At 60.0% G+C, this 229,226-nt stretch carries 208 protein-coding genes and 4 pseudogenes; 99 read left to right on the forward strand and 113 right to left on the reverse strand.

Annotated elements, in window-relative coordinates; all coding sequences use genetic code 11:
- Positions 1–419: 419 nt before the first annotated feature.
- From BLU48_RS10025 to BLU48_RS10035, 3 genes are read right to left on the reverse strand one after another with little or no spacing between them, the layout of a single operon-like run.
- The gene (locus BLU48_RS10025; protein WP_057023944.1) at positions 420–890 is read right to left on the reverse strand and encodes an arsenate reductase ArsC; all 471 of its coding nucleotides are present in this window, start codon (positions 888–890) and stop codon (positions 420–422) included.
- Positions 891–901: 11 nt separating this feature from the next.
- Positions 902–2,185: an arsenic transporter gene (locus BLU48_RS10030; protein WP_057023943.1), complete on the reverse strand. Its 1,284-nt coding sequence runs from the start codon at positions 2,183–2,185 to the stop codon at positions 902–904.
- 19 nt (positions 2,186–2,204) lie between these two features.
- Positions 2,205–2,561, reverse strand: a complete 357-nt coding sequence (locus BLU48_RS10035) for a metalloregulator ArsR/SmtB family transcription factor (RefSeq protein ID WP_057024099.1) — start codon at positions 2,559–2,561, stop codon at positions 2,205–2,207.
- Positions 2,562–2,736: 175 nt separating this feature from the next.
- On the opposite strand from BLU48_RS10035, the gene BLU48_RS10040 reads away from it, so the two are divergent.
- From BLU48_RS10040 to BLU48_RS10055, 4 genes are all read left to right on the forward strand, one after another.
- Positions 2,737–2,952: a hypothetical protein gene (locus BLU48_RS10040; protein WP_046068240.1), complete on the forward strand. Its 216-nt coding sequence runs from the start codon at positions 2,737–2,739 to the stop codon at positions 2,950–2,952.
- Between the two features lie 71 nt (positions 2,953–3,023).
- Positions 3,024–3,719: an AzlC family ABC transporter permease gene (locus BLU48_RS10045; RefSeq protein ID WP_057023942.1), complete on the forward strand. Its 696-nt coding sequence runs from the start codon at positions 3,024–3,026 to the stop codon at positions 3,717–3,719.
- The gene (locus BLU48_RS10050; RefSeq protein ID WP_057012487.1) at positions 3,716–4,027 is read left to right on the forward strand and encodes an AzlD domain-containing protein; all 312 of its coding nucleotides are present in this window, start codon (positions 3,716–3,718) and stop codon (positions 4,025–4,027) included. The genes BLU48_RS10045 and BLU48_RS10050 overlap by 4 nt, the downstream gene beginning before the upstream one ends.
- Before the next feature lie 172 nt (positions 4,028–4,199).
- Positions 4,200–4,553 (forward strand): hypothetical protein, encoded by a 354-nt coding sequence (locus BLU48_RS10055; protein WP_056847811.1) that lies wholly within the window; start codon positions 4,200–4,202, stop codon positions 4,551–4,553.
- Positions 4,554–4,701: 148 nt separating this feature from the next.
- Here BLU48_RS10055 and BLU48_RS10060 read toward each other — a convergent pair whose 3' ends face one another.
- The 11 genes from BLU48_RS10060 to BLU48_RS10105 form a co-directional block, all read right to left on the reverse strand.
- Positions 4,702–5,406, reverse strand: a complete 705-nt coding sequence (locus tag BLU48_RS10060) for a YoaK family protein (RefSeq protein ID WP_057023941.1) — start codon at positions 5,404–5,406, stop codon at positions 4,702–4,704.
- Positions 5,407–5,475: 69 nt separating this feature from the next.
- A complete protein-coding gene (locus tag BLU48_RS10065) occupies positions 5,476–7,110 on the reverse strand; it encodes an ABC-F family ATP-binding cassette domain-containing protein (RefSeq protein WP_057023940.1) in 1,635 nt (544 codons plus the stop codon).
- A gap of 124 nt (positions 7,111–7,234) precedes the next feature.
- On the reverse strand, positions 7,235–8,284 hold the full coding sequence (locus BLU48_RS10070) for a DNA topoisomerase IB (RefSeq protein WP_057023939.1): 1,050 nt from the start codon (positions 8,282–8,284) through the stop codon (positions 7,235–7,237).
- Between the two features lie 74 nt (positions 8,285–8,358).
- Positions 8,359–9,438, reverse strand: a complete 1,080-nt coding sequence (modC, locus tag BLU48_RS10075) for a molybdenum ABC transporter ATP-binding protein (RefSeq protein WP_057023938.1) — start codon at positions 9,436–9,438, stop codon at positions 8,359–8,361.
- Positions 9,439–9,443: 5 nt separating this feature from the next.
- On the reverse strand, positions 9,444–10,124 hold the full coding sequence (gene modB / locus BLU48_RS10080) for a molybdate ABC transporter permease subunit (protein ID WP_057023937.1): 681 nt from the start codon (positions 10,122–10,124) through the stop codon (positions 9,444–9,446).
- The gene (modA, locus tag BLU48_RS10085; RefSeq protein ID WP_057023936.1) at positions 10,125–10,877 is read right to left on the reverse strand and encodes a molybdate ABC transporter substrate-binding protein; all 753 of its coding nucleotides are present in this window, start codon (positions 10,875–10,877) and stop codon (positions 10,125–10,127) included. It lies immediately after the preceding gene.
- A 201-nt stretch (positions 10,878–11,078) separates the two neighbouring features.
- A complete protein-coding gene (locus BLU48_RS10090; protein ID WP_057023935.1) occupies positions 11,079–12,143 on the reverse strand; it encodes an NAD(P)H-dependent flavin oxidoreductase in 1,065 nt (354 codons plus the stop codon).
- Between the two features lie 112 nt (positions 12,144–12,255).
- Positions 12,256–13,302: a bifunctional DNA-binding transcriptional regulator/O6-methylguanine-DNA methyltransferase Ada gene (gene ada, locus BLU48_RS10095; RefSeq protein ID WP_057023934.1), complete on the reverse strand. Its 1,047-nt coding sequence runs from the start codon at positions 13,300–13,302 to the stop codon at positions 12,256–12,258.
- Positions 13,303–13,378: 76 nt separating this feature from the next.
- Positions 13,379–14,044 (reverse strand): DNA oxidative demethylase AlkB, encoded by a 666-nt coding sequence (alkB, locus tag BLU48_RS10100; protein WP_057023933.1) that lies wholly within the window; start codon positions 14,042–14,044, stop codon positions 13,379–13,381.
- Positions 14,045–14,047: 3 nt separating this feature from the next.
- Positions 14,048–14,215 carry a hypothetical protein gene (locus BLU48_RS32005; RefSeq protein ID WP_164484822.1) on the reverse strand — a complete coding sequence of 56 codons (168 nt, stop codon included), beginning with the start codon at positions 14,213–14,215 and terminating at the stop codon, positions 14,048–14,050.
- 26 nt (positions 14,216–14,241) lie between these two features.
- Positions 14,242–14,544, reverse strand: a complete 303-nt coding sequence (locus BLU48_RS10105) for a DUF1883 domain-containing protein (RefSeq protein WP_003173824.1) — start codon at positions 14,542–14,544, stop codon at positions 14,242–14,244.
- A 212-nt stretch (positions 14,545–14,756) separates the two neighbouring features.
- Between BLU48_RS10105 and BLU48_RS10110 the strand changes: the two genes are divergently transcribed.
- The gene (locus BLU48_RS10110; RefSeq protein WP_057023932.1) at positions 14,757–15,107 is read left to right on the forward strand and encodes a hypothetical protein; all 351 of its coding nucleotides are present in this window, start codon (positions 14,757–14,759) and stop codon (positions 15,105–15,107) included.
- Between the two features lie 163 nt (positions 15,108–15,270).
- Positions 15,271–15,501 (forward strand): hypothetical protein, encoded by a 231-nt coding sequence (locus BLU48_RS10115; protein WP_043051522.1) that lies wholly within the window; start codon positions 15,271–15,273, stop codon positions 15,499–15,501.
- A 9-nt stretch (positions 15,502–15,510) separates the two neighbouring features.
- Here BLU48_RS10115 and BLU48_RS10120 read toward each other — a convergent pair whose 3' ends face one another.
- The 12 genes from BLU48_RS10120 to BLU48_RS10175 form a co-directional block, all read right to left on the reverse strand.
- Positions 15,511–15,792, reverse strand: coding sequence for a hypothetical protein (locus BLU48_RS10120; RefSeq protein WP_057023931.1), 282 nt, complete (start codon positions 15,790–15,792; stop codon positions 15,511–15,513).
- A 143-nt stretch (positions 15,793–15,935) separates the two neighbouring features.
- Entirely contained in the window at positions 15,936–16,892 is a 957-nt protein-coding gene (locus tag BLU48_RS10125; protein ID WP_057023930.1) for a fimbrial protein, read from the reverse strand.
- A 50-nt stretch (positions 16,893–16,942) separates the two neighbouring features.
- The gene (locus BLU48_RS10130) at positions 16,943–17,911 is read right to left on the reverse strand and encodes a fimbrial protein (protein ID WP_057024098.1); all 969 of its coding nucleotides are present in this window, start codon (positions 17,909–17,911) and stop codon (positions 16,943–16,945) included.
- A gap of 112 nt (positions 17,912–18,023) precedes the next feature.
- Complete coding sequence (locus tag BLU48_RS10135; protein WP_057023929.1) at positions 18,024–18,566, reverse strand: fimbrial protein; 543 nt, start codon at positions 18,564–18,566, stop codon at positions 18,024–18,026.
- A 13-nt stretch (positions 18,567–18,579) separates the two neighbouring features.
- A complete protein-coding gene (locus BLU48_RS10140) occupies positions 18,580–19,059 on the reverse strand; it encodes a fimbrial protein (protein ID WP_057024097.1) in 480 nt (159 codons plus the stop codon).
- Between the two features lie 29 nt (positions 19,060–19,088).
- On the reverse strand, positions 19,089–19,580 hold the full coding sequence (locus tag BLU48_RS10145) for a fimbrial protein (RefSeq protein ID WP_057023928.1): 492 nt from the start codon (positions 19,578–19,580) through the stop codon (positions 19,089–19,091).
- Positions 19,581–19,590: 10 nt separating this feature from the next.
- Entirely contained in the window at positions 19,591–20,172 is a 582-nt protein-coding gene (locus BLU48_RS10150; protein ID WP_046068222.1) for a fimbrial protein, read from the reverse strand.
- Between the two features lie 18 nt (positions 20,173–20,190).
- Positions 20,191–20,952 carry a fimbria/pilus periplasmic chaperone gene (locus tag BLU48_RS10155; RefSeq protein WP_057023927.1) on the reverse strand — a complete coding sequence of 254 codons (762 nt, stop codon included), beginning with the start codon at positions 20,950–20,952 and terminating at the stop codon, positions 20,191–20,193.
- Positions 20,949–23,558: an outer membrane usher protein gene (locus tag BLU48_RS10160; RefSeq protein WP_156422415.1), complete on the reverse strand. Its 2,610-nt coding sequence runs from the start codon at positions 23,556–23,558 to the stop codon at positions 20,949–20,951. Before BLU48_RS10160 ends, BLU48_RS10155 begins: the two co-directional genes overlap by 4 nt.
- A gap of 19 nt (positions 23,559–23,577) precedes the next feature.
- Positions 23,578–24,138, reverse strand: coding sequence for a fimbrial protein (locus BLU48_RS10165; RefSeq protein WP_043051527.1), 561 nt, complete (start codon positions 24,136–24,138; stop codon positions 23,578–23,580).
- Positions 24,139–24,190: 52 nt separating this feature from the next.
- Positions 24,191–24,712 carry a fimbrial protein gene (locus BLU48_RS10170; protein ID WP_043049883.1) on the reverse strand — a complete coding sequence of 174 codons (522 nt, stop codon included), beginning with the start codon at positions 24,710–24,712 and terminating at the stop codon, positions 24,191–24,193.
- 490 nt (positions 24,713–25,202) lie between these two features.
- A complete protein-coding gene (locus tag BLU48_RS10175; protein ID WP_057012475.1) occupies positions 25,203–25,388 on the reverse strand; it encodes a hypothetical protein in 186 nt (61 codons plus the stop codon).
- A gap of 309 nt (positions 25,389–25,697) precedes the next feature.
- Here BLU48_RS10175 and galU point away from each other — a divergent pair, with 309 nt between their 5' ends.
- Both galU and gorA read left to right on the forward strand, forming a co-directional pair.
- Complete coding sequence (gene galU, locus BLU48_RS10180; protein ID WP_043049885.1) at positions 25,698–26,537, forward strand: UTP--glucose-1-phosphate uridylyltransferase GalU; 840 nt, start codon at positions 25,698–25,700, stop codon at positions 26,535–26,537.
- A gap of 103 nt (positions 26,538–26,640) precedes the next feature.
- Positions 26,641–27,999 carry a glutathione-disulfide reductase gene (gene gorA / locus BLU48_RS10185; protein WP_057023926.1) on the forward strand — a complete coding sequence of 453 codons (1,359 nt, stop codon included), beginning with the start codon at positions 26,641–26,643 and terminating at the stop codon, positions 27,997–27,999.
- On the opposite strand, the gene BLU48_RS10190 is transcribed toward gorA, so the two are convergent.
- Positions 28,000–29,007 (reverse strand): DNA-binding protein, encoded by a 1,008-nt coding sequence (locus BLU48_RS10190; RefSeq protein ID WP_057023925.1) that lies wholly within the window; start codon positions 29,005–29,007, stop codon positions 28,000–28,002.
- A 168-nt stretch (positions 29,008–29,175) separates the two neighbouring features.
- Here BLU48_RS10190 and BLU48_RS10195 point away from each other — a divergent pair, with 168 nt between their 5' ends.
- From BLU48_RS10195 to ahpF, 3 genes are all read left to right on the forward strand, one after another.
- Positions 29,176–30,108 (forward strand): site-specific integrase, encoded by a 933-nt coding sequence (locus tag BLU48_RS10195; protein ID WP_057023924.1) that lies wholly within the window; start codon positions 29,176–29,178, stop codon positions 30,106–30,108.
- A gap of 133 nt (positions 30,109–30,241) precedes the next feature.
- Positions 30,242–30,805 (forward strand): alkyl hydroperoxide reductase subunit C, encoded by a 564-nt coding sequence (gene ahpC / locus BLU48_RS10200; RefSeq protein ID WP_003191303.1) that lies wholly within the window; start codon positions 30,242–30,244, stop codon positions 30,803–30,805.
- 130 nt (positions 30,806–30,935) lie between these two features.
- Positions 30,936–32,501 (forward strand): alkyl hydroperoxide reductase subunit F, encoded by a 1,566-nt coding sequence (ahpF, locus tag BLU48_RS10205; RefSeq protein WP_057023923.1) that lies wholly within the window; start codon positions 30,936–30,938, stop codon positions 32,499–32,501.
- Between the two features lie 65 nt (positions 32,502–32,566).
- On the opposite strand, the gene gloA is transcribed toward ahpF, so the two are convergent.
- Positions 32,567–33,088, reverse strand: a complete 522-nt coding sequence (gene gloA / locus BLU48_RS10210; RefSeq protein WP_057023922.1) for a lactoylglutathione lyase — start codon at positions 33,086–33,088, stop codon at positions 32,567–32,569.
- A 176-nt stretch (positions 33,089–33,264) separates the two neighbouring features.
- Here gloA and BLU48_RS10215 point away from each other — a divergent pair, with 176 nt between their 5' ends.
- Positions 33,265–33,801 carry a DUF4946 domain-containing protein gene (locus BLU48_RS10215; RefSeq protein WP_057024095.1) on the forward strand — a complete coding sequence of 179 codons (537 nt, stop codon included), beginning with the start codon at positions 33,265–33,267 and terminating at the stop codon, positions 33,799–33,801.
- A gap of 113 nt (positions 33,802–33,914) precedes the next feature.
- Here BLU48_RS10215 and BLU48_RS10220 read toward each other — a convergent pair whose 3' ends face one another.
- Positions 33,915–34,280, reverse strand: a complete 366-nt coding sequence (locus BLU48_RS10220; protein WP_057012468.1) for a histone-like nucleoid-structuring protein, MvaT/MvaU family — start codon at positions 34,278–34,280, stop codon at positions 33,915–33,917.
- Positions 34,281–34,478: 198 nt separating this feature from the next.
- On the reverse strand, positions 34,479–36,020 hold the full coding sequence (locus tag BLU48_RS10225) for an EAL domain-containing protein (RefSeq protein WP_057023921.1): 1,542 nt from the start codon (positions 36,018–36,020) through the stop codon (positions 34,479–34,481).
- A gap of 296 nt (positions 36,021–36,316) precedes the next feature.
- On the opposite strand from BLU48_RS10225, the gene BLU48_RS10230 reads away from it, so the two are divergent.
- Genes BLU48_RS10230 through BLU48_RS31665 form a run of 5 tightly spaced genes read left to right on the forward strand, consistent with a single transcriptional unit; the run spans position 36,317 to position 42,129 of the window.
- Positions 36,317–36,877, forward strand: a complete 561-nt coding sequence (locus BLU48_RS10230; RefSeq protein WP_057023920.1) for a fimbrial protein — start codon at positions 36,317–36,319, stop codon at positions 36,875–36,877.
- Between the two features lie 44 nt (positions 36,878–36,921).
- Positions 36,922–37,692 (forward strand): fimbrial biogenesis chaperone, encoded by a 771-nt coding sequence (locus BLU48_RS10235; protein ID WP_057023919.1) that lies wholly within the window; start codon positions 36,922–36,924, stop codon positions 37,690–37,692.
- Positions 37,693–37,694: 2 nt separating this feature from the next.
- Complete coding sequence (locus BLU48_RS10240; protein ID WP_057023918.1) at positions 37,695–40,316, forward strand: fimbria/pilus outer membrane usher protein; 2,622 nt, start codon at positions 37,695–37,697, stop codon at positions 40,314–40,316.
- The gene (locus BLU48_RS10245; RefSeq protein WP_057023917.1) at positions 40,316–41,065 is read left to right on the forward strand and encodes a fimbrial biogenesis chaperone; all 750 of its coding nucleotides are present in this window, start codon (positions 40,316–40,318) and stop codon (positions 41,063–41,065) included. The genes BLU48_RS10240 and BLU48_RS10245 overlap by 1 nt, the downstream gene beginning before the upstream one ends.
- Positions 41,062–42,129 carry a fimbrial protein gene (locus BLU48_RS31665; protein ID WP_124356131.1) on the forward strand — a complete coding sequence of 356 codons (1,068 nt, stop codon included), beginning with the start codon at positions 41,062–41,064 and terminating at the stop codon, positions 42,127–42,129. Before BLU48_RS10245 ends, BLU48_RS31665 begins: the two co-directional genes overlap by 4 nt.
- Here the strand turns inward: BLU48_RS31665 and BLU48_RS10255 are convergent.
- Positions 42,120–43,007: a LysR family transcriptional regulator gene (locus tag BLU48_RS10255; RefSeq protein ID WP_057023916.1), complete on the reverse strand. Its 888-nt coding sequence runs from the start codon at positions 43,005–43,007 to the stop codon at positions 42,120–42,122. The genes BLU48_RS31665 and BLU48_RS10255 overlap by 10 nt on opposite strands.
- 77 nt (positions 43,008–43,084) lie before the next feature.
- Here BLU48_RS10255 and BLU48_RS10260 point away from each other — a divergent pair, with 77 nt between their 5' ends.
- The 4 genes from BLU48_RS10260 (at position 43,085) to BLU48_RS10275 (ending at position 48,157) form a co-directional block, all read left to right on the forward strand.
- Positions 43,085–44,005 (forward strand): DMT family transporter, encoded by a 921-nt coding sequence (locus BLU48_RS10260; protein WP_057023915.1) that lies wholly within the window; start codon positions 43,085–43,087, stop codon positions 44,003–44,005.
- Positions 44,006–44,250: 245 nt separating this feature from the next.
- Positions 44,251–45,327: a 4-hydroxyphenylpyruvate dioxygenase gene (gene hppD, locus BLU48_RS10265; protein WP_057023914.1), complete on the forward strand. Its 1,077-nt coding sequence runs from the start codon at positions 44,251–44,253 to the stop codon at positions 45,325–45,327.
- Positions 45,328–45,443: 116 nt separating this feature from the next.
- Positions 45,444–46,775: an IS4 family transposase gene (locus tag BLU48_RS10270; RefSeq protein WP_082636749.1), complete on the forward strand. Its 1,332-nt coding sequence runs from the start codon at positions 45,444–45,446 to the stop codon at positions 46,773–46,775.
- Between the two features lie 152 nt (positions 46,776–46,927).
- Positions 46,928–48,157, forward strand: a complete 1,230-nt coding sequence (locus BLU48_RS10275; RefSeq protein WP_082636626.1) for a dermonecrotic toxin domain-containing protein — start codon at positions 46,928–46,930, stop codon at positions 48,155–48,157.
- 69 nt (positions 48,158–48,226) lie between these two features.
- Here BLU48_RS10275 and rarD read toward each other — a convergent pair whose 3' ends face one another.
- The 3 genes from rarD to BLU48_RS10290 form a co-directional block, all read right to left on the reverse strand.
- Positions 48,227–49,108, reverse strand: a complete 882-nt coding sequence (rarD, locus tag BLU48_RS10280; RefSeq protein WP_057022248.1) for an EamA family transporter RarD — start codon at positions 49,106–49,108, stop codon at positions 48,227–48,229.
- Positions 49,109–49,308: 200 nt separating this feature from the next.
- On the reverse strand, positions 49,309–50,325 hold the full coding sequence (locus tag BLU48_RS10285; RefSeq protein ID WP_057022249.1) for an aldo/keto reductase: 1,017 nt from the start codon (positions 50,323–50,325) through the stop codon (positions 49,309–49,311).
- A gap of 81 nt (positions 50,326–50,406) precedes the next feature.
- Positions 50,407–51,309: a LysR family transcriptional regulator gene (locus BLU48_RS10290; protein WP_057022250.1), complete on the reverse strand. Its 903-nt coding sequence runs from the start codon at positions 51,307–51,309 to the stop codon at positions 50,407–50,409.
- Positions 51,310–51,410: 101 nt separating this feature from the next.
- Here BLU48_RS10290 and BLU48_RS10295 point away from each other — a divergent pair, with 101 nt between their 5' ends.
- Entirely contained in the window at positions 51,411–52,115 is a 705-nt protein-coding gene (locus tag BLU48_RS10295; protein WP_057022251.1) for an SDR family oxidoreductase, read from the forward strand.
- Between the two features lie 257 nt (positions 52,116–52,372).
- Here the strand turns inward: BLU48_RS10295 and BLU48_RS10300 are convergent, their stop codons facing one another.
- Positions 52,373–53,683 carry an MFS transporter gene (locus tag BLU48_RS10300; protein WP_057022252.1) on the reverse strand — a complete coding sequence of 437 codons (1,311 nt, stop codon included), beginning with the start codon at positions 53,681–53,683 and terminating at the stop codon, positions 52,373–52,375.
- A 157-nt stretch (positions 53,684–53,840) separates the two neighbouring features.
- On the opposite strand from BLU48_RS10300, the gene BLU48_RS10305 reads away from it, so the two are divergent.
- A complete protein-coding gene (locus tag BLU48_RS10305) occupies positions 53,841–54,941 on the forward strand; it encodes a sugar diacid recognition domain-containing protein (RefSeq protein WP_057022253.1) in 1,101 nt (366 codons plus the stop codon).
- A 100-nt stretch (positions 54,942–55,041) separates the two neighbouring features.
- On the forward strand, positions 55,042–56,181 hold the full coding sequence (locus BLU48_RS10310) for a glycerate kinase (protein WP_057022254.1): 1,140 nt from the start codon (positions 55,042–55,044) through the stop codon (positions 56,179–56,181).
- Here the strand turns inward: BLU48_RS10310 and BLU48_RS10315 are convergent.
- The 4 genes from BLU48_RS10315 to BLU48_RS10330 all read right to left on the reverse strand — a co-directional run bounded on the left by BLU48_RS10315 (position 56,171) and on the right by BLU48_RS10330 (position 60,390).
- Complete coding sequence (locus BLU48_RS10315; protein ID WP_057022255.1) at positions 56,171–57,283, reverse strand: class II histone deacetylase; 1,113 nt, start codon at positions 57,281–57,283, stop codon at positions 56,171–56,173. The genes BLU48_RS10310 and BLU48_RS10315 overlap by 11 nt on opposite strands.
- Positions 57,280–58,422: an MFS transporter gene (locus tag BLU48_RS10320; RefSeq protein ID WP_057022256.1), complete on the reverse strand. Its 1,143-nt coding sequence runs from the start codon at positions 58,420–58,422 to the stop codon at positions 57,280–57,282. The genes BLU48_RS10315 and BLU48_RS10320 overlap by 4 nt, the downstream gene beginning before the upstream one ends.
- A gap of 22 nt (positions 58,423–58,444) precedes the next feature.
- Positions 58,445–59,320, reverse strand: coding sequence for a transporter (locus tag BLU48_RS10325; protein WP_057022257.1), 876 nt, complete (start codon positions 59,318–59,320; stop codon positions 58,445–58,447).
- Between the two features lie 98 nt (positions 59,321–59,418).
- Positions 59,419–60,390 (reverse strand): helix-turn-helix transcriptional regulator, encoded by a 972-nt coding sequence (locus tag BLU48_RS10330; protein WP_057022258.1) that lies wholly within the window; start codon positions 60,388–60,390, stop codon positions 59,419–59,421.
- A gap of 228 nt (positions 60,391–60,618) precedes the next feature.
- Here BLU48_RS10330 and BLU48_RS10335 point away from each other — a divergent pair, with 228 nt between their 5' ends.
- Positions 60,619–61,131 (forward strand): GNAT family N-acetyltransferase, encoded by a 513-nt coding sequence (locus tag BLU48_RS10335; RefSeq protein WP_057022259.1) that lies wholly within the window; start codon positions 60,619–60,621, stop codon positions 61,129–61,131.
- Here the strand turns inward: BLU48_RS10335 and BLU48_RS10340 are convergent.
- The gene (locus BLU48_RS10340; RefSeq protein WP_057022260.1) at positions 61,128–61,820 is read right to left on the reverse strand and encodes an aspartate/glutamate racemase family protein; all 693 of its coding nucleotides are present in this window, start codon (positions 61,818–61,820) and stop codon (positions 61,128–61,130) included. The two genes, BLU48_RS10335 and BLU48_RS10340, sit on opposite strands and share 4 nt — an antisense overlap.
- A gap of 211 nt (positions 61,821–62,031) precedes the next feature.
- Here BLU48_RS10340 and BLU48_RS32255 point away from each other — a divergent pair, with 211 nt between their 5' ends.
- From BLU48_RS32255 to BLU48_RS10355, 3 genes are all read left to right on the forward strand, one after another.
- Entirely contained in the window at positions 62,032–62,286 is a 255-nt protein-coding gene (locus BLU48_RS32255; RefSeq protein WP_057022261.1) for an NUDIX hydrolase, read from the forward strand.
- 88 nt (positions 62,287–62,374) lie between these two features.
- Positions 62,375–62,869, forward strand: coding sequence for a hypothetical protein (locus tag BLU48_RS10350; RefSeq protein WP_057022262.1), 495 nt, complete (start codon positions 62,375–62,377; stop codon positions 62,867–62,869).
- Between the two features lie 125 nt (positions 62,870–62,994).
- Positions 62,995–63,666 (forward strand): DUF3313 domain-containing protein, encoded by a 672-nt coding sequence (locus BLU48_RS10355; protein ID WP_057022263.1) that lies wholly within the window; start codon positions 62,995–62,997, stop codon positions 63,664–63,666.
- 18 nt (positions 63,667–63,684) lie between these two features.
- Here the strand turns inward: BLU48_RS10355 and BLU48_RS10360 are convergent, their stop codons facing one another.
- Positions 63,685–65,085, reverse strand: coding sequence for a DUF1254 domain-containing protein (locus tag BLU48_RS10360; protein WP_057022264.1), 1,401 nt, complete (start codon positions 65,083–65,085; stop codon positions 63,685–63,687).
- Between the two features lie 153 nt (positions 65,086–65,238).
- Entirely contained in the window at positions 65,239–65,604 is a 366-nt protein-coding gene (locus BLU48_RS10365) for a response regulator (protein WP_057022265.1), read from the reverse strand.
- 255 nt (positions 65,605–65,859) lie between these two features.
- Here BLU48_RS10365 and BLU48_RS10370 point away from each other — a divergent pair, with 255 nt between their 5' ends.
- The 5 genes from BLU48_RS10370 (at position 65,860) to BLU48_RS10390 (ending at position 72,427) form a co-directional block, all read left to right on the forward strand.
- Positions 65,860–69,357 carry a response regulator gene (locus BLU48_RS10370; RefSeq protein WP_057022266.1) on the forward strand — a complete coding sequence of 1,166 codons (3,498 nt, stop codon included), beginning with the start codon at positions 65,860–65,862 and terminating at the stop codon, positions 69,355–69,357.
- Between the two features lie 15 nt (positions 69,358–69,372).
- Positions 69,373–70,188 (forward strand): CheR family methyltransferase, encoded by an 816-nt coding sequence (locus BLU48_RS10375; protein WP_057022677.1) that lies wholly within the window; start codon positions 69,373–69,375, stop codon positions 70,186–70,188.
- Positions 70,185–70,784 carry a chemotaxis protein CheB gene (locus tag BLU48_RS10380; RefSeq protein ID WP_057022267.1) on the forward strand — a complete coding sequence of 200 codons (600 nt, stop codon included), beginning with the start codon at positions 70,185–70,187 and terminating at the stop codon, positions 70,782–70,784. Before BLU48_RS10375 ends, BLU48_RS10380 begins: the two co-directional genes overlap by 4 nt.
- Positions 70,778–71,971, forward strand: a complete 1,194-nt coding sequence (locus BLU48_RS10385; RefSeq protein WP_057022268.1) for a hybrid sensor histidine kinase/response regulator — start codon at positions 70,778–70,780, stop codon at positions 71,969–71,971. The genes BLU48_RS10380 and BLU48_RS10385 overlap by 7 nt, the downstream gene beginning before the upstream one ends.
- Positions 71,972–72,049: 78 nt before the next feature.
- Positions 72,050–72,427, forward strand: a complete 378-nt coding sequence (locus BLU48_RS10390) for a response regulator (RefSeq protein WP_057022269.1) — start codon at positions 72,050–72,052, stop codon at positions 72,425–72,427.
- 95 nt (positions 72,428–72,522) lie between these two features.
- On the opposite strand, the gene BLU48_RS10395 is transcribed toward BLU48_RS10390, so the two are convergent.
- From BLU48_RS10395 to fabF, 8 genes are all read right to left on the reverse strand, one after another.
- Positions 72,523–75,720, reverse strand: a complete 3,198-nt coding sequence (locus BLU48_RS10395; RefSeq protein WP_057022270.1) for a hypothetical protein — start codon at positions 75,718–75,720, stop codon at positions 72,523–72,525.
- A gap of 216 nt (positions 75,721–75,936) precedes the next feature.
- The gene (locus tag BLU48_RS10400; protein ID WP_057022271.1) at positions 75,937–79,167 is read right to left on the reverse strand and encodes a hypothetical protein; all 3,231 of its coding nucleotides are present in this window, start codon (positions 79,165–79,167) and stop codon (positions 75,937–75,939) included.
- 132 nt (positions 79,168–79,299) lie between these two features.
- Complete coding sequence (locus BLU48_RS10405; RefSeq protein WP_057022272.1) at positions 79,300–80,970, reverse strand: ATP-binding protein; 1,671 nt, start codon at positions 80,968–80,970, stop codon at positions 79,300–79,302.
- Entirely contained in the window at positions 80,970–82,469 is a 1,500-nt protein-coding gene (locus BLU48_RS10410) for an ATPase domain-containing protein (protein ID WP_043049926.1), read from the reverse strand. The genes BLU48_RS10405 and BLU48_RS10410 overlap by 1 nt, the downstream gene beginning before the upstream one ends.
- A 140-nt stretch (positions 82,470–82,609) precedes the next feature.
- The gene (locus BLU48_RS10415; RefSeq protein WP_057022273.1) at positions 82,610–83,668 is read right to left on the reverse strand and encodes a tetratricopeptide repeat protein; all 1,059 of its coding nucleotides are present in this window, start codon (positions 83,666–83,668) and stop codon (positions 82,610–82,612) included.
- 70 nt (positions 83,669–83,738) lie between these two features.
- Positions 83,739–84,632 (reverse strand): bestrophin family protein, encoded by an 894-nt coding sequence (locus BLU48_RS10420; protein WP_057022274.1) that lies wholly within the window; start codon positions 84,630–84,632, stop codon positions 83,739–83,741.
- A 712-nt stretch (positions 84,633–85,344) separates the two neighbouring features.
- Entirely contained in the window at positions 85,345–85,725 is a 381-nt protein-coding gene (locus BLU48_RS10430) for a RidA family protein (protein ID WP_057022275.1), read from the reverse strand.
- A gap of 71 nt (positions 85,726–85,796) precedes the next feature.
- Positions 85,797–87,065: a beta-ketoacyl-ACP synthase II gene (gene fabF, locus BLU48_RS10435; protein WP_057022276.1), complete on the reverse strand. Its 1,269-nt coding sequence runs from the start codon at positions 87,063–87,065 to the stop codon at positions 85,797–85,799.
- A gap of 107 nt (positions 87,066–87,172) precedes the next feature.
- Between fabF and BLU48_RS10440 the strand changes: the two genes are divergently transcribed.
- Positions 87,173–87,649: a winged helix-turn-helix transcriptional regulator gene (locus BLU48_RS10440; RefSeq protein WP_057022277.1), complete on the forward strand. Its 477-nt coding sequence runs from the start codon at positions 87,173–87,175 to the stop codon at positions 87,647–87,649.
- A 22-nt stretch (positions 87,650–87,671) separates the two neighbouring features.
- Here BLU48_RS10440 and BLU48_RS10445 read toward each other — a convergent pair whose 3' ends face one another.
- Positions 87,672–88,541 (reverse strand): isocitrate lyase/PEP mutase family protein, encoded by an 870-nt coding sequence (locus BLU48_RS10445; protein ID WP_057022278.1) that lies wholly within the window; start codon positions 88,539–88,541, stop codon positions 87,672–87,674.
- A 329-nt stretch (positions 88,542–88,870) separates the two neighbouring features.
- On the opposite strand from BLU48_RS10445, the gene BLU48_RS10450 reads away from it, so the two are divergent.
- Together BLU48_RS10450 and BLU48_RS10455 are read left to right on the forward strand one after the other, a co-directional pair.
- Positions 88,871–89,854 carry an ABC transporter substrate-binding protein gene (locus tag BLU48_RS10450; RefSeq protein ID WP_057022279.1) on the forward strand — a complete coding sequence of 328 codons (984 nt, stop codon included), beginning with the start codon at positions 88,871–88,873 and terminating at the stop codon, positions 89,852–89,854.
- Complete coding sequence (locus tag BLU48_RS10455) at positions 89,851–91,188, forward strand: LLM class flavin-dependent oxidoreductase (protein WP_046068172.1); 1,338 nt, start codon at positions 89,851–89,853, stop codon at positions 91,186–91,188. Before BLU48_RS10450 ends, BLU48_RS10455 begins: the two co-directional genes overlap by 4 nt.
- Here the strand turns inward: BLU48_RS10455 and BLU48_RS10460 are convergent.
- The 3 genes from BLU48_RS10460 to BLU48_RS10465 all read right to left on the reverse strand — a co-directional run bounded on the left by BLU48_RS10460 (position 91,185) and on the right by BLU48_RS10465 (position 92,270).
- Positions 91,185–91,736 carry an ATP-dependent Clp protease proteolytic subunit gene (locus BLU48_RS10460; RefSeq protein ID WP_043050190.1) on the reverse strand — a complete coding sequence of 184 codons (552 nt, stop codon included), beginning with the start codon at positions 91,734–91,736 and terminating at the stop codon, positions 91,185–91,187. The genes BLU48_RS10455 and BLU48_RS10460 overlap by 4 nt on opposite strands.
- Before the next feature lie 109 nt (positions 91,737–91,845).
- Positions 91,846–92,034 carry a hypothetical protein gene (locus BLU48_RS31670; RefSeq protein ID WP_124356127.1) on the reverse strand — a complete coding sequence of 63 codons (189 nt, stop codon included), beginning with the start codon at positions 92,032–92,034 and terminating at the stop codon, positions 91,846–91,848.
- A 59-nt stretch (positions 92,035–92,093) separates the two neighbouring features.
- On the reverse strand, positions 92,094–92,270 hold the full coding sequence (locus BLU48_RS10465) for a con-10 family general stress protein (RefSeq protein WP_043050189.1): 177 nt from the start codon (positions 92,268–92,270) through the stop codon (positions 92,094–92,096).
- Between the two features lie 305 nt (positions 92,271–92,575).
- On the opposite strand from BLU48_RS10465, the gene BLU48_RS10470 reads away from it, so the two are divergent.
- The 14 genes from BLU48_RS10470 to BLU48_RS10535 all read left to right on the forward strand — a co-directional run bounded on the left by BLU48_RS10470 (position 92,576) and on the right by BLU48_RS10535 (position 106,280).
- Entirely contained in the window at positions 92,576–92,797 is a 222-nt protein-coding gene (locus BLU48_RS10470; RefSeq protein ID WP_043050188.1) for a PLDc N-terminal domain-containing protein, read from the forward strand.
- A gap of 128 nt (positions 92,798–92,925) precedes the next feature.
- Positions 92,926–94,719 (forward strand): thiamine pyrophosphate-requiring protein, encoded by a 1,794-nt coding sequence (locus BLU48_RS10475; protein WP_057022280.1) that lies wholly within the window; start codon positions 92,926–92,928, stop codon positions 94,717–94,719.
- A 76-nt stretch (positions 94,720–94,795) separates the two neighbouring features.
- A complete protein-coding gene (locus BLU48_RS10480; RefSeq protein ID WP_057022281.1) occupies positions 94,796–95,452 on the forward strand; it encodes a cytochrome c3 family protein in 657 nt (218 codons plus the stop codon).
- Positions 95,449–98,337: a TAT-variant-translocated molybdopterin oxidoreductase gene (locus BLU48_RS10485; RefSeq protein WP_057022282.1), complete on the forward strand. Its 2,889-nt coding sequence runs from the start codon at positions 95,449–95,451 to the stop codon at positions 98,335–98,337. The genes BLU48_RS10480 and BLU48_RS10485 overlap by 4 nt, the downstream gene beginning before the upstream one ends.
- On the forward strand, positions 98,327–99,691 hold the full coding sequence (gene nrfD, locus BLU48_RS10490; RefSeq protein ID WP_057022283.1) for an NrfD/PsrC family molybdoenzyme membrane anchor subunit: 1,365 nt from the start codon (positions 98,327–98,329) through the stop codon (positions 99,689–99,691). The genes BLU48_RS10485 and nrfD overlap by 11 nt, the downstream gene beginning before the upstream one ends.
- Positions 99,684–100,208, forward strand: a complete 525-nt coding sequence (locus BLU48_RS10495) for a quinol:electron acceptor oxidoreductase subunit ActD (RefSeq protein ID WP_057022284.1) — start codon at positions 99,684–99,686, stop codon at positions 100,206–100,208. Before nrfD ends, BLU48_RS10495 begins: the two co-directional genes overlap by 8 nt.
- Complete coding sequence (locus BLU48_RS10500; protein ID WP_057022285.1) at positions 100,205–100,738, forward strand: c-type cytochrome; 534 nt, start codon at positions 100,205–100,207, stop codon at positions 100,736–100,738. Before BLU48_RS10495 ends, BLU48_RS10500 begins: the two co-directional genes overlap by 4 nt.
- Positions 100,735–101,733 (forward strand): hypothetical protein, encoded by a 999-nt coding sequence (locus BLU48_RS10505; RefSeq protein ID WP_057022286.1) that lies wholly within the window; start codon positions 100,735–100,737, stop codon positions 101,731–101,733. Before BLU48_RS10500 ends, BLU48_RS10505 begins: the two co-directional genes overlap by 4 nt.
- Complete coding sequence (locus BLU48_RS10510) at positions 101,723–102,091, forward strand: hypothetical protein (RefSeq protein WP_057022287.1); 369 nt, start codon at positions 101,723–101,725, stop codon at positions 102,089–102,091. Before BLU48_RS10505 ends, BLU48_RS10510 begins: the two co-directional genes overlap by 11 nt.
- Complete coding sequence (locus tag BLU48_RS10515) at positions 102,081–102,881, forward strand: SCO family protein (RefSeq protein ID WP_057022288.1); 801 nt, start codon at positions 102,081–102,083, stop codon at positions 102,879–102,881. The genes BLU48_RS10510 and BLU48_RS10515 overlap by 11 nt, the downstream gene beginning before the upstream one ends.
- Positions 102,878–103,810: a cytochrome c oxidase subunit II gene (gene coxB / locus BLU48_RS10520; RefSeq protein WP_057022289.1), complete on the forward strand. Its 933-nt coding sequence runs from the start codon at positions 102,878–102,880 to the stop codon at positions 103,808–103,810. Before BLU48_RS10515 ends, coxB begins: the two co-directional genes overlap by 4 nt.
- Positions 103,807–105,405, forward strand: a complete 1,599-nt coding sequence (locus BLU48_RS10525) for a cytochrome c oxidase subunit I (protein ID WP_057022290.1) — start codon at positions 103,807–103,809, stop codon at positions 105,403–105,405. Before coxB ends, BLU48_RS10525 begins: the two co-directional genes overlap by 4 nt.
- Positions 105,392–106,024 (forward strand): cytochrome c oxidase subunit 3, encoded by a 633-nt coding sequence (locus BLU48_RS10530; RefSeq protein ID WP_057022291.1) that lies wholly within the window; start codon positions 105,392–105,394, stop codon positions 106,022–106,024. The genes BLU48_RS10525 and BLU48_RS10530 overlap by 14 nt, the downstream gene beginning before the upstream one ends.
- 1 nt (position 106,025) lies before the next feature.
- On the forward strand, positions 106,026–106,280 hold the full coding sequence (locus BLU48_RS10535) for a hypothetical protein (protein ID WP_057022292.1): 255 nt from the start codon (positions 106,026–106,028) through the stop codon (positions 106,278–106,280).
- On the opposite strand, the gene BLU48_RS10540 is transcribed toward BLU48_RS10535, so the two are convergent.
- Positions 106,252–108,564, reverse strand: a complete 2,313-nt coding sequence (locus tag BLU48_RS10540) for an FdhF/YdeP family oxidoreductase (protein WP_057022293.1) — start codon at positions 108,562–108,564, stop codon at positions 106,252–106,254. The genes BLU48_RS10535 and BLU48_RS10540 overlap by 29 nt on opposite strands.
- Before the next feature lie 198 nt (positions 108,565–108,762).
- On the opposite strand from BLU48_RS10540, the gene BLU48_RS31675 reads away from it, so the two are divergent.
- A complete protein-coding gene (locus BLU48_RS31675) occupies positions 108,763–108,942 on the forward strand; it encodes a hypothetical protein (protein WP_124356126.1) in 180 nt (59 codons plus the stop codon).
- A 38-nt stretch (positions 108,943–108,980) separates the two neighbouring features.
- Here the strand turns inward: BLU48_RS31675 and BLU48_RS10545 are convergent, their stop codons facing one another.
- Together BLU48_RS10545 and BLU48_RS32655 are read right to left on the reverse strand one after the other, a co-directional pair.
- Positions 108,981–109,262 (reverse strand): hypothetical protein, encoded by a 282-nt coding sequence (locus BLU48_RS10545; protein ID WP_057022294.1) that lies wholly within the window; start codon positions 109,260–109,262, stop codon positions 108,981–108,983.
- 42 nt (positions 109,263–109,304) lie between these two features.
- Entirely contained in the window at positions 109,305–109,757 is a 453-nt protein-coding gene (locus tag BLU48_RS32655) for a hypothetical protein (protein ID WP_057022678.1), read from the reverse strand.
- 192 nt (positions 109,758–109,949) lie between these two features.
- Between BLU48_RS32655 and BLU48_RS10555 the strand changes: the two genes are divergently transcribed.
- Positions 109,950–110,882, forward strand: a complete 933-nt coding sequence (locus tag BLU48_RS10555; RefSeq protein WP_057022295.1) for a cupin domain-containing protein — start codon at positions 109,950–109,952, stop codon at positions 110,880–110,882.
- 1 nt (position 110,883) lies between these two features.
- Here BLU48_RS10555 and BLU48_RS10560 read toward each other — a convergent pair whose 3' ends face one another.
- Positions 110,884–111,786, reverse strand: a complete 903-nt coding sequence (locus tag BLU48_RS10560; protein WP_057022296.1) for a LysR family transcriptional regulator — start codon at positions 111,784–111,786, stop codon at positions 110,884–110,886.
- Positions 111,787–111,841: 55 nt separating this feature from the next.
- Positions 111,842–112,495: a helix-turn-helix transcriptional regulator gene (locus BLU48_RS10565; protein ID WP_057022679.1), complete on the reverse strand. Its 654-nt coding sequence runs from the start codon at positions 112,493–112,495 to the stop codon at positions 111,842–111,844.
- A 198-nt stretch (positions 112,496–112,693) separates the two neighbouring features.
- Here BLU48_RS10565 and BLU48_RS10570 point away from each other — a divergent pair, with 198 nt between their 5' ends.
- Both BLU48_RS10570 and BLU48_RS10575 read left to right on the forward strand, forming a co-directional pair.
- On the forward strand, positions 112,694–114,115 hold the full coding sequence (locus tag BLU48_RS10570; protein WP_057022297.1) for an MFS transporter: 1,422 nt from the start codon (positions 112,694–112,696) through the stop codon (positions 114,113–114,115).
- A gap of 25 nt (positions 114,116–114,140) precedes the next feature.
- Positions 114,141–115,487 (forward strand): DUF6687 family protein, encoded by a 1,347-nt coding sequence (locus tag BLU48_RS10575; protein ID WP_057022298.1) that lies wholly within the window; start codon positions 114,141–114,143, stop codon positions 115,485–115,487.
- 5 nt (positions 115,488–115,492) lie between these two features.
- Here BLU48_RS10575 and BLU48_RS10580 read toward each other — a convergent pair whose 3' ends face one another.
- Positions 115,493–116,698, reverse strand: a complete 1,206-nt coding sequence (locus BLU48_RS10580) for an MFS transporter (RefSeq protein WP_057022299.1) — start codon at positions 116,696–116,698, stop codon at positions 115,493–115,495.
- Between the two features lie 141 nt (positions 116,699–116,839).
- Between BLU48_RS10580 and BLU48_RS10585 the strand changes: the two genes are divergently transcribed.
- Entirely contained in the window at positions 116,840–117,751 is a 912-nt protein-coding gene (locus tag BLU48_RS10585) for a LysR family transcriptional regulator (protein ID WP_057022300.1), read from the forward strand.
- 110 nt (positions 117,752–117,861) lie between these two features.
- The gene (locus tag BLU48_RS10590) at positions 117,862–119,595 is read left to right on the forward strand and encodes a hydrogenase maturation protein (protein ID WP_057022301.1); all 1,734 of its coding nucleotides are present in this window, start codon (positions 117,862–117,864) and stop codon (positions 119,593–119,595) included.
- Between the two features lie 45 nt (positions 119,596–119,640).
- Here BLU48_RS10590 and BLU48_RS10595 read toward each other — a convergent pair whose 3' ends face one another.
- From BLU48_RS10595 to BLU48_RS10635, 8 genes are all read right to left on the reverse strand, one after another.
- On the reverse strand, positions 119,641–120,933 hold the full coding sequence (locus BLU48_RS10595; RefSeq protein WP_057022302.1) for an MFS transporter: 1,293 nt from the start codon (positions 120,931–120,933) through the stop codon (positions 119,641–119,643).
- A 781-nt stretch (positions 120,934–121,714) separates the two neighbouring features.
- Entirely contained in the window at positions 121,715–122,383 is a 669-nt protein-coding gene (phzG, locus tag BLU48_RS10605) for a phenazine biosynthesis FMN-dependent oxidase PhzG (RefSeq protein ID WP_046068161.1), read from the reverse strand.
- The gene (locus BLU48_RS10610; RefSeq protein ID WP_057022303.1) at positions 122,380–123,216 is read right to left on the reverse strand and encodes a PhzF family phenazine biosynthesis protein; all 837 of its coding nucleotides are present in this window, start codon (positions 123,214–123,216) and stop codon (positions 122,380–122,382) included. Before BLU48_RS10610 ends, phzG begins: the two co-directional genes overlap by 4 nt.
- A 2-nt stretch (positions 123,217–123,218) precedes the next feature.
- Complete coding sequence (locus BLU48_RS10615; protein ID WP_371851113.1) at positions 123,219–125,108, reverse strand: anthranilate synthase family protein; 1,890 nt, start codon at positions 125,106–125,108, stop codon at positions 123,219–123,221.
- Between the two features lie 20 nt (positions 125,109–125,128).
- Positions 125,129–125,752, reverse strand: a complete 624-nt coding sequence (locus BLU48_RS10620) for an isochorismatase family protein (RefSeq protein ID WP_057022305.1) — start codon at positions 125,750–125,752, stop codon at positions 125,129–125,131.
- Positions 125,753–125,767: 15 nt separating this feature from the next.
- Positions 125,768–126,970 carry a 3-deoxy-7-phosphoheptulonate synthase gene (locus BLU48_RS10625; RefSeq protein ID WP_057022306.1) on the reverse strand — a complete coding sequence of 401 codons (1,203 nt, stop codon included), beginning with the start codon at positions 126,968–126,970 and terminating at the stop codon, positions 125,768–125,770.
- A 24-nt stretch (positions 126,971–126,994) separates the two neighbouring features.
- The gene (locus tag BLU48_RS10630) at positions 126,995–127,483 is read right to left on the reverse strand and encodes a PhzA/PhzB family protein (protein WP_043050171.1); all 489 of its coding nucleotides are present in this window, start codon (positions 127,481–127,483) and stop codon (positions 126,995–126,997) included.
- Positions 127,484–127,508: 25 nt separating this feature from the next.
- Positions 127,509–128,000 carry a PhzA/PhzB family protein gene (locus tag BLU48_RS10635; protein WP_057022307.1) on the reverse strand — a complete coding sequence of 164 codons (492 nt, stop codon included), beginning with the start codon at positions 127,998–128,000 and terminating at the stop codon, positions 127,509–127,511.
- A 389-nt stretch (positions 128,001–128,389) separates the two neighbouring features.
- Here BLU48_RS10635 and BLU48_RS10640 point away from each other — a divergent pair, with 389 nt between their 5' ends.
- Positions 128,390–129,115, forward strand: coding sequence for an autoinducer binding domain-containing protein (locus BLU48_RS10640; RefSeq protein ID WP_057022308.1), 726 nt, complete (start codon positions 128,390–128,392; stop codon positions 129,113–129,115).
- Positions 129,116–129,165: 50 nt separating this feature from the next.
- On the opposite strand, the gene BLU48_RS10645 is transcribed toward BLU48_RS10640, so the two are convergent.
- Positions 129,166–129,756 carry an acyl-homoserine-lactone synthase gene (locus BLU48_RS10645; RefSeq protein ID WP_057022309.1) on the reverse strand — a complete coding sequence of 197 codons (591 nt, stop codon included), beginning with the start codon at positions 129,754–129,756 and terminating at the stop codon, positions 129,166–129,168.
- A gap of 275 nt (positions 129,757–130,031) precedes the next feature.
- Here BLU48_RS10645 and BLU48_RS10650 point away from each other — a divergent pair, with 275 nt between their 5' ends.
- Positions 130,032–130,280 carry a CsbD family protein gene (locus tag BLU48_RS10650; RefSeq protein WP_046068153.1) on the forward strand — a complete coding sequence of 83 codons (249 nt, stop codon included), beginning with the start codon at positions 130,032–130,034 and terminating at the stop codon, positions 130,278–130,280.
- A 59-nt stretch (positions 130,281–130,339) separates the two neighbouring features.
- Here BLU48_RS10650 and BLU48_RS10655 read toward each other — a convergent pair whose 3' ends face one another.
- Positions 130,340–130,972 (reverse strand): LysE family translocator, encoded by a 633-nt coding sequence (locus BLU48_RS10655; RefSeq protein WP_057022310.1) that lies wholly within the window; start codon positions 130,970–130,972, stop codon positions 130,340–130,342.
- Between the two features lie 474 nt (positions 130,973–131,446).
- Between BLU48_RS10655 and BLU48_RS10660 the strand changes: the two genes are divergently transcribed.
- From BLU48_RS10660 to BLU48_RS10680, 6 genes and pseudogenes are all read left to right on the forward strand, one after another.
- Positions 131,447–132,814: an epoxide hydrolase family protein gene (locus BLU48_RS10660; protein WP_057022311.1), complete on the forward strand. Its 1,368-nt coding sequence runs from the start codon at positions 131,447–131,449 to the stop codon at positions 132,812–132,814.
- A 62-nt stretch (positions 132,815–132,876) separates the two neighbouring features.
- Positions 132,877–133,950 carry an alpha/beta fold hydrolase gene (locus BLU48_RS10665; RefSeq protein ID WP_057022312.1) on the forward strand — a complete coding sequence of 358 codons (1,074 nt, stop codon included), beginning with the start codon at positions 132,877–132,879 and terminating at the stop codon, positions 133,948–133,950.
- Between the two features lie 24 nt (positions 133,951–133,974).
- Positions 133,975–134,484 (forward strand): cytochrome P460 family protein, encoded by a 510-nt coding sequence (locus BLU48_RS10670; RefSeq protein WP_057022313.1) that lies wholly within the window; start codon positions 133,975–133,977, stop codon positions 134,482–134,484.
- A gap of 24 nt (positions 134,485–134,508) precedes the next feature.
- Positions 134,509–135,285 carry an alpha/beta fold hydrolase gene (locus BLU48_RS10675; protein WP_057022314.1) on the forward strand — a complete coding sequence of 259 codons (777 nt, stop codon included), beginning with the start codon at positions 134,509–134,511 and terminating at the stop codon, positions 135,283–135,285.
- Positions 135,286–135,291: 6 nt separating this feature from the next.
- Positions 135,292–135,473, forward strand: a pseudogene (locus BLU48_RS32260) (creatininase family protein); the annotation flags it as partial.
- Positions 135,456–136,874, forward strand: coding sequence for an aldehyde dehydrogenase family protein (locus tag BLU48_RS10680; RefSeq protein ID WP_057022315.1), 1,419 nt, complete (start codon positions 135,456–135,458; stop codon positions 136,872–136,874). The pseudogene BLU48_RS32260 and the gene BLU48_RS10680, both read left to right, overlap by 18 nt.
- A 99-nt stretch (positions 136,875–136,973) precedes the next feature.
- On the opposite strand, the gene BLU48_RS10685 is transcribed toward BLU48_RS10680, so the two are convergent.
- Positions 136,974–138,185 (reverse strand): cytochrome c biogenesis protein DipZ, encoded by a 1,212-nt coding sequence (locus BLU48_RS10685; protein ID WP_057022316.1) that lies wholly within the window; start codon positions 138,183–138,185, stop codon positions 136,974–136,976.
- A 30-nt stretch (positions 138,186–138,215) separates the two neighbouring features.
- Positions 138,216–138,476, reverse strand: a complete 261-nt coding sequence (locus tag BLU48_RS10690; RefSeq protein ID WP_057022317.1) for a DUF2790 domain-containing protein — start codon at positions 138,474–138,476, stop codon at positions 138,216–138,218.
- Positions 138,477–138,780: 304 nt separating this feature from the next.
- Between BLU48_RS10690 and BLU48_RS10695 the strand changes: the two genes are divergently transcribed.
- From BLU48_RS10695 to BLU48_RS10705, 3 genes and pseudogenes are all read left to right on the forward strand, one after another.
- Positions 138,781–139,521 carry a response regulator gene (locus BLU48_RS10695; protein ID WP_057022318.1) on the forward strand — a complete coding sequence of 247 codons (741 nt, stop codon included), beginning with the start codon at positions 138,781–138,783 and terminating at the stop codon, positions 139,519–139,521.
- Positions 139,518–140,825, forward strand: coding sequence for an ATP-binding protein (locus tag BLU48_RS10700; RefSeq protein ID WP_057022319.1), 1,308 nt, complete (start codon positions 139,518–139,520; stop codon positions 140,823–140,825). Before BLU48_RS10695 ends, BLU48_RS10700 begins: the two co-directional genes overlap by 4 nt.
- Positions 140,826–140,837: 12 nt before the next feature.
- Positions 140,838–141,255 (forward strand): annotated as a pseudogene (locus BLU48_RS10705) (DUF1810 domain-containing protein).
- A gap of 635 nt (positions 141,256–141,890) precedes the next feature.
- Here BLU48_RS10705 and BLU48_RS10710 read toward each other — a convergent pair.
- Positions 141,891–142,325, reverse strand: a complete 435-nt coding sequence (locus BLU48_RS10710; RefSeq protein WP_057022680.1) for a hypothetical protein — start codon at positions 142,323–142,325, stop codon at positions 141,891–141,893.
- A 210-nt stretch (positions 142,326–142,535) separates the two neighbouring features.
- Complete coding sequence (gene deoC / locus BLU48_RS10715; protein ID WP_057022320.1) at positions 142,536–143,219, reverse strand: deoxyribose-phosphate aldolase; 684 nt, start codon at positions 143,217–143,219, stop codon at positions 142,536–142,538.
- A 128-nt stretch (positions 143,220–143,347) separates the two neighbouring features.
- Between deoC and deoR the strand changes: the two genes are divergently transcribed.
- Positions 143,348–144,106, forward strand: coding sequence for a DNA-binding transcriptional repressor DeoR (gene deoR / locus BLU48_RS10720; RefSeq protein WP_057022321.1), 759 nt, complete (start codon positions 143,348–143,350; stop codon positions 144,104–144,106).
- On the opposite strand, the gene BLU48_RS10725 is transcribed toward deoR, so the two are convergent.
- The 5 genes and pseudogenes from BLU48_RS10725 to BLU48_RS32665 form a co-directional block, all read right to left on the reverse strand.
- Positions 144,103–145,149, reverse strand: coding sequence for an aldose 1-epimerase family protein (locus BLU48_RS10725; protein ID WP_057022322.1), 1,047 nt, complete (start codon positions 145,147–145,149; stop codon positions 144,103–144,105). The two genes, deoR and BLU48_RS10725, sit on opposite strands and share 4 nt — an antisense overlap.
- Positions 145,146–146,477 (reverse strand): L-fucose:H+ symporter permease, encoded by a 1,332-nt coding sequence (gene fucP / locus BLU48_RS10730; RefSeq protein ID WP_046068121.1) that lies wholly within the window; start codon positions 146,475–146,477, stop codon positions 145,146–145,148. Before fucP ends, BLU48_RS10725 begins: the two co-directional genes overlap by 4 nt.
- 27 nt (positions 146,478–146,504) lie before the next feature.
- A complete protein-coding gene (rbsK, locus tag BLU48_RS10735; protein WP_057022323.1) occupies positions 146,505–147,425 on the reverse strand; it encodes a ribokinase in 921 nt (306 codons plus the stop codon).
- Between the two features lie 242 nt (positions 147,426–147,667).
- On the reverse strand, positions 147,668–148,531 hold the full coding sequence (locus BLU48_RS32660) for a methyl-accepting chemotaxis protein (RefSeq protein WP_414896210.1): 864 nt from the start codon (positions 148,529–148,531) through the stop codon (positions 147,668–147,670).
- Positions 148,526–149,281: pseudogene (locus BLU48_RS32665) on the reverse strand (MCP four helix bundle domain-containing protein); the annotation flags it as partial. The pseudogene BLU48_RS32665 and the gene BLU48_RS32660, both read right to left, overlap by 6 nt.
- Positions 149,282–149,439: 158 nt before the next feature.
- Between BLU48_RS32665 and BLU48_RS10745 the strand changes: the two are divergent.
- Entirely contained in the window at positions 149,440–150,651 is a 1,212-nt protein-coding gene (locus BLU48_RS10745; protein ID WP_057022325.1) for a multidrug effflux MFS transporter, read from the forward strand.
- Between the two features lie 106 nt (positions 150,652–150,757).
- Positions 150,758–151,615 (forward strand): SDR family oxidoreductase, encoded by an 858-nt coding sequence (locus tag BLU48_RS10750; RefSeq protein WP_046068117.1) that lies wholly within the window; start codon positions 150,758–150,760, stop codon positions 151,613–151,615.
- Positions 151,616–151,747: 132 nt separating this feature from the next.
- Here the strand turns inward: BLU48_RS10750 and BLU48_RS10755 are convergent, their stop codons facing one another.
- Complete coding sequence (locus BLU48_RS10755) at positions 151,748–152,662, reverse strand: site-specific integrase (RefSeq protein WP_057022326.1); 915 nt, start codon at positions 152,660–152,662, stop codon at positions 151,748–151,750.
- A 265-nt stretch (positions 152,663–152,927) separates the two neighbouring features.
- Entirely contained in the window at positions 152,928–153,740 is an 813-nt protein-coding gene (locus BLU48_RS10760) for a M949_RS01915 family surface polysaccharide biosynthesis protein (protein WP_057022327.1), read from the reverse strand.
- Between the two features lie 411 nt (positions 153,741–154,151).
- Between BLU48_RS10760 and arnC the strand changes: the two genes are divergently transcribed.
- The 15 genes from arnC (at position 154,152) to BLU48_RS10830 (ending at position 171,603) form a co-directional block, all read left to right on the forward strand.
- Complete coding sequence (arnC, locus tag BLU48_RS10765) at positions 154,152–155,186, forward strand: undecaprenyl-phosphate 4-deoxy-4-formamido-L-arabinose transferase (protein WP_057022328.1); 1,035 nt, start codon at positions 154,152–154,154, stop codon at positions 155,184–155,186.
- Positions 155,183–157,186, forward strand: coding sequence for a bifunctional UDP-4-amino-4-deoxy-L-arabinose formyltransferase/UDP-glucuronic acid oxidase ArnA (arnA, locus tag BLU48_RS10770; protein ID WP_057022329.1), 2,004 nt, complete (start codon positions 155,183–155,185; stop codon positions 157,184–157,186). The genes arnC and arnA overlap by 4 nt, the downstream gene beginning before the upstream one ends.
- Positions 157,186–158,070, forward strand: a complete 885-nt coding sequence (gene arnD / locus BLU48_RS10775) for a 4-deoxy-4-formamido-L-arabinose-phosphoundecaprenol deformylase (protein WP_057022330.1) — start codon at positions 157,186–157,188, stop codon at positions 158,068–158,070. Before arnA ends, arnD begins: the two co-directional genes overlap by 1 nt.
- Positions 158,067–159,722, forward strand: coding sequence for a lipid IV(A) 4-amino-4-deoxy-L-arabinosyltransferase (gene arnT, locus BLU48_RS10780; RefSeq protein WP_057022331.1), 1,656 nt, complete (start codon positions 158,067–158,069; stop codon positions 159,720–159,722). Before arnD ends, arnT begins: the two co-directional genes overlap by 4 nt.
- Positions 159,719–160,066 (forward strand): 4-amino-4-deoxy-L-arabinose-phosphoundecaprenol flippase subunit ArnE, encoded by a 348-nt coding sequence (gene arnE, locus BLU48_RS10785; protein ID WP_057022332.1) that lies wholly within the window; start codon positions 159,719–159,721, stop codon positions 160,064–160,066. The genes arnT and arnE overlap by 4 nt, the downstream gene beginning before the upstream one ends.
- Positions 160,063–160,476, forward strand: coding sequence for a 4-amino-4-deoxy-L-arabinose-phosphoundecaprenol flippase subunit ArnF (gene arnF / locus BLU48_RS10790; RefSeq protein ID WP_057022333.1), 414 nt, complete (start codon positions 160,063–160,065; stop codon positions 160,474–160,476). The genes arnE and arnF overlap by 4 nt, the downstream gene beginning before the upstream one ends.
- Positions 160,473–161,855, forward strand: coding sequence for a UDP-glucose dehydrogenase family protein (locus BLU48_RS10795; RefSeq protein ID WP_057022334.1), 1,383 nt, complete (start codon positions 160,473–160,475; stop codon positions 161,853–161,855). The genes arnF and BLU48_RS10795 overlap by 4 nt, the downstream gene beginning before the upstream one ends.
- The gene (locus BLU48_RS10800) at positions 161,856–163,478 is read left to right on the forward strand and encodes an ArnT family glycosyltransferase (protein WP_057022335.1); all 1,623 of its coding nucleotides are present in this window, start codon (positions 161,856–161,858) and stop codon (positions 163,476–163,478) included.
- Positions 163,479–163,809: 331 nt separating this feature from the next.
- A complete protein-coding gene (locus BLU48_RS31685; RefSeq protein ID WP_124356124.1) occupies positions 163,810–163,986 on the forward strand; it encodes a type VI secretion system contractile sheath small subunit in 177 nt (58 codons plus the stop codon).
- Positions 163,987–164,151: 165 nt separating this feature from the next.
- A complete protein-coding gene (locus BLU48_RS10805) occupies positions 164,152–164,859 on the forward strand; it encodes an HPP family protein (RefSeq protein WP_057022336.1) in 708 nt (235 codons plus the stop codon).
- A 273-nt stretch (positions 164,860–165,132) separates the two neighbouring features.
- Entirely contained in the window at positions 165,133–166,749 is a 1,617-nt protein-coding gene (locus BLU48_RS10810; RefSeq protein ID WP_231989033.1) for an acyl-CoA dehydrogenase family protein, read from the forward strand.
- A gap of 1 nt (position 166,750) precedes the next feature.
- Positions 166,751–168,364 (forward strand): cytochrome P450, encoded by a 1,614-nt coding sequence (locus BLU48_RS10815; RefSeq protein ID WP_057022337.1) that lies wholly within the window; start codon positions 166,751–166,753, stop codon positions 168,362–168,364.
- Positions 168,349–169,227 carry an alpha/beta hydrolase gene (locus tag BLU48_RS10820; RefSeq protein WP_057022338.1) on the forward strand — a complete coding sequence of 293 codons (879 nt, stop codon included), beginning with the start codon at positions 168,349–168,351 and terminating at the stop codon, positions 169,225–169,227. Before BLU48_RS10815 ends, BLU48_RS10820 begins: the two co-directional genes overlap by 16 nt.
- A gap of 117 nt (positions 169,228–169,344) precedes the next feature.
- Entirely contained in the window at positions 169,345–170,448 is a 1,104-nt protein-coding gene (locus BLU48_RS10825; protein ID WP_057022339.1) for an enoyl-CoA hydratase/isomerase family protein, read from the forward strand.
- 3 nt (positions 170,449–170,451) lie between these two features.
- Complete coding sequence (locus BLU48_RS10830; RefSeq protein WP_057022340.1) at positions 170,452–171,603, forward strand: acyl-CoA dehydrogenase family protein; 1,152 nt, start codon at positions 170,452–170,454, stop codon at positions 171,601–171,603.
- 486 nt (positions 171,604–172,089) lie between these two features.
- Here the strand turns inward: BLU48_RS10830 and BLU48_RS10835 are convergent, their stop codons facing one another.
- Genes BLU48_RS10835 through BLU48_RS10855 form a run of 5 tightly spaced genes read right to left on the reverse strand, consistent with a single transcriptional unit; the run spans position 172,090 to position 177,647 of the window.
- The gene (locus tag BLU48_RS10835; protein WP_046068102.1) at positions 172,090–172,863 is read right to left on the reverse strand and encodes an enoyl-CoA hydratase; all 774 of its coding nucleotides are present in this window, start codon (positions 172,861–172,863) and stop codon (positions 172,090–172,092) included.
- Between the two features lie 11 nt (positions 172,864–172,874).
- Positions 172,875–174,002 (reverse strand): acyl-CoA dehydrogenase, encoded by a 1,128-nt coding sequence (locus BLU48_RS10840; protein ID WP_043050479.1) that lies wholly within the window; start codon positions 174,000–174,002, stop codon positions 172,875–172,877.
- A gap of 9 nt (positions 174,003–174,011) precedes the next feature.
- Positions 174,012–175,196 (reverse strand): acetyl-CoA C-acyltransferase, encoded by a 1,185-nt coding sequence (locus BLU48_RS10845; protein ID WP_043050480.1) that lies wholly within the window; start codon positions 175,194–175,196, stop codon positions 174,012–174,014.
- A gap of 12 nt (positions 175,197–175,208) precedes the next feature.
- Positions 175,209–175,976 (reverse strand): SDR family NAD(P)-dependent oxidoreductase, encoded by a 768-nt coding sequence (locus BLU48_RS10850; protein WP_057022341.1) that lies wholly within the window; start codon positions 175,974–175,976, stop codon positions 175,209–175,211.
- Between the two features lie 21 nt (positions 175,977–175,997).
- A complete protein-coding gene (locus tag BLU48_RS10855; protein ID WP_057022342.1) occupies positions 175,998–177,647 on the reverse strand; it encodes an AMP-binding protein in 1,650 nt (549 codons plus the stop codon).
- Positions 177,648–177,900: 253 nt separating this feature from the next.
- Between BLU48_RS10855 and BLU48_RS10860 the strand changes: the two genes are divergently transcribed.
- Positions 177,901–179,880 carry a peptidase U32 family protein gene (locus BLU48_RS10860; RefSeq protein WP_057022682.1) on the forward strand — a complete coding sequence of 660 codons (1,980 nt, stop codon included), beginning with the start codon at positions 177,901–177,903 and terminating at the stop codon, positions 179,878–179,880.
- Here the strand turns inward: BLU48_RS10860 and BLU48_RS10865 are convergent.
- Positions 179,858–180,760 (reverse strand): DMT family transporter, encoded by a 903-nt coding sequence (locus BLU48_RS10865; RefSeq protein ID WP_057022343.1) that lies wholly within the window; start codon positions 180,758–180,760, stop codon positions 179,858–179,860. The two genes, BLU48_RS10860 and BLU48_RS10865, sit on opposite strands and share 23 nt — an antisense overlap.
- A gap of 108 nt (positions 180,761–180,868) precedes the next feature.
- On the opposite strand from BLU48_RS10865, the gene BLU48_RS10870 reads away from it, so the two are divergent.
- The 3 genes from BLU48_RS10870 (at position 180,869) to trxA (ending at position 182,029) form a co-directional block, all read left to right on the forward strand.
- Positions 180,869–181,309, forward strand: coding sequence for an Lrp/AsnC family transcriptional regulator (locus BLU48_RS10870; RefSeq protein WP_046068096.1), 441 nt, complete (start codon positions 180,869–180,871; stop codon positions 181,307–181,309).
- Between the two features lie 139 nt (positions 181,310–181,448).
- Positions 181,449–181,676: a thioredoxin family protein gene (locus BLU48_RS10875; protein ID WP_082636627.1), complete on the forward strand. Its 228-nt coding sequence runs from the start codon at positions 181,449–181,451 to the stop codon at positions 181,674–181,676.
- Positions 181,677–181,705: 29 nt separating this feature from the next.
- A complete protein-coding gene (gene trxA / locus BLU48_RS10880; protein ID WP_057022344.1) occupies positions 181,706–182,029 on the forward strand; it encodes a thioredoxin TrxA in 324 nt (107 codons plus the stop codon).
- Between the two features lie 63 nt (positions 182,030–182,092).
- On the opposite strand, the pseudogene BLU48_RS10885 reads toward trxA, so the two are convergent.
- Positions 182,093–183,268: pseudogene (locus BLU48_RS10885) on the reverse strand (pyridoxal phosphate-dependent aminotransferase); the annotation flags it as partial.
- Positions 183,269–183,450: 182 nt separating this feature from the next.
- On the opposite strand from BLU48_RS10885, the gene BLU48_RS10890 reads away from it, so the two are divergent.
- Positions 183,451–184,803 carry a cation:proton antiporter gene (locus BLU48_RS10890; RefSeq protein ID WP_057022346.1) on the forward strand — a complete coding sequence of 451 codons (1,353 nt, stop codon included), beginning with the start codon at positions 183,451–183,453 and terminating at the stop codon, positions 184,801–184,803.
- Here the strand turns inward: BLU48_RS10890 and BLU48_RS32500 are convergent.
- The 5 genes from BLU48_RS32500 to BLU48_RS10915 all read right to left on the reverse strand — a co-directional run bounded on the left by BLU48_RS32500 (position 184,794) and on the right by BLU48_RS10915 (position 190,319).
- Positions 184,794–184,928 carry a hypothetical protein gene (locus BLU48_RS32500; protein WP_014718417.1) on the reverse strand — a complete coding sequence of 45 codons (135 nt, stop codon included), beginning with the start codon at positions 184,926–184,928 and terminating at the stop codon, positions 184,794–184,796. The genes BLU48_RS10890 and BLU48_RS32500 overlap by 10 nt on opposite strands.
- 11 nt (positions 184,929–184,939) lie before the next feature.
- Positions 184,940–185,152, reverse strand: a complete 213-nt coding sequence (locus BLU48_RS10895) for a hypothetical protein (protein ID WP_057022347.1) — start codon at positions 185,150–185,152, stop codon at positions 184,940–184,942.
- Positions 185,153–185,235: 83 nt separating this feature from the next.
- On the reverse strand, positions 185,236–185,781 hold the full coding sequence (locus tag BLU48_RS10900; RefSeq protein ID WP_057010953.1) for a hypothetical protein: 546 nt from the start codon (positions 185,779–185,781) through the stop codon (positions 185,236–185,238).
- 636 nt (positions 185,782–186,417) lie between these two features.
- Positions 186,418–188,676, reverse strand: coding sequence for an ATP-dependent DNA helicase (locus BLU48_RS10910; RefSeq protein WP_057022348.1), 2,259 nt, complete (start codon positions 188,674–188,676; stop codon positions 186,418–186,420).
- Positions 188,673–190,319, reverse strand: coding sequence for a VRR-NUC domain-containing protein (locus tag BLU48_RS10915; RefSeq protein WP_057022349.1), 1,647 nt, complete (start codon positions 190,317–190,319; stop codon positions 188,673–188,675). Before BLU48_RS10915 ends, BLU48_RS10910 begins: the two co-directional genes overlap by 4 nt.
- A gap of 187 nt (positions 190,320–190,506) precedes the next feature.
- Here BLU48_RS10915 and BLU48_RS10920 point away from each other — a divergent pair, with 187 nt between their 5' ends.
- The gene (locus BLU48_RS10920; protein WP_005788446.1) at positions 190,507–190,731 is read left to right on the forward strand and encodes a YgdI/YgdR family lipoprotein; all 225 of its coding nucleotides are present in this window, start codon (positions 190,507–190,509) and stop codon (positions 190,729–190,731) included.
- Positions 190,732–190,786: 55 nt separating this feature from the next.
- On the opposite strand, the gene BLU48_RS10925 is transcribed toward BLU48_RS10920, so the two are convergent.
- From BLU48_RS10925 to BLU48_RS10970, 10 genes are all read right to left on the reverse strand, one after another.
- A complete protein-coding gene (locus BLU48_RS10925) occupies positions 190,787–192,211 on the reverse strand; it encodes a polyurethane esterase (protein WP_057022350.1) in 1,425 nt (474 codons plus the stop codon).
- A gap of 94 nt (positions 192,212–192,305) precedes the next feature.
- Positions 192,306–195,413, reverse strand: coding sequence for an autotransporter outer membrane beta-barrel domain-containing protein (locus BLU48_RS10930; RefSeq protein WP_057022351.1), 3,108 nt, complete (start codon positions 195,411–195,413; stop codon positions 192,306–192,308).
- Positions 195,414–195,588: 175 nt separating this feature from the next.
- Complete coding sequence (eprS, locus tag BLU48_RS10935; RefSeq protein WP_057022352.1) at positions 195,589–198,546, reverse strand: autotransporter serine peptidase EprS; 2,958 nt, start codon at positions 198,544–198,546, stop codon at positions 195,589–195,591.
- A 31-nt stretch (positions 198,547–198,577) separates the two neighbouring features.
- Positions 198,578–199,912, reverse strand: a complete 1,335-nt coding sequence (locus BLU48_RS10940) for a TolC family outer membrane protein (protein ID WP_057010959.1) — start codon at positions 199,910–199,912, stop codon at positions 198,578–198,580.
- A gap of 2 nt (positions 199,913–199,914) precedes the next feature.
- Complete coding sequence (locus BLU48_RS10945; RefSeq protein WP_057022353.1) at positions 199,915–201,228, reverse strand: HlyD family type I secretion periplasmic adaptor subunit; 1,314 nt, start codon at positions 201,226–201,228, stop codon at positions 199,915–199,917.
- Entirely contained in the window at positions 201,225–202,976 is a 1,752-nt protein-coding gene (locus tag BLU48_RS10950) for a type I secretion system permease/ATPase (RefSeq protein WP_057022354.1), read from the reverse strand. Before BLU48_RS10950 ends, BLU48_RS10945 begins: the two co-directional genes overlap by 4 nt.
- A gap of 101 nt (positions 202,977–203,077) precedes the next feature.
- Complete coding sequence (locus BLU48_RS10955) at positions 203,078–203,446, reverse strand: AprI/Inh family metalloprotease inhibitor (RefSeq protein ID WP_057022355.1); 369 nt, start codon at positions 203,444–203,446, stop codon at positions 203,078–203,080.
- A 48-nt stretch (positions 203,447–203,494) separates the two neighbouring features.
- On the reverse strand, positions 203,495–204,928 hold the full coding sequence (locus BLU48_RS10960) for a serralysin family metalloprotease (protein WP_057022356.1): 1,434 nt from the start codon (positions 204,926–204,928) through the stop codon (positions 203,495–203,497).
- 368 nt (positions 204,929–205,296) lie between these two features.
- The gene (locus BLU48_RS10965) at positions 205,297–206,400 is read right to left on the reverse strand and encodes a DmpA family aminopeptidase (RefSeq protein ID WP_057022357.1); all 1,104 of its coding nucleotides are present in this window, start codon (positions 206,398–206,400) and stop codon (positions 205,297–205,299) included.
- A 9-nt stretch (positions 206,401–206,409) separates the two neighbouring features.
- Positions 206,410–207,774 (reverse strand): APC family permease, encoded by a 1,365-nt coding sequence (locus tag BLU48_RS10970; protein ID WP_043049392.1) that lies wholly within the window; start codon positions 207,772–207,774, stop codon positions 206,410–206,412.
- A 198-nt stretch (positions 207,775–207,972) separates the two neighbouring features.
- Here BLU48_RS10970 and BLU48_RS10975 point away from each other — a divergent pair, with 198 nt between their 5' ends.
- Entirely contained in the window at positions 207,973–208,758 is a 786-nt protein-coding gene (locus BLU48_RS10975; protein ID WP_057022358.1) for a helix-turn-helix transcriptional regulator, read from the forward strand.
- A gap of 2 nt (positions 208,759–208,760) precedes the next feature.
- Here the strand turns inward: BLU48_RS10975 and BLU48_RS10980 are convergent, their stop codons facing one another.
- The 5 genes from BLU48_RS10980 to BLU48_RS11000 all read right to left on the reverse strand — a co-directional run bounded on the left by BLU48_RS10980 (position 208,761) and on the right by BLU48_RS11000 (position 213,213).
- Entirely contained in the window at positions 208,761–209,228 is a 468-nt protein-coding gene (locus BLU48_RS10980) for a M10 family metallopeptidase C-terminal domain-containing protein (RefSeq protein ID WP_057022359.1), read from the reverse strand.
- A gap of 210 nt (positions 209,229–209,438) precedes the next feature.
- Positions 209,439–210,518: a polyamine ABC transporter substrate-binding protein gene (locus tag BLU48_RS10985; RefSeq protein ID WP_057022360.1), complete on the reverse strand. Its 1,080-nt coding sequence runs from the start codon at positions 210,516–210,518 to the stop codon at positions 209,439–209,441.
- 60 nt (positions 210,519–210,578) lie between these two features.
- A complete protein-coding gene (locus tag BLU48_RS10990) occupies positions 210,579–210,920 on the reverse strand; it encodes a cupin domain-containing protein (RefSeq protein WP_057022361.1) in 342 nt (113 codons plus the stop codon).
- Between the two features lie 27 nt (positions 210,921–210,947).
- Positions 210,948–212,354: an NAD(P)/FAD-dependent oxidoreductase gene (locus BLU48_RS10995; RefSeq protein ID WP_057022362.1), complete on the reverse strand. Its 1,407-nt coding sequence runs from the start codon at positions 212,352–212,354 to the stop codon at positions 210,948–210,950.
- Positions 212,355–212,403: 49 nt separating this feature from the next.
- Positions 212,404–213,213 (reverse strand): AraC family transcriptional regulator, encoded by an 810-nt coding sequence (locus tag BLU48_RS11000; RefSeq protein ID WP_057022363.1) that lies wholly within the window; start codon positions 213,211–213,213, stop codon positions 212,404–212,406.
- Between the two features lie 258 nt (positions 213,214–213,471).
- Between BLU48_RS11000 and BLU48_RS11005 the strand changes: the two genes are divergently transcribed.
- Positions 213,472–213,744, forward strand: coding sequence for a DUF1652 domain-containing protein (locus tag BLU48_RS11005; RefSeq protein ID WP_043049399.1), 273 nt, complete (start codon positions 213,472–213,474; stop codon positions 213,742–213,744).
- 50 nt (positions 213,745–213,794) lie between these two features.
- On the opposite strand, the gene BLU48_RS11010 is transcribed toward BLU48_RS11005, so the two are convergent.
- Positions 213,795–216,239, reverse strand: coding sequence for a UvrD-helicase domain-containing protein (locus tag BLU48_RS11010; RefSeq protein ID WP_057022364.1), 2,445 nt, complete (start codon positions 216,237–216,239; stop codon positions 213,795–213,797).
- A gap of 218 nt (positions 216,240–216,457) precedes the next feature.
- On the opposite strand from BLU48_RS11010, the gene BLU48_RS11015 reads away from it, so the two are divergent.
- Entirely contained in the window at positions 216,458–217,153 is a 696-nt protein-coding gene (locus tag BLU48_RS11015) for a pirin family protein (protein ID WP_057022365.1), read from the forward strand.
- Between the two features lie 364 nt (positions 217,154–217,517).
- Here the strand turns inward: BLU48_RS11015 and pgm are convergent, their stop codons facing one another.
- From pgm to BLU48_RS11035, 4 genes are all read right to left on the reverse strand, one after another.
- Positions 217,518–219,161: a phosphoglucomutase (alpha-D-glucose-1,6-bisphosphate-dependent) gene (gene pgm, locus BLU48_RS11020; RefSeq protein WP_057022366.1), complete on the reverse strand. Its 1,644-nt coding sequence runs from the start codon at positions 219,159–219,161 to the stop codon at positions 217,518–217,520.
- A 103-nt stretch (positions 219,162–219,264) separates the two neighbouring features.
- The gene (locus BLU48_RS11025; protein WP_057022367.1) at positions 219,265–220,671 is read right to left on the reverse strand and encodes an aminotransferase-like domain-containing protein; all 1,407 of its coding nucleotides are present in this window, start codon (positions 220,669–220,671) and stop codon (positions 219,265–219,267) included.
- A 33-nt stretch (positions 220,672–220,704) separates the two neighbouring features.
- Positions 220,705–222,129 (reverse strand): hypothetical protein, encoded by a 1,425-nt coding sequence (locus BLU48_RS11030; protein ID WP_124356121.1) that lies wholly within the window; start codon positions 222,127–222,129, stop codon positions 220,705–220,707.
- Between the two features lie 705 nt (positions 222,130–222,834).
- Positions 222,835–223,857, reverse strand: a complete 1,023-nt coding sequence (locus BLU48_RS11035; RefSeq protein WP_043049405.1) for a zinc-dependent alcohol dehydrogenase family protein — start codon at positions 223,855–223,857, stop codon at positions 222,835–222,837.
- Positions 223,858–224,113: 256 nt separating this feature from the next.
- On the opposite strand from BLU48_RS11035, the gene BLU48_RS11040 reads away from it, so the two are divergent.
- From BLU48_RS11040 to hxsA, 5 genes are all read left to right on the forward strand, one after another.
- Complete coding sequence (locus BLU48_RS11040; protein ID WP_046068070.1) at positions 224,114–225,028, forward strand: LysR family transcriptional regulator; 915 nt, start codon at positions 224,114–224,116, stop codon at positions 225,026–225,028.
- A 346-nt stretch (positions 225,029–225,374) separates the two neighbouring features.
- Complete coding sequence (gene hxsD / locus BLU48_RS11045) at positions 225,375–225,674, forward strand: His-Xaa-Ser system protein HxsD (RefSeq protein WP_057022369.1); 300 nt, start codon at positions 225,375–225,377, stop codon at positions 225,672–225,674.
- Positions 225,671–227,158 carry a His-Xaa-Ser system radical SAM maturase HxsB gene (hxsB, locus tag BLU48_RS11050; RefSeq protein WP_057022370.1) on the forward strand — a complete coding sequence of 496 codons (1,488 nt, stop codon included), beginning with the start codon at positions 225,671–225,673 and terminating at the stop codon, positions 227,156–227,158. The genes hxsD and hxsB overlap by 4 nt, the downstream gene beginning before the upstream one ends.
- Positions 227,158–228,393, forward strand: a complete 1,236-nt coding sequence (gene hxsC, locus BLU48_RS11055; protein WP_057022371.1) for a His-Xaa-Ser system radical SAM maturase HxsC — start codon at positions 227,158–227,160, stop codon at positions 228,391–228,393. The genes hxsB and hxsC overlap by 1 nt, the downstream gene beginning before the upstream one ends.
- Complete coding sequence (hxsA, locus tag BLU48_RS11060) at positions 228,390–228,998, forward strand: His-Xaa-Ser repeat protein HxsA (protein ID WP_057022372.1); 609 nt, start codon at positions 228,390–228,392, stop codon at positions 228,996–228,998. Before hxsC ends, hxsA begins: the two co-directional genes overlap by 4 nt.
- Positions 228,999–229,226 lie beyond the last annotated feature (228 nt).

Consider the following 229,226-nt stretch of genomic DNA (forward strand, 5'->3'; position numbering starts at 1 on the left):
TCCAAATGTGGGGGGGCTTGCTCCCGATAGCCGTAGGTATCTACACAACTTTATATCAGCCGACCCAACCGTAACCACGATGCGAAGCGAGCCGTCCTTGATCTGCTTTTGATCTCAGGCGCCCCGTTAAACCACGCTGGCCGGAATCCGACAGGGATTTGGGCACACCGAGCCGAAGCGAGGTGCCGAGTGGTGGGGCATGTACGGGCGTAACCAATAGTGGCCGTTACCCAAATAACGGATATGTACTCGATCAAACTCCAACATCCAGGTGGGCTGCCAGGCCGCCATCGGGAGCAAGCCCCCTCCCACAGGGGACTGCGGCGTACCAGAAGTTGTGTAGATACCCATGCCCCGATAGCAGTGTGTCAGTCAGCTCATCTGTAGCTGACCCTCCGCTATCGGGAGCAAGCCCACTCTCACATTGAGGCTATACGCTCGAGCTCAACCTTCAATTCATCCGAGTTGAGGCTGGCAAATGGCAGCGCGAAAAACGCCTCGCAGCGAGCGGCAATAATGTCGAGGGTGGCCTTGAATGCAGCGTCTACCTGGGCTTCATCACCCTGCACGTGGGAAGGGTCCTGCAACCCCCAATGCGCCTTCACCGCTGAGCCGAAATACACGGGGCAAGCTTCCCCGGCCGCGTTGTCGCACACCGTGATAACCACATCCGGCGGGTTAACTTCAAAAGCGTCATTGCCCTTGCTGTACAAACCTTCGGTGCTGATGCCCGCCGCCTGCAGCGTGCTCAGGCTGCGGGGCAAAACCTGGCCCTTGGGAAAACTGCCGGAGCTGATCGCCTCGAAGCCCTCAGGCGCCATGTGATTGAACATGGCCTCGGACAAAATACTGCGACAACTGTTAGCGGTACACATGAACAGCACTTTCATTGCAGGCTCCTTTAGACGCTCAGGCGCAGGGCGAGGGCGGCGAGGGTAATCAACAGCACCGGCAAGGTCAGCACGATGCCGACCTTGAAGTAGTAGCCCCAAGTGATGGTGATGCCTTTGCGCGCCAGGATGTGCAGCCACAGCAAGGTCGCCAGGCTGCCGATGGGGGTGATTTTCGGGCCCAGGTCGCTGCCGATCACGTTGGCGTAGATCATCGCGTCCTTGACCACGCCCACGGCATGGCTGGATTCAATGGACAGCGCGCCGATCAGCACCGTCGGCAGGTTATTCATCGCCGATGAGAGCAGTGCCGTCAGCACGCCGGTACCCATGGCGGCGCCCCACACACCGTAGGTGGCGAAGGTGTCGAGCCAGGTCGCCAGGTAGTCGGTCAGGCCGGCATTGCGCAGGCCATACACCACCAGGTACATGCCCAGGGAAAAGATCACGATCTGCCAGGGCGCTTCCTTGAGGACCTTGCGCGTGGAAATCTTGTGACCCTTGGCGGCAATCACCAGCAGCAGTACCGCGCATACCGCGGAAATCGCACTGATGGGAATGCCCAGTGGCTCCAGGGCAAAACAGCCGACCAGCAGAATGCCCAGTACCCACCAGCCGGCGCGAAAGGTCGCTCGGTCATGGATGGCACTGGCAGGGTCTGCGAGGTCGGCCGGGTCGTAGGTCTGGGGAATATCGCGGCGGAAAAACCACAACAGCACTGCCAGGGTCGCAGCGACGCTGACCAAGTTCACCGGCACCATCACCGCGGCATATTCGTTGAAGCCGATCTTGAAATAGTCCGCCGAGACGATGTTGACCAGGTTCGACACCACCAGCGGCAGGCTCGCCGTATCGGCGATAAACCCGGCGCCCATGACAAATGCCAGGGTTGCCGCCGGAGAAAAACGCAAGGCCAGCAACATCGACATTACGATGGGGGTGAGGATCAGCGCCGCGCCGTCATTGGCAAACAGCGCCGACACCAGCGCGCCGAGCAGCACCATATAGGCAAACAAGCGCCGCCCGCGGCCACGGCCCCAACGCGCTACATGCAGGGCGGCCCAGGCAAAGAACCCGGCTTCGTCGAGCAACAGGCTGATGATGATCAGCGCGACAAAGGTACCGGTGGCGTTCCAAATGATGTGCCACACCACCGGGATGTCCGCCAGGCTGATTACCCCAAAGGCCAGGGCCAGGATCGCCCCCAGGGTGGCGCTCCAACCCACGCCGAGGCCCTTAGGCTGCCAGATGACCAGCACGATGGTGACGAGGAAAATCGCAATTGCGACAAGCATGAATAAAGGCTCCGATGGCTTAGCAGCAGGTGCTTGCCCGTTGTGGTCTATTGCCCATTGCATCCAGACGCAGTGCGTCGTTCTGCAACCATGGCTGGTTGGCTTGTAAGGTGGTGTCCAGCACCTGAGTCACCCAGGCGGGCAGTGCCGGATTGATGCGGTAGTAGATCCATTGCCCTTGACGGCGGTCCAGCAGCAGCCCGCAACTGCGCAGTTGCGCCAGATGACGGGAGATCTTGGGCTGGCTATCGTCCAAGGCATGGATCAGTTCGCACACACAAAGTTCGCCTTCGCGCAGGATCAATAACGCCAGGCGTGCGCGAGTTGCGTCAGCCAGGCATTTGAACAGGGTGGGAGGAGAGAGGAAATTGGACATGGCCATTGCCTGTATATATGGTTATTCGAATATACGTATTTCCATATGTTTCGGTCAAATCTTGTTTCATTTGATATGGATCAAATGCCCTGGAAACAGCCACAACTGTTTGAAATTAAAATGAAACACAAAGGTCCTAAAGTGCCTGCCCATTGCTGATGAAGGAAGAACCCGCGTGACCCGTGCCACTCGCAACCTGCGCAAGACCCTGGATTCCGTCGCGGAAAATAACGAAACCGCGGCGTTCGACCTGATGCGCGCCGTGGAAAAACTCGGCGATGAGGTCCTGCGCCAGCGCTTGCTCAACACCATCCACCGGTTGAACCAGGATGCTTACGAATTGCGTGAAGCGCGGGATTCGGTGGAGCTGGTTTCGGTGAAGCTCGCCTGAGCAAGATCGTTCAAGACAAGCCCCCGATTGCGCTGGCATGCTTGTCGACTGTCTGTCGATGAGCCGTTTCCATGCCCACTGCATTACCTCATTACGCCTTCACCCGCGGCGCCATCGCCGTTATTCCCTTGTCCCTGGCCTGCGCCCCCTGGGGGTTGCTCGCCGGCTCCATGGCCATCGATGCGCAATTTACCCCGCTGCAAGCCCAGGGCCTGTCTGCCATCGTGTTTGCCGGTGCGGCGCAGTTGGTCGCCATCGGCATGGTCAAGAGCGGCGCCAGCCTGATTTCTATCGTGTTGACCACCTTGCTGCTGACCTCCCAGCACCTGCTCTACGGCATGCATATGCGCCCCACATTGTCGGCGCTCAACACCCGCTGGCGTATGAGCCTGGGGTTCTTGTTGACCGATGAGTTCTTCGCCCTGGTCAACCACTACGACCGTCAGACCTTCAATCGCTGGTACGCCCTGGGCGTCGGCCTGACGTTTTATATCATCTGGAACCTCTTCACCCTGGCCGGCATTGTGCTGGGCAAGAGCATTCCCGGCCTGGACCAGTTGGGGCTGGAGTTCTCGATTGCCGCCACCTTTATCGCCCTGATTACCCCCGTGGTGCGCGATGTGCCCACGGTGGTATGTGTGGCAGTTTCGTTGCTGTGTTCGGTGTGGCTGAGCTATCTGCACTGGGAATCGGCGGTGGTGGTCTCGGGGGTATTGGGGATGAGCGCAGGGTTTGCCTGCAAGCGCCTGGGAGTGGGGCAACGATGATCTACTTGATGATTGTGGCCATGGGCCTGGTGGTTTTTTTCAATCGCTATGTGTTTCTCGAACCGCGCCTGCCCGTGCGGCTCAATCGCGGCGCCCGTGAGTTCCTGGGGTTCGCTGTGCCGGGCATGCTCACAGCAATCTGCGGGCCGATTATTTTCCTGGCGGACCATCAGCTCAACCTGAGCCCGACCAACCCCTACTTGCTGGCCGCCATTTGCGCCGTGGCGTTGATGTTCTGGACGCGCAGCGTATTGATCACCGTGTTGTCGAGCATGGCGTTGTTCTATCTGTTTCGCTGGTGGCTCTGATACCCAGGCAAAAAAACGCCCGCGGGAGGGCGGGCATAAGGGAGGCTTCTTGAAAATGAGCTTGGCCACTATAGGCGGCGAGTATGCCGTTCACAGTGAAACAAAGTTCATGGGCGCGTCAGTTGACCCCGGCACAATGGTAGAGTCACGGTTTTTCCAAGGAAGCAATGGCATGCACAAGCTGGTAATTGGCGCATTGGTACTGGCAGCACTGGCCGGCTGCGCGGGCTCGAAGATGAAAGAGGCCCGTGCCGGCAGCCCCTACAAGACCCTGGCATCGGACAAGGCCACCCTGGTGGTTGCCCAGTGCATCCAGTTCGGCTGGCAGGATGAAAGCGTGTTTGGCGTCGACGCCGGCGGTTTCAAGGAGGCTACCGAGGCCGGTGGTTTCACAGTCTACACCACCGGTGGCGACTACTTTGTCGACGTACAAAGCACGGGTGCGGGCTCTAGCGTCAAGTACTACGCCGCTGAAGACAATATGCCGGCCAAGCGCCGCCTGGCTGCGCTCGCCACTTGTCTGTAATACCTTGCCTTAGTCATATTGCGAAACGCCTGGCGGGACAGCCGCCGGGCATTGTCTTATGATTCACTCGCTCGCTCGACGTGATGGCTCTTTACCGGTACACGGATGTCGAGGCCTAAACGTCGGGCGAGCACCTCTTTGTCCCGCCTCAACGCGGCATGAAACCCAGGTGCCAGCGCCGCGGGATCATCAGTGTCACCAGCCCCAATAGCCCCGCCAATGCACCGCTGACCCACAGCGCACGCAGGCCCATCTGCTGTTCCAGCAGCGCGCCGATCACCGCACCGATAAACATCCCGGCCCAGGGAACCAATTGCACGCGCCAACCGTTGCGACGCTCGCCAAGTAGCCAGCGCCCCAGCCCGCGCCCAAAGCGCGACAGCGCGCCGGTGACATAGGTGAGCCCCACCGGCAAGCCATTCACTTCCTCGACGGCCGCGTTGAGCATACCCATGGCGATAATCGCCGCCAGCAGAGCCGGTAAGGTCGCTGTCGACGGCCATAGCGCCCCACCACAGAGCAAGGTGCCGATGCACAACAAGAGCGGCAACGCGTGGCGCTTGCTGAAGCGGCTGACCATCACGCCCAAGGCATTACCGAGCACAAAGGTCGCGATCAACAGCACCAGGCGCCCGGTAAGCCCAAGGTCGCCGGCGCTGATGGCCACCGCCAACCGCGTGGTGTTACCGCTCATGAACGAGACAAAATCGCCGCTGGCCATAAAGCCAATGGCGTCGGTCATGCCGGCCAGCACCGACAGGCACGCCACCAGCATCATACCCACCCGCCCGCGCCAGCGCTGTCGATGGGCGAGCGTAACGTTGGTGTAAGGCTTGCGGGACGAAGGCAGCATGGGGCCGGTTTCCTCGGTGAGATTATCCGGCCACTACCGTAGGACGCTTTGCGTGCGGGTGCAATGACCTCAGGCATACTCCAGTTGCCAGCCGGTACTGTGCCACGTCAAATGATGAGTCGGCTCAATCGCCTGTAGAAAAGCCTCGTCATGGGAGACAGCCAGCATCGCGCCGCTAAAGCTTTTCAACGCTTGCTCAAAGGCGAGCACCGATTCCAGGTCCAGGTGATTGGTAGGTTCATCCAATAGCAGCAGTTGTGCGGGGATAGCACGCCACAAGGCAACAGCCATCGCGGCTTTCAGGCGTTCGCCGCCGCTGAGTTGCGCCACTGGTTGGGTGACCCGCAACGCATCCAGTTGCAGTAACGCCAGGCGCGTACGCAGCTCAGCTTCAGCCAGCGGGGTGTCGAGCAGGTTGAGTTGTTCGATGATGCAACGCCGATCATCCAGCAGCGCCAGGTGCTGATCGAGATAAGCGCTGGACACCGCCACCTGGCACTCGCCACTCACGGCCTGCCATTGGCCGGCGAGTAATTTGAGCAGGGTGGATTTACCGCAACCATTAGGCCCGCGCACTGCAACGCGCACGGGCCCCGCCAGGTTAATGGTCAGATAGCTGGAGGGCGCCAGCGGATCGAGCCAGGGCAGCTGCGCACCTTCCAACGTCAGCACTTGCCGGCCGTTGGGCACCGTCGAGCCTGGCAAGGCAAGCAGGGTGGGCGCTTCGTCCACCACGCGCTCGTAGGCTTGACGCACCTGTTCATCCAGCTGGTTTTTGTGCGCGTGATGAGCGCTGCGCACAGTGCTGACAATTTCCGTGGCGGCGCCTTTCCAGCGCGCCTTGGTGAAGCGGTCGACGTTGGCGGTCTCGGCGTTTTTACGCGAGCGTGCGGCGTTGCGCTGCAGGCTGTCATGGTCTTTTTGCAGGCGTCGACGCTCACGGCTACGTGTCTGGCGCGCATGTTCCCACGCCGCGATGGCGGCCTGCTGCTGCGTCTCCCGTTGCTGGTGATAGGCATCGTAGTTGCCGCCGTAAACCTGGACACCAAGGGGTGACAATTCGATGATGCGCCCCATGGCGTTGAGTAGCTGTCGATCATGGCTGACCACCACCAGGCCGCCGCGCCAATCGGCCAGCACCCGTCGCAGCCAAGCGCGCCCGGCACTGTCGAGGTGGTTGCTCGGTTCGTCCAGAATCAGCAACTGCGGCGCCGCCAGTAGCGCACCGATCAGGGCGACCCGAGCCAACTGGCCGCCGCTGAGTTGATCAGCCCGGGTGCCGGCGCTGAGGGTTGGCAAACCCGCCGCATCCAGTGCCAGGCGCAAGCGCTCGGCCAGGTCCCAGCGATCGTCGATCAGTTCCAGGTCACCGACACGGGCCTCACCTCGGGCCATACGTTCAAGGGCCGCCAAGGCAGGCTCAGTGGCGGTGATATGGGCGACCGTTGCGCCTGCTTGAACCGTCAGCGCCTGGGGCACATAGACGACGCTGGACGGCTTTTTCAAGCTGCCGGAGGAGGGCAGCAATACCCCGGCCAGCAACTTCGCCAGGATACTTTTGCCACGGCCATTGCGCCCGACGATACCGGTGGGCGTGTGATCAATGGACAGGTTCAGGTCCTCCAGCAAGGTTTCGCCATTGGCGAACTGGAAAGACACATGTTGCAGGGAAACAAGCACGGGCAGCCGGGTGACGTCAGTCATCAGCACCTCCAAAAAAATGTCGAACAGGCCAACAAGCGCACCAGGCGGCTCGTTGCAGATACATTTTGGAAGGCTTAGTTGTTCACGTCGGCGGTCATCCCGTTAATCAGAAGGGACGCAGAGGCTAACCCACCTTGGCTTTGTGCGGCAAGTCCTCGGCCAATTTCTCAAGGAACATCGCCAGGGCCACTTCCTCGGCTTTCAGGCCCTTGCGCACTCGGGGCTTGGGCAGCTTCGACAATTCACCGAGGCTGAAATGCTCAAGCACCGCAGGGTGGATGTAACATTTGCGGCACACCGCAGGCGTGTTGCCCAACTGCCTGGCAACGTCCTTGACCATCGCCACCACATGCCTCTTGGCGTCGGACTCCGGCTGCCACGCCAACTCGCGCAATACCGCCAACGCCATGGCCGTGCCGGCCCAGGTGCGATAGTCCTTGGCGGTAAAGTCTTCGCCGGTCAGTTCATGCAGATAGGCGTTGACGTCGTGGGAACTGACGGTATGGCGTTCACCGTCTTCGTCCAGGTACTGGAACAGGTTCTGCCCGGGCAGCTCCATACAGCGCTTGACCACACTGGCCAGGCGCCGGTCCTTGACACTGACCTGGTGCTCGACACCGCTCTTGCCACGAAACTGAAACTGGATCTCGTTGCCCTTGATATCCACATGACGGTTGCGCAGGGTAGTCAGGCCGTAGGATTTATTCTCGCGGGCGTACTGGGTATTGCCGACGCGAATCAGCGTGGCATCCAGCAACATCACCACCGTCGCCAGGACCTTTTCGCGGGTAAACCCCGGCTCGGCTATCTGTGCTTCCAGCTGTTTGCGCAATTTCGGCAAGGCGTTGCCGAAGGCCTGCAACCGCGAGTACTTGTCGCTGTCACGCACTTCGCGCCAGCGTGGGTGGTAGCGGTATTGCTTGCGGCCACGGGCATCGCGGCCGGTGGCCTGCAAATGGCCTTGAGGGTCGGCGCAGATCCACACATCGGTGTAGGCGGGTGGTACGGCCAGGGCGTTCAGACGTTTGATTTCGTCGGCATCGGTGATGCGCTCGCCTTTGGCGTCCAGGTACTGGAACTTACCCCTCACCTTCTTGCGGCGAATGCCAGGCTGGGTGTCGTCAACGTAATGCAGGTCGCGGGGCAGGTCGGCGGGCAACGAAGAATCAGGCATGGTGCGGGTTCCTTGACAACAAAACAGGCCGGTATGTCTGATTGACCGCAGCATCTTTCGGTCGTGCCAATTGGTTAGGCCAGCACCGCCACGGCCTTGATTTGCGCCCACAACGCTTGGCCCGGATGCAGGTGCAACTGGTCGCGGGAGAAGCGCGTAATGCGTGCCAGCAACGGCGTGCCGCCTGCATCCAGGCGCACCAGCACATGGGCGCTGTTATCCGCGCCAATGTCTTGGGTGACGGTGACGGGGAGCCGATTGAGGATGCTGCTGTGTGCTTCCGCTTGCAAATTGAGGCTTACATCCCGTGCCTGGATCTTGACCCGCAGCGGTTGGCCCAACGCCAGCGGCGTGTGAGCCACGCGAATCTGTAACGGGCAGTCGGGCAGTTGCAGAGTGAGCAACTGGTAGTCCTCATCGTAAGCAATCACCCTGCCAGCGATCACCACGCCGGCATCGTCGCCCAGGGCCAGCGGCAGGTCGAGCCGTGCCAGGGTTTCGCCGATGGGCCCGCTGGCCAGGGCCTTGCCTTCGCTGAGCAAGACGATATGGTCGGCCAGTCGCGCGACCTCATCCTGGGCGTGGCTGACGTACAGCACCGGAATATCCAGCTCGTCGTGCAGGCGTTCCAGGTAAGGCAGGATCTCGCTTTTGCGTTGGCTGTCCAGGGCCGCCAGGGGCTCATCCATCAACAGCAACCTGGGGCTGGTAAGCAAGGCGCGGGCGATGCCGATGCGTTGGCGCTCGCCGCCGGACAGGTGTTGTGGCTGACGCTCGAGCAGATGGCCGATGCCCAGCAGCTCGGTGGCCTGGGCCATGTCCACGCGCCTTTGCTGGCGTGGAATGCGCTTGAGGCCGAACGCCAGATTGGCCCGTACCGATAGGTGGGGAAACAAGCTGGCTTCCTGGAACACATAACCCAAGGCGCGTTTATGCGCAGGCACAAACAGCCCTTTGTGGCTGTCTTGCCAGACCTCATCGTTGATCTGCACAAAAGCTTCTTCGGCGCGCTCCAAACCGGCGATGCAGCGTAGGCAGGTGGTCTTGCCGGAGCCGGAATGCCCGTATAGCGCGGTAACGCCGCGGCCGGGCAATTGCAGGTCGACGTCCAGGGCAAAGGCGGAGTATTTCAAGCGCAGGCGTATATCAATCATCGCGTTCAGCTCCAGCCCATCTTGGTTTTGCGGCTGGAGTACAGCGCCAGCAATACGAGGAACGCGAACACCACCATGGCACCGGCCAGCCAATGAGCCTGGGCATACTCCATGGCTTCAACGTGGTCGTAGATCTGCACCGAGACCACCCGGGTCTTGTCCGGGATATTGCCGCCGATCATCAGCACCACGCCGAACTCGCCGACGGTATGGGCAAAGCCGAGGATCGATGCGGTGATAAATCCCGGGCGCGCCAGGGGCAGGATCACTGTGAAAAACGTGTCCCACGGATTGGCGCGCAAGGTCGCAGCCACCTCCAACGGGCGGGTGCCGATGGCAGAGAAGGCGTTCTGCAATGGCTGCACCACGAAAGGCATGGAATAGATCACCGAGCCGATCACCAGCCCGGCGAAGCTGAAGGTGAGGGTGCCCAGGCCCAGCCACTGGGTGAACTGGCCGAAGTAACCGTTGGGGCCCATGGTCAACAGCAAGTAGAAACCGATGACCGTTGGCGGCAGTACCAACGGTAATGCGACCACTGCACCGATGGGGCCGCGCCACCATGAGGTGGTGCGCGACAGCCACAGCGCAATCGGAGTGCCGATGATCAACAGGATCACAGTAGTCAGTGACGCCAGCTTGATGGTCAACCAGATCGCGGAAAAATCAGCACTCGAGAGGGGCATTTACAGCTCGTAACCGTAGGATTTGATTACAGCCGCTGCTTTCGGCCCTTTGAGGTAGTCAACCAGGGCCTTGGCGGCGGCGCTGTCCTTGCCCTTGTTGAGGATCACGCCGTCCTGTTTGATCGGGTCGTGCATCGACGCAGGAACAATCCACGCTGAACCGCGAGTGACATTGCCGTCCTTATAGATCTGCGACAAGGCAACAAAGCCCAGCTCGGCATTGCCGGTGGACACGAACTGATAGGCCTGGGTGATGTTCTGGCCCTCGACGAGCTTGCCCTTGACCTGTTCGGTCAAGCCTTGCCTGGCCAGCACTTGGGTGGCGGCCAGCCCGTAGGGCGCGGCTTTGGGGTTGGCGATGGACAGGTGCTGGAATTGGTTTTTCTTCAGCACGTCACCCTTGGCATCCACGTAGCCTTCCTTTGCCGACCACAGCGCCAAGGTGCCGACGGCGTACGTGAAGCGCGAGCCCTTGACGGTATCGCCTTCAACTTCGAGCTTTTGGGGGGTGGTGTCATCGGCGCTGAGGAACACTTCGAACGGCGCGCCGTTCTTGATCTGAGTGTAGAACTGCCCGGTGGCGCCATAGGCCGCGACCAGTTTGTGGCCGGTGTCTTTTTCGAAGTCGGCGGCAATGGCCTGGATCGGCGCGGTGAAGTTGGCAGCCACCGCCACCTGCACTTCATCAGCGTGGGCCGAACCCAAGGCAAATACGGCAAGCAGGGGGGCCAGGCGTGAGACGCGGGTGATCATGGAGCAACTCCTTGGGATGGACGGCGTGGTCGGGTAGAAGGTTTAAACGCTATGTATGTGAATATATAGCGGACGACCATTGCTGGTACAGTGCCAATGTGGGAGGGGGCTTGCTCCCGATGGCGGAGGGTCAATCGCTGATGTATTTCACTGGCACTCCCTCATCGGGAGCAAGCCCCCTCCCACATATTTATGCCTGACTCAGTTACGCGTGAGCCTGGCCAGTGCCTGCTCGGCCAGTTCGCAAGTCAGGTCATAGGTGGAGCAATCTTTGCCAAGCCCCAGGGCCTGGCCCGCCCATAGGTTGCTGAAACCCGCTTCATCCTTGGCCTTGAGCGGCATTAATGCACCACCGGCTTTTGGGAACGCCGGCGCGGCTGGGTTGACGGCGCCAAGTTCACGCATCACACGGTTGACGATGCCCCGCGCCGGGCGGCCGGTGAACAGGTTGGTCAGTGCGGTCTCACTGGCCTGTGCATGGCGTAGCGCGTGATGGTGGGAAGCCGTGATGCTGGCTTCGGGCGTGAACAGATACACCGTGCCAATTTGCACCGCCGAGGCGCCCAGAGCCATGGCGGCGACAATGCCCCGCGCATCGCCGATGCCGCCTGCGGCAATCACCGGCACGCTGACCGCGTCGACAATCTGCGGCACCAAGGCCATCAAGCCGATCTGGCTGTTGAGGTCGTCACTGAGAAACAGGCCACGGTGCCCACCGGCTTCAATACCCATGGCGATAATCGCGTCGCAGCCGTGCTCCTCCAGCCAGATGGCTTCTTCGACGGTGGTCGCGGAGGACAGCACTCTGGCACCGCTGGCTTTTACCCGGTCCAGCAAGGTTTTTTCCGGCAGGCCGAAGTGAAAACTCACAACCTCAGGGCGAAACTCCTCAACCACTTGGCAAGCGGCCTCGTTGAATGGTGCGCGATTGGACGCAGGCGTCGGCGCGTCAAAATCAGCGCCCAGTTCAAGGTAGTAGGGTTGCAGCAAATCCTTCCAGCGGCGGTCACGCGCGTCATCGGCGTCAGGTGGCTGGTGGCAAAAGAAATTCAGGTTCAGCGGGTGCGTACTGGCTTGGCGGATAATGGTCAGGGCTTCGCGCAATTGCTCGATGCTCAGCGCGGCGGCGGGCATGGAGCCCAGCGCGCCGGCTTGCTGGGCGGCAATCACCATGGCGGTGGTTGTCGCCCCGGCCATCGGTGCCTGGATGATCGGCACATCAATGCCGAGCAGGTCGAGAATACGAGTGTCTGGCCAGGTGCTCATGGGATGCGTCTCCAGCGTTGGTAGGGCGTTTCGCTGTTTTAACAGGGCACCTGGCAGCCGGCCAGTCTGTTTTATTCACTGGACGAATGCAGTGTTTTGTGGGGGTTGGGTTTCAGTGCGGTGTCTCGCGTTCGAGCAATTGGCGCTTACGCTCGACGCCCCAGCGGTAGCCCGACAATTGGCCATCGCTGCGCACCACGCGATGACAGGGAATCGCCACCGCCAGGTGGTTGGCACCACAGGCCTGGGCCACGGCGCGAAAGGAGTTGGGTGCGCCGATACGCTCGGCTATCTGCGCATAGCTGGCGGTGCTGCCCACCGGAATCTCGCGCAAAGCCTGCCACACGCGCTCCTGAAAGGCCGTGCCGCGCAGGTCCAGGGGCAGATCAAGGCCCAGGGCAGGGGCTTCGACAAACCCCACGACTTGGGCGATCAGCTGTTCGAAGCCCCGATCCGCGCCGACCAGTTCGGCCTTGGGAAACTGGTCTTGCAGGTCGCGCACCAGCTTGTCCGGATCGTCTCCGAGCAAAATCGCGCACACGCCACGTTGGCTCTGTGCCACCAGAATAGCCCCCAGCGAGCATTGGCCCACGGCAAAGCGAATGGTGTTATTGGCACCGCCGCTTTTGTAATCGCGGGGCTTCATGCCGAGCAATTGATCGGCGGCTTCATAGAAACGGCTGTTGGAGTTGAAACCTGCGTCATACAGCGTGTCGGTCACTGAGTGCTGGCCCTTGAGGCCGTCGCGAACCTTGCGCGAACGCAGAGCACGGGCATAGCCCTTGGGGGTCAAGCCAGTGCTGGCTTTGAACACACGATGGAAGTGGAAAGGGCTCAACCCGGCCTGGTGCGCCAGTACTTCAAGGCTCGGGGCCGTTTCTGCCTGTTCGATCTGCCGGCAGGCATTGGCGACTAACTGCGCATGATGGGCGGCCAGTTGGGTTCGGTCGCCAGCGGCACGTTTGCTCGGACGATAACCCGCGGCTTCGGCCTGCGCCGGGGTGTCGAAGAATTCGATATTTTCCGGGCGCGGTAAACGCGAAGCGCTGCTGGGCCGGCAATATACGCCGGTGGTTTTCACGCCGTAGACAAACAGGGCGTCTGCCTTGGCATCGCGGGCAATGATGGCGGCCCAGCGCGGATCGTGTTCGTTGTTCATGGCCTGCACTCTTGACGGTTCACGAGCAGATTAACCGTGCCGGTTGCCCATGACACTCCGAAGCTTGCGGTCAAAATCAGCCGGCAGTGCGAAAGGTCAGGTTGATGCGTTGCGGGCCCATGACGGGATGCTCGCCTTCCTTAATTGGCATCACCCCATGAAAGCGCAGGCGATCAACGCCGCCCCAGACCACCACATCGCCATGGAACAGCGAGATCTTCTGCGGTTTGTCACTGCGCTGATGGCCACCAAACAGGAAAATAGCCGGCAGACCCAGGGATACCGAGACTACGGGGGCGCTGTAGCAACGCTCATTTTTGTCCTGATGCAGTGACATCTTTGCTCCAGGCACGTAGCGATTGATCAGGCAGGCGTCAGGTAAAAAGCCGCTGAAACCGGCCTCGGCTGCCGCCGCCGCGGCCAGTTGGCGCAAGGTGTCGGGCATGGGCGGCCAGGGTTGCTGGTTGCGCGGGTCGAGGGGGCTGTAGCGATAGCCGCGGGTGTCGGTGGTCCAGCCCAGCTCGCCGCAACTGCTCAGCGCTGCCGACATGGTGAAACCACCGGGTGTGACCATCTGCCGAAACGGAGATTGCGCCAGGACACGCCGTAGTTCAGGCAATAAGCGCTCAATCCAGGGCAGGGCGTAGCCCCGGAGTACGTAGGACTCTTCGCCAATCTGCTCGCGCCCTGGGGGTTGTTGCAGGGCGCCATCGGCGAATAAATCGGCAGTCGGCCCCGACATGTCTTACAGCGCCTTGCTCACATTGATGTCGGTAATTTCGTCACTGGCGTCATGAATTTTCGCCAGGGCTTGCTTGGCTTCTTCGACGCTGTCGGTTTGCAATTGGGCAAATTCAAAGCGGCGCTCGCCGTTGAGTTTGTACTTGATGACGTATTTGGTTGTAGAGGTCACAGCTTTCTTCCTTTCAGGTGTTCGGATCAGCTCAACTTGGTGCTGGTGCGACGAACGATGCGAATCTTGTGGGACAGCGCCGGCTTGCGGGTCACGCTGATGGCACGACGGGTCACCACATCGAGGGTGATGTTCCAGAACCCGGTGCTGGGCGCGGTGATCTTGGCTGGGAACTTATCGAATGCGCCACCATGATAGGTATGGCGGCCACCATTTTTGAAGCTGCGGAAGTTCGCGTCGCTCATCAGGCGAATGTTGCAGGTTTGCGAGCATTCGATGACGACAATGTCTCCCTCGTTGAGGTGCTCACGCTGGTGGATGAATTTCATGGGGTGTCTCCAGAAGGGCTTTTTCTGAAAAATCAGAATGATACGTAGGTTAAGATGGAGTTTATCAGCCCCAGCGCGTTTATTATCGGGCCGTCGTCGACGTCTTCGACAATTTAAAACAGTTATTTACCCTGTAATCAGAGATAAATCCTACGTTGGTGGGAGAAATTTACCATCCCCGCTGTCGTAGGGTCTTTATCGGAGGTTTTTGTATGAAGTGGAGTGTGTTGGTGCTGGCCTTGGCGATAGGTGGGTGTGCTTCGGTTGCAGATATCAAGCAGACCCCGCCAACATTGGTGGTCATCTCGGGCAAGAAGCCGCAGGAATATGCGGCGTGTGTAGTGCGTAAATTGGAGGCGACCCGCCGGCCACCGCAGATCGAGCCCCATAAAGACGGTATTCAGGTGATTGTGCCGCAGAAATTCTCGGCGGATCCTTCGGCGATCTTCGTAATCGAAGACCGCTCCAGTGGGAGCAGCATCAAGCTCTATGAGAGCATGTCCAATGTGCCGATTCGTCCCGGCGACGTGAAGAAAGCCGGGGAAGAATGCATTTCTGGCTGAGCCCCAGGCCTATCCTGCGCACCTGAGCCGATAAAAAAGCCATCACCCGTCAGTGGCGGCATGCATTTGGGGCAGGGCATCCGTTAAACTGTCGGGCATTCACTATAAAGATGCCGCTCAGACCTTGGGTTTGAGCGGCATTGTTTTTTCTGGAACGCCTGCTATGAAACGCGAACTCGTCAAAGCCCGCCATGCTGAAGGTCAGATTGCGGCGACCCATGTCATCCAGAACCCCGCCGACCTGGGCGAGTGGATCGTATTCTTCAAGAAAAGCGGCGGTCGCAGCTACTTCCTGGTGGACGATCAGGATGAAGTCGAGTCATTCCCGCGCCTGGATGACCTGATCGAAATACTGCGTGGCCTGGGGATCAAGTTCGCCGAAGTGCACCTGTAGCACGCAGGCTTACTTGCAGACCACCACGACACTACGGCTCTTGAAGTTGCCCACATCCTGACCCAGGGTCTTGTCACTCTCCTTGAGCGCAGGCGTGCCATTGGTGCCGACGATACGGTAGCCGGTGCCCGCGCAGGACGCGTCGGCTTTCTCGTAGCAACTGGCCCATGAGTTGGCCTCGCCCGAACAGTCGATGGTCAGGCCTTGCTCGCCATTTTTCAGCAGGGTGTCGGACGTGGTGGTGCAACCGGCCAGCGCCAGTACCGCAGTCAGTGCCAGGATCTTGTTCATAGTGGGTCATCGTTAAGAGTAGTGGAGGGCGCTGACACTGTCGTGGGGCGTTGGCGCGGATTATAGCGAACTGCCACCAAGTGCACAGTCCCTGATACAAGATCTTCGACTGTGCACCCTTTGCCCTAAGCCAGGTAGGCGCCTCATGGCACCCCCATCACCAACACACCGCTACCGCTCGTTGCCCCTGGAGTGGGCAGGGAGCCCGCACGCCGAACCAGTGAAAACGTCACATCATCGCCGCCTACGCTATTGGTGATCTGGGTCCGGAATGAACCGTTCACCTGCACCGCAGTCCCCGCACGCACCATGGCTGTACCCACGTTCGGATTGGTCATCATCAGCAATCGATTGTCGAACGACGACTGTGTGCCTTTGTAGGTGATGGTGATGGGCGTGGTAATCCCGCCATCCGGGCACGAGTAGTTGAGCCTGCGGTTGACGCGAATAGAGGTTGTCAGGGGATCGCTACCTATGGCGCGCTGATGTACATCGCCGAAGTTGATCTCCATCGGATTGTTATTGTTGATCGTGCAGGTCGATGGAGACACTGTGAAGTTGTTGGCGGCGCTATAGGTGACAGTTACCTGCGGCCGGGTGTGATCCCAGTTGTTCGAACTGCTGATGCGCAACAGGCCGAGGTTGTCGCCGACGCGAACATCGATCGGGTTGGACGGGCCGCTGCGCATCAGGATGTACGGGGTAATATTGATAGGATAAACCACGCCGTTGTTGGGCATCGTCGCCACCCGGATACCCGGCGTAACTGGGGTATTCAGAAAACTCCCATTGATACGCAAACCGGTCCTTTCGCTGCTGAATTTGGGGCCGGGAGTCCAGGGTGTCCCCGAGGCGTTCCCCGTTGCCCAGTAGTCCTCCCCCCAGGCAGGACCCTGGCCGGGGGAATACCGGCATTCCAGCCTGGCACCCTCCAACATGATCCGGGTGCGGTCCGCACTCAAGGTCACCGTGACCGGTACATGCAGATTGGGGTTGCCCGTCTGCCAGGCACCGCCGTTAACCCGACAATCGACGGCCAGTGCGTTCGATGTCATTCCCATCAAGACGAGAAGCCCTGCGGCCCCATGCAGTCGTTTCATTGTGTTCTCTCGTTGCTCCACTATCGGTATTCCCACTTCTTTTGCCTGTTTCATGGCACACCCATCACCAGCACGCCGCTGCCGCTTATTGCCCCTGCCGTGGGGAGTGATCCCGCGCGGCGAACCAGTGAAAACGTCACATCGTCGCCACCTATGCTGTTGGTAATCTGGGTACGGAATGAACCGTTGACTTGAACCGCGGACCCCGCACGGACCAGGGCGGTACCCACGTCCGGATTGGTCATGGTCAGCAACCGGTTGTCGAACGACGCCGGGATGCCTTTGTAGGTAATGGTTATAGGGGTAGTGATGCCGCCATCCGGGCAAGAGTAAGTAAGCCTGCGGTTGGTGCGGATGGCACTTGTCAGGGGATCGCTGCCGATCGCCCGCTGCGGTACATCGCCGAAGTTGATCTCGATGGGGTTGTTATTGTTAATCGTGCAGGTCGAGGGGGAGATGTCGAAGTTGTTTGCGGCGGTGTACGTCAGTACGAGCCTCGTACTTCCCGAACTGTAATTGTTGGTCTGGTGGAGATTCAACGCGCCCAGGGTATCCCCTATTCGAACATCGATAGGGTTGCTAGGGTCGTTTCGCAGCAGGATATAGGGAGCTACATTGATGAGATACGCCCCGCTGTTATTAGGCATGGTCGCGATCCGGATGTTAAAAGGCACAGGCGTATTATGAAACGCACCGTTTATGCGCAGGCCGGTAGCTTGATGGGAAAATTTCGGGCCGGGCACCCAAGGGGGGCCGGCTTGCGCAGATGTTCCCCAATAGTCAATGCGCGTAGGGTGAGCAGGCGAGGGGGTGAATCGGCACTCCAACCATGCCCCTTCAAGGATCAGACGGGTACTGTCCGAACCCACGCGGACAGTGACCGGAACCTGTAGATTCAGGATCCCGCCGTCTCCGACATATTGCCAACCTCCGCCATTCACGCGGCAATCAGCCGCTCGCGCGACGGTGGAAGCACTCAGCAGGACGAGAAGCAAAATAGCGCCGTAGAGTCGTTTCATGGTTTTCTCTCGTTGCTCCTCTATCCGAACAGCGACCACAGGCATCCAGCCCCGTGTTGCGCCGCCCGGAAGAGATTCAAAGGTTTCCCAGCTGTTCTCAGCCTGGGAATGACTACGGATAGTCCAGCGTGAACGTGGATGTCACCGTGTATGCGCCATGCCCGATGGTCTGGTCCTGGATGGCCCGCGGCTCTCCCTTCACATAGGCCTTGAGTTCGATCACATTGTTGCCATCGCTCAACGCCTGTCTGTCGCTCACCGTATTAAGGGGCAGAGGCTTGTTAGCCAGTGTCTCGATACCCACGCCGATGCCGGAGGCGCCGCTGCCACCATCGAGCGCGAGCAATCCCGGCAGCGCCGGGTTTTCCCTGCCACCGAAGGTGATCGTGACGGTATTGCCCACCGAGGTGTCGCAGTCCACCAAGTGAAGCTTGAAGGCCTTGCCCAGTGATCGCGTGTTGAGGTACAGGTACTTGCTGGTCAGGTCCCAGAGTTCCAGGGTGATGGCCTCGTCACCGGGGCGAATCGTGCAAGCTTCTTCAACCAGGTTGCCTTTGAAACTGAGGTTGTCCGCAGCCTCGACGTCGGCGATCAAGCCCACACCAAGTACCAGTGCAGCGTAGGTCCAACCCTTGTGGATAGGTGTATGTCCCATGGTTCTCCAACTCCTACTGGTATTCGGCCAACAACGTGGCCACCGCGTTAAACCGGGCGGGGGTCAGGGTTGCGCCGGGTCGTTTGACCGGCACCACTTCCAATACCGGTGGCGACGACAGGCTGATTTCAAGCGGCGTATTGAGGGCAAACGGCTGGTTGTTCTGGAACACCCGGATGCCCAGCGCCGGCACACTGGTCTGCACGGCTGCGCCATCGAACGTCGTCGCAGTGCCGTTGACGCTCAACTTCAGCATCCAGGGCAGGGTATCGGTGCCACAGCTGATGGTGTAACTGAGGCCCTGGCGGTATTTCACACCGTCGACACGTTTTACCCCGACATCGCCAAAATCCACTTCAATGGTGTTGCCGGCATCGATGGTGCAGGGCGGCGGCTCGTTCAATGTGCCGCTGAACGTCAGGTTGGCCGAGGCGACATTGCACAGGCCGATGGCACACAGGGCGAGCAACGTTCTCTGCGGCCAAAAAGTCATGGTGCGTTTCTCTTCATGGTTGATCGGCTTCATTGGTAATCCACCACCAGGGTGGCGGTCGCATCGAATGCGCCACCGGTCAATTTGCTGCCTGGGCGTTTGACCGGCACAGCCTGTACCACTGGAAAGTTGGGATAGGTAAACCTCACCGCCGTGTTCAAAGGCCAGTCAGCGCCATTGACGAACAGCTTCACCCCGAGATCGGGCTTGCGCGTCACCAGCACCCGATTGTCGAACGCGGCGCCGGTGCCCTTGAGCTCCAGTGTCAGTGCATTGCTGTACGGCGCATCACAGGTGACGGTGTAGGGCACACCGCGGCGGTAGTTGACCCCGTCGATCCGTGAGGTCAGCAGGTCATTGCCAAACGGCACGTTGAGCGTACTGCCGCTGTTGATGACACACGGCGGTGGCGCAATGATCACCGCGCGGATCGTCAGGCTGGTCTCGGCCTGTACCGCCTGGCTGGCGGCCCACAGCAGGCCGCCCATAAACACGGCCCATGGGCCGTTTGACTTAGCCATTATTCTGCCCTTACTCATAATTGAGCCTGAAATCCACCACTGCCCGGAACGCCCCGCTGGTCAACGGCGCTGAGGTGCGCGTAGGTCTAACCTTCCAGGTCTGGGTGTTGCCGCCCAGAGGCAGGAACAAAGGTTCGCCCCGTTGGCCCAGGTTGACATCGCGCCCAAGCACATCGGTTAACTGCAGGCCCATCCCAGTGATGCCTTGCACCTTGACCAGGCGTGGATCATCGGCGTCGGCCGGTGCCAGGAACGCCACCGACAGCACCGGTTGAAAGGCACTCCAGGTCAGGTTCCCCGTGCGTTCGCTGCGGATGCTGCCGGCGATGCGGTTGCAATCGGTAAAGCGCAGTTGGAAAGGCACCGCCCTTGCCTGGTCCCCGGGCCGGCGCAACTGGCTGGTGGAAACATCGCCCAGGTCAATGGTCTGATGCAGCGAGGTCATCTCCAGGCTGCATGGGGTTTCATGCATGGACCCGGAAATATTCAGCCGTCCGCTCATGCCTTCTATATCGTCTTCGTCCTGGGCCTGTGCGCTGCCGACAACGGCCAGTAGCAGGCCGCCCAAGACCTTCACATAATGCGATTTCATCACTGACTCCGGCGGGCGTTACTGTGTGAGCGGGGCTGCTTGCGGGTTCACCTTGCAAGTCTCGCCGCTGCAGGTGAACGCCAGCAGCGGACGTCCGCCGTAGTCATTCACGTAGGCCAGGTAAGGGGCGGTGCCGAGTGCCTTGGCCGTCGGGCCCAGGGCCAGCGAGCCTTTAGGCGGTACCATCAGCGGCTCGAAACCCGGAACGGTCTTGCCGTCCTTGGTGCTGCGCGCATCCACCAGGGTCACGAAGTAAGGCGTCGGGTTGTTCACCTGGTAATGTTCGCCCTGCCGGGAGAGGGTCAGTTTTTCCTGCCAGGGGTTGGACAGGTCTTGCTGGCTCGGGGTGATGGCTTGCGGTCGGTAGAACAACTTGATGCGGGTCTGCAGCGCGATTTGCAGGGTGTTGGCTTTATCGCTGCGCGGCGGAATTTCCCGCAGGTTGAAGTAGTAGACCGTCTCTCGATCCTGGGGCAAGGCTTTGGCCGCGGGCAGCGCCTGGACTTTCACCTGGCTTTGTTTTCCAGGCTCCACGCGCTGCACCGGTGGCAGGACGATCAGCGGCGCGGTGATTTTCTGGCCTTGTTCATCTTCAATCCAGCCCTGGGCCAGGTACGGCAACTGGGTGTTGTTGTTGGTGATGTTCACGCTGGTGGCGTCCTTGCCGCCATCGAAGATCACGCGGGTACGGTCCAGCGCGATCGCGGCATTGGTGCCCTGGCTCAGGCTGAGGGCCAGCAATGCGAGGGACGAAAGGGTAAGGCGGGTGTTAAGGCTCATGAGGATGTGTGCTCCGTGGCGGTGGGCTTGCCGGTCAGCTCTGCCGGCGAGGACAAGGTTTGATCAGTGGCTACCATCCGGCAGTCCAGTTGCAGGGCATGGGTCAAGCCATCGACCGGCAAGGCCTGCGGCAGTGTGAGGACGCAGCGTGAGCGTTCGCCCCAGCTGACGAACATTTGCTCGCCGGCCTGGATACCGCTCAGGTAGACGCTGCCGCCATCATTCACAATGCCGGTGTCCTGCTGTTTGGCGTTCTTGACCTGCGCGCCGAAGGGCGGCGCACTGCCGTCTGATAGGCGCAGCACAGCCATGGCTTTCTCACCGGAAATCACCTCCAGGGACCGGTAGCCGATGGCGCCTTCGGTGAGGGTCACCTGCGTGACCGATTGGGTGGCCTCGACGTTCTTCGGCAGACGCTCCAGATCCACGCTGGCCGCCGTGCGCTGGTAGCTGCTCAGATCGGCAATTACTGCTTTGCCGAAGGCGTTGCTGCGGGTCGGCGTGCCGTAGCCGCGCACCGGCACATCGGCTACACCGCCGGTATCGACCATCAAGCGCGTGCCGCCCATGCTGCCGGTACGATGCAGCGCCGCGCCGTGGCGCGTGAGCGTGCCGCCGCCGCGAGCCGACATGCTCAGGCTGGTGTTGCCTTGCTGGCGACTGGCTGCGAGTGTCAGGTCAGCCTGCTCACCCGTGTGGCTCAGGTAACCACTGGCGGAATTGTCACTGGCACTGAGCTGGTAACTGTTGCGCTCATCCAGGCGATCGCTGTAGCGCGTTGAAAAGCCATTCTTGCCAGCGGCCCGGTTGGCATCCAGCGACAGGGTGCCGCTGCGCCCAAGCGGCAGGCTGACGGTCAGCGCCATGCCGTTATCCTTGTAGTTGTAGTCCTGAGTGCGATAAACGTTGAGGGACAGGCTCATGTTCTTGACAGTGCCGACATTGAAGTAACGAGACACTGACAAGTTCCAGCGCTGGCTGGCCGGCCGCGACCAGTAAGTTTGTTTGTTATAACTGGCGTACACCGTTGCGCCCAAGTCACGAAACTGCTTGTTGACGGTGGCGGTATACAGCGCCTTGCTGCCGCCAATCGGCTTGAATTCACCGGCGTATTGACCGAACTCGTCGTATTTGCCGCGTCCTGCGAGTTCGCCGTTCATGCCGTAGTGACGCGCATCCAGGTATTCACTCATGCTCAGGAAGTTCTTATCGGAAAAGCGATAACCGGCAAAGGTTACTTGGCTGTCATATTGTTCAAAGTTCTTCGAGTATTGCAGGCGATAGGATTTACCCGAGAGTGTTTGATTCCACACGTTGGCGTGGGACTGGGTGACGTCCAGGGATAAAGCGCCCAGCACCAGCAGGTCACGACCCGCACCGACAGTGGCCGCACGGTAGTTGTTATCGGTGATGGCGCCACCGAACAGCGACCAGCCATTGCTGATCCCCCAGGAGAACTCACCGGTACCAAAAAAGTTACCGTCGGCTCCATACTGAAGATCAGAAGGTCGTCCAGTCGCCAGTTTGTATCGAACCTGCCCGGGGCGCGTCAGGTAGGGAACGCCTGCGGTGTTGAGCTTGAAGGTCTGTACCGAACCGTCCTGCTCTTCCACACGCACATCCAGCGTCCCGGTCACCGCATCATTGAGGTCCTGGATGCGAAAGGGGCCGGCTGCCACCAGGGTTTCATACAGCACACGCCCTTGCTGGCTGACCACTACCCTGGCATTGGTCTTGGCCACCCCGACAACCTCCGGCGCATAGCCGCGCAAGTTCGGTGGCAGTTGGCTTTCGTCTGAATTCAACGCCGCACCGGTAAAGCGGAAGCTGTCGAACAGGTCCGAATACAGGTAGTTTTCGCCGACCACCAGCCGCGCCTTCAATGAGGGAATGGCGCGGTAGGCGTAGTAGCGGCTCCATTCCACCTTCTGCTCCCCGGCGGACCGATCCCTCGCGCTGTCGACGCGCCCCTGCCAATCGGCGCGCAGGCGCCAGGCCCCGTCATTGGCCCCCAGTGTGCCGTTACCGCTGAGGTGATTGCGCGTGCGCTCGTTTTTCTGGGCGTTGGACTGCGCCGTCAGGTTGTAGTCAACCAGCAACCCCGGCACCCCCTCATCCCAGCGCGCGGGTGGATCCCAGTTAAGTGCGCTGTACTCGAGATAGGCATGGGGCAGGTTGATGTCCAGCGTGGAGGTCGCCAGATCCGCGCTCACCTGCGCTCCCGGCAGGCCTTGGAGGTCCAGGCACTCGCCGTCTTTCCACGGGGTGAGCCTGGTGGCATCGGACGCCTTCAGCCCCAGCTGTTCCACCAGCGCGGGGGAAACGCAAGCCTGGCTTCCCTTGGGATCATCTTCTGGGGGGTAGAACGCCACCGCTTGCTCGGAAATTGGTTGGCCATTGATCTGCACGAACATCGTGTAGGTGCCGGGCAGAATGAAACCGCCTCGCGCAAACCGGGACAAATCAATATTGCTGCGATCATTCAGATCAAGAACGTCGGTATTGAATTCGATATCGCCGGCACCCAAGGCAGTGCCTGCCAGTGACATCAGCCCGCCAACCAGCCCGGGGCGAAGTGTATTTTTGATCTTCGACGCATTCAGCATGAAAGCAACCCATCAATGTTCAAAAGTATTCCAACTTGAACCGCACCGCGACACGGTGAGCACCTGGCGCCAGTGGCAGCCCGTTGCCGACCAGGCGGAGCGTGTAGTGAAGTGTGATGTCACCCTCAGCCAGGGGGTGCGGAGCCATCGGCTCGCCTGGCACGCTCTCCTGGCCAGCCGAATCCCAGATATGGAAGGCCACCCCCTGTGAGTCACCGAAGGCAGCAAAGGAACGGCCGTCCCTGTCGCGAGGGCCGTCAAACGTCACCCGCAGATGCTCCCAGTCAGGCAAGGTGGCGCCGGGGCGCGACGGGTCCGGGCGCGTCAGGGTGCAATTGACCAGGCGCAACTCAAACGGGTGCGGCTCTCCCAGCGCATTGCGCAGGAGCCTGCCTATGGGCTCGGGCGTCATCTCGATGGACTGGTCGGCACTGGTCAGTTCCAGGCCGCACGCAGAGTCGACGATCTCTCCACCGAGGGTAACGACGCCTTCGCCTTGCGACGGTTCCTGGGCAAACGCCCAGGGGCTGATGCACATCGTCAATGTGGAGGTGACTGCGAGGTTTAAGAGTGTTTTCACCGTTATCTCCCACCAATTCCCCCCGCCACCCATGGGTGGCGGGGGGAAAGCCTTACTGATAAGCCAGGGTGAAGTTGGTGACCGCGCTGAAATCACCGGGGACGATGTCGCCGGTAGCGGCGCCTTGAACGTAGGCACCGAATTCCAGGGTGTTATCGCCCGTGGAAATCGCCTGCGGGGTGGTGGCGACACCCAGCTCAACGGGCTTGCCGCCATGGGTCATCATGATGCCGATGCGGCCAGCGCCACCGACGGTGCCGATCGCGCCCGGCACATCGTTGGAGGGAGCGGCGGTGAACGTGGTGGTCACCGTGTTATCGGTGAGATCGGTCAGGTCGCAGCCTTCCAGTTCGATTTTCACGCTGCGGGCTTCAGACTTGCCGCCGGCCTGCAGTTGATGCTTTGCGATAGCGCCAAGATTGACGGTCTGGTCGATGGATTCAGGCTTGATTGAGCAGGCACCCGAGTGGACCGATCCCAAAAAAGTAACTGTTCCATCCGCCGCATGGGCAGCGGAGATCGAGCCCGCGAACAACCCGATGGTCAACAGCGCAGTTTTAAATTTAGTTTTCATTTGCAGATGCCTACATAAAAGATGTCATTGATTGAGCCTCGCCACGGTGTGTGCGGGACTTACTTCTTCGCTTCAAAAGTGGCTCGCGCAAAACCCGATCAAGCGTCTGCCGAGTTGTAGTCAAGAAAGTGTTTTTCCAACTACTTGCATTGCAATTTCGCGTCACATTTGAGGCGAGGTGATTGTCCACGCTCGCCTTGAGCAAGTAAGTCGCCTGATTCGCTAAGTCGTGTAGCTGCGCGGTATCACGTGCTATAGGAGGATTATGGCAATATGCCAAAACTTAAAGTTAAGCTGTAAGAGATGGACTACATGCGGCTTAATGAGAATATTTTAGTTGGATGGGGAGCTGTAAGAAGGGGATTACAACGCCTGAAAAATAACAGCGTCCAGGCGAGGCGAGCAACTTAGAGATGGTTTCAACGCACTACAGGATCGACGCACACAAAAAAGCCCCGTTAACCGGGGCTTCTTGTACTGCATTGGCGGCTTACTTGCCTTTCGGCCTTTTGCTCGATGCATGGCCCGCTTCATCCACAAACACTTCGGCGACCGCAATCGCCTGGCTTTCGGTGGCAAATGTCCCAGCAACGCTGTCGCCGTGGAAATTGATCAAGTGCCAGCCGTCCGCTCGCTGTGTGATCAGGTAGCCGTTTACACCTTTTGGTTCTGACATCTATTGGCAATCTCGTGGTCGGGTTCAAGCTGTCCATGATAGCGCCAAATACCCTGGGGGCGGGCAAGATGTTGCAGGTCAGTGCCCGGCGGCTGAAAGCGTGCTAAAACGGTTGGCAGCCTTTTAAATAAAGGGGGATGGCGTTTTTTTCCTGGCCATTGGTGAAGCCCTTTGTAAGATCAGCGGAACTTACGCCGACATTTTTTCTCTATGATGACATCGCAACGCCAGCAGGACCCATTGTAAGGTGACTGCGGCCTGATTAGACTGCGCCGAATTCCGTACGCACAGCCCTTTGTAAGGACTCATATGATCAAGAAATGCTTGTTCCCAGCAGCCGGTTACGGCACTCGCTTCTTGCCAGCGACCAAGGCCATGCCCAAAGAGATGCTGCCGGTGGTGAACAAGCCACTGATCCAGTACGGCGTCGAAGAGGCCCTGGATGCCGGCTTGAACGAAATCTCCATCGTGACCGGTCGTGGTAAACGCGCCCTGGAAGACCACTTCGATATCAGCTACGAGTTGGAAAACCAGATCAAGGGCACCGACAAGGAAAAATACCTGGTCGGTATTCGTAAGCTGCTCGACGAGTGCTCGTTCTCCTACACCCGCCAGACCCAGATGAAAGGCCTTGGCCACGCCATCCTCACCGGTCGCCCGCTGATCGGCGACGAGCCGTTCGCAGTCGTGCTGGCCGATGACCTGTGTGTGAACCTGGAAGGCGATGGCGTGCTGACCCAGATGGTCAAGCTCTACCAGAAGTATCGCTGCACCATCGTTGCGGTGATGGAAGTTGATCCATCTCAGACCAACAAGTACGGCGTGATCGCCGGTGACGATATCGGTGATGGCCTGATTCGCGTGCGCGACATGGTCGAGAAGCCAGCACCGGAAGACGCTCCGTCGAACCTGGCGATCATCGGTCGCTACATCCTGACCCCGGATATCTTCAAGCTGATCGAAGAAACCGAGCCAGGCAAGGGCGGCGAGATCCAGATCACCGACGCGCTGATGAAGCAGGCCAAAGATGGCTGCGTGATTGCCTACAAGTTCAAAGGCCAACGTTTTGACTGCGGTGGTGCTGAAGGTTACATCGAAGCGACCAACTTCTGCTTCGAGCACTTCTACAAGACTGGCAAGGCTTACTGATTCAAGCCTGTCGGTGTTTTAAGAGAAAGCCACCTTCGGGTGGCTTTTTCGTTTTTCAGCCCCATGTAAGTCGGTATGCTGGCGTTCTGCCGAGGAGAATGAAATGGCCTACGATTTTGACCTGTATGTAATTGGCGCCGGTTCCGGTGGTGTTCGCGCAGCGCGCTTTGCCGCGGGCTTTGGCGCCAAGGTGGCCGTGGCGGAAAGCCGCTACCTGGGTGGCACCTGCGTGAATGTCGGCTGCGTGCCGAAAAAGCTGTTGGTATACGGCGCGCACTTCGCCGAAGACTTCGAACAGGCCAGCGGTTTCGGCTGGTCGTTGGGTGAGGCGAACTTTGATTGGGCGACCCTGATCGCCAACAAGGATCGCGAAATCAATCGCCTCAACGGTATTTATCGCAACCTGCTGGTCAACAGCGGTGTAACCCTGCATGAAGGGCATGCACGCCTGGTTGATGCCCATCAAGTGGAGATCAATGGCGAGCGGTTTACCGCCAAGCATATCCTGGTCGCCACCGGTGGCTGGCCGCAGATCCCGGAGATTCCAGGGCGCGAACACGCCATTGGTTCCAATGAGGCGTTCTTCCTCAAAGAGCTGCCTAAGCGTGTGCTGGTGGTGGGCGGTGGTTACATTGCGGTTGAGTTCGCCGGCATTTTCCACGGCTTGGGCGCGCAGACGTCATTGCTGTACCGCGGCGACCTGTTCCTGCGCGGCTTTGATGGCTCGGTGCGCAAGCACTTGCAGGAAGAGCTGACCAAGCGCGGCCTGGACCTGCAATTCAATACCGACATCGAGCGCATCGACAAGCAAGCCGATGGCAGCCTCAAGGCCACTCTTAAGGATGGGCGTGTGCTGGAGGCCGATTGCGTGTTCTATGCCACCGGTCGCCGCCCGATGCTGGACAACCTGGGCCTGGAAAATACCGGGGTCAAGTTGGATGAGCGTGGTTTTGTCGCCGTGGATGAGCTGTACCAGACTGCCGAGCCGTCGATCCTGGCCATTGGCGATGTCATTGGTCGTGTGCAGCTGACGCCCGTGGCACTGGCCGAAGGCATGGCCGTGGCGCGGCGCTTGTTCAAGCCCGAGCAATACCGTTCGGTGGATTACGCCAATATCGCGACAGCGGTGTTCAGCCAGCCAACTATCGGCACCGTAGGCCTGAGCGAAGAGGATGCGCGTGCCAAAGGTCACAAGGTGCAGATTTTCGAAAGCCGGTTCCGGCCGATGAAGCTGACCCTCACGGACTGTCAGGAAAAGACCCTGATGAAGCTGGTAGTCGACGCCGACACCGACAAAGTGCTGGGTTGCCACATGGTTGGCCCGGATGCTGGTGAGATCGTGCAAGGCCTGGCGATCGCGCTCAAGGCGGGCGCGACCAAGCAGCATTTCGACGAAACTATCGGCGTGCACCCTACGGCGGCGGAAGAATTCGTCACCATGCGCACGCCTGTGGCCGACTGATCAGGTTGGCTCCGTTGCCTCTGGCGCCGTCGCAACGGCGGCCGCCAGGCGCAGTGCGTCGATACTCGCCTGGGCCTTGATCAGGTCCAGTTCCAGCGCCTTGTTGTGCCGTTGGTGCTCAAGCAGCGCCTCCTGGCGCGACTGACTGTCCTGCATGGCAACACGCAAGCGTTCCTGGAGCAGGGTGCGCTCGCTGTCGGTCCGGCTGAGCTGCTCGTTCAGTTTGAGTTGCGTGGCTTGATCCTTGCGCACCTGCTCTTGCAGCGCATTGAGTTCCTTGACCGTCACACGCTGCTCAATCAGCAGACGTTCATTGTCCCGATGCAGCTGGGTGATTTCATCCTGGCGCACCAGTGCGCTTTGCTGGGCCTGGCGCAGCTCGGCCTGGATCTGTTGCAACTGGCCTTCATGGCGGCGCTGCTCCTGTTCACGCTGTTCCTTGATTGCATTGCGGTAATGCTCAAGCGCATCCCGGGCATGCAGATGCTTTTCTTCCAGTGAGCGAATCTGCTCGTCCTTGTCGCTGATCCTCAGCTCGTAATCGCTGCACGCCTGGCTCAGCCCGGCGTTGCGGGTCTGTTCGGCCTGCAGGCTGGTGCTGGCGGTTTGCAGGGCGGCGCTTTCTTCCGTCAGGGCCGCGGCCTGGATATCCAATTGCTGCTTGAGCTGGGCGTGCGCCTCTTCCAAGGTTTCAACCTGGGCGAGCAGGGCGGCTTTCTGTTGTTCGAATTGCGCCAGGGCCAGGTCAATCGGCTCCTGGGCCTTCTCTTTCAGGCGTTGGGCCAGGCGTGCGACCAGTTCGCCCAGCTCGTCGTCGATCGGCGCTTGGGTGATCGCCTGGCGGGTCTCGCTCTCGTCCAGCTCCTTCAAATAGCGATGAATGGTGGTCTTCGAGCCCGTATTGCCCATCTCGATACGTACGGCATCGATGCTGGGGTTTTCGCCTCGGGCAAGGATTGCCAGGCGTGCCGTCTGGACTACTGCTTTGTTTATGCCGCCACGAGCCATGGGGTCTCCGTCGATTTGATGATGTAGTACGTATTATGTATATACGTACTATAGCATGTCTAAAAATTCGTTGAAATTCATGATTTAACAGACGGGATATTGGCGTATTATCCCGTGTCATAGCGATTTTCCTTGCCAACCCACCCGCCAACAGTACGAAAGACGCCGATGAGCGACCTGGATCGATACCTAAACGCCGCTACCCGCGACAACACGCGCCGCAGCTACCGGGCTGCCATCGAGCATTTCGAAGTGACGTGGGGTGGGTTCCTGCCTGCCACGAGTGACAGCGTGGCGCGTTACCTCGTGGCGCACGCCGGCGTGTTGGCGGTAAATACTCTTAAGCTGCGGCTCTCGGCCTTGGCGCAATGGCATGTCAGCCAAGGCTTCGCCGACCCAACCAAGGCGCCCGTGGTGCGCAAGGTGCTAAAGGGGATCCGTGCGGTGCACCCGGCGCGAGAAAGACAGGCCGAGCCTTTGCAGCTCAAGCACTTGGAGCAGGTCGTAGCGTCCCTCGAAAGTGATGCCAGGCAGGCCGCTGCGGATCAGGACAACCCTCGATTGCTACGCGCCAAGCGCGACACCGCGCTGATCCTGCTCGGCTTCTGGCGCGGCTTTCGCAGTGATGAGCTGTGTCGTTTGAGTATCGAGCATGTCCAGGCAGTGCCCGGCGCCGGCATCAGCCTCTACCTGCCACGCAGCAAAGGCGACCGGGACAATCTCGGCAAGACTTACCAGACCCCAGCGCTGCTGCGCCTGTGCCCGGTGCAGGCCTACAGCGAGTGGCTCAGCGTCTCGGCCCTCGTGCGCGGCCCGGTCTTTCGCGGTATTGACCGCTGGGGCAACCTGGGCGCGGAGGGCTTGCACCCCAACAGTGTGATCCCCTTATTGCGCCAGGCCCTTGAGCGCGCAGGCATTCCGGCTGAGCAATACACCAGTCATTCCCTGCGCCGAGGCTTCGCTACCTGGGCGCATCGCAGTGGCTGGGATTTGAAGTCACTGATGAGTTACGTCGGTTGGAGCGACATGAAATCTGCCATGCGCTATGTTGAAGCGACGCCATTTCTTGGTATGGCCCTGGCCACCCAACCGCTGTTGTGAGATTTCTTCTATTAATACTGTTACCTGATAGAGAAAGCCAATCGTCAACATCAGGTTTGCCAATGAGCCATCGACCGAGAGAGCCGGTAGGATTCACTTCATCAACTTACTAACCCCTGACGGAGAGTCAACGATGCCTATCATCAACAGCCAAGTAAAACCGTTTAAAGCCACCGCTTTCAAAAACGGCAGCTTCGTCGATGTGACCGACGCTGACCTGAAAGGCAAGTGGTCGGTGGTGTTCTTCTACCCAGCCGACTTCACCTTCGTTTGCCCAACCGAACTGGAAGACCTGGCTGACAATTACGCCGAATTCCAGAAACTGGGCGTCGAGATCTACAGCGTGTCCACCGACACCCACTTCGCCCACGCTGCCTGGCACAACACTTCGCCAGCCATCGGCAAGATCCAGTACACCATGATCGGCGACCCAACCCTGACCATCTCGCGCAACTTCGACGTACTGATCGAAGAAGCCGGCCTGGCAGACCGCGGTACTTTCGTGATCAACCCAGAAGGTCAGATCAAGATCGTTGAACTGAACGACGGCGGTGTTGGCCGTGACGCTTCCGAGCTGCTGCGCAAGATCAAGGCTGCTCAATACGTCGCTGCCCACCCAGGCGAAGTTTGCCCAGCCAAGTGGAAAGAAGGCGAAGCCACCCTGGCTCCGTCCCTGGACCTGGTCGGCAAGATCTAAGTCTGTGAAGACGTATCAAGGGCGGGAATCCGCACTTAAGTAAGCTGCATCCGCCCTCAAAACGCCCGGGCGAGATTCGCTCGGGCGTTTTTTTGTCTGCAATAAACCGAATCAATAGGAAATCGCCCGTATGTTGGACGCCAATCTTAAAGCTCAGTTGAAGTCATACCTGGAACGGGTCACCCAGCCGATCGAGATCGTCGCCTCCCTCGACGACGGCGCGAAATCCCAGGAAATGCTTGCTCTTTTACAGGACGTCATCAGCCTCACCACGCTGATTACCCTGAAAACCGATGGCGATGATGCCCGCAGGCCATCGTTCTCCATCAACCGCCCGGGTGCCGATATCAGCCTGCGCTTCGCCGGCATCCCCATGGGCCATGAATTCACTTCGTTGGTGCTGGCCCTGTTGCAAGTCGGTGGCCACCCGTCGAAGGCCAGTGTCGAGGTGATTGAACAGATTCGTGCCCTCAAAGGCGAGTTCAGCTTCGAGACTTACTTCTCGCTGTCGTGCCAGAACTGCCCGGACGTGGTACAGGCCTTGAACCTGATGGCCGTGCTGAACCCGAACATCCGCCACGTCGCCATCGACGGTGCGCTGTTCCAGGCCGAGGTCGACGAGCGCCAGATCATGGCGGTGCCGAGTGTCTACTTGAACGGGGTCAACTTCGGCCAGGGCCGTATGGGCCTGGAAGAAATCCTTGCCAAGCTCGACACCAGCGGCATCGAAAAAGCCGCGCAAAAGATCAGTGCAAAAGACGCCTTTGACGTACTCGTCGTCGGCGGTGGCCCGGCCGGTTCTTCGGCAGCCATCTATGCAGCGCGCAAGGGCATTCGTACCGGTGTTGCCGCCGAGCGCTTTGGTGGCCAGGTACTGGACACCATGTCGATCGAGAACTTTATCTCGGTACAGGAAACCGAAGGGCCGAAGCTGGCCAGTGCGTTGGAAGCGCATGTGCGCCAGTACGACGTGGACATCATGAATCTGCAACGTGCCAGTAGCTTGGTTCCGGCGAAAAATCCTGGTGAGTTGCACGAAATTCGCTTCGAAAGCGGCGCGACTCTCAAGTCCAAGACTGTGATCCTGGCCACTGGCGCCCGCTGGAGAGAGATGGGCGTTCCGGGCGAGCAGGAATACAAGGCCAAGGGCGTTTGCTTCTGCCCGCACTGCGACGGCCCATTGTTTAAGGGCAAGCGCGTGGCGGTGATCGGCGGCGGTAACTCTGGCGTTGAGGCTGCCATTGACCTGGCCGGGATCGTCAGCCATGTCACGCTGCTCGAGTTCGACAGCAAGTTGCGCGCTGATGCGGTATTGCAACGCAAGCTCTATAGCCTGCCGAACGTGGATGTGATTACCAGCGCGCTGACCAGTGAAGTCAAGGGCGACGGCCAGAAAGTCACCGGCCTTGCCTACAAGGATCGCGACAGCGGCGAGTTCAAGACCCTCGACCTGGAAGGTATTTTTGTTCAGATCGGCTTGCTGCCCAACACCGATTGGCTCAAGGGCACTGTAGAGCTGACTCCGCGCGGCGAGATCATCGTCGATGCCCGTGGCGAGACCTCATTGCCAGGCGTGTTTGCCGCCGGTGACGTCACTACTGTGCCTTACAAGCAGATTGTGATCGCAGTGGGTGAGGGGGCCAAGGCTTCGTTGAGCGCCTTTGATCACTTGATTCGTACGTCGGCTCCGGCATAACCGAGCCCTTGAAAAAAAAGCCCCATGATTGCTCGTGGGGCTTTTTGTTTTCTGTCGTGCGAGGATTACATCGGCGCTGGCTGGATAATCTCGACCCAGTAGCCATCCGGGTCCTTGATGAAGGCGAGACTCTTCATGCGGCCATCCGTCAAGCGCTTCTGAAAGTCGCAGCCCAGTGCTTCAAAACGCTCGCATGCCGCGACAATATCCGGCACCGAGATGCAGATATGGCCAAAGCCACGCGGGTCAGTATTGCCGTTGTGGTAAGCGAAGTCGGCGTCGTTTTCAGTGCCATGGTTGTGGGTCAGTTCCAGGATGCCCGGGATCGACTTCATCCACTGGGTGCGCTCTGCGGCGTCGGCCGGGATCTGGGCCTTGTCCACCAGGGCCAGGAAGTACAGGCTGAACTCGGCTTCCGGGAAGTCGCGTTTTTCAACCAGTGAAAACCCCAGGACACGGGTGTAGAAATCCAGTGACTGGGTGATGTTCTTGACCCGCAGCATGGTGTGGTTAAACACGAAGTTCGTCGTAGCGGTATCAGGCTGGGCGGTGACGCCCGGGAAATTATTCAGATCGTGCAGGCTCATGGGCCCTCCAGAAAAATGGGGCAAAGCGGTCCCTTGGCTTGCGGCAGCCTCCGTGCAGCCGGACCATGATACGCAAGGCCTGCCCGCTGCGCCAAATGAAAAAGCGCACGTAGCCCTTGCGACCCGCACCGGCTGGGCCGCAAACTTTGCTGCTTGAGCCTTGGGTGTTTTTTGCAATGATCGAGTTTCGTAGATTGCTGTTGAGCGCTGTGTGTGGGTTGCTGTCCAGTTCGTTGGTATTGGCCGCCGACCCGGAGATTCACTGGCCCAGTGGTTGGCAGGTCGAGGAAGTCGTGCCTGACGGCGAAACACCCGCCAAGCCCCAAGCGGTGTCGCGCCAGCGTGCGATCAAGAATGATGAAAATGGCGCGACCCTGATGGTTATGGAGTTGACCGGTACACCGATTGAAGTCGGACATAAAGTTAATCTTCCAGGCGTATTGCTGGAAATGCGCAAATCCATCCAGAAGGATTTTGCTCGAAGCGGTTATCAAAGCGTGTGCAGCAAGATGCACCCCAGCACATTGAGTCGTCTTGAAGCGCTCGAAACTACTTGTGTGATTACCGAGAATGGCCGGCACGTTCTGTCACAGACATTAGTCGGTGCAGTGGATGTCGATAAAGCCTATGTCTTTTCATATGCAGGCCAGGTGCAAGCCTATGAGGCAAGCAAGGATGAAGTGAGTTCGGTGCGTAATAGCCTGAAATTATGACTCGGCCAAGTTGAGCGAATCTGAACAAAGTGAGCGGTTGGAAAAGTTCGTTTTCGAACCTATAAAGCACAAGAGCCCCGCTTAGGCGGGGCTCTGTGTTTAGTGCCTGTTGATCAGCCGCGAAGCCAGGAATCTACAGTGGCGGCGCCGTACTCTTCTTTCCAGGCTTTAAGACCGCGGTGGTTGCCGCCCTTGGTCTCGATCAGCTCGCCGGTATGCGGGTTGTGGTAAACCTTGACGACCCGCGCACGCCGCTGCTTTGGTGCCGCGGCAACGGCTGCGCCGGCTTTGCGTGGGGTTGGGTCAAGAATGGCGATGACGTCGCGCAGGCTTTTGCCGTAGCTGTCCATCAGCTTCTTGAGCTTTTCTTCGAATTCGATTTCTTTCTTCAGGCCTGCATCGTTCTTCAAGGATTCCAGCTGCGCAAGCTGCTCTTGAAGGGCTTTTTCTGCTGCGCGAAATTCGGCGAGTCTGGACAAAATCTGTACTCCAATAGTGTAGTTGCTGATATCAACGGCAGACAAAGCTATAAGCCAGGAACGTTAAGGTAACTCAACGAAAAAGACCCCTCTGCGAGTTCTGCACAGGTAGGAAAAATTGTAGTAGTTAATCCATCTCGAGTAAATCATGTCTGCCGTCAAAATAACAATCTTTCATCGAAGGTGGCGCAGGGCTATTCAATGATTGCCCAACGAGTTAATGAACTCATCACAGGGTAACGGCCGGCCGAATAGATAACCTTGTAAGAAATCCACACCTTGGGCAACCAGGTATTCACACTGTTGTGCTGTTTCCACGCCCTCGGCAACAATGCCAAGGTCCAGCTTGCCGGACAGTTCTATGATGCTGTCCAGGATATGCCCCGACAGCGCATCCGCACCGATCATGGCGACAAAGCTTTGGTCAATCTTCAAGTAATCGACGTTGAAGTTGCGCAAGTAAGCCAGGCTGGAGTGGCCTGTTCCAAAGTCATCGATGGCGATCAGTACACCCAATTGGTGCAGGGCATCGAACAATTGGCGGGTGATATCGGTGGGCTCGATCAGCTCGCGTTCGGTCAACTCCAGCACCAGGCTTACCTGGCCAGGGGGGAAGGCGGCCAGGAACTCCCGACAGTCCTCCACCAGCGCCAGGTCCTGGCAATGGCGTGCGGTGATGTTCACGCCAATATGGAAGCCGGGGCTGAAACGCGCAGCGTGGGGCGCCAGTTGCGCAGCGGTCTGGCGCAGCAGGGCGCGGGTCATCGGCACGATCAGGCCCGAGTCTTCGGCCAGGGGAATAAACAGGTCCGGCCGCACCAGGCCCTCTTTTGGATGTTTCCAGCGCATCAGCACTTCACAGCCTGCCCATTGACGCGTGTCTCCGCGTACCACTGGCTGGAAATACGGGATGAATTCGTTGGCACTCAACGCACGCTGCAACTCCTGGGTGGGAGCGGACGAGCGTTTTTGCAACCAATGCGCGAGGATGCCGGCCAGTACGCCGAAGAACACCACCAGGCTGAAGAGCGCCGGGTAACGGGCCTGCATATAACGCCAGGTTTCTCCCTCCGGCATACCCGCCTCGACGCTGTAGTCATAACGCTTGGACGCCAGATAATGATGGGCCACGGCAAATACCGGCACCGCGCTGTCATGCACCTTGCCCTCGGCATCCAGCCAATGGGGGCCGACTTGCAAGACCAGATCGGCGTAACGGCTGATCAAGCGCAAGGCGTTGGTGAGATGGTAGCTGTCAATCGAGGCGAACGCGCCCTGGTCGCCTTCCACGAGGCGGTAGACCAACAGTGCGGTATCCGGCGTGACGGGGTTGCCGTTCATCAGCCATAACCGGCCATTGACGTAGTCATCCGGGTCGACCGGCGACTGATGGTTGCCGCCGAACAGCGAACTGCAATAAATGTTTTTCTGCCAGGACAGGGTGGTGGCGCGTACAAACGGGCGGCGCGTGACCTGTTCGCGCAGCGCCAGTTGCGCCTCGCTGTCACATGGCTTACCCGCCAAAGGCAACAAAGCCTGGGCGGCGAGGGCGGTATTGTCGAGCATCAGGTCGAACTGGCGCACCGCCTCTTGAGCGGTTTGGGCCGTGCTTTGCTCAAGCGTGCGTTCGGCTTGCCAGTAAAGAATTACCACCCCCAACAGAATGGGCAGCAACCCGCACAGTGTGCTGATGAAATAGCGGGCGGCTCGGCTTCGTGGACCTTTGGCGGTCAGGGGCATAGGGGGCAATCAATCGTGAAAAAAAGAGTGGTCTCTGCCGATGATAGATGGCATTGCACGGGGCTGCTCACTTGTTTAACACCTACTGACCTAGCCGTTCGGTCAGTTGTGGCGGGCACTTCAACTTGGCAACATAAACTTCGTTGCAAAACGTAAGAGACTCAGTAGCACTTAACCCCTACAGCCTCTTTCACAGCCACTCAGCCCAATTTTGGCGGGACGGTCGCGTCTCGCCCTTCGATTGATGAGTCATGGCTTGCAACACTTTCACTGACATTCACTAGGAAGTATCTGTAATGAAAACTATCGCATTGGCCGTTGTATTTCTGGCGGCCACCGGCGTTGCCGCTCTGCCTGCTGTTGCCGCAGACGGCAAGATCACCTTGACTGGTGAAATCACCGGCACCACCTGCAGCATCAGCGGCGGCACGGGCTCTGCGCCCGGCACCAGCCCGGACTTTTCGGTGCCACTCAACAAGGTCCAGGCCAGCGCGCTCAAGGCGCCAGGCCAGACTGCCGGGGCGAAACCCTATTACATTCATGTCGGTTCCTGCCCCAAGGATACAACCGTCGCCGTGATGTATGAGAGCAGCAGCCCCGCGATCAACCCGGCGACCGGTAACCTGGTCAACCAGGCACCCGCCAAGCCGACGCCTGCCACCTTCGTTGAGGTGCAACTCGTGGATGGCGTCACCCACCAGCCCATGGATTTGCGCCTGGGCCAGAACTCCAGCCCCGCGAAAGTCCCGGAAAGCGGCCAGGTGTCGCTGCCCTTTGCCGCCCAATACATCGCCACGGGCACCGCTACGCCAGGGCCGGTCAGCACCCAAGTGCTGTATTCGGTGACGTTCCCCTGATCGAGGCCCAGTTGCCTGGCCGTGCGCCAGGCAAGGACAGACAAATGCTTGCCCGAACATTGCTATTGAACCCCCTGCTGATCAGTGTCGGGTTGCTATCCGTCGCTCACGCCGGCGTAGTGATCGACGGCACGCGGCACATCTATCCGCAGCAGCGTCGAGAAATCACGCTGCGCCTGACAAATGACGATCAGCGGGCGCCCCGCCTGGTCCAAGTTTGGCTGGACCAGGGCGACCCGGCGCAAGACCCTTCCGACAGCGACGTGCCGTTCAGCCTGTCGCCGCCTGTGTTTCGCATGGACGCGGGCAAAAGCCAGGTGGTGCGACTGGTCTATACCCAGGACCCACTGCCGGATGACCGCGAATCGTTGTTCTGGCTCAACGCTTTGGAGATACCGCCCAAGGTCAACGTGGCACCGGGCAGCTCGCAAGAGGCCCCTTCGAACCACCTGCAGTTCGCTTTTCGTATCCGCACCAAAGTGTTTTTCCGCCCGGCCCGATTGCCGGGCTCCGCGGACGAGGCGCCCACCCAATTACGCTGGACCCTGCACCGGAGCGCCCAGGGACCGCTACTGGAAGTGCACAACCCATCGGCTTATCACGTGACCTTCAATGAGGTTGCCTTGGCCATGGGCTCAGGCCCGGGTGCTCGCCTGTTACCGGCGGGAGAGGGCATGGTGCCCCCCGGCGGCAGCCTGAAGCTGCCCGTCAGGGATGTCGCACGAGCAATACCTGCGGACGCCCAGGTGCATTTCAAATACATCAATGATTACGGCGCATTCTCCGTGCCGCAGCGTGCTCCACTGAAGTTCTGATCATGTATGCCTTATTGCAAGTACCCGTTCACCGCTTCACTGCCTGGCTGTTTGCCAACCCCAGGTTACTGCTATGGCTGGGCCTGCTCAGTACCTTATTGATGTCGGCAGAGGCCGCGCCACTGTTGTTTGACATCGAGGCGTTCGCCAGCGGCCTGTCCTCTTCGGCTGATATCTCACGCTTCAATACCAGCAACGTGTTGGCGCCAAGTGTCTACCGCGTGGATGTGATGCTCAACGGGCAATCGATGGGACGCCGCGAGATCACCTTCGCCCCCCTTGCCGGGCAGGACGACGCCCAGCCTTGCCTGAACGCTGCCGAGCTTGGCCAACTGGGGGTTTCTGTGCAGGCGCTGGCGGATAACACCGAGCATGCCTGCCGGGATTTTGCCGAGTGGATACCCATGGCCAGCAGCCGCGTCGATATCGAGACCCTGACCCTGGATGTCAGCATCCCCCAGATCTATATCAACCGTTCCGCGCGCGGCTACATTGACCCGTCTGAGTGGGACAATGGCATTGACGCCGCGCTGCTCAACTACAACTTCAGTGCTGCGACGGTGACAGCGGGCGCTGGTGAGGATCGTGGCTACCTGGGTCTCAACGGCGGTCTCAACCTGGGCGACTGGCGGCTACGCCATCAGGGTGGGCAGGCATGGGCATCCGGTGGCGGCCTGGCGCCTTATCAACACACCGCCACCTACCTGCAACGGTCCCTTGCCGCCTGGCGTTCACAACTGACCGTCGGTGACAGCTTCAGCAGTGGCCAGATCCTCGACGGTGTGCGTGTACGCGGCATCACCCTGGCCACCGATGACCGCATGCTTGCCCAGTCGCAACAAGGCTATGCGCCTCAGGTGCGGGGCATTGCCGACAGCAATGCAACGGTGACAGTGCGCCAGAACGGCTACACCCTTTACGAAACCACAGTGGCCCCGGGGCCGTTTGTCATCGATGACCTGTACCCCACCGGGTACGGTGGCGACCTGCATGTCAGTGTCACCGAGGTCGACGGCCGGCGCAGCAGCTTCGTGGTGCCTTACTCCGTGGCGCCTTACCTGCTGCGTGACGGTGCCAGCCACTACAGCATGACCTTGGGGCAGTTGCAGCAATACGGCGTCAGCGACGCCAGCCCGCTGATCTTGCAGGGTACGCTGCAGCATGGCCTGGGCGATCGTCTGAGCGCCTATGGTGGCAGTACGCTTTCCCAAGGCTACGGCCAGGCCAAGGCCGGCCTGGCGATGAGTACTCCGATTGGCGCGTTCTCCCTCGACAGCACCCACTCGCGCACCCAGGTTCAGGGGCTGGGGGTAGTCGGTGGGCAAAGCTGGGGCCTGGCCTATAACAAGAACCTGCCGTTCTCGGGGACGCACTTTGCGCTGGGCGCCTATCGTTTCTCCACGGCCGGGTACCTGAACCTGCCTGATGCGCTCAATGTGCGGGAACTGGCCCGCCAAGGCGGGAGTATCAACAGTTACGCCAGGCAGAAAAGCCGCCTCGACCTGACAATCAGCCAGCAGTTGGGCGCAGGCTCGCTGAGCCTGTATGGCAGCTCCATCGACTACTGGGCGGGCCGCCAAGGGCGCCAGACATCCTTCACCCTCAGTTATGCGGCTAATTGGAAGTCACTTAACTGGAACCTCTCGGCGCAGCGCTCACGTGTCAGTGAAACCCATCAATTGAACGATCACGAGCGCAGCGACGAAATCTTTTTTGGCCGGTCGGCGCAGGCCGGGCGCGTGGATAATCACCTGGTGCTGACACTGTCCATGCCATTGGGCGCAGGAACGCATGCGCCGACCCTGAGCAGCAGCCTGTCGCACGATGCTGGCGATTCACGCGGCAGCCAGCATCAGGCGGGGGTCAATGGTTTGCTGGGTGACGCCGGTGAAGCCAGCTACGGGCTGACCGGCAGCCGTGGCACGGGCCACCAGCAAGGCTCCAGCTTCAATGCCTACGCCGGCTATCGCAGCCGCGCCGCGAGCCTGCGGGCCGGCTATGCCCAGGCCCGCGACAGTTCACAACTATCCATGAGTGCCGATGGCGGGCTGATAGCCCACAAGGGGGGCGTGACCTTGGCGCAAAACCTCGGTGAAGCCTCGGCACTGGTGTATGCGCCGGATGCACAAGGTGCCCGGCTCGGCAGCAGCGGGGCGCGTATCGATAAGCAGGGTTATGCGGTGCTGCCAGCCCTCAGGGCTTTTCAGCGCAATGAAGTAGATATCGATCCCGAGGGCATGCCCATGGATGTGGAACTTAAGGAATCGAGTCACGCCGTGGTGCCGACGCTGGGGGCCGTCTCACTGGTCAGGTTCGAGACCGTCAGTGGCCGTGCCGTGGTGATCAAGGCCACCCATATGGATGGCAAGCCGTTGCCATTTGCCGCCCAGGTGTTTGACGAGCGCGGCGTCGAAATCGGCGTGATCGGCCAGGCTGGCAAGGCTTTTGTGCGCGGGGTTGCCGACCAGGGACGGTTGACGGTGCGCTGGAATGCAGGGGCGGGTGACCAGTGCTTTATCCATTACCGTTTGCCGCCGCGCAGGCCCGAGCAACGCCAGGAAAACGCGGACCAGTTGGTCAGTCAATGTGCCGAGCATGGTGATGCGGACGAGGAGCGCAGCTGATGACTCATCGATTGTTCAACGCGATGCTTGGCCTGGCCCTGGCGGTGCAGGCGGTGTTGGCCCATGGGGAAATCGTCATTGACCGCACGCGCATCATTTACACGGCCAGCGCCCCAGGGGTAACGGTCAACCTGCACAATGAGGCCGACGGCCCGCGATTGGTCCAGGTGTGGATCGATGCGGGCGACCCGCAGGTCGCGCCTGAGTCGAGTGACGTGCCCTTTACGGTGACCCCGCCGATCCTGCGCCTGGATGCCGGCAAGCACCGCGCATTGCGGGTGATGTATCACGCGCCCCAAGACAAGGCCATGGCCGCACCCCAGGAGTCGGTGTACTGGCTGAATGTGCTGGGGATCCGGCCGACCGTCGACACCGGCAACCAGCTGCAATTTGCCTTTCGCACACGGATCAAACTGTTCCTGCGCCCCGATGCGTTGCCAGGCCAAGCGCAGCAGGCGGTGGATACGTTGCAGTGGCGCCTGGCGGGCGACGGCCCGGCCCTGCAGGTGCGCAATCCCAGTGCCTTTCATGTGACGCTTTCCAGCGTGTTGCTGACCGTGGATGGCGTCGAGTACCCCAGTGAGGCCCCGCCGATGCTGTTGCCGCATTCGGTTGCCCGCATCGTGCTGAAGGGCCGGGCGCCGCGGGGGCAGGGTACGGCCGCGCTGCGATTTACCACCCTGGATGACCATGGCATGACGCGTACGCACGCAGTGTCTTTGGGTCGCACTAAGGATTTGGCGCTATGAACGGTATCCGGCAATTTATGTTCAGGCTTATACAGATTGGCGTGTGCTTGAGTATTGGCGCATTCGCGATGGACGCACAGGCGCATTTCAATGCAGGCGTCTGTACCCCCCAAGCCCCGGTGACGCTATCCTTCCCGCCCATCACCCTGCCTAACAACCTGCAGGTGGGCGAGGCGATTGGCTACCCAAGCGGCTATGACTTCGCCAGCAATGGCTTTGTCATGCAGTGCCGCTACACTGACTGGCCATTGTCGCATCCGGTGTCGGCCAACCTCAGCGTGGTCAATTCGCCGGCAACCGGCATGACGTTCAACGCCAATGGTCTGACGTTGCCCGTCTATGCGACCAGCTACCCTGGCGTCGGGTTCGTCATGATGGCCGGGGATCCGTCCCAGTATTTGAAGGTCATCACCCACACCGGCGTCACGCTGTTGGACATCAAGCACAACAAACCCAATGGCTGGGGCCTGCAAGGGCGTGTGTACCTGGTGGCAACGGGCCCGATCACGTCGGGCACCATTCCTGGGAACACAGTCGCCAGGTATGTGCTGACCAATGTCAATATCGAAAGCCCCGGTGCAGCCTCGGTCAACTTTGCCGATACCGTGATATTGCCGCCGCAAAAGCCGACTTGTCGGGTGAGCACGCCGTCGCTTGCCATGCCGCTGGGGCAGGTGCCCAGCCGCGATTTCAAGGGAGTCGGCAGCAGCGCCGGCAGCGTCAGTCGCAGCATCACCCTGGACTGTGCCGGCGGCACCGGCGGCATCCTGGATGTATGGATCACCGTGACTGACCAGACGGAACCCGGCAACCGCAGTAACCAGTTGTCCTTGACCCGCAACTCGGACGCCCGTGGCGTCGCCCTGCAATTGCTCAGTGGCGACCGGTTGGTAAGCTATGGGCCCGATTCCTCCGGCGTGGGCAACCCCAACCAATGGCAGGTCGCAAGCACGGGCAACGGCACCCTGACGATTCCCTTGACCGCCCGCTACGTTCAAACCGCATCGACCATCAAGCCTGGGAGCGCCAACGGCCTGGCCTCGTTCACCCTGAGCTACCGCTGAGCCCGGGGATCGGGGTACAGCGTTTGTGCCAGTGCGATAAACGCCAGGGTTGCGGGAGAGGCCTGGCGGCGATCCAGCACCGCCAGGCCTATGCGGCGCGGTACGCCCGGCGACAAGGGGCGGGCAACGTAGCGCTGGTCGGCATCGGTCGGCAGTGAGCCCTGGGCCACGATACTCAGACCGTCGCCACGGCTGACCGCCTCCAGGGTAGTGAGTAGCTGGGTGCAGCGATAACGCACTTTAGGTTGCAACTGCGCTTCACCAAACAAACGCGTGACCAGCTCTGCGGAGCCTGCCTCGGTTAGGATGAACGGGTCATCGCACAACGCGTGCAGGGGTACCGCCATGCTTGCCGCCAAGGGATGGCCGACCGGTATCAGCGCCACCAGTTGGTCTTCGAGCAGGGCCACGGTGTCGAAGCGTTCCTGCTCCAGTACCACGAAACCCACATCCACCCGGCGCTGATCCAGCCATTGGATGACCTGCCGATCCGGCCCTTCGTCTACATGCACTTCGATACCCGGATAGTCTCGGCGAAAGTGGCTGAGAATGGTCGGTAGCAAACGGTTCGAAGCAGTGGGGCCGAATGAGCCGATGCGCAGCGTGCCGCGCTTCATCCCGCGGGCATCGGCGGCTTCCTGCTGCAAAGTGTTGGCCAGGCCCAGCATGCCCCGTGCGCGCCCGAGTAACTGCTCGCCGATATCGCTCAGTTCCACCAGGGTCTGGTGCCGGCGAAACAACTCCACCCCCAGTTCCTGCTCCAGGGCCTTGATTGCATGGGACACCGCCGATTGGCTGATGCCCAGGCGATGCGCCGCACTGGTGAAACCTCGGAGTTCGGCGACCAGGGAGAAGATTTCCAACTGGGTCAGGGTCATGAGTAAAGCCTTATTTTACGATGACTGATCATTAGTAAAAGAATAATCCCATCCTTTCTCACGTTGAGCACTTTCTTATGCATGCCCGCGAAGGCCTTACTTACCTGAAGCTGGCCGCTGTCACCATGATCTGGGGCGGGACCTTCGTCGCCGGGCGCTTTCTGGCCGATCAAGTGGACCCGCTGTTCGCGGCCAGCCTGCGGTTTATCCTGGCCAGCCTGGCGCTGCTGCTGTTCCTGGCCTGTGCGCGGACCCCACTGGCGCGCCCAACTACGGGGCAAATGGCGCGGCTGGTACTGCTGGGCCTATGCGGCATCTTTTTCTACAACCTGTGTTTTTTCTATGGCCTGCACTACATCAATGCGTCGCGGGCGTCCTTGATCGTGGCATTGAACCCGGCAGTGATTGGCTTGGCGTCCTGGTTGTTGTTCAAGGAGCGCCTGGGCCGGGTCAAGTGGCTGGGTATCGGGCTGTGCCTGCTGGGGGCGGCAGTGGTGATCGTGAGCCGCAATCCCAACCTCATGCAGGGGGCGCGCAACGCCTGGATCGGTGACCTGTTGATCCTGGGCTGCGTAATGGCCTGGGGCGCCTATTCGCTGCTGTCCCGGGAACTCAACCAGACATTGGGACCGGTGCAAACCGTCACTTGGTCGGTGCTCTGGGGTACGCTGATGTTGACCCTTGCTACCCTCGCCACCGGTCGGCTGACGCTGCAAGGTTTCAGTGCGCTGCAGCTGGCGCAGTGGTACAGCCTGCTGTACCTGGGTGTGCTGGGTTCGGCCCTGGCCTATATTGGTTATTACGACGGCATCCGGCGAATCGGCGCGACCCGCTCCGGTGTGTTCATCGCCCTCAACCCGCTGACGGCGGTGATATGTGGCGGATTGCTGCTGGACGAAGCCTTGACGGCGCCGATGCTGGCGGGTGGCGCGGTCATCCTGTTGGGCATCTACTTGTGCAATAAACCTCTTGCACGGGGCAGGGCAACAGGGATTTGATAAGAGTACGGACAAACTGGTTTACGCTGTGTAGAATCGATTTACGCATACAAGAATATGGACTTGCGCTCACGCAAGCCTCGGCCGTCAGAGACTGATGACACCATGAAGCTACTTGGCTCTCCCCTCATCTTTGGTGACTTCCTCGCCCGCAGCGTGCGAGGCCTTTCCTGCGCGCCACCCTCGGACCTCATCCTTGCTTGCAAATAGACAATTGCTACCCACAAGAATGATGAGGCACGAACATGACCGACCAATACGAAAACCCAATGGGCCTGATGGGCTTTGAATTTATCGAATTCGCCTCGCCCACCCCGGGTACCCTGGAGCCGATCTTCGAGATCATGGGCTTCACCAAGGTGGCGACTCACCGCTCCAAGGACGTGCACCTGTATCGCCAGGGCGAGATCAACCTGATTCTCAACAACGAACCGGGCAGCCTGGCGGCGTATTTTGCGGCCGAACACGGCCCGTCGGTGTGCGGCATGGCGTTTCGCGTCAAGGATTCGCAACAGGCCTACAACCGTGCCCTGGAACTGGGTGCCCAGCCGATTCACATCGAAACCGGCCCGATGGAGCTGAACCTGCCGGCGATCAAGGGTATCGGCGGTTCGCCGTTGTACCTGATCGACCGTTTTGGCGAGGGCAACTCGATCTACGATATCGACTTCGTCTACCTCGAAGGTGTTGACCGCAACCCGGTCGGTGCCGGTCTCAAGGTTATCGACCACCTGACCCACAACGTCTACCGCGGACGCATGATCTACTGGGCCAATTTCTACGAGAAGCTGTTCAACTTCCGTGAAGCGCGTTATTTCGACATCAAGGGCGAATACACCGGCCTGACTTCCAAGGCCATGAGCGCGCCGGACGGCAAGATCCGCATCCCGTTGAACGAAGAATCGTCCAAGGGTGCCGGGCAGATCGAAGAGTTCCTGATGCAGTTCAACGGCGAGGGCATCCAGCACGTAGCATTCCTCACCGACGATCTGGTCAAGACCTGGGACGCGCTGAAGAAGATCGGTATGCGCTTCATGACCGCGCCGCCGGATACTTACTACGAAATGCTGGAAGGCCGCCTGCCCAACCACGGTGAACCGGTCGACCAACTGCAATCGCGTGGCATCTTGCTGGATGGTTCGTCGGTCGCCGGTGACAAGCGCCTGCTGCTGCAGATTTTCTCGGAAACCCTGATGGGGCCGGTGTTCTTTGAATTCATCCAGCGCAAAGGCGACGATGGGTTCGGCGAGGGCAACTTCAAGGCGCTTTTCGAGTCGATTGAGCGTGACCAAGTACGTCGTGGTGTATTGACCGCCGACTGACCCACTGGATAAGCAAAAAGCCCGGGTTTATACCGTAATGCTGTTCACTTAAGCATTTGAGCTCACGCTGGGCTTCCTAGAAAATCCGATGCCAGACTCCTGGCATCGGATTTTTTATGTCTGTTCAACAAGAACTGCTCGACCTTGGCGATCTTTTTAACTTCTCAGACCTGAGCACCTTCACCCAGAACATCCCCGTCGAGTGGGTCGCATCGGCACTCGGGCTCTCCTCCCAAGCCACCATCCGTAGGCGCCGCTTGCCAGCCGATCAGGTGCTTTGGCTCGTTCTGGGCATGGCGTTGTTTCGTGACGAACCCGTTCATGAAGTGGCTAGACGTTTGAATATTTGTGCTCAGGGGCTTGCTAGCGATCATTTGCTGGCCAGAAGCGGCGTGACTGAAGCTCGCAAACGATTAGGCTCTGATCCAGTCGAATGGCTGTTCCGCAAGACCGGTAGTCAATGGGGCGGCGAGCGTTACAACGGAGATACCTGGCAGGATTTACAAGTGTTTGCAGTAGACGGAGCGCTTCTGCGAACTCCCGATAATCAGGAGCTACGAGATCATTTTGGCTCAGGAAACACCGGCACTGATCGTCAGACACCGTTTCCAATGCTGCGTCTTGTCGCCTTGATGAATGTGCGTTCGCACCTGCTTCTGGATGCTCAGCTGAGTCCCTATCGGCGCAGTGAAATGCGCTTGGCTGACGAGTTTCTTCAACAAATCCCTGACCACTCAGTGACGCTGTTCGACAAGGGTTTCTGGAGCGCGAATTTGTTACTGAGCTTGAGCGGTGCCGGCATCAATCGCCACTGGCTGATCCCGGAGCGCAAAGGGGTGGTAAGCGAAGAGGTTGCTCGTTACGGCAAGCACGACCGATTGTTACGCATGAAAGTGTCCCAACAAGCTAGAAAGCAAAACCCCAATTTACCCCGTCACTGGGAGGTGCGCGCGGTCAGCTATGAAGTCCAAGGGAAGCTCAAAACGGTGATGACTTCACTGCCCGTCGAAACTTATAGCGCCAAGATGATTGCCAAGTTGTATCAGGAGCGATGGGAGATAGAGCTGGGCTTCAGAGACATCAAAAGCTCAATGCAGCAGAACGCAGTGACTCTGCGTAGCAAGAAGATCGACCTGATATACCAAGAAGTATGGGGGCTTTTACTGGCTTACAACGTGATCCGGCGGGAGGCCAGTCTAGCTGCCGTAGCGTTCGGTCGCACACCATCAGATATTCGTTTCAAGCCGGCGTGCCAATACATTGCGGTGCAATTGATTGTGATGGCTGCGGCTAATCCTATTTCGGCGACAGGAAGGCGCTTGTCAGAACTGAGGGCGGGAGTCGGAGGGCTGTTTTTGGATCACCGCCCAAGGCCATCAAGACCAAGGACGGTGAAGATCTCAAAAACCAGGTTTCCAGTAAACCGTAAGGCTGCTCCGCTTAAGTGAACAGCATTACGGGTTTATACCGGGCTTTTTTGTGTGTGTTGCATCGAGTTGCAATTTAGCGACGGCCAAACGGGAACAGATGTTTCACCAAGTATCACATAAGGGCCGGGCGTAGGAAAAAACCTGCACCCTAATTTAGACGAGGCCCTCATATGACGACTGTGCATACTCCTTCTCTTCGGCCAAGGTTAGGTGATCCCATCCCGCCGCAACAGGCTGGCCCCATTCGCAATGTCCGCTCGACCGATGATGGGGACCCGATCGAGGTGGCGCGAAAGCGTTTCCTCGACGAAGGTGAATTACAGCACCTCAATGGCGGTTTAACTGCCGACGAGCATCAGTTGATAAAGGCGGTGGTGAATCCAGACAAGCCGGGGGCACCTTTCGTGAGTGTCTCGACTTTTGCCGTCGATGGCGCTCAATCCCGAGACATGATGGTGATCAAGCGCGTGCCTGTAACGGAGGGGATGACTAATTTCATCGTGTATATGCCGGAGGATGAAGTCATGTCGTTCTACAAGTTCGAAACCGCTGAACAGATGACTGAATGGGTTAGGAATATGGCCCAAGACCCTGCCGAACTAGACCGATTAGCCGGACACTTCTCTCACCCTGAAGCTCTCGGGCAGGAGGAGCGGGTCAGGGAGCAACTAAAGGAGTTTGGCAAGGATGAACAATCCAGCGTTGCAGTGGGAAGTTTTGGTCGAGAGCGCGATGATATTTTCGCGCGCTTGAACAGGGATGTAACGGTTCCGCCAGTGGAGGTCAACGGGCTAGTCAACACCAGGCTTTACAACCTCGCTTCCGATGGCAAAGCGACCTATGTCGGTACACGGGAGGATGGAAAACATGTCGTATATGATTACGATGCTTATGGTAACTTTCGGGGTGGCAGTGAGGGCGGTTATTACTTTGTGAAAGACGGGCTGAACAATAAAGAACCGCTCGGCGAACCAAGTTCAGAGTCACCCGACAAGTTCGCCAAAAAGCACGTCGCGCGCCAGGCTATGGAAAAAGCAGGACCTAATGATCTGAGTGACTTCTGGGCCTACCTCGGCAAGCAGCTCAGAAACCCGGGGCACGGTCTAGGGACTGCATTGAAACAGTTTGGTGTTCCTGACGACATAGCCGAATCCATCGAAGAAATCGTGAAAAACCCCGTCACAGGAACGCTGCTTGAGCTGAACCACGACAATCGGCTCGGCAATGTGTTTGGTGTTGAGAAGGAGATTATGGATCAACAGTTGGAAAAATTCGGTAATGAGGTCCAGAGCAATATTCCCCGCTACGGCACAGCGAGGGAAAACCTGAATACCGCAGCCGATTTCATCGAGAGCGTGGTCGGTACGCCCGAAGAAACCACGACTCAGGTAATGACCTGAGGCCATCCCCCTGCAGTACGGAAGGGGTACGGATACCCCCGCAACCGGCACCCATTCCCAGTCTTTTACTCAAACCCGACGTTGACGCACCAAATGCTTGAATCCTTCATATACCAGCACCATCACCGCCAGCCAGATGGGAATGTAAGTCAGCCATTGGCCACCCTTGATGCCTTCTCCCAGCAAGAGCGCCACCACCAGCAGTAACACCGGCTCCACGTAACTGAGCAGCCCGAACAAGCTGAATGCGAGCAAGCGACTGGCAATGATATAGCTCACCAGCGCCGAGGCACTGATCAAACCCAGCATCGGAATCAATGCATACAGCCTGGGGTGCACATCGAGCACGGCAAATCCCTGTTCGCCGCTCTGCACAAACCACCAAGCTACTGGCAGCATCAGCGCCATGTCCAGCCACAGGCCACCCAAGTGATCGGTAGTCAGGTACTTGCGCACCACGAAGTACACCGGGTAACCGATGATCACTACCAGGGTTGCCCAGGAAAAACCGCCGGCCTGATACAGCTCATTCAAAACGCCGAGCGCGGCAAACACCACCGCAATCTGCTGCAGCCGCGACAAGCGTTCGCCGTACACCAAGCGCCCTGTCAGCACCATGGTCAGCGGCAATAGGAAATACCCCACCGATACATCCAGGCTGCGTCCATTCAGCGGCGCCCACATGAACAGCCACAATTGCACGCCCAGCAAGGCCGAAGAGGCCAGCACACCGCCGACCAGACGTGGCTTGGTGGCAAGCATGCGCAGCAGTTCCAACACCCTTCGCCATTCACCGCTGACGATCATGAACACGGTCATGCATGGTACGGTCAGCAGCATGCGCCAGCCGAAAATCTCCAGGCCGCTCAAGGGCGTGAGCAGCGACGTGAAGTAATACATCACGGCAAACAACACCGAGGCCAATACCGATAACACTACACCTTTAGACACGCTGTCCTCGCGAAAGCCGATTCATATCCAGTTCCTGGGGCGGAGTATGGCGGTTTTTGCGAGAAATAAAATGTGGGAGGGGCGGGCGACGATTCGACTTGCTCCTAATAGGCAGTGTGGCAGCTACAGATGAACCGATTGCAGCACCGCTACCGGAGCAAGCCCCGCCGACATTTTAATCTCCATGCATCAGGTAGATTTCAGCCTGCTCGCCACGCTACACGGCCTGAGACGAAATGGCCGACATCGTTGAACCCCTGCGTGGATGAATGCCCGGGTGTGACCAAGGAATCAATAAATGCCTCGTCTTCAGCAGTGATCTTCACCGCCAGCGCCCCGGTGTACGCATCCCATTGCGCCTCGGTGCGCGGCCCGACAATCGCGGAACTCACTGAGGCATTGTTCAATACCCAGGCAATGGCAAACTCGACCATGCCCACGCCACGCCCTTGGGTGTATTGCTGGATCTGCTGGGCGATGCGCAACGACTCCATCCGCCATTCGGTTTCCAGGATGCGCTTGTCCTGCCGTGCGGCCCGGCTGCCAGGTTCGGGCGTGACGTCCGGCGCATATTTGCCGCTTAGCACCCCTCGGGCCAGCGGGCTATAAGGCACCACGCCCAACCCGTAGGCAGCCGCCGCGGTGATTTGCTCGACCTCGGCCTGGCGATTGACGATGTTGTACAGCGGCTGACTGATGACGGGTTTATCCACCCCCAGACGCTCGGCCACGCGAATCACCTCGGCGATACGCCAACCGCGATAGTTGGACAGGCCCCAATAGCGGATCTTGCCTTGGCGGATCAGGTCGCCGATGGCCGACACGGTCACTTCCAGCGGCGTGTCATGGTCTTCACGGTGCAGGTAGTAGATGTCCAGGTAATCGGTATCCAGGCGCCCAAGACTGGCTTCCACGGCGTTGAAAATACGCTTGCGGTTCAAACCACTGCGGTTGGGCAAGCCATCGGCGGGGCCGAAGCCGACCTTGCTGGCTACTATCCAGTCCTGGCGGTTACGCGCAATGGCTTCGCCGACGATCTCTTCGGAGCGCCCGCCAGTGTAGACGTCGGCGGTATCGATAAAGTTAATGCCTTGGCCCCAGGCCTTGTCGATGATGCGCAGCGAGTCTTCGGTACTGGTCTGTTCGCCAAACATCATGGTGCCGAGGGTCAATGCGCTGACCTTCAAGCCGGACTGGCCCAATGTGCGGTAAATCATGGAGAGCTCCTCATCGCAGGGAAACGTGAGTACTGCAATACCAGACCCGACGCCTCTGGAACAAGCCCTGGGCGCGTTTCTTCATGTACCCAGTAACGTCTGGCAGCGTGCCTGTAGAAAACGGTGCAGCACTTTCACCCGTTCCGACACTTGCAGACGGTGGGGGCACATCAGGTTGAAAGGGGTCGGCTCGCCCTGCCAGTCGGGCAACAGCGCTACCAGCCGACCGGCCTGGATATCACGGGCAATATCCAAGTTGGCTTTATAGGCGATGCCGTGGCCCGCCAGCGCCCAGCGGCGGACGATTTCTCCATCGTCGCTGAGGTAATCGCCGCTGACGTCGACCTCCTGGAGCAGCGCGCCCTGGCGGAAGTACCACGTGCTATTGGCCTGCCCGCGGCGCATGTAACGCAACGTACTGTGCTGCGCCAAGTCCGCCGGCGTGCGCGGTGTGCCGTGGCGCGCGAGGTAGTCAGGACTGGCGCAGGCCATGCGCTGGTGGCCGGGCACCACCGGCAACGCCACCAGGCTGGAGTCCCTTGGTACGCCAAAGCGCAGGGCAATGTCGACGGTATCGCGAAACAAGTCGGCATTGCTGTCGTTGAGCAGCAGTTGCAGGCGGATATTGGGGTGCTCAAGCTTGAACTCATCCAGCCAGCCCAGCAGCACATTGCGGCCGAAATCCGAGGGCGCCGCCAGTTGCAATAAACCGCTGAGGCTTTGGCCTTGTTGCTTGATGGCGTGTTCGCCCTCCGACAGCGCCTCCAGCGCTACCCGCACGCTGTCCAGATAACGCCGGCCTTCTTCGGTCAGGCGCATGCTGCGGGTGGAACGGGCGAGCAAGCGGATACCGAGCCGGGTTTCCAGGCGCTTAAGGGCAATGCTGGCCGCTGCCGGTGTCAAGCCAAGCCCACGGGCGGCGGCTGTCAGGCTGCCGGTGTCGGCACTGCGTACAAAGACTTCAAGGTCGAGAATTGAGCTCATTATTAAAAATCCTTTAAAGATCTTGTCGTTTTACCGGGATTTTTTGCTGATTGCCAAGCTGGGAAGATGAACGCTCACTTTCTCATGCAGGTAGTTCTCCCATGACATCTTCCCTCAGCGGTAAAACCGTCATCGTAATTGGCGGCAGCAGCGGCATCGGCGCCGCAGTGGCCCAGGCAGTCACCGCTCGCGGTGCGCACGTAGTGCTGGCAGGGCGGCGCTTGACCTCCGGCAGCGATAACGGCGTACGCAGCGAACCGGTGGACGTCACCGATAGCGCATCGTTGCAGCGCTTGTTCGAAACGGTGGGCCACTTTGACCACCTGGTCTACACCTCGGGACCTTCGGTGCGGGCCAAAACGCTGATCGAAACCGACCTTGACGAAGCCCGGGACAATTTCAATGTGAAACTCTGGGGCGCGCTACGTGCGATTCAACAGGCGCTGCCATTCCTGGGTGAGCACGGCAGCATCAGCCTGACTTCGGGTCAACTGGGGCGCAAGCTGGCAGCAGGGCAGTTCATCAAGACTGGCATCAACGCCGCGACCGAAGCCTTGGGCAAGCAACTGGCCAAGGAGCTGGCGCCGCGTCGCGTCAATGTCATCAGCCCCGGCGTAATCGACACCCCAGCCTATGCCGGGTTGGCCGAAGAGCAGCGTTTGGCGATGTTTGCCAAGACCGGCGAGACATTGCCGGTTGGCCGGGTAGGGCAGGCTGAAGAAGTCGCGGCGGGGTATGTATTGGCCATGGAGAACGGCTTCATGACCGGCACCGTTATCGATATCGATGGCGGCGGCTTGCTGTAGACACAGGGCTCCCGATAGCGGTGTATCAGTCAACTATGAATTGACTGAACTACTGTATCGGGGGCAAGCCCCCTCCCACAGGGGGGCAATTACTGCGTTGGTGTATTCGCTGCTTGCCTAAGGTCTGACACAGCCTGCAAAGGCAACAGAGATCAAAATGTGGGAGGGGGCTTGCCCCCGATGGCGGTGGTTCAGTCACAGATGCGCGCACTGACACTAAATCATCGGAAACAAGGCCCCTCTCACACTGGACTGTCTTATGCCTGCAAGGTCCGCGTCATGCGCAACGCCAACACACTCCCGGCGACAATCACGGCCGCCAGCAGATACAGCGCCACATCCGTGGACCCGGTGGCGTCTTTCACAAAACCCACGATATACGGGCTGAGAAAGCCCGCCATCTGCCCCATGGAGTTGATCAAAGCCAGGCCACCCGCTGCGGCACCTGCGCTGAGCATGGCGGTAGGCACCGGCCAGAACATCGGCAGGCCGGTAAGGGCGCCCATGGTAGCGATGGTCAGGCCGAGGATGGCGATGGCCGGTGTGGTGGCGAAGTTCACCGCAATCAGCAGACCGATTGCACCCATCAGCATTGGCACCACCAGGTGCCAGCGACGTTCCTTGCGCAAGTCGGCCGAGCGGCCTACCAGCAACATGAACACTGCCGCCAACAGATACGGGATCGCACTGAGCCAGCCAATCACCAGGTTATCGCTGAAACCCAGGTTTTTGATGATCGATGGTAGCCAGAAGTTGATCGCATACACGCCGCTCTGGATGCAGAAGTAGATCAGGCCAAATGCCCAGATCGCCGGGTTCTTGAACACTTCGGCCAGGGAGTCGCTGGTGGTTTTAGGCTTATTCGCCAGGTCCGTGGCTTGGTCGGCTTCCAGCACTGCGCGCTCATGGGGCGTGAGCCACTTGGCGTTGGCGAAGCTGTCACTGAGCAGGAAGTAGGCGAGGGCGCCGAGGATCACGGTCGGGATGCCCTGCAGCAGGAACATCCACTGCCAGCCCGCCAGGCCACCTTGACCGGCGGCAAAGTGGTTGAGAATCCAGCCGGAGAAGGGGCTACCGAGCAAGCCGGACACCGGGATCGCCGACATGAACAGCGCCATGATCCGTCCGCGGCGGAAGGTCGGGAACCACTGCGAGAGGTACAGCACCACACCGGGGAAGAAACCGGCTTCAGCGGCACCGGTAAACAGGCGCAACGTGTAGAAATGCGTCGGCGTGGTCACAAACAGCAGGCAGGTAGACAGCGTGCCCCACACGATCATCATCAACGCGATCCAGCGCCGTGGGCCGAACTTGGTCAGCGCCAGGTTGCTCGGCACGCCACACAGCACGTAACCGATAAAGAAAATCCCGGCCCCCAGGCCGTATACGGTTTCGCTGAATTTCAACGCATCGAGCATCTGCAACTTGGCAAAGCCAACGTTCACTCGGTCCAGGTAGTTGAACAGGTAGCAGATAAAGATGAAGGGGATCAGGCGCAGGGTGATGCGCTTGTAGATGGCGTTTTTATCGTCATCGCTGGCCAGTGCGGCAGTGGCGCTCTGTGACATGGGAATCTCTCTTTATTATGATTTTTCGCGGTGCGAGGTTAACGTTGACCGCCCCGACAGTCTCGATGACGTGATGGGCGACTGTCTTTGTGCTGGCGCACAGTGAAGCAGGCTTTGCGCTGTGCCAGTGAACAACCTGTTTTAGGAAATTAGCCCCATGTTCGAGCTCGATCACGCCTTGGCCCAGGAGATTGTCGATCGCACCATGGCCATCCTGCCCTATAACGTCAACGTCATGGACAGCCAGGGCCTGATCCTTGGCAGCGGCGAGCCGGAACGCATCAATACCCGCCACGAAGGCGCGCAACTGGTCCTGGCCAATGGCCGGGTGGTGGAGATCGATGGGCAGACTGCCAAACATCTCAAAGGCGTGCAGCCGGGCATCAACCTGCCGTTGCTGCATGATCAACGCCTGATCGGTGTGCTGGGCATCACCGGTGAACCGGACGGGCTGCGCACCTATGCAGAACTGGTGCGCATGACCGCTGAAATGCTGGTCAGCCATCGCCACCAGCAAGCCGAGCAGCAATGGCGGCGCCAGCGCTGCGATGATCTGCTGGCCTTGCTGCTGGCCGACAGTGGCGACTCACCACGCCTGGTGGACGAAGCCCGGCAACTGGGTCTCAAGCCGCAGCTGTCGCGCACGCCGTACCTGTTCGAACTGGGCCCGGGCCAAACGGCGGAAGACTTGAGTACATGGCTCACCAGCCGTTACCCGGACAGTTGGTGTGTCAGCCCCGCGAAGTTTTCCCTGCTGTGGTGCCGACCCGCCGCGTTGCAGGTCGACAACCCCCGCTTGCTGGAAAAGCTCGACGGCCTGGGTTGGAACATCCTGCGCGTTGCCATTGGTGGGCAAGCGGAGGGCTTGGCGGGGCTACGCCGTTGTTATCGTCGGGTGGGCGATCTACTTGCGTATGGCCGCGATATCCTCCCGCAAATGCGGCTGTTGACCCTCAACCGTTATCGTCTGCCGGTCATGCTCTGGCGTCACCGCAATGACGATGCCCTGGACGAACTGCTCAACCCTTTGCGCAAAGTGCTGACCAAGGACAGCAACGGGCAACTGCTCGCCACCCTGCGCAGTTGGTGCGAACACGACGGGCAAAGCCAGGCCTGCGCAGACGCGCTGGGCATTCATCGCAATAGCCTGCGTTATCGCATGGAACGCATTGCTGAACTCAGCGGCGTGGACCCGTTGACGCTCGATGGCATGCTGGCCTTGTACCTGGGCGTGCAGTTGTTGCCCCAGACTTTGTAGAAATGACCAACAAACCCTGTCCGCATCTGTGCAATTGACAGGCGTCATTACCCCAGCCAACTGGCAGCATGGGCGTTATAAAAACCGGAGAAAGCCCATCATGAAGATCATCATCGCTCCCGACTCGTTCAAGGACAGCCTCAGTGCTGCAGGCACTGCCCAGGCGATTGCCGAAGGGTTGGCCCAGGTCTGGCCGGATGCACAGTTGGTCGAATGCCCAATGGCCGATGGGGGTGAAGGAACGGTGGAGGCAGTACTCGCCGCGTGCAAGGGCGAACTGCGTCGGCAAAGGGTGCAAGGGCCACTGGGCGGCTCCGTTGAGGCGCACTGGGGCTGGTTGGCCGACAGCCATACCGCGATGATCGAAATGGCCGAGGCCAGCGGCTTGCAATTGGTCGCGCCGGGGCAGCGCGACGCATGTTCCAGCACCACTTACGGTACCGGTGAATTGATCCGTGCCGCCCTGGACGCCGGGGCGCAACGCATCATCCTGGCGATTGGCGGCAGCGCCACCAATGATGGCGGGGCGGGGGCGATGCAGGCCCTTGGCGTGCAACTTCTTGACGCAGCCAGTCAGCCACTGCCTCCAGGCGGCCTGGCGTTGGCGCGTCTGGCGCGTATCAGCCTTGACACGCTCGACCCGCGCCTGGCCCAGGTGCGCTTTGAAATTGCCGCCGACGTCAACAACCCGCTGTGCGGCCCCCACGGCGCCTCGGCGATTTTCGGCCCGCAAAAAGGTGCGAGCCCCGAGCAAGTGGCCCAACTGGACGCCGCCCTCGGCCACTTCGCCGATCACTGCGCCCAAGTGCTGGCCAACGACGTGCGCGACCAACCCGGCAGCGGCGCCGCCGGTGGCCTGGGTTTTGCCGCCAAGGCCTTTCTCGGTGCACAGTTCCGCCCAGGGGTGGAGGTGGTGGCCGAACTGGTCGGCCTTGATGATGCCGTACGCGGCGCCGACCTGGTCATTACCGGTGAGGGCCGCTTCGACGCCCAGACCCTGCGCGGCAAGACCCCGTTTGGTGTGGCGCGCATCGCCCAGCGCCATGGCGTGCCGGTTATCGTGATCGCCGGCACATTGGGCGAGGGTTACGAGCAGATGTACGCCCATGGCGTGGATGCGGCATTTGCCTTGCCCTCGGGGCCGATGAGCCTGGAGCAAGCCTGCCGTGAGGCTCCGCGTCTATTATGTGAGCGAGCTGCGGACATCGCACGCGTTTGGCGCCTTGCATCTAATCACTAACCCCACGCGCCAACCGCTGCACCCACTGTGCCTGAAACTCCAGCAGCGCCTCTGCGGGCTGCTGCAACTGCACAAACTCCAGCATCGGGTCGTCCACCGCTGTGCGCACGCCGCTCAATTCCTCCAGGGTCGCCAACCCACAAAACGGTACATAGGCCTCGCTGTAGCCGCCTTCATGCACCAACACCAGGCGGCCCTGGCACAAGCGCTCGGCAGCCAGGCGCAGGGTGCGCGTCATCAGCCGGAACGATTCGCTGTGCAGCAGCATGCGCGCCAGAGGGTCGACGGCGCCTGCGTCATAACCGCAGGCGACGATGATCAGCTCCGGTTGGAAACGTTCAAGGGCTGGCACCACGATGCGTTCCATCGCCTGCAAATAGGTGACGTGCCCACTGCCCGGCGGCAAGGGAATGTTGATGTTCGCGCCCAGGCCAGCGCCGCGACCACGGTCCTGTTCGCCGCTGTAGCCGGGCGGGTAGCAAGCATCCTGATGCAGTGAAATCGTCAACACATCGGCACGTTCCTCAAAGATCGATTGCGTGCCGTTACCGTGGTGCACATCCCAGTCGATCACGGCGACTTTGCCGAGCCCGTTGTGGGCCTTGGCTGCTTCGATGGCGATGGCAATGTTGGCGAGAAAGCAGAAGCCCATGGCGCTGTCTGCCAGGCAGTGGTGGCCCGGTGGCCGGGATAACGAATAGGCGTTATGCACCTTGCCCCTGAGCACGGCGTCCACGGCGGCGAGGGTCAAGCCGGCGGAGAGTTGCGCGATTTCATAGCTACCCGGTCCGATCGGTGCCTGGGGACCAAGCTCACCGCCGCCGGCATCACTTAGCGTCTTGAAGCGCTGCAGGTAGGCGCTGCCGTGGACTCGCAGCAAGTCCTCTTCGGTGGCCGGTGGTGCGCTGCGCAGATGCAGATGGTGGCTTAATCCGGACACGTCCAACAAGCTTTTCAAGCGGCGCTTGGTCTCCGGTGATTCGGCATGCCCACTGCCGGCCGGCGGCTGTACCCAGCCGCCCACGGGCAGGGTCAGCGCGTGGGCGCCGGCGCTGTGCCACAGGCTCATTTCATCGAAGAAAAATGCGGTGGTTCGGTTCATACCGGCTCCAGTTCAGTGGGGTAATTGGGACGGCTGGTGAGGATCATCACCAGGGACAGTAGCGTGATAACGGCAGCGCCAAGCAGCAGTAGGGTGAACCCGCCGCTGACCTCAATCAGGCGCCCGGCAACCGCCGGGCCGATGGCCAGGCCGCCGCCGATCACCAGGTTGGAGGCGTTCATCAGCTTGCCGCTGTGATCGAGGTCGGCCAGGCAGGCCAGGACCAACGGCAGGATGAAGGTCCAGCTGAACTTGAACAGCAGCGCCGCCAGAGCAAAGCGCAGCAGCGCGGGCTGGCCGAGTAAAAGTAATACGGCAGCCGCCATCAGCGCATAGCCCACTAGCAACAACATTCCACGTGGCAGGCGAGCGCTGATCAGTGATGCGCTTGCGGCACCGGCAATCCCCATCAGCGTGGCGATGGCAAGGATTTCGCCGCTGTGCGACGCAGAGACCCCGGCATTGGCGCCCAAGGCGCCGATAAAGGTCCAGACGCCACCGAGGCTGATGTAAAAACCCAGCACTGCGCCGATTCCCAGCACTGCTTTGCAGCGTGAGCCGGGCAGAGAACTGCCGCTGCTTGCCTGTGCCACAGAGCTGCCGGCAGGAAACGCCTTGGCCAGAGGCAGCAACAGGGTCATCAAGCCCGCCAGGATCAGGTAACAGGCATTCAAGCCAAACTGTCCGAATAACCCCGGCAGTACTAGAAGGCCGAGGGCGCCGACAATCAGCTGCCCCATTACCCACAATCCATAGACCCGACCAGGATTGGCGCTGGCGGCGGCGCTGGCCAGGCAAATGATCATCAGTGAGCCGCCGGCCAGGGCGCTGGCAAAGCGCAGCAACAGTAGAGCTGCGTAAGTGTCGGCGAGCATCGACAACAGGTTGGCCACGATAAACACCAGCGCGGCGACCAGGGCTGCGCTTGGCCAGTCAACCCGTTTGAGCCAAAACCAGGCAGGCAAGGTCGCCAGGCTCATGGCTCCCAGCTCAACGGAAAACAGGTCACCGATGCGCGCAGGGTTCAGTTGCCATTGGCTCGCCAGCTGCGCGGCCACGGCGGGGGCGGTCATCAAGATGGTCGGAGTGATCGCGGCAAACAGTACGATTGCCGCCAGCCGATAGGGTTGTGTGGGCATCTTCAAGCTCCAGGAGTGGGGGTCAGAACACATGGACCAGGCGCAACAATGCCTCGGTCCCGGCATAGCCGTTGGAGGCCGCGACGTTTTGCGAAAGGCTGACCATCAGTTGGTTCTGTGGGTCGAGCCAATGCCCGAATTCGAAGCCAAGTTGGGTGTAGCGCCTGTGGGTGTTGTCGATACGGCGATGGTCAATGCGCAGCGCACCGCCGTCGGCCTGGATCAGGCGCAGCGCCCCATAAGTGGCGGCGCTGAAGTCGTAGGAGGCAAAGGCTTGCAGGCGATACAGCGGGTCTTGCTTGAGCTCGCTGCCGAAGTAGTCATCATTCCTGGCATAAAGCTGGGCTTCGAGGTTGGCTTCCAGCACCCATTTGTCGCCAACGCCCTGGGTATAGTTGTAGACAAATGTGACGCCCCAACGGTTGGTGCCGGGGGACACGTCCGGGTTTTGGCTGTGGTATTGGCCTACCGGCACGGTGATCAGACTCAACAGACCGCTGTAGGTGCGCGAGGCCGGATCGTTAAGGAAAAACACCGTGCCGCCTATCTGCGGGTCGCCCAAGCCGCGTTCACCGGTCCGTTGCTCGGCGCCGGGCAATCGCGCCGTGATGTCGACAAAGGGCAGGATTAATTGTGGCGTGCACAACGTGCCGCAGGCGTCGGTGAAATACACCTGGCGGTAAGCCACGGCGTTGACCTTGAGGTCGGCCTTGCCGGTGCTGTCGGCGGGGCCGTGGAAATTCCCGGCACGGGTCGCAGGCAGGTACAGCACCCCCAGGTTGGTGCCCGGCGGGGCGGCGAAAAAATCCCGGGCGTTGAGGTCGGCAGCCTGGCTGTCGAGGCCGAGCAAGGTGCCACTGAGCAGCACCGTCAGGTTACGTAGGCGTGTGTGAGTCATGGCAAGGTGTCTCATGTATTGGGAGGCCGAAAACTGGGCAACAACAGCCCGTGATCGTGAAAAACGACCCTGGTAGAACCGCGAGATAGGGGCGGGGATCAGTCCGGCGGGGCGTGCATCAAGTGCGCGATGCGCGCTTTGTCCTTGACCCCGAGCTTGGTGTAGATGGTGCGAATATGATGGCGCACGGTATTGGGCGAGAGGCCGAGGTCGCGAGCGACTTCCTTATAGGTCTTGCCCTCGCCAAACCCTTGGGCCACGTCGTTTTCCCGCGGGCTGAGCTGGGGCAGGGCGCGGTTGATGCGCGCCGCCAACAGCAATTGGTCGCCCACTGTCGAAACCTGGAGATGAATGCGCTTGCCGTCATGCCCGTGCTCATCCAGCGGCACCGGCAGGGTGGGGCCGCTCCAGCGTGGCCATTCGCTGAGCAGCAGATCGATAAAGCCGCGCTCGGCGCATTGCAGCACTCCCCGGGGATCGCATACGGCCAGGGCTAGGTTGCGCGGGCTGGTGAGGGTTTCACGCATGGCCACCAAGGTGCGGATCTGATTCGCCGAGACAGCCGCGACCAAGTGCAGCATCAGGTTGTTGAGCAACAGGCAATCATGGGCGCTGAACCGCGGCGCTCCAGGTGTGCGGTAAAGAGTCAGGTGGTCACTGAGGTGGGTTTGCGGGTCGATATGGATAACGCACAACAGCTCACCAAGGCCGTGGCGTTGGCCCAGCCAATTCAACGCGGCGCCGTTGGCAGGGTCACGCATATCAATGATCACTGCTTGACCAGGCTTGGCATGCACCTGCGCAACAGTGACGTCCAGATGGCGGATCGACTGCCAGTCCGCCAGATAGCCCGGTGGCAAATGGTGCAGGTAGCTGCTGTGCTCTTCCGGCAAACCGTCGATCACCGCTGCGCGGCCCCACCAGGCGCTATCGAACGCCAGCAACTGGCTTAGCCGCCTCAAGGCGTGGTGCTGAAAATGCTCGATGTCCTGATGCTGGGCCAGGCGCTGCAGGTCCAGGGTCAGGGTGCTGAAGGCCTGCAACAGGCCAAGGGGATCAAGGCGACTCATGGATATTCCTCTGTGGGACTATTTTTGTTGTTCTCGTCACAGGGTGAAGGCCACAACCTTGGTTAGAGGTGGCAGGGCCTGGGCTGAGTATCGGTGCTGTCAGGTTTGATCGCCATCGTTCAGATGCAGGAGGGTGCGGTTGACGATGTGGGAAAGCTCTGGGCTCGTCAGACGTACAGTTTTGCTTCTACACTGGCCGGCCACTTGTCTTTCATAGGATGAAACGCAATGCACACACCTGAACCCCATATCGTGATCCAGCGCTTTACCGAGGCCCACCTTGAGGGCGTCGCCGCGCTCTACAACGAACCGGCCGTGTGCCGTCAGGTGCTGCAAATGCCTTTCCAGTCAGTTGAAACCTGGCGCAAACGCCTGGTGATGGATAATGAGCGGCGGCTACAGTTGGTAGCATTGCATGGCGGTGAGGTCATTGGTCAGCTGGGGCTGGAGCAGTACCTGCGCGTACGCCAGAGTCATGTGGGTTCGTTTGGCATGGGCGTGGCGACTGCCTGGCAGGGCAAGGGTGTAGGCTCTCGGCTGTTGACTGCTGCGCTGGATGTGGCCGACAACTGGATGAACCTGCACCGCGTGGAACTGACGGTCTACGCCGACAACGAGGCGGCGCATAACCTTTATCGCAAGTTCGGCTTCGAAGTGGAGGGGACGTTGCGCGATTACGCCCTGCGTGACGGTGTGTTTGTAGACACCCTGAGCATGGCGCGCCTGCGCAAGTCGGCTTAATCCGCTAGAGCAAACGCCACCGCAGCCTGCGCATGCAGTGCGGTGCTGTCCAGCAATGGCAGGTCGCTGTGTTCGGGCTGGATCAGCAGGCAGATTTCCGTACAGCCCAGGATGATTGCCTGGGCGCCACGAGCGGCCAGGCCTTTGATCACGCGCTGATACACTCGGCGAGAGGCTTCACTGATGACGCCCACGCACAACTCTTCATAGATGATTCGATGCACCTCCTTGCGCTCATCCGCATCCGGTACCAGCACGGTCAGGCCCTGGGCGGCGAGGCGGGACTTGAGAAAGTCCTGCTCCATCGTAAATGCGGTGCCAAGCAAACCTACCGTCAAGGTTCCGGCCCCCACGGCCGCGCCCGCCGTGGCATCGGCAATATGCAGGAATGGAATCGACACCGCCGCTTCAATGCGCGGCGCCACCAAGTGCATGGTGTTGGTACACAGCACCACGCACTCGGCGCCCCCGGCCTGCAAACGGCGCGCGGCGTCTTCCAGGATCAGCGCGGTATCGTCCCAGCGTCCGGCATGCTGGGCCTGCTCCACCGGGCCGAAGTCCACGCTGTACATCAGGATCTGGGCCGAACGCAGCGGGCCGAGCTGGTCGCGCACGCGCTGGTTGATGATGCGGTAATACTCGGCGCTGGACTCCCAGCTCATGCCGCCGATAAGGCCGATGGTGCGCATCTGATACTCCAGGACAAGGGATGTGGCTTCACCTTACCCATTGAAGGCCGGTTGGTCACAGGCAGTTGCCAGCAAATTCACCGGAGCAGTTCAACTACGCCTGTCAGATCGCAGATGTGTCCACAAAAGGTGCTCTGCGCTGGGCTCCGGGCTTCAAGCCCATCGAACGGGGCTTCCTCAACCGCTGCCCTGAGCAACTGGAGGTTGTACTGTGACCACGACCGACATCGACACCCGATTCCTGACCGATATTCCTGGCATTCGGGTGATGACCCACAATGCGCAAATCGGAGTGTGTGATAAACGCGAGGCACACCTGGGCGTGGGCCGTCTGCATCGTGCATTTTCGGTGCATCTGATCGATAGCCAGGGGCGTCATCTGCTTCAGCGTCGCGCAGCCGGTAAAATGCGTCGCCTTCTATCGGAGCACCCTTCGTTCGATACACCTGCCTTACATTCCCTTTGAGGCCTGGGCTGATGTTTAGCCATACGCCAGGCCGCGGCATCTGCCATGATCACGCTTCGCAACCTGGCTCACCCAAAGGAAATCCGCAATGGACGATGTACAGCAACTAGGCGAGATGCTTCGTCACTACGCCGATAGCGAAGCGCATAAAAAACAGCAATTTGACCTGCAGTCGGCGCGTTGGGCGCAGAAGCTCGGTGAGTTGTTCCAGCAGATCGAACAATGGCTGGAGCCAGTAAAGACTGTGGGTTTGCTGGAAGTACAGCGTGAGGCCTACACCGCCAGCGGCCCGAGCGTGCCGGTGGAGAGTTCGCCCTTCAAGAGCGAAAAACTCAGCGTGCATATCACCGGCAAAAGCGTTGAGTTCGTGCCGGACGTCATGGGCGCCGGCGGTTTGATTTCGGTAGCGGTAATGGGGCTCACCGCTGCGCGCCATGGCAGCGTGTCGTTGGTACTGCCGGCCGATAAGAACGATTGGCTGTGGAAGAAAACCAACGGCCTCAAAGACCCCGACACCTTCGGTTTCGATGCCAACTTCCTGGCCTCGCAGTTGCAGAGCCTGATCCCACGCGAGCGAGCCTGACCTGCACGCTTTAATCGCAGGTAAATAACTCATGGCTGGCGGCGCGTTAAATTAGGTGTATTTGCCAAGCATTGGCTATACCTACAACTCATTCATCACGATGATGGTCGCCAGGGAGTTCCACGATGAAGCTAGGGCTATTGATCAGCACGCTGTGCGTCGCCTCACTCGGCATGGCCGGTTGCGCGAGCAAGGTGCCGCAACCGGACGAGTATTCAGGGTTCCTTTCCAGCTACAGCCAGCTCAAGGAGGCCAAGTCACCGTCGGGGGCGGAGGTGATGCGCTGGGTTGATCCGCAACTGGACCTGAGCCGGTACACCTCGGTGTATATCGAACCCACCCAGTTCTACCCCAAGCCCCAGGCCACCACGAAGATTCCAGACAGCACCCTGCGTGGTATCAACGATTACTTCAACCAGGCCCTCAAACGCGAGCTGGCCAAGTCGCTGCCCTTGGCCAACGCTCCCGGCCCCGGGGTGATGGTGGTGCGTGCGGCGATCACCGCCGTCAGCAGCAAGACCGAAGGCCTCAAACCCTATGAGTTCGTACCCGTGGCCCTGGTTGCGGCTGCGGTGAGTACCGGCACCGGGATTCGTGACCAGGAAACCACCTTGGGCACCGAGGCGCAGTTCCTCGATGGCGCCAGCAATAAAGTGGTGGCCCAAGTAGTGCGCAAAGGCACCGGCAAGCCATTGGCCAATGACTCGCAGGTGATGAAGGCCGACGATGTGAAAAGCGTGATTGATGGCTGGGCCTCGGACCTGCATCAATCCTACCTGCGCCTGAAAAAGCGCTGACCCAGCCGGCCCGTGGTGTTACTTCAGCGGTGTCAGCGGGGGCAGCTTCCACTGGCCGTTACCCACCTCGGGCTTAGGCAGGTAGATGCGCAAGATCGCATAGAACGGGCCGGGCGGTGCCGGCAACCAATTGCTCTGTTCCGCCTTCGGCGGCTCGTGGTGTTGCAACGCCAGGGTCAGCCCACCGTCGGCGTCGCGCTTGAGAGCCGGTAGCATCCGCGAGTTGATCAGGTAACGCTTCTTGTGGTTGGGCACCAGCAGTTTGGTCTTGCTGTCATACATCGTCAGCGACCAGAACGCATCGGCCGGTGGCAACTGATCTTTGGCGAAGTGCACGGTATAGCTGTGGCGCGCACCATTGGCTGGCTTGCCTTCGCTGTCGAGAAGGTAGGTCAGGTAAGCGGCTTCATCGCTGGAGTTGCCGAACATGCCCATTTCGGCACCGGCGTAACGGTACAGGTAGTTGTTTTGCAGGCGGTCGCGACTGCCGTACAAGTCACCGTGGGCCACCTGGTGGGTGTCGACCTTGTCCTTCTTGAGCGCGGCAAATTCGGCGCGGCCATCGGCAATACCTTCCTCCAAGGCCTTGCGCTGTTCGGCGGTCAACTGGTTGACCTTGAAAGGCGCGCCCGGGGCGACACCGATCTTGGCGAAGCGTGCCAGCAGGTCTTTTTCGCTGTCCTGGGGCGCAGCGAAGGCCAGCATGAAGTTCAGGTAGCGAAACAATTGCGGGCCTTCAGTCATAGTCGCCGTTGGCTTGGGCCATTCGATCTTCGGCACTTTGGGCGGGGCAGGCTGCTTCACATAACTGCTCAGCGGCTGGACTTTGTAGCCGCTCTGGATCTGTTTGACCTTGCCCAGGTCCTTGTCATCAAACAGCTGCGTGCGGTACAGGGCATAGGCGATATTGCTTTCGCTGTAGACCACGCGGTCGATGTCCACCGGTTGCTGACCTTTCCAGTCAGGCCCGGCGACCATGTAGTGGCCGCCGTTGTTACCGGTGCTGCGGGTGCCCAGGTAGGCAAAGTTCTGGGTATAGAGGTCGATCAACTGCACCGAGTAGTAGCGGTTGTCTTCGATCTTGGGCAGGGTCAGTACCAGAGGCTCTTTGCGCAGGTCCATCCACACGAACGAATAGGGGGTGTCGGAGTTCGGACTCGCGAACGCCGCGTCCTTGGGAGTGAACGCCTGGGCGTAGTTGCCAATATGGTTGAACGGTGCCTTGAAGTTGGCACCGCCCTTATCAACGGCCTGGGTGTAGAGCGTCTTGTACATCTGCACCACCGGGAACCCGTACAGGTACGCTTCCTTGGCGATGGCACGTGCTTCACTGGGGCTGGCGGTGAAGTCGGCCCAGGCGCCGGTACTGATGACTATCGAGAGGCTCGCCAACAGCAGGCGCGTCGGTTTTCCAATCATGTTGTAGCGTCCTTCCAGAGTGCTTTTAAGGGGGCGTGGGGGCAAGGCGCTGAGTTTCCAGTTTTATTGGCCGCACGTCACGTTAATCCCTGCGACGCTTTTCAGCCTCGTCGGGTGCTTACTCACAGAAGGTCGGGGGTTGTAAGGGAGAAATCAGGCCCCGGGCAGCATGGATTTGACCTTGTCACGCAATTGATCAATCGAAAACGGCTTGGCAATGACCTGCATCCCGGCCGGGACGTCGATGTTCTCGGCATAGCCACTGGCAAACAGGATGGGCAGGGCAGGCCGCAATGCACGGACCTTGTTCGCCAGTGCCTTGCCGTCCATGTCCGGAAGGCCGACATCGGTCATCATCAGGTCGATCACCTGCTCGGTGTTTTCTACGGCTGCGAGCGCCTCTGCAGCGTCAGCCGCCTCAACCACCTTGAACTCCAATTCTTCCAGTACATCGACGATCAGCATGCGCACGATGGCGTCGTCTTCGACTACGAGGATGGTGGAGGCGGCTGCGGACATGGCGGGTATTCCTGAAAAGTGAGAGCGTAGGGCTTAAAGGCAACTTGATTGTGAGTGACGGCAATGCCAGCAAGTTCCGAAGCAATTGATGGCATTGTGAACGCTGGGCGGGCGAATGTCCCGCCAGCTAGCTGTTATGGCGTCCTTTTTGCCCGTCGCAGATGTTTCTTGCCCTCGTCGCCCGCAGAAAAATAGCGTTCAGGCGCCACTTTGGGGCAAACTCCCGGTTTTTCCGTACTTGGCCAAGGCATGCCCATGACTCCCGCGTCGTCCGTCGATGAAAAGAGCTTCCGTACCCTGTTGAGCCGAAACGTGGCCCTACCCTTGGGTGTGGGCGTGCTCAGCGCGGTGTTTTTCGTCTGCCTGATTACCTATTTGCTCTCGGTGATCCAGTGGGTCGAACACACCGACCGGGTTATCAATAACCTCAATGAGTCGTCCAAGCTGACGGTGGACCTGGAAACCGGCATGCGGGGTTTCCTGATCACCGGCGACGAGCATTTCCTCGACCCCTATGAAGTGGCCAAGCCGCGGATCATTGCCGATCTGCGCAATCTGCAGGACCTGGTGGCGGACAATCCCCAGCAGGTCGACCGCCTCAAGCGTCTGGAAGCCTTGCAGGTCGAATGGAACAACTACGCCCAGTCGATGATTGATATGCAGCGCCAGAACGGCGACTACCGCAATGCGGTCAAGGCGGGCCGTGGCAAGCGCCTGACGGACGAAATTCGCAAGGAGTACGACGATGCGGTGGCGATGGAGCAGCAATTCCGTATCACCCGTAACGAAGAAGTCACTCGCACGACGGTGATCAGCGTCACCCTGTACCTGGTATTCGTACTGGGGTTGAGCGGCTTTCTTGCGTACATCGGCAGGAAAAATTTACTTTCTCTTTCAGAAAGTTACAGCGCAAATCTCGCGTCCCAACAGAAGATAGCGCGACGCCTCGAACGCCAAGCCTGGCTACGCAATGGGCAGACCGAGCTGGCCGAACAAGTCCTCGGCCAACTGACCCTGAATATGCTTGGGCGCAATATCCTGCAGTTTTTCGCCCAGTACATGGGCTCGGCCGTGGCGGCGCTGTATGTGCGCGAAGAACATGGTGGTCTCAAGCGCGTGGCTACTTATGGCTTCTCCCGCGAGCAGGAACGACAGGAGCAGTCGATCTACAGCGACGAAGGCATCGTTGGCCAAGCCGCCCAACAGGATCGCCTGATTCGCCTGGACGATGTGCCGGTGGATTACTTCAAGGTCAGCTCCGGCTTGGGCGAAGGCGCTACCCGCAGCGTGCTGGTGATGCCCACCAGCGACGACGACCGCGTCAATGGCGTGGTCGAGCTGGGCTTCCTGCGAGCGCTGGATGAGCGTGATGTCGAACTGTTGGAACTGATCGCCAGCAATATCGGCACCTCCATCGAAGCTGCCCGTTATCGCCAGCGTTTGCAGGAAGTGCTGGCCGAGACCCAGCAGCTCAATGAAGAGCTGCAAGTGCAGCAAGAAGAACTCAAGACCGCCAACGAAGAGTTGGAAGAACAGTCGCGTATCCTCAAGGAGTCCCAGGCCCACCTGGAAACCCAGCAGGCCGAGCTTGAACAGACCAACGAGCAACTGGCCGAACAGACCCAGACCCTGGCCGAGCAACGCGACGCCATGGACCGCAAGAACGTCGAACTGAACCAGGCCCAGCTCGAGCTGGAAGACCGCGCCGATGAGCTGCAGCGTTCCAGCAAATACAAGTCCGAATTCCTCGCCAACATGTCCCACGAGCTACGTACGCCCCTGAACAGCTCGCTGATCCTGGCCAAGCTGCTGGCGGAAAACCCCCAGGAAAACCTCAGCGCCGAACAGGTCAAGTTTGCCGAGTCGATCTACTCGGCCGGCAATGACTTGCTTAACCTGATCAACGACATCCTGGACATTTCCAAGGTCGAGGCCGGCAAACTGGAAGTGCGCCCGGAGAACTCCAGCGTGGTGCGGCTGGTGGACGGCCTGCGCGGCATGTTCGAACCGCTGGCGGCGGATCGCAAGCTGGGCTTCCAGGTGGATGTGCAGGAGGGCTCACCGACCCTGCTGTTTACCGATCGCCAGCGCCTGGAGCAGATCCTCAAGAACCTGTTGTCCAACGCGATCAAGTTCACCGAACAGGGCGAGGTCAGCCTGACGGTGTCCCGTGCGCCAGGGGAGGGCATTGCCTTTACCGTGCGCGACTCCGGCATCGGCATTGCCCCGGACCAGCAGGAAAGTATCTTCGAAGCCTTCCGCCAGGCTGATGGCACCACCAATCGCCGTTACGGCGGCACCGGCCTGGGCCTGTCGATCTCCCGCGACCTGGCCACCTTGCTGGGCGGCTACATCAGCGTGACCAGCGAGCCGGGCAAGGGCAGCATCTTTACCCTGGTATTGCCTGAGCAATACGTGGAGCGTGAAGAAGACGCGGCACCTGTGGAGCAACCGCGTCAAGCGGTGGTCGTGCCGCCCCCCATGCCAGTTCGCGTTTCGCCCCTGCCGGTGGCCGACACCCAGCAGATTCCACGGTTTGCCGATGACCGCGAAAAAGCCCCGTTCAGCACCCGGTGCATCCTGGTGGTGGAGGACGAGCCGAACTTTGCGCGTATCCTGTTCGACCTGGCCCATGAGCTGGGTTACCACTGCCTGGTTGCCCATGGTGCCGACGAAGGCTACAGCCTCGCTGAGGAATACATCCCCGACGCGATCCTGCTGGACATGCGCCTGCCGGACCATTCCGGGTTGACGGTGCTGCAGCGTCTCAAGGAACACGCCAACACCCGCCACATTCCCGTGCATGTGATTTCCGTGGAAGATCGCGTCGAAGCCGCCATGCACATGGGCGCTATCGGCTATGCGGTCAAGCCCACCACCCGCGAAGAGCTCAAGGACGTGTTCGCGCGCCTGGAAGCCAAGCTGACCCAGAAGGTCAAGCGCGTACTGCTGGTGGAAGACGATGACCTGCAACGCGATAGCATTGCCCGCCTGATCGGCGACGATGACATCGAGATCACTGCCGTCGGCTTCGCTCAGGAGGCTCTCGACCTGCTGCGAACTAACGTCTACGACTGCATGATCATCGACCTCAAGCTGCCGGACATGCTCGGCAACGAGCTGCTCAAGCGCATGGCCACCGAGGACATTTGCTCATTCCCGCCAGTGATCGTCTACACCGGGCGCAACCTGACCCGCGATGAAGAAGCCGAACTGCGCAAGTATTCGCGCTCGATCATCATCAAGGGCGCTCGCTCCCCTGAGCGCTTGCTGGACGAGGTCACACTCTTTCTGCACAAAGTCGAATCCCAGCTGTCCCATGACCGCCAGAAGATGCTCAAGACTGCCCGCAGTCGCGACAAGGTCTTCGAAGGGCGCAAGATCCTGCTGGTGGACGACGACGTACGCAATATCTTCGCCCTGACCAGCGCCCTGGAGCACAAGGGCGCGGTGGTCGTGATCGGGCGTAACGGTCGCGAGGCCATCGACAAACTCAATGAAGTCGAGGATATCGACTTGGTACTGATGGACGTGATGATGCCGGAAATGGACGGTTACGAGGCCACCGCCTTGATCCGCCAGGACCCGCGCTGGAAAAAACTGCCAATCATTGCAGTGACGGCCAAGGCCATGAAGGATGATCAGGAAAGGTGCCTGGCAGCGGGTTCCAATGACTACCTGGCCAAACCGATTGACCTGGACCGTCTGTTCTCACTGATTCGCGTATGGCTACCGAAAATGGAACGCATTTAAGTGGAACAGTGTTTTTTGGACAAAAACAGCGAGATTGAGCTGCGCCTGTTGATCGAGGCGATTTACCTCAAGTACAGCTATGACTTTCGCGACTACTCCGGCGCGTCAGTCAAGCGCCGGGTGGCCCATGCCTTGCGCCAGTTCGACTGCGCGACCATTTCTGCATTGCAGGAGCGAGTACTGCACGACCCGGCGGCGTTCATGCAGTTGCTGCAATTTCTGACCATCCCGGTGAGCGAAATGTTTCGCGACCCGTCGCACTTCCTGGCAATCCGTCGGGAAGTGGTGCCGCTGCTCAAGACCTACCCGTCGATCAAGATCTGGATCGCCGGTTGCAGTACGGGGGAGGAGGTGTACTCCATGGCCATCCTGTTGCGAGAAGAAGGCTTGCTGGAACGCACTATCATCTATGCCACGGACATCAACCCGGCATCGCTGGACAAAGCCAAGCAGGGCATCTTCTCCCTGGAGAACGTACGCGCCTATACCGCCAATTATCAGCAAGCCGGCGGGCACCGTTCATTTGCCGACTACTACACAGCGGCTTACGATTACGCGATCTTCGACAAGACCCTGCGCGAGAACGTGACCTTTGCCGATCACAGCCTGGCCACCGACAGTGTTTTCTCCGAAACTCAATTAATTTCATGCCGCAACGTATTGATTTACTTCAATAAAAAGTTGCAGGATCGAGCATTTGGACTGTTTCATGAGTCGTTGTGTCATCGCGGCTTCCTGGTGCTGGGCAGTAAGGAAACCCTGGATTTTTCCGCCTACAGCAAGCAATTCGAACCCTTGGTCAAACAGGAACGGATCTACCGAAAATCATGAGTGACGCGCCAGACACCCGGATTCACGGGATTGAAGCCATCGTTGTCGGCGCTTCCGCCGGCGGCGTCGAGGCGCTGCTGACGATTTTTGGCCAACTTCCAGACACCTTCGCCTTGCCGATCATTGCCGTGCTGCACCTGCCGGATGAACGCCACAGCCAACTTGCGGAGGTCTTTGCGCGGCGCCTGAGCATTCCGGTCAAGGAAGCCCGGGACAAAGAGGCGGTGGAGGCGGGCACCTTGTACTTTGCCAGCCCCGGTTATCACCTGTCGGTGGAGCATGACCGCAGCCTGTCCCTGAGCCAGGAAGACCGCGTGCACCACTCAAGGCCCGCCATCGACTATCTGTTTGCCTCAGCTGCCGACGTGTATGGGCGCCGGCTGCTGGCAATCCTGTTGACCGGCGCCAACCACGACGGCGCGAGCGGCCTGGCCCACGTCAAGCAATCGGGCGGTACCACCGTCGTCCAGGACCCACAGGAGGCGCGCATTGCCGTGATGCCCCTGGCCGCCCTGGCCTTACACACGCCTGACCATATTCTTTCCTTGGGCCGTATCGGCTCATTGCTGGCTTCCCTGGAACCCTCCCCATGTTAAGTACTGTCCAGGCCAAACTGCTGATCGTCGACGATCTGCCGGAAAACCTGCTGGCTCTCGAAGCGCTGATCAAGCGCGAGGATCGCCAGGTGTTCAAGGCATTGAGTGCCGACGAGGCGTTGTCCCTGTTGCTGGAACACGAATTCGCCATGGCGATCCTCGACGTGCAGATGCCCGGCATGAACGGTTTCGAGCTGGCCGAACTGATGCGCGGCACCGAAAAGACCAAGAACATCCCGATCGTGTTCGTCAGCGCCGCCGGCCGCGAACTCAATTACGCCTTCAAGGGCTATGAAAGCGGCGCCGTGGATTTCCTGCACAAGCCGCTGGATATCCACGCGGTCAAGAGCAAGGTCAATGTGTTCGTCGACCTGTATCGCCAGAGCAAGGCCATGAAGCTGCAAGTGGAGGAGCTGGAGCGCAGCCGCCGCGAGCAGGAGCTGTTGCTGGCGCGCCTGCAGGCCACGCAGGCTGAGTTGGAGCAAGCTGTGCGCATGCGTGACGACTTCATGTCGATTGTCGCCCACGAAGTGCGCACGCCCCTTAACGGGCTGATCCTGGAGACCCAGCTGCGCAAGATGCACCTGGCCCGGGACAACGCCGCGGCGTTTACCCTGGACAAGATGCACGCCATGGTCGACCGCGATGAACGCCAGATCCAGAGCCTGATCCGCCTCATCGAGGATATGCTCGACGTGTCGCGCATTCGCACCGGCAAGCTGTCGATCCGCCCGGCACGCTGTGACTTGAGCCAACTTGTGCGCAACCTGGTGCAGAACTTCGCACCCCAGGTGGCGGCCGCCGAGTCCTCCATGCAGTTGCAAGCTGACGGCACGGTGGAAGGCCATTGGGATGAGTTCCGCATCGAGCAGGTGATCACCAACCTGTTGACCAACGCCCTGCGCTACGGGGCCAAGAGCCCGGTGGAAGTGCGGGTGTATAGTGAGCATGGCGAAGCGCGGGTAGAGGTGCGTGACCATGGCATCGGTATCAGCGAAGAGAACCAGAAGCGCATTTTCCAGCAGTTCGAGCGGGTCTCCGCCAACCACGTGGCAGCGGGCCTGGGCCTGGGTTTGTTTATTTCCGAGCAGATCGTCGCGGCCCATGGCGGCACCATCGAGGTCGAGAGCCAGATAGGCGAGGGCGCGTTGTTTCGCGTGTGCCTGCCCCTTGAGGCGAGCGAGTGAAATCAATCGTCACCTCGACGCAACCTCTGCGTGACCCCATGGTCGTAACAGCAGCAATTGACCGGACAAAGGCTTCCCATGAGTGAAGATGCGCAAGATGTCGTACTGATCGTCGAGGACGACGAATCCATTATGTTTGTGCTGGGTGAGTACCTGGCAGGCTTGGGCTACCGGGTCTTGAAGGCGGTCGATGGGGAGCAGGCCTTCGAAATCCTCGCGACCAAGCCGCACCTGGACCTGATGGTCACCGACTATCGCCTGCCGGGTGGCATTTCCGGGGTACAGATTGCCGAGCCGGCTATCAAGCTGCGCCCGGAATTGAAAGTGATCTTTATCAGCGGCTACCCGCAGGAAATCCGCGACTGCAACAGCCCGATCACGCGCAATGCACCGATACTGGCCAAGCCGTTCGATCTGGATACGTTGCAGGAGCATATCCAGCGCTTGCTGGCGTGACTTGCTGAAAACCATAAACGCCCAGTGCACAGCCAGCCTGGCTGCCAAGGTTCTTCCGGTACACCGTGAAGAACCTTTTTCGGTGGTTTCTTCAATCAGGAAGATGACACAAAATCCTCTAGAGGTAGGCCGTAGGGCTGTTTGCTGACAGGGTCAAGCGCATACCATTTGCCATTCTTTTGCGTTGCCGCGACATCCTCGATGCCGCCATGCATATTACTGGCTTTGCCTATCGTGGCATGTTCGACGTCCCTGAAAGTCTTGACCACATCATACTTGTAAGCAGTCCTGGGCAGCTTCATGTCGCTCCCGCCACCAAAGACACCTGCCTGACTCAAGCCCTCTTGCACACCGGCCAACGCGAATCCCTTGAGGTCCACGGGGTTGAGCGCGCCGATGGCGAAACGCGCGAGTTTCTTCGCGCCTTGGCTGAGTCCTCTACTGGCAGCCACACCGGCCGTCACCGCCTTGGCGCCCTTGACCGCCGACCCGACGCCGGAGAGGATAAAACCCAGGGCATCAAACGCCAGGTCAATGGCGCCGTCGCGGGTGTTGCCCGCCGCGAAGTTGTTGATGGCATTGTAGAAAGGAATCAGACCCAGCAGGAAATTACCGGCTTTTTTCCAGAAGGCGACTTCAGTATTGAACGTGGTTTGGCCGCGAAGCTCGCCCTCGAACTGCCGGATGTCGATATCTTGTACCAACGTGTCAGCAATATATTGCGACCGCTCGCTGAAATAGCTCTTGGGTACGCCTACGGATGCATGGGGCGAAGTCGCTTCTAGCAGGTCTTTTCGGTATTGGCCGGAAGGCCTCACAGCCTCGTAGATAACACCTGAGGTTATGCCTGGCGCGAGGCTGGTAGGCAGCGAAATAGGACGCGTCCAATCAGAACGCTTGCGGATCATGTTATCTGATAAGTCAATTTCATAAGCATGGGTCTTGCCTTCAAACTCGCTCTGCACGGTCAGCAGCGTAGGGCTGCTTTTACTCGACGAGATGCCACTAGCGCCCCTATGGGCAGACCGCTCCACTGCGAGCGTGATCTTTCCATTCTCAATGATGTCCCGATCTTCCAAGGGCAGTTTTGAAATCAGGTATTTGGTCTGAGCCTTCGCTGCCGCCTCGAAGTCATTGAAATACTCTTTTATGTCCGCTTCAAAAGACTCACGGACATAGGCCAATGAAACAGGGTCAATATTGACGTTACTCAAGTCGATCTTGTTATCACGGGAGGTATAGCTGTCTTTACCCACACGCCTGCCGTCTTTCCATGGAGTGAGGAAAACATCGAGTATCGAGTAGGGGCCTGGGAACTCGAGAATTCCGGACTCGTTGGCATCCAACGTTTTTTGGGTAAGTTGTTCTCGCGACAAATGTGGGTTTTGCCGCTGCAGTACGGTCAGTGCCCGCTCATGAAGGTCAGGCATGGGCGTCGCAAAAACCTTGGAAGCCGCACTCAATTCGCTGATTTGTTTGCTGAAGGCGGTACGCAAGCCCTCCATCTGTGTAGCTGTGTACTCATCTTGCCGATTCGCTACCAATACGCCGTTGCTGATGCCCCAGTCCTTCAAGGCGTCGCTTTGGGCCTGTTGTTCAACCAGCTTATCCGCCAGGGTAATAGGCACCAGATCTCCACGCATCATGACTTCTGCATAAGTCATGTTGCTGGTCGATCCTGGAGCCTGGGCTTCGATGCGCGCCACCGCAGTGGTGAAACTGACCCATGCGTGAGAGCCAAAGGTCACGGACTCAGGTATATCCCTGACCAGCAATGCCGGTGCCTTGCGGGACAACAGTATAAACATTGCGAGGTCAACGGTTTCGGGGGTGGCTATCTTCTTGCCGATCAAGTAGTTCGCCAGGGCATTGCGCACATAGGATGCGCTTCTGCCCGCTAGCTCTATGTCCGCCAAGTCGAACCCCGCGATCTGGGTCCTGGTCGAGAAGGCTGGGTCGGTGAAGACACTTGGCCTATCCAGCGAGACGTATAGCGCTGCCAGTACCCAATCACTGATAGCGTCGGGGGAGGCGAGCTCGCCAATTTCGCGTTCCGCTGCGCGGCCCAGGTTTTGAGCATTGGCTGATTTGAGAATGTCATCGATGACGCGACGAGGATCGTCCTTGAAGGCCTTTGGGTCCCACTGGTAGCCACGGGTCAAATGTTCAAGCAAGGTGGAGTCTGGAGTCTTTTTCAGGACGTTGCTGATCACACCGTCGAGCTTGCGTTGATTCTGGTTGCTCAACTGCGTGGGCCACGAAAGTGCACCACCCAGGTTGCCATGAGCTGGTGCTACCAGGGGCGGGCTTAGCAGTGCTTTTTGAAAGGTCTTCAATTCTTCATAACTCGTTGGAAGCAACCAGCCCATATCGCCGATGAACTGACGTAGCGTGACAGGAACATCTGCTTTCAAGTGTTTGCTGCGAAAGTAGGAAGAGTTGGGGGCTATTTCAATCGTGGTATCGAGAAAGGCCTGTACCTTGGGGCGGGAGAATTGCTCAATGACCTGTTTATTGTTTCTGTGTGGGTTACGCAGTTCATCTTTAGCATCGTTGATAATGTCGGCGCGTAGGGTGGGCAGTGCGTTGGCGATGGCCGCACTTAAAGCCGTTCGATTGTTCAAGTCGCTTAGGCGTGATGCTGGGTCAATAAAAGCGGACGCCTCCCGAGGGGGCTCGAAGACAGCGCCTTGTAGTAACTGATCGGCAAATGCTGAGAGTGCGGCCATCTGCGGCGGCAGCACGTAACCGCCGATGAATGGCAGCGCATGGCCGTGAAAATGGGCAATGTCGTGCAGATCCGCCTTGTTTTCTGCGAAGACCGTGAAAGGGAGGGCTGAAGGCGACAGTGCATTAATAACGGCCTTAAGCAAATAAAAACCAGCGAAGTCAGTAAGGTCAACATACTGTATACGGCCATCGGCAAGCTGTACCGAGAGTTGATTCTTGTCAGGAAAGATTTGAACATCTTTTGACAGATCCACTCCCTTCTCTATGGACCACTTCGTCATCGCAGGACTAACGAGGATACTGCGAAGCTGGGTTCGCAACTGCCCAAAAGTAGACGTCGCAGGGATGTCTTCAAGTATTAATTCATGATAGCTCGTCGGATTCTTCAGGGTGTTGATGAACAGGTTGAATAACGTTTTGTCTCCCCTGGCTTGAGGGGATTCCTGGGTGGGTTCCGAAGTATCTGCAACCGGAGTGTCGTTGGCGGGCAGTGGCGCTGGTTTTCCCTCTTCGAGTGCTGGTGAATAACGGTCCTGTATAGGCAAGTGAGAAATAACGGTCATCGGAATATTCCTTGTCGACGCTGTTTGAGAGTTTTTTCATACGTTGTGCGTCAAGGTATGTGGAAAAAAACTCACATCGATTCCATGCTTTATTCTTGAATCCGTGACTTTCTATTGCGAGGTGGTATCGGCTTATAGCAGGTGTTGCAGGGTTCTTCATGGTTGGCCATGAAGAACCTTTCTAGCCTGGCAAGATTCTTCGAGCCCCCAGGTACTTCAATTGGAAGGGCTGAAATCCTTCAGAGGGAGTCCATAGGGTTGTTTGCTGACGGGATCCAGGGCATACCACTTGCCATTCTTCTGGGTTGCTGCGACGTCCTCCGTCGCGCCTTGCATGGTGGCTGTGCCTATTGTGGCGTTATCAACGCCCCTGAACGTGTTGACCAAGTCATATTTGAAAATAGGCCTGGAAGCCCTGTCGCCTTGGCGGGCATGCCTATCCAGTGCTTCCAGGCCTGATTGCACGCCGGCCAGCCCCAGTCCCACTGGATCTGCGGGGTTGAGGGCCCCTATGGCGCCACGCGCCAGTTTTTTTGCGCCATACGCGAACGCTTGGCCGGCAGTCGCTCCGGCCTGCAGCCCGGAGCCGATAGCCTTTGCAGCGCCCCCCACGCCTGATAGAAGAAAGCCAAAGACATCAAATGACAAATCAACAAGACCCTCACGCCACTTGCCGTCAATAAAGTTATTGATGGCGTTATAGCCTGGAATGAGCCCTCGTGCGAAGTACTCGGCTTTTGCCCAAAAAGGAACTTCTGTATCGAACGTCGTTTTCCCTCGCAGCTTTTCTTCTGTATCACGAATATCCACGCTTTTTACCATGGCGTCGGCGATATACCGGGTTTTCTCGCTGAAATAGCTGTTGGGCGTATCATTGACAGTGTTAAGGGAGGAGCCCTGAAGTGCAGTTTCGTCATGATCGCCGTCAGGAACAAGGGGTTCGAGGAACGTCGAGCTGACACCTGCGTTAAAGTCGTCAGGAAGAGGGGCGATCTCCCTATCGTTCAAGTCGTCACGTTTGCTGATGGTGTTAGATGCTATGTTTATTTCATAGGTATGGGTGCTTTCATTACCCTCCCGGTCCTTGAACTCGCTGCGCACTACTAGGGTTCCGGGCGTTGATTTCTTATCGGATGCACCAGAATTATTTGTACTAACTGACATTTCTCTGGCAACCGAGACTTTGCCATGCTCAATGATCTCGCGGTCTTCGATCGGCAGTGTCGAAATCAAGTATTTGGTTTGCGCCTGCACAGCCGCTTCAAAGCGATTGAAATATAACTCAACACCATTTTCAAATCGGGACTTGATATCAGCTCTTGAGCCGGATTTAACTGTTATTGCATTGAGATCTATGCTTTTGCTTCGAGAGGTGTACTTGGAAAAATCGATGTCATTAAGGTAGTCGCGTGTATTGAGAAATATATCCAGCAGTGAGTAGGGGCCTAGGGACTCTAAAATGCCGGATTCTTTAGGGTCTAAGACCTTTTCTTTGATTTGCTCTTCTGATAAATGTGGGTTTTGACTTTTTATTTCAGCGACTGCCCATTTGTGAAGGTCAGGGCTTTCCATCGCAAACGTATTGGAAGCATTACTCAACTCAAACACTTGCTTGCTGAACTCAAAGCGTATTTCGTTCATTTTAGTGTCTGGGTATTTATCTTCCGCGTTGCCTCCGAGCAAGCCGTTGTTGCGGCCCCAATCTTTGAGTGCGTCAGTTTGGGCCAGTGATTCCACCAGTTTGTCTGCCCGTGTGACGGGAGCCAGCTCATGTCGCAGCATGATCTGCGCATAAGTCATTGAGCTGGTCGAACCCGGAGATTGCGCCTCAATACGAGCCACAGCCGTCGTAAAAGTCACCCATGCGTGGGAACCCTTGACCAAGCTCTCAGGTATATCCTTCACCAAGAGTTCCGGGGCTTTGCGTGACAACAGTACAAACACCGCAAGGTCGACCGTTCGCGGCGTCGCTTTGCCAGTCTGGATCAAGTAATCAGCCAACGCTGCGCGTATGTAGGAAGCGCTTCGCCCAGCAACGCTATTCAAATCGAATCCAGCGATATTGGTTCTGGTAGAGAGCGACGGGCTGGTGAATACGTTCTGCTTCTCCAGGGAGACATGGAGCGCTGCCAGAACCCAGTCGTTGATAGGTTCCGACGAAGCGATTTCACCGATTTCCTGCTCGGCAGCGCGACCTAGGGTTTGAGCGTTGCTTGACTTGAGGATGTCGTCAATGACGCGACGCGGGTCATTCTTGACAGCGTTCTCATCCAATTCGATATCACGGGTCAGATACTCGAGTAAATCGCCCTCTGGCTCTGTTTTCAAGACATCATCAACGACGCGACTGAGTTGGCGTTGGTCCTGATTGCTCAATAGCGTAGGCCACGACAGGGCCCCACCCATATTACCGTGTGCCGGCTTTTCCAGCGGCGGACTTGCCAGAGACTTTGCAATGGCCTCTAACTCTGAAGGCTCCGTTGGAACCAACAAGCCATGGGCCTCTATATACTCGCGAAGGGTCACCGCCACGCCAGGCTTCAGCCCGTGGTTCAGGGCGTAGGAGGAGGCAGGGTCTATATCGATGGGCGTATCCAGAGCAGTCTGCATCCGCTGGCGCTTGGACTGCTTGGACACCTCCAAATATTCGTCTTCGGTAAGGTTCGACTGTTCACTTGCGCTAGCGAGATCTTCCATTATGCCTTTGGATGCCTCAGCTGCCAGCTTGGGTACTACCGCGATCACGGTCGTTTGGTTGTTCTGGTCACCGAGTTGTGCGGTATAACGGTCCAGATCCATCTTGGAAGGGAGATTGGAACTGTCTGCGCCAAGGGTACCTTTGCGGTCCCACCCGGCGATGTAATCGGTGATGGACGCCTCTTGCTCTGAGGGTGAGAGGGAGGGATCAAAAGGCAGGGAGTGGCCATAAAATTGGCCGATGTCCGAGATCCTTGCCGTGGTGGCTGTGTCTGACCGTACGGAGGTGCCAGAACCTGCAAGAGCCGTAACGACGCTCTTAAGCAAAGGCCAACCAACAAATTCACGCAGGTCAACGGTTCCAAAACCGAACGAGCCCGGGACGTATAGGGTTCCATTTATATCGATGATGTTACGAGCTGACAGACTGACGCCTTTCTCGGCTGCCCAACTTTTCATTTGCGGGCTATCGAGGATTTCATGAAGAAGTGTCCTCCACTGTCCGAAAGCAGATGCCGGCGGGATATCCTTGACGGTCCTCTGTCCAGGTTTCTCATCAGACCCCGGCGGTTGATTCAACGCTTGCGCATACAACCTGGCCAGGCTTCGTTCACCCTTGTCCTGGGGTGTTTCAACGTCGTGCCTGGAAACCTCTGTATCGATAAGCGTCAGTGGCGTGGGGGAGGAACCTGCATTAATCCGCGCAGGCGTAGACAGTTCAGGCAGACGTGAATTAGGAATAATAGTCATCAGAAATGGTCCAGATCGATGTAGTTTGGGTTCTTTACAAAAGTTGTTCGCAACCCTATGTGGAAAGAAACCTACATCGATTCCATCTGCTGCTTGTTAAACCATTACAGCCTATTACGAGTTCTGACTGCTCTACACCTGGATCATCTCCCGCACCTTGGCCGTCAATAAATCAAAGGTGAACGGCTTGGTGATCAACTGCATCCCGGGGTCCAGGAAGCCCCCGCGCACCGCCGCATGTTCGGCATAACCGGTGATGAACAACACCTTGAGAGCCGGGCGAATCTGCCGACCAATTTCTGCCAATTGCCGCCCGTTCATGCCGGGCAAGCCGACATCGCTGATCATTAGATCAATGCGTTGCCCGGACTCAATGATCGGCACCGCCGTATCCGCGTCGCACGCCTCGACAAATCCATAGCCCAACTCTTTGAGTACGGCGCTGACCAATACCCGGACAGCGGGATCGTCTTCGACGATCAGTACGGTTTCCCCCGCACTGGCAAACGGCAACAATGTCGGGTTGATCGGCTCCTGTGTCTGCATCTCGCCAATGAAACGCGGCAGAAACAAACTTACCGTGGTGCCTTTGCCGAGTTGGCTGTGAATCGTCACATGGCCGTGGGATTGGCGGGCGAAGCCGTAGATCATCGACAGTCCCAGCCCCGTGCCCTGGCCGATGGGCTTGGTGGTAAAAAACGGGTCGAACACACGGTTCATCAGATGTTCGGGAATCCCGCAGCCTGTATCGCTGACGCTCAGTTCAACGTAATCGCCGGGCTGCAAGGTGCCGTAGGCCGCAGTGAATACGCTGTCCAGATGCCGGTTACAGGTTTCGACGATCAACTTGCCGCCGTTGGGCATCGCATCTCGGGCATTGATGACCAAGTTGAGCAGTGCACTTTCCAGTTGATTGGGGTCGGCTTCGGCAGTCCACAGCGTGCTCGCCAGGCGCATGTCCAGTGCGATGCTTTCGTTGATGCTGCGTTGCAGCAACTCGCCCATGGAGGACACCAATTGGTTGATTTCCACGGGTTTGGAATCCAATGACTGGCGCCTGGAGAAAGCCAGCAGGCGGTGGGTGAGGGCGGCAGCGCGGTTTGCCGAGGTGACGCCCAGGTCGATCAGGCTGTCCAGATCATCCAGCTTGCCGCGGGACACGCGCCTGCGGAGCAACTCCAGGCTGCCGATGATCCCTGTAAGCATATTGTTGAAGTCATGGGCGATGCCGCCGGTCAACTGGCCGACGGCTTCCATTTTCTGTGACTGGCGCAAGGCTTCTTCGTTTTGCCGCAATTGCGCCGTACGTTCTTCGACTTGCTGTTCAAGGGTTTCCAGGATGCGTTGCAGGCGCAGTTCGCTTTCGCTCAGGTCGATCAATCGGTCGCGTGCTTCGTATTGGCGCCGCCGACCGCGCAGGGCAGTGCTGACCAGGCTGATCAGCGTGACCGGGTGGAAGGGGCGCTCCAGGAACGTTACGTTACCCAGCAAGCCACTCAAGTGCGATGTGCCGTTCTGCTCGTTGCCGCCGTGATGGGTCATCAGCACGATAGGCAGGTCGGACCACGCCGGCTGCTGGTGCAAATGATTGAGCAGCGGCTCAAGATCCACGCCGCGCAACGCCTCGGCCGCAATGATCAGCATGCCGGCGCCTTGCTCCATGGCTTCGCACAGCGCGCTTAGGTTGCTGACCACCATGCCGCTGTAGCCTGCCTCATTGAGCATCATCAGCGCCAGCGAACCGTCGCGGCCCATGGGTGCCAGGACGATGGCACGTTCTGAGACCGGAGAAAGAGCCGGCACTAGCCCTCATCCTTCAGCAGTGGGGAACCGGCGCCCATATAAATCGGAATGCCGCGCAGTACACCCTGGAAATTATCCAGCGGTTCGCCAACCGTCATGCCGCGGCTGCCGATACGGTATTCGCGAATGGTCGACTCGTGTGAGCCGGTCCTTTTCTTGATGATTGAAATGGCCCGGCGGACTTTGCCCAGGGCTTCAAAATAGCGCAGCAGAATCACGGTATCGGCCAGGTAGGTAATGTCGACGGGGGTTTGCATATCGCCAACCAATCCATGTTGGGCCACGGTCATGAAGGTCGCGGCACCGCGGCGATTGAGGTACAGCAGCAGCTCGTGCATGTGCAGGATCAGCGCGTTCTCTTCCGGCATGGCAGCCTGGTAGCCGTTGATACTGTCGATGACCACGGTCTTGATGCCGCCTTCATCCACGCAGCGACGTACGCGGTGCGAGAATTCGCCGGGGGACAACTCAGCGGCGTCGACCTGTTCGATCAGCAGGTTGCCGGTGCCTTGCAACGCAGCGAGGTCGATGCCCATGTTTTTCATGCGCTCGAACAGCAGGCCCAGTTCTTCATCGAAGATAAACAATGCGGCTTTCTCGCCACGAGCCACCGCGGCGGCGGCGAAGATCATCGAGATCAGCGACTTGCCGGTGCCGGCCGGGCCAAGGATCAGGCTGCTGGAGCCAGTCTCGATACCGCCGCCGAGCAGCGAATCCAGTTCCGGGATGCCACAGGTCAATGTCTGGCGGTTGTAGCCGCCACGATGCTCAGCTGCCACCAGGCGCGGGAACACGTGGATGCCGTCGCCCATGATGGTGAAATCGTGAAAACCGCCACGGTATTTCTGGCCGCGGTATTTCACCACCCTCACACGGCGGCGCTCGGCACCGTAGTTGGGGGTCAGTTCCTCAAGGCGGATCACCCCGTGGGCAACGCTGTGCACGGTTTTATCCAGGGATTCGGTGGTCAGGTCATCCAACAGTAATACAGTCGCGTCATAGCGCACGAAGTAATGCTTGATGGCCAGGATCTGCCGGCGGTAGCGCAGGGAGCTTTGCGCCAGCAGGCGGATTTCCGAGAGACTGTCGACCACCACGCGGGTCGGCTTGACCCGTTCTACCACTTCAAAAATCTGGCGGGTGGCCTCACCCAGTTCAAGGTCGGAGGAATACAGCAGACTTTGCTGGTGCTCGGCGTTGAGCAGGCTCTCCGGTGGGGTCAATTCGAAAATAAAGATATTGTCATCCAGGTCCCAGCCATGGGACTTGGCACCCTGGCGCAATTCGCGCTCAGTCTCCGACAGGGTGATATACAAGCAGCGTTCACCGTTTTGCGCGCCGGCCTGCAGGAAGTGCAACGCCACGGTGGTTTTACCGGTGCCGGGTTCGCCTTCCAGGAGGAACAGATGGCTGCGCGATAGCCCCCCGGCAAGAATGTCATCAAGACCTTCGATGCCGGTGGCCGCCTTTTCACTGAACAGCTCTTTGGATGTAGACAAGAAGTGCCCTCGGGTCACGTACAAGTAGAGGGGCGCGCCGAGAGGGACGCGCCATATTTACTTGACCGTAGTGGCCAGTGGCGGTTCAACGTTTCGTAAAAATTGCAGAAGGCCCCGGTACGGCACGAGCAAGCTGGCGCCTACAGACCTTGTTGCAGCGCCGGGTCGTCCGGGTTCTGCTGCTCCAGTTGCGCGAGCAGTACCTGGACGTTCTGCAGTTGCCCGGTTTCTTTCCAGTAGTTGACCAGCAGCACGCGGGCCTTGCGGTTGGCCGGATGACGCTGGACGATTTCTTCCAGTTGACGCTGGGCTGCCTCGACTTCGTCTTGGGCATGCAGGGTGGTGGCCAGGTCGTAGCGGTAATCCTGGTTGTCCGGCTCAAGCTCCACCGCCTTGGACAGGCCGAGCAGCGCATACGGGCGCTCGCCATGGTGCAGCAGCCACATGCCCAAGGCATGCTGCAGGTAGGCCGACTCCGGGTGCGCCGCCAATTGCCGCGCCAACAGTTGGCGCGACTCGTCGCTCTTGCCTTGCTTGTCCAGCAGTTCGATCTGCGACACGACCGCCTGCAAGTTATCCGGCTGCAAACGCATCGCCTGCTCCAGGGCGTTTTGTGCCTGCGGCAACAGGGCGCTGTGGATGTACAGGCGTGCCAGTTGAATCCAGCCTTCGGCGGTCTCGGGCTGGGCCTTGAGGGTTTTCACGAACTCGTCGAGCACCTGCTGCAGGGGGCCGAAATACAAGCCCAGGGTATCCGGCGACAGGCCGAGCAAGGCATTGGCGGCGGCAAAGCGCACTGGCTGTTCGGGATCATCCAGGACCGGGCCGAGCAGCAAGGTGCGCTGGCCGCTGGGTACCAGGCCGACGATGCTGTGAATCGCGGCTTCGCGCACCACTGGCGATTCATTGGCCAAGTCTTTATCCGCCAGCTTAAGTGCTTGAGGGCTGGGGTAATTGGGCAACTCGGCATGCAAGGCGGCGCGGCGTTCAGGCGACAGGTCCGGGCGCCCCAGCTGTTGATACAGCACCCGCGCCGCGCCCGGCTCACCGTTGTGTGCCTGCTTCAATGCCTTGGAGTAACCATGGGCAATGGCCGGTGTCACGGCGACAGGTGCGGTGCGGGAAAAAAACCAGCTGACCAGTACGATCAGCAACAGGGCACACAGGCCGATGATGGAATAACGGCGTGACTTTGACATGCGGGTGTCCGAAAGCTCGAGCAGCAAAGCCCCAAGCTTCGGTCAGTGCAAGGCAGGTGTCAAACCGGCGTCAGGTCAGCACGTAATCCAGCGGCTCAAGGGCAGGAGGTAGTTCGTCTACGCCAAGGGCCGCGAGGATCTCGCGCTCCAGGGTACGCAGGATGGCATCGCACGGCAGGTCGTTTTCGTCGAAGCCGAACGGGTCCTCCAATTCGTCGCCGATCGCATCCAGGCCAAAGAAGGTGTAGCTGACGATAGCGGTGAACACCGGCGTCAACCATCCCAGCGGCTCGGCCATGGCGAATGGCAGCAGGATGCAGAACAGGTAGATGGTACGGTGCAGCAGCAGGGTGTAGGGGAAGGGCAGCGGTGTGGTCTTGACGCGCTCGCACGACGCCTGCACCTGGCTCAGGCTGACCAGCCGGGCCTCCAGTTGGGTGTAGCGCCACTCACTGATCACACCCTGGCAGGCCAGTGCGGAAAACCGCGCACCGAGTGTTTGCAGCACGCTGTCAGGCAGGTTGGGGTGGCTTGCTTGCACCGCTATCCAGGGTGTTATCGCGCGGGTTTCATCTTCACGGCGCAGATGAGCGATCAAGCCGTGGGCAAAACCGCACAGGCCGCGCAACAAGCCGTTACGCTCGACGGTGTCGCCCAGCACCTGGGTTTCGCGGATCAGCGAACGCACCTCAATGATCATTTGCCCAAGCTGTTTGCGGCCCTCCCACCAGCGGTCGTAGCAGGCATTGTTGCGAAAACTCATGAAGATCGACAACGACAAACCCAGCAAGGTGAACGGCGTGGCGTTGACCTTGGAAAAGTACGCCGGGTGCAGGGTTTCCACCAGCACGATCACTGAGGCGAGCAGCGTGACCATCAGGCTGCGCCAGGCAATGCGCTTGGCAATCGAGCCCTTGAGAGAAAACAGGATACCCAGGAGGTTGGGCTTTGGACGAACGATCATGGCAGGCTTCTGTGGTGGTGCAGGCCGTCAGGTTAGAAGCTGGCAGGCAGAGCGTCCAATCACTTGGGTCGACCGCCTGATCATTGGTATCGATCAGGGGGAGGGCAGGCGTGGCGTGCCCCTGAATTTGCGACGAGGGAACTTGATTTCGTGGCGGTCTGATTGACTGCACTCGGTAAAAATGTGGGAGGGGGCTTGCCCCAATGGCTATAGGTATCTACACAATTTCTGGTATGGCGCTGTACCTGTGGGAGGGGGCTTGCTCCCGATGGCGGCCTCAGGGCCGACCAGGATGTTGGATCAGACCGAGTACATATCCATTCCTGCGGTAACGGCGGCTATTGGTTCCGCCCTGACGGCGGGTCACTTTTGAAAAGAGCCCAAAAGTAACCAAAAGGCTCTTGCCCCACCACTCGGCACCTCGCCCAGGCTCGGTGTACCCGTAATCCGACATGGATTTGGGGGGCCGCCGCCACGCGCCATCCATGGCGCGGGGCGGCTAAACCGGCATCCCTGCCGGTTTACCCCCCAAATCCCTGTCGAATTCCGGCCAGCGTGGTTTAACGGGGCGCCTAAGATCAAAAGCAGATCAAGATCAAGAGCGGCTCGCTGCGCATCGTGGTTACTGACGGTCGCTACGTCAGATTTGTGTAGATACCCATGCCCCTCCCATATTTGGTTCGCGGCGCACCATGCGAATACTCGGTGGCCGTCAGGCCTTGGCCGCCATCGCCGTCACTTCGACACGCATGCCTTCCACAGCCAGCGCAGCAACGCCCACCGCAGCGCGTACCGGCCATGGTTTGGCGAAAAAGCGCTTGTAGACTTCGTTGAACGCCGCACGGTCGGCCATGTCGGTGAGGTAGATGGTCAGGTGCATGACCCGGTCCATGGAGCTGCCGGCTTTTTCTAGCGCGACTTTCAAGGCTTGCAGGGTGCACTCGCTTTGCAGAGTGACATCGCCCAGTTCCAGGCTGCCGTCGGCGCGGGTTGGCACTTGGGTGGAAACCAGGATGCCGTTGAAGCCGATAACATCGGAAGAAATGGAATCGGCATCCGGGTCGGGGGTGTAGGACAGGTCGTGGTTGGCCATGGGCACCTCTTGTTGGCAGGGACAGAAAGGCGCCATGGTCCGCGAAATTCACCTCAGGGGCAAACCCCAGCTCACGTCCAACGCCTGAACAGCACGCTGGCGTTTACGCCGCCAAAGCCGAAGCCATTGGACAGCGCATATTCAATCGGCATGGGCCGCGCCGCAACGCGCACCATGTCCAGGCCGTCGGCGAGAGCGTCCGGGTTGTCCAGGTTGAGCGTCATTGGCGCGATCTGGTCACGCAGGGCCAGCACGGTGAACACGGCTTCGATACCTCCAGCCGCGCCGAGCAAGTGGCCGGTGGCGGATTTGGTCGAGCTGATGGCCGGCCCGCTGCCGGTACCGAAGACTGTCTTGATCGCTGCCAGTTCGCCTTTGTCACCTACCGGCGTGGAGGTCGCGTGGGCGTTCAAGTACTGCACCTGCGACGCGTCGATGCCTGCCTGGCGCAGCGCCTGGGTCATCGCCCGACGCGCGCCATCTCCATCCTCCGGCCCGGCCGTCATGTGGTATGCGTCTGCACTGGTGCCATACCCCACCAGCTCGGCAATCGGCTGCGCACCGCGGGCCAGGGCATGTTCCAGTTCCTCGATGACCAGAATGCCGGCGCCTTCGCCCATCACGAAACCATCGCGTGCCTGGTCGAACGGCCGTGAAGCACGCTCCGGCGCGTCATTGAACGCGCTGGACAACGCTCGTGCCGCGGCAAAGCCGGCAAGGCTGACCCGATGAATTGCCGCTTCGGCACCGCCGCAGACTGCGACATCGATTTCCCCGGCGCGGATCATGCGCGCTGCGTCACCGATGGCCTGGACGCCGGCCGCACACGCGGTCACCGGCGCGCCCAGGGGGCCTTTCAGGCCGTAGTTGATCGACACGTGCCCGGCGGCCATGTTGCTCAAAAACGACGGGATGGTGAACGGCGACAAACGACGCGGGCCTTTGCTATCGGTGGTGCGCACCGCGTCGGCTATCGCCGGGAAACCACCGACACCGGAAGCGATGATGGTTGCGGTGCGCTCCTGCTCCTCGGGCGTTTTCGGTGCCCAATCGGCTTGCATCAAGGCTTCATCCGCCGCCGCCAGGGCGAACAGGATAAAACGATCCATCTTGCGCTGTTCCTTGGCGGCCAACAGTCGATCTGGGTCAAATCCGGCTTCGGGGTCTTGCTCCATGTTTTGCACCTGGCCGCCGATACTGATCGCCAAATCACCGATCAATGCTTGCGGCAAACGACGGATACCCGACTGTCCGTCCAGCAAGCGTTGCCAAGTGGATTCCACGCTCGACCCCAGTGGCGTCAGCGCGCCCATGCCCGTCACGACGATACGTTTACTCATGATCAATCGACTCCTGTTGCTTGAGGGATACCTAGCGTATGGACGTCACTATCATCATGAAAGTAACATGGCGCCACACAAGTGTGAACTTGCACCCAGGACTTCTTATGCAGCGCAAATCCCTCATCAGTGACGAATGCCCAATCGCCCGCAGCCTTGAGCGGGTAGGGGAGTGGTGGAGCATCTTGATCATGCGTGACGCGTTGCACGGTTTGCGGCGTTTCGATGAGTTCTCGCGCAGCCTGGGTATCGCGCCCAACATGCTGACGCGCCGCCTCAATGGCTTGGTCGAGGCGGGGATGCTGGAGCGCCGCGCCTACAACGAGCGGCCGCCACGCTACGAATATGTGCCGACGGCCAAGGGTGAGGACTTCCGTATGGTGCTGATGTCATTGGTGGCGTGGGGCAACCGGCATTACGCCGAAGAGGGCGCCAGTGTGGAGGTGGTGGAACGCGATACGGGCCGTCCGGTGCAGCCGATGATGGCAACGGCTGAAGGTGCGGTAGTGCCACTGGACCAGTGCCTTGTACAGGCCGGTCCGGCCGCCAGCGCAGGCATGCGCAAGCGGCTGGCCCCTGAGTGATTCAGGCAGTACGCGACAGTAATTACTCTTTAACGTCCATGAACTCTTCTGCCCACGCCACATAGCTTTCGGGCAAGGTGTAGGTGTGGGTCAGTTCCGTTGCACTGAGGTTCGAAGTGCTGTGGGTCAGCTGGCGCTGCGCACGCAGGCTGTCGTAGGTGGCCTTGATAGCGGCGAAGTAGGCGCCATGCCCGGCCACCACGATACGTACGCCCAGGCTGGCCAAGCGCTCGCTGTCGTGCAGTTGTGGGTTGCCATAGGTCACCAGCATCAGCGGCACGGTGAGGTTTTCTGCGATCTGCTCCAGGTGCTCGAAGTCTTTGACCCCGACCATGCAAATGCCATCGGCACCGGCCTTTTCATAGGCCTTGGTGCGTGCAATCACGTCTGGAGTGGGCAGCACACCCGCGTTGGTGCGGGCAATAATCGACAGCTCAGGGTCGACCCGCGCTTCAAGGGCGGCCTTGACCTTGCCGATGCCTTCCTCGACCGAAATCAGATCCGTGGATTTGCGCCCGAATTGCGCAGGCAGCAGGGTGTCTTCAATGGTCAGCGCCGCGACGCCGGCACGTTCCAGCTCTTCGACGGTGCGCATCACATTCAGGGCGTTGCCATAGCCATGATCGGCGTCGGCAATGAACGGCAACTGGGCAACACGGCCAATGCGGGTGGCCTGCTCAACGAACTCACTCAGGGTAATCAACGCAAAATCGGGGGCCGCCAGTACCTGCAGGGAAGCGACTGAGCCGCCCAGGATCCCGACTTCAAAACCCAGGTCAGCCGCGATGCGAGCAGACATGGGGTCGAATACGGAAGCGGTTTCAACGCAGATGGGCGTTGCAAGCAGGTCACGGAAGTTGCGGCGTAGCGCTGAGTGAGAAATCTTGGGCATGTTCTTTCCTGGCTTTGGTCATCGTCAAGTGACGATCAATGTCTATTCGTGGTGGCGTGAGATTACCACGCAGACGCCCGCAGGATTATGACGTTTGAGCATGGCCCGCGTAGCGAGCCCATGACGGGTCGGTTAAAGGGTTGAGGATGGAGAAGCCGGCCAGAAGATCAATTAGATGCAATAGCTGCATTATTAAAGAATTACGTTATGCATTATGGGTATTTTACACCTGATCACTGCAACCTCATCGTATCGACACTGACAACCATTGCCGAGACCGCGCGCGCGGATCGACTTGAAATGCCCTGACCGGGCATCTGGAGACGAACGTGCGTTACCTGACAACACTGGCGGCGGGGTTCACCGCCGCCTTACTGTGCCTGACGGCACAGGCACACACCCTGGTCGTCGGCGACCAGAGTTACAACGCTCAGGCCGTGATGGAAGCGGCGGGGGTGCTGGATGATCTGCCCTACACACTGGATTGGAAGCAATTCACCGCCGGCTCCCCGGTGGCCGAGGCGCTCAACGTCGGCAGCCTGGATATAGGCCTGCTGGGGGATGCGCCGGTATTGTTCCTGGGCGCATTGGGCGCGCCGATCAAGGTGATCGCGGTCAGCCGACAGAACCTCGAGGGCGTGGCGATCCTGGTGAAAAAAGAATCGTCGATCCACAGCCTGGCCGATCTTGCCGGTAAACGCGCGGCGATCTGGAAAGGCTCCTGGAGCCAGCAATTGCTGCTGACCGCGCTGGACAACGCGGGGGTGGCACCAGACACCCTGCAATGGCGCTACCTCAGTGCACTGGATGCGTCCCATGCGCTGGAAGGCGGTTCGGTTGACGTCATCGCCACCTGGGAACCCTACGTCACGCAACAGGAGCGCCAGGGTGCGCGGGTACTGGCGACCGCCGAGGGGTTGATTCCCGCCCAGAGCTTCATTGCCGCCAATGCCGGTGCCGTCGAGGCCAAGCGTGGGCCCATCAGCGATTTTCTCCAGCGCCTGAAAAAAGCCCGTGACTGGGCCCGGCAGAACCCGGCCAACGCCAATGCGTATGCCGACGCCTGGGCCAAGCGCACCCGCGCCGACGCTGACATCGCCCGCGCCTGGTTTGCCCGTGCGCGCACCACCGTCGAGCCATTGACGGCCCAGACGCCTGTGGAAGCGCAAAAGACCGTGGAGTTTTTTGCCAGCCAGGGCCTGGTCAAGTCCTACCCGGCCGCCACCCTGTTCGACCCTTCATTCACGGCGTTCTTGCAGCCTGCCGTGGCCGAAGCCCAGCCCGGGACTCTTCAAGGAACCCCTGCACAATGACTCAAAGACAGCTCAAACTCGGCGCCCTGACCATGGGTTGCGGCGGGCCGGGCCGGCATAACCTGTGGCTTGACCCGCAATTGCCGGCCGATGCCAGCGTCAACGTCGACTGGTACATCGACATTGCGCGCCAGGCCGAGGCGGCGCTGTTCGACCTGATGTTTATCGTCGACAGCCAGTTCATCACCGAAGGTTCGCCGTCCCATTACCTCAATCGCCTGGAACCGCTGACGCTATTATCGGCATTGGCGGTGAGCACCCGGCATATCGGCCTGGTCGGTACGCTGACCACTTCCTACAACTCGCCCTATAACGTCGCCCGGCGCCTGGCGTCCCTGGACCTGATCAGCAAAGGCCGCGCCGGCTGGAACGTGGTGACCAGCGGCGATGCCGGCACTGCGGGCAATTACAGCCGCGACGAACATTATGACTATGCCACGCGCTATGGCCGCGCCGCTGAACATGTACAAGTGGTGCAGGGCTTGTGGAACTCCTATGAGGAGGATGCCTTTGTGCGCAACCGGGCTACCGGCCAGTTTCTTGATCCGAGCAAGCTGCACAGCCTGAATCATCAGGGCGAACATTTCTCCGTGGTCGGGCCGCTGAATATCCAGCGCTCACCCCAGGGCCAGCCGGTGATCTTCCAGGCCGGCGACTCAGAGCCTGGCCGTGACCTGGGCGCCGCCACGGCGGATGTCATTTTCACCCATGCGGCCAGCATCGAGCAGGGCCAGGCGTTTTACCGGGATATCAAGGGCAGGGCGCTGCAACGGGGGCGCGATCCGGAGCAGATATTGATCATGCCCGGGGCAGAAATCTACGTGGGCGATACCGATGCGCACGCCAGGGAAATCGAGCAGCACTACCATCAGCTCGACCATAGTTTTGAACTGGCACTCAAGGAATTCGGACGCAACTTCGGCTGGCATGATTTCAGCCAGTACGACCTGGATGCGCCATTCCCCCAAGAGAGCCTGGAGGCGGCGCGCAGCAGCTTTTTCACTGCGGCCAAGCGCATCGCTGATCACGCCCGGGAAAAAGGCTTTACCCTGCGCCAAGCCGTCGAGTTTGGCCGGCAACTGCGCCCCGGCGCCTTCGTTGGCAGCGCCGTCACGGTCGCAGAGAAAATGGCCGACTGGCTGCAAGCAAGGGCCGTGGATGGGTTCAATATCTATATCGGGCACCCAGGGCAGTTTGATCGATTCACCCGGGAAGTCATTCCGTTGCTGCAGGAGCGCGGTGTCTACCGCACGGCGTATGAAGGCTCGACGTTGCGTGAGAGCCTGGGGTTGTCGATTCCAACCTGTACGCCGGGCCGGGTCCAGGCGCGCTAGGAGTGAATGAAGCTGGTGACGAATTCTGCCTTGATGAGCGTCGGCTCAATGCCATGGATCAAACCGCAGGCCATGGCCTGGTGCGGATCGAAGATGCGCGGCGCAGCGATCAGGTACTTTTCGGTTTCCAGTTGTTCGATGGCATCGTGGGTACGTTCGGCCACGATGCGTGCGTACAGATGCAGGTCGTAGTCCAGACTCATGGTGTACTCCGACATGCGCGAATGGTCTACGGCGCCTTGCAGGTGCCAATGAAACGGATGAAACAGGAATTTGCTATGGGCGCAGGCAGTCCTGCGCTCACCGGCCAGGAAAATAATGTTGCCCATCGACTCCACCGTGCCCAGATTGTGGGTATGCACGGGAATCGGCAGGGCCAGCAGAAAGTTGTACATCGTAAAACCGTAGCTGCACTCACCGCCCATGGTCGCAATATTCAGCACCAGGCAGCTGGCACCCTGCTGTACGGCAACCGTGGCCTTTTCGATGAGTTGGCTACAGGTCGATGCATTGATCGGGCCGGTGAAGTTGATAGCGTGTAGAGGCATGTCGTCCCTCGCAAATGAAACCTGCATTAACCGCATTAACTATCAAGTTAAAGGTTGTTTTGCAGTCTTGCTCAGACTAATTACAATGTGCCGCCTTTATGAGCGGTGGTTATAAGCGCTTTTCGCATAAAGGTAGCGCACGCTCAGTACCAACAGTGATTTCAGCCTGTTTGGCAACCTGCAAGTGTTCATAACATGAGTGCGGGTTCGAACGCACTGCCGTTTTCGGTTCGGTTCGTCCTTCCATAATAGCCTCACGAGATAAGTCGTCAGGCTGCACATCAACTGGCGCTTGCATGTTCAACTCCTTACTGTCGAAAAGAAGGGGCGGCACTGCCGCCCCCACCGTCGCGTCAATTACGACTTGCGGCCGCCGCCATGGCTTTGTTGCCCACCTTTACGGCCGGCTTCCGACGCCTTTTCACGGTCGTTGGCAAAGTTGCCGCCAGATGCCTGGCCACCTTTCCTACCCGCCTCGGAAGCTTTTTGTTGATCGTTGGCGAAGTTTCCAGGGTTTTTATTACTTGTGGTCATGATCGTTCTCCAAAAGTAAGTGTCGTTTCGCTAGTTGCCCATTGATGCAGCGGGCATTTACTTCGAGAAGAGCGACCGCGAAAACGTTTTGAAAATTTTTCGGCGCGGCGATGAATGGTAGTGCAGTGCAAAAAACTTGTACAAGTCAGCGCTAATTCGTGCCGCTTCGTATAACTTTTGCGATCCATTCAAGCGCGCCGAAACTGAGCCCATAGGGTCAACGGCCGCTTCGCTTAGTTGCCTTTATATTGAACCTCTCGCACTCGCCCTTGACCTAACTTGCATCACTGACCTGGAGGTGCAGCATGCAAACCACGTATTTCTGGATAGGCCTGGCAGTCATCCTCGTATTACTCGACCTGTGGATCATCAACAGCGTATGGCGCAGCGACAAAACCTCGGGCACCAAGGCCGGATGGACTGCCCTGGTGGTGGTGTTGCCATTTGTCGGCGCGGTGATATGGAGCGTGGCCGGGCCCCGTGGCGTAACCAAAGGCCCGTCGTCGCCGGAACACAGCAAGGGGTGAAAGCGGTAACGGCGCGCTGATCCGAATATGCGCAAATGAAGCTGAACTAACCCTGGCAGCGTGCCCTCGCAAGACTATGCACGTCGGCAGGGACTTCTATTCTCTGAAATAAAGGAGAAAACAATCCGATGACAATGACAGTAGGCGACTTTCTGGTTGAACGGCTCAGCGAGTGGGGCGTAACGCGTATTTTCGGTTACCCCGGCGACGGTATCAACGGGGTGTTCGGCTCCTTGAATCGGGCCAAGGGCAAAATCGAATTCGTCCAGGCGCGCCATGAGGAAATGGCCGCTTTCATGGCCTCGGCCCATGCCAAGTTCACCGGCGAACTGGGGGTATGCATCGCCACCTCCGGCCCGGGCGCTGCGCATTTACTCACCGGCCTGTATGACGCGCGTATGGACCACATGCCGGTGCTGGCTATTGCTGGGCAGCAGGCCAGGGCCGCACTGGGCAGTCATTACCAGCAGGAACTAGACCTGCTCTCGATGTTCAAGGATGTCGCCGGGGCTTTTGTGCAACAGGCCTCGGTCCCGGCGCAGGTGCGCCATCTAGTGGACCGCGCGGTGCGCACCGCTGTGGGCGAGCGCAGGGTCACCGCGATCATCCTGCCCAACGATCTGCAGGAGCAGCCTTACGAAGCGCCAGCCCGAGCCCATGGCACTGCGCATTCCGGCGTCGGCTACACCAAGCCCAGGGTACTGCCCTATGCCAATGACCTGGAGCGCGCCGCCGAGGTGCTGAACGGCGGCGAAAAGGTCGCCATCCTAGTTGGCGCCGGTGCCTTGGGAGCCACCGATGAAGTCATCGCCATTGCCGAGGCGCTGGGCGCCGGAGCCGCCAAAGCCCTGCTCGGCAAGGCCGTGCTGCCTGACGACTTGCCTTGGGTCACCGGTAGCATTGGCCTGCTCGGCACCGAGCCCAGCTATAAGCTGATGACCGAGTGCGACACCCTGTTGATGATCGGTTCGGGGTTTCCCTATTCCGAATTCCTGCCCAAGGAAGGCCAAGCCCGTGGTGTGCAGATCGACCTGCAACCGGACATGCTGAGCCTGCGCTACCCCATGGAAGTCAACTTGGTAGGTGACGCCAAGGAAACCTTGGCGGCGCTGCTGCCTTTGCTGGAACACAAGAGCCAGCGCAAGTGGCGCAAGCAGGTCGAAGGCTGGCGTGACAGTTGGGAAAAGACCCTGGAAAAACGCGCCTTGGCCAAGGCCAAGCCGATCAACCCGCAGCGCGTCGTGCATGAACTGTCGCCACGCCTGCCGGACCACGCGATCATCACCTGTGACTCCGGCTCCTGCGCCAACTGGTACGCCCGCGACCTGAAGATCCGCCGCGGCATGCAATGCTCGCTGTCCGGCGGCCTGGCGTCCATGGGCGCCGCCGTGCCCTACGCCATCGCGGCCAAATTTGCCCATCCACAACGCACCGTCGTGGCCCTGGTGGGGGATGGCGCGATGCAGATGAACAACCTGGCCGAATTGATCACTGTGGCCAAGTATTGGCGAAAGTGGCAAAGCCCGAAGTGGATCTGCGCCGTGTTCAATAACGAAGACCTCAACCAGGTCACCTGGGAGCAGCGGGTCATGGAAGGCGATCCGAAGTTCGAAGCCTCGCAGAATATTCCCGATGTGCCGTACCACCTGTTCGCCATTTCCCTGGGGCTCAAAGGCATCTTCGTCGAGCATGAAGACGACGTCGCCGCGGCGTGGGAACAGGCGCTGGCATCGGACATCCCGGTGCTGATCGAATTCAAGACCGACCCCAACGTGCCGCCACTGCCGCCGCATATCAAGCTGGAGCAGGCGAAGAAGTTTGCCTCCACATTGCTTCAGGGGGATCCGCAGGAGGCCGGGGTAATCGTGCAAACCGCCAAGCAGGTGCTGGCCAGCGTATTGCCGGGTGGTGCGAAGAAATAGGCGGGCTATGCCAATAATCAACGGCTGCGCGCTGGCGCAGCCGTCGCTGTAAGGACATGGATATGAGAATCCGGCGATGACGCAGATTTTCAGTCGCTCGGCCGACACCTGGTTGCGCGTGGGACTGCTGTTACTCATCGTCGGCCTCTCGGGAGGCTTGCTTGTGGCATTGACCCTGGAGAGCACCGATTACCGCACTGGACGCAACTGGGTGGTTGAACAGCCCTTGCCCTTCAGTCATGCCCACCATGCCGGCGAACTGAAGATTGATTGCCGCTACTGCCACAGCGCGGTGCAGACCTCGGCCATGGCCAGCCTGCCAGCCACCGAAACCTGCATGAGCTGCCATTCCCAGGTATGGAAAAACGCCGACGTGCTCGAACCGTTGCGCAAGAGCCTGCGTGAACATAAACCCTTGCACTGGCAGCGCGTCGTTGAATTGCCGGACTACGTGTACTTCCATCACGGCGTGCATGTAAATGCGGGGGTGGGCTGCAATGAATGCCATGGCCGGGTGGACCGTATGCAACTGCTGTTCAAGGCGCAGCCGTTGAACATGGGCGAATGCCTGGCCTGTCACCGTGACCCGGCACCGCACTTGCGCCCTCCAGAGCAAGTGACCAACCTGCAATGGCACACCGATGAGGATCGACGCCAGTTGGGTGAGCGACTGATGCGTGCACGCGGTATCGAGGTGAAGGGCCTTACCGATTGCGGGGTCTGTCATCGATGAGCGCGCCACTGGACTTTGTCGCTTTGCGTGGGCAGCTCGCCGGACTCAAGGGCCGGGCCTATTGGCGCGGGCTTGAGGCACTGTCTGCGTCCCCCGAGGTGCAGGCGCTGATGGAGGCCGAGTTTCCCGGGGTAGCGCCGTTGCTGGACCGCCGCGGTTTCCTGCAACTGATGGCCGCCTCCCTGGCAATGGCGGGGCTGGCGGCGTGCGGCAAAGCCCCGGAACAAGCCATTACCGCCGTTCACCAGCCGGCCACCCTGACCCCCGGCGTGGCGGCCTGGTATGCCACCGCCGTGTCATTGGCTGGCGTGGCACAACCGGTATTGGCCAAGACCCAGGCCGGGCGCCCGATCAAGCTGGAGGGCAACCCAGCACATCCAATGTCTGGCGGTGCCTGTGATGCCTTCACCCAGGCGGCGATCCTGCAGCTCTACGATCCTGATCGCTCCCAGGCACCCCGCTGGCGGGGCCGCGAAACCAGTTGGGCGCAGGTGCGCGCAGCGCTGTCCCAGGAGCGGCAGGCGTTGGATCGCCTTCACGGCAAAGGCTTGCATATCGTCTGCGGCGCCAGCAGTTCGCCGACCCTCCAGCGCCAGTTCGAGCAACTGCAAAAACGTTGGCCCGAGGCGCGGCTGTATCACGGCGAAGCCTTTGCCGAGACCACCGCCATGGTCGCCAGCGAACAGCTGTTTGGTCAGCCGCTGACGGCGCGCGTGCACTTGGAGCATGCCCAAGTGCTGGTATGCCTGGACTATGACCCCTTGGGCTGCGGCCCCTACCAGACTGTGCGGCAGAGCGGCTGGGCCGAGCGCCGGCGCCGGGCCGCCAAAGGCGAGGGTGCGGCCTTGTCGTTCGTGGCTGAAAGCGTTCCGACTCTCACTGGAGCCGCCGCCACGGCACGCTTGCCGATGCCACCGTCACGCCTGCCGGACATGCTACTGGCCTTGAGCCAGGCCCTGGGCGAAACCCTGCCGGGCACGCCGCGCCTGACGGCGGCGCAGCGCCAGTGGCTGGACCTGGCCGTGGCGGCGCTCAAGGCGCATCCGGGGCGTGGGCTGATCGGCATCAGCTCCCAGGCACCCGAAGCCTTGCAAGCGCAGGTCTTGCGCCTGAACCAGCGCCTTGGCCACCTGGGGCGAACCCTGGACTTGCAAGCCCCAAGCCTGCTGGGCTACGAGCCTCAACGCCAATGGGCGTCGCTGCAACAGCTGGCCCAAGCGCTGCAAGAGGAACGCGTGAGCCATCTGGTCATGCTCGACTGCAACCCGGTACAGCTGTCAGCGTTGCCGGCCCAATTGCAGCAAGTTCCCATGCGCCTGCACGCAGGGCTTTACTACGACGAAAGCGCCGCGCAGTGCCATTGGCACTTGCCGCTTAACCATGGGTTGGACGGCTGGAGCGATGCCCGCGCAGCGGATGGCAGCGCCTGTATCGTCCAGCCATTGATCGAGCCGCTGTATGCGACACGCACGCTGCACCAGGTGCTCGAGTTGCTGATGAGCGCCGCCGAGGCCGATGGCTTGGCGCTTGTACGGGCCACCTGGGCGCACATTCCCGAGGCGCAATGGCGCCAGGCCCTGGCGCAGGGTTGGATCGAAACTGCCGCGCCGTCGGTGGCGGTGCGCAACCCGGGCACAGCGGCTGCGTCGCTGGCCCTGAGTGACAGGGACGGCCTGCAAGCGCTGGTGCGTCCCGACCCGACTATCTGGGATGGGCGGTTTGCCAATTGCGCATGGTTGCAGGAATTGCCCAAGCCCATCAGCACCCTTACCTGGAGCAATGTGGTCGGGCTTTCCCCGCGCCTGGCCGAGCGATTGGGCGTGGGCAATGGCGACGGGGTCGAGGTGAGCCTGACCGGCCAGACCCTGCGTGGCCCGGCTTGGGTTGAACCAGGCCAGGCCGATGAGGTAATCGCCTTGTATGCCGGCTACGGTCGAACCCGCGCCGGGCGGGTCGGCAATGACCTGGGGTACGCCGTCAGGCCGATTCAGGCACTTGCGGCCGACGCCAAGCTGCGGGTCACGGGGGAGCACTATCGGTTGGCCACGACCCAGGCCCATCACCAGCTCCCCGATGAAGACGAGCCGCCCATCCGCGTAGTCGCGCGCGATGCGCCGCACCTGCCAGGCCAAACCATCCCCGTGTCGCTCTACAGCCCGGCTGCCGACAGTGGCCCGCAGTGGGGCATGGTCATCGACCTGGACCTGTGTACCGGCTGCAATGCCTGCGTCGTCGCCTGCCAGGCCGAGAACAATATCGCCGTGGTAGGCGCCGAACAGGTCGCCCGGGGCCGCAACATGCACTGGCTGCGGATCGACCATTACTACCAGGGCTCCCTGGATGCACCGCGCTCGCGCTTCCAACCTTTGCCCTGCATGCACTGCGAACAGGCGCCCTGCGAAACCGGCTGCCCGGTCAACGCCACGGTGCACAGCCGCGATGGCCTCAACCAGATGGTCTACAACCGCTGCATCGGCACCCGCACCTGCGCCGCTTATTGTCCGTACAAGGTTCGTCGCTTCAATTGGCTGGACTGGAGCGCCAACGCCGCACCGTCGATCCAGGCCCAGCGTAACCCCGAGGTCACGGTGCGCTCCCGGGGTGTTATGGAGAAGTGCACTTACTGCATCCAACGCATCAGCGCCGCACGAATCGAAGATAAACAACAGGCCGCAGCCTTTGATCCGTCCAGCGTGGTCACCGCCTGCCAGCAGACATGCCCCAGCCAGGCGATCAGGTTTGGGGACATTGCCGACCCCGCCAGTGATGTCAGCCAGGCGCGCCGGGACCCGCGCCATTACCGCTTGCTCGACGCCCTCGGCACCCGGCCACGCACCAGCTACCTGGCGCGCATCGAAGAGGAGGGCACTGGCGATGCAAGCTGAGCCGCTGCTGCACGACACCGCGCATTTTCTGCCCAAGGACCTGAGTGATGCGCAGGTGTCGCGGCAGGTGTTCGGGCCGTTGCAGCAGTTCCCCCGGCCAGTGGCCTGGCGCTGGTTATTTGGTCTGGGCGTCGCGCTGTTGCTGATGTACCTGGGTTGCGCCGCCGTGTTGTTGGCCGGTGGCATTGGCCTGTGGGGTAATGATCAGCCGGTGCATTGGGGGTTCGGCATTCTCAATTACATCTGGTGGCTGGGCATCGGCCACGCGGGCACCTTTATCTCGGCGTTGCTGCTGCTGATCGAGCGACCTTGGCGACATACTCTCAATCGCTTGGCGGAGCTGATGACGTTGATGGCAGTGATCTGCGCCGCGCTGTACCCGATCCTGCACCTGGGCCGCCCGTGGCTGTTCTACTGGACCATGCCTTATCCGAACGAAATGGGCCTGTGGCCGCAGTTCAAGAGCCCGACCGCCTGGGACATGTTTGCCATCCTGTCTTACCTGACGGTATCGCTGCTGTTCCTGTGGGTCGGTGCCATTCCGGACTTCGCCACTGCCCGTGACCGCGCCAGCACACGGATGCGACAAGTCTTTTACGGCTTGCTCGCATTGGGCTGGCGTGGCTCGCAGCGCCACTGGGCGTTGTGGCGACAGGCCACGCGGGTCTTGGCGCTATTGGCGATACCGCTGGTGTTCGCGGTGTCGAGCGGCTACTCGTTTCTGCTGACCATGGGCACCCAGAGCGGCTGGCACTCGACCTTGTTCCCCGCGTATTTCGTCGCCGGCGCGGTGTTTTCCGGATTCGCCATGGTGGTATTGCTGGCGATTGTGGTGCGCTGGATGCTGTGTATTGAAAGCCTGATCACCGTCCGCCACCTGGACATGCTCGGCCGCCTGTTGCTGGCCACCGGCTGGCTGACGGCCTACGGCTATCTGGCCGATCTGTTCATGCCGTTCTACAGCGGCGACCCCCATGAAATCGACGTATTGCTCACCCGTCTCGGCGGCCCGCACGCCTGGAGTTTCTGGTTGGCCATCCTGTGCAATGTCGGGGTGCTTCAAGCGCTGTGGTGGCGTCAGGTACGGCGGCACCCGTCACGCTTGGCCCTGGTGGCCGTCGCTGTGTTGCTGGGCATGTGGGCCGAGCGCTTCATGTTGCTGGTGCCGCCCCAAACCCGGGACCTGTTGGTGTCCAGCTGGGGCGATTATTCACCGACACGCTGGGACTGGGCGCTGTTCGTGGGAAGCTTCGGTATGTTCCTGGTGCCCTATAGCTTGTTTTTGCGCTATCTGCCCATGGTTTCTGCGTTTGAGGTCAAGCAGGCGCTGCATCAGGAGCGCGGCGATGACTGAGTGCCTGGGGTTGCTTGCCCGATACCCTGCGCCACGGCCCTTGGTGGATACCGGCCTGCGCGCCTGGGAGCTGGGTTATCGACGCCTGGATGGGTTCGCGCCCTTTGGGTTGGAGTCCCTGGAGCCGGTACTCGCCGCCAGGGCCAGCCGTGTGCCACCCATGGCTTGTGTGGGCGCAGTGGTAGGCGTGGTAGTGGCGCTGCTGATGCAGATTGGCGCTGTGTGGGTTTACCCGTTGAATGTCGGCGGGAGGCCCTTGGTGGCGCTGCCGTTGCTGCCAGTCGTGACCTTCTTGTTTGCCGTGGTATTCGCCGCAGTCGCAGCGGTGCTCACGGCCTTGATAGGCATGGGCCTGCCACGTCTGCATCACCCGTTGTTTGCAAGCCAGGGCTTCGAGCACGCCTGTGACGACGGCTTCTTCTTGTTTATCGATGCCTGCGACCCGTTGTTCGATCTTCAACGGACCCGCGCCTTGTTGGCCGAGCAGGCCCTCAGCGTGCACGAGGTGCAGCCATGAAACCCTGGCTATGGGGGCTGGGCCTGGCGCTGCTGTGCAGTGGCTGCGATGACATGTCACGCCAGGCCAAAATGCTGGAGCAACGGCCCGGCGCCTTATACGCCGATGGCCTGAGCACCCGCCAACCGCCTGCCGGCAGCGTGGCGCGCGGGCAATTGCAGCGGGAGGCGACCGTGCAGCAGCGCCCGCTGATGAGTGCGGCGTTGCTTGCCCGGGGTGAGGAGGGCTACCGGGTGTTTTGTACTCCCTGCCATGGCCTCGGCGGCCATGGCGACGGTCTAGTGGTCGGGCGCGGTTTTCCCGCGCCGCCGGCCTTTACCGAGCCGCGGTTGTTGCACGCCAGCGACGCTCGGCTGATGCAGGTCATCGCCCAGGGTCACGGCTTGATGCAGGGCTATGAATCGCGCATCCAGCCCGATGAGCGATGGGCCATTGTTGCTCACCTGCGGCTGCTGCAATTGAGCCAGCGTGCCGAACTCGACAGCTTGCCGCCGCCACTGCGCCAGGCGTTCGAGGACCAAGGCCAATGAAAGGGCTGCTGCGGCTTGGCGTTGTCGCTGCCTTGGGGCTCGCGCTGCTCGGGCTGTGGCAACCGGCGTGGGTGGGGGCTGGCGCGCTGGCGGCGGCGGTGAATGCCAGCAGTATTGTGCTGGGGTGCCTGCTGCTCACATTGTTGACGCCCTTGATCAGTGGCCGCTGGCAAGCGCTCCTGGCCCCCGGCAGCCGCCTGGGTTCGGGCGCGGTGGTGTTGATCGTGCCGATGATGCTGCCGGTCATGCTGGCGATGGCCTGGGTGTATCCCTGGGTCGGCCAGGACCTTGAGGGTTTTCGCGGCCTGTGGTTATCACCTGGGTCTTTCGTGCTGCGCACGCTGGTGTATGGCGGTCTGGCCTGGTGGATACGCGGTTGGGCAGGCCGGCGCAGCGCGATGGGGCTGATTATCTATGCGCTGGTGGCCAGCCTGGCAGCGGTGGATTGGGTGATGTCCCTGCTGCCGGGGTTTGTCTCCAGCCTGTTCGGGCTGTTGTTGATTGCCCGGCAGCTGATCGATGGCCTGGCGTTCGCCGGTTTGTGCGTGTTGTGCTGGAACGTGGTGCTGTTGCCGGCGCGGCAATGCGTGATATTGCGCGGCCTGCTGGTCGGGGCGCTGGCGTTCTGGGTGTATGTGCACTTTATCCAGTACCTGATTATCTGGTCGGTGGACCTGGCCCATGAAACCCACTGGTATCGCCTGCGCCAACCCGGGTTGTGGGGCGTGCTGAGCGCGTTGCTGATGGTTGGGCAACTGGCTTGCCTGGCGCTGCTCGCCTCACCCTGGGGCACGCGGATGTGGGCGTTGCAGTGGGGCTGTGCGGCGATCCTGCTGCTGGGCGCAGTCGAGTCGATCTGGATCACCTTGCCGTCGATCTTCCCCGAGGCAGCCGGCGGCACAGTGCTGACCGCCGTGCTTTGCCAGGGTGTCTACGCCATTGGCCTGGGCGCCTGGTGGCATCGGCAATGGCAAAGGGGGCGCCATGACTGCTGATTACCAACCCAACCGCTTTGACGGCAAAAAAGCCGGGCGCGTGATCCTGTTGTTGTGCATGGCAATCGCGTTGGTGCTGGGCGGCGTCGCCTGGTTGTTAGGCAGCTATCGCCAGCACGTGCGCCAGCCCCCCATGAGCAGCCTGGAAAGCCAACGCGTGCTGCCACCCGAGCCGCGTTTGCAAGCCAACCCGCGGCTCGCCGGCGAACAGCAAATCGCGCGCCAACGGCTGCAACTCGACAGTTACGGCTGGGTCGACCGCACGCAGGGCATTGTCCACCTGCCCCTGGAGCAGGCCCGGCAGTTGCTGCTCGAGCGCGGCTGGCCCACGCCCGAGGAGGTCGTCCATGGGCATTGAACGCGCACTCCTGACGCTGTTGCTGCTGTGTACGCTGTTGTCGCAACAGGGCCTGGCCCAAGGCTTCGATCCCTTTGCCGCCGCGGGTATCGACAGCAGCCGAGTGGGTAGCCCACTGGCACTGGACAGCCGTTTCACCGATCAACAGGGGCGCTCCGTGCGCCTTGGGGATTTACTCAAGGGCCAACCGACGCTGTTGGTACCGTTGTATTTCCGTTGTCCGAATGTCTGCGGGGCGGCGCTCACGACCTTGTTCAGTCAACTGGCCAACCAACCCTATCGACTGGGGCGTGACTTCCAGGTGATCGCCTTCAGCTTCGACCCCCGCGAAGACCCCAGCGCTGCCCGGGAAGAACTGGCCAAGCTCAGCCAGCACTGGCCCACGCTGGCCAACGCCGCCGGCTTGCACCTGCTCACCGGTGATGCCGCCGCGAGCCACGCCTTGGCCGACTCCATCGGCTTCGGCTATCGCTTCGACCCTGGGCAACAGCAGTACGCCCACAGTTCAGCGGTGGCCGTGGTGACCGCGGATGGACGGCTGTCGCGCTGGCTCTATGGCCTGGGCTATCAAGCCAGCGATTTGCGCCTGGCGCTGACTGAGGCGGGGCAGGGCAAGCTTGGCGCGATCAAGGAGCAACTGTTGCTGCTGTGCTACCACTACGACCCACAGAGTGGCACCTATAGCAGCCGGATCATCCTGCTGTTGCAGGTGGCGGGAACGGCGACGGTGCTGCTGCTCGGCCTGTTTATTGCGGTGACCGTGCGGCGTGAACGGCGGGGGATGGGATGAACGAACAGTTCCTGCGCCTTTGGCCGGCGCAAGCCTCGGACTACGCGGTCTCGGTAGATTGGCTGGTGATTGGCTTCACCGCGATGATGGCTTTGTTTGTGCTGCCGGTGTTCGTCGCGTTGTGGGTGTTTATCTGGCGCTATCGGCGCGGTCGTCCGGCGGATCGCGACCACCGTCCGCAAAGCAACCTGCCCATCGAACTGGCGTGGATTATCCTGCCGTTCATTGGCTCGTTGGTGGTGTTTCTGTTTTCCGCACGGTTGTTCTTCATTGCCCGCACGCCGCCGGACAACGCCCTGCAAGTGCAGGTCACCGCCCGGCAATGGATGTGGAAATTCCAGCACCTGGGCGGGCAACGCGAAATCAACACGCTGCATGTGCCCGCCAGGCGCCCGATAAAGTTGACGATGATTTCCGAGGACGTGATCCACAGCCTGTTTTTCCCCAGCCTGCGCATCAAGCAGGATGTGCTGCCGGGGCGCTACAGCATGTTGTGGTTCCAGGCCGAACACAGCGGCACCTATGAGGTGTACTGCGCCGAATACTGTGGCACCGACCATGCCGCCATGCTTGCGCGCCTGGTGGTGCTGGACCCGGCCGACTACGAACGCTGGCTGAGCGACAACGGCAGTGCTGCCGACCTCGTCAGCCAGGGCGAGACGCTGTATCGCCAATACGGCTGCGGCAGCTGCCATGATTCGGGCAACGCGCCGCCCCTGGCAGGTGTATTCAACCGCACGGTACAACTGGCCGACGGCAGCCAGGTCAAGGCCGATGAAGCGTATCTGCGCGACAGCATCCTGCTGCCGCAAAAACAGCAAGTGGCGGGTTATCTGCCGATCATGCCGACCTACAGCAACCTGTTGGACGAAGAAGCCGTGCAGCGCCTGGTGGCCTATCTGCGCGCACTGCCCGGAGAAACTCGATGAGCCCACCCAGCTATCTGCATGCCCAGGGGCTGCGCGCCTGGTTGTTGACCGGCGACCACAAGCGTATCGCGGTGTTGTACATGCTCACCGTGACCTTCTTTTTCTTTGCCGGCGGGCTGGCGGCCAGCCTGATCCGTATTGAGCTGGTCACCGCCGAAGGCGACCTGCTGACCGCCGACGGCTACAACCGGGCGTTCACCCTGCACGGGGTGATCATGGTCTGGTTCTTTCTGATTCCTTCGATCCCCAGTGTGTTCGGCAACTTCCTTGTGCCCATCATGATCGGCGCCAAGGACATGGCATTCCCGCGCCTGAACCTGTTCAGCTGGTACCTGCTGCTCGGCGGTGGCCTGTTCACCCTGCTTGCGCTGCTGCTGGGCGGGGTCGACACCGGTTGGACCTTTTACACACCGCTGTCGACCATGTTCAGCAACGGCCACGTGGTGGCGGTGATCTGCGGCGTATTCATCGCCGGGTTTTCGTCAATCTTCACCGGTATCAATATCATCGTCACCGTCCACACCCTGCGTGCGCCGGGCATGACCTGGATGCGCCTGCCACTGTTTATCTGGTCGATGTATGCCACCTCGATCATCCTGGTGCTGGCCACGCCGGTGCTGGCGATCACCCTGTTGCTGGTGGCCGCCGAGCACCTGTTCAATATCGGTGTGTTCGACCCGAACCTGGGCGGCGATCCGCTGCTGTTCCAGCACCTGTTCTGGTTCTACAGCCATCCGGCGGTGTACATCATGATCCTGCCGGCCATGGGGGTGGTCAGTGAGCTGATCACGGCGGCTGCGCACAAACGCATCTTCGGCTACCGCTTTGTCGCCTGGTCCAGCGTGGCCATCGCAGTGATCGGCTTTCTGGTATGGGGCCACCATATGTTCGTGGCCGGGCAGTCGATGTATGCCAGCCTGGTGTTCTCGCTGTTGAGCTTCCTGGTGGCCATTCCATCGGCGATCAAGGCATACAACTGGAGCGCCACGCTGTACAAGAGCGACCTGACCCTGCATGCCCCTTTCCTGTTCGCCCTGACCTTTATCGGCCTGTTCATCATCGGCGGGGTAACCGGGCTATTCCTGGCGCTGCTGGCGGCGGACCTGCATGCCCACGATACCTATTTTGTGGTCGCGCACTTCCACTACATCATGGTCGGTGCGGCAGTGGCAGGCTACTTCGGTGCGCTGCATTTCTGGTGGCCGAAAATCACCGGCAGGCTCTACTCGCAGCTGTGGGGCAAGATCACAGCGATCCTGATTTTCTGCGGGTTCAACCTGACGTTCTTCCCGCAGTTCCTGCTCGGCTATCTGGGCATGCCCCGGCGCTACCACAGTTACGATGCGGATTTTCAGTTCCTCAATGTGCTGTCATCGGCCGGTGCGTCGATCCTGGCGTTGGCCTATGTGCTGCCGTTCTTCTATTTGCTGGGCTCGCTGCGCTGGGGCGAGCGGGCCCCAATCAACCCTTGGGAGGCCGCCGGGCTTGAGTGGCGCGTGGCCTCACCGCCGCCAACGCACAATTTCGCCGGCCCGGTGAGCGTGGATTTCGAAGCCTACGACTATTCCCCCGAGGCCCGTCGTGATCCGCTTTGATGAGCGGCCCGCCGCGCCTTTTGCAGCCTTTGCCCAGCAACGCGATGCCGCACGCCTGGGCATGTGGCTGTTCCTGGCCAGCGAAGCGATGATGTTCGGCAGCCTGATCCTGGTGGCGTGGTTCTTGCGCTTGCAGCATCCCGATGGCGTAGCCCAGGCAGTGGCGAAGCTGCATTACCTGCTTGCGTCGGCCAACACCGTGCTGTTGCTGACCAGCAGCCTGCTGATGACGCTGGCGATGGCCGCCAAACGCCCGCATCGGATACGTCGACACCTGCTCGGCGCGGCGCTGCTTGGCTTGCTGTTCCTCGGGCTAAAGGGGGTTGAATATGGCCTGGAATGGCACGAAGGCGTGCTGCCCGGCTTTAGCCAGGGCGCACCGTGGCAACTGCCCTCGGCGCAACTGTTCATGAACCTGTACCTGCTCGCCACGGCGCTGCACGGCGTGCATGTGCTGGTGGCCGTCGGCCTGGCGCTCTGGCTTTACCGCGCCCTGGGGCGCTGCGCGCTGGCGCCTCGGCAAGCCTCGACGCGCCTGGAGATGACCGCGCTGTATTGGCACCTGGTGGATGCCATCTGGATTGTGCTGTTCCCCACGCTGTATTTGGTCGGGCGCTGAGATGAGCAGGGCGGGCGCGGTCAAGGTGTATGCCGGGTTGCTGCTGTTGCTGGCGTTGCAGCTGGCTTGCGCGCTGTACTGGCCGCGGCTGGGGGCGGTGATCATGCTTGCCGCCGCCGCGCAGTGCCTGTTGCTGTTGTGGTTTTACCTGGGCCTTTACCGTCATCGCGGCTGGGCGCGGCTGTTTGGTTGGGTCTACCTGTTGTGGCTGCTGGTGATGGTGGTATTTATCCTCGGGGAAGTGGCGACGCGCTGAGCCTGACCGGCACCGATTTGGCGGCCGGCACCTTGCTGCGTTCGGCATGGTGCCAGAGCGGCACCAACGGGTTGCACTCCGGATAGTAGGCCGCAGCGCAACCTTCGGGAATGTCATAGGCAATGATCTCGAACGGCCCGACCTGGCGCTTGACCTCAGGCTCGATGGCGGTGGTCAGCATGACCCGCTGGCCGACCGCGAAGCCCAGGCGCACGATGTCGTTGCAGTGCATGAAGATGACTTCGCGGGTTCCGCTGACCCCGCGAAAACGGTCCTCATAACCATAAATGGTGGTATTGAACTGATCATTGCTGCGCAGCGTCATCAGTTGCAGTACGTCACGTGCAGGTTGCGCAAGGTTCACGTCATCGTCTTCGGCCAGGGTGACAGGGGTAATGAACTGCGCCTTGCCGGTCGGGGTCAGCCACTGGCGCTCGGCAGCAGCAATCGGCCGATGGAAGCCGCCGGGCTCGGCCATGCGGGTTTCCATGTCATGGAAGATCTGCGGGTAGACGCGGCCAATGGCCGCCCTGACCTTGGCATAATCGGTGCTCCAGGCTTGCCAGTCGATGGTGTTGCCAGGGGGCAGGGTAGCCATGGCCAGGCCAGCCACAATGCTCGCCTCCGCGCGTACGTGCGGGCCCACCGGCTCGGCGCTGCCGCGCCAGCCATGAATGCAGCCGGTGCTGTCTTCGGTGGTGTAGGTTTGTGCAACGCCATTCTGGCGGTCGATTTCGATGCGGCCCAGGCACGGCAGCAGCCACATGTTAGCGGCCGGCAGCAGGTGGGTGCGGTTGAGCTTGGTCGCCACCTGTACATTCAGGTGCAGTTGCTGCCAGGCCGGCTCCATGCGCGAGGTGTCGGGAATCGCCCGCAGGAAATTGCCACCCAGGCCGATAAAGCCGCGCACGCGCCCCTCGAGAATGCCTTCGCAGGCATCCACCGTACACAGGCCCATTTGTTGCGGTACCTTGAAACCGAAGTGCTGCTCGATCAGCTCCACGGGGACTTTTTTCGGGTCTTCGGTGATGCCGACCGTGCGTTGGCCCTGCACATTGGAATGCCCCCGCACCGGGCAGATACCCGCGCCTGGTTTGCCGATATTGCCGCGCAACAGCAGCAGGTTGACCAGCATCTGCACATTGGTCACCCCATGCCGATGCTGGGTGAGCCCCATGCCATAGACAAACATCACGCGCTGGCACCTGGCATAGACGGTCGCAGCCGCCTCCAGTGCGCCACGGGTGAGGCCACTTTTATGTTCCAACTGCGCCCAGGAACAACGCCGCACGAAAGTGGTGAAGCCTTCGAAACCTTCGGTGTGGCTGGCAATGAAGTCGTAATCGAGCACGGCGGGCGTGCCTTGCTCGGTTGCCCGGTCATCCATTTCCAGCAGGGCTTTGGCGATGCCGGTGATGGCCGCCGTATCCCCGCCAATGGCGACTTGGTGATACTGGGTACTGATCAAGGTCGAGTCGGGCGTGAGCATTTCGCTCGGCGACTGTGGATTGACGAAGCGCTCCAGGCCGCGCTCGCGCAAGGGGTTGAAGGTGATGATCGGCACGTCGCGCCGGCGCACGTCCTGCAATTGATGCAGCATGCGCGGGCTGTTGCTGCCCACGTTCTGGCCGAAGAAAAACACGCCGTCGGTATGCTCGAAGTCGGCCAGGGTCACGGTGCCGACTGGCACGCCGATGCTTTCCTGCAACCCCACGGACGTGCTCTCGTGGCACATGTTCGAGCTGTCGGGCAGGTTGTTGCTGCCGTAGGCACGGGCGAACAACTGGTACATGAACGAGGTTTCCAAAGAAGCCCGCCCGGAGGCGTAGAACACCACGCTGGCAGGGTCCATCGCCTTGAGTTGCGCGCCGATATCCCGGTAGGCTTCTTCCCAGGACGTTGGCTGGTAACGGTCACTTTGCGGGTCATAGCGCAGCGGATGGGTAAGGCGGCCATGCTGTTCAAGCGCGTAATCCGACCATTGGCGCAACTCACTCAAGGTGTGCGCGGAGAAAAAACCTGGGTCGGTCTTGCGCGACGTCAGTTCCCAGGCCGTGGCCTTGGCACCGTTCTCGCAGAATTCGAGCAGGTGAGGGCGCCCGGGCTTGGCCCAGGCGCAGCTCACGCAGGCAAAACCGTCAGGTTTGTTCTGTTTGAACAACGCGCCAGGCGCCTTGGCCACTACCTGTTCGCGCCAGAGAATGTTCATCACCGACTTGGCCGAGCCCCACCCTCCGCTGGCATGGGTGTAGGGCTGGTAATGGCTCTTGGGATAAATAAGCATCAGGCGCTCCCGTACTCGGCTGGATAACCTTGGGACGGGATGAATACCGCAAAGGTTCGAGCCGATTGCCGGACGGAGACTGCCGTTTGTCTGTGGGGGGCTATCGCAAGTGAACCCCGGGACATCGATTGTCCTCCACAGGCTTGTATGCCCGAAAACGCAATCGACGGGCGCATCTGCGCGCTCGAGGAGGGAGGTATGAACAAGCCGTCATCGCCAGGGCCAGGCACCCATGCCGGGCAAAAAGTACGCCCTGATACGGCAAAACGAAACGATAAGTCCGAGGACCCGAATGTCGAGCGCCCTTGGGAAGCGGATGTGGACCAGGGCGGCGTAGCCCCTGGCGGGCCGTCCAAGGACCCTGAATCAGGCGCATGACCGACGGCCCTGTAGGGGCAGGGCCGCCAGCAGCGGTTTTAATCGTCCACAGTGAACGTGACCCAGCCCGGCCCATCGGTGGGTCTTTGAATCTCAACAATCACCCCGCTTACAGAGGTGCCGTCGGGCAAATTGACCGTCACGAAGTTCGGGTGGCCTGGCCACTCAAGCGTGGTATCGAATGCCAGGCGCACCACGGTGGGTTTACCGCTGCTGCTCATGTGGATGTCTACCGAGTCATTCAGGCATTCATCGGAGCCGGTGCCTAGATGGCGTGATGCGGTGATGACACTTGCAGAACCTTCATAGTCGTAAGACATACTTGCGTACCTTTCGTATTAAGAGTGCGGGGGCGCAGGCAGTTATCTGCGGCGTTGAGTGCTCATTCGACAGGCACGCGCAATCGCAATGCCGGCTACCAGCAAGGCGGCGCCTGTTGCAATCAGTAAGTAGGGTGGCTGACTGGTTTTTCTCCTGCCGGCCCCTTCCCGGCGTTGACTGGCCGGTGCGGATTCAGGCGCCTGCGTGGGGGCATCGACCTGCATTTCCTGCAGTTTCAGGCGTGCGCCATCGTTCAACACCAGGGTCAGGTCTTCGATAGTGCCGGCGACCCGATCGGGAAACACCGGCTCGCCGTTGGCATCCAATTCGTCATACAGGAACTTCTGGCCTTCCAGCCATCCCACCGCAGTCATCAGCTCGGGACCGAGGTAGTACTTTCCATCCAGGAAGAATCCACCGAAATTCTTCGTGCGCTCCAGGTTTTGCACGGTGTAGCGCTGGCCGGGTCTCATTCCGGTTGCTGAGTCGATCATGCTGACTTCCTCCATTTACATGTCCTGCGATAGAGGAGGTTGGGTAAATGATCGTTCAATCCAAATGACCGAAAGGCACCACAACGCTTGCCAGCGTTCCCATCTTGCACAACTGCTGTGCAGCGCCAGGGGTTAATCCGCTGAGCCGCCATGCCTATAGTTCCCTCACTAGCGCAGACCGAGGTGAGCCTGATGAACCGTGAATTGCAACCCGCACCAAGCGACATGAACCAAGTGGACGCCGAGTACTTCGAATACAGCAAGGCGGCCAACCCCATCAGCGCCAATCTCATCCCGCGGATTCCCTACCACAGCTTTCCTGCCTCGTTGTATGCCAGCGGCCCCTCGCGGGTGATACCGCTGGACCTCAGCGACGCCTTGGGCTGTGAAGGGCCGGCGACCGGGCCCGGGCTGTGCGCGAACTTCATGCGTCTTAATCGGGGCGACACCCTCAGCCTGCAACCGAATGCGACCTCCCAGGTGTTCTACGTGATTGCCGGGGAGGGCAGCGTGGTCCAGGGGGCATATGAGATTCAATGGTCCAAAGGCTGCTTTATCGCCTTGCCCGGCTTGCAGGCGGCGCACTTTCGCGCAAGCCAGGATGCGCGTCTTTACTATGTGCACGATGAACCGTTATTGCGTTACCTGGGGGTGACACGCAGCGCAGATCGTTTTACGCCGACGCTGTACCCCGCGGCACTGGCCAACGCAAAACTGCGTGAAGCGGCCGATGATCCCCGTGCCCAGGACCGCAGCCGTATCAGCATTCTGCTGGGCAATCGCCACTTCCCGCAGACGCGCACGGTGACCCATGTGCTGTGGGCAATGTACGGGATCCTGCCGGCGGGCTCGGTGCAGAAACCCCATCGGCATCAGTCGATTGCGCTGGACTTCATCATTGATTGCCCGGTGGGGTGCTACTCCCTGGTAGGCACCGAGCTGGATGCGGATGGGCAGATCCGCAACCCGCAGCGGGTGGATTGGTCGCCGGGCCTGGCGTTTGTCACACCGCCTGGATACTGGCACGCGCACTTCAATGAATCAGACACCGAGGCGTTCCTGATCCCGATCCAGGATGCCGGGCTGCAAACCTACCTGCGCTCACTGGATATTCGTTTCAGTTGAGTCATTTCCAGTCAGGTGCCTGGCCCAGTCGCTCAACGATGAAGTCGATAAAACACCTGACCTTGGACGACACGATGCGCTTGGGCGGGTAGACAAACCACACGGCAAAGGCCCGCTCGACATCGCGAACGCGCCACTGCGGCAACCACACCACAAGCTCGCCGGCGTCGATGCTGCGGGCCACCAGCCAATCCGGCAGCAACGCAAAGCCCAGGCCTTGGCGCGCAGCGATCAACTGCGCGTCGAGGTCGTTGATGCGAATACAGGCGGCATGCATCAGCGGTAACGCCAGGTCGCCGTTCACAAAGGTGATAGCGCTGGAAGTCGTACCCACTACGGCAGGCAAGCCGGCCAGGTCGGTGGGCGTTGACGGGGGCGGGTACTGCATCGCGAACGCCGGACTGGCCACCACATAGTACCGGCCGTCACTGAGTTTGCGGGCCTTGAGCGTGGAATCGGCCAGCGCGCCGATGCGAATGGCGAGGTCTACGCCGGCATGGATCAGGTTGACCTGAGCGTTATCCAGCACCAGCTCCACGCTGATTTGCGGGTAGCGCACGCGAAAATCGTTCAAGGCCGGAAGGATGTGATGCCGGGCAAATGCCGGCGGCAGGTTGAGTTTCAACAAGCCTCGGGGCTGCTGGTTCAACGCCGAGGTGGCGGCCTTGGCGTGTTCCAGCTCATCCAGCACCCTGCGAGCGTGCATCAGGAAGGTCTGGCCACCTTCCGTCAGGTGCAGCGTGCGAGTGGAGCGGTTGAACAACGCGATGCCCAGGTCTTGCTCAAGATCCTTCACGTAGCGCGACACCGTGGACGCCTTGATGCCCAGACGCTCGGCGGCGCGGGAGAAGTTATTGCCTTCGGCGGCTTCGACGAAGGCGGTGAGGGCGGCGAAATAGTCCAAGGGCAGCCTCGTTGTCGAGCATGGCGCAATTAAAGGGCGACAGGGGAAGGGCGGCTCACATGCGCGGCTGGATGCTGTAGACGCAACGCCGGTCCCCGGAAATCAGGTATTCACAACGCTCGACCACGACGCCGTCGCCCAGGGCTGCGCGGAATATCTGCAGTTCCGACCGGCAGAAGCCCTGGCATTTGCGGGCCGCCGCGCAGATCGGGCAGTGGTTTTCGATCAGCAGCCAGCCGTCGCCCGCCGCCTCCATTTGCGCCATGTAACCGGCACGTTCACGGATGCCCACCAGGATGCGTACCTTTTCTTCCAGGGATGAGGCTTTCTCGCAGGCCTGAAGGTATTCGCGTCGATTGGTGGTTTCCATGCTGGCGATTATTTTCTCGACCCCCTCGGTGCCGAAAACCCCTTCGATGGATTCGATCAGGTGCAGGGTCAACACGCTGTGGGCGTCCGGAAACTTGCCGTGGCCGGTATCGGTCAACGCCCATCGCAGGGACGGCCGGCCGGCGCCGCTGGTCGGTGCGCAAATGCCGGTGATCAGCTCTGACGCCTGCAATTTCTGAATGTGCTGCCGGGTGGCTTCGAAGGTCACTTCAAGCAGGGTCGCCAGTTCAGTGGTCTTCAAGGGGCCACGGGTCTTGAGCATGAACAGGATGCGATCGGCTGTGGAGGCCTGGGTGTCGTCGTTAGCTCTGGTGGTCATAGGTTGCGCGTAACCATGGGAAATGAAGGCATCACTGGCGTCCGTCGACTGTGGAGTACCCCATTGCATAAGGGCGAGGGCCTGCCAGCATAGTCAGTTTTGACGGTCAGGAAAATCACTTAAAAAAGGAAGACCAATTACACAAGGTTTATCTTTTGTAATACAGTGATCCCAGGTTAATCAGACTTGGATATCAGGATGACATCTACTACAGGTTGGTCAGCGCTACTCCTTGGGAAGAACGGATTACGCTCTGCGGCGTTGGCGGGAGGCGTCGCACTTCACGCCATCAACGTCTATCTGGTGACAACCATACTGCCGTCAGTGGTAGCCGATATCGGTGGGCTGGACTACTACGCCTGGAACACGACCTTGTTTGTGGTCGCCTCGATCATTGGCTCGGTGCTGTCCACCAAGTGCCTCACGGCCCTGGGCGCCAGGGCCGCGTATGTCTGGGCCGGGGTGATCTTTGCCATTGGCAGCGGGGTGTGCAGCCTGGCGCCGGATATGGCGGTCATGATTCTTGGCCGCACTATTCAAGGCCTGGGCGGGGGGCTGCTGTTCGCGCTGCCTTACGCGATGATTCGTCTGGTGTTCGCCGAGCCCTTGTGGCCACGGGCGATGGCGCTGATCTCAGGCATGTGGGGTGCTGCAACGCTGATCGGGCCTGCGGTGGGCGGGGTATTCGCCGAGTACGATGCCTGGCGCGCCGCATTCTGGGCCCTGATTCCGGTCACCGCGTTGTTCATGGTACTGGCCTGGGCACTGCTACCGAAGAAAAGCGCGGATACCTCCCGGCCTGTAGGGGTGCCGTGGGCGCAACTGGTGCTTCTGAGCGCCGTGGTGTTGGCCATTTCGGTCGGCAGTATCAAGCCTGAGGCGATCTACAGCGTGCTCGGCCTGGCCGTGGGTTTCTTGCTGCTCTATTTGGTTTATCGCATAGAGGTCCGCTCGACTTGGCGCTTGATGCCCAAGGGCGGCCTGGCTGCCCGCGGTGCGTTACTGCCGCTTTACGTGTCCATGAGCCTGATGGTGATCGGCATGACCAGCGAAGTCTTTGTGCCGTATTTCCTGCAAGTTTTGCACCTGCAGACACCGTTGCTGGCGGGCTATATCAGTGCGTTGATGGCGGCGGGCTGGACCTTGGGGGCGCTTTACAGTTCCGGGCTGAAATCCACTACCGCGCTGCGTGCCATTGGCATCGCGCCGTTCTTCATTGTTGCCGGCTTGGTACTGGCGTTTGTATTCGTACCACGGTTCGATCCATCACTGCTCAATGTGGCAGGCGTGTGTGCGGGAATGTTCGCGGTCGGTGCCGGGATCGGCCTGGCGTGGCCGCATCTGCTCACACGCGTGCTGGAAAGCGTGGCCGAGGATGAAAAGGAGTTGGCTGGCGCTTCGATCACCACGGTTCAACTGATCGCTACGGCGATCGGGGCCGCATTGGCCGGCATGATCGTCAACCTTGGCGGCTTCTCTTCACCCGGGGGCGTGGCGGGTGCATCGAGTGCCGCAGCCTGGCTCTTTGGGGTGTACGCCGCACTGTCGCTGCTCATATTCGTCAGCGTCCGGCCGGTTATACGAAGCAAAGCCGAGCGCGCAGCGCTGGATGCGGCCTGATTATTTCTTCGAAGGGAGTTCGAGCATGAAGCGCTTGTGTTCATCTGAGTTAGTGGCCGATCCGGATATCGCCGCACAGCTGTCCAGCCTTGAAACCCGAGTACTGGGTGGGCGGGCCATCGGCATCGTCAACAACCACTTCATTGATTTGCCCAGCGCCATCGGGGGCAGTGGGACGGTCTTGAACAATGACGACCCGAGCGATATCCGTCGAGAAAACCTCTCTCGCTTGCGCTATGCCCTCGGCACCAGTGGAGAGCTGGTGCGTGGACCGATCAAGGCAGGTTTTTGTCGCTTGGCCATACCCGCTCGTACGCAGGCTGATCCGGTCGCGGGCATTGAACACGCCATCGGTGGTATCGACCCGGACAGCCCGTTCCGGTATCTACCGCTGGGGCATACCGCACAGGTGCCCAACATCTCGCTGGACTCCATTGATAACGCCGCCACCTTACTGACCCTTTCACATTGGCCATCGAGCCACACACCGCAGCGTTATAAAGCCAACCTGTCAACGCAAAGCGCATTCCGTTATCTGCGCGAAGGCAATCCGGTGGGTGAGGCAAGGATTGTCACTAGCGATCATTTCGACTTGGATGGGCTGGCTTCGATTTATGCGTTTCTGTCGCCTGCCAGCGCACTGCGGCACCAGGACTTGTTGATTGATGTGGCCAGGCTTGGCGACTTCTCCAGGGGAACGTCGCCCCAAGCGCTGAGAGTGGCCTTTACCCTCAATTCATTGGCGGCCCAAGTAAAACGACCGGGCGTACTCGATGCCGATACGGCCTTGCTGCAGACCTACCGAGCGGTGTTGCCGAAGGTGGGCCACGTGTTGGAGCATCCCGGGCAGTACGCCCATTGCTATGTCGAAGGCATGCATCACCTGGCGCGCAGTGAGCGCTTGTTGAGCCATCCCGAAACGCGGCTGGTGGAATACAAGGATGTCGATCTGGCGGTGTTCCATCTGCCGGCTGCGCTCGTTTCGGATCATTTGAACCATCTGCAGCCTTATTTCGGCTTGTCGAACATCGCCTTTCACAACCGGACACGCTGCGGTGTCGTGGCGATTGTCCACGGTGCGGCACTGGAAGTCAGGCAGCGTTACGAGAGCTGGGTGGAGCGTATTTCAGGAATTCCTCGGCCACGTCGGGACCTGTCGATCTTTACCCGGGCCCTTCAGCAGGATGAACGAGAAGGCTGTACCTGGCACTACGGCGGCGTGGAAAACATCATGCCGGCGTTGAAATGCGCCAACCCAGGCGCTACGCGGTACTCGAGCGAGATGTTACTGATGGAGCTGAGGCAGTTCCTGGCCGTTGCACCCGTCGCCTGGCGCGGATCGCGCTCAGGTTCGGCGAGCGGGGCAGGTTGAGCGCCTCACTTGAGCGGTTCAAGGTTCCTATCACTGGCAATGCGACCGCCCAGCCAGTAGAACAACCCACCGGCGACGATGAACAGCATCAGCATGTAGAAAATATACTGCGCCGGTTGCGTCGCCAGCACGAGGCCGCATAGCACCGGCCCGAGCGCGGCGCCGATGTTGCCCAGGTTCTGCGCCGCGTAGTACATGCCCCGCAGGTGGTTCGGCGCAATGCTGTCGATGAACATGTATTCGGCTGGGAAGACGATGATTTCACCGAGGGTGAAGATTGCCATGGCAATCACCCACACCACCAGTGTGGTCGAGAGGGCAAAGCCGCTCAGCCCAACGATAAACAGGCTCAGCCCTGCCGCCAGCCAGGCGTTCAGATGCCGACGGGAAATACGCTTGCCGAGGCTGTATTGCAGGCTGATCACCATCAGGGCGTTGGTTGCCACCACGGTGCTGATGATCCGGTAGGTAGTTCCAGGCGTGGTGGTCACCACCAGGTACTGCGAGAGGTAAGCGGTGAACTGGCCGAACACTACCGCACTCAATAAACCACCGAGCGTAAAGCACACCAGGCGGTAATCACGCAGCAATACCTTGCCGACCGCCAGGAACGGCGTGGGTGGTTGGCCCGTTTCGACAGTCGCCAGGTTTTTGTCGCCCCATACGCAGTAGATCAGGAAGTAGCCGGCCCCAAGCCCCGCCGACAGCAGGAACGGCAGGCTGATGTCCAGGCTGGCCACCCCAGCGCCGAGAAATGGCCCGATGGCATAGCCGATATTAGTCAGGGTGTACTTGATCGAAAACGCTTCGCTGCGCTGATCGACGGGGAGCAGGCTGCCGAATCCGGACTTGACCGCGATATCAATCACCGCATACGCCAGGTTGACCAATACCAGGCACAGGTAGAACAGCCACAGCTGGGACGCGCCGTACGCGCCAAGAAAAGCCAGGGTGAATACTGCGCAGCAGGTGAGAATCAGCGGGTAACTGCGCATGCGGTCCACCAGGAACCCGCCGTACAGGCTCAATAAAGAGCCGATGATCAGCGTACTGCCGATGACCAGGCCGATGTCGGCAATGCCCAGGACAAAGTTGCTCGACAAGTAGATCACCAGATAGGGCAGGGTGACCGCCCGGGCGAGGGTCAATACCAATGAAGCGCACAGCAGCAGGTTGAGGGTAGCGGGGTAGGTTTTAAGCGTGGCGAGCATTCGAGCCTCATCGTCCATTGACCAAGTGCAAGCGCCATGAGCCGCTTGTATGGGTAGACATAGCTTACTGATGCTGTGAATTCTGATTTAGGATGCTTTTTCCAACGACTCAGGAATTGAATTCATGAATAAGGACCGTCTATGTTTGCCTCCGAACGTTTGAAGGGCATTGACGTGTTTGTCTGCGTTGCGCAATACGGCAGCTTCACCGCGGCCGCCGAAAACATGGCCCTGACCGCGTCTGCCGTGAGTAAATCCATTGCCCGGCTGGAAAAACGCCTGGGCGCCCGACTGTTCCAGCGTACGACGCGTGTATTGGCATTGACCGATGCGGGCATCGCGTTCCTGCGTACCTGCACCGGGGTGCTGGCTGACCTGGAAGAAGCCGAGCTGTCCCTGCAAGCGGAAAATACCGAGCCGCGTGGACGAGTGCGCATTGACCTGCCAGGCACATTCGGTCGCACCCAGGTGCTGCCATTCCTTGTTCCATGGATGCAGGCACATCCGCTGCTGGTGCCGCACCTGACCTTCTGTGATGGCCTGGTCGACCCGTTCCGGGAAGGCGCCGACATCGTCGTGCACATCGGCAATGCGGATGAGTGGCCGCAGACGCTAGGGCACAAGGTGCTCGCCCATGAATGGCATGTCTTGTGTGCCGCCCCGGCGTACCTGGCCCGGCATGGCACACCGGTGTCGGAGCACGACCTCGCCCACCATCAGTGCATCGCCTATGGCTGGGCGGATGGGCGTATCAGCCCGTGGCGCTACACCGGCGAACAGGGCATGACGCTGCACAAGCATGCTGCGCCGCAGTGGGTGGTGGGTAACGGTGAAGGGTTGCTGATGGCCGCGTTGGCTGGCTGCGGTATCGTCCAGTTGCCAACATGGCTGATCCAGCAGCAGTTGCACGACGGAACCTTGGTCCAGGTCTTGCCGCAATTGGCGACAGCAGGGTTTGAGATCAACCTGGCCTGGGTCAAGAGCCGCCAGGCGCAGCCCAAGGTTCGTGTGGTGCTCGATGCGTTGATCGCCGGGCTGGGCACGCAAGATTGATCCTGATCAGGTGACCGTGCCGGCGAGCGCTATAATCTTGTGATTCCATCAAAGGCCAGGGACGGCTCAAGGAGTGTCTCTGGCCGCGCATTCTCAAGGAAGAGTCAGCCATGCGGTCATTGAAGATCCTCTTGTTATCATCGGCGTTCAACGGTTTGACCCAGCGCGCCTGGCTGGACCTGCGCCAGGCGGGTCACGACCCCAGCGTGGTGGTGTTCACCGATGAAGCCTCGGTGTGCCGGCAGATCGAGGCTTCAGGCGCCGATCTGGTGATCTGCCCCTTTCTCAAGGACCGTGTGCCACAGCAGCTGTGGAGCCATGCGCAGCGCCCGGTAGTGATCATCCATCCGGGCATTGTCGGCGACCGTGGCGCCAGTGCACTGGATTGGGCCATCACCGGGCAGCTCAGCCGCTGGGGTGTCACAGCCCTGCAAGCGGTGGAGGAGATGGATGCCGGGCCGATCTGGTCCACCTGCGAATTCGACATGCCCACTGATGTGCGCAAATCCGAGCTGTACAACGGCCCGGTGAGTGACGCCGCGATGGTTTGCATCCGCGACGTGGTGCAAAAGTTTGCCAACGGTTTCGTCCCGGTGCCGCTCGACTACACACAACCCAACGTCATCGGGCGTTTGCAACCGAACATGACCCAGGCCGACCGCACCTTCAGTTGGTTCGATTGCGCAAGCTTCATCAAACGCAGCATCGACGCCGCCGATGGCCAGCCCGGCGTGCTGGCAAGCCTTGAGGGCGGGCAGTATTACCTGTACGACGCACACCTGGATTCACGCCAGGGTACGCCGGGAGCAATCCTCGCGGTACAGGACGACGCCGTGCTGGTGGCGGCCGGCGACCGCAGCCTGTGGATCGGTTCGCTCAAACGCAAAGCCCAGCCAGGGGAGGAGACCTTCAAGCTGCCGGCACGGCACGTCCTGGCTGAGCAGTTGGCCGGCGTGCCGGTGCTCGATAGCTCCATCGCCCACCAGGCGTTTAATGCGCTGGTCTATCAACCGATTCGCTACCGCGAAGTCGGACACGTCGGCGAACTGACGTTCGAGTTCTATAACGGCGCCATGAGCACCGAACAATGCCAACGCCTGGTGGCTGCATTGCGCTGGGCCAAGGCGCGAGATACCCAGGTGTTGCTGATCAAGGGCGGGCGCGGCAGTTTTTCCAATGGCGTTCATCTCAACGTCATCCAGGCCGACAAAGTGCCGGGGCTGGAAGCTTGGGCCAACATCCAGGCCATCGACGATGTGTGCCTGGAGCTTCTAACAGCCAGGCAACTGGTAATCAGTGGCCTGACCGGCAGCGCTGGCGCAGGCGGCGTGATGCTGGCGCTGGCCGCTGATGTTGTATTGGCCCGTGAGGGTGTCGTGCTCAACCCGCATTACAAAACCATGGGTCTTTATGGCTCCGAATACTGGACCTACAGCCTGCCACGGGCCGTCGGCAGTGAAATCGCGCATAAACTCACCGAAGAATGCCTGCCCATCAGTGCCCTCCAAGCCCAGCACTACGGAATGATCCAAGGCATCGGACCGCGTTGCCCAGACGCATTCGGCCTGTGGCTCATGCAGCAGGCCAGCAGTGCGTTGACCGATGAGAAATGCCTTCAAGCACGTGCCCGTAAAGCCGCGATGGATATTCAGCAGGTTAAGCGCTGTCGCGAACATGAGCTGGCACAAATGCAGATGGATATGGTGCATGACCGTCAACAGTTTGCGCAAAAGTGCCAGGGCTTCGTGCTTAAGCGTAAAACTTGCCAGAGCCCGCAGCGGTTGATGGCGCCGTGGGCGTTGAGCCCACAGCCGACAGTACAAGAGAAGCGGGAAAGCGCATAAGCGCGAATCACCCCAGCCGCACGGGCCAGGGCGATTGGGCGTGGTTCAGGACTGGGAGTGGGTGGGCTCGCCACTCAGCGCATCGACCATGGGCGGATGATCCTGCGCCGCCTGGCGCAGATCTTCGGTCACGCGCAATTCAGCACCGGTCGGCGAGAACGTTGCCGCAGCGGCAAAAGGTGCGGGATTGGCCGGAGCGGCGCGTTTGTTACGGCGCCATAAGAAAAAGGTGACCATGCACAGGTTGACCAGTGCGAATACCCAGAACAGCCCATTTGCGCCGAACGAATTCATCAGCGGTGAGATCATCATCGGACTGATTGCCGAGCCCAACGAGTTGATCAGCAGCAAGCCCTGGATCATCGGTACCAGCGCCTCGGCAGGGGCGCGGTCGGCGGCATGGCTGACGGCAACCGGGTAAAGCGCAAATACCGCGCCGCCGAGCAGGAACAGCAGCACGGCCAGCATCAGCGACGACAACGGCAACAATACGATCACCAGCGACAAGACCGTGCAGGCCATCGCCAGAATTGTCAGCACCTGCAAGCGATCCTTGTGGTCGGACCAGCGCCCGACCGGATATTGCAGGAGCATGGCGCCGAGGATTGTCCAGGCCATCATGCTACCGACCTCGCCGACGTCCAGGCCGGCGCGTTGCAGGTACAGCGGCAGCAAGGTGTAAATCGCCGCAATGGTGACCCCCGAGCCAAAACACCCGATCAGCCCGGTCGGCGTCACGCCCAGCAGTTGCCGTGGCTTGAGGGGTTCAACCTGATCCAGCAGCGGCGACACCCGTGGCAGGATCACAATAGGCAGCACCGACAACGAAGCGAGCATGCCGGCCACCATGAACGGCGCGCTTTCGCTCAGGCCGGTGATCTTGCCCAGTGCTGCCTGACCCAGCACGCCCGCGCCATACAGCACGATCATATACAGCGCGAGCAAGCGCCCACGGATCTTCGCGTCGCCGGCCAGCAGCAGCCAGCTCTCGATCACCAGGAACACCCCGACCGTGGCCCAGCCGTTGATCAGACGCAGCGCGAACCAGCCCCACGTGTCGTAGAACAATCCTTGCAGCAGGATGGTCACCGCGATCAACGAGGCAAAGCTGCCGTAGGCGCGGATATGACCGATGCGCAGAATCAATCGATCATTAAAGACGGCGCCCAGCGTCAGGCCAATGAAGTACGCCGATGAAACGATACCGATCATGGTGGCCGAGGCACCGGCTGCGTCCAGCCGAAGGGTGGTCAGGGATGAAAGAAAGCCGTTGCCCAGAGCAACAATGAACAGCCCGAGCAGGGGCGCCAGCGCCATGGCCAGCAAACGCGGAGACATAAAGACCTCTAGAATCGAACAGCGAAACAGGCACAGGCGTGCATGCGATTGCCAAACCGAAGTGTGTTGTGCAAATGAGGGTGGTTGAGTCGGACACACATCGACGAAGTGTGGCCAGCCATTCAGGTACGCGTTGCTGAAGCCTCCAGTCATCAAGTCCCGACGACTGCAAGCGAGCGCGCGATTCTAAGGCTTGTGTGGGATTTTCCAAGAGCTGGCTGCTGCGACGTTAGGACGCAGGTAGCGGGCACAGGTATCTACACAGCCTCTGGTACGCCGTCGGACACTGTGGGAGGGGGCTTGCCCCCGATGGCGGCCTGACAGCCGACCAGAATGTTGGATCAGACCGAGTACATATCCGTTATTTGGGCAACGGCCACTATTGGTTCCGCTTTTACAGCGGGTCACTTTGAAAAGCGCAAAGTAACCAAACGCTCTTGCCCCACCACTCGGCACCTCGCTTAGGCTCGGTGTGCCCGTAATCCGACATGCATTTGGGGGGCCGCCGCCACGCGCCATCTATGGCGCGGGGCGGCTAAACCGGCATCCCTGCCGGTTTACCCCCCAAATCCCTGTCGAATTCCGGCCAGCGTGGTTTAACGGGGCGCCTGAGATCAAAAGCAGATCAAGATCAAGAGCGGCTCGCTTCGCATCGTAGTTGCTGTTGGCGACTGCAAAGTTGTGTAGATACCTATGCTCATCGGGTGCAAGCCCCTCCCACCTTTGACCGAGATGTGTCACGGAGAAGGTTTTGTGAAAGGCCGGCTATTTCCGATGCTACTCAGGGCTGCAAACGCCGCACCCTCCAGCCTGTATCGCTGCGGTCATACCTCAACCGCTCATGCAAGCGCTCCTGCCCATTTCCCCAGAACTCCAGCGATTCAAGTCGCAACTCGAACACGCAATATCCCTCGGGACGCGGCAGTGGACCCTGCACGTCCGCCAGTTGCCTGGCGGCGTTGCGCATGGCCTGCACGTCCTCCAGTTCTTCACTCTGGCGAGACACCGATGACATCGGGTGCGTGGCATAAGGGCGCTTGAGCCACGCATCATCAGCCTTGGCGTCTGGCAAGCGCACGGCCTGGCCATTGAGGATGATTTGCTGACTGGTTTCGCGCCAATACAGCACACCCGAAGCCCAGGGGTTGTGGAGCAGTTCCCGGCCTTTCTGGCTGCCGGCATGGGTGCTGAACACCACGCCGGCGTCACTGATCTCGCTGATCACCACGATCCGCGTGGAGGGCCGGCCCTGGCTATCGGCGGTGGCCAGCGCAAGCGCCCTGGGCTCGCGGATGCCCACGCGGCGCGCACGCTCCAGCCAATTGTGCAGCACGCTCATGGGGTCGGCGGGCAGTGTCTGATATTCGGGGAAGGGCGCATCCAATGTGCCGGTGAGGGATTCCGACATGCCTTTACCCAACAGCGGCTTGCCTTGTATTGAGCTGTTCATAGCACGATGGTCCCCCGTCCAAATGTGACGCCATTACCTGATACCTCGACTCGCGTCAGTTGCTCGGCGCGGCCCTCAGCTTTGGCGAACATCAGTGAGGGGCGGCCGATTTCCACACCCTGTAAAATCTCGACTGGCTGGCCAAACTCAATCTGGCCATGGCGCGCCAGATGAATCGCCAATGGCCCGGCGGCGGAGCCTGTGGCCGCATCCTCCACAACGCCGTAGGCCGGTGAGAACATGCGGCTGCGCCAACGCCGTCCTGCGCCGGCAAAACAGTTGATCGCCATGTCATGGAAGTTGGACAGTGCACGGTGGTCGGGGTGCAGGGCCGATAACGCTTCAATGCTCGGCAGGCCGACAAACACATGGCGCGGGCCGTTGTGATAGATCTCGATGGGAAAGGTCGAGTCACTGATGCCCAAGGCCTGGAGCAGTTCGGCGTCGCGGCCCAGGGCCGTCCAGGTCGGGATCGGCTGGTCCATGCTGGCGGCGATGACGCTGCCGTTCTGGCGCTCCAGTTCAAAGGCGATGGTGCCCATCTGGGTTTCCAGATACAGCCGGTGGTTGTCGGTATGTGCTCCCAGGGCAATGGCCGTACCCAGCAACGGGTGCCCGGCAAAAGGGAGTTCGTTGACCGGTGTGAAAATCCGGATCAGCGCATCTCCACCGTTGCGCGGCTTGAGCACAAAGGTGGTCTCCGAGAGGTTCATTTCTCGGGCGATGCGTTGCATTTGCGCGGGCGGTAAATCATCGGCGTCAAAGAACACCGCGACCGGATTGCCTTCCAGCGGGACGCTGGCAAAGGCGTCGATAATGACGTAGTTGTGCATGCTTATCTCCCGGCGGCCGAAACGCTGCTGTCGACAGGTGTGTGGATGAGGGCGTGTCGCAGCAGGTCGGCGATGATGCGCGGGCCTTCCTGGGTCAAAAGCGACTCGGCATGAAACTGCATGGAGGCAAACGCCGGCCCACGCAGGGCATGTACCTCGCCGGTCTCGCTGTCGCGACTGATTTCAACGGTTCCGATACCGTCGATGTCCAGGCGGTCACTGGAGCTGCGCGCCGCGAACGTGTTGTAGAAACCCACTCGTTCGGCGTTGCCGAACAGGTCGATCTGTTTTTGCACGCCCTGGTTGGGAATGGCCTTGCGTTGCAACTCCAGGCCCAGGCACAGGCTCAACACCTGGTGACTCAGGCACACCGCGAGGAATGGCCGCTGCTGGCTAAGCAGGGAACGGATGGCCAGGTGCAGATGGTCGATTTTCGGCAGTTGCACATCGCTCGGGTTGCCAGGGCCAGGGCCCATGATCACCAGGTCGTAACCGTCGAAACTGTACTCGTCACTGAAACTGCGCACCGTCACCACCAGCCCGAGAGCCCGCAGCTGTTTGGCGATCATCGAGGTGAACGTGTCTTCGGCGTCGACGATCAGCACCTGGCGGCCACTGAAGTCGGCCTGGGTCTGTTGCCGTTGCTGGCTGTTCATCAGCCAGAAATCCGAGACGTAGGCATTGCGGCTGGCCAATGCCGCGCGCACCTGCAGGTGGTCGCCGAAGCGCGAGGTCGCCTGGTTTTTCAGCGCGGCGATCAGGCCCGCAGCCTTGGCCCGGCTTTCGGCGGCTTCGGTCATCGGTTCGGAGTGCCGCACGATGGTCGAACCCACGCTGATCCGAACCTGCCCGCAGTTATCGATGTCGGCGGTGCGAATCAGGATCGCCGAGTCCAGGGAACGTCCGCCCTTGCCATCGCTGCCAATCAGCGCGGCCATGCCGCTGTAGTACGCCCTGCCTTGCGGCTCATAGCGCTGGATCACCCGGCAGGCGCTTTCCAGCGGGCTGCCGGTGACCGTCGGGGCGAACAGGGTTTCGTGCAGGATTTCGCGCACATCGCGGCGGGTCTTGCCTTCGATGAAGTACTCGGTGTGCGCCAGATGGGTCATTTCCTTGAGGTAGGGGCCGAGGACGTGTCCGCCGTCTTCACAAATACGCGCCATCATTTTCAGTTCTTCATCGACCACCATATACAGCTCATCGGCTTCCTTGCGGTCGGCCAGGAAGTCCATGACCTCCGTCAGGCTGGGGCCGGCGGGAGGGTAGCGGTAAGTGCCGCTGATGGGGTTCATCACCGCAAGCCCATCCTTGACGCTGATGTGGCGCTCGGGGGACGCACCGACGAAGGTGCGGCTGCCGGTGTGAATGATGAATGTCCAATAGACGCCTTTCTCCCGTTCCAGCAGATGACGAAAGAACGACAGCGCACTGGCCGGCTGGTACTCGCTGATCTCCGCCAGGAAAGTGCGCTTGATCACGAAGTTGGCACCTTCCCCGGAGCCGATTTCGTTGGCGATCACCTGGCTGACGATCTCGGCATAGCTGGCGTCGCTGAGGTCGAAGCGTTCGTTATTCAACTGGATCGGCACGTTGGGCAGTAACGCCAGCATCTGCTCGATGCTGATGGTTTGCTGCTCGGTAATGTTCATCGCCAGCAGCGGCGACTGATCGTCCACCGCTGCAAAGCCCCGTTCGGCAATTTGACAGTAGGGAATCAGCGTCAGTACATCCAGGCGAGGGGCGCCGATCGAGGGGGCGGGCAAGTCGATATCGGCCAGGACCTGCGGCTGCGACATCTCGCCAATCAGCACATTCAGCAGCCCGGGGCCGCTGGATTCCGGGCGATACAAGAGGGCAAAGGGTTCGGGCACCGGTTGCAGGATGCGTTCCATGAGGCGGGCGGCGGCTTGGCTCATAGCACCACCTCATCGGTGGTGATGACCATGGCGCAACGGCTGGCGGCGTATTCCATGGCCATCCAGTGGTGCTCCTTGCTGAAGTCGGCAATGGCGTCGGCAACGAGAAAGGGTTGGATATCGTTGGAGTACGCATCCACGCTGGAAATCAATACCCCGACATGGGCATACACCCCACACAGGATCAGCTGATCGCGCCCGCTGGCGTGCAGGCGTTGCAACAAGTCGGAGTTGAAGAACGCACTGTAGCGCCACTTGGTCAGCAGCCAGTCACCGGGCTGGGGGGTGAGGGCGTCGACGACCTCACGGTCGGTCGGGCTGGCCTTCATGCCCGGGCCCCAGAAGTCCTTGAGCAGCCCGCGTTGTTCCTCGTTCATGCTGCCCGGCTGGGCGGTGTAGGCCACTGGCACGCCGTTGTCGGCAGCCCACTGGCGAATGCGTGCGGCATTGCCCACCACTTCGTCACGTAAGGCATCCGGCAAGGGCCGCAGGAAGTAGCGCTGCATGTCATGCACCAACAGTACGGCGCGTTCGGGGTCGATGTGCCATTGCGCGAGGTTGGCGGGCAGGTCGCGGGAGGTAGGCAGGACATAAGGGACGATCGATGGAATGCCGGTCATGGCGACAAACTCCAGTCAAAGGGAAACAAAAGAGGGAGGAGGGCAGGCTTTCCAGGCCATCACCGCAGTAATGGCTTGCCAGGGGTTCAGGCGCGGGTCGCACAGGCTTTTGTAGTGGCTGGCAACCTGGCTCAGGCCGGCGGCATCGGAGGCGCACTCGCTGACGTCATCGGGAGTGGTTTCCAGATGTAGACCGCCGGCCACGCCACCGGCCGAGATCACGGCATGTTTGAAGGCGGTGATTTCGTCGGTGATGGTCTGCACCATGCGAGTCTTATTGCCGCAGGGCGCGACGATGGTATTGCCGTGCATCGGGTCGCTGAGCCAGATGATCTTGTGGCCGGCACGGCGCACCGCTTCAACCAGCGGTGGCAGGCGGTCGGCGACCTTGTGGGCGCCCATGCGGGCAATCAGGGTCAGCCGGCCGGGCTCATGCCTGGGGTCCAGGCGCTCGCACAGGCTCAGTAACTGATCCTGGGTGATATCCGGGCCGACCTTGCAGGCCACCGGGTTGAGCACTTCGCTGAGCAGCGCTACGTGAGCGCCCGTCAACTCACGGGTACGCTCGCCAATCCACGGCCAATGGGTAGAGCCAAGGAATGTCCGGCCCTGTTCGTCCTGGCGCACTTGCGGCAGTTCGTAGTCGAGCACCAGCATCTCGTGACTGGTCCAGGCAGGGGAGCCGGTGAGCTGCTCCTGGCCGGACGGTGCCTTCCATCCCAGGTGTTGCATGATGTCCTGAGCGGCGCGATAGCCTCGTACCAAGCGTTGCGCATCATGCTGGCGATGGCCGGGGACCGCCTCACGACCGTTGACCATATCGCCGCGGTACACCGGCAACTCAACATCGCCGATGCGTTCGCTGTGGTTGGAGCGAGGCTTGGCAAACTGCCCAGCAATTCGCCCCACCCGCACCACCGGTTGCTGGGTGACCAGCCTGAACGTCCCGGCCAGCATATCCAGCAGCGCGGCTTTGCGGGTCACATGGTCGGCAGCGCTTTCATCCATGTCCTCGGCGCAGTCGCCGCACTGGATGATCATCGCTTCGCCAGCCGCGACCCTGGCCAGGGTCGCGCGCAACACCAGGATATCTTCAACGCGAATCAGTGACGCGCTGTCCCTGAGATAGGCCTGCGCGTCATGCAATTGTGAGGGTTCGCTCCATTGAGGCTGCTGCAACGCTTCACACTTCAGAACCCGTTTCAGTAAGTCTTCCATGATGCGATCGCTCTCCCAAAAGGATCAGGCAGGAATGCCTTCACGCTTGATGTGCGGCACTGGAATACCCAAGGCGCGCAATTGTTGAAAGACATTCATGAATTCGCGATTGCGTTTTACTTTGCCGTCTTGCAGCTCGAAGGAGTGCAAGAAGTGGTTCTCGTAATAACCTTCCGGGTAACCAGGAAAGAGAATCTTGCCGTGGCCATCACACTCGACCCAGATATGGTTGGGGTCATCGGTTTCAAATACCTTGACGTTGTACCATTCCCAATCCGGGAAGCACTTGAGTGACCAAACAGCATGTTCGGCCAACTTAGCTTTGCCACTGATTACAATCGGTGCACCCGTATCCGTGGTCCATAAACCGCCTGAACCGTCTTCGGTAAACAGTTCATGCCGGCGCAGGCGGTCCTGGCCTTTGGTGCGCATGTATTGTTCAACCGTAGCGCGGTTCTTGCGACGCAGTTCAGTATCGTCAGTGATGGGTTGTTGCACTGTGCTATCAGGCATGCTCAATCTCCAATGGATAAAGGACTTATGAGGCGGGGATACCTTCACGCTTGATTTTTGGCACCGGGATGCCCAAGGCGCGAAGTTGTTCAAAAGGGTTCATGAACTCACGGTTTTGCGTGATCTTGCCGTTGTCCAGCTCGAAGGAGTGGATGTAGTGGTTTTCGCAATAACCTTGCGGATAACCAGGAACTCGAGTGGTGCCGCGGCCGTCACTTTCCACCCAGAAGTGGTTGGGGTTGTCGGTTTCAAACACTCGGACGTTGTGCCATTGCCAGTCTGGGAAGCACTGCTGCAGCCATACTCCGAGCGCGGCCAGCTTAGCGTGGCCCTTAAAGACAAGGGGTTCACCGGTTTCGGTGTTCCAGGAGCCGCCACTGCCATCCGGCGTGAACAACTCATGGCGGCGCAGGCGGTCTTCGCCGTTGGTACGCATGTACTGATCAACAGTGGCGCGGTTTTTTCGGCGAAGTTCAAGATGGTCATTAAAGCCGCCAGATGAAAGCGAACCGGGCATGGGCAATGTTCTCCTTAGTTGACTGAAATTGCGGACAATCAATTAAATAATTAGTTAATTGCATGCGGCGAAATTGAATGCTTTTGAACTGTTTCGCATTGATCGTTTTGTGCGGTGTTGTTTATACACCTGCGTTTCTCGGGCTTGGAACTACCAGATCTTGTAGTGGCTCAGGGCGGGCGCGATCGGTCGGATGGAGTGTTGCATTATTATGAAGGGGCAGGCTCATTCGTCGGCTGAGAAACAGTGGCCTATGGCTAGTTAGTTGGGTTAGACATAAAAAACATGTCGCTAGTGCGAAGCAGTCTATGAGTGTTGATTTTGGGAGTTGACAGACGTTCAGGTTGGTTTAGTCTCACGACTCCCTTGGAGTGTTATAGGCGTTCAAAATGGAATTAGGACAGCTGTTGGGATGGGATGCTTATTTTTACAGTATCTTTGCAAAAGCCATGAACATGGAGGAGTTCACCGTTGTTGCATTGAGAGCCTTGCGTGAACTGCGGTTTGATTTTTTCGCCTATGGCATGTGCAGCGTGACGCCGTTCATGCGGCCCAAGACCTATATGTACGGCAACTATCCCGAGCACTGGCTACAACGCTATCAAGCCGCTAACTATGCGCTGATCGACCCCACGGTGAAACACAGCAAAATCTCGTCGGCCCCCATTTTATGGAGCAATGAGTTGTTCCGAAACTGCCCGGACCTGTGGTCAGAAGCCAACGACTCGAGTCTATGCCATGGCCTGGCCCAACCTTCGTTCAACACCCAGGGCAGGGTCGGGGTGTTAAGCCTGGCACGCAAGGACAATGCCATCAGCCTTCAGGAATTCGAAGCATTGAAGCCAGTGACCAAAGCGTTTGCGGCGGCGGCCCTGGAGAAGATTTCGGCGCTGGAGACTGATGTACGTGCGTTCAACACGGATGTGGAGTTCAGCGAGCGCGAATGTGATGTGTTGCGCTGGACCGCCGATGGCAAGACGTCGGAGGAAATTGGCGTGATCATGGGCGTGTGCACCGACACCGTGAACTACCATCACCGCAACATCCAACGCAAAATCGGCGCCAGCAACCGCGTACAGGCCGTGTCTTACGCCGTCGCGCTGGGCTATATCTGAGGTTCACCTGCTGCGCCGAGTCGCCCAAGAGGACGACTCGGCCGTTATTATCAAGCAGTCTCTTCCAATAACGCCTCAGACGTGAAGGCTGAAGGTAAGCGGGCGCCACGGTGGTGTTCGCGGTGAGCCGAAAGTTTGATGGCGAGAATTTTTTCGCCCTGATGCTCGATTACCGACCCCAGGCGTTCGTACTTGACCCCGTTGATCTTGTAATAGCGTTCCATCGTGCTGTTGACGATTCCGACGATGGCATCGGCACCCGCCAGGCTGGCGGTCTTGAGGGTTTTCCAGAACAAAGGCATGGCCAGTTGCGGTTCGCGGGTGGTGAAGCGTGTCATTTCCCAAATGGCGGGATGCCTGGGTGGTGTGCCTTCGCAGGCATGGCTGAACACACCCTCCAGCAGGTTGGGGAATGTAGTGGGTATCAGCCGGGCGCAGCCGACGATTGAACGATGCTCGTTGAACGCCAGGAGGTAGCGGGCGTGCTCGTTGTCGTATTGATCCCATTCATAACCGGCCTGGTGCGGCGGGATGGGCAATCGCCATCCTAGTTTTTCGACGAATTGTTCATGCCGAAAGCGACCCAGCATGAGTTTAAGCTCGTCGTCCATTGCGCTCAGCGTGTGCTCTTCCATGTGCATGGCAGGGTGTTCCTTGGGGGAGGGGGAAGTGCGGTTTTTTATAGAGGACTTGTGGAGGGTTAGCGACTACAAGATCTTGTAGGGCGGGCTGGTGTGGTCGGCGGGGCTGGAGTGCAAACGAGACGCGAGGACTTCGAGCAGGAATCCAGCGGCCACCTCACGAGCCTCAACAACTTTGAACTTATGCTAACGCCCATCCCCCTAACGCTGTGCAGCTAGCGCCTGGCTCAGGTTGAACCTGAGCTAACTAATTACGAGCAAAGGTTTGGTGATTTATGAAGAGTGAACAAGTCGAAGGTGTTGCAGAAAAGGTTGCTGGAAAGACACAGAGCGTCGTCGGGAAGCTGTTTGGTGATTCCAAGCTGGAAGCAGAAGGCGCTGGTCGTCAAGCGGCTGGTCAGTTGACCCAGACCTACGGCGACGTACTGGACGGCGTATCTACGTTTGTTAAAGAAAAACCAGTTGCTGCAATCGCGATTGGTGCAGTAGCGCTGCTGGTTCTAGATCGTCTCTTTCGCCGCTGAATCATAGAGGAAGGGGCGTTCCGTCAGGGACGCTCCCTCGCTTTCGCAGACGTACACACTTAAGTTTTTCTGGCTGTGGCCAGTAAGGCGGCTGCGCAGAGCATCATTGCGCCCGTTATGCGATTGATGATCGACAATCTCCGTTTCGAAGGGTGCAGAGATCGAATGATGCTTCCAGCAAGAGCCCAGCCTATAGCGGCGATAAACTCGACGGCAATGTAGATTGCACTCAAAACGACGAACTGGGCAGTGAAGGAATCGCCAGCACCAGAAACAATGAATTGGGGAACAAAAGCAGTGAAGAGCAAGATTGCTTTGGGGTTGGTCATGGCTGTCATGAACTCCCTGCGGGCCAAGGAGTAGGCATCGACAGGTTGGAATAAGCCAGAAGCCCCATCTTTGTGACAATCATGGCCTATCAGCATTCTCACGCCGAGATAGGCGAGGTAAAGCACACCTGCCCATTTAAGAATCTGGAAAGCGAGTTCAGACGCCTCTAGCAATGCGCCCAAACCGATAATCACCATTGCGATCATCAGTGCAAAGGCCGTACATCGACCTGAAAGACCGACCACTGTAGGCAGCAAGCCCTGGCTGCTGCCGTTTGCGAATGCAAGCAGGTTGTTGGCGCCTGGTGAGACGGCAACGATTGCTGCTGCGGGAAGAAATAGAAGGATTTGGGCTAGGGTCATGGTTGTAACCTCGGCATCGACAATAATTGATTCTAGCCAGCGCTTGAATAGCCTCAACTGTAAGGGGCGTCAGATAAGTGCAATTGCATAAATATGAAGTTGAGCTGGGTATCTGCCCGTTCCTTGGGTAGTCAAGCCGCCTGGCAATCGATGCAGTCTCGATGCCCTTTGCCGGGCTTGATGGGCTGAAAAGCCTTATATTTTCCACGTCCCCGAAAAGCCAATGCCCCGACAAGTCGGGGCATTGGCTTTCTAATGAGCGAGTGGTCGGTTTGTATCGTTGTGTATCTGCGCGTTGGATAGATACACAGCGATTCTTTTAAGTCGGTTGATGACACATACGGGATACCTGCGGGGCTTTAAATGAACCCATCGAGAAGGCGCAAACCTTCTCCAATGGATGACTCATTTAACTCGCGGCTATCTCTGCGCGTTTCGCGACGTTGTCGACCAATGACTTATAGGAAATTCAAAATGCCTGCAGCAACGTTCGGTTTCACCTGGCGCCATAGTCTGGCTTCTTCCGTGAGAATGGGCGTTTTGGGGTTGGCCCTGATAGCCGGCAGCGGTGGTGCCTGGGCTGCTGGCCCGGCCGCCGATGCGTCAGTTGCCAGCTCGGCCTCGACCAATCCCGAATCGATTCGACCATATCGAATTCACGTCGATGAAGCTCAATTGACTGATCTGAAAAAGCGCATTGCGGCGACCCGCTGGCCGGACAAAGAGACCGTCAATGACGTTTCCCAAGGCGTGCAGTTGGCCCAGGTCCAGGCGCTGGTGAAGTATTGGGGCAGCGGCTATGACTGGCGCAAGGCCGAAGCAAAGCTCAATGCGCTGCCTGAATTCATCACGACTATTGACGGCGTCGATATTCAATTCATCCATGTTCGCTCGCGAAACCCCAACGCGATGCCATTGCTTCTGACACACGGATGGCCTGGCTCACAATTCGAGTTCCTGAAAACTATCGGCCCGCTGACGGATCCCGTTGCTTACGGCGGTAAAGTTGAAGATTCGTTCGACGTGATCATTCCATCGATTCCGGGACACGGTTTTTCCGGTAAGCCAACTGAATTGGGCTGGGGGCCGGATCGAGTCGCGAAGGCTTGGGATGTGCTCATCAAGCGTCTGGGTTATACCCACTATGTTTCCCAGGGCGGAGATCACGGTTCGGTGATATCGGATGCATTGGGACGCCTGAATCCGCCGGGTCTGTTGGGCATTCACTTGAACATGCCGGCCACCATCCCGCCCGAATTGGTCAAGCCGATCAATAGTGGTGACCCAGCCCCTGTCGGGCTCACTGAGCCTGAACGCAAGGCGTTTGATTCCTTGAGCACCTTCTTCGGCCGCAATGCAGCATACGGCGCGATGATGGTTACGCGCCCGCAGACTATCGGTTACCTGCTGGCCGATTCGCCTACCGGTACTGCGGCGTGGATGTACGAAAAAATCGCCGCGTGGACGGACAGCGATGGTCAGCCTGAACGGGTATTGACCCGTGACGAGATGCTGGACGATATCAGCCTGTACTGGCTGACGAATGCAGGCGCATCGTCATCGCGTTTCTACTGGGAAAACAACAACAACAATTTCAGCGCTGCCGCGCAGAACACCGCAAGCATCAAGGTGCCGGTGGCGATCACGGTATTCCCGCACGAGATCTATCAGGCGCCAAAAAGCTGGGCGCAACGCGCTTACCCATCACTTTCCTACTACAGCCAGGTTAACAAGGGCGGCCACTTCGCTTCCTGGGAGCAACCTCAATTGTTCAGCGAAGAGTTGCGGGAGGCCTTCCGGCCGCTGCGCGCCAAGCTGAGCGCAACGAAGACAGCCCAGTAGCTCACACGCCATCGAGTCAACACACCGGGCCGCTATTCGGCGGCTCGCTACGGAGAAACACCATGGAGATGACCTTGCTGAACAACCAAAATAAATCCAGCCGCCTGCGGGGTCTTGCCCCATCGCTGTTGGCAGCAGCGGTGCTGCAATTCGCAGCGGTGGCTGGCGGTTTTTCCCAAGCCAGCGCGGCTGATGTACCCGCGTCCACCATTGGGGCTATCACGCCGGGAGCTCACACCTCTCTCGGTGCTCTTAAGCATGTGAAAGCGGGGCTGCTGGACGTTTCTTACGCGGAACTCGGCCCAGCCGATGGCCCTGTGGTCATTTTGTTGCACGGCTGGCCCTACGATATCAACGCATACGCTGATGTCGCTCCTGCTTTGGCGGACAAGGGATATCGAGTGTTGATCCCTTCTGCGCGTGGTTATGGCGATACGCATTTTCTCTCGGCCAAGACAGTTCGCAATGGTCAACCTGCTGCGCTGGCAAGCGACCTGATCGACTTCATGGACGCGCTGAAGATCAAGACGGCGGTGCTGGGTGGGTTTGACTGGGGCGCCCGCACTGCAGATATCGTTGCCGCACTGTGGCCGGAAAGAGTCAAAGCCCTGGTCGCTGTGAGCGGTTACCTGATAGGCAGCCAAGAGGCGGGCAAGGCGCCATTGCCGCCAGCCGCCGAACTGCAGTGGTGGTACCAGTTCTACTTCGCGACCGAGCGCGGGCGCCTGGGCTACGAGAAAAACACCCATGACTTCGCCAAGCTCATCTGGAAGCTGGCGTCGCCACAATGGAATTTCGACGACGCCACTTATGAGCGCAGCGCGGCGTCCTTGCAAAACCCTGATCACGTGGCCGTGTCGATTTTCAACTATCGCTGGCGCCTGGGGCTGGTCAAGGGCGAGGCCAGATACGACGCGCTGGAGAAGAAACTCGCGGCATTTCCATCCATCAGCGTGCCCACCATCACCCTGGAAGGTGATGCGAACGGCGCACCGCACCCACCTGCCGAAGCGTACGCCAAGCGCTTCACTGGCAAGTATGAGTACCGATTGATCACCGGTGGTGTTGGGCACAACTTGCCGCAGGAAGCGCCGAAAGCCTTCGCCCAGGCGGTGATCGACGCCGATCATCTTTGAAAACCGGATGAGAGGAGGGCGATGATGAAGCTGAAATTTCTTGCCGCGATGTCGGCTGCCATTGCAATCGCAGCGTTGACCGCTACCGGTGTTGCCTCGGGCGACGCCAGTACTGGCGACGCCTCACCGATCTATGGCGTGAAATTACCTGAAAACTACCGCCTATGGCCGCTGATTGCGCCGGCGCAGGAAGCAGCACCCCTGAATGAACTGCGAGCCGTGCTGGGCAATGACTTGGCCATCAAGGCTTATCAGGACTCAACGCTGCCATTCCCCGATGGCACGGTGCTGGTAAAGCTGGCCTGGAAACATGTGCAGTCCCCGGAATTCGAGCCGGCGTCCATCCCGGGGCCGGCCACGACCGTGCAGGTGATGGTCAAGGACTCGAAAAAATATGCAGCAACCGGTGGTTGGGGATTCGGGCGGTTTATCAACGGTAAACCGGCCGATGAAGCCCAACACGACACCTGCTTCGCCTGTCACCAGGCGCGAGTGCGTAATCACGACTTTGTGTTCACTCGCTTCGCTCCCTGATTCCCGTCAAACCTGGAGTTAACAATGAAAAAAGTATTAACCGCACTAGCCGTCGCCGTCAGCCTGAGCATGGCGACACACGCCTGGTCGCAAACTGAAAAACCCACGATTGTGCTCGTGCATGGCGCCTTTGCCGATGCGTCGAGTTGGAATGGCGTCGTGAAGATTCTCGAGAAGGACGGTTACCCGGTGGTTGCCGCTGCCAACCCATTGCGCGGTGTAAAGAGCGATGGTTCGGCAATCTCGGCATTGCTGACGAGCATTCATTCGCCGGTGGTGTTGGTCGGCCATTCCTATGGCGGCAACGTTATCAGTGATGCGGCCAACGATCATGTCAACGTCAAAGCCCTGGTTTACGTCAGTGCGTTTGCACCTGAGGCCGGGGAAACCGTCGCCGGGCTGGCCGGCAAATTCCCGGGCAGCACGCTGGGCCCAACGCTGGCTGCGCCTGTACCGCTGGCCGATGGGGGCAAGGATTTGTACATCCAGCAGGACAAATTTCACAACCAGTTTGCCGCTGACGTCCCCGCGAAAGAGGCGGCATTGATGGCCACCACTCAACGTCCGGTAACAGAAGCGGCGCTCAACGAAGCGTCCGGCAGCCCCGCCTGGAAGCATATTCCGTCCTGGTACATCTACGGCGACAAGGACAAGAACATTCCCCCGCAAGCCATGGCATTCATGGCCAAGCGCGCCGCAGCCAAAGCCGTGGAAGTGGTCAAGGGCGCTTCACATGTCGTGATGGTTTCGAACCCGGAACCGGTTGCCCGCCTGATCGAAAAAGCCGCCACGGCGAAGTAACACGCTGAGGGTATCAATGATCTGGCGAAGGACCAGTTCCCGACAGGACACGGCATTCATGCAACGCCTTCGGAATTGCCGTGACCCAGTGGGCCTATTCGCACGCTATCAAGTCGGTTGACTACTCGCCACAGATCGCCAACTGGGGCCCCATAATCAGGTACGCCACGATGTGGAAGATTAATCACAGTTACATTGATGGAGCATTCGTTCCCGTTCAGGGCAATGAAACGGTGCAATGCATCAATCCAGCTACCGAGGAGGTCATCGGTACGCTCACCCTGGCTGATCGTGAAGATGCCAGGCGCGCTATCGCGGCGGCTTCGCGTGCTCAAGTCGCGATGGGCCGCACCTCGAAGGCCGAGCGTATCGACATGCTCGAGCAGTTGCAGGCTGCCGTGCTGGCGAGCACGAATGAAATTCGCGATACCGCCATCCAAGAGTACGGTGCGCCGTTTGCCCGTGCGCAATGGGTCAGTCGCTACGCTTCGCAGTCATTTACCAATGCGGCGCAGGTGTTGAAACATTTCGACCTGAGTCGTTCGGTCGGTGACGCTACCGTGGTGATGGAGCCGGTCGGAGTCGCGGCGCTGTTTGCCCCCTGGAACAGCACCGCCGGGACGATATGCAGCAAACTGGCATCGGCCATTGCGGCTGGCTGTGCCTCGGTCATCAAACCGAGCGAGTTGAGCCCGTTGCAGACCACCGTACTCGCCCAAGCGTTGCATCGCGCAGAGTTGCCCAAAGGGGTTTTCAACATTCTGTTGGGACGCGGCAGTGATGTGGGTGACGAAATCAGCGCCAGCCCACTCATCGCGAAAATTTCATTCACCGGGTCCACCGCCACCGGAAAGCTCATTGCACGCGCCGGAATCGAGACCATGAAGCGAGTGAGTCTGTCGCTCACGGGGAAGTCGGCCTCTATCATCCTGGATGACGCCGATCTCGACATCGCCATTCCCCTGGCTCTGAATGCGGCGTTCATGAACAACGGTCAGGCATGTGTCGCCGGCACACGTCTGCTGGTGCCACGCACGCACGCCGAGGACATTATCAACCGCGTCAAAAGCCTGGTTGGGGCGATGGTCGTCGGCAATCCGCAGGATCCGGCCACTGCCCTCGGGCCGCTGGTCAATCGCGCCCAATTCGACCGCGTACAAGCTTTCATCCGCCGCGGGCAGGCGCAAGGCGCGACGTTGATTATCGGCGGGGAGGGCAGACCGACCGGTTTGGATAAGGGCTATTTCGTCAGGCCTACGGTCTTTGCCGACGTCAGCAGTGACATGAACATCGCGCAAGAGGAGATTTTCGGCCCGGTGCTATCGATAATTGCGTATGACTCGCAAGAACAAGCGATCGCTATTGCCAATGCCAGTATCTACGGCTTGCAAGCTTATGTGTTTTCCCGGCAACCGGAACGTGCCCAACGCCTGGCGAACCAGCTGCAGGCCGGCTCGGTGTTGATCAACAGAATTTCGCCAGAGCTGCTGGCGCCGTTCGGCGGGGTAAAGCAGTCCGGTGTCGGCCGGGAGTTTGGAGTCTTTGGGCTGGAAGCATTTCTTGAGGCCAAAAGCATCGTGTCCGATTAGCCTGGGGTTGGCGGGAGATTGTGGTCGCACAACCCAGGCCGCAGGAGAAAAAGCTAATGGCCCACGGCGCGTTGCCTGTGGGCCATTGTTTTTTAAGGGTTAAGCGGCTGCAGCTTTCGCCTCCTGCAGCAGTTGCTGAATCATCTTTTCCTGCGTCTTGTAGCCACCTTCTCCGAAGTGGGTGAAACGCACCTGCCCTTTGGCGTCGATCAGGTAGTGCGCAGGCCAGTACTGGTTATCGAAGTTGCGCCAGATCGCGTAGTTGTTATCGATGGCCACCGGGTAAGTGATGCCGAGCTTTTTTACCTCATCCCTGACATTGCTGATGATGCGTTCAAAGCCGTATTCCGGAGTGTGGACGCCGATTACCACCAAGCCATCCTTCTCGTATTTCTGCGCCCAGTCCTTCACATACGGCAGGGCGTGCTGGCAATTGATGCAGTCGTAAGTCCAGAAATCGACGAGCACCACTTTGCCTCTGAGCGACTCACTGGTCAGTGCGGGCGAATTGAGCCATTCCACCGCGCCGGACAGCGACGGCATCGGGCCTTGGGCGTTGTCGAGGGTGGGTTCGGCCTTGGCCTTGCTTACCAGGTATTCGACAACTTTGGGGACGCTTTCCAATACGCCTTTTTCCAGCACGCTGACGCCTTCGGACGACGCCCCGGCCAACAGCGACTTGTCGGCACCGGTAGAAATCATCAGCGCTGCGGCCAGGACCGCAAAACCGGTGGCGCGACGCAGCCAGCCGGTGACCGGAATCGAGGCCTTCAGGCGATTGACTAAACCGCGTCCGGCGAAAATCAGCGTACCCAACGACAGTGCACTGCCCAGGCCGTAGGCTGCCAGCAGCAGGCTGGTTTGCGCATTGGCGCCTTGCAGCATGGCGCCGGTAAGGATCACCCCGAGGATAGGCCCGGCGCACGGTGCCCAGAGCAGGCCGGTAGCGACGCCGATCATCAGCGAACCCAGCGGCCCGGACATTCTGCGCGTCTGGGGGTCGAGGCGATTGCCCAGTAACACGAACGGGCTGGCCAGCCAGCCACTGATTCGCGCCGAAATCAGCGACAAGGCAAACAGCGCCATCACCACCAGTGCCACATGACGCCCGGTGTTGTTGGCCTGAATCACCCATTCACTGCTGACCACGGCCAGACTGGAAATCAGCGCGAAGGTCAGGACCATGCCGCCAAGGGTAAGCAGGATCGATGAGCGTGTGCGGTCGATACCGGCGAACAGAAATGGCACGACCGGCAGGATACAAGGGCTGAGGACGGTCAATAAGCCGCCCAGGAATGCGATGAGGAACATAAGGGTCACCTGATGAAATGTGGGCCGAACTCAGTTATCGCTGTGGCAATCGGCAAATTTGCGGTAGTTCAGGGTCTCGGTCTTGCCCTGCGAATTCAGGTAGGTCAGTTGGGCATCGACAATGCCGCAGGAAGCCCCGGCATCCTGTGTCATTGCCACCACTTTCTGGATGTCCAGGTGCGTGCCGTAGGTGTAGGTTTGCGGCGTGACGTCAGCTTCGGCGCGGGCCGAGAAGGTGCAGATATTCAGGGCGGCAAACAGGCAAGTGGCATAGAGGGTATTGGTGTTCATGGTCGTCTTCTCAAGGCTTCAATGGTTGGGTGGTTCAGTTGAGCCGAGGCGCTTGGGTTGGCCTCGATGTGGCTCATTAGAAGCCCGTGAGGTATCTCGTCTGTGTCAAAAACAGCCGCGGATAACTCGGTTCGTATCAGGACCCGGTCCTGATACACGGCCATACAAACCCCCGGAAATTGTTGTTTTTGCCTCTGCGTGTATCCTTCGCCAGAGCAGATACACTGCAATACAAACCGCCGCGGGCGAACGGACTCAGTCTCTATAGACTGAGCCGCAATTCCCATTGACAGAGGCTTGGCCCATGGAACACGTTGATCACATTCTCATCGTGGACGATGACCGTGAGATTCGAGAGATGGTAGGCAGCTACCTGAAGAAGAACGGCCTGCGCACTACCGTGGTTGCGGATGGCCGCCAGATGCGCTCGTTTCTCGAGACCACGCCAGTGGACCTGATCGTGCTGGACATCATGATGCCCGGCGACGATGGCCTGGTGCTCTGCCGCGACATTCGCGCCGGTAAACACAAGGCCACGCCGGTGCTGATGCTGACCGCCCGCAACGACGAAACCGATCGCATCATCGGTTTGGAAATGGGCGCCGACGATTACCTGGTCAAGCCGTTCGCCGCCCGTGAATTGCTGGCGCGCATCAAGGCTGTGCTGCGCCGTACGCGCATGCTGCCGCCCAACCTGGTCGTTACCGAAACCGGAAGGTTGCTGGAGTTCGGGCGCTGGCGCCTGGACACATCCGCCCGTCATCTGCTTGATGAAGACGGCACCATGGTCGCCCTCAGCGGCGCTGAATATCGCCTGCTGCGGGTGTTCCTCGACCATCCGCAACGGGTACTCAATCGCGACCAGTTGCTCAACCTGACCCAGGGCCGTGACGCAGACCTGTTCGACCGTTCCATTGATCTGCTGGTCAGCCGCCTGCGCCAACGCCTGCTTGACGATGCCCGCGAGCCGGCTTACATCAAAACCGTGCGCAGCGAGGGGTATGTCTTCTCGCTGCCGGTGCAAGTGCTTGGAGCACCGGCATGAAGCCTTCGCTGCATTGGCCTCGAACCCTGGTCTCGCGGCTGTCGCTGATCTTTCTGGTAGGGCTGACCCTGGCGCAGGCCTTGTCCTTCGGCGTGCAGTATTACGAGCGTTACGAAACCGCGAAAAACACCATGCTCGGTAATCTGGAAACCGATGTGTCGACGTCCATTGCCATCCTTGACCGCTTGCCCGCCGAGGAACGCATGGGTTGGTTGAAACAACTGGATCGACGCAATTACCGCTATTTGCTCGATGAAGGCTCGCCAGGCGCCGCCCTGCGTGACACGCCAATTGCAGTGACCTCGATCAAGGAGGCCATCGGCAAGGATTACCCGATGACCGTGACAGACATTCCCGGGCCTATCAAACACTTCCAGGTGCATCTGAAACTGACCGACGGCAGCCCAGTGACCATCGACGTGCGCCCCTCAATGGTGCCGTTGTCGCCGTGGCTGCCGGTGGTTTTGCTGGGCCAGTTGGCCTTGATGATTCTGTGCGCGTGGCTGGCCGTGCGCATTGCCATACGCCCGCTGACCCGCCTGGCCCAGGCCGTGGCAAACCTCGATCCCAATACTCACCCGGTGCATCTGGATGAACAAGGCCCGACCGAAGTCGCACACGCGGCCATCGCCTTCAATGCCATGCAGGCGCGCATTGCTGCCTATCTGAAAGAGCGCATGCAACTGCTGGCGGCGATTTCCCACGACCTGCAAACCCCGATCACGCGTATGAAGCTGCGTGCCGAATTGATGGACGACTGCGGCGACAAAGACAAATTGTGGAATGACCTCGGCGAGATGGAGCATCTGGTGCGTGAAGGCGTTGCCTATGCCCGCAGCGTGCATGGTGCCACCGAAGAAAGCCGCCGTACCGATCTTGATTCATTCCTCGACAGCCTCGTGTTCGACTACCAGGACATGGGCAAGGACGTGCAGCTCAGCGGCAAAAGCAACGCAGTGATTCACACGCGGCCCCACGCGCTGCGCCGAGTGCTGGTAAACCTCACGGATAACGCGCTCAAATTCGCCGGAGCAGCGCAGCTGCGGGTCGAATTGAAGGACGGCGACAGCCTCTCGGTGACCGTGATGGATCGTGGTCCCGGCATCGCCGAAGAGGAGCTGGCCCGTGTGGTTGAGCCATTTTACCGCGTGGAAAATTCGCGCAACCGCAGCACCGGCGGCACGGGCCTGGGCCTGGCTATCGCCCAGCAACTGGCACAAGCCCTCGGCGGCTCCCTGACCTTGAGAAATCGCGAAGGCGGCGGACTGTGCGCAGAACTGAGATTACCGACGCGCTTATCGTAGGAGCAGCGAATCATGCAGGATACGTTCAATCTGTCCCGTTTCGTCGAGGCTCAGCGCCCGGTGTTCAGTCGAGTCATGGACGAGCTGCGCGCGGGCCGCAAGACGAGCCATTGGATGTGGTTCGTCTTCCCGCAATTGCGGGGGCTGGGTCGCTCCGATATGGCCGGACGCTTCGCGATTTGCTCGTGCCTACCTCGAGCATGAGTTGCTGGGGCCACGACTGGAGGCGTGCGTCGCGGCCGTTTTGCAGCATCGAGGGGTGAGTGCCGAGCAGATATTCGGCTCGCCCGATGACCTGAAATTTCGCTCCTGTCTTACGCTGTTCAAGAGTGTCCCGTCCGGCCCCGCTGTGTATCAGCAGGCGCTCGATCAGTTTTATTCGGGTGAGCCGGACCGCAAGACACTGCTCTTGCTTGGGCAATCGGCGTGAGTGCTAAACCCTGGGAGGATCCTTATCAATTGCTGAACGTTGATGTGTATCTGGAGCGACTCAAGGAGGAGGGTGGTGAGTTGCGCCAGCTGCATCATGCTGGACCGACTCAGCTCAGCCGGGTGCGATTGAACCCGCCTTAAAAAGGCGCGCGCTCAAGGCCCGCTGCGTACGCCTTTATCCTGTGCTTCCATGACGAGCCGAGTGCGGCCTTCGGGCAGCAGCATCCGCGCCGTGACCAGTTTGTGTGCCGCTCTGCGGGCAGCCACATAGGCGTCTTTCGTCGGGTAGCGCTCTCCATGGAGGGGCGAGGATCTGCAGCCTCAAAATCGGTAATCAACCTTGCATCCTGTAGAGCATGGTGAGGAAAGACCAGGTCGGCCATTTTTGTGGCGCATCACTGATGATCCATTTAACTGCAGATCCTTACAGAATCATCAGGGGGCAAGTGACAGGGTTTCTTCACAACATTCAATTTAACATAATATACATTATGCGAACCAGCTGAACTGTACGTCAGGGGCTCCGGTCGGCGCATTTCACTAAGCGACCCAGACCACCGCGCCCCAGATTCAAAAGCAGCCATCGTCGCCCTCGCTAACCTGCCTCCGTTTGACTCTTGGGCCATCGGACGTTTACGGCGAGTCAGCACACCGTTCACCAACGCTGTGGTGAAATCGATAACGTTGTCCGTCATAACGCAGTACTGGGAAACAAGAGCCCGGGCCGCCGACCTCGACATCAGGCCAACCATTACTGCCTTTGCCAGGGAGAAACTCAGCGACGCCACTTTCTTTGAGCATGAGTTTCCAGTGACCGTCAGGCTGCTGACTGACTAGATAAAACCCGGTACCCGCTTGCCCATAACAGTCAGTGCTGCCTTCGGTAATCAACGCATCCGGCCGACCGTCACCGTTCAGGTCCTCAATCAACTCCATGGTTGCCGGCGTGTAGCTACCTGTCGTCTCGATTTCGCACTCCGACGTCTCTTGGTTAAATCCAGCAGCGCGGAAAGCTTTTATCTGCTCGCTACGCGGCAGTTCATCCGCCAGCGCCGTGGCACTGGTCACGAAACATGCCGCCCATAGACCTGACGTAAGCCTTCCCCGCATATAGACCGTCCCTTTATGATGCTCAAATGTTAAGTATCGTGCATGTACCCACACTAGCGTAAAGGATGAGCTAGCTCTGCCTTGCAATATAACTAATACCTATAACTAAACTAAATGACTATTTAGTAGAGTTATATATATAAAGCTTTATCGCTCTGACAAAAAACCTCAATAACCATTCGCCGCCGTCATCGCCCCAGCCACAATCGCAATCCCAGAGCTGCTGCCCAAACGTGTCGCGCCGGCTTCAATCATCTTCAACGCCGTTGGATAATCGCGCACCCCACCGGATGCCTTTACCCCAACCCTGGCACCCACAGTTCTGCGCATCAGTGCCACATCTTCGACCGTAGCCCCGCTTCGGCTGAACCCGGTGGACGTCTTGACGAAGGCCACACCCAGGTCACGGCAGATCTCGCAGGCCTGGACCTTCTGCTTGTCATCAAGCAGGCAGGTTTCCAGGATGACCTTCAACGGCACGGCGCCGCAGGCCTGTTGGACCAGGGCGATGTCTTCGCGCACGGCGTCCAGCAGCCCGTCCTTCAACCAGCCGATATTGAGCACCATATCGATCTCCCCTGCCCCGGCGGCAATCGCTTGTTGGGCTTCGAAAGCCTTGGTATTACTCAAGCCGGCGCCCAGTGGAAAGCCAACCACGGCGCAAATCACCACCCTGTTGTCGGTCAGGCACGAAGCGGCGTAAGGCACCTGTGCGGAATTGAGGCACACCGAATAAAAGCCATGCTCGCGGGCTTCCTCGCACAAGGTGCGGATCTGTGCACGGGAGGCGTCGGGCGCCAGCAAGGTGTGATCGATGTACTTGGCCAATGCGGCGGGTGGGAGACTGTTCATTTAATGGGCCCTTGCCTGTATGTTGCCAATGATTGTGAGGCGCTTGTCACAGCGCTCACGTTAATTAGTTACAATAATAACAAATAATGTTACTTATTTAACACCAACAATCAAGCCCTGGAAGACTCGTGGACAGTAGAAAAGCCGAGCGATTGAAGCTTATCCAACAAGCCCTGCAAGACCAGAACGCCATTCACCTGAAGGAAATGGCTGCACTGCTGGACGTTTCCGAGATGACCCTGCGCCGCGATCTCAACCACTTCAGCGATCACCTGCGGCTGCTGGGTGGCTATATCACCCGCATCGGCAATGAGAGCGGCGATTACCGAGTGGCCGAGCAGGACACCCGCCACGTCGAGGAAAAACGCCGCATCGGCAAACTCGCCGCCTCGTTGATCCAGGCCGGTGATACGGTATTTTTCGACTGTGGCACCACCTCGCCTTTTGTCGTTGATTTCATCCCTGATGCGCTGGAATTCACTGCGGTGTGCAGCTCCTTGAACGTGCTGCTCAAACTGCAGAACAAGCCCAATTGCCACATCGTGTTGTGCGGCGGCACCTTTCACCGCAAGAACCAGGTGTTTGAAAGCAGCGCCGAGAGCAGCATCCTGGACAGCGTGCGCCTGACGTGGGCCTTCGTGACCGCCGCCGGCGTCAGCCAGGCGTTTGGCGTAACGTGTTTCAACTTCAATGAAGTAGAGGTCAAGCAGAAGGTCATGCGCCAGGCTCAGCAACGCGTGTTGCTTGCCGATTTCAGTAAGTTCGACACGGTGCGCACCGCGCACTTCGCCGCCCTGGAAGACTTTCAGTACGTGGTCAGCGACAAGAAAATCCCCCGCAGCTATAAGGACGTCATCCAGGCCAATGGCGCGCAGTTGCTGGTTTAACCCAGCAACCGTTGCCGCTCCTGCGCACTCAAATAACCGGTGCTGACACTGAACGAAGCGCTGGCTCCGGCCGCCAGCACACGTACGTGGCCTTTGGCTTTCTCGGCGTTATAGCCCTCGGGTTCGCAGGTGGACGGCAACACGAACGCCGCCACTTGCTGATCCGGGGTGTGCAGGATCCAGCGGGCGGCGTGGGCAAATTGCTCGGGACGGTAGCGGGTGTAGAACGCCGCACCGCTGGGATGATCCAGCAGAAAGTGCGCCTGGCCCGTGGCGTCTGTACCGACGCCGTCGAAGAAAAACACGATCTCAGGGTCGTACAAGGCCGGTTGCTCAAGGCAGGCCAATTGCGCAGGCTGCTCGGCCAGTTGCGCCATGTAGGCGCTCCAGGCTGGCGTCGGCTTGACATGGTCCGGCACGCTGGTGCGCAAACGCTGGCGCTGCGTGCCCAATGGCTCGACAAACCGCGCACCGTCCACGTACGCATAGTTCATGTGGGCCATGTACATCAAGTCCATGGGCTTGCCGGCCAGGTTCGTTACCTGCATGTCGATATCGAACACGGCCGAATCGGCGCGCAGTGCCACGCTGGGGCTTGCCCGGTAGCGATCGCCGAACCCTTTGGCATATTCATACGAGCCCCCCAGGCGTACAACGCCCTCGTCCACCTCCAGCCAGGCCTTGTCCATGGGCGCACAGGGCATTTCGCCGTGCAAGGCATGCGTATCATCCGGCGCCGGACAGCCGTTGCGCAGCAGGCCACTGTGAAACATGAAGCAGCCGTAGGTCTCGATGATCGTCGGGCTGGGCCGGGGTTGCTCGAACAGGTTGCTCATGGTCAAGTCGCAACCGTCGAACATGGCTGACCAGATCATCTGCCCCTGATAAGGCAGTATCACCAATCGGCCACGGCTATTCTCCAGGCTTACGGCCAGCACACCAGACGGGTAAGTCCAGGCACTGACCTTGAAGGCCGACGATTGCAGCAGGATTTTCTCCTGCTCGCCAAACACCGCAGGGTACAACGCGATACGTGTCTTCATGAGGCCACCGCCCCGGTCGCGCCCACCGGTAAGGCGCCGGGTTGGCGCATGCACTTGAGTGCATACATCACGATCACAATGAAGCACAGCAACGGCACGCTGTAAGCCAGTTGCATGTTGCCGCCGCTGGCGTCAGACAACAGGCCCTGGAAGATCGGGATCACTCCGCCGCCGACAATGCTCATCACCAGCAATGAACCGCCGACGCCGGTGTCTTCACCCAGGCCATCGATGGTCAGGCCGTAGATGGTGGGCCAGCAAGGACCGAGGAAAATACTCACGCCGACCGCTGCATATACCGCCGAAATGTTCGGCACCAGAATGGTGTAGGCCAGCAGCACGATACACAGCACCCCGTAGATCGCGAGTACCTTGGCAGGGTGCAGGCGCCGCATCAACAGGTTGGCGATCAACTTGCCGACAAAGTAGGCGGCAAAGGTGGTCAGCAGAAACCATGAAGCGCTGCGTTCATTCATACCGCCCATCTGCATGGCCAGCCGGATGGTGAAGCTCCATACCCCGACCTGCGCCCCCACATAAAGAAACTGCGCCAATACGCCAAAAGTAAAGCGCGGGTTACGCCACAGCCGCCCCAGGCTTTGACGCACGCTGCCCGGCTTGCTGTCGGCAGGCTTATTGCCTTTGCACGCGGGGAACCGGGTAATCGCGACAAGGATAAACATCAGCACCAGCACCGCAATCATCCACTTATAGGGCAACAACGTGGACTGGATCATCTGCAATTGCTGCACCGCTGCCTCGGAAGCGCTCATCTGAGCCAGTTGTTCAGTGGTGGCGTCGGTGTCCTTGAACATCACGAAACTGCCCACATACACCCCGGCCATGGCCCCGAACGGGTGAAAGGTCTGCGAGATATTCAAGCGCCGGGTCCCGGTTTCCCGGGGCCCCATCAGTGTCGAGTAGGTATTGCAGGCGGTTTCCAGGAACGACAGGCCGGCGGCGATCACAAACAGCGCCAGCAGGAACATGCCGTACTTGGCCGTGGACGCGGCCGGGAAAAACAACAAGCAACCCAGCATGTACAGCAGCAGCCCCACCAGAATCGTGCTCTTGTAGCTGAAACGACGGACCACCATCGCAGCCGGAATCGCCACAAAAAAGTAGCCCAGGTAAAACGCCGACTGCACAAAGGCCGTCTGGAAATCACTCAGCAAAAACGCTTTCTTGAAGTGGGCGATCAGCACATCGTTCATGCTCGCCGCAGCAGCCCACAGTGCAAAGATGCTGCACAGCAGGATAAAGGCGAACCAGGGCGTGCGGTTCAGGTAGAAACCATCGGGAGTCTGTTGCAGCGCAGGTTTGTTCATTATTGTTCTCCGGGCTGGGTGAGGGTGTCAGCGCTGTTGCTTAAAGCGATCGAACGTTTCGCTGTCGGGATAGGAACTCTGCGTCCCCAGCCCCATGACCGAGCAAGCGGAATACGCCACCGCCTGCTCCATGGCCTGACGAATATGGCGGTCGCGGTTCCAGTGGTGAATAAAGCAACCGATAAAGGCATCGCCGGCACCGGTGGTGTCGCGGGCGTCAACCCGTACCCCCGGCACCTGGAACTCCCCCTCCTCCCCCACGTACAGCGCACCGTGCTCGCCGAGGGTAACGATCACGTGACGGATACCGCTGGCCACCAGGCCGCGGGCAGCGGTTCGGGCCGATTCCGGCGAGTCCACGACTTCGCCTGTGATCAACGCCAGTTCCGATTCGTTGGGGATCAGGAAGTCAAGGTGCGCCAGGTGCTCACGGCTCAAGCCGGCCAGGGCCGGTGCGGGGTTGAGGAGCACCGCGATACCCTGTCGGTGAGCGAACTCGATGGCGTGGTAGACCGTCTCCAGATTGATCTCCAGCTGCAGCACGATCAGCGTGCAGTCACGCAGGTCGGCGGCCGCCGCCTCGATGTCCATCGGCAGCAAATGCGCATTGGCGCCCTTGACGATCAAGATACTGTTGTGGGAATCGGCCCGAACAAAAATCGGCGCGACGCCACTGGAAACACCAGGCACGCGCTGCACATAACGGGTGTCGATGCCAAAGCGCTGGAAGTTGGCCACTGTGTTGTCGGCAAACATGTCGTCGCCGACCTTGCTCAGCATCAGGACATCAGCCCCAAGCTTGGCAGCCGCCACTGCCTGGTTGGCCCCTTTGCCGCCGCAACCCATGGCAAAGCCAGGTGCTTCCAGGGTTTCGCCCTGGGCCGGCATACGGTCGATATAGGTAATCAAATCCACCATGTTGCTGCCGATGACTGCGATCTTGCTCATTGCTATTCCACCTTGTTGCGGCACGACCAGGCAGGTCATGCCGCTCTTGTTTTGTTATTTAAATAACATTAGGTGTGAATATTCAATCTTTTTTTTGCGAACACGATTCAATGCATCGTACGAATAGGCACGGGCAAGGGCCGGCTATAAGCGCCGGTACGCGGCCTTGAGCCGTTGTTGAAGGATGGAATTCACGCAAAAAAAAACCGGCCCACAAGGAGCCGGCCAAAAAAACGCCTGTGCTAAAGGCTGAACCGATCCACGGACTGCGACAATTTACTCGCCAAACCGGCCAATTCATCAGTGGTCGAGGCGGTTTCACCAATAACGCGGCTGTTGTTTTGCGACATGCCGGCAATCATTTCCACCTGATGGGCGATTTCGTTGCTGGCCAGGCTCTGTTCACTGATGGTGCGCGAAATATCGTTAACCAACTCGGTGGTATTCAAGGTGGCCTGAAGAATGTCGCGGATAGCTCGCTCCACCTCAGCGGTCACGGCCATGCCTTTGTCCACCTGGGAGACGCCCTCCTCCATGCTGGTCACCGCCTCACGGGTGTTTTGCTGGATACGCCCGACCATGCTGGCAATTTCCTGGGTCGATGCGCTGGTGCGTCCCGCCAGGCTGCGCACCTCGTCGGCCACTACGGCAAAACCGCGCCCCTGCTCACCCGCACGGGCGGCCTCGATCGCGGCGTTCAAGGCAAGCAGGTTGGTCTGGTCAGCAATGCCTTTGATCACCTGGATAATGCTGTAGATGGCCTCGGACTCCTTATCCAGCGTGCGGATGACCTGGGCCGACTGCTGCGCTGAACGGGCGATGCCGTCCATATCCTTGACCACCTGGTGAATGACACGGCCACCGTCCTTGGCCAGGGTTTCAGCCTGGTTGGCCATGTCGAGGGCGCGCCCGGCGTGGCGAGTGATTTCCTCGATGCTGGCGGTCATCTCACTTGCGGCCGCCGCCATGGCGCTGGCAGCGCTACTTTGTTGCTGGCTGCTGTCGGCCACTTCATGGCAACCCTGGCTCAGGCGCTCGCTCATGCCATTGACGCCATGGGCGTTGCTGCGCACCACCTCGATCATGCCGCGCAGGTCGCGCTGCATGGTAGACAGACTGCTGATCAACAAGCCGGCTTCATCCTGGCGACGCGGCTCCACAATCGGCTCGCTCAGGTTGCCCCGGGCGATGCTCGCGGCGATGCGGCTGGCGGTTTGCAGTGGTCCCATGATGCTCAGGGTCACCCAGCGTCCTTGCGCGAGCAGTAGTAGCAGGCTGGCAATCAACACCACGCCGAGGGTCCAGTCGGCGTTGCGGATGGTCTGCCGGGTGCTGGTGCTGGTGCGTTGGGTATTGGTTTCGATCAGCTCGCTCAGCGTGGCCATTTGATCTTCCAGCTGACTGAACGCGGCATTGAAGGTACCCAGCTCGCCACGAGCCGTCTCGGGATTGCTCAGGGCCAGCGCGACGATGCGCTCGCCCGCACTTATATAGGTGTCAAGGCTGGGTTTGATTTTTTCCAGGCTTGCCCTGATGTCGTCGTCCAGCGGCAGCTTGAAATTGTCCGCCAACACTTGGCGAAAGTGCTCGGCATGCTCTTTGAGTGAGGTGTTGACCTCGGCCGGGGTGCTGTTGCTTTTACCCAGGCCCACCAGCATGGCCGACAACACATCGGCGCGCAGGGCGTCGTGCATCATGTCCGCTTCCATGTGATTACGCAGCACGGTCATGCTGACTTCACTGTCCTCAACCGCTGCCCCCATCCGGTTATTTCCCAGGTAACCGGCCACGCTCATGACCAACGCAGTGAGCAATCCGGTCGCAATCAACAACATCAAGCGCAATTTGATCGTCATGCTCGTATCCCCGTACCTGGACTGCCGGTTGGGAACCCAACCGCTTGACCGCCCCTGCTACCGTTATCGGCCAGAGTCTCTGGTTAGTGAAGCCTAAGTTTGCGGATTTGCACCGATCCCTTAAGCTAACCGACCTTTGCTGCGCCCCGGATCTACCCATGTCTCGAAGTATTGCCCACCTCGCCCTGCTGCTGGGCTTGATCACCGCTGTTGGCCCGTTTGCCATCGACATCTACCTGCCTGCGCTGCCGACCCTCGGCGCCAGCCTCCAGGCCTCGCCGGCCGCCGTGCAAATGAGCCTGACGGTGTTCTTCATGATCATCGGGGTGTGCCAGCTGTTCTACGGTCCGATCAGCGATGTATTCGGGCGCAAGTTGCCGATCTATGTGGGCCTGGTGATTTTTACCATCGGCAGTATCGGCTGCGCCCTCGCGCCGACCATCGAAGTGCTGATCGGCTTTCGTGCTGTGCAAGCATTCGGTGCCTGCGCGGGAATGGTGATCCCGCGGGCGATTGTGCGCGACCTGTACACCGGCCATGAAGCCGCGCGGCTGATGGCCTTGCTGATGCTGGTGATGAGTGTTTCGCCGATCCTCGCGCCCTTGGCCGGTAGCCTGGTGATTTCGATCTGGAGCTGGCGCGAAGTGTTTGCGGTGCTGGCGGTGGTGGCCGTGCTGTGCCTGGTGATGACCATCGTGCAACTGCCGGAAACCCATCCAGCCGAGCGTCGCCTGGGCAAGACCCTGGGCAATGCGTTTGGCAGCTACGGAGCGCTGCTGCGCGATCCGGTATTCACAGGGTTGTCGGTGGTCTGCGGTTTCGGCCTCGCTACCTTCTTCGTCTTTATCGGCAGTGCGCCCTTCGTGTACATCGAGTATTTCGGCCTGACTCCGACGCAATTCAGCCTGTGCTTTGCCCTTAACGCGGCTTCATTCTTCGCCATGAGCCAGCTGACCGCACGCCTGAGCGCACGGTTCGGCCTGGCGCCACTGATCCGTTGGTCGGTGATGGGCGTAGCCGCGATCATGGCCCTGCTGGCGGCCACCACCCTATGGGGTGACAGCCTGGTCTTGATGATGGGGCTGCTGTTTACCGGGTTTGGCTGCCTCGGCCTGCTGCTACCGGCGGCTGGGGTGCTGTCGCTGGAAGATCATGGCGCAGTGGCAGGTTCTGCATCGGCGCTGCTGGGCGCCATCCAGATGGTCACTGCCGCCGTAGCGATGACCCTGGTGGGAATATTCGCCGACCATACCCCGGCGCCGATGTTGATTGGCATCGCGCTGTGTGCGCTCGCCGCAATGCTCACCACGCTGTGGACCTTACGCCGTTTGCCGGCGCACCTGGTCTCCAGCGACCCGCCCTCCTCCTGAGGCTTGACGCCAACCATTCGTCGGGCCTTGCGGGCATCCATTACAACTATCGCCGGCCACGTAATTACTAACTCCATAGCACCTTTGGAAACCTATGGAGACTGAAATGACTGACTATCCACGCCCGCCTTTCGCCCCTCAAGCCCAAGCCGTGCCGGGTTCCCAGAAAAAAATGGATCCGTACCCCGACTGTGGCGAACAGAGCTACAAGGGCTCCGGCCGCCTGGCCAATAAAATTGCCCTCATCACTGGCGCCGACAGCGGCATTGGCCGCGCCGTTGCCATTGCCTTCGCCCGCGAAGGTGCCGATGTGGCCATTGCTTACCTGGATGAGCACGACGACGCCAAGGAAACCGCGCGCTGGGTTGAAGAAGCCGGTCGCCAATGCCTGCTGCTGCCTGGCGATATCGCGCAAAAAGCCACTTGCCAGGCATTGGTGGACAAGACCGTCGAACAGTTTGGGCGTATCGACATCCTGGTCAATAACGCCGCCTTCCAGATGACTCACGAAACCTTCGAAGAGATCGAGGATGAAGAATGGGTCAAGACCTTCGATATCAACATCACCGCGATGTTTCGCATCTGCAAGGCGGCCCTGCCCCATATGAAGGCCGGCAGTTCGATCATCAATACCAGCTCGGTCAATTCGGACATGCCCAAGCCAACACTGCTGGCCTACGCTGCCACCAAAGGCGCGATTGCCAACTTTACCGGTGGCTTGGCGCAGTTGCTGGGTGACAAGGGCATCCGCGTCAACAGCGTGGCGCCGGGCCCGATCTGGACGCCATTGATCGTCGCGACCATGACCGATGAGGACGTGAAAAACTTCGGCGGCGAAACCCCGCTGGGACGTCCAGGGCAGCCGGTGGAAGTGGCGCCGATCTATGTGTTGCTGGCTTCGGATGAGGCCAGCTATATCTCTGGATCACGCTATGCGGTGACTGGCGGCAAGCCGATTCTCTGAGCCCTCTGAAAGACCAATTGTGGGAGGGGGCTTGCCCCCGATAGCGGTGTGTCAGTCAGCTTATGTGTAGCTGGTCCATCGCTAATCGGGAGCAAGCCCCCTCCCACATTTTGATCTTCATTGATCCTGAGGCTACAAATCAAACCGATCCACCGCCCGCCGCCGCTCGTTGTCGTCACGCACGTCATAGCTGGCGGTGGTCTGGATATTGGTGTGATGCGCCAACTTCTGTGCAATCGACAAATCATGCTCTTCAATCACCCGCGTGATGAACGAGCGGCGGAAGTCATGGGGCATGATCTTCACCCCCACCTGGTCGCCGCGCTGGCGAGCGATGTAGTAAATCGCATGTTTGGTGATGCGTTCGCGGGTGATATGGCTGCCCCGGCGAATCCGGTTGAACAGGAAGCTGTCGTCCTGTTCGCCTTCCTTGAGTTGCCCGCGACGAAATTCCAGCCAGGTCCGTAGTTTGGCAAACGCCCAATCCGGCGCGTACTTGATCAGCTCCTTGTTGCCCTTGCCGATCACGCGCAGGCTGCGTTCGTCAAAATTGATCTGTGCCAGGTCAAGGTTGACCGACTCTGACTTGCGCATGCCCGAGCCATACAGCAAGCCGATCACTGCGGCGTCCCGCAGGCCCTGGGGGCGAGGGTCGGCTGCGCAGACCTCGAGCATCTCGCGGATCAACGTGCGACGCAGGTTACGGCCCTGGCCCAGGCGTGTGCCCGGTGCGGCCTTGACCGAGCGCATCTTCAACAGGTGGTCCTGGCTGATCAAGCTCATGCGCCACGCTTCGTTCATCACGCCGCGTACGGCATTGACATATAGCGACGAGGTATTCGGCGCGTAGCCGTCCTCGCGCAACGCCGCGACCAGGGCGATCACATGCTCGGGTTGCAGCAGGTGCCAGTCGATCTCTTCGAGGTTGATGTCCTCGAAGCCCAGGCGATCGGCGGCATCCTGCAGCACATAGCGCATGGTCAGTTGGCTGGAAGGTGCCAGGCGGGTGAGATAGAGGGTCAGTGGGTTGCGGATAGACTCAGTCAAGGTAGATCAGCCTTTGGATTAAATAAATCGTTCAACCTATTGATTAATCGATATATTTAGTGAATTGGCGAAGGCAAAGTCTAACCCATGATCGGCATGGCTATCTACACAACTTCTGGTACGCAACTGGACTGTGTGGGAGGGGGCTTGCTCCCGGTAGATACCCATGCCCCGATGAGGGCGTGTCAGTGAATGCATCTGTGGCTGACCCGCCGCCATCGGGGGCAAGCCCCCTCCCACATTTTGAGCGGCGAATATCAGGGTATCACGGCTCCGCGGCGTCCTCCTCGCCAGAAGCCTGAGGCTGGGCCATGGACTGACTCCAGTCGGCATCCTGCTGCTGCATCAGCGCGAACCAATGTTTGCGCATGAAGGTGAGGTAGCCGTCCGGCGCCTTGGCGAAGTCTTTCTCGTCGCCATAGCAGCCTGGCAGCGGCAGTTCGGTGCCCTGCTCCTTGTATTGGCTGACCAGCGCCTGCTGGGCCGCGACGCTGCAGTCGGTGGGCAATGGCATGCCGCGCAAGGCTCCGGCGTCTTCATCCCACCAACTGGCACCCACACGGTCGAGGCCTCGCAGGCGGTACTTCTCGGACTTGCCGACGTGCATGATCAGCTTGAATTCGTTAGGGCTGACATCACTGGTGCAGGTACGCGAATAGCCGACCGTGGCCTGGGTGTTGCCGTCGCCCAGCAGGTCGGTGACCTTGGTGGCGGCGCGGTCAAAGCGCAGCCCGGCGTCGAATTCGCAGTGCTGCACGTCGTCGTACAGCATCCACACACGCTTGGGCCGGTCGCCGCCCAGCAGGTACTGCGCCGCGTAGATGAAGGCCGACTGAGTACCATCGTCGTCCCGCTCGCTGACCTGTTCGGCAAGCACCAGCAGGTTTTTGCCCTGGCGGTCATCCCAGGTGTAGGCAGCGACCTGTTTACCGCGTACTTCCACGCCTTCCGGCACCTGCTCGATGCTGGTCAGTGCGACGCCGTCATCGGCCCGCACACTGGTGACACAGGCCACCGTCATCAACAGTCCCATCAGCGCGGGCCGCAACTGGCCGCATAAAAGTTGCACGCTATTCATCCGAGTACCCTGGCAAGAGATGGCTTACTTTACCGGCACTTGAGCGCCAATGCAGAGAAGATTGTTGAATAAGCCTGATCGGTCGAGCCGTCGTGCCAAAATTGAACCAAACTCCCTGTCGGGCGCTCCCATCTTGCCCACGCCGCTGTACTTGTAATGCCTTAGTTACTTAGCTGAACCCTAGCTGTCTACCTGTCAAATAAACGAGTTTTTCATCCGCCTTTCATATTCGTTGCACATTTTTGCGCTTAACCTTGTAGGCAGTACTTCAGAGCAATCCGCGGTTTGTCGACTAACCTGTTGATTACGCTTTATCTTTAGCGCCGCCTTGTAGTCTGCGGGCTGTAGTTTTGCCCAATAATTGCTGCTGTTTTCACGCGTCAAGTTGCTCCAGCCCGAGGTCATGAAACTTTGAAACCCTACCCTATTCATTGCGTGTCGATCGTTATCCCGGTCTACAACGAACAAGAGAGCCTGCCCGAATTGCTGCGTCGTACCACCGCAGCTTGCAAGCAACTGGCCTACGAATACGAAATCATCCTGGTAGATGACGGTAGTCGCGACGATTCGGCCCAACTGCTCGAAGACGCCGCCGCTGAAGAAGGCAGCCATGTAGTAGCGGTGATCCTCAATCGCAACTACGGCCAGCACGCCGCGATCATGGCCGGCTTCGAGCAGTGCCGTGGAGACGTGGTGATTACCCTCGACGCTGACCTGCAGAACCCGCCCGAAGAAATCCCGCGCCTGGTGGAACAAGCCGCCCTGGGCTACGACGTGGTCGCCACCGTGCGCAACAACCGCCAGGACTCCGCCTTCCGTCGCTGGCCGTCGCGGCTGATCAACCTCGCCGTGCAACGCTCTACCGGCGTGGCCATGACCGATTACGGCTGCATGTTGCGCGCCTACCGCCGCACCATCGTCGACGCCATGCTCGCCTGCCGTGAACGCAGCACCTTTATCCCGATCCTGGCTAACGGCTTCGCCCGCCACACCACGGAAATCCTCGTGCATCATGCCGAGCGTGAACACGGCGAATCCAAATACAGCGCCATGCGCCTGATCAGCCTGATGTTCGACTTGCTGACCTGCATGACCACCACGCCATTGCGCCTGCTGTCCATCGTTGGTTTCAGCCTGGCGGCCCTGGGTGTGTTGTTTGCCTTCGCACTGATCATCATGCGCCTGGCTTTCGGCGCCGACTGGGCCGGTGACGGCCTGTTCGTGCTGTTCGCCGTGCTGTTTGTGTTCACCGGCGGCCAGTTCATCGGCATGGGCCTGTTGGGTGAATACCTGGGCCGCATGTACAGCGATGTACGCGCCCGCCCACGCTTCTTTATTGAAAAAGTGCTGCGCAACCAGCCGGCAGCACCGGCTCCAGTCGTCGTGGTAGACGGCCTGGTGTCTTCCCATACTTCTACTTCTCCTTCCGATCAGGTCCAGTCATGAGTTCAAAAGCTGTTGTCTTCGCTTACCACGATATTGGCTGTGCAGGCATTGAAGCCCTGCTCAGTGCGGGTTACGAAATTGCTGCCGTGTTCACCCATGCCGATGACCCCAGGGAAAACAACTTCTACGGCTCCGTCGCCCAGCTCTGCGCACGCAATGGCATCCCGGTACACGCCCCGGAAGACGCCAACCACCCCCTGTGGATCGAACGCATCGCCAAGCTGAACCCGGAGTACATCTTCTCCTTCTACTACCGCAACCTGCTCAGCGAAGCGCTGTTGGCCACCGCCGGCAAAGGCGCGTTCAACCTGCACGGCTCGTTGCTGCCCAAATACCGTGGCCGCGCACCGGCCAACTGGGTGCTGGTCAACGGCGAGACTGAAACTGGCGTCACCCTGCACCGCATGGTCAAGCGTGCCGATGCCGGCGCCATCCTGGCCCAGCAGAAGATCAGCATCGAACGCACCGATACCGGCCTGAGCCTGCACGCCAAGCTGCGTGATGCCGCCGCTACTCTGCTGCGCGATGCGCTGCCACAACTGGCCCAGGGCAAGCTGGCTGAAACCGCCCAGGATGAAAGCCAAGCCACCTACTTCGGCCGCCGCACCGCCGCCGATGGCAAGCTGGACTGGAAACAACCAGCCGAAACCCTGTTCAACCTGGTTCGCGCCGTGACCCAGCCGTACCCGGGCGCCTTTTGCGCCGTCGGCGAGCACAAGCTGATCGTCTGGCAAGCCGAGGTGGTCAAGGGCAACGAAGGCCTGGCGCCAGGTCGCGTGATCAGCGTCAGCCCGCTGCGTATTGCCTGCGGCGAAGACTCCCTGGTGATCCAGTTCGGCCAGCGCAATGAAAATGGCCTGTACCTGGCCGGCCCGGCCCTGGCCGATGAGCTGGGCCTGGTGGACGGTTCCGTACTGCGCGGCGCTGAGTCCGGGCGCAAGCCACGCCGTACCCGCGTGCTGATCCTGGGGGTAAACGGTTTCATCGGTAACCACCTGTCCGAGCGCCTGCTGCGCGACGACCGTTACGAGGTCTACGGCCTGGACATCGGCTCCGACGCCATCGAGCGCCTGCGCAGCCACCCCAACTTCCACTACGTTGAAGGCGATATCAGCATCCACTCGGAGTGGATCGAGTACCACATCAAGAAATGCGACGTGGTCCTGCCCCTTGTGGCCATCGCCACCCCGATTGAATACACCCGTAATCCGCTGCGTGTGTTCGAGCTGGACTTCGAAGAAAACCTCAAGCTGGTGCGCTACTGCGTCAAGTACAACAAGCGTGTGATCTTCCCATCGACCTCCGAAGTCTATGGCATGTGCCAGGACCAGTACTTCGACGAAGACACCTCCAACCTGGTGGTCGGTCCGGTCAACAAGCAGCGCTGGATCTACTCGGTGTCCAAGCAACTGCTGGATCGCGTGATCTGGGCCTACGGCGACAAGGGCCTGAACTTCACCCTGTTCCGTCCCTTCAACTGGATGGGCCCGCGCCTGGACCGCCTGGACTCGGCGCGTATCGGCAGCTCGCGCGCCATCACCCAGCTGATCCTCAACCTGGTGGAAGGCACGCCGATCCGCCTGTTCGACGGTGGTGAGCAAAAACGTTGCTTCACCGACATTGCCGACGGCATCGAAGCCCTGGCCCGCATCATCGATAACGACAACGATGCCTGCAACGGCCAGATCATCAACATCGGCAACCCGGAAAACGAAGCGAGCATTCGCCAATTGGGCGAAGAGCTGCTGCGTCAGTTCGAAGCCCACCCGCTGCGCCATAACTTCCCACCGTTTGCCGGTTTCCGCGACGTGGAAAGCAAAGCGTTCTACGGCACCGGTTACCAGGACGTGGCGCATCGCAAGCCCAGCATCGAAAACGCCAAGCGCCTGCTGAACTGGGAGCCGACCGTGCAGATGAGCGAAACCATCGGCAACACCCTGGATTTCTTCTTACGCGAGGCCATGCTCGAAATCGCCCAGTCTATTGACGAAGCCAAATAATGAAGGCAGGTCTTCGCATCGACGTCGATACCTACCGTGGCACCCGTGAAGGTGTGCCTCGGTTGCTCGAGTCCCTGGACGAAGCTGGGGTGAAGGCGACGTTCTTCTTCAGTGTCGGGCCGGACAACATGGGGCGTCACCTGTGGCGCCTGATCCGCCCGCAATTCCTGTGGAAGATGCTGCGTTCCAATGCCGCTGGCCTGTATGGCTGGGACATCCTGCTGGCCGGCACTGCGTGGCCAGGCAAGCCGATTGGCCGCGACCTGGGGCATTTGATGCGCCAGGCCAAGGCTGCCGGGCATGAAGTCGGCCTGCACGCCTGGGACCACCATGGCTGGCAGGCCAACGCCGGGCGCTGGAGCGAGGCGCAGCTGGTCGAGCAGATTCGCCGCGGTGTACAGACCTTGAGCGACATCCTTGGTGAGCGCGTGGATTGTTCAGCGGCCGCCGGTTGGCGTGCCGATGAGCGTGTGGTGCAAGCCAAGCAAGGGTTCAACTTTCGCTACAACAGTGATTGCCGGGGCACCAGCCTGTTTCGCCCGACCTTGGCCGATGGCAGTGCGGGCACCCCACAAATTCCGGTAGACCTGCCGACCTTCGACGAGATCGTTGGGCCGGTAGTGGCTGCCACAGACTTTAATAGCTTCATTCTTGATCGGTTCAACGCCTCGAAGCTCAACGTCTACACGATCCACGCAGAAGTAGAAGGGATTCTGATGGCCAATGATTTTCGCCAATTGCTCGCCCAGGCAGGGCAGCGTGGCATCGAGTTCAAACCCCTGGGTGAGTTGTTGCCTGCGGATGTGGCCACCCTGCCCCAGCAACAGCTGGTGCGCGGCGCATTGAGCGGCCGCGAGGGTTGGCTCGGAGTACAGCAAGCATGATCCGCCGCTGGGCTTTGCCCCTGCTCCTGTTGGCGTTTGCTGTGGTCTATCTGCTGCCGCTGGCCACCCATGGCCTGTGGATTCCGGATGAAACCCGTTATGCGCAGATCAGCCAGGAAATGCTGCTGACCGGCAAATGGGCGTCACCGCACTTCATGGGCATCCGCTATTTCGAAAAACCCGCCGCAGGCTATTGGATAATCGCGCTGGGTCAGGCGCTCTTCGGGCAGAACCTGTTCGGCGTACGGTTTGCCTCGGCCTTGAGCACCGCCTTGAGCATTCTGCTGGTCTACCTGGTATCTCGCCGGCTGTGGAACGACCCGCAGAAAAGCCTGGTCAGCACCGTTCTGTACATGAGTTTCGTCAGTGTCGCGGCGCTCGGCGGCTATGCCAACCTGGACCCGCAGTTCACCTTCTGGGTCAACCTGACCGGCGTGGCGTTGTGGTTCTGCTTCGACAGCAGCACGCGGCGTGGCCGACTGTGGTCCTGGGCCCTGCTGGGTTTCGCGTGCGGCATGGGTTTCATGACCAAGGGCTTCCTGGCCTGGTTGCTGCCGGTATTGGTCGCCCTGCCCTACGCCCTCTGGCAAAAACGCTTGGGTGAATTGTTCAAGTTCGGCGTTGTGGCCGTGCTGGTGGCGATTGTGGTCAGCGTGCCGTGGGCGTTGGCCGTGCACCTGCAAGAGCCGGACTACTGGCACTTCTTCTTCTGGCACGAGCATATCCAACGCTTCGCCGGTGAAGACGCTCAGCATGCCGAACCGTTCTGGTATTACCTGCCGCTGCTGGTAGCGTTCGCGCTGCCATGGGTTGCGCTGCTGCCGTCTACAGCCAAAGAGGCGTGGCTGCAAAAACGCGTGCCAAAGACGGCGTTCCTGCTGCTCTGGCTGCTGATGCCCCTGGCGTTTTTCAGCCTGGCCAAGGGCAAGCTGCCTTCCTACATCATGCCGTGCATGTTGCCCCTGGCGCTCCTGATGGGCTCGACCCTGAGTGACAAACTCACTCAGCGCCACGGCCGCGTCCTGCGCATCAACGGTTGGTTGAACCTGGCGATCGGTGTACTGGTGCTGCTGGCCCTCAGCTGGTTCCAGTTGAAGAAACCGGTGTACGAACCCGGCGAGGAAACCCTCAGCCTGGTCTTGGTGTTCACCTTCTTGTTCGGTTGGATCGTCGTCAATCTGCTGCAAGCGGCGCGCCCCTTGACATTGTGGGCCGCGCCCCTGATCGGCAGTGGGTTGTTGGTGGTGCTGGTGCCTGCGGCGTTGCCCCATTCGGTGGTTTATAACAAGACCCCGGACCAGTTCATCATTGATCACATCGACGAGTTGCAGCCCACCGTCGCCCTGTTGAGCAATGACCTTGGCGCCGCCTCAGCGCTGTCATGGCGCCTGAAACGCCCCGATATCACGCTGTACAACACCTCAGGAGAGGTCAAGTACGGCCTGACTTATGCGGATACGGCCCCGCGCCTGGTGGACCGCAACGCGATTCAGGCATGGATGGAGCAAACCCGGCGTACCGGCGCTGTTGGCGTGGTGATGCGGGTCAATAGCGCCGGCGAAAAGGAAGAACTCGCGCTGCTGCCTGCCGATGGCAAGCGCTATGCACAGGGCAAGATCGTGATCCTGATTTTCCCGCAGGTCGCGCCATGATCACCCTGCTGCTGTTGCTCACAGCCTGCCTGCTCACCTGCATGGGCCAGGTCTCGCAAAAGTTCGCCGTAGAAAGCTGGCGTGACGTGCCGGATGGTTGGGCGTTGAAACTGCGCTCGCCGTGGTTATGGTCGGCGCTGGTGTGCCTGGGCCTGGGCCTGCTGGTGTGGCTGCTGGTGCTGCAGCGCCTGGAAGTGGGCATTGCCTACCCCATGCTCAGCTTGAATTTCGTGCTGGTCACGCTGGTGGCGCGCTTTGTGTTTCACGAACCCATCGATGGCCGTCACTGGCTGGGTGTGGCGCTGGTGATTGTCGGTGTCGCCTTGCTGGGGCGTCAGGTATGAGCCGCGTACGGGGTTTGGCCCTGGCCCTTGGCAGTGTCGGCCTGGTGAGTGGCGCCCAGTTGGGCATGCGCTGGGCCATGACACGCCTGCCCTTGCCCGCCGAATGGCTGGCAGCCTTCACCAGCAACAGCATCGACCTCAGCGCCTTGGGCGTGGTGATCCTGGCGATCAGCGCCTATGCGCTGTCGATGCTCTGCTGGCTCGGCGCGCTGAAGGACTTGCCCCTTGGCCGCGCCTATTCGTTGCTCAGCATCAGCTACGCGCTGGTTTACCTGCTGGCCGCCAGCCTGCCGGTGTTCAACGAAGGTTTCTCGCTTTCAAAAACCCTGGGGGTGGCCTTGGTCATCCTCGGTGTACTGGTTATCAACTCTCGTCGTGCTAGCACCTCAAGTCCCAGGAATACCCCATGAAAATCAGTGTATTTGGTAGTGGTTACGTTGGTTTGGTACAGGCCACTGTACTCGCCGAAGTCGGTCACGATGTCATTTGCATGGACGTTGACAAGAGCAAGGTCGAGGCCCTGCAGAAAGGCCACGTGACCATCTTTGAACCGGGCCTGGCCGCGATGGTCAAGGACAACCTGGAAAGCGGGCGCCTGCACTTTACCTACGACGAAAAACTTGCCGTCGAGCACGGTGAAGTGCTGTTCATCGCCGTGGGCACGCCGTCCGACGAGGACGGTTCGGCAGACCTGAAATACGTGCTGTCGGTGGGTGACGCCGTGTCCCGCCACCGCGTGGAGCCGGTGATCCTGGTGGAGAAGTCCACCGTGCCCGTCGGTACAGGCGACACCCTGCGCGCCCATATCGAAAAGAACCTGCATATTGCAGGCCGTCACCTGGACTTCGATATCGTCTCCAACCCGGAATTCCTCAAGGAAGGCTCGGCCGTTGCCGATTGCCGCCGTCCGGATCGCATCATCATCGGCTGCGAACGTGAAGAAGTGCGTGAGGTGATGCGCGACCTGTATGCCCCGTTCAACCGCAACCACGACCGCATTATCTTCATGGACCTGCGCAGCGCCGAGCTGACCAAGTACGCCGCCAACTGCATGCTGGCCACCAAGATCAGCTTCATCAACCAGATCGCCGAGCTGGCCGAACACCTGGGCGCCGATATTGAAGCAGTGCGCCTGGGCATTGGTGCCGACTCGCGGATCGGCTACCACTTCATCTACCCGGGCTGCGGCTATGGCGGCTCATGTTTCCCCAAGGACATGCGCGCCTTGATCCACAGCGCCAAGCAAGCCAATTGCTCCAGCGACCTGCTCGAAGCCGTGGAAGCCATCAACCAGCGGCAGAAGAGCAAGCTCTTCGAGCGTATCAACGCGTTCTTCAAGGGTAATCTCAAGGGCAAGACGTTCGCCTTGTGGGGCTTGGCCTTCAAACCCAATACCGATGACATGCGCGACGCCCCCAGCCGAGTGCTGATGGAAGCCCTCTGGGCTGCCGGCGCGAATGTGCGCGCCTTCGACCCGGAAGCCATGCAGGAAACCCAGCGCATCTACGGCGATGACCCGCGGCTGATGCTGATGGGCACCCCGGAGTCCACCCTGGGCGGCGCCGACGCACTGATCGTGTGTACCGAATGGCAGCAATTCAAGGCACCGGACTTCGACCTGATTCACCAGCGCCTGAAAACCCCGGTGATCTTCGATGGCCGCAACCTGTATGACGGTGAGCGCCTGACACGCAAAGGCTTCAAGTATTTCCCCATCGGCCGTGGCGATTCCTGCGAGTTGCCGATTCCCCAGCAAAACTGGGTGGAACAGGTCAGGGATGTCGGCTAGGTGAACAAGGTTTTCCCGTCCCTGCAGAGTGCAACGATCCGCCGCCAGTCTCTGGGGCTTGGGCTGCTGGCGCTGATGCTGTTCATTGCCGGCAACTGGCACCAGGCGATCATCGGCTTCGATTCGCGCTTCGTGGTCTTTGCCCAGGAAATGCTGCGCCATGGGCCAAGCTTTTTCCCCACCACCTACGGTCAGCCCTATGCCGACTACCTGGCGACGTCGACCCTGCTGACCTGGCTGTTGTCGTTGCCCTTCGGCCAGGTCACCAGCCTGACGGCGTGGCTGCCCACCGCGCTCGCATCGGCGCTGATCGTGGTGCTGGTGTATCGCCTGATCGCGCCCTACTCGCCGCGCTGGGGCCTGCTGAGCATTGCGATGTTGCTGCTCAGCAGCACTTTTGTCAGCGAAACCCGCTCGGTCTCCCTGGACCAAATGCTCGCTGCCGTGGCCCTGGCCGTGTTTTACCTGGGGTATGCCCATGATCACTTCGCTGCCGCCAAGCGCCTGCATTGGGTGTTTCTGTTGCTGTTGCTGGGGTTTGCGATCCGTGGGCCGATTGGCCTGGTAATCCCCACTGGCGTGTTGTGCAGCTATTACCTGATCAACCGCCAATGGCGCCAGCTGTTCAGCTTCGGCCTGCTGTCACTGGCGCTGCTGGCGGCGTGTGTCGGCCTGCTGTTGCTGCTGGCCAAGCTCAGTGGCGGCGAAGACTTCATGCATGACGTAATTCGCATGCAGTTCCTTGGACGCATGGACGGCAGCGAAGGCTCCAGCGGCGTGCTGTATTACTTCACCAGCTCCATGGGCAACTACGCCATGGCCTATCCGCTGGCATTGCTGGCGCTGCTGGCCGTGGTGATTGGCGGCCGGCGCGGGCCGGACCCGGCGTTGAAGCTGGTGTGCTATTGCGCGACCGCGGCTTTGCTGGTGATGCTGGGCCTGTCGGTGCCCCAGGCCAAGAAGGCGCGTTATATCCTGCCGATGCTGCCGTTTGCAGCCATCATCGCCGCGTACCCTTTCCAGGTCTCCCAGGGCCGTCTCTTTACCTGGCTGCGTGGGCTGACACTGGGTCTCTGGACGCTGTTGCCAACGCTTTTGGCGATTGGCCTGGTGGTGGCGCGGCGGCGTTATCCAGAGCCGCTGGCCAGCCTCGAGCTGATCTTCGTCGTGCTCGGGCTGCTCCAGGTCCTGGCTTTGCTGGCACTGCTCAAGGCGCGACTACGCCACTATGGTCCCGCCTTGGCCGCCGTGCTGGCGCTCTGGACCACCTACATCATGGTGGTTGAGCCCTTGGAACGCCGGCTGTACGACACCCGCACGTTCAGCCTTGCCGTCAAGGCCAGGGTCCTGCAGCAGCCGGCCCCGCTGGTACTGCACGCCTTGGGCAAAGACGCGAAAGCCATCAAGTTCATGGTTAATTACGATTGTGACAAGGTACCGTTATTTACCCAATTGCCTGTCGATTTGAAACCGATCCTGGCACCGGCCTGGGTCGTCATGAGCCTGGCAGACTTTGAAACGCTGGACGATCCACGTCTGCGTGCGATCACGCCGACGCTCACCGGCGAGTTCGACAAGACCCCTTATGTACTGCTGCATTTGGCAGCCACTTCGGCGCCTTGAGTGCTTTTCCCATGGCATCGTAAGAAAGAGCGCCCACTCTTCAGCCAGTGGGCGTCTTTCATCACAGGCACCAAGAAAACACCTACATTCCTTTGCGTAATGGCTGGTGCACTTTCCCTTCCTGCGCTTGGAACCCGACTGTAGACTCGCTGCCACGTGCACTAAATATCTACTACCCGATTGTCAGGGCTCATTTGCTGACAATCGGGCCAAGGCACTCCATGACAACAAGGACGCTGTAGGCTGCCCACGCGATGGCTTACTTCATTGAGAGGACAATGCCGTGCGAGAGGAACTGTTCACTGTACCTTTACCCAGACTGGATCGTTTAATGGAGTTGCGCGACGCGTTGGTGGCACTCAAGGGGCCGTTGGCAGACGACCCCAAGCTGCGGGAAGACCTGCAGGCGCGCCTGTTCAATGAAGAGGTAAGCATCCGTGTGCTGGGTAAGATCTGCACGGCCACGCCAACACCAGCCGGGCCGATTACCTATGGCGATGCCTTTTGACTGCATCATTTTTGCATTTAAACCTCATTAATATGCAGTGGTGCCGAAGCCTCATCAGCGGCACACTGCGCAGGTTCCTCCCCCAAGTGTTGGAACTTTCAAAGGGCTGTTCCGGGAAACCAGGCAGGCCTTTTTTTTCGCCCGCTGTTTATGGACCGTCTTTCAATGCTCGCTCGCTGGTTACCCGCTGCAATCAATACCCGCCCCTCCGAATGGAGCCGTGCCGCAATCGGCATGGCGCTGGGCACAATGTTCAGTGTCTGGGCCTGTGCCCAAGTGTTCGGCATGGAGGTCGCCCTGCACCTGCTCGGCCCGCTTGGGGCCTCGGCGGTGCTGCTGTTTGCCGTCTCATCCGGGGCCCTGGCCCAGCCGTGGTCGATCATGGGCAGTTATCTCTGCGCCGGCATCGTGGCGTTGCTGGTAGCACGGGTGCTGGGGCGTACCTTGGGCAGTGCTTGCCTGGCGGCCGGCATGACGGTGATCCTGATCTGCTGGCTGCGTTGCCTGCATCCACCGGCCGGTGGCCTGGCCATGACCCTGGTATTGGCCGACCCGGCCTCTATCGCACTGGGCTGGCACGAGCTGGCGCCGGTGATGCTCGGCGCCGGCGCCCTGCTGGCCTGTGCCCTGGCCTACAACAACGCCACGCGCACGCGTTACCCCAAAGGCCCTGTCGAGCCTGCGCCGATCTTTATTACCAACGCGCCCGTGACCGATCCCGCCATTACCGCCGCCGATCTCAAGCTGGCGCTGGCCGAGATGGAGCAGTTCTTCGATGTCGAGCCCACGGAGCTGGAACAGTTGATACATGCCGCCGAAGTCCATGCGCGGCGACGCAGTATCGGCGAGGTGCTGGCAAGTCGTGTGGGCTGAGGCCTTATCCGCACCACGCGACAGATGGTGCAATGCGCCGCTTGCGACCAGGCGGCTGACGACTAGAGTCAACATAGCACTTGAAGTTGTCTGCAGTTCAAAAGATGTCTGGGCCTTGCTGTACCAGTAGCGAAGACAAGGAACGTCTGGCTTTGGATCAATAGCAGCAGCTGCCCCTATCACCTGGGTATCTGATGCCCTCCTCGTAGTTTTCCTGCCAGTGCTCCTGCTCGGGTGTTTCGAAATGCTCATTCGAAACAGGAGAGCTTTGCCTTGAACGACCTATTCGAACAATTACTCGGTTCGCCTCTGTTCGAGCCGCGCCAACGCCATCACATGCCCCTGAAAAGCTACATGCATCTGACCATCAAGCGTATGCATGCGATCTTTGGCACCGGCCTGATCAATAACGAACTGTGGATGGGCCAACCACGGCAATCGGAGTTTTCTTCGCTGTGCGAGTTGATGGGGTATGTGGGCGCCTTTGATTACGCACTCCACTCCTCGATAGTCGATCACATGATTGCCGTCGACACATTGTTCAACCATGGCTCTGCCGCACAAGTGAATCGCTATCGAGACGAAGTGATCCACCTGCGCAAGGTCTACGCCTTCGGCTGCACGGAAGTCGCAGGGGGAACCGACGTGCGCAATGTGCGAACGACGGTGACGTACGATCGGCAAAACCATAGCCTGGTGCTCGACTCCCCTTCCCCTGAGGCCTGCAAGTGCTGGATAGGCAATGCCTTGCGCGCAGCCCAGGTGCTGATGGTACTTGCCCGCCTGATGGTCGACGGTGAGGATCAAGGCCATCATTGGTTTCGCGTGGTTATTCGCAAGCGCGAAAACGGTCGGCTGCTCAATGGCGTGAAAATAATGGCGTGTGATCCCAAGGGTGGAATCCACGCCAACCAAGTGGCGGCAATACGTTTCTGCCAGATGAAGTTGCCCGTTGACGCGCTGCTGCAACGCCATGCGCACTTCACCGACAAGGGCACGTTCGTCAGCGACCTGCCGTTACCCCTGCGTTTTATCGAGGCGCTGAAGACGTTTCTGCAAGAGCGATTGATCTTCATGGCAGGCATTCGCCACAGTGCCGGCCTTACCGCTCACCTGAGCTACCGTTTCGCCCATCACCGCCTCATCCAGGCGCCCACGGGCCAAGAGGCATTGCTGAGCCAGCCGATGTTTCGTCAACGCCTTTACGCCATACAGCTCAAGGCGCTCGCGCTCAAATACCTGGAGCAGGCAGTGCGCAAGCGCTTCGAAGCCGACTGGGCACAGGAGGCAAAGCGCAAGGAACTCCACGTGCTGGCCGCCTTGTGCAAGGCAGTGGGTGCATGGCAAGGGCTCAATGTGATCGCCTTGTCTAGAGAACTGTGTGGATCCCAGGGATTTCATCATTACAACCAGATCGTCACTCAGCGCATGGATTGCGAGGTTGCAAATACCTTTGCCGGTGACAGCTCGATCATGGCCTATCAGGTGATCAAGGACGCCCTGGCACGACAACGGTTCGTCGACAGCCCGCCCTCCAACATCGGCCAACGCGTAGAAGCGCAGATCCTCGAGCAATGCCGCAAAGCCCCCGGGTTTACCCATGCACAGGCATTGGGGCTGGCCTATGCCAAGGCACTGGACCTGGTGATTCAGGAGGCTGAAACCCTGGGGCTGCTGTCTTGCGCGACCATCGAAGACTTGATCGGTGAGTTCGCTGATCAATTGTATCCATGGGGTGTGCGCAAGCCCCAACGTGACATGGAGGTCAGCCCACCGCAGATCGAAGCGTTGGCCAAGCAGCTCAAACCGCCCCAGGTGCTGGTCAGCGCACTGATCGATTCAACTGATTATATCCAGCAGTTCACGCGCGCACTCTATGAGGAGCAATGACATGGACCTTCAGTCACTACCCGATTTTGCCGACCCTGAAACCATAGGTGAACCCTACGCAGCATTTGCCTACTTGCGTCATCACCACCCACTGTTTTGGTCGCAACACTACAAGGCCTGGTTGCTAACCCGGTTTGACGACGTATCCGCCGCACAGGCCGATGCCCGCCGTTACTCCTCCAATCGCATGCGCGAGCTGGTAAATGCCCAGGTGCCCGCACACCAGCGAGCGGCACTGGAACCTTTCATCGAGAAGGCTTCGCGCTGGATGTACGCCCAGGACGGCAAGGCCCATGAAGCCGGGCGCAAGGTGCTGGGCAAGACTTTTACCCCGCGTGCTATTGACGCACTGGCAGATGACATCGAGCAGATCGTCGATGACTTGCTGGCGCGATTAAGCCCCCAGCCAGAGCTGATGACAGAACTGTTCAACAAGATTCCCGCATTGATCCTGGCGCGCATGTTCGGCATACCTGCGCAGGAAGCACTGAAGGTCAGGCGTTGGACGGATGCGATCATCGTGTTCATGGTGGGCAGCACCGATCCGGCATTCGGGCCGCGAGAGGCCTTGCAGGCGATGGAAGAGATGTACGAGTATTTTTCGCGTCTTGTCGATGAACGTCGTCAATCACCTGGCGATGATCTGGTCAGCCAAGTGATTGCCGCTGGCGAACAGGCGATGATGACCAAAGACGACTTCCTGGCTCAGTTGGCCTTTATATTGGTAGCGGCCACGACGACCAGCGCCGATCAATTGGGCATTATCCTGTTCTATTTGCTCACCCACCCGCAGGCCTTGGCCGAACTCAAGGCCAACCCGGGGCTGATCCCCAATGCCATCGAGGAAGCGTTGCGCATTTGCCCCGCCGGGCAGCTGAGTCATCGCGTCGTCACCGAAGACGTCACGCTGCATGGCCAGACCCTGCACAAGGGTGACCTGGTATACCTGGTCCGCGCCGCGGCCAATCGTGACCCCCGGCACTTCAACGATCCTGATCGCTTCGACATCCATCGCCAGCAGCACGACCACCTTGCGTTCGGTCGTGGCCCGCATTTTTGCATGGGCACATTGCTCTTCAAGCTCGAAGCAAAGATCGCATTTACCCGTCTGCTGCAACGCTTTCCCGATGTGCGCCTGATTGACGAGCAACAGCCAGCATGGCGTACCAACAGTCTGCAATTTCGTGGTTTGAGTCATATTCACGTCGCGCTGCAACCGGCTGGCGCGGCCATCACGCGTTGCTTTTCCGCAGCCCCGTGGGAAAAGAACGGCGGCTACTGTCGAGCGCTACGCGCAGGAAACCTGATTGTCACCAGTGGCACGGTAGCGTTCGATGAACAAGGCAATCCCTACGCTCCCGGTGATGTATATCGCCAGACCAGACGCTGCCTGGAAATCATCGAAACCGCGCTCAAGCAGTTGGGCGTCGACAGGACCCTTGTGGTCGCCACACGCATGTACACCACCGATGTGGCCTGGTGGCCACAAATCGCCAAGGCTCATCAGGAGTTTTTCAGCCATTGTCCACCGACCACCATGCTGCTGGGCGTCAATCAATTGATCGCGCCTGCCTATCTCATAGAAATAGAGGCCCAGGCATGGACCGGCCAGTGATGACCGCCGAGAAAGTCCGCGCCGCAGTGCGTGATGCTGTGGTGATGAGCGTGCAGGACTGCTCGGTCGAGACGGCGCCGCGCTCGGTGCGTATACGCCTGTACCGGCAGTCGACAACCGCGCCTGCCCCAGTATTGCTGTATTTTCATGGCGGGGGCTGGGTAGCTGGTGACCTGGATACCCATGACAGCTTCTGTCGGATCATGTGCGAATGGGCAAGGTGCGTGGTCGTTGCAGTAGATTATGCCAGGCCACCGGAATCTCGCTTTCCCGCCGCCGTGGAAGATTGCTACGCCGTCACCGAATGGGTGGCCGCCCAAGGCATGACTCTGGGGCTGGACAGCCACCGGATCGCAGTCGCCGGTGGAGGTTCCGGGGGTGGCCTGGCAGCGGTTATCTCCCAGATCGCCCATGAACGCCACGGTCCCACCATTGGTTTCCAAATGCTGCTCTATCCGCTTCTCGATTGTCTGGCACGCACTCGTTCCCGGGCCGAGTTCGCGGGTAGATCCGGCCTGACCGCTGAAATGCTCAGCTGGTATCTGGGCCAATATGTGGGCGAAGGGCAATCTTTGGACCATTCCTGGTTGTCGCCAGCGCACCGGGCTTCGTTACAGGGCTTGCCCAAAGCGCTGATTCTCACCGCCGGCTGCGATTTACTGCGTGATGAAGGCCGGGCTTATGCACACCGTTTGAAAAAAGCCGGCGTGCAGGTAAGACACACAGAGTACCCAGGCATGGACCACGGTTTTATCAACTACCCTGGTGAACACCTCGCTGCGCGCAAGGCCATCCTCCAGTGTGCGCACGCCCTGGCGGAGCATTTTGGCGGCGGGATGCCCCCAGGCCCCACCCCTGCATAAATGCAAAAACGACCTGCATGATTCCGGGTTGTACGGGGCAAATTTGCACTGGTACGATCACGGGATGGTTCGTCCGCGAACATTTAGACAAAGAACAATAAAAGCAGGGAGTTACACATGACTGCTCAGGTTTTATCCGAAGCAAACCGCAGCGAGGGTCTTCAGGAAGATGTCTTGGCTGAAGTGCGCAACCATATTGGCCACCTCATCCTCAATCGCCCCGCCGGATTAAATGCCATCACCCTGCACATGGTGCGCCTGTTGACCACGCAGTTGCGGGCCTGGGCCGATGATCCGCAGGTCCATGCCGTTGTATTGCGCGGCGCCGGAGAGAAAGCCTTTTGTGCCGGCGGCGACATCCGTTCCCTGTATGACAGCTTCAAGAACGGCAACACCCTGCACGAGGATTTCTTCGTCGAGGAATATGCGCTCGACCTGATCATTCACCAATACCCTAAACCCGTGCTGGCGCTGATGGACGGGTTCGTCCTCGGCGGCGGCATGGGGCTGGTACAAGGCGCAGACCTGCGAGTGGTTACCGAGCGCAGCCGCCTGGCCATGCCGGAGGTGGCCATCGGTTACTTCCCGGACGTGGGCGGCAGCTATTTCCTGTCGCGTATTCCCGGTGAACTGGGGACTTACCTGGGCGTCACCGGGGTGCAGATCCGCGCGGCGGACGCCCTGTATTGCGGATTGGCCGACTGGTATATCGACAGCGCAACGCTCCCCGAACTGGACCAGCAGCTTGATCGTCTGCAATGGCACGACTCGCCCCTCAAGGACCTGCAAGGCGTGCTCGCCAAACTGGCCGCGCAGCAATTGCCCGATGCGCCACTGGCGACCTTGCGGCCGGTCATCGACCATTTCTTCGCCTTGCCGGATGTGCCGAGCATTATCGAGCAGTTGCAGGCGGTTACTATCGCCGATACCCATGAATGGGCATTGACCACCGCCCACCTGATGCAGACCCGCTCGCCACTGGCCATGGCCGTGACCCTACAAATGCTCCGCCGTGGCCGCCACCTGACGCTGGAACAGTGTTTTGACCTGGAGCTGCACCTGGACCGCCAGTGGTTCGAGCGCGGCGACCTGATCGAAGGGGTTCGTGCGCTGATCATCGACAAGGACAAGACCCCGCGCTGGAATCCGCCGAGCGTTAATGAGCTGGACGCCGCTCATGTCAAAAGCTTCTTCAGCGACTTCGTGCAGATTGAGAAATAAGCCATGCAAGATCTTGAATACACAGAAGAACAAGTCATGATTCGCGACATGGCGCGGGACTTTGCGCGTGGCGAAATCGCCCCCCATGCCCAGGCCTGGGAAAAAGCCGGCTGGATCGACGACGCCCTGGTCGCCAAGATGGGCGAGCTGGGTCTGCTCGGCATGGTGGTCCCGGAAGAATGGGGTGGCACCTATGTGGACTACGTGGCCTATGCCCTCGCGGTCGAGGAAATTTCCGCGGGTGACGGCGCCACCGGCGCCCTGATGAGCATCCACAATTCAGTGGGTTGCGGGCCGATCCTCAACTACGGCACACAAGCGCAGAAACAAACCTGGCTGGCCGAACTCGCCAGTGGCCAGGCCATCGGCTGCTTCTGCCTGACCGAACCCCAGGCTGGCTCCGAAGCCCACAACCTGCGTACCCGCGCAGAGTTGAAAGACGGTCAGTGGGTAATCAACGGCGCCAAGCAATTTGTCAGCAACGGCAAGCGCGCCAAGCTGGCCATCGTGTTTGCGGTGACCGACCCGGAGTTGGGCAAGAAAGGTATTTCAGCGTTCCTGGTGCCCACTGACACCCCAGGCTTTGCGGTCGATCGTACCGAGCACAAGATGGGCATTCGCGCATCGGACACCTGCGCCGTCACCCTCAACCAATGCGGCGTGCCCGAGGCCAACCTGCTGGGTGAGCGCGGTAAGGGCCTGGCTATCGCTCTCTCCAACCTGGAAGGCGGGCGCATCGGCATTGCCGCCCAGGCCCTGGGCATCGCCCGCGCCGCCTTTGAAGCGGCGCTGGCCTATGCCCGTGATCGGGTGCAGTTCGACAAGGCAATCATCGAACACCAGAGCGTGGCCAACCTGCTGGCCGACATGCAGACCCAGCTGAATGCTGCGCGCCTGCTGATCCTCCACGTTGCGCGCCTGCGCACTGCCTGCAAGCCGTGCTTATCGGAAGCCTCACAGGCCAAACTGTTTGCTTCGGAAATGGCCGAGCGCGTGTGCTCCAAGGCGATGCAGATCCATGGCGGGTATGGGTATCTGGAAGATTACCCGGTGGAGCGCTACTACCGGGATGCGCGGATCACACAGATCTATGAAGGGACCAGCGAAATCCAGCGGATGGTGATTGCCAGGGAGCTGAAAAACTACCAGCTCTGACTGAGACAGAGCATAAAACTGTGGGAGGGGGCTTGCCCCGATGAGCATGGGTATCTACACAACTCTGACGTAGCGACCGTCAGTAACCACGATGCGAAGCGAGCCGCTCTTGATCTGCTTCTGATCTTGATCTTAGGCGCCCCGTTAAACCACGCTGGCCGGAATTCGACAGGGATTTGGGGGGTAAACCGGCAGGGATGCCGGTTTAGCCGCCCCGCGCCATGAATGGCGCGTGGCGGCGGCCCCCCAAATCCATGGCGGATTACGGGCACACCGAGCCTAAGCGAGGTGCCGAGTGGTGGGGCAAGAGCGTTTGGTTACTTTGCGCTTTTCAAAGTGACCCGCTGTAAAAGCGGAACCAATAGTGGCCGTTGCCCAAATAACGGATATGTACTCGGTCTGATCCAACATTCTGGTCGGCTGTCAGGCCGCCATCGGGGGCAAGCCCCCTCCCACATTTGCATCTCCAGTGCGGTAGAGACGGTGTTACTTGTCCTTGAACTGCGGCGCACGTTTGGCCACGAACGCTGCCATGCCTTCTTTCTGATCCTGGGTCGCAAACGCCGCATGGAACACCCGGCGCTCAAACCGCACGCCTTCGGACAGGCTGACTTCAAAGGCGCGGTTCACGCTTTCCTTGACCATCATGCTGATCGGCACGGATTTGCCAGCGATCAGGGTAGCGACCTTCAGCGCCTCTTCAAGCAACTCATCGGCCGGCACGATACGCGCCACAATGCCGCAGCGCTCGGCTTCTACCGCGTCGATAAAGCGACCGGTCAGGCACATTTCCATGGCCTTGGCCTTGCCCACTGCGCGGGTCAGGCGCTGGGTGCCGCCCATGCCTGGCAACACGCCAAGGTTGATTTCCGGCTGGCCGAACTTGGCACTGTCTCCGGCCAGGATAAAGTCGCACATCAGCGCCAGTTCACAGCCGCCGCCCAAAGCAAAACCGTTTACCGCCGCGATGATCGGCTTACGGCGGTTAGCCACGCGGTCGCTGTCGCTGAACAGGTCGTCCAGGTAGATCTGCGGGTAGGTCAACTCGGCCATTTCCTTGATGTCGGCACCGGCAGCGAAGGCTTTCTTCGAGCCGGTCAGCACGATGCAGCCGATCTCGGGGTTGGCTTCCAGGCCGTCCAGCGCCTGGTTCAGCTCGCTGACCAGTTGTGCATTCAAGGCGTTCAACGCCTGGGGGCGGTTGAGGGTGATCAGCCCGACACGGCCCTGGACGTCAAGCAAGATGGTTTCGTAACTCATGTATCGGCTCCTTAAAGATTGCGTGAGATGACCATGCGCTGGATATCGCTGGTGCCTTCGTAAATCTGGCAGACCCGCACATCGCGGTAGATCCGCTCCAAGGGGAAGTCGCTCAGATAACCGTAACCGCCCAGGGTTTGCAAGGCGGCCGAGCAGACTTTCTCGGCCATTTCCGAGGCGAACAGCTTGGCCATGGACGCTTCGACCAAGGCCGGCTTGCCGCTGTCGCGCAGGGCGGCGGCGTAATGCACCATTTGCCGGGCGACGGCAATCTGTGTGGCCATGTCCGCCAGGCGAAAGGCCACCGCCTGGTGTTCGATCAGCGGCTTGCCAAAGCTTTCGCGCTCACGGGCGTAATCGCGGGCCGCTTCGAAGGCCGCACGGGCCATGCCCACCGATTGCGACGCGATGCCGACGCGACCGCCTTCAAGGTTGGCCAGGGCGATCCTGTAGCCCTCGCCCTCCTCGCCCAGGCGGTTGGCCACCGGCACCTTCACGTCTTCAAACAGGATCTGGCAGGTGTCGGAGGCATGTTGCCCGAGCTTGTCTTCAACCCGTGCCACGGTATAGCCCGGTGAATCGGTGGGCACGATAAACGCACTGATGCCACGCTTGCCCGCTGCCGGGTCGGTGACCGCAAACACAATCACAACCCCGGCGTTTTGCCCGGAGGTGATGAACTGTTTGCAGCCGTTGAGTACGTAGTGATCGCCTTCAAGACGCGCACGGGTTTTCAGGCTGCTGGCATCGGAACCAGCCTGGGGCTCGGTCAACGCGAAGGCGCCGAGCATGGCACCGCTGGCCAGGGGCGTGAGGAACCGGGCTTTTTGCTGGTCATTGCCGAACTTGAGGATCGGCACGCAGCCCACCGAGTTATGCACGCTCATGATGGTCGAGCAGGCACCATCTCCCGCGGCGATTTCTTCCAGGGCCATGGCATAGGCCAGGTAGCCGGTGTCGCAACCACCCCACTGTTCCGGCACCAGCATGCCGAAAAAGCCCAGTTCGGCCATTTCAGCGATGGCTTCCTTGGGGAAGCGATGCTCGCGATCCCATTCGGCGGCGAAGGGTTTCAAACGTTCCTGGGCGAATTGCCGGGCGGCGTCGCTGATTTGCAGTTGTTCGTCATTGGGCAGCATAAGCAGTCCTTAGTACAGGCATTCGACGGCCATGGCCGTGGCTTCACCGCCGCCGATGCAGATGGCGGCGACGCCACGCTTGAGGCCCTTCTGGCGCAGAGCTGACAATAGGGTTACCAGGATGCGTGCGCCGGAGGCGCCAATCGGATGGCCCAGGGCGCAGGCCCCGCCATGGACATTGACCTTGTCGTGGGGAATCTCCAGCTTGCTCATGGTCACCAGGCTCACAACGGCAAAGGCTTCGTTGATTTCGAACAAATCGACTTCATCGAGGTTCCAGCCGGTCTTGCTCATCAGTTTGCGGATCGCCCCCACTGGCGCCACCGGAAACAGCCCAGGCTCATCGGCAAAGGCCGCATGCCCGTGGATCACCGCCAGCGGCTTGAGCCCGCGCTTGTGGGCCTCGGATTCGCGCATCAGCAACAGCGCAGCAGCACCATCGGAGATCGAGCTGGAGTTGGCCGCCGTCACGGTGCCACCTTCACGGAACGCCGGTTTCAGGCTGGCAATCTTGTCCAGTTTGGCTTTCGGCGGTTGTTCATCGTGAAGGATGGTTTTCTGCTCCTTGCCCACGGTGACCTGCACTGGGACGATTTCGCTGGCGAAGCTGCCATGGGTGATGGCTTCCTGCGCACGAGTCAGGGAAGCAATGGCGAAGGCGTCCTGGGCTTCACGGGTAAAACCGTTGTGCTCGGCGCAGTCCTCGGCAAAGGTGCCCATCAGGCGGCCCTTGTCGTAGGCGTCCTCCAGGCCGTCGAGGAACATGTGGTCGAGCACCTTGCCGTGCCCCATGCGATAGCCGCTGCGCGCGCGGTCCAGCAGGTACGGTGCATTGGACATGCTCTCCATGCCACCGGCAATCACCACGTCGACGCTGCCGGCACGCAGTGAGTCGTGGGCAAGAATCGCCGCCTCCATGCCGGAACCGCACATTTTATTGAGGGTGGTGCAGCGGGTGCCCTTGTCCAACCCGGCGCCCAGGGCGGCCTGGCGGGCTGGTGCCTGCCCGAGCCCGGCCGGCAACACGCAGCCAAACAGCACTTCGTCGACGGCATCGGTGGCGATACCGGCACGTTCGACAGCGGCACGAATCGCGGCCGCGCCCAGCTGTGGTGCGGTCAAACTTTTGAGATCGCCCTGGAAACCACCCATGGGGGTGCGCACGGCGCTGACAATAACGATTGGGTCATTCATACAGGTGGCTCCTTACTTGGCGGCCATACGCAAGGCGCCGTCGAGACGGATCACCTCGCCATTGAGCATGCTGTTTTCAAGGATATGTCGCACCAGCGCGGCATATTCGGCGGGTTTGCCCAGGCGCGGCGGAAATGGCACGCCGGCAGCCAGGGAGTCGCGTACTTCCGGGGTCATGCCCGCCATCATCGGGGTTTCGAAGATGCCTGGGGCGATGGTCATCACACGGATGCCAAACCGCGCCAATTCCCGGGCGGCGGGCAAGGTCAGGCTGGCAATCGCGCCTTTGGAGGCAGCATACGCCGCCTGGCCGATCTGACCATCGAACGCCGCCACCGAGGCGGTATTGATGATCACACCGCGCTCACCATCGGCATTCGCCTCGGTTTCAGCAATGGCCGCAGCGGCCAGGCGCAACAGGTTGAAGCTGCCGATCAGGTTGACGTTAATCACTTGGGCAAAGCTGGCCAGGCCATGGGGGCCATTCTTGCCGAGGATCTTCTCGCCGCGCACTACACCGGCGCAGTTGATCAACCCGTGCAAACCGCCAAACGCCTCGACAGCCGCGTTAACGGCCGCTTCGGCAGCAGCTTCCTGGCTGATATCGGCTACGGCGCTACGGGCGTTGTTGCCCAGCTGGGTGGCCTTGGCCGCCACGGCGTCGGCATTCAGGTCCACCAACATCACCTTCGCGCCGGCTGCAATGAGCATTTCAGCCGTGGCCGCACCGAGGCCCGAAGCGCCGCCGCTGACCAGGAATACCTTGTTTTCAATCTGCATCATTGTTTCCTTTGAAAGGGATCAAGCCACGGCCGCCTGGGCCTTGGCAATTTCCTGATTACGCAAAATAAAACGTTGCAACTTGCCGCTTGGGGTCTTGGGCAAGTCGCTGACAAATTCGATTTCTCGTGGGTAAGCATGGGCAGCCAGGCGCTGGCGCACATGCAGGCGCAGTTCTTCGGCCAGTTCCGGGGTGGCGCGGTATTGCTCGCTGATCACCACGAAGGCCTTGACCAGCTCGGTACGTTCCGGGCAAGGCTTGCCGACTACGGCGGCTTCAACCACGGCTGGGTGTTCGACCAGCGCGCTTTCCACATCGAACGGACCGACGCGGTAACCGGACGTGGTGATCACATCATCGCTGCGCCCGACAAAACTGATGCTGCCGTCCGGGTTCAGCTCCACCGTGTCGCCACTGAGGTAGTACTTGCCCACAAACGCCTTGGTCTTGACGCCCTCATAGCCGGCGAACCAGCACATCGGCGATTGTTCGCGGTCGATAGCGAGAATCCCGGGCTGGCCGGCGGGCAGCTCCTGATGCTGGTCATCCAGCACCACGATGCGGTGTCCGGGCGAGGCGAAGCCCGCCGAACCCACATGCACCGGGTGCGCCAGGCCATGGTGATTGCACAGCACCATGCCCAGTTCAGTCTGGCCATAGTGGTCGTGGATGGTCACGCCCAGGCTATCGGCGAACCAGCGGATCACCTCCGGGTTCAATGGCTCGCCGGCACTGCTGACGATGCGCAGCTTGCCTTTGATCGAACGGGCGAACTGCTCGCCTCCGGCAATCAGCAGGCGGTACGCCGTGGGCGAACCGGCGAGGTTGGTGATTCCATATTTATTGATGACCCGGCAGGTGCTTTCCAGGGTGAACGGACCATCGTAGAAAGTGATCGGATGCCCCATGGCCAGCGGCCCGGTCACGCCGAAATAGATGCCGTAGGCCCAGCCCGGGTCGGCGACGTTCCAGAACGCATCTTCGGGGCGCAAGTCCACGGCGTCGCGCATGTAGCCCTGGAACGCAACAATCGCCTTGAGTGGCACCGACAGCGCCTTGGAGGGGCCGGTGGTGCCCGAGGTGAACATCAGCAGGAACGGATCGTCAGCGCCCAGCATCACCGGCTCGCAGACGTTGGCGTGGTTGGGCAGTTCGGCCCAGAAGCTGTAGTCACCGCGCACGATGCCCTCGCCCCTGGCCCCGGCCACCGTGACGATGGTCGGGCAGCCGGCGACTTCGGCCAGCTTGGGACGGTTGACCGCGTCGGTGACCACCAGCACTGCCCCGGAGCTGTTCAGGCGATGCTCGATGGCCTTGGGACCGAAGGCAGTAAACAGCGGCTGATACACCGCGCCGATGCGCCAGGTGGCGAGCACCACCACCAGCAACTCGGCCGTGCGCGGCAACAGGCCGGCGACCTTGTCACCGCGCTTGACGCCCTGGGACAGGAGGAAGTTGGCGAAGCGTGCGGCCTGTTCCTGCAACTCGGTGAAGGTTGACGTCGCGCTGCGCCCGTCCTTGCCCTCCCAGAACAAAGCGATACGCCCGGGAAGCGCGTGGCGGTCACAGCATTCCACACAGGCATTCAACGCCTGCAGGTTGCCGGCCAGTGCGGCGTCGACGGTGTGCTGGTAATCAAACCCGGTGGTGGCAGCCAAATACTCACGCATCGTTTCCAATCCTTCTGTATTTTTATTTTCAGGACTTTTTGACTCGATAAATCAGCTGGAATAGTCGCTCCAGAGCGTTGCAGCGGCAATGGTCAAAGCCTTCAACCTGGCTGACTGGTTTGGCCAATCCGGTGTGGGGGGCGCCTGTTGAGTCCGGGGTGGCCTGGGGCCGATAGCCCTGCGGTAGATGCCGCCCAGGCATTTCACGGCTACAATGCGCGCCTCGACCGTGACAAGCCTGACTAAAAAAATTATGTCCTTGCCCAAGCATCACCTGGAATTGCTCAGCCCTGCCCGCGATGTCGCCATTGCGCGCGAGGCTATCCTGCATGGCGCCGACGCCATCTACATCGGCGGGCCGAGCTTCGGCGCTCGCCATAATGCCTGTAACGAGGTGAGTGATATCGCTCAGCTGGTGGAATTCGCCCGGCGTTACCACGCCCGCGTGTTCACCACCATCAACACCATCTTGCATGACAACGAGCTGGAACCTGCGCGCAAGCTGATCCATCAGCTCTACGATGCCGGTGTCGACGCGCTGATCGTGCAAGACCTGGGCGTGATGGAGCTGGATATCCCACCTATCGAGCTGCACGCCAGCACCCAGACCGACATCCGCACCCTGGGCCGCGCCAAGTTTCTCGACCAGGCCGGTTTCTCGCAATTGGTATTGGCTCGCGAGCTGAACCTGCAAGAGATCCGCGCCATCGCCGACGAAACCGATGCCGCCATCGAGTTCTTTATCCATGGTGCCCTGTGCGTGGCGTTCTCCGGGCAGTGCAATATCTCCCACGCGCAAAATGGCCGCAGTGCCAACCGCGGTGACTGCTCCCAGGCGTGCCGCCTGCCGTACACCTTGAAAGATGACCAGGGCCGCGTGGTCGCGTTTGAAAAACACCTGCTGTCGATGAAGGACAACAACCAGAGCGCCAACCTGCGTGCCTTGGTCGAAGCCGGCGTGCGCTCGTTCAAGATCGAAGGTCGCTACAAGGACATGGGCTATGTGAAGAACATCACCGCCTACTACCGCCAGCGCCTCGACGAAATCCTCGAAGACCGCCCGGACCTGGCCCGAGCTTCCAGCGGCCGTACCGCGCATTTCTTTGTGCCCGACCCGGAAAAAACCTTCCACCGCGGCAGCACCGATTACTTCGTCACCGACCGCAAGATCGACATCGGCGCGTTCGACACCCCGACCTTCACCGGCCTGCCGGTGGGTGTGGTGGAAAAAGCCGGCAAGCGTGACTTGCAGGTGGTCACCCAGGAGCCGCTGTCCAACGGCGATGGCCTGAATGTGCTGGTCAAGCGTGAAGTGGTGGGTTTCCGCGCCAATATCGCCGAGGCTAAAGGCGAGTTCGAAGAAGACGGTGAAAAGCGCTATCGCTATCGCGTCGAACCGAATGAAATGCCCGCCGGCCTGCATCAATTGCGCCCCAACCACCCGCTGAACCGCAACCTGGACCATAACTGGCAACAGGCGCTGTTGAAGACCTCGGCCGAGCGCCGTATCGGCCTGTCATGGGTGGCACGCCTGCGTGAAGACCAGCTGCAAGTCACCGCCACCAGCGAAGAAGGTATCAGCGCCAGCGTCACCCTGCCCGGCCCGTTTGGCGTGGCCAACAAGCCGGAACAGGCGCTCGACACGTTGCGCGACCTGCTTGGCCAGCTTGGCACCACCGAATACCACGCCACCCGCATCGAGCTGGATGCGCCGCAGGCGTTCTTCATCCCCAACTCGCAGCTCAAGGCATTGCGCCGTGAAGTGATCGAGGCGCTGACCGCTGCCCGCATCGAGGCGCACCCACGGGGCGGGCGCAAGGCTGAAACCTCGCCGCCGCCGGTCTACCCCGAGGCGCACCTGTCGTTCCTGGCCAACGTCTACAACCAGAAAGCCCGGGACTTCTACCACCGTCACGGCGTAAAGCTGATCGACGCGGCCTTCGAAGCCCACGAAGAAACCGGCGAAGTACCGGTGATGATCACCAAGCATTGCCTGCGTTTCTCGTTCAACCTGTGCCCAAAACAGGCCAAGGGCGTGACTGGGGTGAAAACCAAGGTAGCGCCGATGCAGTTGATTCACGGCGACGAAGTGCTGACCTTGAAGTTCGACTGCAAGCCCTGCGAAATGCATGTGGTGGGCAAGATCAAAGGGCATATCCTTGGGTTGCCGCAACCGGGCAGCGCCGTAGAGCATTTCAACCCGGAAAATCTCATCTATCAGGGCACGCACTGACCCTAGGGGAGCGGGGCCACCACCAGCCCCGCTGCAACCCTGCCGCCGCCAGCAGAATCGCCGCCACCCCCAGCCATTGCAGCCAACCCAGGCGATGCCCGAAGGCAATCCAATCGACGAAAATCGCCGCAATCGGGTAAATGAACGACAGTGCGCCGGTGATCGCGGTCGGCAGCTTCTGGATCGCGCCATACAGCAGCACATACATCAACCCTGTATGTACCACGCCTAACGTCACCAGTGCGGCCCAGGCATTGGTGGATGTCGGCAAGCCATTCCAGGGCACCAGCGGCGCCAGCAGTACCGCGCCAGTGACCACCTGGATCAGCGCCATCAGATGCGGCGGCACCGCCTTGAGGCGTTTGATGATCAACGCGGCTATCGCATACAAGAAGGCCGCGCCGAGGGCCAATGCAATACCCACCAGGTAATTGCCGCCGCTCGTTTGCTCGCCGTGGGCGGTGACAATCGCCAACATGCCCAGGAAGGCTACGCTCAACCACGCCAGTTTCTGCACGGTGATTTTTTCACCGAGAAACAACGCTGCCAGCATCACCAACATGAACGGCTGCACGTTGTACACCGCCGTACTGATGGCAATCGATGCGCGCGAATAAGATTCGAACAGCAGCAGCCAGTTACCGACGATAGCCACGCCGCTGAGCACTGCCAGCCCCAGCGTCGCCCAGTTGAGCAGGTCCAGGCGCAGATAACCCAGCCACGCACAGACCAGCAACAGTGTCAGCGCGCCGATCACGCAGCGCCAGAACACCACTTCGATCACCGACACGCCAGACACCAGCACAAACCAGCCAATGCTGCCCGAGATCAGCATGGCGGCGACCATTTCCCACGACCCGCGACGGATGGATGAATCCATGATTGAAACTCCTCAAGTGAGGCTCAATTATGGCAATCTGCTCGACACGGCTACAGCGACAAAAAAAGGCAGAACCCAGAAATCACCTTTCCTTATTAGGCGGATAGCATGATCGACACCATCGACCAGCAATTGATCGCGGCCTTGATGGACGACTCGCGCCTGTCCCTCAAGGCGCTGGCGGGCATCACCGGGCTGTCTTCGCCGAGCGTCAGCGAACGCCTGCGACGCTTGGAAGAACGCGGTGTGCTGACTCACTACACCGTCGTTATCGACCCCAGGCATTTCGGCTACCTGCTGCAAGCCATCGTGCGCATCCGCCCCCTGCCCGGCAAATTGCAGGAGGTGGAACGCCAGATCCAGGCGATCCCCGAGTTCACCGAATGCGACAAGGTCACCGGCGAGGATTGCTTTATCGCACGCCTGCATGTGCGCACGATGGAGCATCTGGACGTCCTGCTCGACCGGCTCAACGCCTATGCCGAAACCAACACCGCGATCGTCAAGAAAACGCCGGTGAAACGGCGTTTACCGCCGCTGGCGGACTAGCCAGGCGTCGCGAGCCGGGTTATCACAGGGGGGTGAAATAGCCGACGGATATCGCCAAACAGTATAAAAAACTGTCAACCCTTACAGGTTCCAGTTTGCTTGCCGGGTAATAGCCTGGTGGGGTACTGGAGGACGTCTCATGTTGGTCACAAACCTGAAAGCAATCAGCGATGCAAGCTTCAAAAGCGAGGTGCTTGAAGCGGCCGGCCCCGTGTTGGTTTGCTATATGGATGACGCTTGCGCACCGCCTGCGTTCCTCGATCAATTTGCCGAGTACTACTCGGGGCGGTTGACCATCGTTACGCTGAACATGGATGAGAACCCGATTACGCCCGCGAAGTATGGCGTGGGTAAAGCCCCGATGTAGATGCTGTTCAAGGATAAAAGGAGTTTTTCATGAGTGAGATAAAACACCTCAGTGATGAGTCATTTGGAACCGAGGTCCTCCAGGCCGCCCTACCTGTGCTTGTGGACTACTGGGCTGCGTGGTGTGGGCCGTGCAAGATGGTTGCGCCTATTTTGGATGAGCTTGCCGAGGAGTACTCTGGCAGATTGATCATCGTTAAGATAAATGTCGATGAGAATCCCAACATCGCAGCTCAGTGGGGCATTCGGGGTATTCCAACCTTAAAGTTGTTCAAGAACGGCGAGATCGCAGCCACCAAGACCGGTGCACTTTCAAAGTCCCAATTAAAGGAGTTTATCGAAAGCCAGCTCTGACGCGTTGGGAGCCCCCTTCAAGGCTCACACAAGCACTCGATTAGAGCCCCGGTTCACGCCCTGGTCGCCGCCCAGCTTGGCAACAAACTGCGTGATCCGCCGACAGGCCTCGGCCAGACGGTCCTCACCCAAGGTAAACGACAGCCGGACGAACCCCTGGGCGGGCTCGCCAAAGGCCGCCGCGTCCAGCACCGACACCCCGGCCTCGCGAAACAGGCGCCAGGCAAACTCCAGGGAGCTGAGGCCTGTGCCACGCACATCCACCAGCACAAACATGCCCGCTTGCGGCGCCTGTACCTGGATACCCGGGCAGGCACTCAGGCCAGCCACCACCAGGTCGCGTCGGCGCCGGTAGATCTCGCGCATGCCTTCAGTCACCTGGTCATGGGCCAACACCGCCGCCGTCGCCGCCTCCATCACAAAGCCCGGCAAGCCGTACAACATGCTCAACATCAGGGTTTCAGCGTGCTTCACCAGCTGCGGCGCGGCGATGAGCCAACCGATACGCCAGCCGGTCATGGCATGGGACTTTGACAAGCTGCCGATGACGATGCTGCGCTCAGCCATGCCGGGCAATGCCGCAAGGCTGTGGTACTGGCCGTCAAACACCAGGCTTTCGTAGACCTCATCCACCACCACCCACAGGTCATGGGCGATCGCAAGGTCGGCGATGGCTTGCAGTTCCTGCGGGTTGAGCACCACACCGGTGGGGTTGTTCGGGTTGGAAAAGAACATCGCCCGCGTGCGCGGGGTGATTGCAGCAGCGAGCCGTTGTGAATCCAGGCGAAAGCCGGATTGCGCACTGCATGGCACTCGCACCAAGGTCGCGCCGCTGGCCTTGAGCGTGGCCTCGTAGGTGACGTACATCGGATCGAGCACCAACACCTCGTCGCCAGCCTGCAGCAGGCACAACGAGCTGATAAACAACGCGTTCTGCGCACCGGCCACGATGATCACGTTGTCGGCGGTCAGCGGGCGATCCAGGGTGTTGCTGTAGCGCGCCGCGACCGCCTCGCGCAGGGCCGGGCGACCGGGGATCTCGGTGTAATGGGAGTCGCCCATGTGCAGGGCGTTGACGGCGGCGTCGGTGATGAAGGATGGCGTGGCGAAATCCGGGTCGCCGACGCTGAGGATAATGATGTCTTCGCCCTGGCTGGCCGCCTGGAACGCAGCGTGGTGGATGTCCCAGGCGGCGACGCCCTGCCCTGCAATTCGTTCGACGAAAGGGGAAAACCGCATGCCAGGGCCTATGGTTCAAAATGAAAAAGCGTGGACCCGTTGATAGGTGAACGGGAGGATGGACTCAACATAGTGCATACCCAGCACTCGTTCAACGGCTAACCCGTGGCTGTAATCACATTGAACCTGCGTCCCTCGGCCGTCCTCAAACCTGCATAGACCACGGCCCTGGAACACGCTCGATGACTTTTATTCTCTGGATGGCCGTGCTCGGCGCCGTACTGCTCACCCTCGCCCTCACCTCCTCCTACCTGCGTTGGATGCCCGTGACCACCTCGGCAGTCTGCCTGCTGCTGGGCGTCGCCATCGGCCCGTTGGGCGCGGACCTGTTGCACTTGGATATCAAGGGCTCGGCGCGCTGGATGGAGCACTTGACCGAGGTCGCGGTGCTATTTTCGCTGTTTGTCAGCGGCTTGAAATTGCGCCTGCCACTGAGCCATCGCACCTGGCGCATTGCGTTTGGCATGGCGGGGCCGGTGATGTTGCTGACCATCCTCGGCACCTGCCTGGTGCTGCACTACCTGTTGCAACTTTCGTGGGGCGTTTCGCTGCTGGTGGGTGCCATGCTCGCGCCGACCGACCCGGTGCTGGCCGGCCTGGTGCAGGTCAACAATGCCCAGGACTATGACGCCCTGCGCTTCGGTTTGTCCGGCGAGGCCGGCTTGAACGACGGTACAGCCTTCCCCTTTGTGATATTCGGCCTGCTGTTTATGCAACACGGCGGGTTTGACGGCGACTGGCTGGGCGGCTGGGTGCTGAAGAACCTGCTATGGGCGGTGCCGGCGGGGCTGCTGATTGGCTACTGGATGGGTCGCGGCATCGGCCGGGTCACGTTGCGCATGCGCATCACCAATGCCGACAGCACCTTGTCGCCCAATGATTACCTGACCCTGGCACTGATCGCCCTGGCTTACGTGGCAGCTGAAGCCGTCGGCGGCTACGGCTTCCTTGCCGTGTTTGCGGCGGGCCTGGGCCTGCGCCAAGCCGAGGTCAAATCCACCGGCAACGCCGATACACCGGCCGAACACCTGGCGCAACCGGTGGTGGGTCACCTTGAGGTGGAACCTGAACAGGCCCTGCACGGCGACGTTAGCCAATTGCAGGACACACAAATCGCCGCCGGGGTGATGATGAACGACATGCTGTCGTTCGGCAGCCTGGTGGAGCGTTCCATGGAAGTGTTCCTGGTGACGCTGTTGGGCATCGTGCTGGTCAGCCACTGGGACTGGCGCGCACTGGCGGTGGCGGCGTTGCTGTTCGGGGTGATTCGCCCGGTCAGTGTGTTTGCCATGCCTTGGGGCAGCCTGCTGGACCGTCGGCAACGCGGGCTGATGAGTTGGTTCGGGATTCGCGGAATTGGTAGCATCTACTACCTGTTCTACGCGCTCAACCATGGGCTGATCGGCACCAGCAGCACGGTGGCGGTGAACCTCACCCTGTCGGTGATCGCCCTGAGCATCGTCGTTCACGGCCTGAGTACCCAGCCGATGCTGGGCTGGTATGAACGACGTGCCGGGGCGAAGGGTCAGTCCTGATTTTCGGTATTGCCGACGTCCGCCGCTTCATCCAGATCATTAAGCGGGACTTCGGCATCATCCATCAATGAACCCGGGTCTTCATTGCCCGGATCGTTGAGTTCGTCGTCGAGTTCTTTTGACATGAGCCTCTCCTCTAGCCGCCCTGGGTATCGATATCCGCATCGGTTTCAGGCTTGGGCTCGCGCTCAGGCTTGAAGTCTGGACTGTAGTCGTTTTCCTTGGCCTTGGGGTCGCTATCGGCCTTGGGGTCTTTGGGGGCATCAGCGGCGGTGCCAGGGGCCGGCTCGCCTGCGTCGATGGCTGGATCGTTGCGGTGGTCGGTTTGCGGATCTTCATTTTTCGTCATGGCGCACCTCTGACAGGGCTATGGGAATCTGTACTGCGTAAAGGTAAGGCGCCACCGCATCCAGTGAAGTTCCGTGAGATTACTCAGCTCAATGGGTTGTCGACCTGGATATAGAATGCATAGATCCCCAATACCAGCCAGAACACCATGAACAACCACGGCGCACGCATGGAGAACAGCAGCGACTTGCGGTAGCCCTTGTGCGTCGACTCCATCTCGGAAAACAACGGCGATTCATCGTAGGCCATGCCCATCACCGGCTCACTGCGCAGCAACTCGCTTTGCTTGTAGTGCCAGTGGTCGATGATTTCGTAGGCGGCACGTATGCCAGGCCAGGCGTTGAGCGAGCTTAAGATACCCAGCGCGGCGAGGATCACCGGCACCACCAGGGTGAACAGCTTGCCCCACTCCGGGTTGAGGTTGCCCATGCCGGAGACAAAGGCGATGACCAGGAATGACTGCGCCGTGAGGTAGGCGTCAGTGCGGTTGGCCAGGATGGAGGTTTCGTACTGGATCTCGCGGCGATAGAAGTCGAGACGGTCCTTGGGCGAGCCGAAGATCTTCGCGTTGTGCTCGCTGTGGTCGGTCAGGGCTGCTTCGGGCGTGTCTGGAGAGATGATTCTGGGCACGACGGGGCTCCACGCGATGACTAATCTGGTTAGAAGACGCGGGCTTCGATGAAGTTCAAGTTTGTTCACGCCCAGGGTGGAACGAACACGCTTTGAATGTGAGAGGGGCTTGCCCCCGATGGCGGCCTGTCAGCCGACCAGTATCTTGGATTAGACCGAGTACATATCCATTGCTGCGGTAACGGCCACTTAAGGTTCCGCTCTTACAGCGGGTCACTTTTGGAAAAGAGCCCCAAAAGTAACCAAAAGGCTCTTGCCCCACCACTCGGCACCTCGCTTAGGCTCGGTGTGCCCGTAATCCGACAGGGATTTGGGGGGCCGCCGCCACGCGCCATCCATGGCGCGGGGCGGCTAAACCGGCATCCCTGCCGGTTTACCCCCCAAATCCCTGTCGAATTCCGGCCAGCGTGGTTTAACGGGGCGCCTGAGATCAAAATCAAAAGCAGATCAAGATCAGGAGCGGCTCGCTGCGCATCGTGGTTACGGTCTGCTGCTACGAAGTTGTGTAGATACCTATGCGATCCAAATGTGGGAGGGGGCTTGCCCCCGATATCAGTGTGTCAGTCAGCACATCTGTAGCTGACCCTCCGCCATCGGGGGCAAGCCCCCTCCCACATTTTCACCGCCGTACGTCTGTCAGTTATCGATCACCCACCAACGCGGCAGCAATTGCCGTACCCGGGCTTCGCCGAAACGGTCATCGATCAACATCACCACACCGCGATCCTGTTGACTGCGGATCACCCTGCCCGCGGCTTGTACGACCTTCTGCAGGCCGGGGTACAAGTAGGTGTAATCGTAGCCGGCGCCGAAGATCGCGCCCATGCGTGCCTTCATTTGTTCATTCACCGGGTTCAGTTGCGGCAGGCCCAGGGTCGCAATGAAGGCACCGATCAAGCGCGCACCGGGCAAGTCGATGCCCTCGCCAAACGCACCACCCAGTACCGCAAAGCCAATGCCTTGGCTGTGCTGGGTGAACTGGTCGAGAAAGGCCTGGCGCTCGGCCTCGGCCATGCCTCGAGATTGCAGCCACAGCGCAATCTGCGGGTGCCGCTCGGCCAACAACTGCGCCACCTGTTGCAGGTAATCGAAGCTGGAAAAGAACGCCAGGTAGTTACCCGGCTGCTCGACAAATTGCCGCGCAATCAGCTCGACAATAGGCGTAAGCGACGCCTGGCGATGCACGAACCGGGTGGAGATGGCATCGACGATACGCACCTGCAATTGCTCGGCCTTGAACGGCGACTCCACATCGACCCAGGCGGTGTCCGCTGGCATGCCGAGCAAGTCGGCGTAATAGTGGCGCGGGCTCAAGGTCGCAGAAAACAGCACACTGCTGCGGGCGGCAGTCAATCGAGGCCGGATGAACTCGGCCGGCACCACATTGCGCAGGCACAGGGTTGAGCTGCTGCGCTTGCCGTTGAATTCGCGCTTGCTGATATCGAAGATGAAGTGTTCATTGAACAGCTCCGCCACTTTGGCCCATTGCAGGGCTTCAAAGTAGAAAGCTTGCAGGTCGCCGCTGAGGGCTTCGGGGTGATCGTTGAAATAGTCGCCCATGGCGCTGATGCACAGGCTCAGGGCTTGCAGCAGTTTTTCGGGCCGGGTGGCATAGGCCTGGTACGGTGCGACTTGCTCCTTGTGCAGGGCGTTCCACTCGCGGTTCAGGCGCTGCAAGGGTTTCTTCAGCGCCTCGGGCGCCGTGTCACGCAGGGTCTTGAGGCTGTATTGGTCAAGGCTGGCGCTGTACATCGAACGGGCGCGCTCCACCAGGTTATGCGCTTCGTCCACCAGCACTGCGACGCGCCACTGGTTCAACTGGGCGAGGCCGAACAACATGGCGCCAAAATCGAAAAAGTAATTGTAGTCGGCGACCACCAGATCGCTCCAGCGCGCCATTTCCTGGCTCAGGTAATACGGGCACACCCCATGGGCCAAGGCAACGTCGCGCAGGCTGCGTTGATCGAGCAGGCGCACTTGGGACGCGGCTTGGCGCGCGGCGGGCAGACGGTCGTAAAAGCCCTTGGCCAAGGGGCAGGATTCGCCGTGGCAGGCTTTGTCCGGGTGCTCGCATGCCTTGTCGCGGGCCACCAGCTCAAGTACCCGCAGCGGCAGATCGGGGCTGCTGGCGTACAGCACCTGGGCAGCGTCCAGGGCAAGCTTGCGTCCAGGGGTCTTCGCCGTGAGAAAGAACACTTTGTCCAGTTGCTGTGGCGCCAGCGCCTTGAGCAGCGGGAAGATGGTCCCGACGGTCTTGCCGATCCCGGTGGGCGCCTGGGCCATCAGGCAACGGCCGGTACTCACGGCTTTGTAGACCGATTCAGCCAAGGCACGTTGCCCAGGACGAAACTCGGCATGGGGAAACGCCAGGGCTTGGGCGGCGCTGTTACGTGCGGTGCGGTGTTGCATTTCCTGCCGGGCCCAGTCCAGGAACAGCGCGCACTGCTGCTTGAAGAAGTGCTCCAGGTCTGGCGCGTTGAAATGTTGGTTCAGCAGGGTCTCGCCTTCGCCGACGATATCGAAGTACACCAGTGCCAGGTCGATGTCGTCGAGGCCGAGTTTCTGGCACATCAGCCAGCCATACACCTTGACCTGGGCCCAGTGCAGTTGCCGATGGTTGGCGGGCTGGGCGGCGAGATCGCCACGGTAGGTCTTGACCTCTTCCAGGCGGTTGGCGTCCGGATCGTAGCCGTCCGCCCTGCCCCGCACTTTGAGCTGCAGGTATTCTCCCTCGAGGGCGACCTCGTTCTGATAGTGCGCGCTACGCCGGGAAGCCACGGTGCGGTGACCGACGATCCCTTCCTGGGCGCTGGGCGACGGCGTAAAACGCAGGTCAAGGTCGCCGACCTTGGCGGTGAACTCACACAACGCCCGCACGGCCACGCTGTAGCTCAAGCGCTCTGCTCCGCCCAGCGCACGTAGCAGACGGTGACCGGCATCTGGTACTCGGCGCAGAACGCCAGCCAACGCAATTGGTTGTCTTGCAGGCGGTCGCCGGGGCCCTTGACCTCGATCATGCGGTAGGTCTTTTGTGCGGGCCAGAACTGGATCAGGTCCGGCATCCCGGCGCGGTTGGCGCGGATGTCCACCAGCAGGCGCGCAAACCAATGGCGCAGGTGTTCGGCGGGCAGGCAGGCCAGGGCTTGTTCCAGCAGCTCTTCACTGAGCAGGTTCCAAAACACGAACGGCGACTGGATGCCCCATTTGTCCGCGTAACGTTGGCGAATGGTGGCCTTGTAGCGCTCATCCTCCAGTTGCTCGAAGCAGGCAGCAAACAAGGCTTCTCGACGCTGATGGAAGTCCTCGCTGTGCAGGTCCGCCGGCCCACGCTGGAACGGGTGGAAGAACGCCCCCGGCAGCGGCGCGAAAATCGCGTCCCAACACAACAGGCCGAACAGCGAATTGATCAGGCCGTTCTCGACGTAATACACCGGTGCGTCCGGCTCGTTCAGATGCGCCTGCACGCAAAATTCCACCGACATCATCGGCTCCGGCTCCAGTGCCAGGTCCAGGCGCGCAACGGCCTGTGGCTTGGCCTTGGGCAGAGCCGGCTGGCCCAGTTTGCGCCGCAAGCGGGGCAGCACCCGTAGCAGGTGCTGGCGTTCAGCAGCACTTTCCGGGGCTTGTTGGGCGGCGATCGCCAAGGCCATGGCCTGCGCGTAATCCTCCTGGCGCTCCAATACACGGATCAACCGCGCCCGTGCGCCGGGATAGGTGCAGTGTCGGTAAACCTGTTCAGCCAGTGCCAACTCGCCACAGCGCTCGCCATACTGGCCGATCTGGAAGAGCAGTTTGGCGCGGCGTTTTTCCAGCCAGGGGTTATCGGTATGCAGCGTGGCGATCTGTGCCAGCACCGCATCCAGTGCCTCACCGGCTTCAAAGGCTTGCTGACATTGGTGCAGGAACAGGAAACCCTGCACGTCTTCACGGGTGCGCAGACCACGGGACTCGGCGCAGAACGGGACTTTTTCATAGGTGTAGATGCCTAGGTCTGCCAGCACGAATTCCGACCAGTCCTGATGCAGATTGCCGAAGAACATCAGGCGCAGGCGATCACACAACTCCATTACCGTGAGGCTATAGAGCACATCGTCTACATCGGGACACCACTGGGCAAAACTGCGCTGTTCGCTGAACTGCGCGGCCAGTGGCTCGAGCCAGGCGGCCTTGTTGGCCTTGGGCTGGTCGATCCAGGGCCTGAACGCATTCAGGATTTCGCCCTTTTGCAGCAAGGTGAACAAGGTCGCAAACGGCAGCGGGCTTTGGTCGTCCACCCAGCCCAGTTCGCGCAACGGGCCCGCCGCTGCATGGGGACAACCGATTTCCAGGTAATTGAGCTTGGCGCCGCGAAAATGCACGCCCTTGCGCATCACCATGCGCACCAATAACGCCTGGGACGCCTGGGGCAACCTGTCAAATTGCTGAATGAAATGCTCTTCGTGGGCCTCGAGCAAATCGGCATAGCGCTGCCCCAGCCAAGCCAGCACCTGGCGGAAGTTATGCAAGTAATACAAGGGGTTTTCGAGGGTGTTGACCATGGCGCAAGGCAATCAAATACTGGTTATGCATACAGAGTGCCGCTGCTAAGCACTTGTTGCAATCGGTAATAGATAAATGGTCCCTGCAACTTTTTGTAAAAAAGCGATCAGATGAGGGAGTAGATCGCGTAATATTTATCGCCCCCAGCCATGGGTGGCGGGACTTTTCAGGGTTAAGGTAAGGGTAATGAACATGAAGAATTTGGGGCTTCCACTGGTTGCGCTCACTTTTCTGGTATTGGCCGGTTGCTCCACGCAAACCGTCGTGACATTGCAAAATGGTACGCAGTATTTGACCAAGGACACACCCAACGCCAAGACAGCCGACGGCTTCTATGAGTTCACCGATATTGCCGGCAAGCGCATTCGCATCAAGGCCGATGATGTGGCCACGGTGCGCAAGGAAAACTAATGATCAAATGTGGGAGGGAGCAACCCCCTCCCACAGTTTTCAACCGCATTCCAAGTTAAGCGATAACAATCCCCTCCCCTGACACACTGCTCACTCCCACCAGCGTCACCGAGTCGGCGCCAAAGCTGATCACCGTGTCTGCGCCCACCACCTTGGTGTGCTCGCGATAATCCGTACTGCCCTGCACATCGGTGAATACCAGCTTGTCGGTTGCTTGATAGCCAATCACCCGATCATTGCCAAACTGCCCGCTGAACAAAAATGTGTTATGCCCGCTGCTGTCGCGGATCGTGTCATTGCCCTTGCCGCCTTCGATAAAGTCCGCGCCCCGGCCGCCCTTGATCAGGTCGTTGCCATCGCTGCCGATGATGAAGGTGTTGCCCTTGTGTGCCTCGGCGTTGCGATTCAAGTCCTGCACCCAGGTGGTGGCCCGTGCCGGGTCGGACAGGTTGGCGACAATTACCGTGGAGTCGCGGGTCATTTGCTCGTAGAAGCCGGAATCGAGGATGCGGGTCATGCCGTCGCCGTAACCGGTGGGCAAGTGTGAAACCCAGGTCGGCAGGTTGAGGATGGAAAATGGCAGCACGTTCCACAGCGTTGACGCGTAGTGGTCGTTGAAGCTGACGATATTGTCGGTGCTCGATTCGTGGGGCGTGTCGTGCACACCCAGGGACGACAGGTTGAATGACGAGCCGTCCAGGGCGCGGAACACCGGGTCGTTTTCATAGCCGACGTTCAGCACCTTGTCGCCGGCGCTCTGGGTGGGTGAAGCATACGCCACGTAGTTGGCGTCCTTATAGAACCCCGACCATTTGCCGTCGCTCAAGTCGGCCATGCTGTTGACCGCCAGGCCGCCCAGGCTGTGGCCGCTGACCACCACGTCGTTGCCGCTCAGGCCTTGGGCCGTGGCGTAGGCCGCGACGTTGCCGAGCAAGTTGCCAAAGGCTTCGCCCGTGTAGTTTTTCGCATAGTCCTTGGGACCGAACGCGGCCAGCAGGTCGCTGATCACGTCGCCGATGGCGTCTGTGACCAGGTTTTCCCGAGGTCCCGACGTACCACGAAAGCCGATGCCGATTTCCTGCAATTTACCAGCGTCATCGTACTTGCCCAGCACCTCGACCTGCGCCGTGGCGTAGGCAGGCTTTTCACCGAAGAAAGTGCCCCGGACATCAACCTTGCCGCTGTAACCCAGGGTATCGGCGCTGATGGGGGTCCAACCGGCTTTTTGTACCGCATCGAGGGCGGCTTTTTCCGCGTCGGGGTTCCAGGGGATACCAGGGATCACCCCTTGGGAGTCGCTGCTGCCAATCAGCGCGCCGATCAGTGTGGCCGGCAACCCAAGGCCGAGACCATTGTTCTGGTAGCCGACGGCAAAGCCGTGATCCAGGTTGTGGTAGGCATACACCGTGAGCGCCATGGCATCGGCGAACAACGCCTTGGAGTCCTCGGTACCGAGGTTTTTATAGTCAAAGATACCCATTGGTAGTGCCTCTCTGTTGTTGGATTTGTAGAGAAAGCCAAAACACCAGTAGCCCCCTGATGGACACCGTGGGCCCATCAGGGGAGTGACGCCTTTAGAACGCCCAGTCCAGGCTCAAACCGACGCCGTGCACTTTCTCCTTGCTGGCCAGCAGGCCGTTGTAGTCGAAGTTCACCCGCGCCTCCTTGCTCAACGCCAGGCTGACCCGTGCCCCGACCAGTGCGGCATCGCGCACCATCGGCGCACTTTCCACGCTGAACGAAGGGCCACCGGAGGCGAACGCCAGGTGCTGCTCGGAATCGGTGCTGCTCAGGTTGTGCTGCCAGCCCAGGGTGCCGGACACCTCCAGTTGCTGGTGGTCGTTGACGTTGAAGGTTTTCAAGGCACGCACACCCAGGGTGCTCAACACCAGGTCGCGGCTGTCATCGCCACTTTTCAGCGCAGCGGCATCGCCCTTCTCCTTGAAGCTGTCAGTGTCCAGATGCACGTAGGCCAGGTTGGCGAACGGCTCCAGGGCCAGCGGTTGCAGGTTGATGCGATACGCCGCCTCGGTGAACACCTGGGTGCTGTGTGCATCGACCTTGGCCTTTTGCTTGCCGCTGACGTCGCCGTATTGCAGGTCGCGCTTCACATCGGCGCGGTGCCAGCTGTAGGTTGCGCCACCGCTCAGGCGCCAGGCGCCGATTTCATGCCCGGCATAGGCCCCGAAGTGGTAGCTGTCGACCGAGGCACGGCTGTGGGTGTCGCTGCCCATGTTCAGCGACGTGTCGCTGTAGCCCGCCACCAGGCCGATGCGCGTGGCGTCGTCGAGCGCCCCATCCACCCCGGCGAGCATGCCGCCGATGGAGGTGTTATAGCCTGCCGTGTCGCTACGGCTGTCGGTCTTGCCCCAGGCGCCCAGGGCCTTGACCCACACGTTGCCGCGGGTGTCGATGGCTTGGCTGGTGGCGCCCATCTCGCCATTGCGCAGGCGCTCGCCTACCGCTTCGCGAACGTAGCGGCTGTCATTGACCAATGCGGTTTGCAGCGCTGGGTAGACTTCACCACTCAGTTGCTGGAATGCACCCTGGGCCGAGGCGGCCGTGGGTGCCAGCAGCAAGCTTTCATACACACCATTGCCCGCGCCCAACTGCTCGGCGGCGGCGGCCACGGCGCGCTGGTTCGGCGTGGCGGCCACACTGGCGAAGCTGTTAGTGCGCGCCACATCCAGCTGCACACCGTTGGCCGCGTAGGTCAAGGTGCCGCCAACAAACAGGTAGTTGGGCAATACCGCACCAAAGCTGCCGGTCACACCACCTGCCGCTTGCAGGATGTTGTATTGGCGGCCGATCAGACTTTGGGCCTGGGTCGCGCTCAACAACGTCGGGCTGTTTTCCAGGGCCAGGGTCACGGTGCCGCCGTTAAGCGTGGCGGTACCACCGGCGACGATGCGGTCGCTGCTGGTGGGCGACAACTCCACGGCATAGGTCGAGCCCGGCTCAAAGGTGACGTTACCCGCCACGTTCAAGGTGCCGATGGAATTACCCGGCGCCACGGTGCCACCGTTTTTTGCGGTCAGCGAACCGATGCGCCCCGAGCCACCGAGCACGCCGGCCTGGCCGACGCTGACGTCGGAAGCCAGCGAGCCGTTGATCGCCAACAAGCCCTGGTTGACCAGGGTCGGGCCGCTATAGGTGTTGGTGCCGGTCAGCACCAGGGTGCCGATGCCCTGCTTGGTCAGGCCGCCATGGCCCGAGATATCGTTGCTCCACACATCCAGCCCGCAGTGCACATCGTTGCAAATCCGCTGGGTCGGCTTACCGGCATCTACCACTGCGCCGATCCCTGGCAGGTCCGCCACGAACTGGCCGCTGCCGTAAGCGCCATCGATACGGAACTCGGCGGGAATATCCTCTGCGGTAACAAACATCCCCGGCCCGTTGACCGCCTTGCCCAGGTTGATCATGCCCCAGCCATACAGCGAGTCGATGCCCGGCGCGCCGAGGTCGGTGGCGGTGGTCTTGAGCAGCGTGGAGATCTGGTCGCCGCTCATGTACTGGAAACGCTCCATCAGCACTGCTGCTGCACCTGCCACATGGGGCGCGGCCATGGAGGTGCCGTTTTTGTTGGCCCAGTCGGTGGTCAGGTTGTTCAGGTCGGTGCCATTGATGATCGAGCTGTAGATCTTGGTGCCGGGTGCCGACACGCAAAAGCTCGCTGCATAGCCGCAGCGCGAGGAGAAGGTGCTGATCACATAGGGATTGGGGCTGGTGGTGTCCGGGTTCTGCTGCAACGCCGCTACTGACAGCCAGTTCGGCGCAATCTCCGGCACAAAATAGGCCAGGCCGGAAATCGCATCCGGGTTGTTGAGGTTGTAGTCGTTACCGGCGGCAAAGATGGTCAGCACACCGCTGCGCGCCGCATCGATGGCGCCTTGATAAGCACCGCCTGCGATCGTGCCGAGGATCGGCCGGATCGTATTGAACTGCGCCTGGGCTTCATTGACGGTGAAATTGGGGAACGCCGGATCGCGGCCGCCCTTGGCATATTGATCACCAATGCCAATGCCCCAGCTGTTGTTGATGATGCGTGCGCCACTGGCGACCAGCCCATCCCAGCCCGCTTTGTACACCGCGCCGTCGTTGCCGAGGATGATCCCGTCTTCCGGCCCCGGGTCACCGTTTTCGGCGGTAAGGATTTGCGCATTGAACGCCACACCATGCATGGGCCCGCCGTCGCGGTTACCCGCAGCAATGCCGCCGACGTGGGTGCCGTGGTTACCCAGCTTGCCGTTGGAGTCCTTGGACGGCGTGCCGTCGTAGCGGAACGCATCACCCGCCTTCACCGGAATATACGGGTCGGTGTATTGGCGGATGCCCTCGGTGACAATCGTCACCACCTTGTCGGGGCTGGCGAACTCCGGATGCTGGGCGTACACCGGCTGGTCGAAGATCCCAAGCTTGACGCCCTTGCCGGTGTAGCCGGCGGCATACGCGGTGTCGGCGTGCACGGCGCCCAGGCCCCAATCGGCCTTGAACTCATTGCTGCGCCAACTGGCGGCGTCGCCGAGTTTGCCAGTTTCTACGTAGGGTGCGGCCTGGGCGGTTCCCAGGCTGGCCAGGCAACACAGCAGCGCACCATATGGTACGCAGCTCAGCGCCTTGAGCGGGTAGCCCGGGCCGGTGTGGATGGCGATGGTTAACCCTGACTTGCGTTTTTTCACGGTGACCTTCCTTAGTTTTCTTATTGCACGTGTGTAAATCACTTTCTCCAGAACAGCGCCGATTCAATGTGAGAGCTGGCTTGCCTGCGATGGCGTCCGGCCAGTCACGCCTCTGCTGGCTGACCCACCGCTATCGCAGGCAAGCCAGCTCCCACATTTTTTGTTCGCGGTGTCCTCAGAACTGCCAGTTCAGGCTCAAGCCCACGCCTTGGGTTTTCTCGCGCCCACCCAATTGGCCGTTGTAATCCAGGTTGACCCGCGTCGACGCATTCAGCGCCAGGCTGGCCTGTACGCCCACCAGGGCGGCGTCACGCAGCAACGGCGCGCTGCGCACGGCAAATGAAGGCCCGCCTGCGACAAACGCCAAATGTTCTTCCGACTCCACCGCCGTCAGGCTGTGTTGCCAGCCCAACGAACCGGACAGTTCCAGTTGCTGGTGGTCATTGAGGGCCAGGGTTTTCAAGGCACGCACGCCGAGGGTGCTGAGCACCGCATCGCGCCGGTCACTGCCACGCTCCAGGGCGGCGGCATCGCCTTTTTCGTGGAATGACTCGCTGTCCAGATGCACGTAGGCCAGGTTGGCGAACGGTTCCAACGCCAGCGGTTGCAAGTGAATGCGGTACGCCGCTTCGGTGAACAGTTGCGCGGTGGTCGCATCCAGCTTGGTTTTTTGCTTGCCGCTGACGTCCCCCAGTTGCAGGTCGCGCTTCACATCGCCGCGGTGCCAGCTGTAGGCACCGCCGACACTCAGGCGCCAGTCGCCCAGTTCGCGCCCGGCATATGCGCCGAAGTGGTAGCTGTCGATGGACGCCGATGAGTGCGTGCCACTGCCCATGTTCAGCGAGCTGTCGCTGTAGCCGGCGACCACACCCACGCGGGTCTGCTCATCCAGCGCGCCATCCACGCCCGCCAGCAGGCCACCGATGGAGGTGGTGGAACCCGCCGTTTCACTGCGGCTGTCGCTTTTGCCCCAGGCGCCCAGGGCCTTGAACCACAGGTTGCTTTCACCGCTCACCGGCACATGGCGCAGGCGCTCGCCCACAGCGTTGCGCAGTTGCAGGCTGTCGTTGATCAGCATCGCGCCAACCGCAGGGTAGATTTCACCGGACAGTTGCTGCAGGCCCTGTTGCGCGGTGGCAACTGATTGCGACTGCAGCAGGCTTTCATACACCGGGTTGCCAGCGCCCAGTTGCTCGGCAGCCGCCGCCACGTTGCGCTGGTTGCGGGTGGCAGCAACGCTGGCAAAACTCGCGTCGTTGCGCCCGACGTTCAGTTGTACAGCGTTGGCGGCGTAGTCAAGGGTGCCGCCAAGGAATACATAGTTGGGCAGCACTTGCCCGAACTGACCCTGGATACCGCCCGCCGCATCCAGGATCGAGTATTGCCGGCCAATCAGGCTTTGCACCTGGCTCTGGCTGAGCAGCGTCGGGCTGTTTTCCATCGCCAGGGTGACGGTGCCGCCGCCCAATACCGCCTTGCCACCCGCAACAATGCGGTCGCTGCTGGTGGGCGTCAGTTCCACTGCATAGGTCGAGCCCGCGCCGAGGTTCACATCCCCCGCTACCTGCAAGGTGCCCACGGAATTGCCCGGTGCCACGCGGCCGCCGCTGTTCACCGACAGCGCGGCGATGCGCCCGGAGCCGCCGAGAGTACCGCTGTTGTTCACCGTGACCGCCGAGGTCAGCGAGCCATTGACCGCCAGCAGGCCGCCGTTGACGGTGGTCGCGCCGCGATAAGTGCTGTCGCCGCTGAGCACCAGGCTGCCGGCGCCGGACTTGATCAGGCTACCCTCGTATACGCGTTTGGCGGCGGCCTGGTCGCGGGCGTTGCCGATGGCGTAGTCAGTCTGGTCCTGCTGGCTGGCATTGGCGCCCACGCCGTTTTGCCAACCCTTGTCGATCAAGGTCTGCTGCCAGGCGGTGTGCTCGGCACGGTCCTCGGCCTGGCGCTGGAGCAAGGCCTGGTCGGAGATGCCATTGCTCCATACATCACCCTGCCCGGCTGCCAGGCTCACATCCATGACCCCGAGCAGTTGCCCCGGCCCATGCATTGCCCGGCCCAGGTCCGGCACGCCCCAGCCGACGATAGCGTTGGGCGCCTGGGTGATCGAGCCGTCGAGCTGCGTGGCGGTGGTCAACAGCACCTGCAGCGCCTGCTCATTGGTCATATAGGGATAGCGTTCCATCACCAGCGCCAACGCCCCGGTGGCATGGGGCGCCGACATCGAGGTGCCGGACTTGACCCCATAACCGCCGTCGGGAATGGTGCTGTTGATCAGTGCCCCTGGAGTGGAAATGCACCAGTATTTGGCGATGCCGCATTTGTTGTACTTCTGGTTATTGGCTTTATCCAGCCCCGACACCGCCAGCCAGTGGCCTTCCAGTTCCGGTTGGAAATACGGCAAGGCCGAGCGCACGCTGGCATTTGCGTAGCCGCTGTTGCCGGCACTGAACACATTGATCACGCCGGCCTTGGCCACATCCGCCGCGGCGTCCAGCCAGGTACCCTGGTTGTAATGCTGGGCATAGGCCTTGTGCAGGTCATCCAGGGTCTGGTAGCTGACGTCCTTGGGCTGGCTGCCCCAGCTGTTGTTGATAGCGCGCACGCCGGAATCCACCAGGGCGCTATACACCGTCTTGAAATACTTGGGGTCCGGGGTCGGGCCGAACAGGAAGCTGTCGTTGGCGTTGGTGTTGCCCACATAGACTTGGGCGTTGTAGGCCACCCCATGCATGCCCACGCCGTCGCGGGCGGCGCCCATGGTGCCGGTGACGTGGGTGCCGTGGGAGTCGTTGTTGGGGTTGAGCGCGCCCGTGGTGCTGAAGGCGCTGCCGTCGACATAGGTGCCGGTGGCGGTCACCCCATGGAAGCGGTCCTTGGCGGCTTCGGGGTGGTTGGGGTCGAAACCCGAGTCCAGCGCGCCGATTTTCACACCTTTGCCGCTGATCCCGGCAGCGTAGGCTTCATCGGCCTTCATCCGCCCCAGGCCCCAGTCGCTCTGGTATTCGGCCGAGCGCCAGCTGACCGGGTTACCCGGTTGGCCGGTCTCGGTGTATTGCGCTTGTGCCGCAACGGACAGCAGCAGCAAGGAGCCGGCGGTGAAGGGTTTGAAACGCGGTGAATCAGTGATCATTTAAACCATCCTTATTTGTTGTTATGGATGCTCATTTCACAGGGCCGAAGGCCTCGTCCACCTTGGCCAGGTCGGTGTCGCGCAAGTTGCCCGCGTAGTAGTGCAATTTGGTCCAGGCCATCAGGTAGTCATACCGCGCCTGGGCCAGGTCGCGGCGGGTGCTGTACAGCTGCTGCTCGGCATTCAGCGCATCGAGGTTGACCCGTTCGCCGCCGAGGATGCTCTGCTTGGTCGATACCACCAGGGCCTCGGCCGAAACCAGGGCTTTCTGGTAGGCGCGCAGCTTGCTCACCCCTGACAGGCAGGCACTGAACTGACGCCGCAATTCGATCAGGGTTTCGCGGGTCTTGCCTTCCAGCTCGTACTCGGCCTGCTCCATGGCGCGGCTGGCCTGGCGCGTGGAGGCCGAGATGCCGCCACCGGCATACAGCGGCATGCTCACTTCGACGCCGATGGTGTTGGTGTCGTAGCGCTGGTTGTAGGTGTTGCCGCTGTCGGATTCCTGTTTGCGCGAAGTGGCATAGGCGGTGATTCTCGGCAAATGCCCGGCGCGGTTGCGTTCTACCTCATAGCGCGCTACTTCCAGGGATTGGCGCTGGGAGGCCAGCACCGGGTTGTTGGTGAGCGCCAGTTCATGCCAGGTGTCGTAGTTGGCCGGGGCCAGGGTGAAGGCGGCAAAGCTCTGGTTCAGCGGCGCCAGGTCGTCGATATTGACGCTTTGCACGCCAATCAACGCGCCCAGCTCGCGCAGCGAGGCGTCCTGCTCATCCAGGGCCTGGATCTCTTCGGCGGTGGCCAGTTCATAGCGCGATTCGGCTTCCAGGATGTCTGTGCGCGTGCCCTCGCCGGCCTTGAACAAGTGCTGGTTCTGCTGGAATTGCTGCTCGAAGGCCTTTTTCTTGGCGCGGGCGATGTCGATCTGGTCCTGGGCAAACAGTGCCTGGGTGTAATAGCTCAGCACCCGCACCAGCAACGCCTGGCTCTTGTCACGAAAGCTTTCGTCGGCGAACAGCGCCTGGGCCACGCCCTTGCGGTAGTTGGCATAGGCTTCGTAGTCGAACAGCGGTTGTTGCAGGCTGAAGGTGGAGCCGTAGCTGTTGTAGTTGCGATCATCGCGATAGCTGCCACCACGCCCATCGGGCAGGTGCGCCTCGGAATTGTTGCGGCCCTTGTTGTAGTTGTATGACAGCCTCGGCAGCAGCCCGGCGCGGCCGATGGTGCGGTTTTCCAGGCCGGCGTCGCGCTCCTTGATGGCGCCGAGGAACACCGGGTCGTTGCGCAGGGCCTGCTCGTACACATCGAACGGCCCCATGGCGGCCTGGGCACTGCCACACACCAGCACCAGCGAAATGAACACTGACTTCATGCTCATTCCTCAGTCAACGCGGAGCCGGCGCGATCCAGCAGCGGCTTGAACAGGTAATTGAGCAACGACCGCTCGCCAGTGCGCACGAACATCTCGGCGGGCATGCCCGGCTTGATCACCAAGCCATGGAGTGTTTCCATCGCCGCTTCGCTGACGCTGGTACGCAGCACGTAATACGGCGCACCGGTTTTTTCATCGAGCATTTGGTCGGCGGAGATCAGGCTGACCTCTCCCGGCACGCGGGGCGTGCGGCTCTGGTTGAAGGCAGTGAAGAGGATGTCCACCGGCAAATGGGGCCCCACCTTGTCCACCAGGTGCACCGGCAGATGCCCTTCCACTTCCAGGCGCGTGCCTTGGGGCACGATCTCCAGCAGGGTTTCACCGGCGCGCACCACGGCGCCTTCGGTGTGCACGCTGAGGTTGACTGCGATGCCGTCGGCCGGCGCGTTGATCTCGCTGTGTTGCAGGTTGAAACCGGCAGAGGTCAGTTGCTGTTCCAGGGTCAGGCTGCGCAATTGTGCATCGGCCAATTGACTACGCACCTCCTTTTGATATTCCTCGCTGTGCTGCTGCAACTTGAGGCGCGACTCGAGGATGCCCTGTTCGATGCGTCCGCTTTCCCCGGCGTTCTGCGCCAGATCCTGTTGCACCTGGGACAACTGGCGCTGGTATTCCATCAGGCGGTTGCGCGGGATATAGCCGTTGTCGGCCAAAGGTTGCAGGTTGCCGAGCTGATCGCGCAGGGATTGGGCCTGCGCAGTCAGGTCACTGCGGGCACGGCGCATGCCGCCCAACTGTGAGGTGGCACCTTCAATGCTTGCACGAATCCCGGCCTGTTCACGGGCAAACGCGTCGCGGCGGCTGCTGAACAATTGGCGCTGGCCTTCCAGTACCAACGCCAGGGCCGGGTCGGGGTTGGCGCTCAGCTCAGCGGGAAAGGTGACGCTGGCAAGATTGTCGCGCTCGCTCTGCCAACGCGCCACGCTGGCCCAGGCCATGCGGTACTGGGCTTGCAGGGATTGTACGTCAGCCTGGTTCTGGGTCTGGTCGAGACGAAACAGCGGCTGGCCTTGCTTGACCAGTTCCCCCTCCTTCACCAGGATCCGGCTGACTACGCCGGGGCTGAAGGTTTGCACGGCCTTGCGCTTGCCGGACACCACCACGGTACCTTGGACAGGAATGCCCTGGTCCAACGGCGCGAGGCTGGCCCAGAGGAAAAACCCACCGGCACCGACAATGGTCAGCAGCCAGCCCATTTTTACGAAGAAGCCAGCGTCGTGTTCTTTAAAGCGAGGTTCAACGGTCATGCTGCTCATGCGCCTGGATTCCTTCCGGCCTGGTACTGACGACTGAAACTGACACCGGTTTTTTCTTTCGGCGCTTCCTGCTGGCCGGACAATGCGCGCAGCACTTCCTGGCTGGGCCCGAACGCTTGCAAATGGCCTTCGCCGAGCACCAGCAGCTTGTCGGCCTGGGCCAGCGCCGAGGAACGGTGGGTCACCAGTACCACGCTGCTGCCCTGGGCTTTCATCTGCATGATGGCGCTGGCCAGGGCGGCTTCGCCGACGGTGTCGAGGTTGGAGTTGGGCTCATCCAGCACGATCAGGCGCGGGTTGCCGTACAGGGCGCGGGCCAGGGCTACCCGCTGTTTCTGGCCACCGGACAGGCCGCCGCCGTTGTCGCCCAGCACGGTGTCATAGCCTTGGGGCAGGCGCAGGATCAGTTCGTGTACACCGGCCTGTTGCGCGGCCTTGACCACCTGCTCCGGGTCGGCGTCGCGAAAGCGCGCGATGTTGTCAGCGATGCTGCCGCTGAACAGCTCGATGTCCTGGGGCAAATATCCGATATGCGGACCGAGGTCGTCGCGGTCCCAACGATGGATATCCGCGCCGTCCAGGCGCACGGTGCCGGCCAGGGTCGGCCAGACGCCCACCAGCACCCGAGCCAGGGTGGACTTGCCGGAGCCCGACGCGCCCAGCACACCGAGCACTTCCCCGGCCGCCAGGTTGAAGCTGACCTGATGCAAAGTCGCCATGCGTCGCCCCGGCGGACCGGCGCTGACCTGCTCGAAACTGACCTGGCCCTTGGGTGCCGGCAAGGCCATCTGCTCGACTTCCGGGGGGAATTCGCGCAGCAGTTCGTCGAGGCGCTGGTAGGCCAGCTTGGCCGAGCTCCATTGCTTCCACACGGCAATCAGCTGGTCGATGGGGCTGAGTACGCGGCCCATCAGGATGGAGCCTGCGATCATCATACCGGCGGTCATTTCACCCCTGATCACCAGGAAGGCGCCGAGGCCCAATACCAGGGATTGCAGGCACAGGCGCAGGGATTTACTCAGGGAGCTGATCACCGAACCGGTATCGCTGGCCTTGTTCTGGAAACCGAGAAATTGCGCGTGCACGCCAAACCAACGCTGGCGCAGCGCGCCGAGCATGCCCATGGCCTGGATTGTCTCGGCGTTGTGCAAGTGGCTGGTGGCCAACTGGGTGGATTGCTGGGAGAAGATACTCGCTTCGCCCAACGGTTTTTTCGTCAGGTATTCATTCAGGCACGCCAGCCCAATCAACAGCACCGCACCGGCCGTGGCCAGCACGCCGAGCCACACGTTGAAGAGGAAAATCACGAACAGGTAGATCGGAAACCACGGCGCATCGAAGAATGCGAACAGCGCAGGCCCGGTGATGAATTGGCGGATAGCGGTCAGGTCGCCCAGGGACTGCCCGGCATGCCCCTGGCCGCGCTGCAGGTTGCGCTCGAACGCGGCTTTGTACACGCGCAGGTTGAAACGCCGCTCCAACTGGCTGCCAATACGAATCACGACAAAACTGCGGACCACTTCCAGCAGGCCGATAAACGCAAAGAAGCCCACGACCATCAGCGTCAACATCACCAGCGTGGTTTCATTCTGGGAAGACAACACACGGTCATACACTTGCAGCATGTAAATCGACGGTACCAGCATCAGCAGGTTAATCAGCGCCGTAAAGCAGCCGACGCTGATCAAAATACTCTTGTATTCACCCAACGCCCTGAATAAGGGCGCAACCCCATGGGACTTCGCCATATTATTTGATCTTCCTTGGAGCGAATGACGCGCAATAATCACCCTTGCCCCAAACAGGGCTCGGCCAACTATTAAATCTAGTTATATGCTTATAACTTGAACTAAGGCATCCGTTTCAGCTCGACAACTTCCCCGGCTTTAGTGCGGGCTTGATATTCACCCTCGCTTTGACGATTCAAGTGCGTAATCCCTGAACCCTCAGCGTTAAACAGCCAAATACCATCCGGTGTGGGCGACCAGGTCAGTGGCTTATCGCCCAGCCATTGCGCGGCACACGCGATATCGCCATCCAGGGAATTGGCCTGCTCCAGCAACTCCAGGGCACACACCTTATCCTGCTGCTTCAACTCCCAATGCCCGGCCAATTGCGCGGTGGTGGGTAAAACCAGACTGCTCGCCATTGCATGGGCTCCTGCCGACACGAACAACACCTGCGATACACAGGCGATCAAATGGGAAAAACGCGGCATTTCAAGCTCCATCATAGAGCGCGGCGCCGAAGCACCGCGCGCTTCACATCACGCCACGATGTCGCTGACCGCTGCCTGGCCTACGGTGGTGACGAGGAAATCCGCCACGCCGTGCCCGGAGAAGTCCACGGCCAACGTACCCAGGTTGGTGCCTGAGGCGTAGGACAGAACAGCATCGCCGGCATGCCCGGTGAATGCATTGACGAAGGTCACGCCCGCACCCTTGGTGATACCGGACAGGTCGATCTTGTCCGAACCCGAGGTGAAGTCGAAGAGCTTGTCCGCAGCGCCTGGCCGGGAGTCGGAACTGGCACCGTACACGAAGGTATCGCTGCCGGCGCCGCCCCACAGTTGGTCCGCACCGCCACCACCGTAGATGAGGTCGTTGCCGGCCCCGCCCTTGATGAGGTTAGCGGCTTGGTTACCAATGATCAGGTCGTTGCCCGCGCCACCAAAGGCGTTCTCGACGGTGACGCCCTTGGCGATGGACACGTTGCCCACCAGGCCACCGACGTCGGAGAACGAGGTGGCATTGAGATTGATCTTCTGGTTTTGAGTGAAACCGGAGAAGTCCAGGGTGTCATTGCCACCACCGTCCCAGACCGAGAACACCAGCTTGTCGGCATTGGATGTGGCGCTGAGGAAATCACGCCCGGTGTTGGAGTTGAACCCGTAGGTGGTGTCACCGGCACGGGTGTTGAGGTTGGCACCGTAGAGCTTCTGGATCGCGGCGATGTCGTCGATCAGCGGGCCGGAAGCGTAAGCCTCGACGCCGCCTTTGCTGAAGTTCTGGTTGGTGTTGCTCTCGCTCCAGTAACTCATGAGGCTGTAGCCGCGCGTGTCCTGTCCATAGGTCGCGTCGTTGTAGGTCGGGTTGCCATTCCCGGCGTTGTAGTCGCCAGGGTGAGCCAGGCCCAGGGTGTGGCCGATTTCATGGGTGAGGGTTTGCCGGCCATAGTTGTTCAGGTCCGGGGTCTTGTTCGGCGTGTAGCTGTTGTTGGTCAGGTACCACGAGGTGCCGTCGTAGCCAGCGCCAGTGCCGGGCAGGTAAGCGAACGCCGCCGCGCCGTCCTGGCCGCTGCTGTAATTGCCGAAGGTCATGTGACCATCACCACCGCTGGCTTTCTCGGTGAAGGTGACGTTGGCAACGTCCGACCAGGATTGCATGGCCAGTGCGGCCTGTGCTTTCTGCTGGGCGTTGAACTGGCTGAACCCTGAGATGCCATGTTTGTTCATGGTGCTCTGGGTAGCCGAGGTGAGGAAGGTGTAGGTCAGATCGATCTTGCCGTTGCCATCAAAGTCCCGGTACGCGGCGCCATCCCGCAACAGCTGGGTAGCTGCCTGGTCGACGGTGTAGGACGGTTTGCCATTGACCGTGAGGTTGCCGCCACGGTCATACAAATGGCTGAAACTATCGATTTGCGAGTAAGCAGTGCTGGCTTGCGCGGCAGATACAATAGCCTTGTCTTTTACTTTTGACATAAACGTACTTCCTTGTTTGCAAGTGCATCAGTCTTTGTTCGATAGGAACCTCGCGGGCGAGGATAGTCCTATCACTCACCTCTTTTGAAGGCGTAAGAAAACTGACACAACTTGAAATCTTTCGTCTACCACTATTTCCACGGCTAAAATGTGACGCAGGTTCAACTTGAGTAAGTCGCACGTAGTGTTTACTGGGAACCCTTGCTTTTTAGCCGCCTCGTTTGACGCCGTGATATTTAAATATTAAATAGCAGTAAAGCCGCTCGAGTTGAGCGGCGCACTTGAATAATGGATCCAATATATTGTCACGGTGTCAATGGCAGCATTAAAGAGCCATCATTCGCACTACTAAAGCGCGTTGTCCCCTATTACCGGGACATACACCACCCGCACTTGTGCAATGCTTCAAAGAGCGTCTCGCCGGTCAGCCCAGGCACTTTGACGCCCTCTTGCGTGCTCATGTCTTCGCCCGCCAGTATCGCGTTGATGATCGCTTCTTCCACTGCCTCGGCCGCAGCGCTGAACAGCGGCGAGATATGATCGTTATTGACCATGTGCAGCGCCGTTTGCAGTGGCAGGTCTCTACGCCCGTAGTCTGCCGGCGGCAAATCCTGGTTACCGGTGGCAAAGGCTAAAAACAGGTCGCCACTGGAATCCTCGGTGCCACCCCCGGTGCGCGCGATGCCAATGGATGCACGCTGCGCCAGGCGTTGGCATTGGTGGGGCAGCAACGGTGCGTCGGTGGCAATAATCACCACGATAGACCCCATGCCGGGCGTACCCTGCTCGGCGAAAGGCGAGGCAATATCCATCAAGTGGCGCCCCACTGGATAACCATCGACCCGCAGCTCCTGGCGCTTGCCATGGTTGGCCTGCACCAGCACGCCGACTGTCCAGCCGCCCTGCTCCGCCGGCAAACGCCGTGACGCCGTGCCGATGCCGCCCTTGAACTCATGGCAGATCATGCCGGTGCCGCCGCCCACCGCGCCCTCCTGCACCGGGCCGCTTTCAGCGTTTTCCAGGGCCTGGCGTACATGCTCAGGTTGCACATGCTGGCCCCAGATATCGTTGAGCAAGCCGTCGTAGGTTTCCATGACCACCGGCATGCACCAGTACACCGCGGGGTCCGCCAGGCGCTCGCGCTCCAGGGCGATCAAGGTGTCACGCACAATCCCGATGCTGTGGGTGTTGGTAATCGCCATCGGCGTGGTCAGCAGACCCGCCTCGCTGATCCACTCAAGGCCGGTGGCGTCGCCGTTGCCATTGAGCACGTGGTAACCGGCGAAACAAGGTTGGTGCCGCGCCTCGCCGGCACGCGGTTGGATCAACGTGACCCCGGTTCGCACCTGCTTGCCGTCGATCTCTGCCTTGAGCGTGGTGTGACCCACGCGAACCCCGGGAACATCGGTGATGGCATTCAATTCGCCGGGCGTGCCCAGCCCCAACGTGATGCCCAATTGACGTGCACGCATACCCACTCCTTACAGTTTCTGGAACGCCGGGCTCAACCGGCCACTGATGCAATACAGAATCACCGACAAGGCCAGCAAGCCGATGATGATCATGATGTCGCGCACCGATGCCTCCAGGATCAAGGTCACCAGCAGGTACCCCGCGCCGAGTACCGCCAGCAAGGCCGGCAGCGGCCACAACGGCATGCGATAGGGATGCTCGCGATCACGCAGCAGGACCCGGCTCATCAGCGCACTCAGCGCCACCACCAGGTACACCAGCATGATCAGCAAGACGCTGAACGAGGTCAGGTCGGCCAGGTTCGAGCTGAAACTCAACAGCGCCGAAGGAATCGCCAGGAACAGCGTCGCCAGCCACGGCGAATCCCAGCGCGGGTGAATGCGCGTGAACAGCTTGTTGATGCTCGGCGTCCACAACGCATCACGACCGCTGCTGAACACCACCCGGCCAATCTGGATGACGATGGCGACAATGGCATTGAACACCGACAGGAAGATCCCGGCACTGACCAGTCGCGACAGGGTTTCATTGCCATGGCTGGTCAACAGGTAACCGATGGGATCGGGGCTGCTGATCATCGCGCTCAGGGACGGCGCGCCAATCAACAATGCCGTGATCGGCACGAGCTCGATCACCACCACCAGGCCCAGGGACCACAACACCGCCTTGTGTACGCCCTTGCCGCCGCATTTCATGTCTTCGGCCAGCAACACCGCCGGGCCGTAACCATTGAACGAGAACAGACCGATGCCAACCGCGCCGATCACCAGGGCCCAGGGCGCCAGGTGCAACACGCCGTTTTCGACGATCTGCGGCTGGAACAACACACTGGCCGGCTGTACCGGGTTGCCGAAGCCGATCACCACGATCACCAGCAGGGCCGCCACTTCCAACAGCAGGCACGTGCCGGTGATCCAGGCATTGAGCTTGATATTGAGAATACCCAGGGCATAGCTGGATACCACAATTACCAGGGCGACGGTCTGTGAGTCGAAATTCGTGCCCAGGGCATTATTCAGGTAAGTGGCCGCCCCCGTTGCCAGCACCGGCGGGATAAACAACAACATCACCAGCACGGTCAGGAACGTCGCGTAGCCGGCCATGCCGCCAAACACCCGCTTGGCATACACATACTCACCCCCGGCGCTGTTATGGGCACGGCCCAGCTCCGCGTAACAGAAGGCGAACATCAGCGCGAGCAACGCGGCCATCACAAAAGCGAGGAACACGCCGCTGCCCGCCTGCTGGATGGCAAACGGGGCGATCACGAATACGGAACTGGCCGGCGTTACCGCGGAAACGGTAATCGCCACTACATCAAAGACGCTCAGGGTGGGCTTGAGCACGCCATCGGGCGCGGGAGTAGCGCTCATATCGTTATCCTCTGTCGTTGTTTTTGGTGTGAGGCAGAAACGAAAAATGATGTTTTTGCGGGATATGCTTCCCGTTGGATGACTGCGACGTTATCGGCCCTGGATCTATCAGCCAATTCCCCTATTGGCGTACTCCCCTTGACGATGCCCGCTAAAAGCCGAACCCTTGGCCGATATTTCGATGATGGAGCCAGGTACATGCATCTGTTCAGGGAAATCGGCATGCATGCGGGGTTGGGTCGCACCCTGTCCCAGATCGGCACTGAGCGGTTCTGGAAACAGCTGGTGCTGTTGCTGCACCAATGCCTGCCCTTCGATAACGCCCTGGCGATTTTCTACCCGCTGGATGGCCCGCCCCAGGCCCTGGAGGAATACGACGCCCAACCCAGCAGCAAACCTGCTTCGATGCTGGTGTACCTCAATGGCCTGTACCTGCTCGATCCGTTTTACCAGGCGTGCCGCGAGCACTATGCCAGCGGCGTTTACCGCCTGGAGGAAGTGGCGCCGGACCATTTCCGTCAGAGTGAGTACTTCCTCAACTACTTCCACGACAACGTGTTGGAAGACGAGGTGCAATTTATCCTGCAATTGCCCGGCGCGGGCACGCTGTCACTGTCGCTGGGCATGCAGCGACGGTTCAGTTTCGAGGAAACCGGGCTGTTGACCACGCTGGCGGCCTGGGTGCTGCCGCTGATGCTGCAGCACTGGCAACAAAGCACTCAGCGGGCTCCGGCGATGGACAGCCAGATCCGAGACGCATTGAGCCACTTTGGCAGTGGTGTGCTCTCGGATCGCGAACTGGAAATCGCCCGCCTGGTATTACGCGGTTTTTCTTCCAAGGCCATGGCCGAACGCCTCAAGATCTCGCCGGACACGGTGAAAGTGCATCGTAGGCATTTGTACGCCAAGCTGGACATCTCGTCCCAGCCCGAGTTATTTTCATTATTCATCCAATCATTGGGGCACGACCTGGATAATCCGTAGGTTTAATCCGAATGAAAGAAGTTGATATGCTCCGGCAATAGATTGACACCGTCAACGCGCACAGAAAAGTTCGGACCCTCAGGGGTGACTTTGATATTCAAGGTACTCACGCCAAACTCATGACTCAACTGCACATCACCGACGTCCACGGGTGGGCCCGGTTGAATGTTAATGGCCGATATATTGTGATCTTTTAGTACCAATGACACATCGATCTCGTCTTCCTTGGGGTTGAAGTTCAAGATCGTGTCCGGATCATCGCTGAGGGAGTCGGTACTTTGCTCATATTTGAATGTATTTTCACCTTGCCGGCCCACCAGTTGGTCGGCGCCACCGCCGCCGATAAGCACTGAGGGCTCGCGGCGCTGGGCTTCCAGGCGCTCGCGCTGGTCTGTGCCGCGCAAGACAGGATGGCTATTTTCTGGCTGGGTCCACGTGCCACCTGTTGGAAGGCTTTGTATGGAAGACATTTAAATCACCTTTTAGATAATGCGTTTATGTGAAAGTGTTACGTGCAGCGGACCGAAATCTCTCACACTGCAAACAACACTTTCCATGCGTAATATTTGACATCAAATGTCTTAAATATGACGTCATTATCTATTCAAGCGCTTTCGACGGTTAATGCCTGCCAACGGATATGCAAAAGACTGGCTTACAGGGTAAGCCAGCTCACTTGATCAGCGCCCTGTGCGAATGGTATTCCACACTCGCGTGCGAATCCGATCAATGTTCAACGGCATGGCTTCCAAGGCAAACAACTTGCCCATCATATCCGGGCTCGGATACACCTTGGTGTCCGCCTTGATCGCCGGATCCACCAGGCTATCGGCCGCCGCGTTGCCGTTGGCGTAATGCACGTAGTTGGTAATGCTGGCCATCACTTCCGGGCGAAGCAGGTAGTTCATGAAGGCATAGCCGGCTTTTTCATCGGGCGCGTCGGCGGGCATGGCGACCATATCGAACCAGATGGCCGCGCCTTCCTTGGGAATGTTGTAGCCGATGTTCACGCCGTTCCCGGCTTCCTTGGCGCGGCTTTCGGCCTGCAGGATGTCGCCGGAAAAGCCGACGGCCACGCAGATATCGCCATTGGCCAGGTCGGCGGTGTATTTCGAGGAGTGGAAATACGCCACGTAAGGCCGCACTTTCATCAGCAGGTCTTCGGCCTTTTTGTAGTCCTCGGGCTTTTTGCTATGGTGCGGCAAGCCCAGGTAGTTCAGCGCTGCCGGCAGCAGCTCCGGGCCGTTGTCGAGGATGGCTACGCCACATTTTTGCAGCTTGGCCATGTTTTCCGGCTTGAAGATCAGGTCCCAGGAATCCACCGGCGCGTTATCGCCCAACACGGCCTTGATCTTGTCGATGTTATAGCCGATACCGGTGCTGCCCCACAGGTACGGGAAGCCGTGCTCGTTGCCCGGGTCGTTGTTTTCCACGGCCTTGAGCAGCACCGGGTTGAGGTTCTTCCAGTTGGGCAACTGTCGCTTGTCGAGCTTTTTCAGGGCGCCGCCCTGGATTTGACGGGCCATGAAGTGATTGGACGGGAACACCACGTCGTAGCCGGATTTACCGGTCATCAACTTGCCGTCGAGGGTTTCGTTACTGTCGTACAGGTCGTAGGTGAAACCGATGCCGGTGTCTTTCTGGAAGTTCTTGGTGGTGTCCGGGGCGATGTAGTCCGACCAGTTGTAGATCTTCACGGTCTCGGCGGCCTGGCTGATGGAGGCCAGCAACATCAAGGGCAACAGGGCAATGGCTTTCATGGTTCGATTTCCTGGCGGTTTTAGGGCTGTTGTTATGGCAGGCGATCAAGGATCAAAGCGTTACAGGATCAATACGTAGGTCTTGCGCACGGTTTCCTGGATATCCCAGGTGCCGGTGCTGTTGGCCGGCAACATCAGTGCGTCGCCGGCTTGTATATGGAGGGGTTCACCGTTATCGGGGGTGAAGGTGCAGCGGCCCTGGATGAAATGGCAAAACTCCTGGGACTTGATCTGCCGGCGCCAGCGCCCCGGGGTGCATTCCCAGATACCGGTCTCGACCCCATCATCGCGCTCCACGCTCAAGGTCGAGGCCACGGCGATAGGCTCGCCCAGGGGCGCGGCGACCGGTGAGGAGTCCGGCAGACGGGTGTTCAGTGCGTCTTTGAATTGCGTGATGCTCATGGGCTTTTCCCGTGTGAGTGGAACGACTTAGTGCATGAAGCCTTCCATGAACCCGGCGATGCCGGTTGCCAGCCTGCGGCGCCAGGGCGCGGTATTGGGGTTGGCCAATACCTGGTCCTCATGGACAAAGCTGCGGATGATCGCGTTATAGCCCAGCCAACGGCACGGCTCGGGCTCCCAGGCCTTGAGGGCTTGCAGGCCGCGTTCGCGAATCACCCAGGGTTGACGGGTCAGAGGCGTTTCAAGGCCCAGTATCAGATCGGCCAAGGTGCGGCCGCCAAGGTTGGTGGCGCCTACGCCCTCCCCGCCATAGCCGCCGGAAAGCGCAACGCCGGTTTTATGGTCGCAGAGCATGTGCGGACGGAAATTGCGCGACATGCCGAGGTTGCCGCCCCATGAATGGGTAATCCTTACCTTCTTCAGCTGTGGGAAGAGTTCGCCAAACAGGTAGCGACGCAGCTGCACTTCGCTGTCGGTGAGATCAAAGTTGTGGCGCAACTTACCTGCAAATTGATAGCCGCCTCGGGCGCCGAACACCAGGCGGTTGTCGGCCGTGCGCTGGCCGTAGGTGACTTGCCTGCTGCTCTCGCCAAACGCCTGGCCCCGGTTGAGGCCGATTTCATCCCACGTGCTGGCGGGCAAGGGTTCGGTGGCGACGATCAGGCTCTGTACTGGCAACTGGTAACGGCCCAGGAGCGGCAAGGTATTGGCGTAACCCTCCACTGCTGGCACTACCCAGGCGGCACGCACACTGGCCTTGGCCGTGCGCAGGCTGCCGGATTGCCAATGGGTCACCGGGCTGTTCTCGTAGATGCTCACACCCAGGTTTTCAACGGCCCGCGCCAGGCCGCGCACCAGCTTGGCCGGGTTAATGGTCGCGACATGGGGTGCATAGATACCGCCATAGGGCTTCGCGATACGGACCTGCTCGGCCAACTGCTGCGGGCTGAGCCAACGGTAGTCATCTTCGGTAAGGCCCTGGGCATACAGCTTGTCCAGGTACTGGCGCAGGCTGGCCTCCTGCTCGGGGTAACGTGCGGCGCAATACAGCGCGCCACCTTTGCGGTAATCGCAGTCGATTCCTTCGCGGGCCAGCACCTGCGCCACTTCATCAGGGATGCCGTGCAACAGGTCGAACGAGGCTCGCCGTTGTTGCGGGGCAAGGCCGGCCAGCAGGCGGTCCTCGCCCAGCAGATTGCCCATCAGCCAGCCTCCATTGCGCCCGGATGCGCCAAAGCCGGCGGTCTGCGCCTCAATGATGGCGATTTTCAGCTCCGGAGCCTGGCGTTTAAGGTAATAGGCGGTCCATAGGCCGGTATAGCCGGCGCCGATGATCGCCACATTGACATCCAAGTCATGCTCCAGACATGGCCGCGCCTCCAGCGGGTCGTCCAGCTGGTCCATCCATAGACTGATAGTGCGCCATGCCGGCATGCCAGGTTCCCCTACCTCGTTTCGATAGGGTCGATCCTAGAGCGCGGCGTCAGGGGCTGTCTTGCGCGCGTGCACGCAGGGAAATTTGTTTAACGTAAGCCTTGGGCGATTGGCCGGTGTGCTGGCGGAAAGCACTGTAGAACGCCGAGAGTGAATTGAACCCGGCGGCAAAAGCCAGCTCATCGACTTTGACAGGGGCAGTGGCACTGTCCAGCGCGGCCAGCAGATGCTGGAGCCGCGCCTGGTTGACGTAGCGGTAGAAGCTCTGCCCCAGCACCTGATTGAGCAGGTAGGAGATCTGATTGCGGCTGTAGCCAACTTCCTTGGCGACCCGTTGCAGGTCCAGGTCCGGATCCAGATAGGGTTGCCTGGATTCAAAGTACTGCTGCAGGTCATTAGCCATATGCCCCAATTGCTGGGGCGACAGGCCCAGGCGACTGACCGTGGGGCGCATGGACTGGGCAGGCTGCTCATGCACCAGGGATGCATATTCATTGACCCTCCAGATCAACCCGTCGCGCACGGTAATGGCTTCGCTGGTGCGAAACGACACCAGGCCCTGGCCGCCCCGCAAAGTGATGCGGTACTGGATAAACGCAGTGTCCCCATCGGCACGGATACGGTCGGTATGCTCAATCGCCTCGTCTGCTTCACGGGGCATGCTGGCCTTCAGGTACTCGCGCAGTTCGGCATAACCCATCACACGGTTCTGGAAGAAGTCGTGGTACTGAATCTCAGGGTGGTAATAAGCCATGACCCCGTCCAGATCGCGATGCCGCCAGCACAAGTGGTGACGCATCACCAACTCGCCGGTGGCGAGGGTGTTCTGGCGGTCATCGTCTGGGGCGATGTCGGGCATATTTGGCTCTGCGACGAGTAAACAGCTGAGAGTGCCGAATTTTGCCGGCGCCTTCAATGGCCAATTGGCACTTCTGGATAATGGCCTTTTGCCTGTTCTGCGGTAGGACATGACCCAGGTCAAGACCCCGGAAAAGAACCGCCGAACGGGGTGAAAAAAGTCACCTTGTACTTGCGAACGAATGCTATTTTTAAAGCTCTTCAACGCCATGACCAGTGAAGGTCCTGGCCCCCTGCCGCGAGCTAAAGGAAGCGCTCAATGAACAAGGTGGGCAACATGAACAAAGTGACATTTCCCAACGCCTGCCAGTTGATGCGCTGGCATTTCCATCCGCTAGGCTTCGAGGGCAGCATGGACGCCCCCGGTAGCATGGTCGCCCGCCTGTTTGACCGGGCCAGCGGCGAGACATTGATCGCCATCGCCGGCATCCCCTGCGCCACCGTGATGAACGCCGCAGATGTGGAGCGCATCATCGAGGCGGTGGAGGATGAGCTGGAATGTTTCGTGCCGCCGTTGTCGTTGCGGGCCTGAATACTATTTTTCAGCCCCCTCCCTCATTCAGCTGTGTATCAGCTGTGAGGTCAACGCTGGTCATCGAAAAAGGCTTTTTTGCCATCCACCCGCTCTGAGGCCCTGGGCACATTCACGCCCTGGCCTTCCGGCTTTTCCACATACCAATAGCACTGGCTGACCGCTCGGGTAATACCGACATAGGTCAGGCGCAATATTTCTTCTTTCTGCGCAGTGTCATAAGGTTCGCTATCACCGTCCTTGCCCAGGCCTGCCATGCGGTAGACCTGATTCTTGTACGGCGAGCTGGTGAGATGCTGGCAGTCCCCCAGTAGAAATACCGCATCCGCCTGCAGGCCCTTGGCGCTGTGATAGGTCAGCTGTTTCAATCTGCGCTCGTGGGGCGGCAAGTTAGAATCTACATTAACTACAGACTGAATATGCTCCTGAATCAGTAGCTTATCGCTGCTTTTTCGATACAGCATCAGCACCGTCTCGCCCCGCTGATAGTGCTCCAGCAATCGCCGGCCCAGCGCCGCATCGTCGCGTTCGAGTACCGTCACAGGCACGAGCGCCTTGGGCGCGCCACTGGCTTTGGCCTTCTTGCCGGGAATCGCCGGTGCGCTGCGCACGACATGTTCGGCCGCATCGATGATGTGCTGGTGGCTGCGATAGTTCTCCGCCAGCATCACTCGGGTGGTAGTTGGCGAAGCAAACTCGTTATTGAAGTCCATGAAGTACTTGGGCGAACTGCCACGCCAACCATAGATTGATTGCCAGTCATCCCCTACGCATAGCAAAGAAGAACGCTGTGCGCCGCGCCCCACATGCATCGCCGGGCCGCGACTGCGGATCTCCCTGAGGCTTGCGCGTATCCACGAGACAATCTGTGGCGAAACATCCTGAAATTCGTCGATCATCAAGTGCGACATAGGCCGCAGCAATGGATCACTGAGCAACTTGAGGTTTTCCGGGGTGTTTTCACCGAACAGGGAGAACATCCGGTTGTAGGTCATGATCGGCGGCGATTGATCCAGCAGGTGATCTTCCAGGGCCTTCCAGAAAATGCTCAGGGCCTCAAAGAACAACCGATCCGGATCGTCCTTGGCAAAGCGCATCTGGCCCACGGCCGTCGGTACGTCCAATCCGAGGTTCTCGATAAACCCGGCAGCCATCACAAAACTATCCAACAGCGGCGCCGAGGCCAGCTCGCCCTTGACCTTGTAATCAAACCCAGGCCCGGCCGTTGCATCACCGGCCAGGCTGCTGATCAAGCGCTTTGAAGCCTCATAGTTATCCAGCCAGATCATAGGCTTACGACAGAAAGCTTGAAACAGTGTGCGCTTGACCGCCCACTCCGCACGCACGGATAGTTTCGAGTTCGGTCGGCTGAGCTGGGCGTTTTCCCGCGCATCGAAACCTAGCACCACCCACGCATCCAGCGCCGGGATATAGCCGTGACAATGAAATTGCGCACCGTTGACTTCAAAGGTCTGGCGGCTGGGCTCTATGCCCTTTATCGGCCACGCCCCGGCGCGAAACCACAGGTCTTCGATCACATCGCAAAGTTCGTCATCACGTTTGGCCGCCAGTTCTGTCACCGCGATGCGTTTTTGCACGTCCGGATGATCGCGCTCCAGCTCCTTGAGTTGCAGACCTTGGCGGGCCAGCGGCGCAATCAGCTCGCGAAAACGCTGGTGGTGGCCATACAGGCGGTGATAACAGGCATTCATCTGTTGACGCTGGGCGTCGCCGATGCGCAGATCGAAGGGATTGCTGTCGGCGTCCGCAAAACCGTCGCTGAGGTTTTCAAAGGCCTGCAGACGCTCGAAGCCCGGCAGGCTGCGCACCATTGGCAGGATGCGCGAATGGAAGGTACGCACTACAGCCTGGGCTTCCTTCATGCCAAGGGGTTGGCCCCACAAGCTGAGAATATCCATGAGCTTGTGAATGAAGTCTTTACGCGACTCGCGAGTAAAGGTCACCACCGTCATCGAACTCAGCTCAAAGCCCAGGTAATGGGTCAGCAGCAGGATGCGCAGCACCAGGGATGTGGATTTACCCGCGCCGGCCCCGGCGATCACCGAAGTCGAGGGCGTATCGCTGAAGATCATCTTCCATTGCGCGGCACTTGGCTGCGCATGGGCCGGCAGCAGCCGCGCCACATCCGCCTTCATGCGTTTCTTCACATCCGCCGTGAGCGGCAGCCGCCAATCATCGAACAGGCTGTCATCCACCCCCGGCGCAGGGTGTTCGTCGGGGCGGAAGTCGCGGATCAACAGGACCTGCCGGCCCTCCTCAATGCCATCGGCCTTGCCCTCGCGATAACCATATTCCACACCCGCCTCGTGCCCACTGCGAAAGCCGTCGGCTTGGCCATGCAACCAAGAGAACCGGTGCTGCGCGCGCAAACGAGTGAGGCCGTGGCCGAACAGGCGAGCAGCCAGTCGTTTCAATAGCGGCATTTCGGCCAAGGGGCGCAGTTCGGGGGGCAGATCAGGCTTGTGTTGCGGCACGCGGACTCCTGCGATGAGATTAGCTGTGATGAGGGCGTCATGGTCGCCGGAATCGGCGCTCAGTTCCAGCCAATTGCTTTGCTGTCATGCAGTTAGGCGATGAAGTGAAAGTTGTTACAGACGACATCTATCGAATATATGGATAGGAATCAGGCAGTTTTTACGCTTTTTATCGATGTTGCGGTGCCGGATGATAGGCCCATCAACAGGAGACGATCATGCTTGAACTTCGACCTTTCCACACCCTGGGCGGCGCCCATCACGGCTGGCTTGACGCCCATCACCACTTTTCCTTCGCTGAATACCACGACCCCGAGCGCATGCACTGGGGCAACCTGCGGGTATGGAACGACGACATCATCGCCCCGGGCAGCGGTTTCCCCCAGCACCCGCACCGCGACATGGAAATCATCACCTACGTGCGTGAAGGCGCGATCAGTCATGCTGATAACTTGGGCAACAAAGGCCGCACCGAGGCTGGTGATGTGCAGGTGATGAGTGCGGGCACCGGGATCGCCCATAGCGAGTACAACCTGGAGGCTACACCGACCAAGATTTTCCAGATCTGGATTATCCCGAATCAGGCTGGGCTACCGCCGTCCTGGGGCGCCAAACCGTTTCCACAAGGTAACCGTGAGGGATTTGTGACACTTGCCAGTGGTAAGGCCGGCGACAGTGAAAGCCTGAGCATTCGTGCCGATGCACGCTTGGTGGCAGCGAACCTGAAAGACGGGGAAAGCGCTGAGTACCGACTGGACAGCGGCCGCCGGGCGTACCTGGTGCCGGCCACGGGTGTGATTGACGTCAATGGTTTGCGGGCACAGGCGCGAGATGGCGTGGCGGTTGAGGATGAGCAGGTGTTGCGGGTGACGGCGATCGAGGACAGCGAGATCGTGTTGGTCGACCTGGCCTGAGCTTGCGCCCGATGCTGGCCTTACAGCAGAACGCTATCTGACTGACGCCCTGATCCAATATGGGAGGGGGCTTGCTCCCGATGGCGGCCTGATGTTGGATTAGACCGAGTACATATACGCCCCATCCAGGGTTACTGTTGACTGCTAAAAAGTTGCGTTGATACCCATGCCCCGACGAGGGCGTATCAGTAAATGCATCTGTGGCTGCCCCATCGCCATCGGGAGCAAGCCCCCTCCCACAGGGTCCTGCGGCGCACCCAAAGGTGTGGATACCCATGCCCCGGTGAGGCGGTGTCAGTCAATGCAACTGTGACTGACTCACCGCCATCGGGGCACGGACCTTCCCACATTGGGTTCGGTGTGATTACTGGGCGATCGCACCGTCTACAAGTACTTGCGCCTCCTCCACCAACCGCTTGAGGTGATCTTCGCCGATAAAGCTCTCGGCATAGATCTTGTAGATGTCCTCGGTGCCCGATGGCCGTGCGGCAAACCAACCATTTTCGGTCATGACCTTCAAGCCGCCAATTGCCTGGTTATTGCCTGGTGCATGGCTGAGAATCTGCTGGATGCTCTCCCCGGCCAATTGCGTGGACGTCACCTGCTCCGGCGCGAGCTTGCCCAGCAGGGCTTTCTGCGCCGGGGTCGCCTTGGCATCGACGCGAATGGCAAACGGCTCGCCCAGCGCGTCGGTCAGGCCGCGGTAGATCTGGCTCGGGTCCTGGCCTTTGCGCGAGGTCATTTCCGCCGCCAGCAAAGCCGGGATCAAGCCGTCCTTGTCAGTGCTCCATACCGTGCCGTCCTTGCGCAGGAACGAGGCACCGGCGCTTTCTTCACCACCAAAGCCCAACGAACCTTCGAACAAGCCGTCGGCGAACCATTTGAAGCCCACCGGCACTTCGTACAAACGGCGACCGATACGCGCAGCAACGCGATCAATCAAGCCGCTGCTGACCACGGTCTTGCCCACGGCAGCATCAGCGCGCCAGTCAGGGCGGTTCTGGAACAGGTAATCAATGGACACCGCCAGGTAGTTGTTCGGCGCCAACAGGCCGCCGGACGGGGTGACGATGCCGTGGCGGTCGTGGTCCGGGTCGCAGGCGAACGCGACGTCGAAACGCTCCTTGAGGCCGATCAGGCCCTGCATGGCGTAGCTGGACGACGGGTCCATGCGAATCTGGCCGTCCCAGTCGACGCTCATGAAGCGGAAAGTCGCATCGACTTCGGTGTTCACTACCTCCAGGTTCAGACGGTAGTGCTCGGCAATCGCCGACCAGTAGCGCACGCCGGCCCCGCCCAATGGGTCCACGCCCAGGCGCAGGTCGGCGCTGCGGATCGCATCCATGTCGATCACATTGACCAGGTCGGCCACATAGCTGTTGAGGTAGTCATGACGATGGGTGGTGTCCGCCTTGAGCGCCTGGGTGTGGGTGATGCGCTTGACCCCGGCCAGCTTGTTGGCAAGCAGTTCATTGGCCTTGGCTTCGATCCACTTGGTGACGTGGGTATCGGCCGGGCCGCCATTAGGCGGATTGTACTTGTAACCGCCACTCTGCGGCGGGTTGTGGGACGGTGTAATCACGATACCGTCCGCCAGGCCGCTGGTGCGACCACGGTTGTAGCAGATGATCGCGTGGGAAATTGCCGGGGTCGGCGTGTATTCATCGCCTTCGGCCAGCATGACGTGTACGCCATTGGCGGCCAATACTTCCAGGGCACTGGCACCGGCAGGTGTGGACAGCGCATGGGTGTCCAGGCCCACGAACAACGGCCCGTTGATGCCTTGGGCTTCGCGGTACAGGCAGATGGCCTGGCTGATCGCGAGTACATGCCATTCGTTGAAGCTCAGCTCGAATGAGCTGCCCCGGTGCCCGGAGGTGCCAAAGGCCACGCGCTGGGTAGAGATTGCTGCATCAGGCTGGCCGGTGTAATAGGCCGTGACCAGTCGCGGGATATCCACCAGCAACTGGGCCGGCGCCGGTTTGCCCGCAAAAGGACTGATAGTCATGCATAAACCTCGAAAAGAAGGATTCGGAAAAGTGTCAGTTTACTGGGACTTGGACTACTGCGCGACGGTATAGATCCTACAGCCTGAAGAGAAATTTCAAACACTAGGCGGTCTGCGCCTCGAGCAACGCCTGAGCCAGCGCATCCAAAGTGACATCCAGATTGGGCTGCCCGGCGAACGTATGGCTCAAGCGCATATGCTGATGGTGCAAGCCGCTGAGGCTGAATAACTCACCCGGCGCTATCACGACCTGTTGCGTGAGCATCCGCTGAAAGATCAGGCGCATATCCACTGGAGCCACCGACTCCAGCCAGAAACTCGCCCCGGCGATGGGCACCCGATAGCTCACGCGCCCTTGCATGCGTGCGTCCAGTCGCTGGCTCATGGCTTGCGCTTGCTCCTGTAGAAGTTGGCGCAATGCCCGCAGGTGCTGGTCAAAGCGCCCGCTCTGATAAAGCCGGGCAATGGCCCGCTGACGGATTGAGGACAAACGAAATGAGCGCAGTAAAAACTGGCGCTGCAATTCACTGCTCATTTGATGCGACAGTAAATAGCCAAAGGGCGCTTCCGGACCCAACACCTTCTCGAACGACGAGAACACCATCAGCCGCTCCGGGTTGACCAGATGACGCAAAGCCGCCTGGGATGGCGTATAGCTCAGCTCACCAAAGGTGTCGTTCTCCAGCAGCCAGCAACCGTATTGCTCGAGCAAATGCGCAATCTGCAACCGCTCCGGAACCGATAACGCCGTACCTGACGGCATGCTCACCACCGATGACAGCAGCACCAGGTGCACGGGTTCGTGGCGCAACAGGTGCTCGAACATCGCCAGGTCGAAGCGGCCATCGGCGAGCCAGGGCAATTCGATCACCCGTACACCAGCAGCCTGCAACAGGCGCAAGACCCGATAATCACAGGGTGACTCGGTCACCAACACAGTGCCCTTGAGACCCAGGGCGTCAATCAGTATCTCCAGTACACCCTGTAGATCTGCCCCGATATATACCTCATCGGCCTGCCAGCAGCGTGTAGGCGACGAGGTATAACGTGCTGCCAACGCTGCGCGCAGCTCCCACACGCCACAGGGTTGCGACCAGGGCTGCAGTTGGTGCGGGTAGCGGCGCACCAATTTGCGCTCCAGTGTCAGCAAGTCACCATCCAGCGAGCCCAGCAGCGCCGGTTCATCCCCACTGAGCACGACCATGGCCGGCCGCCGCGCCGCCGCGTAGAGCCTTTCGAGCAGGTCAGCGCCCGCCATCAGCTGCGGGTTGGCGGCTACCGGCCAGGCGAAGTATCCGGACTTGGCCACCGAGTACACCCGCCCTTCCTTCTCCAGCAGCGAGTAGGCGTATTGGATCGTCGAGATCGACACGTTCAAGCGTGTCGACAGCTGTCGCAAGGATGGCAACTTGACCGGTGTTTCCAGGCTGACTTCGTTGATCAGGTTGATCATGTAGCGGTAGACCGCCTGATAGGCAAAGTCTGCCTGCCGCTCTCCCCGAAGGTTCATGGCCGCTCACCGGCCCGTACAGACGAATACACGCTAACGCCCCGATAACCGTGCAGTCGGTGCTTCAGACTGCGTGAATCGCGGCTTGCGTGCCAGGATGCCACGCTCAACCTGCAGCGGGCGCTTGCGGTACACGTGCTGCAATATCGGCAACGGCAATCCGCTGGTATCCACCAGCCACTGTTGCAGCATGTCTGGCGCGGGCTTGCCTTGGAGCGCCTTGTGCAGTTCGGGGAGCGCCACCAACATGCCAGGATGGCATTGACGCAAGAAGCCCTCCAGCCGCTCGCCGTGCTCAATGAAGGGTGCGAACAGCAGGCAGGTCAACTGACCCTCGTCCAAGCCGAAAAATTCTTGGGCATAGGTGGTGGACAGGATGCGCCCATCCTCGCTTGACGCCTCGGCGATCAATGCATTTGGGATTTTCCTACGGCGCATATAGTCCATCGCCTGGCGAATAAAACTCTCGACGCCATGCTCATAAGAAAGCTCACGCAGGCACTGGGCCTGCAAGCCGTGCAAGTGAGCCATGAGTAATGGATTGGGGGCGGCAGGATGGCTGAAGTGAAAATCAAACGGGTCCTGCTTGTGCGCCAGGAAGTCAGTCAGCAGCGTAGATCGGGATACATCCACATCATCGAGCAAGTCGGCAATGCCGATATAGGCCAGATGACGGTACCCGCCCCGGCCCAGCTCCTCTGTACCCACATAATGCTCGCCATAGAGATCACGGTAGCAAGCGATACTCCACTCCTCCATGCGTGCAAACAGCCGGTTGAGCGACATCGGTTTGCCACGCGCGAAATCAAGGCCGGTTGCCAGCGCGGTTTTTTTCAGCCACGCCAGGTATTGGCTTTGCTTGCGTGGCGAGTCACCGCTGACCATGGCATGCACACCGCCGTTCCAGGTGGCGACGCATTGGTAGAACTCACCGAAGGCCAAGTAGGTGTCGTTGCACAGTGTGGCGCGGATATCGCCGGACGTCAGGTGGCCCAGCAGCAGCATATTGCGCTGACTGACCTCACGCCCGACGCTGGAAGCCGGGCGTTGCGGATTGAAAGGCTGGACGTCGCGGTTCTCGACCATCAACAGCTCCACACGCGGGTCGTCATGAAAGAAAAGCGCGCTATAGCCTTGGTTCAAGTTGTCGAGGGTGGCCTGCGTCATGCCGGCATAGCGCAGGGTAGCAACCCGCAGGTGAAACGTCTTGGGCGCGCGCCCCGCGATGGTCAGTTGCGCGGCTCGCAACATTGCCAGTGTGTAACTGCTGACCTCGCCGCCGCCGTGGGTGATCAGCACTTTGTAGTGCCCCACTTGCTCCATGCCGCCGGCTGCCACCACAATTCGCTGGACCAACAATTGAAGTACAGTCCGCTCGGCCCGCGTGAAATGCCCGATCATACGCTGCAGAACTTGTTGGTAAACATAGTTCATGGCTTGTTCATGAATTGCGCTCATTATTCTACTACCTGAGTTGAAGTGTCAGTTTCAAGCAACTATCAATATGAATTGCTCGACCCATTACGACTGTAGGTGTGTCGGCTGCCACACGGCGCAAAGACAATTAAACATTAGCACCTTGCAATAAAAGCACCGGCAACCCCCATGCCTTCCCACTGTGGCCCAACCCCGGGGAAATCGCGTTCCAGCTTGACATAGACGCGTTGGGTTACCGGCCCTAGGAATACTCCGACAACTTCCTACACTGTTTTAACTAAAAAACCAGGGACACATCTGACGAGTATTAATCACCCATTTCAATCTGCTCCTTGCAAAACAACCGGGCGCTTTCAGTACACTTTCAGGGTGCACAGAGACGCCTTGCTTAGTTCCTGAAGTACGCTGCGGGAATATCAGGTTATCAATCATTGCTCAATCCTTGAGATGACAGGGTAGGCACAATTATCGGCGCTCAAGTAATGATTAACAGATACAGACTATCGCCGAAAACCCGTTCAGATTTGCCAGGTCCCAGACATTAATGGCGCCCACACGACAGCGCCGCACTGGGTTTCAGGGCGGCGTAAGGGAAAAAAGGTATTGTTTGCGGGGTGGAGCCCCCCTGGCCAGGCTCAACCCGGGGGTGGGTTAAGCCCTGTCAAATGGCGCATTTGCCTCATCGGCTCAGACGCCAGCGTATTCATTTGCGAATACTCCTACAGCTCAAACAGCTTCAACCTGCAAGGCGACACGCTCGCGGCATGGGCATTCGTCCATATAGCGATGGGCTTCAACGAACTGATCGAACGCAAATACCGTGGTTTTCAGTGGGACAAGCACGCGGTCGGCCGTCAACTGGTTGATATCACGCAAGGCACGCTGCAGTGCCACCTGATCCTGGACGATGCCCAGCTCCGGCTTGCCGGTAAAGTTGCCGATACAGTGCACGAAGAACTGAATATTCTTCTGGAACGCTGCACAGGCCGGGAATGGCGTCTGGTTGCCACCTTGCAAGCCATACAACACCAGGCTGCCACGGGGCGCCAGGACGTCACCCAGCAACGACATCTGCGGGCCCCCCAGGCCATCGAACACGACGTCGACGCCACGGTTGTCAGTGAACTTGTTGATCTGCATCAGCAGGTCTTGTTCCTCGGTGACAATGACCTTTTCCGCCCCGAGGGAGAGCAGGTATTCGCGTTCGGCGCTGTTTTTCGTCGCGGCAATCACCCGCACACCCAGGGCCTTGCCCAGTTGCACAAAGGAAGGGCCGGAGCAGTGGCTGGCATCGGTCACCAGGGCAAACTGCCCGGGCTTGACCCGCGCCAGGTCCATATAGGCGAAATACGCAATCAGCAACGGCGTGTAGTGCACGCTGGCTTCAATCGGGCTCAAGACATCCGGGTAACGGGTCAGGGCAGAACGCGGCAAGATGATCTGCTCGCCATACACCGGGTAATCGTTGGGGCTTTCGGCCGGAAAACTGGCCACCTTGTCGCCCACAGCCAGGTCATCCACGCCGTCACCCAACGCGACAACCACACCCGCCATTTCATGCCCCAGGCCCGAAGGCAGGCGAGCATGGGAAGACGCCAGGTTCTGGCGCCATAGAATGTCGTACCAGCTGATGCCAATCGCCTCGACACGCACCTGCACTTCGCCCGGTGCGGGCTGCGCGGCTGCATGCTCTTCGCATTTGAGCACCTCGGCCGGACCAAACTTGTGAAAACGGATCGTGCGGGACATCGCAAACCTCGTCAAAGTAACCTCTAATGCCATGAACTCTATCTGGGCTTTCCAAGTAAGGCCACCGGTCGCCATTAATAGTCGACATGCCTGTCATTGATTTCGCGAAGGAGGAGCAGACCTCAACTATCGTAGGAAAAATCAATTAGCCGGTGCAGAGTACCAGCCTTTCCCCGTAAGATTCATGCCGGTCATGCTGCTGAATCGTACGATATGGCCGCTCACGTCAAGTTTACAGACTCTTCCAGGACACAAGATGAACCGTAACGACCTGCGTCGTGTCGACCTTAACCTCTTGATCGTATTCGAAACTTTGATGCATGAGCGCAGTGTGACCCGCGCCGCCGAGAAATTGTTCCTCGGCCAGCCGGCCATCAGCGCGGCCCTATCGCGCCTGCGTGGGCTGTTCGATGACCCGCTGTTTGTACGCACCGGGCGCAGCATGGAACCCTCGGCCCGCGCCGTAGAGATCTTCGCCCTGCTCTCCCCGGCCCTGGACTCGATCTCCACCGCCGTCAGCCGCGCTGCCGAATTCGACCCGGCCACCAGCACTGCGGTGTTTCGAATCGGCCTGTCCGACGACGTGGAATTCGCCCTGCTGCCGCAGTTGCTCAAGCGCCTGCGCGCCGAAGCCCCGGGCATCGTGCTGGTGGTGCGCCGCGTCAACTACATCCTGATGCCCGGCTTGCTCGCCTCGGGTGAAATCTCCATCGGCGTCAGCTACACCGCCGATCTGCCGGCCAACGCCAAGCGCAAGGTACTGCGCCGCAGCCTGCCGAAGCTGCTGCGTGCCGACAGCGTGCCAGGCTCATTGAGCCTGGACGACTTCTGCTCACGCCCCCATGCCCTGGTGTCCTTCGCCGGCGACCTGAGCGGGTTTATTGATGAAGAGCTGGAGAAGCTCGGCCGCAAACGCCATGTGGTATTGGCGGTCCCGCAGTTCAACGGGTTGGGCACGCTGCTGGCGGGTACGGACATTCTGGCCACCGTGCCGGATTACGCCGCCGAGGCGCTGACGTCGGCAGGTGGCTTACGCGCCGAAGACCCGCCGCTGCCGGTGCGTTCGTTTGAGCTGCACATGGCCTGGCGTGGGTCGCAGGACAATGACCCGGGTGAGCGGTGGTTGAGGTCGCGGATTCAGATGTTTTTTGGGGATCCTGAGAGTCTTTAGGCGTTGTCGGGCAGGCTGTTTATCTGATCAATTTTGCCTTTCGACAAACCATGGAGCTCCATTCACTTCCGGTGGATTGCTACATTGGGGGCATATTTGAGGGCATGCTTTGGATGGTTTGAAAAGGATGCCCCCAGCCTGGGGCCAAGCAAGCTATTGATGAGGATGGGTGGACTAAGGGAGATATGAACCCTCGGCCCTACCCCGTATCAATGGCCGAGCCGTAGTGAGCGCACCACCCACCACGCTGGACAAATGCGTGCAAATGTAAAAAATTATGATGGCATAATGCCTCGGCAACCTGCAAAATCCACACGTTTCCAACGGATTTGAAGGAGCGGTTCCGATGACATGGCCAGTCACGCTGAAACTCGACAGCGCAGCCTACCCGCTCAGCGTGGTGCAACGCGCCGCTTATTCCCTAGCCGACACTGTCACGATCCAGGTCGGTATTGAAGCAAATCAGATAAGCCTCACGGCCCACCCCGCTAAATCAAGGCTAACGCTTTCCCCGGAGCAGGCTCACTCGCTGATCCTTCAGCATCTGAACGACTTCGCCCTACGCGACCATATCAACCGCGAAACAGTAGGGTTGCGCGAGGTCCTGGCCCGAGCCGCTCTCGCTGGATGTGGGATTTCCCAGTGACACTGATTGCGACAGACGCCAAGCACTACCGCTTGCTGCCTTTTCGATTCATGCGCATGAACACGGGAAATGACCGTGACATCCTGCTCACCTCCGATACCGGTGAGTACATGCACGTGAACGACGCGCAATTACGAGCCCTCAGTTACTTCGACGTTCAACCAAGTACGCCTTTTTACAAGGACCTGCTGGCCCGCCACTTCATCTACGAACCAGGCTGCCACGACCCGTTCCCGGAAATGGCCGCGCAGTATCGCAGCCGCAAGGACTTTCTCTTCCAGGGCCCTGCTCTGCACTTGTTCGTGGTTACATTGCGCTGCAACCACACCTGCCAGTACTGCCAGGTGTCGCGGGCCCCTCTGGGAGGATCCGGCCACGATCTGTCGGAAGCGGATGCGCAAGCGGCGGTCGATCGCCTGTTCGAATCGAACGCTCCCGCCTTGACTGTGGAGTTTCAGGGTGGCGAGCCGCTTCTGGCCTTCGAGCGCGTCCGCCAGATTGTCGAATGGGTCGTCGAACGAAACGTGGTCGAACAACGGGATATCCAGTTCGTCATCACCACCACGCTGCACCACCTGACGGAGGAAATACTCGACTTCGCAGAACAAAATCGCATCCAGTTTTCGACCTCGCTCGATGGGCCGGCGCCCTTGCACAATGCCAACCGCCCAACCCCGTCACGAGACTCCTACGAGCGCACTGTAAAAGGCATCCAGTGGGTCCGTGAGCGCCTTGGCCATGATGCGGTTTCCGCGCTGACCACGCTGACTTCAAGAAGCCTCGAACAACCTGAAGCGATCATCGATGAGTATGTAAGCCAGGGCTTCTCCAGCATCTCGCTTCGGCCTCTGAGCCCTTATGGGTTTGCCACCAAGAGTGCCCTTCGACTTGATTACCCTATTGAGCGATACCTGGCCTTCTACAAGAAGGCACTTGCCTATTTGCTGCATATCAACCAACAGAGCGTATACCTCTCAGAGAGTTATACGAGCCTGTTGCTGAAAAATATCCTAACACCCTTCTCCTCCGGCTATGTAGACCTGCGCTCCCCTGCTGGCGCAGGCACTGCAGCGCTGGTTTACAACTATGACGGTTACGTCTATCCCTCGGACGAAGCCCGAATGTTGCTGGAGATGGGTGAAGACGGCTTGAGGCTCGGCACCGTACAGCAACCCTTGTCTGAATTACTCGCATCGCCCGTTATGAATGCGTTGCTCGCCAGTGGTGTAGCAGAGGCGCTGCCGGGCTGTTCCGACTGCGCACTTGTCCCGTACTGTGGTGCTGACCCCGTCGAACACTATGCCCGCCAAGCTGACCCAATCGGACACCGAGTGTTCAGCAGCTTCTGCAAGAAGAACATGGGGCTGCTGAAGCATCTTTTCGGCCTGCTTTGCGATGGCGACGACAACGTGCAGAGAGTGCTGCTGTCTTGGTTGAACAGGCGCGCTTACAACGATGTTCGATTTCCGGGTTACAGGGGCTGATGGCGATGCTGCGCAAAGATACCCGCTTCGAAATCCATCACCTGAATGAGCCGAAACTGCTCAAAGTCATCACTCTGGATGAATTCATCGAACAAGGCCTGGCTGTTTGTGCCGGAAGCGCTGAATTCGGTGACTTGCTGCTTTGGCTGCCAAACGAAGAACGGCTACGGAGCCCGCATCTGCTCTCATTACCAGTGGGTGGATTCTTGATCCCGGAGCCATTGATCGGCGACTTCGACTGCGCGCGGCCATACCTGCACACCCCCAACGATGCGGATGTCGTGCAGCCCGGCGATGTCATTGCCATCACACCAGGCAGCGCGTTGGTGCGAGTGCTCTATCGACGAGGCTCAGACAGCAACCTGCTGTTCATGACCGATCGTTGCAACAGCCTCTGCCTGATGTGCTCGCAGCCGCCCAAAGATATCGATGACCGTTGGCACATCGAGGAGAACCTACGACTGATCGACCTGATGGACTCGGGCGAGGAGAATCTGGGAATCAGCGGCGGAGAACCCACGCTTTATCGCGACGGCCTGCTCGAAATCCTGGCCAAGTGCAAAGCCGTTTTGCCACAGAAATCCATTCATGTACTCAGCAACGGGCGTCTGTTCCAAGACCCGAGCTGGATCGCTGCGCTCTCTTCCATCGGTCACCCTCAGTTGAGCTGGGGCATCCCGCTGTATGCCGACAATGCCGAAGACCATGACCATGTGGTGCAGGCTCCAGGCGCTTTTAGTGAAACCCTGCAAGGTCTTTACAATCTGGCGCGCGCCAACCAGATCATCGAGATACGCGTGGTGCTCAATCGCCTGACCACGCCACGCTTGCCCGAGCTCGCCCACTACGTGTTCAGGAACCTGCCCTTCGTGCGGCATGTTGCGCTGATGGGTATCGAGAGTACCGGCCTGGCCAGAAAGAACTACGAAGAACTGTGGATTGACCCGCTGGACTATCAAAAGTCGTTGAGCCAGGCCGTGTATTTCCTGTTCAACCGCGGAGTTCCGGTTTCGATCTACAACTTGCCCCTGTGCCTGATCCCGGCCCACCTCTCGCGTTTCGCCCGCCAGAGCATCTCCGACTGGAAGAACCTGTTCATCGATACCTGCCAGCAATGCGCTGCCGTCAAACATTGCTCTGGCTTCTTCAAATCCCACACCGACCGCTGGCAGAGCCGCGGCGTACAACTACTATCGCCCGAGGCCTTTAGCGCCTATACAAGGAGTGCACAGTGAAATTGCTCGACCGCTGGAAAGTCCTGATCAGTGGGATCAGCTTGCTGCCAATGGCAGGTACGACTCTGGCACAGGCGGGCCAACTGTCGCTCGCCGATGCGAACTGGCAACCCAACGACAAGCTACAGCCCCCAGTATTTGCCGATACGCTCAATGCGCCAGACACCGTCAACATCTATGCGGCACATCGCTCGCACAGTTCACACCGGTCCCACAGTTCGCACAGTTCTCACTACAGCGGCTCGGGTGGCTATAGCGCACCTCGCTACTACAGCCCACCCGCTACCAGTACCCGAAGCTACAGCGCGCCGAGTGCTTCGAGCAGCACCCCAAGCAGCAACAGCCTTTATCAGTCGTCTGGCACTACCAGCGGGACAAGTTCGAGCACTTCAAAGAGCCGCGCGACCAATGAGCAGAAAAGCAACCTGGTCACCCGTGTGCAGACCGCGCTGATGGTGCGCCAGTATTACCAAGGCACCATTGATGGGGTGATGGGCAAAGCAACACGTGGTGCGTTGATGGCCTTTCAGATGGACAGTGGGCTGACCGTGAATGGCCGGATGGATACGGCCTCGCTGAATGCGTTGGGTATCAAGATTCCATAAGTTGTTGACGCTGATGCGATTTTTGACCCAGGCTACCGGAACTCATTGACCCACCCGAGTACTCAAGAAGTGATTACCTTGCGGGTGATTTCGGAGGCAGCGTGTGGGCCAGTCAAAATCAGCAACCTGGGTCAAAATCGCATCAGCGCCGACAATCATGGGCTTATCTTGCACCGCAAATAGGTCGATTGGCTGGAGATGCAGCAAGTCGTCACCAGCCACCGTCGC

The organism is Pseudomonas synxantha, assembly GCF_900105675.1.
Lineage (GTDB): Bacteria > Pseudomonadota > Gammaproteobacteria > Pseudomonadales > Pseudomonadaceae > Aquipseudomonas > Aquipseudomonas synxantha.

What these genes read in the sequence shown, in the direction of transcription:
- BLU48_RS10025 (WP_057023944.1), bottom strand. Translation starts at nt 890, where the DNA reads ATGAAAGTGCTGTTCATGTGTACCGCTAACAGTTGTCGCAGTATTTTG.
- BLU48_RS10030 (WP_057023943.1), bottom strand. Translation starts at nt 2,185, where the DNA reads ATGCTTGTCGCAATTGCGATTTTCCTCGTCACCATCGTGCTGGTCATC.
- BLU48_RS10035 (WP_057024099.1), bottom strand. Translation starts at nt 2,561, where the DNA reads ATGTCCAATTTCCTCTCTCCTCCCACCCTGTTCAAATGCCTGGCTGAC.
- BLU48_RS10045 (WP_057023942.1), top strand. Translation starts at nt 3,024, where the DNA reads ATGCCCACTGCATTACCTCATTACGCCTTCACCCGCGGCGCCATCGCC.
- BLU48_RS10050 (WP_057012487.1), top strand. Translation starts at nt 3,716, where the DNA reads ATGATCTACTTGATGATTGTGGCCATGGGCCTGGTGGTTTTTTTCAAT.
- BLU48_RS10055 (WP_056847811.1), top strand. Translation starts at nt 4,200, where the DNA reads ATGCACAAGCTGGTAATTGGCGCATTGGTACTGGCAGCACTGGCCGGC.
- BLU48_RS10060 (WP_057023941.1), bottom strand. Translation starts at nt 5,406, where the DNA reads ATGCTGCCTTCGTCCCGCAAGCCTTACACCAACGTTACGCTCGCCCAT.
- BLU48_RS10065 (WP_057023940.1), bottom strand. Translation starts at nt 7,110, where the DNA reads ATGACTGACGTCACCCGGCTGCCCGTGCTTGTTTCCCTGCAACATGTG.
- BLU48_RS10070 (WP_057023939.1), bottom strand. Translation starts at nt 8,284, where the DNA reads ATGCCTGATTCTTCGTTGCCCGCCGACCTGCCCCGCGACCTGCATTAC.
- modC (WP_057023938.1), bottom strand. Translation starts at nt 9,438, where the DNA reads ATGATTGATATACGCCTGCGCTTGAAATACTCCGCCTTTGCCCTGGAC.
- modB (WP_057023937.1), bottom strand. Translation starts at nt 10,124, where the DNA reads ATGCCCCTCTCGAGTGCTGATTTTTCCGCGATCTGGTTGACCATCAAG.
- modA (WP_057023936.1), bottom strand. Translation starts at nt 10,877, where the DNA reads ATGATCACCCGCGTCTCACGCCTGGCCCCCCTGCTTGCCGTATTTGCC.
- BLU48_RS10090 (WP_057023935.1), bottom strand. Translation starts at nt 12,143, where the DNA reads ATGAGCACCTGGCCAGACACTCGTATTCTCGACCTGCTCGGCATTGAT.
- ada (WP_057023934.1), bottom strand. Translation starts at nt 13,302, where the DNA reads ATGAACAACGAACACGATCCGCGCTGGGCCGCCATCATTGCCCGCGAT.
- alkB (WP_057023933.1), bottom strand. Translation starts at nt 14,044, where the DNA reads ATGTCGGGGCCGACTGCCGATTTATTCGCCGATGGCGCCCTGCAACAA.
- BLU48_RS10105 (WP_003173824.1), bottom strand. Translation starts at nt 14,544, where the DNA reads ATGAAATTCATCCACCAGCGTGAGCACCTCAACGAGGGAGACATTGTC.
- BLU48_RS10110 (WP_057023932.1), top strand. Translation starts at nt 14,757, where the DNA reads ATGAAGTGGAGTGTGTTGGTGCTGGCCTTGGCGATAGGTGGGTGTGCT.
- BLU48_RS10115 (WP_043051522.1), top strand. Translation starts at nt 15,271, where the DNA reads ATGAAACGCGAACTCGTCAAAGCCCGCCATGCTGAAGGTCAGATTGCG.
- BLU48_RS10120 (WP_057023931.1), bottom strand. Translation starts at nt 15,792, where the DNA reads ATGAACAAGATCCTGGCACTGACTGCGGTACTGGCGCTGGCCGGTTGC.
- BLU48_RS10125 (WP_057023930.1), bottom strand. Translation starts at nt 16,892, where the DNA reads ATGAAACGACTGCATGGGGCCGCAGGGCTTCTCGTCTTGATGGGAATG.
- BLU48_RS10130 (WP_057024098.1), bottom strand. Translation starts at nt 17,911, where the DNA reads ATGAAACGACTCTACGGCGCTATTTTGCTTCTCGTCCTGCTGAGTGCT.
- BLU48_RS10135 (WP_057023929.1), bottom strand. Translation starts at nt 18,566, where the DNA reads ATGGGACATACACCTATCCACAAGGGTTGGACCTACGCTGCACTGGTA.
- BLU48_RS10140 (WP_057024097.1), bottom strand. Translation starts at nt 19,059, where the DNA reads ATGACTTTTTGGCCGCAGAGAACGTTGCTCGCCCTGTGTGCCATCGGC.
- BLU48_RS10145 (WP_057023928.1), bottom strand. Translation starts at nt 19,580, where the DNA reads ATGGCTAAGTCAAACGGCCCATGGGCCGTGTTTATGGGCGGCCTGCTG.
- BLU48_RS10150 (WP_046068222.1), bottom strand. Translation starts at nt 20,172, where the DNA reads ATGAAATCGCATTATGTGAAGGTCTTGGGCGGCCTGCTACTGGCCGTT.
- BLU48_RS10155 (WP_057023927.1), bottom strand. Translation starts at nt 20,952, where the DNA reads ATGAGCCTTAACACCCGCCTTACCCTTTCGTCCCTCGCATTGCTGGCC.
- BLU48_RS10160 (WP_156422415.1), bottom strand. Translation starts at nt 23,558, where the DNA reads ATGCTGAATGCGTCGAAGATCAAAAATACACTTCGCCCCGGGCTGGTT.
- BLU48_RS10170 (WP_043049883.1), bottom strand. Translation starts at nt 24,712, where the DNA reads ATGAAAACTAAATTTAAAACTGCGCTGTTGACCATCGGGTTGTTCGCG.
- BLU48_RS10175 (WP_057012475.1), bottom strand. Translation starts at nt 25,388, where the DNA reads ATGTCAGAACCAAAAGGTGTAAACGGCTACCTGATCACACAGCGAGCG.
- galU (WP_043049885.1), top strand. Translation starts at nt 25,698, where the DNA reads ATGATCAAGAAATGCTTGTTCCCAGCAGCCGGTTACGGCACTCGCTTC.
- gorA (WP_057023926.1), top strand. Translation starts at nt 26,641, where the DNA reads ATGGCCTACGATTTTGACCTGTATGTAATTGGCGCCGGTTCCGGTGGT.
- BLU48_RS10190 (WP_057023925.1), bottom strand. Translation starts at nt 29,007, where the DNA reads ATGGCTCGTGGCGGCATAAACAAAGCAGTAGTCCAGACGGCACGCCTG.
- BLU48_RS10195 (WP_057023924.1), top strand. Translation starts at nt 29,176, where the DNA reads ATGAGCGACCTGGATCGATACCTAAACGCCGCTACCCGCGACAACACG.
- ahpC (WP_003191303.1), top strand. Translation starts at nt 30,242, where the DNA reads ATGCCTATCATCAACAGCCAAGTAAAACCGTTTAAAGCCACCGCTTTC.
- ahpF (WP_057023923.1), top strand. Translation starts at nt 30,936, where the DNA reads ATGTTGGACGCCAATCTTAAAGCTCAGTTGAAGTCATACCTGGAACGG.
- gloA (WP_057023922.1), bottom strand. Translation starts at nt 33,088, where the DNA reads ATGAGCCTGCACGATCTGAATAATTTCCCGGGCGTCACCGCCCAGCCT.
- BLU48_RS10215 (WP_057024095.1), top strand. Translation starts at nt 33,265, where the DNA reads ATGATCGAGTTTCGTAGATTGCTGTTGAGCGCTGTGTGTGGGTTGCTG.
- BLU48_RS10225 (WP_057023921.1), bottom strand. Translation starts at nt 36,020, where the DNA reads ATGCCCCTGACCGCCAAAGGTCCACGAAGCCGAGCCGCCCGCTATTTC.
- BLU48_RS10230 (WP_057023920.1), top strand. Translation starts at nt 36,317, where the DNA reads ATGAAAACTATCGCATTGGCCGTTGTATTTCTGGCGGCCACCGGCGTT.
- BLU48_RS10235 (WP_057023919.1), top strand. Translation starts at nt 36,922, where the DNA reads ATGCTTGCCCGAACATTGCTATTGAACCCCCTGCTGATCAGTGTCGGG.
- BLU48_RS10240 (WP_057023918.1), top strand. Translation starts at nt 37,695, where the DNA reads ATGTATGCCTTATTGCAAGTACCCGTTCACCGCTTCACTGCCTGGCTG.
- BLU48_RS10245 (WP_057023917.1), top strand. Translation starts at nt 40,316, where the DNA reads ATGACTCATCGATTGTTCAACGCGATGCTTGGCCTGGCCCTGGCGGTG.
- BLU48_RS31665 (WP_124356131.1), top strand. Translation starts at nt 41,062, where the DNA reads ATGAACGGTATCCGGCAATTTATGTTCAGGCTTATACAGATTGGCGTG.
- BLU48_RS10255 (WP_057023916.1), bottom strand. Translation starts at nt 43,007, where the DNA reads ATGACCCTGACCCAGTTGGAAATCTTCTCCCTGGTCGCCGAACTCCGA.
- BLU48_RS10260 (WP_057023915.1), top strand. Translation starts at nt 43,085, where the DNA reads ATGCATGCCCGCGAAGGCCTTACTTACCTGAAGCTGGCCGCTGTCACC.
- hppD (WP_057023914.1), top strand. Translation starts at nt 44,251, where the DNA reads ATGACCGACCAATACGAAAACCCAATGGGCCTGATGGGCTTTGAATTT.
- BLU48_RS10270 (WP_082636749.1), top strand. Translation starts at nt 45,444, where the DNA reads ATGTCTGTTCAACAAGAACTGCTCGACCTTGGCGATCTTTTTAACTTC.
- BLU48_RS10275 (WP_082636626.1), top strand. Translation starts at nt 46,928, where the DNA reads ATGACGACTGTGCATACTCCTTCTCTTCGGCCAAGGTTAGGTGATCCC.
- BLU48_RS10285 (WP_057022249.1), bottom strand. Translation starts at nt 50,325, where the DNA reads ATGATTTACCGCACATTGGGCCAGTCCGGCTTGAAGGTCAGCGCATTG.
- BLU48_RS10290 (WP_057022250.1), bottom strand. Translation starts at nt 51,309, where the DNA reads ATGAGCTCAATTCTCGACCTTGAAGTCTTTGTACGCAGTGCCGACACC.
- BLU48_RS10295 (WP_057022251.1), top strand. Translation starts at nt 51,411, where the DNA reads ATGACATCTTCCCTCAGCGGTAAAACCGTCATCGTAATTGGCGGCAGC.
- BLU48_RS10300 (WP_057022252.1), bottom strand. Translation starts at nt 53,683, where the DNA reads ATGTCACAGAGCGCCACTGCCGCACTGGCCAGCGATGACGATAAAAAC.
- BLU48_RS10305 (WP_057022253.1), top strand. Translation starts at nt 53,841, where the DNA reads ATGTTCGAGCTCGATCACGCCTTGGCCCAGGAGATTGTCGATCGCACC.
- BLU48_RS10310 (WP_057022254.1), top strand. Translation starts at nt 55,042, where the DNA reads ATGAAGATCATCATCGCTCCCGACTCGTTCAAGGACAGCCTCAGTGCT.
- BLU48_RS10315 (WP_057022255.1), bottom strand. Translation starts at nt 57,283, where the DNA reads ATGAACCGAACCACCGCATTTTTCTTCGATGAAATGAGCCTGTGGCAC.
- BLU48_RS10320 (WP_057022256.1), bottom strand. Translation starts at nt 58,422, where the DNA reads ATGCCCACACAACCCTATCGGCTGGCGGCAATCGTACTGTTTGCCGCG.
- BLU48_RS10325 (WP_057022257.1), bottom strand. Translation starts at nt 59,320, where the DNA reads ATGACTCACACACGCCTACGTAACCTGACGGTGCTGCTCAGTGGCACC.
- BLU48_RS10330 (WP_057022258.1), bottom strand. Translation starts at nt 60,390, where the DNA reads ATGAGTCGCCTTGATCCCCTTGGCCTGTTGCAGGCCTTCAGCACCCTG.
- BLU48_RS10335 (WP_057022259.1), top strand. Translation starts at nt 60,619, where the DNA reads ATGCACACACCTGAACCCCATATCGTGATCCAGCGCTTTACCGAGGCC.
- BLU48_RS10340 (WP_057022260.1), bottom strand. Translation starts at nt 61,820, where the DNA reads ATGCGCACCATCGGCCTTATCGGCGGCATGAGCTGGGAGTCCAGCGCC.
- BLU48_RS10350 (WP_057022262.1), top strand. Translation starts at nt 62,375, where the DNA reads ATGGACGATGTACAGCAACTAGGCGAGATGCTTCGTCACTACGCCGAT.
- BLU48_RS10355 (WP_057022263.1), top strand. Translation starts at nt 62,995, where the DNA reads ATGAAGCTAGGGCTATTGATCAGCACGCTGTGCGTCGCCTCACTCGGC.
- BLU48_RS10360 (WP_057022264.1), bottom strand. Translation starts at nt 65,085, where the DNA reads ATGATTGGAAAACCGACGCGCCTGCTGTTGGCGAGCCTCTCGATAGTC.
- BLU48_RS10365 (WP_057022265.1), bottom strand. Translation starts at nt 65,604, where the DNA reads ATGTCCGCAGCCGCCTCCACCATCCTCGTAGTCGAAGACGACGCCATC.
- BLU48_RS10370 (WP_057022266.1), top strand. Translation starts at nt 65,860, where the DNA reads ATGACTCCCGCGTCGTCCGTCGATGAAAAGAGCTTCCGTACCCTGTTG.
- BLU48_RS10380 (WP_057022267.1), top strand. Translation starts at nt 70,185, where the DNA reads ATGAGTGACGCGCCAGACACCCGGATTCACGGGATTGAAGCCATCGTT.
- BLU48_RS10385 (WP_057022268.1), top strand. Translation starts at nt 70,778, where the DNA reads ATGTTAAGTACTGTCCAGGCCAAACTGCTGATCGTCGACGATCTGCCG.
- BLU48_RS10390 (WP_057022269.1), top strand. Translation starts at nt 72,050, where the DNA reads ATGAGTGAAGATGCGCAAGATGTCGTACTGATCGTCGAGGACGACGAA.
- BLU48_RS10395 (WP_057022270.1), bottom strand. Translation starts at nt 75,720, where the DNA reads ATGACCGTTATTTCTCACTTGCCTATACAGGACCGTTATTCACCAGCA.
- BLU48_RS10400 (WP_057022271.1), bottom strand. Translation starts at nt 79,167, where the DNA reads ATGACTATTATTCCTAATTCACGTCTGCCTGAACTGTCTACGCCTGCG.
- BLU48_RS10415 (WP_057022273.1), bottom strand. Translation starts at nt 83,668, where the DNA reads ATGTCAAAGTCACGCCGTTATTCCATCATCGGCCTGTGTGCCCTGTTG.
- BLU48_RS10420 (WP_057022274.1), bottom strand. Translation starts at nt 84,632, where the DNA reads ATGATCGTTCGTCCAAAGCCCAACCTCCTGGGTATCCTGTTTTCTCTC.
- BLU48_RS10430 (WP_057022275.1), bottom strand. Translation starts at nt 85,725, where the DNA reads ATGGCCAACCACGACCTGTCCTACACCCCCGACCCGGATGCCGATTCC.
- fabF (WP_057022276.1), bottom strand. Translation starts at nt 87,065, where the DNA reads ATGAGTAAACGTATCGTCGTGACGGGCATGGGCGCGCTGACGCCACTG.
- BLU48_RS10440 (WP_057022277.1), top strand. Translation starts at nt 87,173, where the DNA reads ATGCAGCGCAAATCCCTCATCAGTGACGAATGCCCAATCGCCCGCAGC.
- BLU48_RS10445 (WP_057022278.1), bottom strand. Translation starts at nt 88,541, where the DNA reads ATGCCCAAGATTTCTCACTCAGCGCTACGCCGCAACTTCCGTGACCTG.
- BLU48_RS10455 (WP_046068172.1), top strand. Translation starts at nt 89,851, where the DNA reads ATGACTCAAAGACAGCTCAAACTCGGCGCCCTGACCATGGGTTGCGGC.
- BLU48_RS10460 (WP_043050190.1), bottom strand. Translation starts at nt 91,736, where the DNA reads ATGCCTCTACACGCTATCAACTTCACCGGCCCGATCAATGCATCGACC.
- BLU48_RS31670 (WP_124356127.1), bottom strand. Translation starts at nt 92,034, where the DNA reads ATGCAAGCGCCAGTTGATGTGCAGCCTGACGACTTATCTCGTGAGGCT.
- BLU48_RS10465 (WP_043050189.1), bottom strand. Translation starts at nt 92,270, where the DNA reads ATGACCACAAGTAATAAAAACCCTGGAAACTTCGCCAACGATCAACAA.
- BLU48_RS10470 (WP_043050188.1), top strand. Translation starts at nt 92,576, where the DNA reads ATGCAAACCACGTATTTCTGGATAGGCCTGGCAGTCATCCTCGTATTA.
- BLU48_RS10475 (WP_057022280.1), top strand. Translation starts at nt 92,926, where the DNA reads ATGACAATGACAGTAGGCGACTTTCTGGTTGAACGGCTCAGCGAGTGG.
- BLU48_RS10480 (WP_057022281.1), top strand. Translation starts at nt 94,796, where the DNA reads ATGACGCAGATTTTCAGTCGCTCGGCCGACACCTGGTTGCGCGTGGGA.
- BLU48_RS10485 (WP_057022282.1), top strand. Translation starts at nt 95,449, where the DNA reads ATGAGCGCGCCACTGGACTTTGTCGCTTTGCGTGGGCAGCTCGCCGGA.
- nrfD (WP_057022283.1), top strand. Translation starts at nt 98,327, where the DNA reads ATGCAAGCTGAGCCGCTGCTGCACGACACCGCGCATTTTCTGCCCAAG.
- BLU48_RS10495 (WP_057022284.1), top strand. Translation starts at nt 99,684, where the DNA reads ATGACTGAGTGCCTGGGGTTGCTTGCCCGATACCCTGCGCCACGGCCC.
- BLU48_RS10500 (WP_057022285.1), top strand. Translation starts at nt 100,205, where the DNA reads ATGAAACCCTGGCTATGGGGGCTGGGCCTGGCGCTGCTGTGCAGTGGC.
- BLU48_RS10505 (WP_057022286.1), top strand. Translation starts at nt 100,735, where the DNA reads ATGAAAGGGCTGCTGCGGCTTGGCGTTGTCGCTGCCTTGGGGCTCGCG.
- BLU48_RS10510 (WP_057022287.1), top strand. Translation starts at nt 101,723, where the DNA reads ATGACTGCTGATTACCAACCCAACCGCTTTGACGGCAAAAAAGCCGGG.
- BLU48_RS10515 (WP_057022288.1), top strand. Translation starts at nt 102,081, where the DNA reads ATGGGCATTGAACGCGCACTCCTGACGCTGTTGCTGCTGTGTACGCTG.
- coxB (WP_057022289.1), top strand. Translation starts at nt 102,878, where the DNA reads ATGAACGAACAGTTCCTGCGCCTTTGGCCGGCGCAAGCCTCGGACTAC.
- BLU48_RS10525 (WP_057022290.1), top strand. Translation starts at nt 103,807, where the DNA reads ATGAGCCCACCCAGCTATCTGCATGCCCAGGGGCTGCGCGCCTGGTTG.
- BLU48_RS10535 (WP_057022292.1), top strand. Translation starts at nt 106,026, where the DNA reads ATGAGCAGGGCGGGCGCGGTCAAGGTGTATGCCGGGTTGCTGCTGTTG.
- BLU48_RS10540 (WP_057022293.1), bottom strand. Translation starts at nt 108,564, where the DNA reads ATGCTTATTTATCCCAAGAGCCATTACCAGCCCTACACCCATGCCAGC.
- BLU48_RS31675 (WP_124356126.1), top strand. Translation starts at nt 108,763, where the DNA reads ATGAACAAGCCGTCATCGCCAGGGCCAGGCACCCATGCCGGGCAAAAA.
- BLU48_RS10545 (WP_057022294.1), bottom strand. Translation starts at nt 109,262, where the DNA reads ATGTCTTACGACTATGAAGGTTCTGCAAGTGTCATCACCGCATCACGC.
- BLU48_RS32655 (WP_057022678.1), bottom strand. Translation starts at nt 109,757, where the DNA reads ATGATCGACTCAGCAACCGGAATGAGACCCGGCCAGCGCTACACCGTG.
- BLU48_RS10555 (WP_057022295.1), top strand. Translation starts at nt 109,950, where the DNA reads ATGAACCGTGAATTGCAACCCGCACCAAGCGACATGAACCAAGTGGAC.
- BLU48_RS10565 (WP_057022679.1), bottom strand. Translation starts at nt 112,495, where the DNA reads ATGACCACCAGAGCTAACGACGACACCCAGGCCTCCACAGCCGATCGC.
- BLU48_RS10570 (WP_057022297.1), top strand. Translation starts at nt 112,694, where the DNA reads ATGACATCTACTACAGGTTGGTCAGCGCTACTCCTTGGGAAGAACGGA.
- BLU48_RS10575 (WP_057022298.1), top strand. Translation starts at nt 114,141, where the DNA reads ATGAAGCGCTTGTGTTCATCTGAGTTAGTGGCCGATCCGGATATCGCC.
- BLU48_RS10580 (WP_057022299.1), bottom strand. Translation starts at nt 116,698, where the DNA reads ATGCTCGCCACGCTTAAAACCTACCCCGCTACCCTCAACCTGCTGCTG.
- BLU48_RS10585 (WP_057022300.1), top strand. Translation starts at nt 116,840, where the DNA reads ATGTTTGCCTCCGAACGTTTGAAGGGCATTGACGTGTTTGTCTGCGTT.
- BLU48_RS10590 (WP_057022301.1), top strand. Translation starts at nt 117,862, where the DNA reads ATGCGGTCATTGAAGATCCTCTTGTTATCATCGGCGTTCAACGGTTTG.
- BLU48_RS10595 (WP_057022302.1), bottom strand. Translation starts at nt 120,933, where the DNA reads ATGTCTCCGCGTTTGCTGGCCATGGCGCTGGCGCCCCTGCTCGGGCTG.
- phzG (WP_046068161.1), bottom strand. Translation starts at nt 122,383, where the DNA reads ATGAACAGCTCAATACAAGGCAAGCCGCTGTTGGGTAAAGGCATGTCG.
- BLU48_RS10610 (WP_057022303.1), bottom strand. Translation starts at nt 123,216, where the DNA reads ATGCACAACTACGTCATTATCGACGCCTTTGCCAGCGTCCCGCTGGAA.
- BLU48_RS10615 (WP_371851113.1), bottom strand. Translation starts at nt 125,108, where the DNA reads ATGGAACGCATCCTGCAACCGGTGCCCGAACCCTTTGCCCTCTTGTAT.
- BLU48_RS10620 (WP_057022305.1), bottom strand. Translation starts at nt 125,752, where the DNA reads ATGACCGGCATTCCATCGATCGTCCCTTATGTCCTGCCTACCTCCCGC.
- BLU48_RS10625 (WP_057022306.1), bottom strand. Translation starts at nt 126,970, where the DNA reads ATGGAAGACTTACTGAAACGGGTTCTGAAGTGTGAAGCGTTGCAGCAG.
- BLU48_RS10630 (WP_043050171.1), bottom strand. Translation starts at nt 127,483, where the DNA reads ATGCCTGATAGCACAGTGCAACAACCCATCACTGACGATACTGAACTG.
- BLU48_RS10635 (WP_057022307.1), bottom strand. Translation starts at nt 128,000, where the DNA reads ATGCCCGGTTCGCTTTCATCTGGCGGCTTTAATGACCATCTTGAACTT.
- BLU48_RS10640 (WP_057022308.1), top strand. Translation starts at nt 128,390, where the DNA reads ATGGAATTAGGACAGCTGTTGGGATGGGATGCTTATTTTTACAGTATC.
- BLU48_RS10645 (WP_057022309.1), bottom strand. Translation starts at nt 129,756, where the DNA reads ATGCACATGGAAGAGCACACGCTGAGCGCAATGGACGACGAGCTTAAA.
- BLU48_RS10650 (WP_046068153.1), top strand. Translation starts at nt 130,032, where the DNA reads ATGAAGAGTGAACAAGTCGAAGGTGTTGCAGAAAAGGTTGCTGGAAAG.
- BLU48_RS10655 (WP_057022310.1), bottom strand. Translation starts at nt 130,972, where the DNA reads ATGACCCTAGCCCAAATCCTTCTATTTCTTCCCGCAGCAGCAATCGTT.
- BLU48_RS10660 (WP_057022311.1), top strand. Translation starts at nt 131,447, where the DNA reads ATGCCTGCAGCAACGTTCGGTTTCACCTGGCGCCATAGTCTGGCTTCT.
- BLU48_RS10665 (WP_057022312.1), top strand. Translation starts at nt 132,877, where the DNA reads ATGGAGATGACCTTGCTGAACAACCAAAATAAATCCAGCCGCCTGCGG.
- BLU48_RS10670 (WP_057022313.1), top strand. Translation starts at nt 133,975, where the DNA reads ATGAAGCTGAAATTTCTTGCCGCGATGTCGGCTGCCATTGCAATCGCA.
- BLU48_RS10675 (WP_057022314.1), top strand. Translation starts at nt 134,509, where the DNA reads ATGAAAAAAGTATTAACCGCACTAGCCGTCGCCGTCAGCCTGAGCATG.
- BLU48_RS10680 (WP_057022315.1), top strand. Translation starts at nt 135,456, where the DNA reads ATGTGGAAGATTAATCACAGTTACATTGATGGAGCATTCGTTCCCGTT.
- BLU48_RS10685 (WP_057022316.1), bottom strand. Translation starts at nt 138,185, where the DNA reads ATGTTCCTCATCGCATTCCTGGGCGGCTTATTGACCGTCCTCAGCCCT.
- BLU48_RS10690 (WP_057022317.1), bottom strand. Translation starts at nt 138,476, where the DNA reads ATGAACACCAATACCCTCTATGCCACTTGCCTGTTTGCCGCCCTGAAT.
- BLU48_RS10695 (WP_057022318.1), top strand. Translation starts at nt 138,781, where the DNA reads ATGGAACACGTTGATCACATTCTCATCGTGGACGATGACCGTGAGATT.
- BLU48_RS10700 (WP_057022319.1), top strand. Translation starts at nt 139,518, where the DNA reads ATGAAGCCTTCGCTGCATTGGCCTCGAACCCTGGTCTCGCGGCTGTCG.
- deoC (WP_057022320.1), bottom strand. Translation starts at nt 143,219, where the DNA reads ATGAACAGTCTCCCACCCGCCGCATTGGCCAAGTACATCGATCACACC.
- BLU48_RS10725 (WP_057022322.1), bottom strand. Translation starts at nt 145,149, where the DNA reads ATGAAGACACGTATCGCGTTGTACCCTGCGGTGTTTGGCGAGCAGGAG.
- fucP (WP_046068121.1), bottom strand. Translation starts at nt 146,477, where the DNA reads ATGAACAAACCTGCGCTGCAACAGACTCCCGATGGTTTCTACCTGAAC.
- rbsK (WP_057022323.1), bottom strand. Translation starts at nt 147,425, where the DNA reads ATGAGCAAGATCGCAGTCATCGGCAGCAACATGGTGGATTTGATTACC.
- BLU48_RS32660 (WP_414896210.1), bottom strand. Translation starts at nt 148,531, where the DNA reads ATGCAGCGCGACCTGCGCGGCATGATCGAGGTGGTGCGCAGCAACGCC.
- BLU48_RS10745 (WP_057022325.1), top strand. Translation starts at nt 149,440, where the DNA reads ATGTCTCGAAGTATTGCCCACCTCGCCCTGCTGCTGGGCTTGATCACC.
- BLU48_RS10750 (WP_046068117.1), top strand. Translation starts at nt 150,758, where the DNA reads ATGACTGACTATCCACGCCCGCCTTTCGCCCCTCAAGCCCAAGCCGTG.
- BLU48_RS10760 (WP_057022327.1), bottom strand. Translation starts at nt 153,740, where the DNA reads ATGAATAGCGTGCAACTTTTATGCGGCCAGTTGCGGCCCGCGCTGATG.
- arnA (WP_057022329.1), top strand. Translation starts at nt 155,183, where the DNA reads ATGAGTTCAAAAGCTGTTGTCTTCGCTTACCACGATATTGGCTGTGCA.
- arnD (WP_057022330.1), top strand. Translation starts at nt 157,186, where the DNA reads ATGAAGGCAGGTCTTCGCATCGACGTCGATACCTACCGTGGCACCCGT.
- arnT (WP_057022331.1), top strand. Translation starts at nt 158,067, where the DNA reads ATGATCCGCCGCTGGGCTTTGCCCCTGCTCCTGTTGGCGTTTGCTGTG.
- arnE (WP_057022332.1), top strand. Translation starts at nt 159,719, where the DNA reads ATGATCACCCTGCTGCTGTTGCTCACAGCCTGCCTGCTCACCTGCATG.
- arnF (WP_057022333.1), top strand. Translation starts at nt 160,063, where the DNA reads ATGAGCCGCGTACGGGGTTTGGCCCTGGCCCTTGGCAGTGTCGGCCTG.
- BLU48_RS10795 (WP_057022334.1), top strand. Translation starts at nt 160,473, where the DNA reads ATGAAAATCAGTGTATTTGGTAGTGGTTACGTTGGTTTGGTACAGGCC.
- BLU48_RS31685 (WP_124356124.1), top strand. Translation starts at nt 163,810, where the DNA reads ATGGAGTTGCGCGACGCGTTGGTGGCACTCAAGGGGCCGTTGGCAGAC.
- BLU48_RS10805 (WP_057022336.1), top strand. Translation starts at nt 164,152, where the DNA reads ATGCTCGCTCGCTGGTTACCCGCTGCAATCAATACCCGCCCCTCCGAA.
- BLU48_RS10815 (WP_057022337.1), top strand. Translation starts at nt 166,751, where the DNA reads ATGGACCTTCAGTCACTACCCGATTTTGCCGACCCTGAAACCATAGGT.
- BLU48_RS10820 (WP_057022338.1), top strand. Translation starts at nt 168,349, where the DNA reads ATGGACCGGCCAGTGATGACCGCCGAGAAAGTCCGCGCCGCAGTGCGT.
- BLU48_RS10825 (WP_057022339.1), top strand. Translation starts at nt 169,345, where the DNA reads ATGACTGCTCAGGTTTTATCCGAAGCAAACCGCAGCGAGGGTCTTCAG.
- BLU48_RS10830 (WP_057022340.1), top strand. Translation starts at nt 170,452, where the DNA reads ATGCAAGATCTTGAATACACAGAAGAACAAGTCATGATTCGCGACATG.
- BLU48_RS10835 (WP_046068102.1), bottom strand. Translation starts at nt 172,863, where the DNA reads ATGAGTTACGAAACCATCTTGCTTGACGTCCAGGGCCGTGTCGGGCTG.
- BLU48_RS10840 (WP_043050479.1), bottom strand. Translation starts at nt 174,002, where the DNA reads ATGCTGCCCAATGACGAACAACTGCAAATCAGCGACGCCGCCCGGCAA.
- BLU48_RS10845 (WP_043050480.1), bottom strand. Translation starts at nt 175,196, where the DNA reads ATGAATGACCCAATCGTTATTGTCAGCGCCGTGCGCACCCCCATGGGT.
- BLU48_RS10850 (WP_057022341.1), bottom strand. Translation starts at nt 175,976, where the DNA reads ATGCAGATTGAAAACAAGGTATTCCTGGTCAGCGGCGGCGCTTCGGGC.
- BLU48_RS10855 (WP_057022342.1), bottom strand. Translation starts at nt 177,647, where the DNA reads ATGCGTGAGTATTTGGCTGCCACCACCGGGTTTGATTACCAGCACACC.
- BLU48_RS10860 (WP_057022682.1), top strand. Translation starts at nt 177,901, where the DNA reads ATGTCCTTGCCCAAGCATCACCTGGAATTGCTCAGCCCTGCCCGCGAT.
- BLU48_RS10865 (WP_057022343.1), bottom strand. Translation starts at nt 180,760, where the DNA reads ATGGATTCATCCATCCGTCGCGGGTCGTGGGAAATGGTCGCCGCCATG.
- BLU48_RS10870 (WP_046068096.1), top strand. Translation starts at nt 180,869, where the DNA reads ATGATCGACACCATCGACCAGCAATTGATCGCGGCCTTGATGGACGAC.
- BLU48_RS10875 (WP_082636627.1), top strand. Translation starts at nt 181,449, where the DNA reads ATGTTGGTCACAAACCTGAAAGCAATCAGCGATGCAAGCTTCAAAAGC.
- trxA (WP_057022344.1), top strand. Translation starts at nt 181,706, where the DNA reads ATGAGTGAGATAAAACACCTCAGTGATGAGTCATTTGGAACCGAGGTC.
- BLU48_RS10890 (WP_057022346.1), top strand. Translation starts at nt 183,451, where the DNA reads ATGACTTTTATTCTCTGGATGGCCGTGCTCGGCGCCGTACTGCTCACC.
- BLU48_RS32500 (WP_014718417.1), bottom strand. Translation starts at nt 184,928, where the DNA reads ATGTCAAAAGAACTCGACGACGAACTCAACGATCCGGGCAATGAAGAC.
- BLU48_RS10895 (WP_057022347.1), bottom strand. Translation starts at nt 185,152, where the DNA reads ATGACGAAAAATGAAGATCCGCAAACCGACCACCGCAACGATCCAGCC.
- BLU48_RS10915 (WP_057022349.1), bottom strand. Translation starts at nt 190,319, where the DNA reads ATGGTCAACACCCTCGAAAACCCCTTGTATTACTTGCATAACTTCCGC.
- BLU48_RS10920 (WP_005788446.1), top strand. Translation starts at nt 190,507, where the DNA reads ATGAACATGAAGAATTTGGGGCTTCCACTGGTTGCGCTCACTTTTCTG.
- BLU48_RS10925 (WP_057022350.1), bottom strand. Translation starts at nt 192,211, where the DNA reads ATGGGTATCTTTGACTATAAAAACCTCGGTACCGAGGACTCCAAGGCG.
- eprS (WP_057022352.1), bottom strand. Translation starts at nt 198,546, where the DNA reads ATGATCACTGATTCACCGCGTTTCAAACCCTTCACCGCCGGCTCCTTG.
- BLU48_RS10940 (WP_057010959.1), bottom strand. Translation starts at nt 199,912, where the DNA reads ATGAAGTCAGTGTTCATTTCGCTGGTGCTGGTGTGTGGCAGTGCCCAG.
- BLU48_RS10945 (WP_057022353.1), bottom strand. Translation starts at nt 201,228, where the DNA reads ATGAGCAGCATGACCGTTGAACCTCGCTTTAAAGAACACGACGCTGGC.
- BLU48_RS10950 (WP_057022354.1), bottom strand. Translation starts at nt 202,976, where the DNA reads ATGGCGAAGTCCCATGGGGTTGCGCCCTTATTCAGGGCGTTGGGTGAA.
- BLU48_RS10955 (WP_057022355.1), bottom strand. Translation starts at nt 203,446, where the DNA reads ATGCCGCGTTTTTCCCATTTGATCGCCTGTGTATCGCAGGTGTTGTTC.
- BLU48_RS10960 (WP_057022356.1), bottom strand. Translation starts at nt 204,928, where the DNA reads ATGTCAAAAGTAAAAGACAAGGCTATTGTATCTGCCGCGCAAGCCAGC.
- BLU48_RS10965 (WP_057022357.1), bottom strand. Translation starts at nt 206,400, where the DNA reads ATGCGTGCACGTCAATTGGGCATCACGTTGGGGCTGGGCACGCCCGGC.
- BLU48_RS10970 (WP_043049392.1), bottom strand. Translation starts at nt 207,774, where the DNA reads ATGAGCGCTACTCCCGCGCCCGATGGCGTGCTCAAGCCCACCCTGAGC.
- BLU48_RS10975 (WP_057022358.1), top strand. Translation starts at nt 207,973, where the DNA reads ATGCATCTGTTCAGGGAAATCGGCATGCATGCGGGGTTGGGTCGCACC.
- BLU48_RS10980 (WP_057022359.1), bottom strand. Translation starts at nt 209,228, where the DNA reads ATGTCTTCCATACAAAGCCTTCCAACAGGTGGCACGTGGACCCAGCCA.
- BLU48_RS10985 (WP_057022360.1), bottom strand. Translation starts at nt 210,518, where the DNA reads ATGAAAGCCATTGCCCTGTTGCCCTTGATGTTGCTGGCCTCCATCAGC.
- BLU48_RS10990 (WP_057022361.1), bottom strand. Translation starts at nt 210,920, where the DNA reads ATGAGCATCACGCAATTCAAAGACGCACTGAACACCCGTCTGCCGGAC.
- BLU48_RS10995 (WP_057022362.1), bottom strand. Translation starts at nt 212,354, where the DNA reads ATGCCGGCATGGCGCACTATCAGTCTATGGATGGACCAGCTGGACGAC.
- BLU48_RS11000 (WP_057022363.1), bottom strand. Translation starts at nt 213,213, where the DNA reads ATGCCCGACATCGCCCCAGACGATGACCGCCAGAACACCCTCGCCACC.
- BLU48_RS11005 (WP_043049399.1), top strand. Translation starts at nt 213,472, where the DNA reads ATGAACAAGGTGGGCAACATGAACAAAGTGACATTTCCCAACGCCTGC.
- BLU48_RS11015 (WP_057022365.1), top strand. Translation starts at nt 216,458, where the DNA reads ATGCTTGAACTTCGACCTTTCCACACCCTGGGCGGCGCCCATCACGGC.
- pgm (WP_057022366.1), bottom strand. Translation starts at nt 219,161, where the DNA reads ATGACTATCAGTCCTTTTGCGGGCAAACCGGCGCCGGCCCAGTTGCTG.
- BLU48_RS11025 (WP_057022367.1), bottom strand. Translation starts at nt 220,671, where the DNA reads ATGAACCTTCGGGGAGAGCGGCAGGCAGACTTTGCCTATCAGGCGGTC.
- BLU48_RS11030 (WP_124356121.1), bottom strand. Translation starts at nt 222,129, where the DNA reads ATGAGCGCAATTCATGAACAAGCCATGAACTATGTTTACCAACAAGTT.
- BLU48_RS11035 (WP_043049405.1), bottom strand. Translation starts at nt 223,857, where the DNA reads ATGTCCCGCACGATCCGTTTTCACAAGTTTGGTCCGGCCGAGGTGCTC.
- BLU48_RS11040 (WP_046068070.1), top strand. Translation starts at nt 224,114, where the DNA reads ATGAACCGTAACGACCTGCGTCGTGTCGACCTTAACCTCTTGATCGTA.
- hxsD (WP_057022369.1), top strand. Translation starts at nt 225,375, where the DNA reads ATGACATGGCCAGTCACGCTGAAACTCGACAGCGCAGCCTACCCGCTC.
- hxsC (WP_057022371.1), top strand. Translation starts at nt 227,158, where the DNA reads ATGGCGATGCTGCGCAAAGATACCCGCTTCGAAATCCATCACCTGAAT.